Source organism: Candidatus Kuenenia stuttgartiensis (assembly GCF_900232105.1).
Taxonomy (GTDB): Bacteria; Planctomycetota; Brocadiia; order Brocadiales; family Brocadiaceae; genus Kuenenia; species Kuenenia stuttgartiensis_A.
Genome location: NZ_LT934425.1, coordinates 1,441,484 through 1,672,169 on the forward strand (window position 1 = coordinate 1,441,484; position 230,686 = coordinate 1,672,169).

A 230,686-nucleotide genomic window follows, 5' to 3' on the forward strand; every position below is an offset into this window, starting at 1 on the left:
GATGATTATAACTCATAGGGTATCCCATTGCCGTGGCGATTGAACAAATAATATCCCAGTCCGATTTCGTTCCCTCCGGCAACGGTATAGCCTTATGTAGCCTCCGTACTCTTCTCTCCGCATTGGTAAACGTACCATCCTTCTCAAAGTAACAACTCGTTGGCAATACCACATGCGCAAGTTTCGCCGTCTCTGTCATGAATAGCTCCTGCACTACCAGAAATTCAAGCTTGCTTATTGATGCCCTTACCTTGTTTATATCCGCCTGTGATATCGCCGGGTCATAGCCTATTATATACATCGCCTTCAAATCCCCGGATTCTATCGCACGGTACATCTGCGGCTCTTTCAAACCGGGCTTCTCCGGAAGCTTCTTTACCTTCCATGCTTCAGCATGCTTACGGTTGGCTTCCGGATCGTCCACCCTCTGGTAACATGCATATACGTCCGGCAATGCACCCATATCACACGACCCCTGTACGTTGTTCTGCCCACGCAGAGGGTTTATACCCGTATTCGGACGCCCAACATTCCCGGTTATTAGCGCCAGATTCGCCAAAGACATTACCCCGTGTGAACCCGCCTTGTGCTCCGTCATCCCTAACCCGTAAATGATCATACCCTTGTTCGTACCCGCATACATCCTTGCGGCTTTTATTATGTCTTCCTTCGGTACCCCGGTAATCGCCTCCGTCTCTTCAGGGGTATATTTGCTTACTACCTGCTTCAGCATTTCAAAGTTCTCGGTACGCCTTTCTATGAAGTCGTCATTCTGCAATCCCTCTTTTATGATTACGTGAAGGAGTCCGTTTATGAGCGCCACGTTTGTCCCTGCCCTTAACTGAAGGTGTATATCCGCATATTTGACCAGTTCTATTTTTCTGGGATCTATTACGATGAGTTTCGCTCCGTTCTGCCTCACCGCCTTTTTTATTTTTAACGCGGCTACCGGGTGGGCTTCCGTCGTGTTGGAACCGCTCACGATGAGCACTTCAGCGCCTTCAATATCGGCCAGTGAGTTTGTTGCCGCTCCGCTCCCAAGCGCAGCCCTCAGCCCCGTTACCGAAGGCGCATGACATACACGTGCACAATTGTCCATATTATTGGTGCCCATTACCACACGTGTAAATTTCTGGGCAAGAAAGTTTTCCTCGTTTGTACCCCTCGATGAACTCAGACACCCGAACGAATCCGGGCCGTACTTTTTCTTTATCTCCGAAAATCTCTTCGCCACAAGGCCGATTGCCTCTTCCCAGCTTGCTTCCCGAAACGGTTCGTTTATGTTATCACGCACAAGCGGCGTTTTTAAACGATCCTTGCTTGAATAAAATTCAAATCCATACCGCCCCTTAACACAGAGGCTCCCATAATTGGGCGCAGAGTTTATATCCGCCGTTACTTGTAATATTTCATTGTTTTTTATATGGAGCACCAGACTGCAACCCACCCCGCAATAAGAACATACCGTCCTCACTTTTCTGGTCTCCCATGAACGCGCCTTCTTCATTACCGGCTTGTCCATTAACGCCCCCACCGGACAGACGGATACACAATGACCGCAGAACACACAACCCCCGTCCTGCATCGATTTCTCAAAGGCGGTTGATACCCTTGTCTTTATCCCACGATCCGAAAACGTCCACACATGCTGCCCCTGCACTTCATCGCATATCCTGACACATTTGCCGCACATTATGCACTTGTTCATGTCACGGTAAATGGCAGGATTAGACTCGTCAGGCGCAGGCACGGGATTCTGCTTCACAAACCGCGATGTCTTTACGTCATACTCATACATCAGGTTCTGCAGGCTACACTCCCCCGCCTTGTCGCAGGTAAGGCAATCATTGGGATGATTCGACCAGAGCAATTCCAGATTCAGCCGCCGGGAACGCAGCACCGCTTCGCTCCGGGTTGACACCTTCATGCCCTCCGATACAGGCGTCGCACACGAAGCCGCCAAATTGTCCTTCCCTTCCACTTCCACCACACATATCCTGCACGCCCCCGATGGCTTCAACCGCGGATCATGGCATAGTGTCGGTATCCGTATCCCAACCCGACGTGCTGCTTCCAGTATCGTCTGCGAAGGGTCTGCCTCCACACGCTTCCCGTCTATTATTACTGTTGTCATGTCTCCTCCTGCATTTTATAACAAAATAATGATTCCTCTGTATTTTTCATTGTTCTGAAAAAACAAAAAATTAGGTCACAATTTAGCTTTCCGAAAGATATGCTCTATAGCCTTACAATTTGTGCTTTATAAACAATGTCGTATAAATTAGGCCTTCAGCAACTTTCTCGATGTAGCGCGAAGTGCCACTTCGCTCGCGACGAAGCAATCGCTTCGTCCTACAAGCTTGAAATTCCTATACGTTAAGTTCAGCACGGACAAACAGCGTTTGTCCGTGCCATCCTATTATCAATTTAAATTCCACATTTTAGGCAGACGCTTTTTTAGCGATATTTTCTTCATACTCATTTTTAAAGTACTGCAGCGTAGAAACAACGGGATTCGCAGATGTTTGTCCCAGTCCGCACAGCGAAGACGTCCTGGTTGCTTCCGCCAGTTCTTCCAGAAGGCCAATATCTTCTCTTTCCCCTTCCCCGTTTGCTATCCTCGTCAGTATCTCCAGCATCCGCTTAGTACCTACCCTGCACGGAGTACACTTCCCGCATGATTCATTCTGGCAGAATTCCATGAAATACCTCGCTATCTCTACCATAGAGGTGGTTTCATCCATGATAATAAGTCCCCCGGACCCCATTATCGCCCCAACCTCTTTTACCGATTCATAATCAATCGGCGTATCAAGGTATTGCTCAGGCACACATCCGCCCGAAGGACCTCCCATCTGCGCCGCCTTGAATTGCCGGCGACGGGGTATGCCTCCGCCTATTTCAAACACCAGCTCACGAAGCGTTGTTCCCATCGGCACTTCTACCAGTCCCGTATTGTTTACACTGCCCGCCAGTGCAAATATCTTCGTCCCCTTGCTCGACTCCGTTCCTATTGCGCTGAAATACTTCGCACCCTCAAGGATTATTACCGGAATATTTGCCAGTGTTTCCACGTTGTTTATATTCGTTGGCTTTCCCCACAATCCGCTTACCGCAGGAAAAGGAGGACGCGGACGCGGCATCCCGCGTTCACCTTCAATAGAAGCAATCAATGCCGTCTCCTCGCCGCATACAAATGCACCTGCACCCATTTTTACTTCTATATCGAAATGGAATCCGCTCCCTAATATATTCTCCCCCAACAATCCAAGTGACCGGGCATCGCCTATGGCTATCTTCACATGTTCCACGGCAATAGGATATTCTTCCCGCACATAGATTATCCCCTTCCCGGAACCTATAGCATAACCGCAAATCAACATCCCTTCAATTACAGAATGAGGGTCTCCCTCAAGCACCGCACGGTCCATAAATGCACCAGGATCCCCTTCGTCTCCGTTACAGATAACATATTTCTCGTCACCCACGGCATTTTTTGCAGACTCCCACTTCTTCCCCGTCGGAAATCCGGCCCCGCCACGTCCCCGCAGACCGGATGCCTTCACCTCTTCAATTACTTTGTCAGGGGACATGCCGGAAAGTACTTTCTCAAGGGCGACATACCCATTCCTCAAAATGTATTCACTTATCTTTTTCGGGTCGATTACCCCGCAGTTCCTTAATACAATCTTTTTCTGCTTTTTGTAAAAGGATATGTCTTTCCGGTAGGGTACCCGTTTTCCATCTTCCGTGCAGCAAAGCCTTTCAATGATTTCCTCCTTAAGGACTGTCCTGGAAACTATCTCATGCACGTCACTCTCCGTGACCCTGCCGTAAAATACCCCCATTGGCTCTACCGTTACTACAGGCGCCCTTGTACACAATCCCTGACAGCCGGTATCCACCACTTCCACCCTGTCTTTAAGGGACTGCATCTCAATTTCCGCCTGAAAGGTTTTGTACACTTCCCAGGCCCCCAACGCCCGGCAACCTGTCGTACAAATTAAAATACGTATTTTCTCCCCGCTGCTTTTTTCCGCTTCCAAAGATTTTCTATACCTTTTCAGGGCATCAATGCTATTCAATTTTTCCATTAACACTTCTCCTCCATTCCTAATAGAAATGTTGAATTTTAAATTCTGAATTCTGAATTAAAATTAATTTAATATTGTAACTGTTTAGTGTAATCTATTTAACTACCGAAGCACAACTCGCTTCCGAAAAGTTGAATTCTGAATTAATTTAAAATTTAACATTTAAAATCTAAAATTCCCTAATAACTCTTGAGAATTTCCTCGGTTTTTTCTTCAGTCAATTTCCCATAATAGCGGTCGTCTATCATCATTACAGGCGCCAAAAAACACGTGCCTAAACATGCTACCGTTTTATGGGTAAATTTATAGTCAGGTGTTGTTTCGCCTTCTTTTACCTGCAGGACGTCTGCTATTTTCTCCCCGATGTCCGGGGCGCCCTTTATGTGGCAGGCAGTGCCGGCGCACAGCCTGACGGTATGCTTTCCTCGGGGAACCAGCGAAAATTGCGAATAAAAAGTCACGACTCCGTATATCCTGCTCAACGGTATGTCCGTCCGCACCGACACTTCTTCCATTGCCGTCAGGGGCAAATATCCGTACTCCTCCTGCATCTCCTGTAATATCGGAATTAAATCGTTTGACGCGGCACGGGAAAGAATGGCATGACATTTGTCTAAATTAAATGATAATGAATTTGCTTCGTCCGACATAATTCCCTCTCCTTGCATTTATGTCAATGGTAATAAAGAAAAGTAAACGTCTGATGGTTTTATAAAACCCCGCAAATCACATACTATCACTTTGCGGGAGAATGGCCTTGTATCACAACAACATCAGAAACAATACAAATTCCGCTAAATATGTCTTTTGCAAAAGCGCTTAAAGAGTCCCACCCTTTTTCGCCAGAAATCAGGCCTATTAACAGGTTGCCTGTTATAAGCAGCACTGAACCGTCCGGATTCCGCCATGCAGGGTATTCAAGTTATACACCGGAACAAACGCCGCCATGAATATCGCAGTGCCAGGGACATGATAACCGCATGGTTGACGCCTGTCTTATTTAATTCTACTCCGCCGTGAAATCCTATGGCAAATAGCAGATAAAGCGAAAATAGTTTGGGTAAAGGCTCAGGAATTTTAATATCTGATTTGCAAAATGATGCAATCATCCCCAGGGAGAAAAACAAGGCCGGCGGATGCAACAAATTATCAATAATAATAGAAACATTCACTTGCGTTCTCCTTTACTTTTCCAGATACACGAAAAAGATATTTTCTTTCCCAACATTTACATTGTCCTGCCTGATCATCCACCACCCATACCATATTAATAGACAAATTGAAGAACGCCAGTTGGAGGGTATTTCCGGTTTTCAATTTTAGCGCTGCCTGTACACTATAGTCAAACAAATCTGGTTTTAGAAACTTAGCGGTAATTTGGCTTTTTGAAAAATGGAGGCGAAGCATTTGCCTGCGTACAGTATAACTCCTTCAACATAGCGGGGTTGGCGTATGTACAGCATTTTACGTCTCTCTCTTATATGCAGGCAAATGCTTCGCCCCTACCCAGAATGTTTTTCGAAAAACAGATTTATTAGACTATATTTGCCTGTCTTAATTTAAATATCGCAGGTAGAGAAACAAAAAAAGCCGCACAACGATATTGCTTTGTCATTGTGCGGCCTATCCATTGACAGACGATAAAAAAAATCGCCCCTCAAGTTTCTGCCCCGAAATCGGCTTAAAAGTATACTGATGCTATATGAAAATTCTATGAAGTCAAGAAAAAATAATAGCGCCAAAATGGAATATCCCTTTACGAATTTTATTATGGGCAGGCATGGTCACAAAGGCGTTTTGCGGCAGGTGGAAAAACCCGTTTTTCTCTTGAAATTATCGTGTTGCACTTCTTTTTACTCCAGCTTTGGCGGAGAATCGAGGGTAAATAAAACAACTTTTTCTCCTGTTCTGGTGCTGATATCGGTATGTAAGCTTATTGTTTTTTGATTTGTAATGGATTCCACAACAGCTTCCAAAAGCGGCCGCCCTTTTTCCAACAAGGCAATTCTCATCTGTTTTATCAATGTTCTTCCATTGGCAATATCTACGGGATTGGCAAGCTGGTACTCTGCTTTTGTAAGAACGCCTTTTAGCCTGACCAAAACCAAGTCATCAACAATATAGGTTTTTGCTTCCAATGGTCCCCTACCCATGTATTCTTTTTCGAATTTAATGATCGCTTCACTAATTTCAGCCTCTATTTGCCCTTTGGTTTTTTTCATAATACTTCTTTATTAAAAAGGTAAAAATATCAATACTCGTAAAATTATTTACGAAGTACGACTTACGGCTTACGATTTGGGATTTGGGATTTTAAATCGTACCTCGTAAATCGTACATCGTATCCTGTAATGTTTTCCCAAAACAGATTTATCTCTGGCGATATGCCTTATTTATTTGAACTGTCTGTTTCATTTTCACTTGTTGGTTCTTCGCCGGCAATAGGCAGCTCCTTTGAAATATAATCACAATCAGGGTATTTGCTGCATCCGAAGAATATGCCGCCTTTTTTTGAATAACGCTGTATTAAGTCTCCACCGCATTCATCTCTTGGGCATTTTATACCCGTAGGGAGGGATTTTATATTTCTGCATTTGGGATAGCCGGAGCATCCCATAAATCTACCTTTTTTGCTGAACCGGATGACCATCGGACTTCCACATTTTTCACATTTTTCGTTTGTTGGCTCAACCTTTGTGGTTTCTCCCGTCAGAGATTTTGTGTTTTTACAATTAGGATATGCCGAACAAGCCATGAATTTACCATGGCGACTGGTTTTAATAATCATAGGGCTACCACATTTTTCACAAGCCTGATCAGACGTCTCCGGAGGCGCTGCCTCCCCTTTTTCGTCTAATGGCATCGTATTTTTACATTCCGGAAATGCGGAACAACCAAAGAATTTCCCATGCCTTCCCCATCTGATTACCATGGGTTTACTGCATAGATTACAAATCCGGTCGCTTTCCTCCGGGGTTCCTTTTACGCTTTTCATTTCACCAATAGCTTTTTCCAAATCAATCTTAAAGGGTTCGTAAAACTCCTTCAGCACGGTCAGCCAATCAATTTTTTTTTCCTCAATCTTATCCAATTCATCTTCCATGTGTGACGTAAAATTTACATCCATTATTTTTTGAAAATGTTCTATCAGTTTTTCGGTAACCAATATCCCCAGTTCGGTTGCATAAAAAGCGCGTTTCTCCTGTTTCACATATCCGCGGTCCTGAATAGTTGAAATAATCGTGGCATAGGTACTTGGCCTTCCTATCCCCATTTTTTCGAGAGTCTTTACCAGAGACGCTTCTGAATAACGCGGCGGAGGCTGGGTAAAGTGTTGTGTTGGCAAAAGTTGTATTAATTCAAGAACATGGTCTTTCTCCAGTGGAGGCAGTATTTGCTCCTCCCGGTCAACTTCGTGCCCGGAAATAAGTGTATGCCCGTCAAATAAGAGTTCCCTGCCCCTTGTCTTAAAAATATACCGGTTGGAAGTGATTTCCACGTCAGTAATCGCATACAGCGCCGGTTTCATTTGGCTTGCAACGAATCTCTTCCATATAAGTTCATACAGTTTATGCTGGTCCTTTGTAAGAAACTGCTTTATGGATTCAGGGGTATATTCCAGATATGTCGGCCTTACTGCCTCATGTGCGCCCTGGGTGCCCTTTTTATTAGAGGCATATATATTGGGTTTTTCAGGGAGATAGTCTTTCCCGTAATTGCTTTCGATAAAATTTCTACATGACGTTAATGCATGGTCTGATACATGAAAAGAATCTGTCCTCATATAGGTGATTAATCCCGCAGGACCATCAGCGCCAACATCAATGCCCTCATAAAGTTGTTGCGCAATCAACATGGTCTTTTTTGCGCTGAATTGCAAACGAGTAGATGCCTGTTGTTGTAAAAGGCTTGTAGTAAATGGCGGGGGCGCATTATTGCGTTTTGTTTGTTTCTTTATGTTTGTGATAATAAATGATGCATTCTGCAGTTTTTCGGTAATTTCCTTTGCCTGCTGTTCATTTTTTATTTCTATATTTTTGTCTTCTAATTTTTGCAGAAGGGCTTTGAAGGGTTTTATGTCGTCAGATTTTTTATCCCCGGAGATGGTCTTTAACTCTGCGGTTATTTTCCAATATTCATGGGGTTTAAATTCGTTGATTTCTTTCTCACGTTCTACGATAAGTCTGACTGCAACGGATTGAACACGGCCTGCGCTTAATCTTTTAGCAATTTTTTTCCACAGGAGAGGGCTTATTTTATAGCCAACAATGCGGTCAAGTATTCTTCGGGCCTGTTGCGCATTTACCTTTTCCATATTGATAGGGCCATATTGTTTAAAGGCTTCCTGGATAGCGTCTTTTGTAATTTCGTTAAAGGTAACGCGGCGTATTTTTTCAGGGGGGATATCCAACACCTTGTACAAGTGCCACGCAATCGCTTCTCCCTCACGGTCAAGATCGGAGGCTAAATAAACCGTGCTGGCTTTTTTGGAATCGCTGATTAATTCCTTAATTAATTTTTCTCTACTGGGAATTACTTTATATTCCGGGGTAAAGTCGTTTTCAATATCTACGGAGAGTTTTTTCGCAGGAAGGTCCCGTACGTGACCCATGGAGGATTTCACGAAGAAAGAAGCATCGAGGAACTTACTTATGGTTTTAGCTTTCGCAGGCGATTCAACGATTACCAGGTTTGTTTTAGACTTGGCCATTAGGATACCTCTGAAAATAAGAAAAATTTAAACAGGATGGACAATTTGTGTCAAGATATTTTTACATCGTTATACATTATCGTTCTTTTTGCAGGTTTTTTCGGAAATTTAACGGTAAAATGCATGCTTAACAGAGATCAGAGATCAGAGATCAGAGGTCGGCGGTCTGAAGCCTGGTGTCTGACTTCTGACTTCTGATCTCCGGCTTTTGCAATCCTATTTGTTTGACTATACATTTTCCAGTGTTTTACTATTGACATTATGTTATGAGTTAAATAAAGTATATTCCTGTGGAAATCAAAATAATTTATTTTTCTTTCGTATTTAAGTTAAGAATAGGGAGGGTGTAATGCCAACAACAAGCTCTGCGAAAAAAAGACTGCGACAGGATGAGACTCGCAATTTAATTAACAAGTCAAGGAAAACCGCGTTAAAGACCCAGGTAAAAAAGTTTTTAACGGCATTACAAAGCAAGGATATTCAGGCCGCCGAAGCTGAATATAGCCTGACCGTAAAGAAAATGGACAAAGGCGCTGCAAAAGGCATTTTGCATAAAAACAATGCAAGCAGAAAAAAGTCTCGTTTTGCAAAAAAACTAAACGATTTAAAAGCATCTGCAAAACAAGATGGTTAACCGGGGTAATAAACAACGAAAGTTGCAGGCCAGAAACAAACAAGGATGAAGGCTGTGGGATAAATTTGAGAATTGCCCTACTCTTTCCAAATTCATCCTTCATTCTTTTCTTCCATAAGATGCATTCGTTTAGAATTTCAAATCATTTTGTCATTAGCATTTGTTTCGGATTTCACTATTAAATACCTTGCCAAAAATGCAAAGAAATTTTTGCGAAGGATTAATGCTTGCCCTATCATTGGCTGGCTGGTGCGGTTATTGTTACCCATCATTTTCTGGAAACAAATGATTCCGCCACAAGAATGCCGAGCGCGAGCAACAAGAGAACGCCCCAGAGGGTCGTTTTCGCTTCACCCCGAACCACTTCACGCCGCTCGCCTGAACTGGAAGACCTTACCATCACATTCGTTTCTCCCATAAGCGCGGTAATCTCTTTTTCACTGATCTTTTCAAGATTGGATTCTGATGCGTCAACATTTACCGGGAAGTAAAAAAGGTTCTGCTGTTGCGATGTATCATTGATAAGAAACGAATACACGCCCGGCAAATGGGTTTCATGATAAACAAAATATTTTTCATTATTAATCACTTGTGGCGGTAAAAGGGTTTTTACCCCCCCGGGATTGGTTGTTTCCAAATTGCCGACATCGTATGGGGCTGGAAATTGCCAGTTTTGCTCCACAAGAATTTCTTGTTTGGTTTCACCTGTAGTACTGCCTGATATATACCGGCAAAGCTGCTGAATAAGAGGGACAAAAAGAGGTTTTACCGGTAGGTCTGTCCAATCTCTGTCGATAGAGGAGGCAATGAGCGCCACTCTTCCCTTGCCAACCTGCCTTTCAACAATGGCAGGAGTATTGTCGGAAAAGGAAAGCACCGTTTTCGCTCCTTCTAATGGGGCGGGCTCTACATAAAAAACCTGATGAAAGCTGACCGATGTCAACATATTAATATTCGTTTCGGATAGAAAACGCATTGCCGGATGCATTACCCCGGATATCTTTAGACTAAGCGGCTGTTCCTCGGTAATCAGTACATTCCCGGTAAAGATTTTTTTTGTGTAAAGCCGGTGCGGAAGCAGCGCCTCAAATGAATTGTTGTAATAACTACCTTCTACCTTATCGCCGAGTGAAAAAACGACCGCCCCGCCGTCTTTTACAAATCTTTCCAACTCCTCGATCTTTTCATAGGGCAGCATTTCAACATTACACAAAAAGACGATGTCAAAATCTTCAAATACCATACCCTCCACTTCGTGTATTGAACAAATGACCGGCTTGAGCGAGGAAACGTGTCCACGCGCCGGGTTTAAGGCTTTTTCCAGATAAAATGTTTCGCTTTCATAGATATTTGTTTTGGGGTCTCCGTCAATTAACAACACATCAAGTTTTTGTTCCTCATTAATGGCAAAATATCGTTTATTATCAGCGATTAAATTATCTTCGGGTATTTCAATCCAGCCAAAGTGGTTGCCCTTCTCCACCTTGAAGCTAAATTCTTTTACTTCCTGAGAATACGCCTCAATATTGAAAAATCCCTGTACCACTTTTTTTTGGTCTACATATACCTGCGCTAACAGGTTTTTTATTTTTACCGGCGAATAATTAGAAACTGTTGCCTTAAAAGACACGTCTCCGCTCTTATTGAACACATTGTTTTGGAATTCCAGTCCCGTAACAGCAATATTCCCGTAGTCCTTTCCTTCCGACACATTTATTATGTGAACGCCGGTGATATTATTTTGCAATTTTTGCTGCCCGTCATGAAACCATTTAAGGTCCCAACCATTTCGTGTTAAATCGGTAATAATAAATATCTGTTTAATGGGCGTTTCATCGGACATTAATATTTCAATTGCCCTGTCCAGGGCGGACGTAATATGTGTGGTTGAATACCCGGGGCGTAAATTTTCGATGACAGTAAGGAGGTTTTCTTTATCATATTCAAGTTCAGGCACAATCATTGAATTTGCCAGCGAACAGCCAATGACGGCCGCCTTATCATCCTTCGTTAATTGCCCGATAATATTCCTTGCCGTATTTTTGGCAGCATGGAAAAGGGGCTTGCCTTTTTCCGCATATTGCATACTGTAAGAATCATCAACAATGATAACATTACTGGTGGGGTTTTTTCCGTCGTTACCGCCGCCAATATTTTTGACAAAGGGTCTGGCAAGTGCCATGGCAAGAAAGGCAAACAAACATGCCCGTAGAATAAGGAGTATCAACTGCCGGAGTTTGAACTTTACATAGATACGTTTATTGGATTGGAGTAAGAAATCTATCGCCGCGAATCTGTGGGATATCGCCTTCTTTTTATTGAAGAGGTGGATGATAACAGGTATACAAGCGCCCAGGACGCCAAATAATAAAAGCGGATTGAGAAAGGAAATCATTCAAAAATTCTACCATATGCTCCGGAGAAAATGAAGGAGAAAAGCATTGAATGCTTTTTATCGGAAGGGTTTAAGGTTAATATTATTCATCATTTCATTCTTAAACAGCCAAATATCTGAAATCCAATACTTCATTTATCAGCTTAAAATCCTTTTCATTCTTTGTCACCAGAATAGCTCCAATGTCTCTTACTGATACAGCAATAAGGATATCGGCAAGAAGATTGCGAATTCTTAAGGAATCAATCTTTTTGTCTCTTCTTAATTTCAGCATTACATCTCCTGTGGCATACCATTGTTTTTCACTTACGCTTATTACTGTGAAATTTTTTTTTATCTGTTCGATGAGCTTTTGTTCCTTTTTGTCAAAAGACCCCGAAAGCAATTCCATCAAAACTATAGCGCTGAATGTGATGTGATAATACTTATTCAGATTTATAAATATATCCTGAACAGTACCTTTCCTGAAATGCTCAATGAGAAAAGATGTATCAAGAACTGCTTTTTGCCTCATTTAGTCCCTCGAAATAAAACTTACCGCCTGTTCGTTCAATAAACTTTCTCATCTTTTCCTGGTAGATAACCTCGGAGAGCGCTGTTTCTATAGCCTCCGTTTCTGTCTTCGTTTTCAGTATCTTTTGTGCGTCCTTAATCAGATTTTCATCCAGCCTGAAATGTTTTGCAACTTTTTTTATTACATTCTGCATAATGTACCCCCTGCTATAATAGCGGAAAAATCGCAGCATTAAAAGACATGTATACAATTTATAATAATGTGGCTACAATGTCAAATACAATGTGAGAGCATGGGGGGTGCGGATTAAGGCAACATCCAGGCCCGTGCTAAACAATATTCACATATTCAGTTGTCCAAAAAACTTTTCGACATGCAACTTCTATACAATATATAATGTAGGGGGCGAAGCATTTGCTATAAATTGACATAAATGCGTTCATACCCAAACGGACAAATGCTTCGCCCCCTACTTTTTAAAAAAACTAAATTGTTACGGTTCCATTGGTATAAAGTACAACCTTAAGAAAGAAGCTTCGCTACCTTTTCAAGATTTTGTCGTGCCTCTTTATAGCCGGCATCTATCGCTAATGCCTTTTCAAAACAGCGCCTTGCTTCGCCGTGCATCTTTTTCTTGTAATAGAGTACGCCTAAATTATTGAACACAGAGGCTTCTTTGCCGTTTAATTCAATAGCCTTTTTAAGAATTGAAATCGCCTCATCCGGTTTATCAATGCTCGCATAAACAAGACCAAGATTATTATATGCATCGAAAAAAACGGGATGGTATTCTATGGCTCTTTTATAGGCGTCAATGGACTCCTGATATGCACCTTTCTGAAATAACCCATCTGCCTTGTTCAATAATTCCATCTCTCCAGAAATACTGGATGTTTGGCGACAGAGGTTGTCTTTGGTATAACGAAGTACAGGTACTTTTCTCAAATATTCGATACGTTCTTTGATTTTATTTGCCGACATTTCCCATGTCCAATTGTTACGGATATCAGGGCTAATTTCTTTCCCCAGTGTTCGTATTTCCCCGGGATGTTCATAGGCGTAACGCATCTTTGCCTTCAGGTCATTAATATCGACCTCGTAAAACCACAGATTGTCAACCGTTGGCCTGTTTCCCACCCTCTTCTCTTTTGATATCTTTTTGTTTGCCTGTACCAACAGACTGTTGTTTTCATTGCAGAAGTCGAGGCAGGCGCCGCCATTCGTAACAATTGCCGGTATGCCGCACGCCATTGCCTCTAAAATCGGCAAACCGAACCCCTCCCCGCGGTATGGATGGACGAAGGCATTGCAGGCGGTATATAGCCCGACGATTTCATCTTCGGACAGTATTTTCTCAATGTATTCAACCTCAGGGACCCCTTTCGCCTGTCGTATCCTTTCGATTTCTTCCCGGAAGGTTTGGCCTGCGTAAAACGAGTTTCCCCCCATATCCTTTATGATAAGGCAGACGTCATCCGAATCCTTAAATGTTTCGAGATATGCCTGCAGGAGTAGGTCGATGCCTTTTCGATAGATCGTGCCGCCTACAAATAAGAATCTGAATTTCTTCTTTGTTGTCAATTGATACGGTTTCGCATCCGGATGAAACCTTTCAGGATTAATGCCGTTTGGTATAACAACAACCCTTTCGGCAGGAACGCCGCTTTCAATATAGACCTGTCGAACATACTTGCTGGGTACCCACATCTCATCTACTTGTGCTGAAAATACCCGTACCCATTCTTCAGGCAGGCTGCCAAATTCCCACGGTTGAATAATTACCCAGTGTCCTTCCTGTGGAGGGGTAAGGTTTGGCGGCCAATGGTGTCGGACGTGAATATCGATCTTGCCGGTAAGCGGTTTGTTAATACACTCAGCAAGCGCTTTAAAACGAGGGTCAGCCTCAGTACCGAACTGATCGGGTTCGTAAGGGAGCAAAGAAACTTCGTAGCCGTCCCTGATAAGTTGTAAACAGAGTTCCCTGTTAATAAGCGCCAGGGAGTGAGTGACAAACTGCGAGCCTTCCCAGACAATGCCAGGTTTGCCCGCAGCCGCTTTACCGGAATCACGTTTTATTACAACCCCATTCCATTCCTCAACATACTCTGGCAAGACACGATGGGGGTCATCCAATACGAGCCTTATTGGTTTTTTCTTACTCACTAGATTGCGGATAATCGTTTGTTCATAATCTTCATTTGGTGAAATCCCGGCCTCAACAGTTTCCAATGATGGCTGCCATTTTAATTTTTTAGGTGAATCATTCATCATTTTTTTAAATGCATCAACGATCACTTCCGGCAGTAAGTTGTTCATACATTCTATATTACATTTGGTTCTCCAGTAACATGAGAGACACGGGAGTGCTTCATTTCGTATTGGAGTAAAACATTCAGTTGCAGGATTACCTAACAGTTCAGGGCTTGTAAGGCCGCATATTAAAAGTGTTGGTTTGCAGCAAAAATTGTGTCCGATGTGGAAAAATGCGCTATCGATGGTTATGAATGCATTACAATGTGAAGAAATGGCGATCTGATTTCTTAAAGAAATCTGGCGGGACGTACAGTCATAAACGAGAGGATTTTCCTTAGCAAGAGGATCCTTCCCGAACAGGATAAACCGTGCCCCGTCAAATTGCCTGCTCAACAGCGAGATTACCTTTTCCCCGTGGGGATAACTTCTCTTGATATCCTTATCAGTGGTAAAATGAAGGCCAATGAGCATGCCGCCTGACGGTGAAAATGTCCTTACCTCCTTTTGCGCCCATTCTCGTTCTTCCGGTGTGATGGTATATATGATTCCCCTTTGTCCAAGCCTGACGCCTGCAATGTTTGCCATGATGTCCATTAGGCCTATGCCGTTGTAATATTCAGGCAGGTTGGCAATAACGTTATTGTAATCGATTATAATGTCGGTTTTTGGGACGGAAATTTTATTGACAATATCCGGCACAAAGGCGGAGACGGCCTGATGTCCACGAAATACGGCTTCTACAACATGATTTCCTGACAAATAAATCCGGATATGGGGATATCTTTTCTTTATCTCCATGACGATAGCAGTCAGATACAGGGCGTCCCCTATAGCGGGAGCACACCGGATTAGAAGTGTGGATGCGCGTTCGTAGTTCCGATTCCAGAACTGCTCATTGAAAGAGGATTTAAATTGGTTCAACCTTTTCATACACTTTTCGGCCTTCAGGTAAGTAATTATATTTTGGATTGTACCGGTCAGCATTGTTTTGGAAAAGGCAGCCTCTATTTTTTTGCGGGCTGCCTCGCCCATCCTCCGGCAGAGATCCCGGTCTCTGAAAAGCATCATTACATAGTTCTCGAATTCATCCTCGTTTGCCGCTATGAAACCGTTGACGCCATGTTCTATCGGCGAGCTTGCCGCTATATTTGCAAGAGCTATCGCAGGCACCCCGTATGCCATAGACTCCACAATCTTTATCTGCTGTCCGGTACCCCCGATAAGCGGGCAGATGGTAAATGGCGTATGCAGATACAATGATGAGACGTCATCAACAAACCCTCTCGAACGGATGCCAGTGGTTGATGGTATCTGTTTTGAGCCGTCGCCTGTTATTTGCAATTCAAATTGCGGTTCATTCTTCAACAACCGGGGCAGTATTTTCATCGCGAAAAAGGCATACCCCTGCATATTAAAGAGATTGTCACCGATAGCAAAAAGGGGTGAGCCGGAATACGTATTATTCAGGCGCTGCGGCTCATAAGCCATAGGTATATAAAACGGCTTTGTTTGTCCCGTATTGGCCTTTATGCAATTGCGCTCAAATACAGAAAGTGCAATTGTGCCGTCAAACAGGTCATAATATTTGTATTCAGATTCATCCGCTGATAACTGCCGTTTGCTAAAGTAGTCTATATTGGCAATTTGTTCATAATTCTGGTTTTTGAAATCCACCAAAAGGGCATCGGCCATTTTCCTGTTGAGAGTCACAAGGTCATGAACCTCTATCAGTTTTATACGTGACGAAAAGGCGGTATTCCTTACAAGACCGGCATAATATGAATAGTTGACCCAGACAACATCAGGATCGAATGAACGGCATACCTCGCTCAATGCATGGCATAAACCCGGTGGTATAAATATGCCCGATTCGACAAAATTCTTTTTCAGCGCCTTCTTTTCTTCGATGTATTTCTTATCACTGGCTGTACCGTCATACAGAAACAGTTGTATACGCCGTTTCCTCATTTCGGAAACAAGTTGTTCTGGCCATTCATTGTCAGGATAGATCCTTGTAGCAAACAGGGTAATATCGTAGTTCATACTGTAGAACGCCTCGACAATGGAAAGCGTACGACGATGCGCTCCGGTTCTGGGCGGAAACGGATTATGAGGCAAAAAGATCAACACCTTCCCGTTCCGTTTTTCATGACTCTTGAACGGCCATATCCGCAGGTGTCTTCTTCCAAGCCATTTTCTGTCAGCGGTAACAGGACGCATCCCCGTTTCCCGCAGGGGAGGGTCCTGAAGTGTAAGGGCGTCTTTCCACTTTTCAACAAACTTAATCCTGTTGATTTCAAGATATTTTTTGAAACCGGAAGAAGTATCGTCTCCTGCGGTTATTGATTCATGATGTATAACAACCGAATTGGGTGCATACATAACGGTATATCCTTTTTCCCTTGCCGCAAAGCACAAATCGGTTTCTTCATAATAGGCAGGACTATACCGATGGTCCATCCCCCCGATATTTTCAAATAGCTCCTTTCGTACAAGCAGGCATGCCCCGGAACAATAGTCAACCTCACAGGCATCATTGAAACCCTCTTCGTACGGATTGCCTCCGCGCCCGAAGTTTGAGCCGCTGCCGTCACAGAATATAATGCCCCCGGCTTCCTGCAAACGTCCATCAGGGTATACAAGTTTTGATCCCACAATCCCGATTTTGCTGTCGGATTCTGCAAGTTTTACCATCGATTCCAGCCAGCCTGGTTGTGGTTCAGTATCGTTGTTAAGAAACACCAGATAATTGCCTTTGGCAATCTTTGCACCCTGATTGCAGGCACTAGTGAAGCCCATGTTTTCCTGATTAGTAATGACCTCCAGCTTATTTATCATGCGCTTTAAAAACTCCGGAGTTTCATCAGAGGATGCATTATCTACTACAATAATCTCATAGATATCTCCAGGAGTATTTTTGAATAACGCTTCAAGACATTTCTTTGTATATTCGACTTTATTGAAAACCGGGATGATAATGGAGGAGATAACGCCGGATTTATTGCCTTGCGGGGAATGACACCTTATTGACTTTTTATCATTCTGATGGAGTGAAACGGATGAAGAATTCATGAGAACCTTTTTGTTTTCATTGTTATTTGTCATTAAATTTGCTGTAACACTTTAGTTTTTTGAAAAATTCCAGGGAAAAATGATAACCCCAAAGGGGTAATATGATTATAGAAAACACAGTAAAACCACGCCTAATCCCGAAGGGATGACATAATCGCCACGGTTAGGTGTTTTATGAAAGGTAACACAGATAAAATTATATCACCCCTTCGGGGTTAATTACGGGTTTTTCGCATAATTTCTATAATCATTTCATCCCTTCGGGATTATTGGGATTTTTCAAAGAACTAAAATGTTACCTTTTTCTTGTTAGAGCAGTTTTTCAATTTCTTCCAAATTCTTCGATATTTTCACCGCTTCCTTTATTGACTCCAGCTTCTCTATCGCTGCTATTTTCCCGATACGCTTCAGAAGCCTTAGACCTTCAACTCCGTACTTTAGTTCCAAACCTATCTCTATCGCCTCTATCAGACCCTCCATCCTCCCCTTCCTCTCACCTTCCGCTCTGCCTTCCATCCTACCGGCTATTTTGCCCTTTTCTATTAATCTGGCTGCTATTGTCATGCTTAATCTACCTCCTTCTTCCGATATCTCTTTTAGGGTATCTATTACCCTTTCTTCCTCTATATCCGACGCATAGTACAAATACCTGATCACACTTTCCAGAAACTTTAATCCTTCACCCTCTTCAAAATACTGCTTCCCTATTTCAAAGAATGCCTTTAGCTTGTCTCCCAGAATTTTGTCATTATATATGTTCCTCATTAATAACATGGTTATTTGAAGGGATACCCTTCTAAATACCTTGTCCTTTATTTCCTCGTTACTGTAGAAACTCAGATCAGTCAGCAGATATTCAAATTCCGGTATAAATCTAAAAAATACCTCGTCTATCCCTTCAAAATAGTCTCTGAATCGCCTGACTTTCCACGTCTCTTTGCCATGATACAATATTACCGGAATTACCGGTATGAGCCTTTGCATCTGCTTGCTGTTTGCTGCCCATATCTTTAAAAGGTATTTCATCAACTGAAGATATGGACATACTGCGGCATAACTCTTATGCTCAAATAAAAGGGTTATCCGGAGTTCTTTGTCTTTACAGAAACAGGTGTATACAATGTCTGAAAAATGTTCTTTGAGTTCCTCGTCGATATATGAGTTATTATCCTGTGTTAAAGTGGCTAAATCCAGCTTTTTTAAAATTTCCGGAGGAAACGTCCCGCTAAGAAAATCGATTGCATTCTCCCGTATGGAAAATGTCTCTTTGAAGAATTTGTCGTGTGGGTTGAAAACCTACATAAAAGTAACCCCCCTTAGTTTTTTCTGTAAAAGCCATTTTGCCACATGGATATCATCTCCTTTTCTATGCTTGCCTGTCTTGCCATTGTTTCACATTACACATATCATGTAAATATTGTCAATAGTCCAGATGTGACCCCATTCTACCATGAGAGTAAAATACCACAAGCAGGATGCTTGTGGTACAATGTACAATTAGTTAACAAAAAATCGGGAATGCCCCTCCCCATTCTTAAGAAATGTTGCGTACCCAATAGGGAAAGGAAAAGCCTGATGTACCGACTTTGATCATGTGGAAAACTTTTATTTATTTCAAAGTAACTGATGCTACCGTAATGCGATTCTTCCCATGTTCATCCTGAATGTGTACGTTTATTATTTGTTTTTTGATATCCGGGTATAATTCAAGTTTTCTTTTTATCAATAAACGAAGGTCTTCTTCCACTGCTTTCAACATATCTTTTCCATTGGCAGGATTGAGCCTTTTCCATTCCTTCAGATATTTCTCTATTGCCTCTTCTCGTTTCTGTTCATTTAAGCAGGCTATGTTCCATGCGGTAGCAGCGCTATTTAAGAGTTGTTGCTTATGCTCAATATCTTCACCCAGCGAGAGGTATTCCCTTGCAAAATGCTCTACCATTTCAGAAATCTTTTCTTTTTTTCCTTCCTTCAATTTTTCCCCCTCTGTTTATGACGAACTGTTATCTGTTCCCCTTGTTTTTCCCTTGTTCTCTATAAGCCTTCAAAAATTGTAACAATTTAGCTTTTTGAAAATATGTTGCAGTTTAGTTTTGGGTGGCACGGACAAACGGAGTTTGTCCGTGCCACCCATATTGAGCTAAAATATGTGTATCAATTTTCAAAAAACTAAAGTGTTACCAAAAATTCATCCTGTCAGCATACTCATTTACCATCCCTGCATTAAATACTTCTTCTTTTCATAGGTATCAAGCACTAAAGCACAATCTTCCCAATGAATGGGCTTAATGGTTGTTCTTAGCCATTCAGCGCTTGCAACATTCAAAAAATGGTTTTACAGATTTGACGCTGAAGAATGTGGCAGACAAATTGAGGAAGACATCCTTGCCTGGAAACTGGACAAATTAGCCGAAAAATCTATTGGAGATCAACATGGGGCAGGAGTAAAGAAACAAAATGTTTTTAATTGTATATATGGAAATAATAAATACTATTATCTTGCCGTAAACAAAATGAATTGCTGATTATTATTCTTTTGGATTCAAATAGTTACGAATATTGTGGCTGTTATCAAACGTCTCTTATTTAGTGTCTGAACGAAAACTATCTTTTTTATGCAAGATTCTTTCTCTGAGCAAATTTAAATTTTTTTAAATTGCCCCTTTTTCAACTTTTTCTTCTACGCTTTAATCTATGATACGGTTGTTTTATTCATTTCCCTCGTTTTTACCATCTTTTCATGTTCTCCGGACATACTATCCCTCATGGATTTTTATTCGAGAGTGTTTTTACGCTGCCTTACGTACTGTTTCTTTTTCTTCCCGGACTTTCTTCTGCAATATACTCCCCATCGTGTGCAAATTTGCCGCCAGCACTCCTAATGCGCAGTATCTTTTAAATCCTTCTATCCCTTTGTCTAAGCATCTGTCCAGCCCATGATGTTCTAACCGGTTAATATCTGACTCCACCGCTGAGTGCTTGTGCCTGAGTTTTTTAAATGTACTCTCCGATTCTTCTTCTGTCTCCGCCTTATTCCTTTTTCCTTTCTTCGGTATGATCACTTTCGGTATATAAAGACTTATCAGTTCCTTGTATTCCTTCTTGTAAAAACCCTTGTCTGCACTTATACTTTCTATCTCTTCTTCACCAAACAAATTTAATAGCTTGTCTGCTAACGGCAGAATTAACGCCACATCTGCTTCTTTTTCCACTACTTGGTGATATCCGATAAACCCCCATTGGTCACTTGCTATCACCAGATTGTGGCCTAATTCCACCCTCTTATTCGCCTTCCCTTTACTCAACCATTCTGTGTGTGGTTCAAACAGTGAATATACCTTTTCCCCTACCGGTATTTGCTCTTCCTTGATAATTCTCCTCTCTACCAAATCTCTGTGCTTCTCCAGCATCTGATAAAAATATTCCATCGACTCCAATGCCTCTTTCTGCATTTCTTCCGCACCCGTTGTTAATATTTTTTCGTACACCGCTATTATGCTCGCACCTATCTTCTCACTTAATCTCTTTGCTAATCCAAGATACTCTTTTACTTGCTTCTTAACCGCCTCCTCTTTCTTGTTTCCACCACCACTTGCCGCTTTCGAACTACTCCTCATCAGACTCTTTAGCTCTTTCCTCCAATTCTTTACCTTTCTCCATCCTTTCCCGTTCAATACCCCTCCCTCTATAAATGCCTCTATCCCATCAAGGCACTTCCTACCCGCATCCCACAGCAAATTCATGTCCGTAGGAAAATGTACGTTTGTCTCCACCACATACGTATCCGTCTTTATGCGGAGCTTCTCCTCCCGTCCGTTCTTTGCCAGCCTCTGGCCTGCCTTTACCACCACATCATTAATCTTCCCCAACGTCTCCTCATCGAGCAATCTTACGTTATCCTTGATGCTTTGCAGCGAATACTTCTTACCCCTCCCAAATACGGTATCTACTCCCATTATCTGACGAATCAGACTATGGTGATTCACCATATCTTCCAACCTGTCATAATCCGCATCTAATCCCAATCTCACCACTCCTATTACCATTATCTGCCATAACTCCATACCATTACGCCCTGTCTCTTTCTTCCCACCCTTTACCTTTGCTTCCAATACCCTGAATACTTCCTCTCGTAATTCCTCTGTAACAAATATGTATTGTAATGCCCTCAAAATCGGCGCTAACTCATCCCTGCTCTTTTCGGGAATTTCTACCTCTGATATTGGTGTGCTTCCAAGTCTCCTTTGCGGCTCGAATCTTTTTCTCATGGCGTGGCAGTTCTCCTTTTGATGACTCTGTTTTTCTGATGTTTTGGGCGAATGTTTGTCTCTTTTCACCCCTTGGTACCCTCGCTTCCCTTATTCTACGCCCTAAGTTTAACATCTACTCACTATACTTTCAACCCTTCATGCAGATACTTTCAACCTCCTTTACCACGTATTTCAAGGCTTACAGCGTTTTCGTTCAGACACTATTTAGTATTTTTTAATATCCGTGATAATCCCTGTTTAATGGTCGGGGCGACTGGATTTGAACCAGCGACCTCGACGTCCCGAACGTCGCGCTCTAGCCAAGCTGAGCCACGCCCCGCACCATTTATATATAACCTAAATCCTGCAAACGATTTTCGCAATGCGAAAATCAGTATTTTCCACTACCAAGATTGGCAAAAAGCGATAACAGATATCCGTTTTTTAGCAATTGTGGTAGCGCTATTGTACTACTTTAAACAAAAAGACATGGGAAATTGTCGGAAACGTGCTCTCTGATGCAATGAAAATCAAGATAGGGATGTACTGTCTCCATCTGCGGTATACTTACCACTCTCAAAAGACTAAAAAAACGAAATACAACGTCGGTTTTCTACTGAAAAACTACATCCAGTGACATGCGTTCCCACTTTTCCCATTCCTCCTGATGGAGAAATTTCTCCGGCAATTTTAATGTCATCTGCCGGCTTCTCTCCACCAGTTTCCCTGCCACACGGATTAACCACAGTCTCATCGTCTTTACTTCCCACTGTTGTATCACTCCACCACTGAGCAATCCCATCCACTTCAAAAGATTATACGCTAACACCGCACACTGAAATAGCGCAGCATTGGCCAAAAATTCACCCGTACGTATGTGCCCCGCATTCATCTGTCCTTTACTCTCTTCTATCAAAGTCTCGCAGGTAGCCCTCTTTCCATAACAACGATGCGCTTCCATCGGACTTAACCGCTCCGTTGTAACGTAACAAAAATACTCATACACGGACACTTCTACTAATTTCTTTTCTCTTTTGACCAATTGCCGCACTGCCACAAAACGTCTCGCACGATCCCACCCTGCACATCGATACCAAAATTCAGCCTGTTCCCATCCTGGCTCCCCTTTCACCTCATTCCATTTCTGCCCTTCAAGCAATCCTTCCAGATTCTTCAGCTTTACCTTAATCAGATATCCCGCCAATATTGACTCAAGGTATTCAAGTAATTCTCCGGTAAAAAAACCGCTGTCTCCCCGAAATACCACCCTTACCCCCTTATTCATGTACGCCATACATTCCTTCATGAACTCTACTACTCCGTTACTCGTGTAGGCGCTTCCACAGCGGAACCAACTATGTAATACCTCCTTTGTTTCTGCAATAAATGCCATTAAGGGATGATACGCCTTCTGCCCCTTCTTGTGCGGATTATATCCTACCTCTGCACCCTCCTGTTTCCCATATACACCATCTACGGTAGAATCAACATCTATCCATACTTCGCAAAGAGCACTCCTGAGTTTATGGCCTGATCTCACCGCACGCTTCCATATCTTTCCCCTAAACCGGTGGATCACCCCCGTCAGTTCCACTATATCTCCCTGACTCGCCAGCTTCATAATACGTCCTATCGTAGTATCTACAGGTACCTCTTTCCACCCGGACATCTTCTTCAATACCTCATCTGTACACACCTTCATCACCTCTACCATCGATGTCGCCCCTGCTATCAACCCTATCACTACCATTTGTACCGCATCGATAAACTGATACCGGGCATTTGCTCCACGATCCTTATGGACCGCTTCATGGACTCTCTCCCGGAACATCAGCTTACCCATAAAATTCAATACCGGTAAAAGCCCTGCATGTACCGTTAAGCCTTTCCCGCTCATCTCTGCCTTGATTTTCGGTTGTCTTTTGCTGTATTTTTTTGCTATATTCTTCATCGAAATGGTGAATCTCCTTTCAGGTGTTTTTTGTTATCAATATACCGCCGAATACCTTGGAAATCCTACCATTTCAATCCTATTCCTGCAACAAGGCTTTGCCTTGTTTGCAGGATTTAGGTATAACATTGCGATTATTGGAATTTTTTCAAAAAACTACTCCAGACATGAGTTTGTAAGAAGTTTTATTTTACCTCAAGCACTATTTTTTTTACAGCAATATTTCCTGCAAGATCGAAGACATTGATGACAACGGTATAGTTGCCCCGAAGTAGAGGTTCTGTTGTAATTCGAAAGGATTCCCGCAGGGAATCAAAAATCCCGTCAACGGGATTGGCGGGCAGCCATTCCTGCCCATCGACAGCATATTGAACCTTTACTATCTCACTGTATTCGTCCTGCGCAGAGCCGGTGATAATACCCCTTCCCTCCGGGGTAACATCAACCGTTATTGGCCCGGCGATTATAGGTTTTGAATTATCAATTATCAAGGGCTGCTGCAATGTTGCTTCAGAACTAAGTGCTGTTTCCGGCGGATTATCCGGATAATCGCCGGCTTCTAATTTGATTTGATACCTTCCGTCCGGCAGGCGCAGGGTATCCCATGTATACGAACCCTTGTTTTGATTACTTTTAGTAAGTATTTTCCATGTATACTCGTCCATGCCTTTGTAGGAAACCGTAATCTGCAATGTGTCGTTATTTGGATCCTCTATTTCCCAAAGAATCTTTTTCTGTGCAATTTCATGGTGTGGTTTTTGGGAGGATGGCAATTGAGACGTTGCTTCTGCTAAAGAACCATTTTTTGCTTGTGAAGGTTTTTGCGGCGAAGGAATATCCTTTTCTATCTCAAACATAATAATATTTGGCGGCTGGTTTTTCGGCAGATAGGACAAAGAGACCCTCTTTAAAGAAGGGGAGATTGCTGCATTTTCCGTTTGCAATGTTGCCCTGTACTGAATAAAACGGGCAGGGGAATTTGTAATTTTTGCCCAAGGCGAGGTTCCGGACAATGACCAGTCACTCCAGGTTGCATCAGGTTTTTCAGAATTTCCCGTTCTGGTGGCCATGGTAATTTTAGTCGATGGCGGTTCTGCGCATGACCATGAAATATTTCCCCATGACGACAGGGATGATGTATCCAATACATTCGAGAGGAATGTGCCGGATTTCTCATATGCCGGCAATATCTTATACACCCTTCCCTCATTTCCAGAACCGACGTATAATTCGTTACGGTCAGTAATCCGGCAACAAAGCAACTGTCCAACTTCTGCTGCCGCAATACGGATAAACGAGGCATCACTAAAAATTTTATATATAGCGGATTCATTTCCAGTAACTACAAAAAGATTTCCTTCTGCATCAAACACCATATCGAAAATGAATGCCTGTTCTATCTCGAAAATTTTTTCCGCAAACCCTTCTTCAGTGATCTTGTAAATATAATTTGGTTTAAACGGGCTTCCTATCGTTTTGTGTTGCAGTCCAGATCTCTGCGAAGGATGTGTTTTCTGTTGAATATATGCCGTTTTAGTAACAGTTAGTTCATCCGGAATATTAAGGTCCCAGGCTTTTCCCTCTTTGAATGGAGATGCAATTACCGTTGTTTCTCCGACGGTTTTTGCCATGGGTGATTTAGGCATTGCCATCTGTGTGCCCGACGCAGTACCCGCATATATATTGCCGGAATAATCAATGGCAAGACAATGTATTTCCTCCTCTTCCGCATCGTAAAGTACATGAGCGTTCCCGTTGTTGTCTATTTTATATATAAGGCCATTTGGTTCTGTCGCTACATATATGTTATTGTTTTTATCAAGTACGACGTCTAAAAGATTTGTTTCCGGAGAATCGAAAAGAATATCCGGGCATCCTTCTGGTGAGATTTTAAACAACAGGCCTTCATCTCCTGTTGCCACAATGAGATTGAAATTGCTGTCTATTTCCATATCCCATATATAGGAAACGGGCAGGCTGCAAAATACCGAACATTCCCCTTCTTTGCTGATTTTATAGATTATGCCCCTTGGCGCAGTACCGGCGTATATATTACCGTCTTTGCCGGCAATAATACTTTGCACATATAATTCCGGCGACCTGAAGATCTCTGCCGCTCCGGCATTGTCTTTTATGGAGTAAACCGTTGCCGGGTCTCCGGCGCCAATGAATATGCGGCTTTGTTCATCCTGGGCGATTGACCATACGTAGGTATTATCAATGCCCTGAATGGTTTCTGTTTGAGGGGAAAGAGATAGCTCCCCTTTGCTGTGGATAGAAATGTTCTGATAGTCGCCTTTTTTAAAATCATACTCAGTGGATTGTGACCATGTATGGGTGGTCGTAGCGTTTGCAAAGGGGATCGATAGAGAGGAAAAAAGGAATATGGCTATGACTTGATTGCACGATGATAGAATCGTATTCATAATGTTATTTAACCAATACGTGTATGCTTTGTTTACCGTTAAGAACATATTTAGTCGGAACCTTAGTAATTATTTCCCCCATAAGAGGTCCGATGCCGCTTTGACCTACATTATTCATAATAGAAAAAATGGATTGAGGAAGCGAAGGAAGACCTTCTCCTTTATAGGTTAACCCATTTTTAGAGAGAAGGACGCGTACAATGAGATTGTTGTTTCTTTCCATATCGCAGACGTCGTCCAAAAGCTGTTCAAAATTAACAGGCAAATGCCTACCTGCAGCCCTTCCCATATCCAATGATTTGCTGAATTTCGCATCGCATGCCGTAATCTCAAGAAGGTCACCGGGGAGGACGTCTTCCGGGATTTTGATCTGAATTGTCTTGTAAATATCGTTTCCGGTGTAAGGCTTTAGCAATACGTCCAAAGATAATTCATCTCCCGGTCGTACATAGTTATTTCTTGCCTGAATTGCTTCGATAGACGCAGTTTGCCGCAAATTCAGGATGTTAATCTTCAGATCAATCTCCTGAACGGTAATTTCCTGAAACTGATTGTTGATAACCATTGCAAAGCATTGTGCAATTTCGTCGATAGAGAACCATGTCTGGTTAAATTCATAATAGCTGTTTTTTAATATCAGTGGTTTCTCATATCCGTCAATCTTTGCGAAAAGCTGTATGTCAACGCACCGTTCACCCAATTTTTTTTCGGTGGCGGCAACAGCGCCCTGAGCCGCCATTAAAACAAGCACCGGTGTGAGCAGTTTGTTGTCCACAATTTCGAAGCTATATTCAATGTTTTGCGTGCCGTCAACTGCTATGCGACAGGGAATCATGCGGGAAAATGTGCCAATAGTACCGGCAACTCCCGATCTCCTGTCCTGATTAATCTGTCCGATTATTTCAACCGGCGACGCCATTTTTACTGAATTGGAGTGACTGCTGAGGATTGCAAATACATGCGCCGTTGCCATCGGAATGTTCGTGGTTCCCGCATGCAAAAAGGGGTGTCCGAAGGCAAGTACCTGATCGCCATCAACATACGTAACCGTACCCACTACAGCGGCATTCAGGTCTCCTTTGATCAGCACTGCGGCTACCGATGCGCCTGGAACCAGCCTGGTTGGGTATGTCGCCGATGTTGCTGCATAGCTTCCGCCTTGCAGGGGGTACAAATTGTACGCGCTAAAAAAAGGGTTCATTTCTTCCAATGCCCTGCCTGAAAACCCTGATACTATTAAAGGAGAAATTATTGGCGCAATTTTTATCCCATGTCCCGGATGGTTTATCGCTTCATCCTGAATTTTTGGCAATGATGTTTGCGGTATTATTTCACCGGTATTTGCGGGCGGTAATGGAAGCTCCCATTCGGGCGAGGGGAATAATTTACTGCCATTTTCTTCAGGGAGATCGAACAATGTACTTTTCATCTCATTTATTGGCGACACACCGGCAATCGCTTCTTTTGAAAAACTCCACCCATAGGCGACGGCGCCAATCAAACGATTATCTATGTAAACAGGGCTTCCGCTCATACCTGCAATGATGCCGGTTTCTTCAAGAGGACCACCTGTCATTTTGATCAGAATAAGATCTGCCTTTGTTTCCCAATTTTTTAAGACGCCTAAAACCTCGACGCTGAAATTTTCAATACTATCACCGGAAAATACCGTCTTACCAAACCCTTTCATCCCGGGCTTGATCTCGTCGATACCCATGAAACTTTCCTGTGCAAGGAGGGATTGAGGATTGGATAACGAAGCAAAAAAGGCAGATGCCGCAAAAAAAACGAATAAAAAATACCTGTTCAACGATAGAGATTTCATGCGGAAACTCTACCAAATTTAACAATTTATTGTCAAGCTATAAAAGAAGTTGAAATACCCCGATTAAGCATTTAAACTATACTCTCACATTATAATCTATTCAAAGCACAGCAAAACCGCAATCATAAGTTAGGTTGGATTTTAAAAGATATAAACCCAACGGCATTCATTTTTACCCGCCCCTCTAACCCCTCCCAGGAGGAGAATAGACAAGTCCCCTCTTAGGAGGGGTTAGGGGTGGGTTTGTTTATTGCTTGATTAAAAATATTGTAACACTTTAGTTTTTTGAAAAATGTATTACCTATAAGCTCCGTAGGAGCAGCCTGTTTGTAGCAAAATAGAATATTATAACAGATCGTAGAGACAGGTTTGAAACCTGTCTCTGCAATTAGGAGCGACCTGTCTCTTGTAAATCCATATTAAACAGGTCTGCCTGAATACGGACAGGTCGCTCCTACGGAGCTATTTACCTTATTGAATTTTATTGCGCTACAAACAGACTGCCCCTGACGGGGCTACATGGTATTTTTTCTATAACGGGAATTTTTCAAAAAACTAAAGTGTTACAAAATATTGAAATTTATGAACGTAGATTTATATTATGCCTTGTAACACCTCCAAAATAACACAGATACTTGACGTCCGAAATCAAGACCTTTACTGGACATCTATTGAAATAGCTGCTAAAGCTTTGAGGAACGGCGGGATAGTGGCTTTCCCAACGGAGACCGTATATGGCCTGGGCGTTCATAAGGATAATCCAGAAGCTATCGAACGGCTTTATGAGGCAAAGAAGAGGCCTGCAGAAAAGAGGCTGACCCTGATGATTGCCGATATCGGGGAAGTGGAACTATACGCGGGCGCTGTTTCTGATGTGGCAAAAAGGTTGATGGAGTCTTTTTGGCCGGGTCCCTTAGCGATTATTTTTCCGCTGAAGGATGGCTCAGACATTTGCGTAAGATTGCCCGATAATGCCATCGCAAGAGACTTAATCCGCACCGCAAATATTCCGGTAGCAACTACCAGCGCAAACACTTCAGGGCATCCGCCGTCAACGGATGCATCACAAGTAACGGCATATTTTAAGGATGAAATCGACTTCATACTGGATGGCGGACCAACACCATCACACGAGCCTTCAACGGTTGTCAAAATAAAAGATGGAGTATGTGAGGTCGTTCGGCATGGCATTATTCCCGAAACAACTATTCGAAATTGTCTTAAAAAATATTGAGAATCGGGATAATTTTTTTGTACATTTTTTTATGGAAGATTGTGAAACGACAATGAAGATTGCAATAGCATCAGATCACAGAGGGTATGATTTTAAAGAACGTATTAAGGTAACATTGAAGGAATTAGGCCATTCCGTAACGGATTTTGGCACTTCATCAAAATCGGAGTCCGTGGATTACCCCGATTTTGGAATGAAGGCGGCGCTTTCGGTGGGACACGGGGAATGCGACAGGGGTATTTTAATCTGCGGCACCGGAATAGGTATGTCGCTTGTAGCAAACAAGGTAAGGGGCGTCAGGGCGACTTTATGCCACAATCTTTATACGGTAGAAATGAGCAGACGGCATAATGATGCCAATGTACTGTGCATCGGTGCGGATATTATCGACGAAGAACTTTTGGAACAAAAAGTAAAACTATGGTTAGAAACGCCTTTTGAAGGGGGAAGACACGCCCGCCGTTTGGAGAAAATAGTGGAACTGGAAAATGGAGGCGGAATTTAATTCCCCATATGGACTACCTCCACGCCATTTGGGATTGTAAAGGTGAATATTTTTGAGTCAAGCTGGCTGTTTACAATGATATCAGAAAGCGTGATGCCCATTGCGGTATTGTATGTGGGCCAACGGACGTCAATTCTTTGCGGCAGCCGGCAACTATCGAAATCAGAATAATCGGTAAATACTGCCTGCAGCCGGACAGAACCGTCCGGATTAAATGTTTCACATCGAAATGTATCCGTGTTACTCCTGTTAATCAACAATTTCCCTTTAAGATTTATTTTGCCTTCATTCGTATCTATCGCGTAAATGATCCAATAATAAGGCCAGATTTCCAATACCGTACTCTCGCCGCCCAGAATATTTTTAAGATTAAATAACCCTGCCATATCATTCGGTGAAATGCCCATTCCTGATGAATTCACTTTATGCAAGGCGTTGCTGGAACCTGTGTAAACCTTTTTTTCCGAGGGGACATAAATCCAAAAGGTATTGCCGTCGGTAGACATATCAAATAGGGTAGTCGCCAGTTTTGAGCCAATGACACGCAGATGATTTGGCGTTTCATACACTATCAGGCCGGTGCATGTAACAGGCCCTTTTGATTCAGGCGCGGTTAAGGTTATTTTTGCCTTTGCCCGAAGCGTAGTAAGTTTAGAGTTGTTGTCAATTAACACCTCTTTTATTTGTTGTACCGAAAGGTTTTGCGCTTCCCCCCCCGTGCTATTCAGTATGGCAGAAGTATCTTCCCAAATCGATCTTTGCATAATCGCTGATTTGCTGCCTGCGCAACCGGACAGTAGGATGACAAAAAGAAATACACTTTTAATTATAGATAACTTCATTGCAGATTTTAGTACCTTATCAGTAATTTCTTTGCACACTTCCATTCGTCAGTGCGTGCTTATTGGTAAAATATTTACTTGTTCCTTCTGCAGCCGACAGTCTGCAAATTGCCGATTGAGGACTGAGGACTGCAGACTGTTTTCCTGCTGCTATAAAAGCCATTCTCCCGTAAAAACTTCAGCAGCAGCGCCTGTCATATAAACATTTTCATCTTCCACCCATTCCAGTTCCAGATCCCCGCCTGGCAAGTGTGCCAAAAGTTTACGTTCTGTCAGGTTGTTAAGAACGCCGGCAACGCAAACAGCAGAAGCGCCTGTTCCGCACGCCAGGGTTATGCCCGATCCACGCTCCCAGGTGACCATTGTAACCTCTCCCGGATGGTGAACCTTTACAAAATGGACATTTGTCCTTTCGGGAAAGACGCGATGGTGTTCAATTGCCTTTCCATCTTTTTCTATATGGAGTTGCTTTAAATCATCAACGAAGATTACGCAATGAGGATTTCCCATGGAAACGCAGGTAACCCGAAATGAAGTATTTTCATTAAGCACGAGCATTTCGTCTACTACTTGCGTTTCAGCGCCAACCATTGGTATTTCCGGTCTCATCAGCTTCGGCCTTCCCATATTTACCCTTGCGCTACAGACCCTTTCATTTTTCGTATACAGCTCAATGGTTTTAATGCCTGCCAACGTTTCTACTGTAAGCGGGTTCTTTCTGACCAGTGCATGATCGTAAACGTACTTTGCAACACAACGGATTCCATTTCCGCACATTTGCGCTTCACTGCCATCCGCATTAAAGATACGCATTTTACAATCTGCTATCTCTGACGGCAATATAAGTATTAACCCATCGGACCCCACTCCAAAGTGCCGGTCGCTTATTTTTTTTGACAGCCCGACGGGGTCCTCAACTACTTCATGAAAACAATTAACATAAACATAATCGTTGCCTATTCCATGCATTTTTGTGAATTTCATGATAACCCTTAAACAATTTTATTTTAAAGAGAATAAACGTTCGTACAATACAAACATTTTTTGTAATAGTTCCGTCCCCTTTCCATAAGGGACTTGAAGGGGATTGGGATTTTCTATTATACCGTGGCAGTCGGCAGTCGGCAGTCGGCAAATTGCAGATTGAGAACTGAGGACTGAGTATGGTATTCATATTATATAGTATTACCATGTAAAAACTTCTTTTTTTGTAACATTTTAGTCTTTTGAAAAACGTATTACCTATAAGCTCCGTAGAAACAGCCTGTTTGTAGCAAAATAGGATATTATAACAGACCGTAGAGACAGGTTTGAAACCTGTCTCTACAATTAGTAGCGACCTGTCTCTTGTAAATCCATATTAAACAGGTCTGCCTGAATACGGACAGGCCGCTACTACGAAGCTATTTACACTATTGAATTCTATTGCGCTACAAACAGACCGCCCCTAACGGGGCTACATGGTATTTTTTCCATCCCATAAATTTTTCAAAAAACTAAAATGTTACCTTTTTTTGTAAGTTTTCCTTCGTACTACTATCCCCCAATCTTTTGTTTTTTATGCTCGTTTTTCAAAATGCATAACCGTAAGGCATTGATTAGATGAGGCTTACGTAAAGTTTAGGAGTTCAGGAGTTAACTCTTTAACTCTACGACTCTCTTTGTGGTTAAAGGACAGACGTACGGCCGTGCGTCTATACATCAATATATTTATATTGACATCTCCTGCTTACCTGCTTACGATTCACCCAATTACCCAACTATGGATTTTTAAAATGTCTTTATCTAACAATGCAAGCAAAATAATTCATTTCAGAAGCCCAATAGATCATGGTGAGAAAAAAAACTGAAGCTGAAAAAAAGAAGCCAGCGCAGACTGGGAAAAAAGAGGCACTCGCCAAGGAATCAAAAGTCCAAGCCAAAAAAGCTGTTACACCTACCGTAGCAAAAACGGCTATGCCAAAAACAAAAACGATAGCACCGGCAAGGGATGAAAAGGTTATAAAAGAACAAACTATGACATTCCCCATTGTCGGAATCGGCGCTTCTGCCGGCGGGCTTGAGGCGCTCGAAGGTTTCTTTTCCAACATGCCTGACAATAGCAACCTTGCCGTAGTGGTTATCCAGCATCTGGCGCCTAAATACAAGAGCATTATGGCAACACTGCTAAATAAATATACCACAATGAAGATACTGGAAATCAACGATGGAATGCGGGCGTTACCAAACTGCGTTTATCTTAATACTCCGGGGATGGACGTTGCTATTATGAACCGGACCTTTCAATTGATACAACCTCTTGAACCACATGCCTACAGACTGCCTATTGATTTCTTTTTTCGTTCCCTTGCAGATGATCTGGGAGAAAAGGCCATCTGCATCGTGCTTTCAGGAACGGGCACCGACGGCACCCTGGGGCTTAAAGCAATCAAGGGCGCAGGGGGAATGACCATGGCGCAGGACGAAACCGAGGCAAAATATGACAGCATGCCCAGAAGCGCGATAAACACCGGTGCGGTTGATCTTGTCCTGCCAGTGGAAAGAATGCCGGGAGAACTGCTAAAATATATTAAACACCCCTATATTGATAGCGTCAGGTCAACGGGCGCCACGGAAGAAAAATATCAAAACAATGTAACAAAAATACTCCTGCAGATTCGCAACCATACAGGACAGGATTTCTCCCAGTATAAACAAAATACGATTCGGAGAAGGATTGAAAGACGCATGGCCGTTCATCAGATAGATAAAATTGCAGATTATCTCAGTTATATCCGGGAAAATACGGCTGAAATAGGAATTCTTTACAAAGACCTGCTCATAGGGGTTACCAATTTCTTCAGAGACAAGGACGCCTTTGATCTCCTGAAAAATACGGTAATCTCCGAGATCATACAGAGAAAACAGACAAACAGTGCTTTACGCGTCTGGGTGGCTGGCTGCGCCACAGGCGAAGAGGCATATTCCATTGCCATACTCATCGCGGAAATTATGGAAAAGAAACAGCGGCAGTGTAACGTACAGATATTTGCAACCGATATAGACTCGACGGCCATCGAATTCGCGCGCGCGGGTATCTACCCTGACAGTATTGCCGCGGACGTCTCCAAAGAACGGCTGAAACAGTTCTTTATAAAAGAAGACAACTCCTACAAGCTAAAAAAACGGATACGCGAAATGCTGGTTTTTGCCGCTCAAAGTCTGATAAAGGATCCTCCTTTTTCCAGGCTAGACCTTGTATCATGCAGAAACGTGCTGATTTATATGGACGCCTCGCTGCAAAAAAAGATACTGTCGGTTTTTCACTATACCCTGAATAAGGATGGGTACCTTTTCCTCGGGTCATCTGAAACCATTGGTAATTTTACCGATCTTTTTTCAACTGAAAATGCGAAATGGAAAATCTATAAACGTAAAAGCGGCGTTATCGAAAAGGGCGTGGATCTTCCTGCCTTGCCAACGAAGGGAGTCTTTCAATCAGACCGGAAAGAAGAAAAAAAGGATTACGGAGAAATCAATATTATTCAACTTGCGGAAAGAGAGATTCTTAACAAATATGCCCCGTCGTTTGCACTGATCAATGAAAAACATGAGATTCTTTATGTTAACGGCAATATACACAAATACTTGCTAACGCCACCCGGTGTCCCCACCTTCAATATATTAAAAATGGCGCACGAAGACCTGCGTTATAAACTGAGCGCCATTCTCCATAAAATTTCCAGAAGGAAAGAAACTATCATAGAAAAAGAGGTGAAGATACGAGACAATGAACATTTCCTGACGATTGACCTGACCGTCAAGCCACTTAAAACCGGAATAGCAACTGAAGGGCTGACGATGATCATCTTTGATGAAAAATTACCGGCTGAAAAAGCGCGGAAAAAAGGAAAGGCCTCCTTAAAAATCAGCAAAGAAGACCCACAGATTACAAAACTCGAATTAGAATTGAAATCGACAAAGGAATATTTACAGGCAACCATCGAGGAACTGGAAACTTCGAATGAGGAGATGAAATCTACCAATGAAGAATTGCAGTCCACAAACGAGGAACTGCAGAATAAGTTAAATGAATTATCACGTTCCAATAACGACCTCAACAACCTCCTTGCAAGCACTGAGATAGCAACCATATTTCTTGACACGAAACTGAATATTGTCCGTTTTACCCCGATGCTGACAAAACTCTTTAATATGCTGCTGTCGGATATTGGCCGTTCGATAGGCGACATCACCGCAAAATTCAATACGGACACCCTCAGGGATGACTCGGCAGAAGTGCTTAGAACGCTGGTCAAAAAAGAATGCCAGATACAGACAAAGGAGCAGGCGTTTTATAACATGCGTATCTTGCCCTATCGCACAGTAGATAATGTAATAGATGGCGTAGTTATCACATTTATTGACGTTACAAAAATTAAAAATACAGAAGATGCTTTACGCCTGATAGAGAGTAGGTTCGACATGTTGAATCAGTCTTCGCTATTCGGCATTGTGCTCTTTAATCCGGAAAGCGGCGTTATCGTGGATTATAATAAAAAATTTGAGGAACAAACCGGCAGAAGCCTTAAGGAGCAGCATACGTACAAAATATGGGATTGTTTTTCACCGGAAAAGACAAAGAACCCGGCAGAATTCTTTCAAGGGTTGTCAAAGAAAAATGAAACGGTTTCTATGGAAATGAATATTCGAAGACCTGATGGAGTTATTGTTCCCGTGTGCTTAATGAGTACTGTTATAAAAACCTCGAAAAATATATATGTTCAATGCGTTGTAAAAGACCTGACTGACCCGTTGCGAACGTAGCACATATAGCCAAACAAATAGTAAGTAACACTTTAGTTTTTTGAAAAATGTACTACCTATAAGCTCCGTAGGAGCAGCCTGTTTGTAGCAAAATAGGATATTATAACAGATCGTAGAGACAGGTTTGAAACCTGTCTCTGCAATTAGGAGCGACCTGTCTCTTGTAAATCCATATAAACAGGTCTACCTGAATACGAACAGGTCGCTCCTACGGAGCTATTTACCTTATTGAATTTTATTGCGCTACAAACAGACCGCCCCTAACAGGGCTACATGGTATTTTTTCTATCCCGGGAATTTTTCAAAAGACTAAAGTGTTACTATAGTAACACTTTAGTCTTTTGATACTGTAAATTATCATTTGTAGTGCGACGAACCTCGTCGCACTACATGAATTTAGTTGGCTTAGATATTCAAATGAGGAACGAACAGCAACGGGAGCATTCCCGCTTTATTGCAAAAAGCAATTATTAGGGGGGGTAATAGTAACATAGAGACAGGATTTCAAACTTGTCTCTACCGTTGAAAATGAAGGTATTAACCCTGTCAGGGTTAATACTCTGCCGGTTTATAACCATTTTATTTTTTGTCGTACCAACATTTCATAAAGGATGGCAAAAATGGGAAAAAAGCCTCCCGAAAATAAAACAGACGCCGAACTCCGCAGAAAAGCATTAGAAAAGCTCAACCCCTATACAATACCAGTCGAGAACCTTTCGGAAGCGGAAGTCCGTAAACTTGCCCATGAATTACAGATTCATCAGATCGAGCTTGAAATGCAGGCGGAAGAACTTCGCAAATCCCAAACCCTGCTTGAAGAATCCAGGCAAAAGTATTTAAACCTTTACGACCTTGCCCCTGTAGGATATTTTACCCTTGATGAAAAAGGCTTCATCCATGAGGTAAACTTTGCAGGTGCTTTTATGTTGGGGGCGGAGCGGCATTCGCTGATAAACAAACCCCTGTCTAAATACATCGTAAGAGAGGATGCCGATCTCTTTTACCTGCATCGTAAAAGGGTGTCTGAAACGGGAAACAAAGAAACCTGTGAACTGAGGATGCTTAAAGGAGATCAACCGTTTCATGCGCAGCTTGAAAGCCGTGCTATTCCGGATTCCAAAAATAACATTAACCAGTATCTTATCATCATAACCGACATTTCAGCACGTATAGAGGCACAGATAAAACTGAAGGAAATAAATGAGACGCTTGAGTATCAAATAAAAGTACGTACAAAAGAACTCCTGCAGTCAAAGAAATTAGAATCAATGGGCATTATGACAACAGGCGTCGCGCACGGGTTTAACAATATCCTTGCAATCATAGACGGAAAGATACAGATGTTGATGCGGGAAAATAAAGGCAGAGAGAAGTTACTGGAAGAGTTGCGTTTGATACGCAGCTCTGTCAAGGATGGCGCTGAAATTGTTCGCCGTATGAATAAATTTACCAAAGTAAAGGAAGATCGTGACTGGTTTGTAGCAATTGACTTATGTGAAGAGATAAAAAGCACGATTGATTCTACACATCCGGGATGGAAGGAGTGTGCAGAGAGAGAAGGAATCGCCTATACCATAAATTTGGATGGTGTTAAACACGTTTCATGCATAATGGGCAATCCTTTGGAATTGCGGGAAGTATTGATTAATATCATCAAGAATGCCTTTGACGCCATGCCGGGGGGAGGAACGCTTTCATTTTCTACAAGGGAAGAAAACGGAAGCGTTGTTTTGGAGATTTCAGATACAGGCATTGGCATGGACGAAGAAACGCAGACAAAAATCTTTGACCCCTTTTTTACCACCAAGGAACGTGGCACTGGATTGGGAATGAGTATTGTTTATGGGACTGTCAAACGGCATGGTGGCAAAATAGCGGCGCAAAGTCAAAAGGAAAGAGGCAGTACCCTTATCCTAAGCTTTCCCGCAGCGAAGGAGTCGCCGGGTATTACAAAGAGTGATCATGAACCTGGCAAAGTGACGCCAGAGAAAAGGGGACTGAGAAACGGCATCCTTATCGTAGATGATGAAGCAACTATTGGAAAAGTATTGAGCAGCTTCCTTACGGGAGAAGGCTATAACGTTGTTTTTATCGATAATGGCGCCGGGGCGTTGGATCTTCTAAAAAAGGATGAATTTGATCTCGTGCTGTGCGACCTGGGCATGCCTGATATATCAGGGTGGGATATTATGAATGTAATAGCTGATATGGCTAAGAAACCAAAGATCGGCATAATAACAGGATTCCTGAACGCTTCGGATGACTTTCCGGGCAATAAGATAAAAGCGGATTTTGTTATCAACAAGCCATTCGAATTAGATAATCTGCTACACTCAATTAATGATTCATTAAGAGATTGATATTGCAATCCCTGCATAAATGATATCGTCGGGTAAGAAACGCGCCCTGAATATACGTTTAGAAATTTCAAGGTTTGTATCATAACATGCCAGACAATGCCCGAAAGCCCACTTTCCTCTCGTTCACAAGTGCCGGCTTCGAATCAAACCCTGACAGGGTTTTGAACCCTGTCAGGGTTGTGCTTGCTCGAATAGGAAAAAAGAATGGATGCGCCAATGCTATGGATTTTGGTTTGACAACGAATATGGCAAACCATAAAATGCCGACATTAATAGAGCAAAGAGAAAAATAAATTTTAGACCAAAAAATAAATGATAAAATAGCACATGGAATTCGATTGGGACCCCGGCAAATCAGATGCTAACTTCAAAAAGCATGGCATAACTTTTCATGTGGCAGCAACAGTATTTGGTGATCCATTGGCAATTACTTTTAGCGATCCCGACAATTCAATATGAGAGCACAGATTCTTAACTTTTGGCTATTCCAGAGAGAGTCAATTGCTGGTTGTCGTTCATACGGAACGGCATGGAAAAATAAGAATAATAAGCGTAAGGAGTGCAACAAGACACGAAAGGAAAATATATGAAGAGGGTTAAACCTGAAGAAATGCGTAAGGAGTACAAACGGAAAGATTTGGGCAAGGGAATAAGGGGCAAATATTTCGATGAATACAAAAAAGGGACCAATCTTATTCTTCTAAGCCCTGATGTGGCAGAAGTATTTCCCGATGACGCTTCGGTCAATGAATCCCTGCGTAGTTTGATGAAAATAGCACGTCAATCGACAGGTCTTACAAAGCGCTCCACCTGACCGCTATTCCGCTGCGTTCCTACACTGCGATTATTGGAATTTTTCAAAAAACTAAAGTGTTACTATGTTTTGGATTTGTTTTGAATTTTATGCTTTGTTAATTCGGATTTGTTTCGTATTTCGTATTTCGTATTTCGTATTTTTTATTTCTTGATCTCAGACGTTTGTACAACGGAAAATCCACAATGGGGGGAAATACCAGTGCGAGTTTTTTTAACAGGCGTGGGTTGTGTAGGCAAGACGACGACCGGCAGGGCGTTGGCAGATCTTCTGTGTGTAAAGTTTTTTGATGTAGATGATGAAATCGAGACCTTCTTTGAGATAAGTATCGAGCGACTACAGGCAAGATTCCTTACTGTCCACTCCTTTCGAAATGAGGCTGCAAAGGCACTGATTCATCTGCTGAATCGTCCGGACAGCCGCAACAGCGTAATCGCCCTGCCACCGAGTGGACTGATGGGAGGGTATCTGCGGGCTGTTAAGAAGTCCGATGGCTTATCATTGTACTACACGACACGCCGGAGAATATCCTGGAGAGAATCAGGTTCTACGACATAGACTCGAAACCGATGGAGAAACACGTAACCACTGAAGAGAAACGCCTGTACCAGAAAGAGATCAAAAAGTACATCACATTTTTCCGCAAGAGTTACGAACGTGCTCATTTGCAGATTGATATATCGGGTCTTAGTGTTAAGCAAGCAGCCGCCAGGATAAAAGAGGCCTTGGAAATGTTCGACAATAAGGTACGGTGAAAAGCCATTGTTGGATTTCGCTGACCAATCCAACGTAACTGCCCCTACTGGATGAAAGGCGTTAGTACCTTATCGGTAATTTTTTCGCATTTTTTGGCAAAATATTTAACAGTCCCTTCTGCCGTCGGCAATCGGCAAATTGCAGATTGAGGACTGAGGACTGTTTTCGCGCTTGTTTGGTTCTGGCTATACCAACTTAGGCGTTAAGAAACATTGGATAATAATTATGATTAATCTTCTACAACTAAAACCTAAAATTGAAAGCATTTGTCGGGTATTGCCCATAAAACGACTGGATCTTTTCGGCTCTGTTTTGACTCAAAACTTTGCACCAGGCAGCGACGTAGACGTTTTGGTGCTTTTTGATTCGGATGAAAACATTGATCTTTTTGATAAATACTTTGAATTAAAAGAACAACTGGAAAAAATATTTAAACGGAAAGTAGATCTTGTTGTAGACAAACCATTTAGAAATCCTATTTTCAGGAAATCAGTTGACAAGACAAGGATTGCCATATATGAACGATGAAATACTTAAAAATCTCATCGACGTCCTCCATGCAGCAGAAGAGATACAGAGATTTACCCATGAAATGGATTTCAAGGCATATAAAAACAGTCCCGTTACACAAAGAGCGGTTGAGAGAGATTTTGAGATTATTGGGGAAGCCCTTAATAGAATCCGGAAAATTGATGCGGAGTTTATCGAAAGAATTTCTGAACATTACCGTATTATTGGTTTCAAAAACATATTAATACATGGTTATGACATAGTAGATGAAATGATTGTTTGGAAGGCTGTTAAGAACCATTTACCAATTTTGATCAAAGAAGTACGTGAAATAGTAAATGCCTAAGCTGACAACGCCAGAACCAAACAAGCACGAAAACAGTCCTCAGTCCTCAGTCCTCAATCGGCAATTTGCAATTTGCCGACAGTAGACTGTCGACGGGAGCATTCCCGATTTTTTGTAAAAATGTCATTAGCAGGGGGGGGAAGAATAGTAACTCAAGCTTCCAGCTTGAGGGTAAAATACCACAAGCAGGATGCTTGTGTTACAATGTACAATTAGTTAACCAAAAATCGGGAATGCTCCTGTTCAAACTATATCCCCCGGCGGGGGTGCAGGGGGTGGACCGGATTTCTCCCTCGATTCAACTACCCCTTTATTATGAAAACAAATTTAAACCTCTTTCCCACGCTCCGCAGACAATTCCACCCCCTTAATCCCCCGCCAGCGGGGGACAGGCTTGCCACATCCCTTGCAGCTTTCATGCACTTGTGGTGTTGATCCGGGTGCATTCCCGGTTTTTTGTGACTTCTGCCATGTTTTTAATGAAACGTACAGTAGTATTAACCCCTGGCAGCGTTGTTTTGCCCCAATCACACAAACGGTTACAAAAAATCGGGAATGCTCCTCTGCCGACTGCAGAAGAGAGCATTAAATATTTTGCCAAAAAATGCGAAAAAATTACTGATAAGGCACTAACATTCCCCTCCGCCCGACCCGTGCCAACAATGTCACCTGGCTTTTCAGCATCCCTCTTATCATGTTTCTTATGAAAAAAGACCTCTTGAAGTATAATTTAATATTTGACAAAATCGGCATATACCTACTATAATTTCTTCTTTGTTTTATATTAAGTCACGTATTTACTGAAACTTACAAAATTGACACGTACCTTCATTGTCCCCGGTTTTTCAAATATCCTGCATTCCTAAAAATTTCGTGAACTTTTTCTGTAACGTTGAGACCATATCATTGTTCATTTTTATTTTCTTAGATTCACTATATTTATGATTAAAAGACGCAATACGCGAACGGTCAATGTTGGCGGAGTATTGATGGGGGGGAACAGCCCGATTTCCGTGCAAACAATGACGAAGACCCACACGGAGGATATTGACGCGACAGTTAAACAGATTAAAGCGCTGGAAGCTGCCGGTTGCAATATCGTACGTGTTGCCGTTCCCACAATTGTTACCGCAAAATGTCTTGGCGCTATTAAACGGCAGATAAACATACCCCTTGTTGCAGATATACACTTTGGACATCATCTTGCCCTTGAAGCCATTTCACAGGGAGTTGACAAGATACGGATCAACCCCGGCAATATGAAAGACCGGAAAAAACTGGAAGAAATAATAAAAGCCGCAAAGGGGAAGGGTATCCCTATCCGTATAGGCGTTAATTCCGGTTCAATACGGGACGTAGGGATACATGAGGAGCTGACGGCTTTAATGGTCAAAACCGTTTTGCAGTATTGCGAGCATTTTGAATCGATTGGTTTCAGGGATATTGTATTGTCATTAAAGGCGTCTGACGTGCCTTCAACCCTGGAAGCATACCGTTCAATTGCAACACAATGCGATTATCCATTACATCTGGGCGTTACCGCGGCAGGCCCTCCAAGTCTGGCAACCATTAAATCCGCAATCGGTATCGGCGGATTACTTTCAGAAGGCATTGGCGATACGTTACGGGTTTCCTATACCGGCGCATCGGAACTTGAAGTAGAGGCAGGCTTTGACATCCTCGAAGCGCTCGGGCTTTACAAGCGGCGGCGTGCGGATCTTATTTCCTGTCCAACGTGCGGCAGGTGCGAAATCGACCTTGTTAAAATTGTTGAACAGGTAAGACACCGTCTGCCAAACGACAAAAAACATCTTCAGATAGCCATTATGGGGTGTATAGTAAATGGGCCTGGAGAGGCAAGGGAGGTCGATATCGGTATTGCCGGAGGCAAGGGATTTGGGTTTCTTTTCAAAAAGGGAGAAAAGGTAAGGAAAATACCGGAAGATCGGATGGTGGATGAGCTTTTGGAAGAAATTTCCCTTATGAAATAATAATGAAAAACGTTGCTATCCTTGGCTCTACAGGTTCTATCGGAAAAAATGCATTACACGTTGTGCGTAACTTAAAAGACTCCTTCAGGGTAACCGGGCTTTCCAGTCATTCGCAGTGGGAATTCCTTGCCCGGCAGGCGGAAGAATTTAATCCATCGCACATAGCGCTGAGCGACCTCCAATTAGCCGGAAAACTGAAACAACACCTTTCGGGCAAGCAGATAGAAGTAATCAGCGGAAATAATTGCCTCAAAGAGATTGTTTTAAAGAGCGAGGCGGATATTGTGGTTTCAGCGGTAGTTGGCGCAATCGGATTATCCGCCGCTATAGCAACTGTACAAGCGGGGAAAATCCTTGCCCTTGCCAACAAAGAAGCCCTTGTTATGGCAGGGAATATTGTCATTCCGTTGGCAAAAAAGAATCAGATACTGCCGGTGGATAGTGAACACAGCGCAATATTTCAAGCCCTCCAGTCCGGCAGGCAGAACGAAATCAGGCGTATTATCATTACCGCTTCGGGAGGCCCTTTTTATGATTTTCCCGCCGATACACTTGCAGATGTAACACCTGCTCAGGCGCTTAAACATCCGACATGGCGCATGGGGCAGAAAATCACCATCGATTCTGCGACGTTAATGAACAAGGCCCTTGAAATTATTGAGGCAAAGTGGCTGTTTAATCTGGAGGCTGACCAAATTGATGTGGTAGTACATCCGCAATCGATCATTCATTCTATGGTGGAATTTTGTGATGGCTCAGTCATTGCCCAAATGGGCATGCCGGATATGAAGGTCCCGATTCAATACGCCTTAACGTTCCCTGAAAGGGCGTGTCTTAATGCTGAACCGCTGGACTTGCCGCGCATAGAAAATCTTACCTTTAAAAAGCCGGATAGGGAAAAATTTCCCGCTTTAAAGCTCGGCTATCTTGCGGTCAGAGAGGGCGGCACTATTGGCGCTACGCTAAACGCCGCAAACGAAGTCGCCGTGCAGGCCTTTCTTGAAAAGAAAATTCGTTTCACCGAAATAGCCTCCTTTGTGGAAAAGGTTATAAATCATCACCATTTTATTAAAGACCCTTGCCTGGAAGAGATTCTGGCGGCAGATGCATGGGCAAGACAGGAGATTAAAAAATGCCTTACTTAAATGTTTCAACAAACGTAATTCTCGTTATTGCAGGCATCGGACTGCTTATTTTTATCCATGAGCTGGGCCATTTTCTCATGGCAAAAAAAATTGGCGCCCGTGTCCTGGCCTTTTCACTGGGATTTGGCCCTGCCATATTGAAAAAACAATGGGGTGAAACCGAGTATCGGTTGTCCCTTTTTCCGCTTGGCGGATACGTAAAACTGGCAGGAGAAAACCCTGACGAGGAGAAAACCGGCGCTTCCTATGAATTTTCCTCCAAAAGTATAGGGCAACGTGCATCGGTATTGGTCGCCGGCGTTGCGTTAAACGCTCTTTTGGCATTCGTTGCCTTTATTGTCGCATTTCAGATAGGGGTGCCTTTTATTACTTCCGAAGTAGGAGATGTTATCCCAGGCCAGCCCGCCTGGCAGGCAGGGATACAGAAAGGCGATAAAATTACAGAAATCGGGGGCATTGATGACCCTGATTTTGAAGACATTTTTACTGTCGTCGCGTTGAGCAACACCACTACCGGCATACCCATCAAGGTGAAGAGAGGCAACGATATTTTCCGTACAGAGGTAATACCGATGTATGACCAGGAGCATGGCCTTCAACGCATCGGAATAATGCCCGCGACCAGCCTGGAGATTGATAAAATATTTGCCTTTGAAAATAATGAGTCGCCTGCAAGGGACGCCGGAATACAGGTAAAAGACCTTGTCGTGGCAGTAAACGGCAAAAGGATAACCTCTGAATCGGAATTTCGTGAAGTAGAATCACAGAGCGCAGGCAAAGAAATAACCCTTACTCTGTTGCGAAACGGCGAAGAAATAAAGGTAAAAGTAACTCCATCTAAAATATCACGGTGGATGCTTGGTTTGTCCGGCGCTTCTTCCATTATAGACGGCGTGAAATATAAAAGTATTGCCAGTAAAGCAGGATTGATGAAGGGTGATGAAATAATTGAGGTTAATTCCAATCCCATTATTGGCTTTACCGGTTTTAAGAACACATTCATGGCGTACGAAGATAAAACATGCATCCTGACCGTAAAGAGAAACAACAAGATTATATTAGTTTCTGTGCCGTTAGAAGATGCTGGCGCAAAAGAAGAATTTTTAAAAAGTATTACTCCCTTTTACGGACTGACAATCGATTCCGTTGTCCCGGGATTTCCTGCGGAAAAGATAGGATTGCAACCCGGCGATAAAATTATTTCCCTGAATGAAAAAGAACTGCATCACTGGAACGAACTCCTTCTGGCGGTAGTATCGGGACAGGGAAAACCCATCACCCTTGGGTGGATGCGGGGGACTGAAAAATTAACCTCTGCCATAGCACCGCAAAAAAATGGTGAAACAGCGGCAGGAAGCATTGGCGTGAAATTCAGAGAAAAAACAGAATTTAAAAAATATGGGCTTATTGGGTCATGCGTAGTAGGCTTTAAAAAGGCTGTTATCAATGTACAAAGACTGTATCTTACGTTAAGAGGGTTCTTTTCCCAAAGACTTTCAACCAAAAACGTCGGTGGATTCATCCTTATTGCCCAGGCATCATACGAATCCGCAAAAGTAGGCATGGGGAAATTGGTATATTTTTTAGGGATTTTAAGCCTTCAGCTTGCGCTTTTAAATATCTTACCGGTGCCAGTGCTGGATGGCGGACATTTATTATTCTTGTTAATTGAAAAAATCAAGGGTTCTCCGGTCAGCCAGAAAACGCTATCAATTGCCCAGTATATTGGTTTCGCCATGATTATTTCACTGGTTATTTACGCCACACGCAATGATATTATGCGGCTGTTTACGTTGTAGGAAATACGTACGAAGTACGGTTTACGATTGTAACGGGAGCATTCCTGATTTTTTGTAACAGTTTAGATTTTTGGAAAAACAAAAATGCTCGTTCCCAAGCTCCGGCTTGGGAACGTAATTGCGTTGGAAGCTCTAGCTTCCATTTAGCCGGCAAGCGAAGCTTCGTGTATTATTCGATTCAAAAGAGGTTTCCAAATATCTTGGGTAACATACTGAAAAGCCTCCAAACTGACAACATGGGTTCATTCCCTTTTCCATTCGAAGCTGGAGCTTCTCAAACAAATCCGTTCCCAAGCCGGAGCTTGGGAACGAGCGGTTTTTTTCAATATATTACGCTGAATAGTTACTTACGATTTTAGCTTTGGGATTTGGGGTTTTAAATCGTAAATCGTACTTCGTACCACCAACTAAAGAATACTACAACTTTTTATCATTTCAATAAATGCCTCAATACGGGTTTTCATTGACCCATCCAATGGGCCTGGACGATCGCAATCGAGGGTAAGGATCGGCAGTCGTATATTTTTCCTAATAATCTTGTCCTGAATATGCCTATGGCAAAAACTTTGCACATAATGAATGATGCCATGGATTCTTCTTTGCCTTACCGCATCTTGAATATCCTCTAAACGCGAAAAAATATCGTATGGATAGGTATAGCGGCTGTACTGTTCCACAAGGGTATCTGACTGGTATGGCATACTGAACTGACGCTGAATTTCGTTAAATACTACCTGTACGCCAAGGGAGGAAAGAAAGTGGTACAAATCTTCACAAATGGGGGGTATTCCGACAACTCCGAGCCTTATTGCATGTTTGATTGGCTCCCGTCCGGATACCGATTTAAGAAATTTCCCTGCAAGTTCCCCAAATGTCTCAAAATCTCCCATGAAGTCGCTCGTCGATACTGTCCACAGGTGGTTTTCATCGCCTGTGACAACATTCTCCACCCATGTAAGCCGGTCAATTTCGTGTACTATGCTTCTCACCGAATCCAGACGCTTCTTTGTTTCTTCCGCTCTCCAGTAAGAAACTCCCAGGTTTGCGGCAAGCGACTCCATTTGATCACGCAGAAAGGATGTATCCGCTTTACTATGGGGATAAGCGAAAGGAATGGTTTTTATGCCCTCCGACAAAAAAACCTCCATAAGCGCCTGATTATTACTGCAATCACCCTGAATCACGCTGATAATCTTTCGGATTGAGTATTTTTTCACAGCGGAATACATGCCCTTGATCCATGCGCATGTGTTTCTGGGCAAACCAGCCAGCTCCGCATCCTCTATCATTTTATTTGGCGCAATATCGCAAATGAATATATTGTTAAGATCGATAGGCACATATCCTGCGGCAAAGACGATCTCTATGGGGATGGTGGACGTAATCCCTATGATTTTGTCCGCTGGAAATTTCCCGGGATCGGGAAGATAAGGAAGTAAATTGTCGTTAGACATAAGATGCATGTTTTATAAAATGCTGCCGTTTTAGATTTACGATGTACGAGGCACGATTTTTAAATCGTACTTCGCACATCGTAAATCGTACATCATACTGGCGCATGCCTCTAAAGCGGGCAGCAGGGATGTATCATTATTCTTTTTCCGTTGGAGTCTTTTCTCCGGTAGGTTTATTGAGTTCTTCTAAGAATTTTTTCAGGTCATCACCTTCTATTACCTCTTCTTCGATGAGTTTTTTTGCCATTCTCTGCAAAATCATCTTTTTTTCAAGCAGTATTGTTTCGACCCGCTGGGACGATTCGTCCATTATTCTTTTGATTTCTAAATCTATTTCCCGCGCCGTTTCTTCGCTGTATTCTTTTTCAAAGGAGAGTCCGTAAAGCGATTGCCTGTCGCCTTGATCAAAAGCAACCTGTCCCATTTTTTCGCTCATGCCGTATTCCTTAATCATCATTCGGGCGATTTCTGTCGCTTTTTTCAGGTCGTTCTGGGCGCCGGTTGATATTTCATTAAAAATAATCTTTTCCGCAGATCTGCCTCCCAGCAATATTGCTATTCTGTCGAGAAGTTCTGACCTTGTCATCAAATAGCGGTCTTCCGTAGGTTTCTGCAAGGTATAACCAAGGGCGCCGATACCCCTTGGGATCATCGATATTTTCCGGACAGGGTCAGCATTTGGAATCATGCACGCTACAAGGGCATGGCCGGATTCATGGTAAGCGACGATTTCCTTCTCTTTCAGGTTCATAAGACGCTTCTTCTTTTCTAACCCTGCCATAAGCCTATCAATTGCCTCTTCAAATTCAGGCATGCCTGCGGCTTTCTTGTTTCTTCTTGCGGCAAGCAATGCGGCTTCATTGATAAGGTTTGCAAGGTCTGCGCCGACAAATCCCGGCGTCATTGCGGCAACAGCATGTAAGTCCACTTCTTTTTCCATCTTTACGTCTGCGGAATGTACCTTGAGTATTGCTTCGCGTCCGTGCAAATCCGGCCTGTCAACTACCACTTGCCGGTCGAATCTGCCTGGCCTTAAAAGGGCTGAATCCAATATTTCAGGACGATTTGTAGCCCCCATGATAATTACGCCTTTATTGGAATCAAAACCATCCATTTCCACCAGCAACTGATTTAATGTTTGCTCACGTTCGTCATGCCCCCCCATGGGGTTTTGCCCCCTGGCCTTGCCAAGGGCGTCAAGTTCGTCAATAAAAATAATGCATGGCGCTTTTTGGTCTGCCTGATTAAACAAATCTCTCACCCTTGCGGCGCCCACGCCAACAAACATTTCTACGAATTCAGAGCCGCTCATGTTGAAAAAAGGGACACCAGCTTCCCCTGCCACGGCTTTTGCCAACAGGGTCTTTCCTGTTCCCGGAGCACCGACAAGCAGTACTCCTTTTGGTATCTTGCCGCCTATGGCACGAAATTTTTCAGGGGTTTTCAGGAATTCTATAATTTCCTGCAATTCCTCTTTTGCCTCATCTATGCCTGCTACATCGTCAAATGTAACATTTAAGTCTTCCTGGACGTAAAGGCGTCCCCTGCTCTTGCCGAAAGTCATGATGCTGCTGGCAGGCCCGAATCTTTTAAATACAAAGCGCCAGATCAAAAACAGTATTAATAAGGGGACTATCCATGAAAAGAAAAATGTTTTCAACCAGGGGCTTTCGTACTGTCCTTCGTATTTCACCCCCATTTTTTCTAATTCGCTTACCAGTTCAGGGTCATCTATCCGCGCCGTAATAAAGATTGCGTATTTGTTAGTGCCGCGTTCATATTCCTTTAATTTGCCTTGAATAGCCGCATGGGATATATGACATTCCAGTATCATATCTTCGCGCAATAATTTCTTAAATTCGCTGTACGAGATATTCCTTACCCCGGGGTTCATTAAATACATTTGGATAAGTATGAGAAACCCAAAAGCCATAATAATGTGCCAAATAGAAAACTTTTTCGGCCTTTTAAACTTCATTTTTTTTAAGTCTTTGAACATTTACACTCCTATGGTTGATTATTCAAAAGAACATGCTATAAACAGATAAAGAATTTATGGTCAGACGACATCTTTGTTACGTCTCTCCGTTCAGCCGGTTTGAAATGTATGCGGAATACAACTTGGTAGAGACGCACGGCCGTGTGTCTAATTCTACCAGAAAGCGCTGTATCACTCAAAAAAACTTTATGATATTTGTAAAATGGTAATTGTCTGTCACTGTGAGTGCAGAAGGAATCCGCATTGAAGAACGGACATAATCGGAGCATTTGCAAGAGAGGAGCAGCAATTAGTACTTTATCAGTAATTTCTTTGCATTTTTTGGCAAAATATTTAATGGTGAAAACGAAATGCTATATTTCAATCCTCCCACCTCCAAAGGGTGACAACCATTCCCTGCACCCCCAGCGGGGAGACATTCTCCCCCTTTGGAGGGGATAAGGGGGGGGAGAGTTTTGAAATTTGTTTCGTATTTCGTATCATATTTTCGTAAGGTGCATTCCCGATTTTTTGTAAAAAAGCTTATTATTTATGCAGGATGGACTACTCGGCGCTGACCTATCAATAAACTACACCGGAAAAAATGAATATCGAAGGATAAGAAAACTTCGTAATTCGAAATTCCTTGTTCTGCGGTTCGATATTCTCTTTTCATCCTACTAAAATGACTGGTTACAAAAAATCTGGAATACACCCTTTGCTATAAACGGTTGCTGGTCTTTCCTCACTTGAAATATCTAAGCCCACTAAATTCATGTAGTGTGACGAGATTCGTCGCACCAAAAAAAGTTGTGAGATCAAGGAATAGGGTCTACCCAAAACAATGCGACGAATCTCGTCGCACTACAAATGATTATTTCCGGTTTCAAAATACTAAAGTGTTACAATTTTTATGTATTATAAGGGCTTATACACCATACTCAAACCCTTAGTTACATAGAGGTCATGGACGAAACGGACAAGACAGGGTGCGTCTCTGAATCTCTCAATACCTTGCCGTCTTTCAGCATTATCATTCTGCGTGTGTATCCTGCGATATCTTCTTCATGTGTTACGAGTACAATGGTAAGATTCATTTCACTGTTCAGTTTGCAAAGGACGTTCATTACCTCTTTGCTGGTAGCGCTATCAAGATTGCCGGTAGGCTCATCCGCGAGAAGCAGGGAAGGGCTGTTGATAATTGCCCTTGCAATCGCGACACGTTGCTGCTGGCCGCCGGAAAGCTGGCTGGGATAATTTTTATGGAGTCCTTCAAGGCCCAGTATCCGGATTGTTTCGTAGATTTTATGTTCGGAGCTTTTCGTTAGTTTTTTCGCGTAAATAAGCGGGAGTTCTATATTTTCCAAGACAGTTGTTCTTCCAAGAAGGTTGAAACTCTGAAATACAAAACCGAGTTTTTTGTTCCGGATCTCCGCCAGTTCATTCTTTGAAAAACGTGAAACATCTACCCCTTCAAAAAAGTATCTCCCTTTCGTAGGGAGGTCCAGACATCCGAGTATATTCATTAATGTGGATTTTCCAGAACCAGAAGCCCCCATAATGGAAACAAACTCTCCCTTTTTAATGGAGAGAGAAACATTGTTTAAAGCCGTAAAGGCAATCTCCCCCATTTCGTATATTTTATAAATGGAATCTAATTGTATTATATCCTGCATATATCATAAGCTGGCATAGCCAGCGCCAAACAATAATGAAATAAAAAATACGAAACAAATTTCGGGTTTCACCATTAAATATTTTGCCAAAAAATGTAAAAAAATTACCGATAAGGCACTAGCGCCGGCCTCCCCCCATTCTGGTCCAGGGAATCTGTTGGGAACTTTTCGCGGCGGATTTATCGGTTATCTCCGCAACGACAACTTCATCCCCTTCTTTTACTTCTCCCCCAACAATCTCCGTAAAATCGTAATCGCTTATTCCGGTTTTTATCATCACCATTACCGGTTTTCCGTGTTTCAGTATCCAGAGAGGGGAATATTTCTCTCCATCATATTCGCCTCCTTCCGGTTTACCGGTTTTATCTCTTATGGTTTTTGATGGAGTGAAACGTAACGCGGTATTTGGGATGCTTAATACGTTTTTTGCTTCTGCCACTAAAATGGAAGTATTTGCAGTCATTCCCGGCTTGAGTTTTAGGGAAGAGTTGTCTATGCTGACAATGGTATCGTAGGTTACGACGTTTTGAAAAATAACCGGCGACATACGAATTTCTGTTACCTTGCCATCAAAAACGTCTTCAGGGAAGGCGTCAACATTAAATCTTGCACTTTGCCCCACTTCAACCATGCCGATATCCGCCTCATCAACGTTTGTATTCACCTGCATACTGACAAGGTCTTTGGCTATTGTAAATAATGTGGGCGTCTGAAAACTGGAGGCCACCGTCTGGCCAACGTCCACTTCCCTTGAAATCACTATGCCGTCAAGAGGAGAAACAATTACCGTGTACCCCAGATCGGTTTTTGCTATTGCAAGGGACGCCTCTGCCTGCATTATTTCAGCTTTCGCAAGTTCAGCGTCTGCAAGGCTTGTCTCGTAAACGGTTCGGGACTCATCAAATTCATCAATGGAAATGACCTGTGTTGAGAATAATTTTTTCGCGCGATGATATTTCCTCTTGCTGTTTCTTAAGACAGCATTCGATCTTTTTAGTTTTGCAAGCGCTGTTGCAAGGGCTGCTTCCGCCTTCCGTACCTGATGCTCGAAGGGCGTTGGGTCTATCTGCGCCACGATCTGACCCGTTTTCACCTCGGAATTAAAATCTGCGTACAGCTTTGAAATAAGGCCTGAGACCTGACTGCCGATGATCACTGTTCTTACAGGATTTATTGTGCCTGTGGCAACCACATATTTCTGAATATCGCCCTTAACAATTTTAGCCGTCTCAAACCTGACGGTTTCTTCTTTTTTAAGCAGGTAAATTACGGTTACTATGATTACCAATACGCATGGTATGCCAATATAAATGTACTTTTTCATATCTGCTAGAAGATAATAAATATTGATACGTATGGCAATTATAATTTTACCCTGCGTTCCCGAAGGGAATGGATTTGACAGTCTGAGGCCGGAGGTCGGAAGTCAGAGGTCAGAGGTCAGAGGTCAGCGAGAACAGTCCTCAGTCCTCAGTCCTCAGTCCTCAATCTGCCGACTGACAACTGTAGACTGTAGACAAGGTACTAAGGCACTGTAAATAAATAAAGGTATCAAGTAGATCAATTTCATGCTCTGGAAACATGCAATCAAGGCTTCAAAGTGAGACGTTAATTTATTTACAGCGCCTAAAGTAAATAATCTAACCGGTCTTTAAACATTTCCACGACCTTCGTCTTTATTTTTTGATGTTCTTCCGCAGAAAGAGAAGGGTCACGGCAAACAATTTCAAACGCATCTTTCCGGGCTTTTTGTAGTAGGGAGAAATCATGAAAGATATTGCTTATCTTTAATTCCGGCAAACCATGCTGCCGCGTGCCAAAAAACTCTCCGGGGCCTCTCAGCCTGAAATCCATTTCCGCTATTTTAAACCCGTCAGACGTATTTACCATTGTTCTAAGCCGGTCACGCGACAGGGCTGTTTTTGGCGTACCAAAAAGCAGGCAATATGATTGTTTACCGCCTCTTCCTATTCTTCCGCGCAATTGATGCAATTGCGCCAGGCCGAACCGTTCCGCATGTTCAATAACCATTATAGTGGCATTAGGGACGTCAATGCCCACCTCAATAATTATCGTGGAAACTAAAATATCATACCGCCTTTCTTTGAAATCGGCCATTGCCTGCTCTTTTTCCGCAGATTTCATCTTGCCGTGAAGTAGTCCTACTTTGCATTCGGGAAATATTTCGTTCCGCAGCCTCTCTGCTTCAGTGATGGCTGATTTTAAATCCAGTTTTTCCGAGTGTTCCACAAGTGGATAGACGACAAATACCTGCTTTCCTTTTGATATTTCACCCCGGATGAAATCGTAAGCGGCTTTTTCTTTATTTTTTGAAACCCAAAATGTCTTTACCGGAATACGGCCCGGAGGCATTTCGTCCAGCATTGAAATATCCATATCGCCAAACAGCGTAAGCGACAACGTACGGGGGATTGGCGTCGCCGTCATAATAAGCACATCAGGGCTTGCTCCCTTTTTCCGCAGTTTAAGGCGCTGCAAAACGCCAAATTTGTGCTGCTCGTCGATCACCACCAGTCCCAGTTTTTTAAACGAGACGGATTCTTCTATGATTGCATGCGTCCCGACAATTAAATCTATCCCGCCATCGCTCACCTGGGCAATGACATTTTTTTTATGTGTTGCATTGCCGCTGCCGGTTAATAAACAGACCCTGACCTGCGATCCTGATAAGAATTTTTGCAGCGTGCGAAAATGCTGTTGTGCCAGTAGTTCCGTGGGTGCCATAAAGGTCGCCTGATATCCGTTTGCTACCGCAATTAAGGCTGCATATAAAGCAACCACCGTTTTACCGGAACCAACATCCCCCTGAAGCAATCTGTTCATGGGCTTGTCACTTTTCATATCTTCCCTGATTTCATAAATTACCCTTTCCTGCGCTTTCGTGAGGGTAAAGGGGATAATATTCCGAATGTGGGCGTCCACATTCGCCCCTGCTTTAAAGGGGATTCTAGTCTCTCCTTTAATACGGTAACGCCTGAGTGCCATTGCCATCTCAAGGCAAAACAGTTCCTCATAAACCAGCCGGTTTTTGGCGCGGTTTAAAAGCTCCATTGAAGGAGGGGAATGAATATGTCTTATAGCGTCCGCTACGGGAAGAAAATTGTATTTTTTTATGAGGGGCAGAGGCAAGGCGTCCTCAAGCAAATCCACATATTCCTGTATTGCAGCGTGGATAATTTTTCGTAATTGGGACTGGCTTATGTGTTCGGTAAGAGGGTAAACGGGAATAATACCCCATCCACTCCCGCCTGCCTGCCTATCGCTAATAATCTCATATTCCGGACTGAGCAATTGGAGATATTTATACGAATTGACCTTTCCGTGCAAAAACAGGCGATCTCCGATGCGAAATTTATTTACCAGAAACGGTTGATTAAACCATGTGGCGGCTATTACGCCTGTTTCATCGCTCACGAAAACTTCCAGAATGGTCTTCCCCATTCGGGCAACCCTGTTTTGTATGCCGTTAATAGTGCCTTGAATGGTAATGCTGTCGCCTGTCTTCGCTTCAGCAATCTTCTGTATTTTAGAAAAATCATTGTAGTCGCGGGGGAAGTAATAGAGTAAATCATGGACCGTTTGTATGCCTAATCGTCCGATAATTTTGCTTCGTTTAGGCCCTATGCCGTTAAGATATTGGACTGGTTGGAGTAATGAGTGACTCAAGGTTATCCTATGGCATCTATCTTTGCGGCAAGGATAAAATCGCTTTCAGTAAGTCCCTGTATCTTATGTGTATAAACCTTGATTTCCACCTTCCCCCACGTCAGGCATATTTGGGGATGATGCCCCTGTTCTTCAGCAATTTCCCCCACTTTGTTTGTAAAGGTAAGCGCAGTTTTGAAATCAGGAAATTTAAACGTCTTGTATAAATGATGCTCTTCAATAACGTCCCACCCACGCAGGTGTTTCTGCAATTCCTTAAGTGCGCTGCCCTTTAAAGGCAGCACCCCTACCTGACAGGGTACACACTTTTTTGATGCGAGTTCTGACATTTTAATATCCTCCTAAAAAAAGTAAAAAAAACGTAACTTCTCAGTAAGTTGAGGTTTTTATAATAATTTCTACCTTGAAAAGTCCCGGATCGTCAAATCCTTGTGCTCGTAGTGTAGCAACAACATATCCTGCTGGCCTGCGGCCTTCCTGTAAGACAAGTTCCCGTGTATCACGTATGTATTCACAATACTGAAGCAGTTCTTCGTACGGAGAATTGATGATGAGTTTATTAATATTTTTCATGGATTGTTTTTAAGGAAAGGTATTTCTTCAAGTTTGATTATGAGAGACGGAAGGTCTTTAGTAACCGTCTGCCAGACAATATCCAGATTTATATCAAAATAGGCGTGAATCAGCCGGTTTCTCATGTTAATTATGCTTTTCCATGGGATATGAGAAAACCTCTCACGACAATCCTTTGAAACATTAGCGGCAGCCTCTCCTATAATCTCAACATCCTTAACCAGGGAAAGCACCAGCATACGGTTTTTGTCGAGTGACTTTCTGGCCTGCCCTTGAGCAAAAGAAACGGCCTCTTTCGCGGCATCGAGTATATGATGCATCCGTACAATATCTTCTTTACTGCACATATTGCACCTCTGCCGACTCGACTACCTCCTTGCGGAAATAGCGGCTTAAATCTTCCGGTGTCCGCAAGTCCACGTTGCGCCCGATGATTTCGCTTAATTCGATCTCCATGCCAGATAAGGTTATGAGACCCGGAATATGCTCCGGCTCAAACTCAACGAGAAGGTCTATATCGCTTTCTGGTCCAAAATCGCCATGCAGGCAGGAACCGAACAAAGACAGCTTGCGTATATGATGCCGCTTACAGAATTCGGCGATCTTGTCTTTTGGCAGTACTATATGGTTTTTTCTTTCCATCAGCTATTTCTCCCTTCCCATGCGATTATTGTGACCTGATATCTATAGTAAACGTCATAAACAAGTTTACATAAAAACGTGTCATTGCGAGCGGAGCGAAGCAATCTTTCCCAGAGATTGCTTCGGGCTATCGCCCGCGCAATGACAACTTACTTTTAGCATCCACTATATGTTTATTCTTGCGGTAGAAATTCAGAGTATTTGGTTCTAAACTCATTCTACCTGATAATCTTCAAACTCTCTATCCATAGGATTTAGCGCTCTACCTCCAAATCCCTCCCTGTGCAAACGGATATCCTTAATTATCTCTGCCGCCGAGCGCTCATCATTCCAAATGCCGTAGAGACCGCTCCCTTTGGTTTCGCGCTTCTTGTGACGCACTTTCACAGAAAGCACACCTTCCTTTAACGAGTGAATGATCTTCACAACCTTTGGAAGCACCTCGCCAGGCATTTCCCGAACTTCCCTAAGAATAATCTTTTCATATTCAGCCCTTGTCCCCATAATTTCCTCCATAATCCTCTTTTTGAAAAACTCATAGCGCCAAGTTTTTTGTTGAAACTCATCTTACCTGATAATCTTCAGACTCTCAATGCCTTGTATGTACTACAAAGGCGTCATAGGTATTTCCTAACTGGGTGCTGCCTCTCATTGCTATTTTCTGAAATTAGATATGGTGTCACTAGAATTCCAATTCTTTCTCACTCCAAGCGGGATAAAACGAACTCAACTGTTCTTAAAAAAAGTGAATATCGTGTCTTGTCGCTGTTATGTGCAGTTGGATGCTCCGTTGATTTTATTCTTCTGCGTCCTTTAAAAGGAGATTCAATTCTTTGAACAGTTTGTCAAATCGATCTAGAGCTTCCTCAAGATGCGGAAGGTTCTTTTTTATCATGCCCGAGTTTTCTACTAAGAATGATGCTGGTCCAAAGTGGTCGAATTCAGAAATATCTATTGAAAGCGTTCTGAAATGTTCCTCAACCTCTGCAACAACCCGCTTTGGTGCTTTTGAGGGCTTCTTGTCAGACAGCTGTTGAGATCCTTTCAGGCTGTAACATTCATTCACTAAAGTTATATACGTTGAACGACCAAACATATCTTCAATATCAGCTTCATCTTGGTTAGCAAACATCTCGGCACTGAAGACGTGCCCTTTCTTAAGTATCTCGGAATCTCGGAGAGTGCGGATTTTCTTCTTGTCACCATCGTGAAAATCTGTAAAAACGGCAATGTGAAGTTTGTTGCAGCCGAAAAGAGTAATAAAGCTGCCTATCTTGTCTATTCCTCCGGCCGGAGCAATGACCCATTTTGAATCCAAGCCTTCTTTGCATTGTGATTTGAGTTCCTGAGAGAACCACTTGAGGTATAGCAGGTCGGACGGTCCCTCGACAAGCAACGTGTGCTTCCCGATGAATAGAGTCTGAGTGATCTCATAACCAAGGGCTGCTTGTAATGGGAACAGAGTGTCGGAATCCGTGCTTAGAACTTTGTCGCCTATCTTAGTTCCTAATGGTTGCTTATTCTTTACGACATCTTCAACCGTCCTGACACCCATGATGTTGTCGGGATCCACCATAAAAGGGGAATGGGTACTGTAGATAACTTGAAAGTGCGGTTTTAGCTTTTCGTTTATGTATCTGAGCAAATCTCCCTGTGCTTTGGCGTGCAAGCTGAGACCGGGTTCGTCCAGAAGTAGAAAGAGATTCGTACCATAGGTCTTCCGTACTTGTGAGAACCACGCCAAGAAAGAAAAGAACCAAACGAAGCCTGTGCTGCGGTCTTCGAAGCTTACAGATACTTGATGTCGGGTGTTCTCTATACGAGTCATAAAGACATATCCACTATTGAACGGCGGCGGATCCTCTGCCAGTGCATTTTCGAAGCGGAAGTTGACCCTTAAGTATTCATTCTGACTCCAATATTCAAATATCTCTCGGGTCAGCTTATTGGAAACACCCTCAAGCTTTGCTATTAAATGTTCAAGTTTACCTAACTCTTGAATTTCTTTTGGTGTAGTGCCGGCTAAATCAAGCAAGGCAAGGAAAATCTTCTCTGAGAATAAAAGTTTCTTAGAACTTATGTTCTGGCTTAGCGCATTGAAGGAAACTCGCCCAGCCATTTTCTGGTAGTCAGCGAAATAGAGAAAAGTTGGAAGCCGTGTAGCCAATGCATTATTGACCACTTGGCTTAGTTCCCCATTTGGGATATTCTTCTTAATCTTAGCAAGAACCTCTGCCTGTTCTGCTGAGGGTGTCTTGATGTTCTCAAGTTGTGTGATTATATCTGCAACAGAGAGAACCTTGGTCCCTTCTGTAATCTCTCCCTTCTCGGAACGAAGTTGCTTGAGATAATGCTTTACAACTTTCGCTTCGTCAACCTCAGTATTCCAACAGAGTTTGTTTCCATAGCCTTTGGTTACTGTGACCAGCTTACTCCTGATCGGGTTCACCCCGAATGTATCCTGCAAGACCTTTTCGTCTCTTTGGTCGAGTTCCCATACAGTCGTGAGTACATTAGCTGGTTTCTCATCCTTGATTACCTCGTAATCTGTTAAACCCTTCCTTGGATACTCCTCAAGGTCATCGAAGTCAGCTTGATCGCGTTCCACTGGCTTAAGTTTGTAGAGAGCCTGCAAGACTGCACTCTTTCCAGACTCATTTTTCCCGACTAGACAAGTAATAGGCGCTAGTGAAAATTCTTCTGAATCGTCAATGCACTTGTAATTATGAATTCTTACGGTTTTGAGTCTCATCTACACCTCCTATTTGTTCTAATTACTCAGAGAAACTGGACTTTATTTCCTTCATCTCTTGCAATTCCAGCCCTTCTATCTTCCTTTTGTACTCTTCCATCACAATTAAAAGATATGTGTTGTGTCCGTTGCGCTTGACCCAGCCGCACTTTTATCAAAGAAACGCCACACCCGCTTCTTTAAAATGTTTGTTGATCTTTACACTGGCCTTGGGGGCTTCTTTATTAAGACATATTCTATAGTGCCATTACCGTAAATCTTCTATCATCCTTTTAATAGTAATGGATAATGGTGACACTTCATGTGCACATATCCAAAATACCTCTTCCGCATCAATATCAAAATAGTGATGTGCGATAATATCCCGGAAACCCATGGCGCCTTTCCAGTCGGTTTCAGAGTATTTCGAAAGAAGGCTGCCGCCTGTTATTTTGTCTATATTTTTCAAGGCTTCTCCGATGGAGATGAACAGCATGCAGATACCATCCAGCTTTTCCATACCGGCCGGCGAATCGGTAAAATCGTCTGCGCTATGAATTTGTTCCGAACGACTTTTGATTTTTCCAAGGGCTTCATCAATCTGATGGAGTATTGACAGAACAAGGTCATTATCAAACATAGACGCCCTCTTTCTCTATGCGTTCTTTAAGAAAAGGGTTCATCTTTTCCCGCATCCTGACAATATCAACCTGTTTCCGCACCCGGCTTTCAATCTCTTCCTTTATGTGCACCATTGCAAACGGGTTGGGAGTCTTTGTTTTTATACAGACGTCAACATCACTGTCCTCCCTCGCTTCATCCCGAGCAATCGAACCGAAGATTCCGATTTCAAGTATGCCGTATTTATCCGCAAAGTTCTGTTTGAAGTCGCGCAAAATGGCTAGTATATCATCTCTTCCCATTATCTGCCTCCTACTGCATTTATTGCCAATATCTTCTTTCCATAACTACACCTCAATGACCTTGAGACCTTCAAACCGCAAAGGGAATAAAGGCTAGGATCATTACCGTTTCATCAACTTTCCCTGGCTTTGAGCAGTTTTGATGACAGGATGATTAGCCGTAAAGATTTGTATCCCCGGCACTGTGACAAAGTCGCCATCATCGGTAATGACCTTTAGCACACCTGCCTTTGAAATAGCTTCAAGGATAAACAGATCGTAGCCGTCGAGAGGCTGACTCGAAAGCCTTGAGAGAGCAGCATTAGTAACCTGTTCATCTATTTGAAGGTCAAGCGTTTGAGCCATTGTGTTAACCTGGCTCCAGGCGGTTTGAACTTCTGCTACGACATTGGCCCGTTCTGTTGAATGGTTATGGCGGTATTCTTTACTACCCAAGGCCCCATTAGAGCGGCTGTAAATCTCCCGCTCCGTCCTTTCGATCAGGTGTGCTAATTCTGCCAGAGAAAGTCCGCATCTGTGGAGTTGGCTTTTCGCTGAAATGGTCTTGCTGATGTATGATGGATAGTCGTTTGTTTGATAAGGTTTGGGACGCGTATCCGCCAGATCTGCCCTGGAATAAGTAACCCAGTACCATACATTGGTATCCACAAGAAAGATATCGTCTTGCCCCGGTGTGTCATTGCGAATATCGATTACTTCGGCATGGACTGTATAATTGATTGCCATTATAAAGCCTCGGACTGTTCAAGCAGGACTTCGTCAACGGCCTTACGAACGTTAGGGTTGGAATAATACTCTTTAGAGTTCTCAATAACTCTTTTGAGAACCGCTAAACCTGTAGGGACAATGTTTGTAATTTTGAGGAGGCGGTTAAGGTCGTCAGGTTTAATATCTTTGAGTAGCCGACCAATGGCGGCATTAAAGAACGGTGATGCAAATATTTTCACATCCTTAAAATCAAGGGCAACGATATTGCCGCCTGATAATTCAGGGTGTATCAAGTTGAAAATTTTCTGACCGTCCTCCAGTGTAATGCAGTTTTCACCAACCAGATCAAATACGTTTATCTTCATTTTAAAACCTCCATTGATTAAAAAAGCGGCTCTTCAACAACTTCTGACGCCAAGTGGTAATATGATTCATCACAAATAAAAGTTATATTTATAAGAGTTCCTTCAAAAAATGTAGACCTGTTCAAGAACTCTTCCCGCTTGCTATCTATGTATAGCATAACCCTCATGGCTAAATACCTCAAGTTTTCCCTTATTGATTTTTACGAACTCTTTAAGCAGATCAAGCCCCAGACCTCTATTATTTGGCTTCGTGGTTGTCCCGCGCTGAAATGCCCATTTCAGGCAGCTTGCGGCGTTCAAGGAGTGCGCCCGCGGATCATGTTTGAAAAACATTCTTACATTTGACGGTATCCCAACGCCAAAATCCACAACTGAAAGTTTAAGTTCATGTTTATTCGGGTAATGTTGACCGCAGCTAAAGATACCAATGGGCGACTGGCCATGCTCAAAGGCATTGGCGTAAATCTCCCAGACCCTGCCAACAATGGCATCCTTCAGCATTTCACTCACAGGAACCCATCCTCGCCCCAGCCAATTCGTTTTCAAGTAGTCAACCAGAACAACTTTATCTTGGCAAAAATCCTCACGATACGGGATTGAATTACCAGACCATGGAGCGCCGCCAAATCCTAATGTTGAAAAAAACCCATTCTGTTCCAAGTTTACTTTTATTTTTGGGTGAATCGTATCCAAATCAAATCGAACAATCCCGCCTCTGGCTTGAATTAACCGAGTAAGCCCACCCAGAAAGGCAACGGCATTATGGCGTAAAAACCTACAACGGTTAAATTCAAATGTCACATCCAGATTGTCGTTATTTACCTGATTCCAGAGGTTAAACAAGACATCAAAATCTGCGGTAGTGTAGTCATTGATTGTAGGTATAGAGAGCGTTATCTTCACAACTCCCCTCTAAAGGCCTTTGCCAGTAAGGCTGGAGTAAAGACTGCCAGTTCTGCCTCTGTCTCGGATTGCAATTGTTTAAGTTCTTCCGATTTCCTTTGAAGACCGTTGAGATATTCAACAATACTGCGCTGTTCTGCTTTATCATTAGGGAATCTCATAGAAAGCGGACCAACTCCGTTTTGGTTTTTGTATAGCCCTGTTTCCTGGAAAAACATGATTAATGTAACACTTTAGTTTTTTGGAAAAACAGGGACGAAGCATTTGCCCGTTTGGGCAAGAATGCATTTATGGCAATTTACAGCAAATGCTTCGCCCCTACACTGATTAATAGATACATGCATCCATCGCTTTTCAGACGCAGTGTTTTCACAAATTCTGGTTTTGAGTGTCCAGACACATAGACTTTGAAAAAATAGCCACCCCCTGTAAACGCAATGGTATGGTGCTCCTCTTGTATCCCCTTATTTCCAGCAAGTCAATATTATTTTCCAGTCTCTACAGGTATCATCACACTTATTTCTTTCAGTGTTACAAGCCTGGAAGTATCGGGTATTTCAATTTCAAGAGTGGTAAGCCCTGCTTGTCAAGATGAAGAATTACACCCTCCTTCAAATCTATTGAGTCACCAAGCGTACCATCTCTAAGCTCTATCAGAACAATATCAGCTTCCTTTGAATATTTTATCTTCAGATGTACCACCTCCTTTATAATAACGTTCTCTATAAGGGAAATCCACTGTGAGCAATATTGGTATAGATGATAGGAAATTGCTTTTCCCCATTAGGCGGTCAGATTAGCAAAAACATGGAAATTTGCAAAATTTTTTATTTTATCGGCTTTATTGAATATTTATCTTTCACTTTTTCCCACATCGTCTCGGCAGCCTGCACCGAAGGTTTGCCCGCTTCTAAATGAACGAGTTTGCCGTCACGATCGTAGACCAGGACAACCGTCTTTTTCTTAGGCACTTTCAGGGCCCGGCGGATCTCTCCGCCGTTGTCGATCAGGAGAAGCGGCTCCTTGCCGAACTGGTAATCCTTCTTCATTCCCTTGATGGCCGCGCCCTTAAATAAGCTCGGTTGCATGTCTTCCAGGAAAGCCAATTTGGCTTTGGAACCCGCTTTGGCTTTTAAGAGATACTTATTCCACTTTTCCTGGGCGGATTTATTCTTCAAAATAGGCGCCGTCACCACCAGCACTATGCCATCTTTGGAAATACTCTCGTTCGTAAACGTATTTCCATTCGGGTCATTCAGAGAAAAGGCGGGAAGTGTTTGAGCGAAGAGCGACGCATCTGGGACTCCGAGGGTGTGTATTTTCTCTGTACAGGACACACTCGTCAACACAATGATTAAAGCAATAAATAGAAGCCAGTTTTTCATGAGTTCATCTTTTTCAAAGCACCTGGTGACCCTGTATGATCCGAACGAGGACCACAACCACGGCGATTACCCACAACATACGCTCATCCTTTCCCCCCCTCTTATCTGATCCCGCTTACACTTCGCTTGATCATGATTCAGGTTAATAGATATGTGAATGTGCGCCACAGAGATTTCGCTATTACGCAGCTTATAATGTTGTTGTGTTGGCGTAGGTTACAAAGATTGAACAGCAACGCCGCCATTCAGATAGTACGATACATCCTGCCTTCTGATTGCTGACTTCTGTTTTTCTACCTTCGTTGCAGCTCCGTATTTCAAAATAGATGCTTTGTAGACAATGGAGTGCGAGTTTAACACGGACAAACGGGGTTTGTCCGTGCCACCCTTATAAAAAAACTAACATTTTGCGGGCATTTTGAGTATAGCAAAAGAAACTACTCCGGTATTTTTACGCCCTTTTCCTTTGCAACAATAATTGCATCTTCGTATCCGGCGTCGACATGGCGTGCGATTCCTATGCCTGGGTCTGCGGTTAAAACCCTTTCAAGTCTCTTGTCTTTCTCTGCGGTTCCGTCAGCAACGATTACCATTCCCGCATGGAGAGAGTTTCCTATCCCCACGCCGCCGCCATGGTGAAAACTTACCCAGCTTGCGCCATTCACTGCGTTCAGGGCAAAATTCAATAACGGCCAATCGGCAATTGCATCGCTGCCGTCTTTCATGTTTTCCGTTTCCCTGTAAGGAGAAGCAACAGAACCGCAGTCAAGATGGTCTCTTCCGATAACCACAGGCGCTTTCACCACACCCCTTCTTACCATATCATTAATAATGAGTCCCATCTTTGCGCGTTCGCCATATCCCATCCAGCAAATCCTTGCGGGAAGCCCTGCTTGTGGTACCTTTTGCCTTGCAAGGTTTATCCATCGAACGAGAGCCGTATCATCAGGAAAATTTTCAATAATCGCCTGGTCTATCTTATCGATGTCCGCCGTATCCCCCGATAACGCAGCCCAGCGAAACGGGCCTTTCCCCTGGCAAAACAACGGCCTGATAAATGCGGAGACAAAGCCGGGATACCAGTAGTTCCCGTGTGAATCACGCATGGAAACACCGGCAAACTCCGCCTGTGAACGCAGATTGTTGCCGTAGTCAAAGCATATTGCCCCGTTTCTCTGCATCTGTAAAATCGCCTTTACGTGTTCGATAATGGCGTCAAAGACCTTTTCCTTATAGACCCGTTTATTTTTCTCCCGCACGTTATCCAATTCTTTTAAATCGCCCACCGGCACGTAGGACATTAAATCATGCGCCGGGGTTTGATCCGTTACGATATCCGGGGTTATTCCGCGTTTTACCAGTTCCGGATGAATAACAGCGGCATTCCCAACCAGTCCCACTGAAAGGGGTATTTGCCGGGATTTTGCATCAGATATCCACGACAATGCCTCATCAAGGCTCTCTGTGATTTTGTCACAATATCCCTCTCTTACCCTTTTTTCTATACGGTCCTTTCGCACTTCCACACAAAGGACTACCCCGTCATTCATTGTTACCGCAAGGGGCTGTGCGCCGCTCATGCCACCCATACCCGCGGTAAGCACGAATTTCCCCTTTAAAGAATCGGTATTCAGTACTTTTTTCGCCAATGCCGCGAAGGTTTCGTAGGTACCCTGCAAAATTCCCTGAGCGCCAATATAAATCCAGCTTCCTGCCGTCATCTGTCCATACATAGTAAGGCCGAGGGCGTCGTAATTATCAAATATATCCTGGTTTGCCCATCCGGGGACAAGGTTGGCGTTTGCGAGGATGACCCTTGGCGCCCATTCATGCGTTTTTGCCACGTACACCGGCTTCCCCGACTGTACACAGAGCGTTTCGTCTTTTTTTAATGTTTTTAATGCGGCAACAATCCTTTGATATTCCTTCCAGTTCCTTACGGCGCGTCCATTCCCGCCATATACAATAAGTTCTTCCGGCTGAACGGCGATATCAGGGTCAAGATTATTCATCAACATGCGCAACGCCGCCTCGCTATCCCAGTTGTCGCAGTTGAGGGTAGTTCCTGTGGGCGCCTTAATCGGGCCTTCCGGTCTGAATTCATAAAACATCGGTCGGGTCATAAGTATCAATTCCTTAAAAATCTTTAGAGGTAATTTATTTTCACAAATGTGTCCTGTTTTAGGGGATATTACCTAAAAAAGGGGACAAGGGGGTTGTAATTTTGCATGTATTTCGAGTAAGCTGAACTGTTGGAAAAAGAGTTTATATTTATTTGAAGAAAAAAGCAATTTTAAAAATGATGCACACAACTCCTAAACTGGCATGGTTATAATCAAACAAACACGAAACGTGAAATACGAAAGGGGAACCTCGGATTAAAAGAAATCTCCAGTCTCCAATTACTAATGACTAATGACCAAATAAGGTACTGATTGCGTTCTTAAGCCGGAGCTTTTGAACGAGTTTTTTCAATTTTTCAAAAAACTAAATTGTTACAATGAATTTGTAATGTGGGATTCATAATACCTTGCCAAAACTAGCGGTAAAAGATTTTAATCTCAGCCACACACTCTTATGCGGCCAATTGTTCCGGGTGAAAAAAATAGACGATTGGTTCTACGTTGCAGCAAAAAACCGAATATTCAAAATCCGGCAGTTATCAGAGCATGTGGAATATTATGGCGTCGGCAAAAAATTCTTAACGAATTTTTTTGCGCTTGATGAACCGTATGGCGATATACTATCGCAAATAAATAAGGATTCACACATGAACAGTGCGATAGGGAAGTTTTACGGATTGCGTATCGTGCGGCAGGATCCCTGGGAGTGTTTGATATCGTTTATGTGTTCTTCCGCCGCAAACATTCCAAAGATACAGTTAAACCTTGAAAATCTCTCAGAGTATTTTGGCGAGAAAGTGCGGCTGCATGATTTCGAATGGCACACCTTTCCCCGTCCGGGTAAACTGGACGATTACCAGCAGATTTTAATGGCAAAGACAGGATTCCGTGCAGTACATATTAAAAAGGCAAACGATACCATCAACGATGCTTTTTTAACTGCATTAAACAAACTCCCCTATCCGGAGGCTAAAAAAGCCCTGCTGCAGATTCCAGGCGTCGGAAACAAGATTGCAGACTGCGTTCTCTTGTTTTCCCTTGGGTTTTCAGAGGCGTTTCCTATTGATACATGGATAAAAAAAATCCTCCAGCGGCTTTATTTTAAAGATGAAACCGTATCAAATAATGAATTGCACACGTTTGGGGTGCATTATTTTGGGAAATACGCAGGATACGCCCAGCAATTCCTCTATATGCTTGCAAGAGAAAATAAATAACCCGCGTTTTTGTTAACAAACGATGGATGAAGTGCTGCCAAAAATGCGTGGATTTTAAAAAATATTTGCGTTAAGATGAGAGTTTAATTGTTTATTTGATTATTTAAATAAGAGGGAGAATATGTAAAATGGGTGAAAATAAAGTAATTACCAAGGATATGATTATTAATGATGTGATACAAAAATATTCTAAGACAATTGGTATTTTTAAGGATTTTGGCGTAGATTCCTGCTGCGGCGGTGGGTTCAGCATCGAAAAAACAGCGGCAATGAGCGGGGGAGATATGGAAAAACTGCTTGAGAAACTGAATAAGGCGATCGACGAATAACAACGGCAGACAGGTGGCGAGGCTGCATAAGCACTAAGTTAAAATGACTGATTAATTTAAACGAGCAAGGCAAGATGTCCGTGTTTTTCGAGGGCATCCCCGACCTCCGAATGAATAACGAAAGTCGAACAAGGAATTCCGAATCATGAAGTAGGAGTGTATGCAATACGCCACCACACCATGCTGCAAAACATCGCTATTATTGGAGTTTTTCAAAAGACTAAAGTGTTACAAAGTGACATTATCAATGGCTTTAGCCCTCAGGTAAAGTTAACCCAATACGTTCCACTGCCCAGGAAATAAAGGTTAATCAACATGGTCATATGTTAATTTAAATCTCGGGTTTAATAGTGTAATTTAAACCTGACTTTATCCCGCTGCGACCCGATTATATGCTGGCAAATGTAAAAAGCGTTTCTGTTTATGGTATTGAAGGATATCTGGTGGAAGTAGAGATATGTATCGTAAAGGGAGAGATGCCTTCTACGATTATTGTGGGGCTGCCGGATACTGCGGTAAAGGAGAGCCGGGACAGAGTAAAGGCTGCGCTGAATAACAGCGGTTACCGGTTCCCCAGTAATGTCATAATAAACCTTGCGCCTGCGGACAGAAAAAAGGAAGGGCCTGTTTTTGAACTGCCGATTGCGGTAGGGATCCTTGCCGCTACAGGCCAGTTAGAAATATCTGATCTGCACGAATATGCCATTGTGGGTGAATTATCATTAGATGGAAAGGTGCGCCCGGTAAAAGGCTGCCTGCCGATGGCATTGAAATGTCGTGAACTGGGAATAAGGAAGCTAATCCTCCCTTCCGTGAATGCGCCTGAGGCAGCGGTAGTGGAAGGGATCGACATTCTGCCGGTTGAAACGTTTGAGCAAACGGCAGGAATCCTTTCAAAGGCAATCGTCCCTGAAAAATTCCGGATCGATCCCGACAAGATGTTCGGGAATCATACGGGATATGATGTTGATTTTGCAGAGATAAAGGGCCAGGAGCATGCAAAGCGGGCGTTAACCGTCGCGGTGGCGGGCAATCATAATGTACTGCTGGTTGGGCCGCCGGGGGCGGGGAAAACAATGCTTGTGCAGCGTATCCCTACGATCATGCCGCAGCTTACCCTTGAAGAGGCTCTCGAAACCACAAAAATATACAGCGTGCTGGGGCTTCTGGATGCAAAGAAATATTTAATTGCAACAAGGCCGTTCAGGGCGCCCCACCATACCATCAGCACTGCAGGATTGATTGGCGGCGGGTCTGCCCCAAGGGCGGGAGAAATCAGCCTTTCACATAACGGGGTATTATTCATGGACGAACTTCCCGAGTTCGACAGAAAAACGCTGGAAGTGCTTCGCCAGCCGCTGGAGACGGGCGATGTTACAATATCGCGGGCTATGAATTCGGTGACGTACCCTGCCAGTTTTATGCTGGTGTGCGCAATGAACCCTTGCCCGTGCGGATACTATACCGACAGGAAAAAGGAATGCCGCTGCACTTCATATCAGATACAAAAATACTCTTCCAAGGTATCAGGGCCTCTGATGGACAGGATTGATATCCATCTGGAGATACCGGCGGTAAGTTACAGGGAGCTTTTATCGGACGCAGAAGGACATTCCTCTGAATCGTTAAGAGAAAAGACAGTTCGTGCGAGAGAGATACAGAGAGAACGCTTTCATGGACAAAAAATAAAGGTAAATGCACATATGACTTCAAAACAGCTAAAAAAATATTGCGTGCTGGACAAGCAGGCAGAATCGTTGCTGCATCAGGCAATGGTAGCGCTGGGCATCTCCGCCCGCGGACACAGCAAAATACTAAAGGTTGCCCGCACCATTGCTGATCTGGACGGGAGCGATGCAATAAAAGAGGAACATATTTCTGAAGCGACACAGTACAGAAGCCTGGACAGAGGGCTGCAGAAATGAATATCCTTTTGATAGATCCACCGTTTTACCGGTTCTTCCAATATTACAACCGGTATTTCCCCCTGGGTTTGAGCTATCTGGCGTCCATACTGAAAAAAGCAGGGCACAATGTGACGATTTATGACGCTGACTGCAATAAAGACTCCAAAGGAATGGACTATACCAGATTGCCGGAGATGTATGCCGCTTATTTAAAAGAGCTGAGAAATCCGGAAAATCACATCATAAAAGAACTATCGGAAACACTGAAAACCTGCCGGCCGGACATTGTAGGAATTACCGTAATGACCCCAAAAGCGGCATCTGCTTTTACCGTAGCGTCATTGGTGAAAAAATACGATAAAAAATGCCACGTGGTTTTTGGGGGCCCTCACGCAACATTAAAACCTGAGGAAGTATTAACGATCTCCGGAGATGTTGACTTTGTTATCAGCGGGGAAGGCGAAGGCGCTTTTCCGGAACTGGTACACTTGCTGGAGAAAAAAGAAGGGGGATTTGAGAAAATAGCAGGCCTCTCCTATTACAGGGACGGCAGGAAAGCAAGCAGCGGTTCGGGAAAATTTATTGATAATCTGGACACGCTGCCCTTCCCCGACAGGGAATCTTTGTTGGGGGCAGATACCTACACATCTGAGGACATGGGGCTGATAATGGGGAGCAGGGGCTGTCCGTTTAACTGCTCTTATTGCGCCACACAAATCTGGACAAGGAAAGTAAGGTATCGTTCAATACCAAATATCATTGAAGAAATAAAATACGTTAACGAAAGATATGGCACACACCAGTTTACCTTCAAAGACGACTCTTTTACCGTTAGCAAAAAAAGGGTTGCGGAGTTTTGTGATGCATTGTTAAAAGTAGGGCTGAAGGTAAAATGGGACTGCAACACAAGGGCTGACCTGGTAGACCTTCCCCTACTTAAAACGATGAAAAAAGCAGGCTGCAACAGTATTAAGGTAGGCGTTGAGTCCGGCAGTGAAAGAATCCTGAAGATTATGGACAAAGGAGTGTCATTGGAGCAGGTAAAGGAATCCGCAAAACTTTTCCGGAAGGCGGGGATACACTGGACGGCATATTTCATGATGGGTGTGCCTACGGAGACAAAGGAAGATGTAAAAGAGACCGTAAAGCTGCTGTATGAAATCAAACCAAGCTTTGCATCGGTGGGGGTGTATGAACCGTTTCCCGGCACAAAATTGTTCGATATCGGCGTTGAAAGGGGGCTGGTGAAAAGGGATATGGCGTATGAAGAATATTTTCTGCGGATACCCAGCGACTATTATCTAAAGGATGTGAAAAAAAGAAGCGATACGATGGATGAGGAAGAATTCACTGCCCTTGAAAGGGAAGTAAAAGAAACGTTTCATGATTATAACAAAAATATCACCCGCATATATGAAAGGGCAAAGGCAAGAAGCTCGGTCTATGTGCGCAATCCTAAGATTTTTTTGAGCGATATTGAAAAATTTCTCGGGTGGATGAGATAAAGAGATAGAACAATGAAAATTCATTATCCGGTTTCCCGAAGAAAAATAGTACTGGTGTTGGGAGATATCTGCATCGTAAACCTTGCAATATTGTTATCTGCAATCGTTCGTCTGGGCGTTGAGGGCGGGCTAAGTTACGTAAGAGGAAATCCCTTGTCGTTTGCGGTTTACGGCATTGTTCTTATAACAATATTCTCCTTTGCGGATCTATACGATACCCGTAAGGACTATAAATCTATCGGCACTGCCCTCTCTATCATTTTCGCAACTGCAGTAGCCTTTGTTATAACGACGTTTATATTTTACATAAATGGATCATTGAAGATAGGAAGGGGCGTTTTCTTCATCAATGGAGCGCTCATTATTGTCTTTATTACGGGCTGGAGAATGCTCTACAGTTATATAATAGAGCAGCCGCTTTTTAACAGGAGGGCGCTTATTATAGGCGCCGGTTGGGCAGGAAGAACCATTTTAGGGGAGATTCGCAAGGCAAAAAAAGCGGGAATAAAAGTGACGGGGTTTATTGACGATGATCCGGAAAAGTTAAACACGCAAATATGCGGAGCGCCCGTCCTGGGAGACCGGTCTGTTATAAACAAGGCCATCCGGCAGCAGAATATCGACACTGTTATCTCTGCCATAACTCATGAAAAACATGCAGATCTGATTAAAACGTTGATCCATTGCTCATGGAACGGCGTGGACGTAATCGATATGCCTACAATATACGAACAACTAACCGGCAAGATACCGTTTAAACATATTAATGACATGTGGATGCTGCATGTAGTTATAAGCAAGCCAAAATTATACGGCAAATTTATTAAACCTGTTTTAGAGACCATTATTTCCCTACTATTATTCATCATATTAATGCCTGTAATGGCGATAACTGCCGTTTTGATTAAAATTACGTCGAGGGGAGGTATTTTTTATACGCAGGAACGGATGGGAAAAGACGCCGGGAGGTTTACCATTATTAAATTCCGGACGATGGTAGCCGATGCAGAATCACAGACAGGGGCTGTTTATGCAGCGGACAATGATCACAGGATTACGAAGGTGGGAAGGCTTCTGAGAAAATGGAGGCTGGACGAGGTTCCGCAATTATTGAATGTGATTAAGGGCGATATGAGTCTGGTTGGCCCGCGTCCGGAGAGGGAAATATTCATAAAAGAATTTGAAAAGAATATACCGTTTTATTCCCAGCGGCTTGCCGTGAAACCAGGATTAAGCGGATGGGCACAGGTGAAATATCCCTATGCATCTACCATTGAACAAACAGAAGAAAAACTACAATACGATTTGTACTACATAAAAAATATGTCCTTCCTGCTGGACACTGTCGTATTATTAAAAACGGTGAGGGTGATGCTGTTTGGGAAGGGTAAATAAAAAAAACAGGAAATACTAAAGGGGAACCACAGATTTCACATATTGCACAGATTAAGAAAAACCAGAATATTGTAACACTTTAGTTTTTAATGGTAACCTTACCTTACGAAAGGATGTTTTTCATCAAAGAGCGCCTTTCGTTATAGGAAACCCTTTCCCGGGTAATAAGTTCCCGTATTTGGTGGGGGTTTTTAATGCCTTTAAGCGTATACGTAATGGTATTTGTGAAAATTTTGAGAGTGCCGACCCGGAGGCGTTTTTGAATAGCACCCTGGTGTATGAGTATTTTGTTAATGTCGTTATAGTCTATTTTCTTAAGACGGGTCGAAAAAGGCCCTTCTATAAGGAATAACCCGTTTTGGGCAATATAATATTTTGAAATGCAAATGGTGAGCACTCCATAACAAAAAAGAATACTGCCAAATGATAACAGACAAAGTCCAAAGGGAGAGTGGATTCCGTGCCACCGGAGGCTTAAAAAAAAAGAAAGCACGGAGATAAAAAACAGCAGCCAATACTGTTCTATACGTGGTTTTAGTATTGTTTGCGGCGTATTTTTTGCAAAAACAGGCAGTGAATTCGGAGCGTTTAGTTCATCCATTTTTTTTAAATGAGAGTATCTGTTCCGGAATTAACGGCAAAAAACAGCATGTCATTAAAAATATTTATACGGGTTCTCTTTACCAATGAGTCACATTTTATGTATAGGAATTTCAATATTTTTAGTTAAGCAATGAATAAAAATAAATGTCGTTGGATTTTTTTCTTTTAAAAACCCAACCTGATTTAATAGTACGTAGCTAATTCATTGCGGTCGCATAAGAGGAGTAAATTATAAGTAAGGGCTTCTTGCAAGTCAAGGCAATACAAATGGCATTATCTCAACCTTAACCGTAATCTTAAATTTTTACTATTTAAAATATCTGAGAATATTATGAAAAAAGCTTTAATAACCGGAATTACCGGACAAGACGGCTCCTATCTTGCAGAATTTCTCCTTTCCATGGGCTATGAAACTCACGGCCTTATTCGCAGATCCAGTACCTTTAACACCGGCAGGATTGATCACCTCTACCGGGACCCCCATGACCCCGATGCACGGCTTTTTTTGCATTACGGAGACCTTTCCGATTCGGGACAAATAACAAACCTCATCTATAATATTCAGCCTGATGAAGTATATCACCTGGCAGCGCAAAGCCATGTACGCGTTAGCTTTGATATGCCTGAATCCACTGGGGATATTAGTGGCCTGGGCACAACAAGGTTGTTAGAGGCAGTAAGGAGAAGCGGCATTAAAACCAAAGTGTATCAGGCAAGTAGTAGCGAGATGTTCGGAGATGCCCTTCCTCCTCAAAATGAGGAAACACATTTCAGGCCAAGAAGCCCCTATGCTGCAGCCAAAGTCTATGCCTACTGGATGACAGTTAACTATCGGGAGGGGTACAATATGTTTGCCTGTAATGGAATCCTCTTTAATCACGAATCACCCAGAAGAGGCGAGACTTTTGTAACAAGAAAGATAACGAGGGCGGTGGCAAACATCGTTGCCGGAAAGCAAAAGAAATTGTATTTGGGTAATTTGGCGGCCAGAAGGGACTGGGGTTTTGCCCCGGAATATGTAGTGTGCCAATGGTTAATACTTCAACAGGAAAGACCGGATGATTATGCGATAGGAACCGGCGAAAGCCATTCGGTAAGAGAATTTGTCGAAATTGCCTTCAAACTTGTTGGGGTTGATTTGGAATGGAAGGGAAAAGGCGCCGAAGAAAAAGGCGTCGTTCGCTCCTTAACCTCCGCCTTATCCTCAACCTCCGCACTTAAAACCGGCGACGTCCTTGTTGAAATCGATCCCAGATACTTCAGGCCTACAGAAGTAGACTTTTTATGTGCCGACATAACGAAGGCACAAAAAAAATTAAACTGGGCGCCGAGGGTTACATTTCACGAGCTTGTCCAAATTATGGTTGACTCTGATATGGAATTGGCCGGTTTAAAATCATCGGGCGACGGCGTCAGGATTCTGAGACAGAAGGGGATTGGCTGGATAGGGGAAATACCATAGGACTGAAGGGCAGAAAGCATATAGCCATGGGTGAAACCCAATAAGCGCTATAGAAATTCCTAAGCTGGTATAGCCAGAACCAAACAAGCGAGAAATTAAAAATACGAAACCCGAAGTACGAAACAAATTTGAAGAACAATGCATAAAATTCAAAACAAATCCAAAACATACAACAAGTATGAAGCACGAAACGCGAGATACAAAAGAAGCGCTTGTTTAGAATTTCAAATCATTTTGTCATTAGAATTTGTTTCGGATTTCGTGTTTCTTATTTCGTATTTCACCTTTAAATATTTTGCCAAGAAGTCTGGGGCCGGCCTGGCAACCTGAACTCTACAGTAGCCCCCTTTCAAAATTCCCCATCACGGAATTATTGACCTTACTCATGGTTTGAATTTTTGAAAATATATCCTGCACCATTTCAGGTGTATAATCCTTATAACATAAGTCAACCCTGAAGTCCCTTTGACCGCCATCAATCAGTTTCGGAATGTACTGAATAAGGGAAAATGGCTTTTGTCCAATCACTACTGTCCTGCAATCCTCATTTATGGCTGTAAAGCGGTCGCCATATTCATTTTCCAGTGTCATTTGACTGAAACCGCACCAATTCTTTCCAGGACACTCCCTTTTCATGTTTGCCCAAATGCAGGTCTCTGAGGTAAAGAGCGGGGTATCCTGATAAATAATCAACTCAGCATGGGGAGAAAACAGCTTTTCCAGATTCTCTTTGTCATCTTCCGGAGAGAGCGTATATCTGCAGAATCCCAACTCGCGCAGTTTAATCGCAGAAAGCGGATTCAGACAATAGAAAGGGTAATCGGCATACAATTGTACCTCTGCGTCTTCAAATAACTCAATTGCACCGGGGTTGGAGATATGGAATTGCCGAAACCCCTGTGAGAGCAACTCCTGTACGGCCTTCTTACAATACCCGTAGGTCATGCATCCTATCCCTGTATCCCTCATGATGGCGGGTAATGAGAAAACGATCTTGTCTCTTCCATTTGATGGAGAGATATTTTCATTATTTTCTCCGCAAGTGTATAACAACGCACTTAATCCCCTTTTGTTAAAGGATGTTTGATTATGGCTTTGCAGTGCCAGGAGATCCCCAATCGTTTCCTCGGTAAGGACTATATATATCTTGTGAACCGTTTCCAGTGGGATGTGGTTTAAATAGTCCGGTTTATCTACCTTCAGAGATAGCCTTATTCCTCCGGCAGAAACATCCCTATGTACTGGATGAGTAAATTCAATCCACTCCCCCTTAACCCACTTCTTTATGCTTTCACACCTGCGATCCCTGTCCTTGTGCCATTCTTCATAAAATATCCGGAAATACTCCCTTCGGATTTCATTTAACACGCTGAGCGGAACAAATAATTCATCGGAAATTTCTGTATGAATATCTTTCAGCTCAAAGGACGTCTCGCCCAGGCGGGAAAAGCACTCTTTTACCTGTTCTCTTTCTGTTGTCCTGTGAATGCTCTTTTCCAGTTTCACCGAAAAATTCATGGGAAACGAGAAATACCTTGCCGTGCCCTTTATGTCTATGCCGTCAGGCATTATTTTGATTTCCAAATCCACGGGCATCCTGGAAGCCTCTGATTTTTTCGGTACTTTTGGCGCAAAATATTCTTTGATCTTTTGCGAAGAGAGCAAGTACAACCTTGCCCCTACCCCAGGTTGATATTGCCGTTCTGTGTCGATCATGGCAATATCACCTGCCTTTATACCAAACACCCTCTTCCCATTGACCCTGATATTCCTTACGGGTAACAAGGCGGGTTCCTTTGCGCCATTCTCAAAAAACTGTAATAAATCCCTTACACCGATTTCAGCATCTGCCCGAACGGTAATGCAGCCCTTTCCCTGTTTTGTTACCTCACCCGCATAAGCGCCTATATTTGCAGGATAGAATGGATTGATCGCGTCTGAGGCCTTGACTTGTTTATTATTGGAGAATCGTTCTATATCCTGTACGAATTTTGGGGATTTTACAACTGCCCCGCCTTGCGAAGGATGAGACAAGAAAGGGGCATTTTCCGGGCGTGGCGCATATTTGTTATTGCTGTTTTTTTTACCTTGTTGATACGTTTCTTCAAACAGGTATGAGTAAGTTGTTTCCCGGCTAAATACGGTATTCATGAGATGAATGGCGTTGTCCATATCTTCAAGCGTGCCATCAATTGCCTGGCGATAGACATGTGTCGCTGCGGCAACGTATTCAGCCGATTTCATACGGCCTTCAATCTTAAAGGAGTGAATCCCTGCCGCCATTAACCTGTTTACATGGGTTAAAGTACGGAGGTCTTTCATAGAAAACAGATATCCGCCTTCACCCTGCGGTGATTTATAATACATCCTGCATGGCTGTGCGCAGCGGCCCCGGTTCCCGCTACGTCCGCCCATTACACTGCTAAAGAAACATAACCCTGAATAGGAATAACACAATGCCCCGTGGACAAATACCTCAATCTCCATGTTGGAATTTAGTGCAATATTTTTAATCTCATCCACCGACAACTCTCTGGACAAGACGACTCGTTTAAACCCCATCCTTTCCATCTGTTTTACCCCGGCAAGATTATGAATAGTCATTTGCGTACTGGCGTGAAGGGTAAATTGAGGGAATTGAGATTGTATCAGGAAAAGAAGCCCCAAATCCTGAATAATCAAAGCATCTGGCCGTAATTCATCAAGTGCGATGAGATATTCCACGACCTTTTCCAATTCGTCGGTTTTAATCAGGGTATTAATGGCGACGTAGACCCTGACGGACATTTTGCGGGCATAGGCAATGGCCTTGCGGACGTCGTCGATGGAAAAATTACACGCACTTGCACGTGCGCTGAAATCTTTTAAGCCAACATAAATAGCGTCAGCGCCATTTTCAACGGCGACAAAAAAACATTCCATATCGCCGGCGGGAGAGAGCAATTCCGGTTTTTTTTTGTTGGGAGTAAACGTTTGGCATCTCCATACGACAATATACGTAATAAAGTAGGTTTTCGAAAATTCTCAATAAACAGAAAGCCTTGCAACGTTGTAAAGTTCAGGCATGAAGGTACATTGGAGACTCTGTATCAGTCGACAAATTTCAAATTGCAGATTGAGGACTCAGGATTGCAGACTGTCTTCTTGTTTGTTTTCTGGCTGTACCATATCCCCTTGCGGTGAGGCATTCTGTTGTTTCAATTTATTCAATACAATTTCAGCCGGTGTTAAGTACTTTTTCTTATTGTTACATTCCTTACAACACGGGACGATATTCCCCTTTGTGCTTCTACCACCCCTTGAAAGCGGTACTACATGGTCCATAGTAAGCTTATCGGGGGAGAATGTTTTCTGGCAATAATGACATATTCCCCGCGATATTTTGTTTAACCACCATTGCGTTTTTCGCATCTCCTGCGCCTTCAATTTTTCCCTGGCTATATGTTTTGGATCTTTCTCGATATGAATCCAGTCAGACATGTTCAATCTCTTTTTTTAAAGGTATTATGTTCATGCGATAATAAATTATTGTTCTTATTATTATAGGTTTTTTTGGCTTACAAGGAAAGAGGGAACAAAAAACACATTGATCATCAAATTAAATGACCTGCCCGCAGATAAAAATGCTTGAAGAATCATTGAATCCCCTGTTACAATTCGGACACCACATTTGCCTGAAGGGCGACATCCTTCTTTTCGCTTTTTGAAAAATCTCAATAAAATAAACATATAGCGTAACCATGCGCCCATTAGATTCATTATTTACCAAAGATTAAAATACCATGAAAGGCATAATCCTCGCCGGAGGCTCCGGCACACGGCTTTATCCCATTACAAGGGTGGTAAGCAAACAGCTTTTACCCGTTTTCGATAAACCGTTGATTTATTATCCCTTGTCGGCATTATTGCTGGCGGGAATAAGGGAAATACTCATCATCTCTACCCCAAGAGATCTGCCGCAATTTAAAGAATTGCTCGGCGACGGTTCATCATTAAACATTTCGATTTGTTATGCAGAGCAACCCGCCCCGGAAGGTTTGGCGCAAGCCTTCATTATCGGGAAACCCTTTATCGGCAAGGACTCTGTCGCCCTTATCCTGGGGGACAACATTTTCTATGGTCACGGGCTTCGTGAAATATTTAAAAACGCCACCCAAATCAAAAAAGGGGGATTAATCTTCGGGTATCACGTTCATGACCCTGAACGATACGGCGTTGTAGAATTCGACCAGAACGGAAAAGTCATCAGTATCGAAGAAAAACCCAAAAAACCTAAATCAAAATACGCTATCCCCGGCATATACTTCTACGACAACGATGTAATCAAGATTGCTGAAAATCTTAAACCTTCCGCCAGGGGAGAACTGGAGATCACGGATGTGAATGTAACCTATTTAAAAAGAGGCGATCTTTGTGTAGAACTTTTAGGGAGGGGGTTCGCATGGCTTGACACCGGAACGCATGAATCACTCCAGCAGGCGTCCAGCTATGTCCAGGCAATACAGGAACGACAGGGAATAAAAATCGCCTGTATCGAAGAACTCGCATACCGGTTGGGATACATTGACCGGGCGCAATTAAAAGCGCTTGCCCTTGATATGTTAAAAAATGATTATGGACGTTATATCATGGCAGTCATTGAAGAAGAGGAGATAAAAGAATATGCCCTGTGAATTTGCAAAGACCGCCTTGCCGGAGGTTGTGCTCATCAAGCCGCAGGTTTTCAGAGACGATAGAGGGTTTTTCCTGGAAACCTTTCACAAAAATAAATACGCGGAAGTGGGAATTTCTGGCAATTTTGTACAGGATAATCACTCTTACTCTAAAAAAAATACGCTAAGAGGCCTGCACTACCAACTCTTGCATCCGCAGGGAAAACTTGTCTATGTTATCTCCGGAGAAATTTTTGACGTCGCGGTGGACATCCGGAGGGGATCTCCCTCTTTTGGAAAATGGACAGGCGTCCATTTATCCGCTGAAAACAAATACCAATTGTATATCCCCGAAGGATTCGCACATGGTTTTCTGGTCCTGAGCGAAACGGCAGACGTATTATACAAGTGTACGGAAATTTACACGCCCGACGATGATTATGGTATCCTCTGGTCGGACCCAGCGATAAACATAACGTGGCAATCCTCTTCGCCAATCCTCTCAAAAAAAGACCAGGAATACCAAACATTAAAGAACATACCGGAAACGCTTTTGCCGTTATACAAAAAATAAGATGCCATCGGAGGCTTCAGCTTTCTCGATAAAAAAAGATTGAAACCACAGATTGCATAAATTTCACAGAGTATTTTTATGGTACACGGCAATAGGAGGAATTTAACGGTGAAATGTTTCCATGATGATACAACAACCATATTTTAATGCTATTAACCCTATAAAACTTACGCTCTCGTTCATAAGTAGCGTTTTTTAAAGAGGTGGATTAACCTATGATTCTCTTACAATCTCTCTTATTTTGTGCCGGCATTGCCGCTCTTTATTTTGGCGCCGAATGGCTTGTCAAAGGGGCGTCGCGATTCGCGTATTTTCTTAATATTAAACCTATTATCATCGGTCTTACCATTATTGCCTTTGGCACATCTGCTCCTGAACTCGTTACAGGAATTATTTCCGGGATAAGAAATTTAAATGACATCGCAATAGGGAACGTCATTGGAAGCAATATCGCCAACGTTGGACTGGTACTTGGGGTAACCGCAATAATCCTTCCACTGAAAGTGGAAATGAACCTCCTCCGCAGGGAAATCCCAATTATTATAGGCATTTCAGGCCTTTTGTATCTGATGTGCAGAAACGGCATTCTTAGCCGTTGGGAAGGCGGCCTGCTGGTGGTGGGGATTGTAGTCTATACCTGCTATATTTCCCGGAGTGCCAAAAAAGAATCAAAGGTAATCGAGGAGGAATTTGCAGATTTTATTAGCAAAAAAAACACACTTTCTCTCGATATTTTGTTCATGTTTATCGGCCTTACAACGCTTATCGGGGGCGCACACCTGCTGGTGAATTCTGCAATTTATCTGGCGCGCAACTTTGGCATAAGCGAACTCGTTGTTGGTCTTTCCGTTGTTGCGGTAGGTACTTCTCTTCCGGAATTGGCAATATCAACCGTTGCTGCTTTTCGGAAAGAATCGGATATCTGCGTAGGCAACGTGCTGGGAAGCAATATTTATAATATTCTCGCGGTGCTTGGAATCACCGCTATTATACACCCGCTGCAGATTAATACCTCTTCTTTGCAATTTGATATGCCGGTTATGATCGTCTTCAGCCTTCTGCTTATTCCCATGATTATGAGAAAGTTTATACTTACCAGGTGGGAAGGTGTTTTTTTACTGGTTGGATATATTTTTTATATGATAGCTATTTACAAAAAATGTATCTTTTAAATCCCTAAGCTGGCAAACATTCGGGAGTACTCAATCTGCCATTTGCCGATTGCCGACTACCGACAGAAGAAAGGTACTACTGTTCACCTGTAATTGTCATTTCTTCTAAAGGTAGTGGCGAAGCACTTCCAGGCTTACCCCTGCAACCCTTTCCGGTTTTATTTGGGTCATGCATCTGTGGTCTTTCGGACAAACCTTTAATTGACATGCAAGGCAATCCACCTCCGCACGTATCACCTCTCCTGTTTCTTCAGGAGAACATGTGTATCGCGGGTCATTTGGCCCCATTAGCGTAATAACGGGTTTTTTAAAAGCCACTGCTATGTGCCTTGGCCCGGAATCAACGGAAATCAACAAATCACATCGTTGAATAATTGATTTTAAAATTTCCAGGTCAAGCGCTCTGTCTGCTAAATTTATTATCTTTGATTTTGCTTTCTCTTTGATATCTTCGCCTAATTTCACCTCATGAGGGGCGCACACAACAGCAATATTGCTTCTAATTTTTGACTGGATAATATCAGCCGTTCTGGCAAATCCTTCTGCCGTCCAGCATTTTGAAGACCCATAGGCCGCACCTGGATTTAAGAGAATAAGTGGTCTTCCATTGTTAAAGCCATATTCCTCAAACATTTCCGCAGTACATTTCTGCCCCCGTTCGGTTACAAACAACTCCAGCTTCTTTGAGCGTACAGCGCATCCGATTTCAGAACATAACCGTAAGTAATACTCTGTCATATATGTCGGCAAAAACCTTCCATTTTCCATTAACCGGTTGACCCCATCGGTTAACAGAAAACCGCGGGCATCTCTTTTATAACCAATACGGCGCTTTACACCCGCCAGCCGGAATAGTAACGCAGAACTGAATGAATTGGGGAATAAAAACCCCAGGTCATACCGATTCCTTCGTATTTGCATAACGAGAGAAACATATCCCATGTATTTTACCTGTGAGTTATGCGAATCAGTCTCCACTATTTCATCGAACCACGGAGTGTTATCGATTAATCTCCTGACGTATGGTTTTAAGAGAATGGTTATTTTTGCGCGGGGAAAGTTTTCACGAATACACCTAAACGCGGGAGTGGCCATAACCACGTCGCCAACCCAGTTTGGAGATCTGATAATTATTTTGTTTACCGCATCGGCGATAGTTTCATTTCTCTTTCGTATCATAATTTCTGCTCACTGCCCAAAAAGTATTGAAAAGCACGCGTTCTTTTTTCTGTTGACATGTCCCTTTAATGCGATATTAATATGTGCAGGGTATTTCCTGCCAATTTACCAATAACAAATATGTTTAAACAAAAAACCAGCCACCCGGTGGGGGGATGTCCGATTCTTAAATTAGGTTGGGTTTTTAAAAGACAAAGATCCAATGACATTAATTTTTACCCACCACTTAATACCCTCCCAAGAAGGGAATTTAATGCAGAGACGCACGGCCGTGCGTCTCTGCTAATCAATGCCTTACGGTTATGCATCTTGAAAAACGAGCATAAAAAACAAGAAGTTGATGGATAGTAGTACGAAGAAAGATTTGCAAAAAGAAGTTTTTACAGGGCAATATATATGACATGCACAATCCGTAGTTGCCCTTTTTTAAAGAATTATACATTTTTTGTCACACTTTTATAGGGATAAAATCTCCAAACACGCCTATGCCTCTTTATGAAATTATTTCCATTATTGGTTTCATCGTGGGAACGATTCTTCACATCGTTTTATCCGTACTCATTGGGCAGCGAAGACACAAGAAGAGAAGTGAATTTATTTTTCAGTTTCTTGTTATTAGTGTCGCAATGTGGCATTTAGGGAATACCGTTTATCTCTTTAGTTCTATTTTGTTCGACAAAAATCTCTTCCCGGTAAATTTCATTGCTGACGCAATTTCGTATGCCGGCATTGGGCTTATGCCCAGCTTATTGCTTCATACCGCCATTTCATTTTTATATGAAAACGGTTTTACGATAAGAAGGTCCTTGCAGAAGCTTATTTTAATTGCAATATATTTTCCCGTTCTCCCCTTTTCATTCGTTATAAAAAAATTCATCCGCCTGGAAGAATCTTATTTGGTCGCCCATAGCCAGCTTGTAAAGCCGTTTATCGTCTGGCTGATAGTAGCATTGCTTATTTCTGCGTACATCTCCAAATGGCTGGCAAAAAATGCAGAAGAAAAAGAGGAACAAAAATTCCTTATGGCTATTTTCTGGGTATTGATAACCATAGCGGTTTTCATTGGATTTACCGTAATCCTCGAAGGCAGGAAAATAGCTTATATCGGCGACTATCTGGTGCTTGTCTCCATGTTATCTTCCATTTTTCCCAGCATCGTCTTTTCCTATTACGTTTATCGCTATAATTATATGGAATTTGTTTTAAGAAGGAGTATTTTTTACTCTTTCCTCACCTTTGTCATCATCTGTCTCTACTATTTCGGAATAAAGCAATTTAGCAAGTTTATGGAAATAAAGTATGCAATACATTCCAAAACACTGGAGGCGGTCTTTGTAATAAACCTTGTTTTCTGGTTTCCAACAATTAAAGAAAAGTCTCAAAAACTTTTCAGGAAGATACTCTTTTTTCGAAGCTCGGATACGGAGTATCTTTTAAACGAATTAAATCATGTCATAAGCACAGACCCTCTTGTCAACATCACGGCACTCCTTGAAAATGTTGTCTTTTCTATTAAAAAAGCGACCTCGATTAAAACAATAAACCTCGTTCTCATTAAAAAGAACAGGATTCAAATCATCGGAGACAAAAAAAATGACGTTATTGCACTTGCAAATTTGCATAATATTATACAATTTTATTCATCGGGAGAGCTTGTGGAATTAAACCGATATGAAGTAAAGGACGCTGCCGTCATTAGTGAAATGCGGTTATTGGAGGCTATTTTTATCTTTCCTGTCTTTGTAAAAAGAAGGCTGAAAGGGATATTGTGTATGGGCAGGGCAAAACGCGGTATGCCGATCGCCTCTGATAATTTAGATCAATTAATGATTATTGCAAACGAGATTGGTTCCGCGCTTGAAAAATCAAAGATCATCGAAGAAAAACTTTTTCTTGAGAGAAAAATGCTAGAAAACGAAAAATTATCCAGTCTCGGACGCCTCTCTACAAGCGTTGCCCATGAAGTAAAAAATCCCCTTAGTTCCATAAAGGCTATCGTCCAGGCAATGTGCGAAGATTTAGAAAAGGAGCATCCTTTACAAAAAGACCTTGATATCATTGTCGGTGAAATCGACCGGCTGAACAAAGTGGTAAACCAATTGCTTCTCTATGCAAAGCCCAGTGGGAACATGCAGGAACATGTGAAAATAAAAGAGGTTATTGATTCAACACTGGTAGTGCTAAACCATGAGGCGAGGCAAAACAATATTGCGATATTATGTAATATTTCTGAAGCACTTCCACTTATATATGCTGATAAAGCCGCATTAAAGGAGGTATTTTTCAATCTTATCCATAATGCCATTCAGGCAACCCCTCCCAATGGAAAAATCTCCATCGATGCAGACCTCATTCCAACAAAGCATTTTATTCAGATAAAAGTCACGGATACCGGGCACGGCATACCGCAGGATTCTCTGCAAAAGATATTTGATCCATTTTTTACTACGAAACAGACGGGAACCGGCTTAGGGCTTTCCGTTGTTAAAAAGAAATTAGAGGACATGCACGCCACCATTCATGTTGAAAGCAATGGGGACGGAACAACCTTTGTTATAGACGTCCCATTCGAGCAAATGCAACCCCAAGCTGGCATAGGCGAAGACAAATAAACAAGAAAGGCGAAATACGAAACAAGAACCACAGATTACACAGCACTTCGTCATAAGCTCAGTCGAACGATTGCATAGATTTAAAAAAAATCGTCACAAGCCTGCAATTAACCGATTTCACTATTAAATATTTTGAGAAAAAGTGCCGGGAAATTACTGATAAGGTACTACTATTATTATGACAACAAAGGAAACCATGCACACAAATTCTATCTTAATCGTCGATGATGAAAAAGCTGCACGCTACGGCATGAAAAAGATTTTACAAAGGGACCACGGTTCCATCTTTGAAGCAACAAACGGCATAGATGTTTTACAAAAAATACATACGTTGCAGCCAGCCCTTATATTTTTAGATATAAATATGCCTCAGCTCGACGGACTAAAAACGCTTGAAAAGATACGTGAAATGAAACATCCCCCGCTTGTGGTTATCGTTACGGCGCACGGTTCGGAAAAGATTGCCGTGGAGGCCATGAAAAAGGGCGCATACGATTACATAGCAAAGCCTTACGAAATGGAAGAACTACGCATTATCACCAGGAACGCGCTGGAGAAAATAGCTCTTCAGGAAGAAAATACCCGCTTGCGCATGGAGATTGGAATGCTTGAGGGATATGGAGAGCTTCTCGGCCAAAGCAAGATCATGCAGGAGGTTTTTGACCGGATAGAAAAAGTAGTTACCGCTGATGTTACGGTACTGCTTCAGGGAGAGAGCGGCAGTGGTAAAGAACTTGCGGCGCATGAGATTCACCGGAGGAGCAAAAGGAAAAACGGTCCGTTTATTGTGATGAATTGCGCTGCCGTGCCGGAAACGCTTATTGAAAGCGAGCTTTTCGGGCATGAAAGGGGATCCTTTACCGGCGCAACAGAAAGGCGCATGGGTAAATTTGAGATGGCAAATAATGGCACTATTCTGCTGGATGAAATAGGGGATATGAGCCTCAGCACACAATCAAAACTCCTGCGGGTACTGCAGGAACAAAAATTTGAACGTCTGGGCGGCACGGAAACACTGGCGGTTGATGTAAGAATCATCAGCGCCACCCACCGCGACCTGGAAGAGGAAATAGAAGAAGGCCGGTTCAGAGAAGATTTATACTATAGAATAAATGTCGTAAATATAAAAATTCCGCCGTTAAGAAAGAGAAAAGAAGACATACCATTGCTGGTAAACCGGTTCATACAACATTTCAGTAAAAAACATTATAAAAATGTTGTTTCTATTTCAAATGACGCCATGAAAAAACTTAGTGCATACAATTGGCCGGGAAACATTCGTCAGTTAAAGAACACCATAGAAAGCGCCATAGTTCTTACAAACAACGATGTTCTTGATATTTCAGACCTCTCTGAAGACATAATACGGGAGGAAAAAACCCCGGATTCAACAAAAAATGTACATTACCATCTCTCATTTCGTGAAGCGAAAAAGATCCTTATTGAAAATTTCGAGAAGGATTTTATCAGTAAGAAACTTGAGGAATGCGGTGGCAATATCAGCCATACGGCAGAGGCATTAGACATGCACCGTCAAAATCTGCAGCAAAAAATAAAAGATTTACAGCTAAATAAAGATATCAAAGAATGAAATGAGTGTATGGGTCGAAAGACAAACAGTAATATCATCATGATGAATCGGCCGGACAAAATCATTTCCGGTTTTTGTCAAAGTAGGGAAATGCCGTTAAAAGCAACGATTCTATTTCATCGGACATTGTATTAAACTCGTACAAATTTGGTTCTTTGGCGCCGGCGCCGAGGAATCCGGCACTGCCAATAGTGTCTCGTAAACCTGAAAATCTTTCTATAATCTCCTTGTGCAGTGAAGTAGCATGCCTTTCGTCATAAGCCAGGACATTTCCTGCCAGCAAGGCAGTATAATACTCTTCTGCTAATCGAAGCCGTACTTTTGCACGAACAAAAATTTTCAGTAGTTCTTTTTTGTTGTAATAAAACTTTTCCTTTATTGCAAAAAAAACGAGCGTTGCCATTTGATTGCACAAATTGCGGAAATCCTGCTCTCGTAATGTAACAGCAAACAGGGGTTTAAAGTCTATATTAAACAGAGTATTAATGTCATTTATACGATCAGTAATATTTTCAATCTCGTTTTGAACCATTAGCCAATTATCTTGTTTCCCGTGAAAAATGATCGCCTTAAAAGTCGTAATCAAAGGGTCTTCTTCCCTTTTGTAACCATAACTATAAGCCGTTTTCCCGGTTGATAAAACAATACCGGCAAAAAAACACAAATAAATAATAACTATTTTTATCATACATTCCCCTATCTTCATAAAGCTGCAAAAGTATCCTGCCTGGTAATTGTGGATGCCTATTTACCACTACAGCGACATTTTATCCTTGCCCTACCTGTTAATTTTGTCAGGGTTGTTTCATTCATAAATTCAGGAAAAAACTATTAGCATGAATATAACATGATTACGCGACAATAATAAAACAAGAACTGTTTGCATTCTGCAACAAACGTATGTTATATTCCGTGAATTATCAGGATGTATACGACCGTACCGCAGCAGTGATTTATTTATATTTTTTAACAAAATATCTAATGGTGAACTCCGAAATGCTAAATACTAAACAAATTCCAAAATACAAAATCCCTATGAAAAAAACCGGGTTTTGAACATTTGAAAATTAAAAATTAGAATTTGTTTCGTATTTCGTGCTTCGGATTTTTTATCTCGTGCTTGTTTGGCACTGGCTATGCCAGCTTAAGAGGGAGAAATAAAGGTGGATATTTTAAAACAAGTCGCTGAATTAAAAGAATTTTTAGGAAAGGTCTATTGCTTTATCGAAGAAAATGAAGATTCATTCAAAGATGGCGTAGAGGCGGAAGAAATGAAAAATGGGCTTTGGAACTGGATGCAGGCATTGGCACAATTCTTACCCGAACATTAATTTTTTGCCAGTACCGCATTTTAAGACTATTCGGTAAGTAAAAGCAGCCCATGGTTTTTAAATACTTGACAAAACATATTTACCTGCTTAGAATACCGTGTCTTTTCCTGTGGGAAAAGTGCCCCCCTTTTTATAAACTATAAATGGTAAGTGAAATACGTATTTTTAATATTTTAGGACAAAAAATAAGGACAATACATGTCAGTTAGAATAGGAATAAATGGTTTTGGAAGGATAGGAAGGAATGTATTTCGTGTAATATCCAAACGGAATAATATCGATGTAGTTGCCATAAATGATCTTGCCGATTCAAAATCGCTGGCAATGTTGCTGAAATATGATTCTATACACGGCAGATTTGACGGAAGCATACAAATAAAAGAAAATGCCCTCATGGTAAATGACAAAGAGGTCAGATTGCTTATGGAGAAAGACCCTGCCAAACTGCCATGGAAATCGATTGGCGTAGACATTGTCATTGAATCTACGGGCATATTTACCTCAAGGTCGGACTGCTCAAAACACCTGGATGCGGGTGCAAAAAAGGTGCTTCTTTCAGCCCCGGCAAAGGATAAAATAGACGCAACAATCGTTGTCGGGGTAAATAATAAAGATCTCCGGCCGGAACACAAAATAGTGTCCAATGCTTCATGCACAACGAATTGTTTAGCGCCGCTCGCAAAAGTATTGCATGACAACTTTGGAATAGAAAAAGGGCTTATGACGACAATACATGCATATACGAATGATCAGCGAATACTGGATTTCATGCATAAGGATATCAGAAGGGCAAGGGCAGCGGCAATAAATATTATTCCGACAACGACTGGAGCGGCAAAGGCAATCGGCGAGGTGATTCCATCACTGAAAGGGAAGTTGGATGGCCTGGCCATGCGGGTTCCCGTGCCCGATGGTTCTGTTACCGATTTGGTGGTTATGCTTGCAAAAGAGGTCGATAGGGATGCAATCAATGCTGCCATGAAAACAGCCGCAGAAGGCGATTTAAAAGGTATCCTTGAATATTGCGGAGACCCCATTGTATCTTCAGATATCATCGGGAATCCACATTCCAGCATATTCGATTCCGCGTTAACGTATGTAATTGATAAACGCATGGCAAAAGTAATATCCTGGTACGATAATGAATGGGGGTTTTCAAACCGCATGGTTGACCTGATCGAATTAATGAGTCGTCTTTAAAAAAAACATCCGTTTTCTTGTGTAATGAAAAATGCCCATTCCCTGCAAAGTAACGAATATTTATTTAAACGAGTAATATTTAGCGCTTTCTCCAATAAGTTTCCTGCAAGCCAAAACGGTTTTTCTCCTGCGTTATTTCTAATAAACCTCATTTTAAAGCATAATAATATTTAAATGAAAAAACTATTTATAAAAGACCTGGCGGTTAGAAAAAAGAAGGTTATGGTACGTACGGATTACAATGTACCATTAGACGAAGATGGGAATATAACCGATGATACCAGGATTCGCGCAACATTGCCAACCATCAACTATTTGCTGGATGAGGAAGCAAAGGTAATTATTGCGTCTCATCTGGGAAGGCCCGTCGGCGCAAATCCGAAATACAGTTTAAAACCTGTAGCAAGGCGTCTGCAACGTTTTCTGACGGAAAAAGTCAAGATCACGCTTGCGGAGGACTGTATTGGCGAAGAGGTAAAAAAACAGGTAGAGGCAATGAATTACGGAGACGTGCTACTGTTGGAAAACTTAAGGTTTCATCCCGGCGAGCAAAAAAACGATGCCGGGTTTGCGAAAGAGCTTGCGGGTTTATGTGATTTATTCGTACAGGATGCATTCGGAAACTGCCACAGAAATCATGCTTCGATGGTCGGGATAGTCCGGTATGTGCCTGCGGCAGCCGGGTTTTTGATCAAGAAAGAGTTGGACTATTTTGAAAAATCCGTCAACGATCCTATACGTCCTGTTATTGCCATTTTGGGAGGCTCTAAGGTCTCTGACAAAATAAAGATCCTTGAAAATCTTGCCAAAAAGATGGATAAAATCATCATCGGCGGGGCAATGGCATTTACCTTTCTTAAAGCACAGGGAATACCGGTTGGGAAATCGCTGGTTGAAGACAGTATGATTGAGACGGCAAATAATCTAATGGATTATACAAAGAAAAATGGCACAAAATTATATTTACCGGTGGATTTCGTTGTGGCGGAAAAATTTGACAAAACGGCGGAAACAAAGGTAGTGCCATTTCAGGAAATACCAGAAAGATGGATTGCCCTTGACATAGGCCCTGCAACGATAAAACTTTTTTCCGCGGTATTGCAGGACGCAAAAACAATTTTATGGAACGGCCCTATGGGGGCGTTTGAAATTGATGCATTCAGCAGAGGAACATACGCCATGGTAGATATCGTAACAAGTTCTCACGCATCCACCGTAGTGGGCGGCGGTGATACCGACATGGCGTTTCACAAAGCAGGGAAAGCGCACGAGGTATCATTTATTTCAACCGGCGGAGGGGCTTTTTTGAAATTATTGGAAGGCGGAGATCTCCCCGGGATAGCATCGCTTACGGACAAAAAAATATAATATACGGACATCTTCCGTAACTTCTCTATTGATCTATGCTAAAACAAAGGAAATACGAAGAATGAGAAATAAGATTAAAATATCCGCTTCAATACTGGCGGCAAATCCCATGCGCTTTGAAGAAGAAATCAAACGCATTGAAGCGGCGGGAATCGATCTCATTCATATTGATGTTATGGACGGCCATTTTGTCCCCAATATTACCATAGGGCCTTTTATTGTTGCGGGGATAAGGCGGATAACAAATATACCATTAGATATACATTTAATGATCGAACATCCGGAACGTTATGTGGAAGCATTTGCCGGGGCGGCGGAAGGCAATGGAATAATTACATTTCATATTGAGACGGTAAAAAACCCCAAAGAGATTATTTCTCTGATCAAAAGTACGGGGATGAAAGTTGGTATATCGTTAAATCCGGGTACGCCCGTAGAAATGATAGAAAATTTTCTGGATCAGGTAGATATGGCGCTCGTCATGTCGGTAAATCCAGGTTTTGCTGGCCAGAAATTTATTCCAATTGCCTTGCCTAAGATTGCAAGGCTCCGCGATAAAGCGCCGGATAAAATGGATATTCAGGTAGATGGAGGAATTACACCAGACAATATTTCCCAGGTAGTAAAACAAGGGGCAAATGTAATCGTAGCCGCTTCTGCTATTTTTAAAACGAGTGACCCTGGCAATGCGATTAAATCCCTGAAACAAATTGCCGAACAAACCATGGAAAAAGATGCTGTTAATCTTGTTAACAGATAAATTCCTTTTTATTGTCCAAAGAAGTTGTTTCCTGGAAATATATAAAAATAGCTTGTTTTTTGGTTAAAAAGTTTTAAACTATCTCTTGTTTTGTTGACGGTTTTTGTAACTATTCAGCGTAAACGATACACGGCTCATTCCCAAACCTTGTACTGAACATAGTGAAGTATCTGTTTGGAAACGAGTTGCGCTCTGATCTCCGGTAGTTTAATAAATTACGCTGAATAGTTATTAGTTTTTCTGTATTTCACAATAGTATATATGGGATATTTTGCACGGGAAAACGTTGCATAAGTGGTCAAAAACAATGTTTGCCAATGATGGAGCGAATATCCCTTTTGTTAATTTAATGGGGGCATGGCAATTCAATGGTGTTCTTTAGAAAAAAGAAAGATATGCCAAACGGCTTATGGATAAGCTGCGACTGGTGCAAAAATTTGGTATATAGGAAAACCGTTGAAGAAAGCTTCCAGGTTTGTCCCGAGTGTGATTACCATTTTCGCATTTTTAGCAGGGACAGATTAAAATTGCTGCTTGATGAAGACAGTTTCGAAGAGTATTGGACTGATATGAAGCCCACCAATCCTTTGAATTTTTTTGACCGCATGTCATACCCAGAAAGGGTTACTGCCGACCAGCTTAAATCCGGACTGAAAGAGGCCGCTATAGTTGGAAAAGGAAAGGTGAATGGCGCTGACATCATGATAGGGATTACCGATCCCAGCTTCATAATGGGAAGTATGGGTTCTGTGGTTGGGGAGAAGATTGTCCGCATAACAGAAAAGGCTATGGATCAAAAATTCCCTTTGGTGATTATTTCTGGTTCAGGCGGAGGAGCTCGCATGCAGGAGGGTATTTTTTCTCTTATGCAAATGGCAAAAACGAGCGCCGCCATAGCAAGGTTTCAACGGGCGGGCGGGCTATACATATCGGTATTAACCGATCCTTCACTGGGTGGAGTAATGGCAAGTTTTGCTTCATTGGCAGATATTACTATTGCCGAACCAAAGGCGCTGATTGGTTTTGCAGGTCCCAGAGTAATTCAGGAAACAATAAAACGAACACTTCCTGGTAATTTTCAGCGGGCGGAATTTTTGCTTGAGCATGGTTTTCTTGATATGATTGTACATCGTAAAAACATGAAGCATGAAATTTCAAGGTTGATTCAATATTTGCATGTTAATTAATAAAAATCTTCCTCGGTAGCTCAATGGTAGAGTGGGTGGCTGTTAACCACTAGGTTGTAGGTTCGAATCCTACCCGAGGAGCCAATCTTAATTATAGGCAGAACTCCAATTACTGAGGTTCTGCCTTTTTCATTAGATACGTTGCAAAGCTACGGCGAAACGTATGAGTTGCAACACGTTTACAAATTTTTGCATCCTGTACCGCCCTTTTTATCGCAACCTGCACACGCATTTCATGAAAATGATACCGCCGTATCTCCTTTGTATCCGGAACGGTGGTGGATTTTTCGCCAGGAAAAACCACCGCCAGACCAATTCTTTCGCGCAGTTTTTATATTTTTTTTCAATGGAATCAAACATAAAAGCGCCACCACAGCCTGAATCCAGTTTTTTTGATGAAGATTTTTTACCCGTTCAGATATAATATCGTGACACTTCCCCTATTAATACGGCCGAGGCATAATCCAAAATTCAGGAAGTGTCCCTCATATCATACGATTTTTTGTTGCTTTTATTAAAATTAGGAATTCTTTTTCTATACTTTTACCATGAAATTTTGAGAGGATACGAAGAGAGGATAATGATTATTTCAAGACATCATAACAATAGTGATGAGAAAAATCACATTTCTCCGAGTCACTTTTTTTTAAACGACAAGGAGAAAACAAAAATTAACTGGTTTCTGTTTGAGTTCGCGCAGGGATTTGGTCATTTCCTTGCGAAAGAGAAACGATTAACGGAGAAGTTATATCAAAAGGGAATAGATAATCTCCGGTTAAAAAATTTCTGCATTTATTACGCAAAACACCTTAAGAAGGTTATTCTTGATAAACTGGAAGGGCGGATCGCCAATGTCAGATTGGGACACGAGGCAATTGAGGAATTTTTTCCTGCTATCGGAGATAGACTTGTAGATAAGTTATTGACGATTGCTGCCAAAGCATGGGATTCGCTAACAGAAGCATGTGTGGTATGTCCGATGCGGTGCATATCAGAAAGGAATGAACGGGCATCAATGTTTGATGATCCATATTATTACAGAGAATAGCTTTGGCTAGAACGGCAAAAAGCGCCGCCGTTGATTTTGGTAGTTAGGCTTAGAAATAGTCGTATTCATTTATAATTTGTAGTCACAGCCAAGGAGGTTCAATGTTTAACAAGAAAATGTTCGGCGAAATGAGAAGAGCAGGTATGGGTACTGGACTATCTAAAGCCAAACTGTCCGAAGCTATGTTGGAAATTCTCTTACAACTTCCTGCGGGAACTAAGAACTTCAAAGAGACCATAGTCTACAATATGGGATTGTTGGGCCAAATGTCTGCTACACGCGATATCAATGAAGCATGGAATCAAGTGAAAAAGAGGGCGGCAAAACTCTACCCGGAAAAATTCATTCTAGCTGACCGAAATAAACTTCACTGGAATGATGGTTCTGTAAAGGTATTGGACAAAGAAATCTCTACAGGAAATTTCAAAAAGCTTAATAAATTGGCTGACATCGAGAATTGCAGCGTCGATAAACTTATATCTAAACTTATAAAATACTATGAAAAAGGAAATCTAAAATAATCTTTAATGCCTGACGACTATTCATTGGAATAATAAAGCGACATTCCCCCCTATTGATGCAGCCGAGGCATAATCTAAAATCAGGGAAGTATCCCTCAATTTCCTTAAAAACCCAACCCAATTTATTTTACCTGCCATCAATACCCTTTACTCCCAAAAACAAACCCTGCCGAAAATCCTCCAATATCCGCGTCTCCTCTCCGGAATAATCTTGAACCATTTCCTTATATTCCCTGTTTTTTGTTTTCCGGGAATTTAATAAAAAACACCTATATCCTCAACCGGCCAGGAGATAGTTTCCCATAAACATATACTGTGTGGCTACTCCATTGGTAATCTATCAATCGTCTTGAAATACCTCTGAGCGTATAATTTTCTAAAAATTGAATTTGAACAAGGTGCTACAATCCCTTGTTCAATGCACATGCGATTTTTTTATGTTTCGAAAATCTAATTGTGTTTTGCTTCAGACGGAAATGGAATTTCTCTTATTGAAATAAGCTATACATAAACTATTTCAAAGGAGGGAAAAATGAAAGAAGTAAGTATGAGAAAAAGGTATCTACCGGAGAAACGAGTGGAGATAATGAAGCAACATTTACTTGAAAAGAAAACACTCTCGGATGTGTGTGACGCTAATGGTATTCATCCAACCATGTACTATCGTTGGCTGAAGGAATTGCTGTCAAATGCCGTATACGCCTTTGGAAAAGGGAAGGACGGGGAGTGCCAGGAATGGAAGAAAAAGGCATTGGAACTGGAGAAGAAGCTTGCCCGCAAAAACGAGGTATTGTCAGAACTGATGGAGGAACACGTTGCGCTAAAAAAAAGTCTTGGGGCAAACTAAAAGGCATTTGGGTAGCCCATGATACAAGGGATATCGTAGTTGATTTTGTCAATAGGTGGTCTGGAAAGGCGGAAATACCGGTGTGCCAATTGATCAGATGGATTGGTATCTCCCAATCTAAGTTTAATGAATGGAGAACTCGTTACGGCAAAGTAAATGAGCACAATGCGTGGATACCGCGTGATACGTGGCTTGAAGAGTGGGAAAAGGAGGCGATCCTTGCCTATTATGAAGAGTATCCTCTTGAAGGTTATCGTAGACTGACCTTTATGATGCTGGATGCTAACATTGTGGCAGTAAGCCCGTCAAGCGTGTACCGGGTGTTGGTGAATGCCGGTGTAATGCGGGAATGGAACAGGAAGCCATCCAAAAAAGGAACTGGGTTTGTGCAGCCTTTAATACCGTATGAACACTGGCATATAGACGTGTCGTACCTGAATATTGGCGGCACATTTTATTATCTCTGCGCAGTTTTAGACGGCTATAGCAGGCAAATAGTCCATTGGGAAATTCGGGAAACAATGAAGGAAACGGAGGTGGAAATCATCAAAGCAGGAAAGTATTCGTCCCTATTGCCCAGTAAACCTGCAAGACGCCCGACGAATTGTGGAGGAATTTGTCGCGCATTACAACACGAAACGATTACATAGCGCAATAGGTTATATCGCTCCGCAGGACAAATTGCTTGGACGTGAAAAAGAAATCTTTTCCGAACGAGACTGTAAATTAAGTGAAGCAAGGGAACGACGGTCGGCTAAACGGAAAATCGCTTGACAGAAAGGAGGCGAAGAAATAGTATCTTGCCGTTCGGTAAAACAGAGGTAGGCTCTGCTGGGGAGCAACCTGCCAAGGGATAGCCGAACGGGGGACGACGGATCGTCTTTTCCGAGAGAGGAGGCAAATCGCTCCTCTCTCACTCACAATCAAAGAATGACGAACCAGAGTTCCTCTTATGCCTAAAATAAACCCTGGGATCTGAGGCAAAGCTCCAGCTTTAGTAGCTTATTTTAAATTTGAAAATTCCAATTCACGGTGAACCAACACAAAAATGTCACGAATTTGTTTATACCGTTACTTTGAATGAGCGCCAAAAAATCCTTGAAGAATTTGCAATTGGGAATATACAAGTTATTGTTGCCGTAAAATGTTTGGACGAAGGCGTAGATGTGCCCGCAACAAAAATTGCATTCTTTTTAGCAAGTACAAGTAATCCGAAGGAGTTTATACAAAGACGTGGACGCATCCTTCGTTTGTCAACTGGCAAAAGCAAATCAATAATATATGATTTTATTGTAGTCCCAAGACTTGAATATATTTCGTTGAAAAGAGATGTTGATGCAAGTCTATTACGACGGGAAATGCCTCGTTTTGCTGAAAATTAGAAATTACATCATTTATGAATTTTAAACATTTGGTAGGAAAATCAACTCTCAAAGAGGGGATAACAATACATAAAAACTATGAATCTTTCTTTGAAAGCCCTAAAGTTGGCGACAAAAAGGAGATTACTCTCATATTTGGGGATAGTCAGAATACCAGAGTTGCTTTAAGGAAGCTAAATAACATTCGACAACACGTCCAGATAAAATATACAACAAAATCTCATGTTCAATTTATAAATTGGTTAAATGATATTTTTAAAGCTACGAAATTCGGTAGAGTTGGAGAGTTTTTGGAATTTAAGAAAATATCTTCCGATGTTTATAAATTAATTCCAATTACAATACAAGATTCGCACAACACAAGATTATATATAGCAGATTCAATGCATTACAAATCATTGGATATTGTTGATAAAGATTTATATTTAGGTGAGATTGAATCAATAGTAAATAGTATTAAATTTCAAATAGATGAAGGGCAGTCTTATTACAACAAAAAGTTAGAACAGGCATTTATTGAGTATAGCTGGCAAAAAGAAGGTAGAGCCATACCTGAATTAGATTTAAAATATGACTTTAGAAAAAATGGTATTCAGATCGAAGTTGAGTTTGGGAATGCAAGGTCATATTATCAGGATTACATCAAATTCATGCTTTCTTATTGTTCAAGGCAGATACATTTGGGAATGTTAATAACACCAACATTTGATTTTGCAAACATCCTTTGTGAAATAGGAAAGCAAAAAGCATTACTTCGGGGAAGGAAATCTTATTCAGGTATGATGCATTACGAAAAAGCTTATAAAGAGTTTACTTATCTTAAAAATATTTTTGATATGCCCATTGTTATTCTTGGGATAGATATAAATTATCTTTAAAAAGTATAGAATATAAAATTACTATAAGAATTATTCAATTTTATATTAGTAGAGTTGAATCCACAGAAAATGTTGTGTTGATGGTTTGGCGTAATGGCAACACTTCTTTGGAATGATATATAGTCAAACAAATCAGATTTTCGAAATTTGCTCGCCAATAATTTGAAAATTTTCAGTTAAAAGAGTAGACAATTCATCTGTATACTCGTTAATATTTTTGAAAAAACTTAAACATTTGTTTTTAAACTTCTCATAAGTATCATAATACTTGTTATACAATATTTTTTTGCGAAAGAATTTCCATAATCTTTCAATGAGATTTAAATTGGGCGAATAGGAAGGGAGAAATTTGATCTTTATTCTCGAATTTGCAAGGTATTCTTTGACCAACTTAGACCTGTAATATTTAGCATTATCAGAGATTATGTAAATAGTACCGGCTTGAGCATACCTTGACTCTATTTCATGGAAAAGCTTTATTGTTGATTGAGCATTGATGCTTTCATCTTCCCGGATTGTTACTTCAAAGGTTTCTATGTCAATAGCACCGTTTAAATTTATTCTTTTCCTGCCGGTATTAGAGGGTATTTCCTTCTTTTTGCCTTTCTCTATCCAGCAATATGCAGACGTAGAATTGTGCTGTGGATGAACTCCATCCATAAAAAGTATCTTATCTCCAGGGGCTTTCTCTTCTTTGAGTTGTTTGTAGTTTTCGATAAATTCTTTTTGTTTTTCAGGGTTTGCTTTGCCTGGAACTATTGTAGTTTTCTTGTAAGTAAAGCCTAATCTATCGAGGGTATGTACCATTCCTTCGGGTGTATAGATTTTATTGAATGTCTGTTTTACATATTCAACAATTTCTTTTGCCGCACTATAGTTGTTTTTCCTGATATGATCTTTTAATTGTTCTTCTTGTTCGCAGGTGAGTTTTGGCACACAGCCAATATAATTGTCAGATAAAAGCCCGTCAAAACCTTTATCTTTGTATAGTTTTTCGTAATTCCTGATTGTTTGATCGTCTAACAAGAGCGCCTCTGCTACTTTTTCATAACTCCATCCTGAATCAAGAAGAAGTATAGCTTTGATTCGGTCGGCATGACGTCTATGAGGCTCTTTCTTATGTGCTTTTTTAAATTCTATTCGGGTTTTTTCACTGAGAAATGGATTCATGCAGAATTTAATACTCTAGAAACAATTCAAATGCAAGAAAAAAACAGGTTCTTCTAAAAATAAATGCTTTTTACTATAGAAAAGGAAACAGGCGTTCGCGTTATTCGCGGGCTTCTTGATAAGCCTGGAATGTTAGATAAAGGAGATAAACGCATAATTGATAATGTTATTCCCGATTATCAAATATTAAACGAAATCGAATATGACTATGACTATGGTTTAAAAGATGCCTATATAGGTTACGCAACAAGGGGTTGTCCCAAAAAATGCCCTTTTTGTGCAGTCAATAAAATAGAACCGAATTATGTTCACTACTTACCTTTAAAAAAGCAAGTTTTAGGTATAGAGGAAATATATGGACAAAAACGTAATTTAGTCTTAATGGATAACAATATTCTTGCATCAACTAACTTTGAAAAAATAATTGATGAGATCATAGATTTAGGGTTTTATAAAGGGGCAAAATTTAATGGTAAGCTAAGGAAAGTTGATTTCAATCAAGGGACAGATGCTCATTATCTCACTTCTGGGAAAATGGACTTATTAGCAAAAACTGCTATACGGCCATTAAGAATCGCATTTGATTACATCTCTATGAAAGACCTTTATATATCCAAGATTAAGCTGGCAAGAGATTGTGGTATTTCAAACCTTTCAAATTATGTTCTTTACAATTATGTAGATGCTCCTGAAGATTTTTATCAGAGACTAAAGATAAATGTGCAACTTAACGAAGAGTTGGGCACAAAAATATATTCTTTTCCAATGAAATATATTCCTTTAACGGATGTTCACCCCTGCCAAAACGCATAAGTGCTTAATAAATAGTTGGTTAAGGCTGTATTTTTAATAAATATGTAGTCACTAATATATTGTTATTATACGACAATATACTTGACGGATAATGGTTGTTATCTGTACAATGGTGGACATGCATATTGTAGAGAACAAGTCAAAATCCGGTAAAAAAATCTATCGATCTACCCTTCTGCGGGAATCGTACCGTGAGGATGGGAAGGTCAAGAAACGCACCATTGCGAATCTGTCGAATTGCACTCCCCTGGAGATTGAAGCGATAAGACTTGCACTCGCACATAAAGACGATCTCTGTGCATTGGGCGCATTGTCAGAATCGGTGAAACTCCATGAGGGTTTGTCTGTGGGAGCAGCGTGGAGCGTGTACCAAGTGGCAAAGGAATTAGGGATAGAAGAGGCATTGGGAAAGGACTTTGAAGGAAAGCTGGCGCTTTGGCAAGTAATGGCAAGGGTAATAGGCCAGGGGTCAAGACTGTCTGCAGTAAGGCTGGCGCAGATACATGCTGCGGGTGACGTCCTGGATATGAAGCGTGGGTTTGACGAGAACAATCTGTACGATAATTTGTCATGGTTGTCAGAGAATCAGGCAAAGATAGAGCGAAAGCTGTTTGAGTTAAGACGAGGAGGCAATAAGCCGAAGTTGTTTTTGTATGACGTGACGAGCAGTTATTTAGAGGGGAAGTCGAATCATTTTGGTGAGTACGGGTATAATCGTGACGGCAAAAAGAGGAAAAAACAGATAGTGATCGGTATGCTTTGTGATGAATCCGGGGAGCCGGTATCAACAGAAGTATTTAGGGGCAACACCCAGGATCCGAAGACCTTTGAATCTCAGGTAAAGAAGGTATTAGAGCGGTTTGGATGCAAAGATGTAACGATTGTAGGAGATCGTGGGATGATCAAGACGGTGCAAATCGAAAGTTTACCGGAAGGGTTTCATTACATAACGGCGATAACCAAGCCGCAGATAGAGTCGTTGATAAATAAAGGGATACTGCAATTAGGATTGTTCGAAGAAAAGCTCTGCGAGATAAAGGATGATGAGGTTCGATATATTCTGAGGCGCAATCCGGTAAGGGCGGAAGAGATGTCAAAGACCCGTGTATCAAAATTACAGAGTATAGAGAAATACATCGCGAAGAAGAACAGTTATCTGAAGGAACATCCTAAGTCGTCAGTATCGAAGGCACTGGAAACAACAAGGGAAAGGCTAACGAGATTGAAACTTGATGGGTGGGTGCAGATAAAAGAAGAGGATAGGACGCTAAAGATAGAGAGAGATGAGGAAGCATTAAAGGAGGCATCATACCTTGATGGTTGTTACGCAATCAAGACTGATCTTGAGGAGAACGAGGCGGATACCAATCTGGTACATGAACGATACAAGGATTTAACGGAAGTGGAGAAGGCGTTTCGGGACTGTAAGACGGTGAATTTGGAGGTTCGTCCGGTGTATGTAAGAAAGGAGGATAGTACACGGGGACATGTGTTTGTGGTAATGCTTGCGTACATGATAATTCGAAGGCTGCGCAGAGCGTGGAAGAATTTTGACTTGACGGTAGAGGAAGGTCTCGCACAATTGACGACCATTTGTTCGATGGAAGTAACAATCAAAGGCCAAAAAGCTAGTTGCCAGAAGATCCCGCGTCCGCGGCAACAATCACATGAATTATTAGAGGCATTACAGATAAAGTTGCCAGAAGTATTGCCAAGCCGGAACATACGGGTAGTCACTAGAAAAAAGCTTGCTGTTCGGCGTAAAAGTCAATAAATATAAGGCTTTTACGGCACTTTTGTTTTTTGACTTGGGGTGAACATCCGCTTTAACAGCAAAGGATACGTCTTTCATTGGTAAAAATTGGAATAAGAAGATCTTACGTGGTTTACAATGTGTACTTTTAGTAACCAGAGGACTCATAAGTCCTCGTAAGGAATTTTTTGAAGCGGCATTTGGTTCTACATTCGAAGAATTCCTTCAAATATTGCTAATGCCCGAGGATTATATTATTAATAGAAGAAGGCATGAATTGAATGGGGCACTTGATTGGAAAAATACTTATAAAAAATTAACGAGAAGTGAAAAAAATACATTTATAAACCTAATATCAAATAATAAAGTTGTGAAAGAAGATATAAAAAAGGTTTCGTCAAATAAAATGAAAAGGCTACTATCTCACTATATTGAATTTAATAAAAGTATAATTTACTGACCCATTATTGTTACCCTCCCGACCAGGTTCACATAGGCATCACTATCATTGCGCTGACGGCACTTTATATAGAAGAAAATCAACTTGATAAGGCGGAAGAATTTATCAAACGAGAGGAAGATTCTAAACGAAAGACACCTGCGCATACGGCAAATACCCTATTACCTCATTATGAAACATCGCTGCACATTTCACGATCAAAAATAAACTTTGCAAGAAACAATTTCGATGATGGAATAAAAGAATTAAACAATTGCCCTGAAAATCCAGCCGGAATTACTGTTAATTTGGGATGAATTGGAAAAGGCGTATCTATCAGTCTTCTTCAAAAGAATTCAGGGACAATTCATGGCTCATTTTTACCCACACACTTGACTGAAGAGCCTTTAATTATTTACGGTACTACGGTGATGACCTGTTTCACGACTTATACTTCTTTCACTCTTACCCTGCTCTTTTAGCCTCTTCATAATTTGCACTGCTTGCATATGTACCATCCTTTTACTACTTATAAGGAATTATTCTTACTCAATTCCTTATAAGATAGCTTTTCTCTACGAGTGGTACTATTTTACCTTGCCATCTGGTACAATTTTACTCTACCATAATCAACCATCGTGGATTGTTAAAATACCTGCGTCAAAATTAAAATTATTAACTCTTAAGTTTAAGCATTCGAACATCCGAAGCCCGCATCCATACAGAAGCTTAACAATCAGGTTGTTAGGATAGGTAAGACGCTCAAGAATCGAGTGAACCTCTTCCCGCGATAAAACAACGGGTATATAAGGCCTACTTTTGGCCCTGAGAGTATTACTGTTATCTCCGAAATCCTTCTTGATAATATGCTTATAAAAAAACAACTGCGCGTTAAATGCCTGATTTTGTGTTGATACCGCCACCTTACGTTTGACCGCTAAATATTACATAAATCCTTCACCTCCACAGACGACAGGGACTGAATATCCTTATTATGGGCAAATCCCTGAAATTTCTTAGTCCAATGTGTATAAGCCCATAAGGTTTTCGGAGAATAATGTTTAATCTTTATTAAGGCACTTAACCCATGTATTGCATCCATACATCCTTTGGTATTTTCAAAAACAATCGCCTTTTTTGAATCAACAGAAACAGGCGGCACAATAAAATGATTGTTGGGGACGGATTGAGTGCTTTGTTTTTGCAGGCTTACCGGTTGGTCTTCCTCCCTGCAATTCTTTATGAAAATCTGGATAGCTTTTCTTACCATCATTAATGGAATCATGAGTTTCGGGCTGCCTTATGGAATCGTGGCGAGAAAAAGTTTGGGGAGGTTTGTTTTTGCCGATACGAAGGCTGCGACTTTTCCTGCGCATTTTCACTTTCTAAAAGATTGTCTTCAGGATAAGACCGGACTATGGAGTAGTAAAGAGATATGGCAAGGGCTGCCTGTTTCAGTTGTTGAGAAGACTGATGTTTTTCTTGTAATTTTTTTATAAACTGCGAAAGACTCTCCTTTTTCGATTCGAAAAAATCATATTTTTTACAGAAGTCAATGTAATAACGAAGCCTTTCTCTAAAGTTATGCTGTTCACTCCTTGGAATTCGCTTATGAATGAGAATAGGATCAAACTTAATCGTAATGTTTTGTGGAATATGCATTAGAATCCTCTTGCGTAATATCGACAAAAATGTTATTTTTTCAACTTGTTACAGATAATACACAAAAATAATGCATTATCTATAAAAAATTATCTGTTTTTCGAAGAAAAATCACTAGTAAAAATGCAATAAGTAAATGTATACATTGTTATCTATAAACTTATCAATTACTGGTTAGACGGCTAAGCTCCCCATCTGCCGGCATCAAGGAGGCTTCCTGAAAATACAAGACTACCTCTCCGAAATAGAGCCCGCCGCCACCGCAGTAATTGCGGAGATCCACCGAGAAGAACGACACGTTGAGGACCTTTCCCGCACCTTAGCTCAAATCACGAAAGCTACGGAGGAAGGTTACACAAAGGTAGAACAAATCAATAAGATGGATGAGTACCTCTCCAGTATTCCTGGGTACCAGGACGACGATCCACTACTGAGCACTGCGATTTACTGGGATACTTACTTTGGCATGGATAAAGAACGCCACCTGACAGACAAGAACCTCCGTGAAGCTATGCTTCGACTTGCTGCTCACGAGTTTGCCAGGCATGCGATGTCTGGAGCTCTTCTGCAGTTCGCCAAGCAAGGATTGTCAATTAGATATGGCAAGAGCTTATCAGCTTGCCCTAAAGGACGACTTATCGGATCCCAATCGATTACCGATGTAATCTGGCAAGGCCGCAATCAAGCTATTCACTGGGAGGAGGGTCAATTTCACTCTGCAACCGAGGCTGCCCTCAAGCAGCTCGCCAAAGATTTCAGATCCCCATACGACCAGTACGCTTCACGCAGCCTTGCATACGAGATCATCTCCATCTTAGGCTGGCAGAGCTTTGCCGATTTCTCAAAAGATCTCTTGGCACTCGATTCTTGACTATTGGGATGAACGATGCCCTTGTACCGTGAGTTGGAAGTGCTCACCGAGCGTTTGAGCCCCGTAACACCGGAGGCCAGTGGCTAGACGTGGGCCGTCTAACATCGCACTGGAGCCGACGCCCAATAGCGGGAACGACGGAGGAGCGGAAGCAATTGCTACTGGACGTGGAATTGAAAATTTAAACAGATTAAATAAGGTATATGGAAAAAAATACTGGCGAAAGTTGAAAGGTATTTGCCAGGTGGAACTGGAAGATGGTACAATTTTAGACGTCGAAGTACGCTGGTACGAGAAGAGCATGGCATCGGGAAAAAAGAACTTAAAATCAAAAAATATTTATGAAGAAAAGGCGATTTAAAAACATTTTATGATATGCGTAGATAATCGCGGCGATGAATCATCATTGGAAAAAAGAAAACTATACGAAGTGCTGACTGACAGGATAGCTGAAACACATTGCCATATAAGAGTTGTTGATGAATTGGGCGAAGATTATTTATATCCTGAAAAGTTTTTTGCACCTGTACGATTGCCCCCATATCATAAAAGAAAAATTAGCATCAGAGACAGCATAACATTTCACCTGACCCCTTCCCTTTGCATAAAAAGTTTGCTTCATCTTCATCTGGCAACTTTTCCCCTTTTCCGATTGATATATTTTTTCTTGTGGGTATAGTACTGTTGCAAAATTATACAGCAACATTTTTATATGTACCGTACTATTATTTATTTTCCCTGATAATAGTGTTTTCCACGAATTATCAGGATAATTTATTTTGACAATCAATGGTTGGTATTCATAACGGAGGAGATCATGACAACAACACGAAAGCTGCACATTACCGAGTTTGACAAATCGCGACTCGAAGAACTCATCGCTGTGGCCGAGGAATTCGGTGGTCAAGACAGAAAGGATTTAGCGTCTTTGGCAGAAGAATTGGAGAGGGCGGAAGTCGTGTCGTCCAAAGACGTGCCTGCAGATGTGGTGACCATGAACTCAAAGGTTGTCCTGCGTGATCTGAGTACGTCAGAAAAAATGACCTATGTTTTAGTCTTTCCAAAAGATGCGAACATTGCTGCGGGGGCTATCTCGGTTCTCGCCCCTGTGGGCACGGCGATCCTGGGATACGCCAAAGGAGATGTTGTGGAATGGTCTGTCCCGTCTGGGGTGCGCCGTATCCGCATCGATGACGTTCTTTACCAGCCGGAAGCGGCCAGAGATTATCACTTATAGGTGCCAACAAGGCACTGCACTGGGCGAGGATTCCGATGCGCACCATCCCCGCCAGTGCGCTTTGACATTAATGCGGCTGATGTATACCTTCAAAAAACTAGATACCTACATGGTTATCAAGGCTGACGGCCTAAAAACGAAGATAGATAAAGACATCGATAAGATAAACCCCTTATCCAATCTTACTCCCATTTGGAAAAATCTCATCTTCTTCAACAAATAGATGATATGGCCAACAGACTGGTATCATTTAACAAACCCATCAAGCTTGACTTTAGAGCAAAGTTCGGTCTGCCGGTTGAGAAAAACACAGAGCAACATAAAAGCCAAGGATATACAAAGGAAAATCAAAAGGGCTTTAATTCTTCTAAGTTGTACTGTTCAAAAGAGATGGATTTGTTCATTGCTTAACTAAAAATATTGAATTTCCCACATACAATGTACATAATCGGTCATTACATTACTGTCAAAGAACTCGCCTGCGGGCCTTTTTCGCCTAATTCTTCAGAAAATCGTACCTCCATTCCCTTTTCCAAACGGGCAAAATCATGGTTTAAGACGCTATTTTTGTGAAAATAAATCTCCCGCCCATCGGCAGAAGTAATAAAACCATATCCCTCTTCAGGGAATAAATTGCTGATATGGGCAATGGGTATTTCTTCGTGGTGTTTTACCTTTCCACTCCGCTGAACAACAAAATCTTCCAGCTTCCGGCGCATTGCGTTAAAGGAATCTTTTACCGCCAGGTGAAAGTCTTCGTTTGGCTTGCGTTTTATCACAAGTTCCGTACCGGGAATGGTCACAACAACCTTCACATTATAAAAAAGCCCTTTGTGTTCACGGTGACGAAGGGCTTCCACCACTACCCGACAGCGGATAATCCGGTCATAAGCGGCATCTAACTTTTCCGCATACTTGTGAATATCCGCCTTGTTTGCTTCGGTTAAGTCAAAATCACGTGCAACAATTTCAAGTAAAAAATTCATGACGTCCCTCCCTAAAAATTCCTTGCCATTCTAACGGATAAAAAGCATATCACTATCGTAAAAACGTTCAAGATACTTCCTGTATATGAGGTAAACAACCCCCTTGCTCCCTTAATAAAGGGGAATACGGTACAGTCAGCAAATTGCAGATTGTGGACTGTGGAACGTAGAAATTATTATAAAAACCTCCACTTATTGAGAAGTTCCCTGTCAATAACGTACCGCTTGCTACTCTCAACTCAAAATGAACCGGAAAAAAATGCGGGGAGGCACTCTTGTCTTGCAGGAGCGGTATTTTCAACCACTCAGGTTCTCCTTATGGGAAAGAGTTTATGGTGATATTTTACTGTTCGGATTCATTGGCAGTCCGGTATTGAACCGGACTTAAAAGATCTGCAAGTTCGTTCGGATTGGATATTTCAATATGTAAAAACCATCCCTTACCGTAAGGGTCTTCATTTATTAATTGTGGACTTTCCCTGAGTTCCTGATTAATTTTTGTCACCTTGCCGGAAAGGGGTGCATAAATGTCATATGCAGCTTTTACTGACTCAACTACTGCACAGGGAGCGCCCATCTTCAGTTCTCTTCCTATTAACGGCAATTCGACGTACACTATGTCCTGCAATTGATGCTGGGCATGGTCAGTAATGCCAATGGATACTTCATTCCCGTGTATTTTTTTTACCCATTCGTGCGTTTTTGTATACTGAAGTTCTTCTGGTATATTCATTTTTTTGACTCCCTCTTATAAAACGGGGTTTTTACAATTCGTGCTTCGTGATAATTATCCCGGATTTGTATTTGTATCTCTTCCCCGGCTATTGCATGCTGAATGGTAATTCTGGCAAGGCCAATACCCTTTTTCGTCGTTGGGTTAAATGTTCCGCTGGTAACTTTTCCTATCTTCTCTCCCTTTTTCAGAACAGGATAATCGTGACGCGGAATACCCTGATCCAACATTTCGAATCCAATTATTTTATGTTTGACGCCCCCAGCCTTCTGTTCCTGCAGTGACTCTTTTCCTATAAAAGAATCTTTGCCAAACTTCACCGTCCAGTCGATAAGGGTCTCCAGGGGAGTTACCGTTTCGTCCATATCGTTTCCGTAAAGCATAAAACATGCCTCAAGGCGTAGCGTATCCCTCGCTCCAAGCCCAACAGGCCTCAGTCCCTTCGCCTCGTTTTTTTTCAAAAAAATATCCCAGAGTCTGAGGGCGTAAGTTGCATCAACCAATATTTCCACACCATCCTCACCGGTATATCCCGTTCTTGAAATAATCATGGGTAAATCATCCAGAAAAAATTCATCAAAACAAAACCTTTTGAGGTACTTAAAATCAGTCTCCAGGGTATTTTTGAGCATTTGCAGGGCAGACGGACCTTGTAATGCGATAATTGACATTTCATCAGTGACATTTTTTAATTTCAGAGACCAGTAGGGTTTTGCCTGTTCCGTTAACCACGCCAGGTCCTTTTCAGTATTTGCACAGTTTACGATAAAGAGAAATGCATTTCGGTTCATTTTATAAACCATAATATCGTCAACAATGCCTCCTTTTTCATTGCACAGAGGTGAATAGAGAGCCTGTTTTTCCGACAATGGCGCTGCGTCATTCGTAATCACCTGCTGCACAAAGGAAAAGGCGTCATCTCCGGAAATCTCAAATTTTCCCATATGGGATATATCGAAGATACCGGCATTTTTTCGAACAAGGAGGTGTTCATTGATGATGCTGTCATATTGGATGGGCATCAGGTAGTTATGAAAAGATACCATCTTTGCATGGTATTTAAGGTGTGATTCATACAGCGGCGTTTTTTTCATCACAAAATACCCCTTAAGTGCGCAAATATCGCCACAATTCAGGCAAATACCTGTGCGTTAATTCCATCGTAAGACAGGAAAAAATCTTACGGAATTATGATGAAGAGTTTTTACACTTCAGTTATCGTAATGGTAACCGCACGTTTCCCTGATGTGGAAAAAGAAATCGTTTTTATTGTACGGATACAGGGAACATAACTGCGGTCTTTGATCATATACCTTACACAGTGAAAGCCCTTTTTCATCGTAGCATAGATTTTTGCACCGGATCGACGCCTGGCAGCAACGACCGCACCGCAAGCAATTGCCTGCCCGCTCTTTAATTGACACACGAACTTCCTGTTTATTGAATATATAATAAATGCGTCTCCATGCCTGAAGCAAAAGCGCGGAACAAAAGATATCAACTCTTTGAATAATTTGATGAACTTTTTTTATTTCAAGCCTGCTAATAAGCTCTGTCACTAATTTCTACCCTCTTCTTAAATTTTCTATCAAATAATTTCCCGCAAAGAATAATTGGTTCATTTTGTTTAAAAAAGGCAGATCCCATTCCTCTACTAAAACCACTTACCGAAAATAAAACATCCGGGCCTTAGACCACAAGAAAGAAGGAAGAGGCATTCTCCGCCAAAATCCTTTGACCTAAAATGATTACAAAGTTGTATGGCAATCTGTTTTTGTACTAAATTTTTAAAACGATATACGTTTGCAATTCATAGCAAAATTATTTATTTCAGTCAAGACAAATGCTCGTAAATTACTGACTTGTTTTTTGTAAAGAACATACTTTTTCAAAAATCTAAACTCTTACTACAATTATTCACCATCGAACTTGATATCTTTCACTTCAAGTTCTATACTGCTGTTATTCATCCAGTTATTTTCCTTTAAAACGACCGCCAGTGAACATGTGCTGCCATTCTTTAGCAGCCGGTCAATTTCATCGCCCATGCCAAATCCGATAGCCTTCATAGACACATTGCCTTGTTTTACATAGAAGCTGAGGTGTTGTCCATTCGATCCTATACGGCGCGGTTTACCGGCAATCTGCAGGTCTTTTATGGCAAACACGGGGATATGGTTTCCTTCGCCATGGGGAGATAAAAGTTGCAATTCCATTAATAATCCCCTGTTTAACGTGGAGAGATCAACCGCTACGTCAATATTCAGAAAAGGAACAAGGTCTTCTTTCTGGAGTTTTTGCGCCATCATCCGATTCAGCAATGTGCGAAAATCTCCTATATTGTCAGGATGAATCTTTAATCCCGCCGCCTGGGCATGCCCCCCTACGGAAATTAACATATTTTTGCAACATTCTAACGCATCCAGCATATGAAATGATGGTATGGAACGGGCAGAACCATGCCCAATCTCATCGGCAACGGCAATCATTACCGCGGGACGGTTAAACTCCTCTGCAATTTTTGAAGCGATAATTCCGACTATTCCCGGGTGCCATTCCTGGTCTGCCAATACAATCGCCAGCGTTTCATCGAGGTTTATTTCATCTACGATTTTCTGCCTGGCAGCGGAGAGTATGTCAAGCTGCATCGCCCTTCTCCGGTTATTTTCCTCTTCCAGAAAAAGTGCAATTTCTTTTGCCTTTTCATTGCAGGCCGTTGTTAGCATCTCAACAACGACTCCTGCATCGCTGACACGGCCGGGTGCGTTTATACGGGGACCTAAACGGTATCCTACATGGGAAGTGTCAAGGTTTATATTGGTGAGTGAAGATACCTCCAGTAGCGCCTGCAGTCCAGGTATTTTTGTTTGCTGCAATGCCCCAAGCCCATATTTTGTCAGGATACGGTTTTCGCCCACAAGCGGAACCACGTCGGCAATAGTCCCCAGCGCAACCAAACCCATAGCACTTATAAGAAAATCCTTAAACTCATTCGATACCTTTTTTTGCGGAAAATAATGCTGCCCAACCGACCATGCCAGCATGAAAGCAATGCCAACCCCGGAAAAATCCCGGAAGGTCTTTTCCGTTGCCTTTAATTTTGGGTTAATTATTGCAAATGCATCCGGGATTTCCTGTGAAGGCTGATGATGGTCGGTAATAATAAGCTCAATGCCATATGATCGTGCAATCTCCGCCTCCCTGCATGCGCTAATGCCGCAATCAACCGTTAAAATAAGATCCGTACCCCCTGCTTTTAACTTAGCAATGGCCTCCGCATTTAAACCATACCCTTCTTCCAGCCTTTCAGGAATATAGTAATTTACCCTTGCATCAAACATTTTTAAACAACGGTACATGAGGGCGGTGGCGGTTAAGCCGTCAACATCATAATCGCCATAGATGACTATTTTCTCTCCGTTGCGTATGGCTTCATTAATTCTGACTGAGGCTTTTTCAATATCGGGAAGGTTGGAAGGGTCTGATAATGTTGATATTTGAGGCTGAAGAAAACCTTTCGCTGCACCTACATCTGTAATGCCGCGGTTAATGAGTATCTGTGCAAGTAAGTTTGAAATTCTAAGATTACCTGCAATCTCCGTTTGAAGTTCGATATTATTCGGGGCAATGAACCACCTTTTACTCATAATCCTGTCGCACCAGCAGCGTTAAACCGTCATAAAGAATTCAGATAACCGTCTTCAAAATCTCTCTAAAATTACAAAAATATAACACGATCAGAGGCATTCCGCAATTGAATAATATCTATTTGCTGCTTTTATTCCGCCAGCAGGCATTTATCTTCTTTGCTTTCGGTGTATAATCTTTTTATTGAAAAGCATCTTGTGATGTGATAACATTTTTTCTCTATGCGCTCTTCATATCACATTAGTACAGAAACAAATTGTAATTATCAACCTCGCCACTAGAATCTTTTATTAACGTTTTACCCGTAGCGCGTAAGTTTTAAAATGAAAAATACTTCATTCCTTTCCGAGTGCGGAAAACTACTCTCCTTTGCGAAACCCTATTGGAGACAGATGGCGATTGCCATTGGCTGCATGGTGCTTTATACTGCGGCGAATGGTATTCAAATCTCGCTGATTAAGCCGGTTATAGACAAGCTGGTATCGGGAGAATTAACGACCGCGACAACTACAGCATTGCCGGCCATCGATATAGACCCCCAAACCGACCTTAAAAAAAACACAAGGTCTCCACTGAGTGAATTTAAAAAAAACACCTTAAACAAATTTTCTTTTATCGGAAAATTGCGGGAACGAATGACGCGTTCCTTCACCAGTATTGGCATAGTAATAGCCATTCTCGCTCCGGTTATCTTTTTTACCAGTTATTTTCAGCAATATTACAGAAATTTCGTCAGATGGGCTGTTGTTGTGAATATCCGGAACAAGGTCTGTGACCACTTGTTGCCTCAGCCGTTAAGCTTTTTCGAGAACAGAAAAAGCGGCGATCTTCTTTCGAGATTGACAAACGACGTTGCTGTTACACAGGCAGGTCTCAAGGTGCTCTTTGATGAGGTGTTATTTCTGCCCATGCAATTGATTTGCGGGCTAGTCCTTGCATTCTATTTCAGTTGGAAATTATCTTTGTTTTCTTTAATTATTTTTCCGGTAGTTTTCATCCCTGCTGTTTTAATCGGAAAAAAGATAAAGAGGCACGGTAAAGGAAGCTTACGGCATCTCTCCGAACTCACAGATGCGTTTCGCGAGATATTTGCAGGGATACGGATTGTTAAATCATTCAGGATGGAAGATGAAGAACGTCGCGAAATTCATTTCATCGGAGAACGCTTCCTTCGCAGAACGCTAAAAATGGTAAAGGCAAAATCATTGAACAGCAGTACCAATGAGTTTATTTATGCGGTAGGGCTTGCCGCAATGGTTATATTGGGCGGCTATGTAGTTATGTCCCATCAAATTACTCCGGGGGAACTTGGCGGATTTATTACCGCAATTGGTTTTATGGTAATCACCTCTGTTAAGAAGATCGCAAAGAGCTACACGGGCTTGCAGGAATCTCTCGCCGGTGCAAACAGGGTATTTGAATTATTTAACATAGAGTCAAATATAAAGGACTCCCCTGATGCCGTAACGCTTGAAAAAATAGAGGAAGGCATATTCTTCAACAATGTGAGTTTTTCCTATGAAGGGAAAAAAGAACATGTGTTGAAGAATATATGTCTGAACATACAAAAGGGCGAGGTAATCGCAATCGTAGGAGAAAGCGGCGCAGGGAAATCCACCCTCGTAAACCTGATCTCCCGTTTTTACGACCCGACAGAGGGTTCTATTGCGATTGACGGTATAGACCTCCGCCGGATAAAGCGGGAATCGCTTCTTTCGCATATGGCATTGGTTACGCAACAGACATTTTTATTTAACCGGAGCCTGTATGAAAATATTCTTTATGGCAGACGGGATGCGACAATGGAAGAAATCCAGCATGCGGCAAAAGCGGCCAATATTCATGAATTTATCCTGTCCCTCCCGGAAACATACGATACTATCGTGGGAGAAATGGGAGTGAAATTATCCGGAGGACAGCGCCAGCGAATTGCAATTGCGCGTGCTATTCTGAAAAATGCCTCCATACTGTTGCTGGACGAAGCAACATCCTCCCTCGACTACGAATCGGAAAAATTGGTGCAAGACGCATTGAATAATCTTATTGCCGGGAAAACCACCATCATTGTCGCCCACCGGCTTTCCACTATCCAGCATTGTGACAGAATCATTGTGATGAAACAAGGCCAAATCGTTGAAACAGGCAGCCACGCATCCCTCATACATGATGACGGGGAATACAAGCGTGTTTACCAGTTACACTCAAATGCACTCCATACATGAAGATACTCATTATCGGCTCGAATGGTGCGCTGGGGTGGGAACTAAGGAATGGGTTGCCGCATCTTTCTGAAACAGAAAAACAACCCCTCTCCGTCATTTGCGCCAGTCATTCACAAATAGAAATCACCAATGCCTCAAATACTTTTGAGGCGATTGCCAGAACCATGCCAGACGTAATCATTAATTGTGCCGCATTTACCGATGTTGATGCCTGCGAAACAAACATCGGCAAGGCATATGCCGTGAATGCAGATGGAGCGAAAAACGTCGCACTGGCGGGAAAAAATCTGCATGCCCGGGTCATCCATATCAGCACTGATTATGTTTTCGATGGCGCTAAGAATACACCGTATAACGAAACAGACCTGCCTCGCCCACTTTCGGTGTATGGCAGATCGAAACGTGCAGGAGAGGAGGCAGTGCAGGAAATAAACGGCAACTATACCATTATTCGAATTTCACGGCTTTATGGACAGCATAAAAGCAATTTTGTAACAAAAATACTGCATCTCGGATTAGAAAAACATGTCGTGTCTGTAGTAACAGACCAATTTGGAAGCCCTACCTATGCCGCAGATCTTGTCCATGCTCTCTGGTATGTTCTTTCGCTTGATCTTCATGGCATTTATCACATTGCGAATGATGGCATTTGTTCTTGGTATGAGTGGGCAAGGGAAATCTTTAGATTGTCAAATATACAGGTATCTCTCCAATCCATTAAGGCAGAAGACTTTAAACGCGCAGCCACGGTACCTCAAAACTCCTCATTGAATTGTACAAAGTTTGTACAGGCAACCGGACACAAAATGAGACCATGGCAGGAAGCATTGGAAGATTATCTGAAAAAATATGTACTCCGCTAAGGGTGGCACGGATAAACTGGTTTGCCCGTGAAATTGCTTAGGCTCATTTTAATCAGAGGCGTGATGTCCTACTTCCGTTCCATTTTTACCCTAAGCCCATAGAAATTTATGAGGATTCGCAGAGCAGAATTTGTGTTTTAAATTCGTATCCAGAGAGAGATGAAAGAAATTCTCTACATAATCCTTATACGAATCCACACCAAACAGGTTAACCGGAAAATCACTGCCAAAGAGTATGCGATCCCCAAACCCTTTATCAACGATTCGTTCCTTTAAAAAAGTATAAGAATCTCTACTATTCCCGATATAGGAAAAATCCGCATAGACGCCTTTATACCCGCCCATAAGCTCCATGATGGTATTCAACCACGATTTATGGGGTTTATTGTTATCAAACCCACAATGAGCAAAATTGATTTTCAGATTCTCATATGCGGAAAGTACGTTTTTCCACTTTTCAGGATTGGTATATTCCATGCCGTGATGAGCAGTTTTAAAACCGCCGGGCGAACAATGTACCGTTATCGGAATGCCCCTTTCACTGCAAAATTGATAGAGATAATTTACCTTGTCAAATTCCGTGGCGGTATCGATGGGTTTATCCTCGTGGTAGGGCCAGGGATCAAACCCCAGGGGTGGATATAATTTAACTCCCGCAAAGAAATAACTGCGCAGGTCGTCAATCCCTTTCACAGGAATCGTCTTTTCTTTCTTTTTTGTATCTTTCTCATCAAAAAAGTACTGCTCCCTGTTTTTTTTAGCAAAGGTTTCATATTTTGTATTCGTATATTCCCCAAAATACTTTTCAAGCATTTTGGGAATATTATTTTTTTCGTTTAAGCGGGTACGAACCGATTCCTCTGACATGCCATCTATTTTATCAATCAAACCTTCATCAATTTGGACATGGGAAGAGATTGTGCGCAAATCATTTCCCAGGGTTTCGATTTCTTTATAAAATACCAGCTTGCCCGTCTTTTCAATATAAGTAACGTTATTTTCCAAAGTATCTCTTACATGCTCTTTTATCCCTTGAGGGATTTTTCTGCTCTTCAGAAAATGGTAAAATGCGTCTCTTTCCTCTTTTGGAACCACTTTCACAATTCCCAGGTCGTAATTCCTCGTATTAATTCCCAGAAAGGGATAAATATCGAGTAATTTAACAGGACTCATTTCCCTATACTCCCTTATCCCGTTGAAAACATCGACAACCTGCTCCACAACTGGTTTCCTGGGCGGTTTATTATAATAAATTCCTTGCATGTCAAAACACTTGTAACCAAAATCTATTACCAGAGGGGTAATAACCATTTTATTGTACTTTAGTGTTTTCCCCTCTTTTGTTTTGATATGTATTTCATTCCCGGTTTCTTTCCATTTCTCTTCGATATTTTTTATAAATGACGCATATTTGTACGTTGATGAGGTACGATATTCATTTATTAATTCCCTGAACCTTTCATCCGCAGACAGGATATCCATCTCCATAGAAAAAAATAAACTCCCCGTATTATTCTCAATAATGGAAAGAAGATTGACATTTTTTTTAAGCGTGTTTGTTATGAGGTCGCTTTCCCCTGAAGCTATCTTTCGTAAAGCCCACAGAGCAAAAACCAGGGCAGTTAAAACGACCGAAAATGCACCAACCAAAACGATATCGCTTACCTTACCTGAAAGGAAATATTCATATTTGCTTATCGCAAGTAATACGATTCCGGAGAGAACGCCACTTAAGACAATCAATAGTGTTTTCAGTAGTTTCACACTGAAATGTATCCCCAATAAACGGCAGATAACCTGGAGAAATTTTCCTTTCCCCAACAGATCGGAAAAGGACACCGCCCTGTCTTTTAAAAAGCGATTCAAAAAGGCAAGAAGCCCTGCATGGCTCAAATTCAGCGCATGACAATGGACATCGTAAAATATCTTTTTCCCCTTTTCTTCCATATAATTTCTCCTTACTATGGTTAAGGTTTCCGCTTTAATACATTTCTACGAATTACACATGGCTTCTTATCCACCTGCATAATCGACAGGGATGGGCAGTCTGCAGAATTGCATTTGCCCGACTATATAAAGCGGGAAAATATGTTTGGGATGAGACATGGAGCACCTTATCAATAATTTCTTTGCTTTTTTGGCAAAATATTTAATGGTAAAATGTTAACGTTTCCCGGTATGTGATACCACGAGCAAACGTTCCTTTGACGAAAAACCTACCGTGATTAGTCTATGTTCGCCAATTGAATGGTCAGGGTCATCAAAAGTAGCTGACAAAGGGTCATAAAATACGGTTGATGCTTCTTCAAAATGGACGCTATATTTTTTATGGTTCTTCTTTGTTTTTTCGGGGTCACATTCAAATTCCATTACTACCACCTTTAAATTATCTGGGGATATTATATCGGGAAACGGCTGACTGAGGTATCCTAACTTCGATACTTTTAAGCATTAGTACGGTGTCCCCTCAATTCCGGCGTACATTGATTTGTTAGAAGATTTTTTATAAATTTTATAGCCTGTTATAAATAGTTTCCGGAACGATTTTCATTACCAATCCAATAAGCCTCCATCGTTTAGTTATATAAGCATGTTTCTTCTTCCTTTTGATAGCGTTATATATTTGTTGTGCTGCTTTTTGGGGAGATGCAACCCAAAAAAGTCCGTCACCTTTTGCCATTGCTGTATCTACAAACCCTGGCTGAATATCTGTAACTGTAATGGATGACCCTGATTTTGCCACCTTTTTCCGTAAGCCTTCCATATAGTTTGAAACAAAGGCTTTTGATGCATTGTATGCAGGAGCGTCGCCGTCCCCTCTAAGTGCTGCTATAGACGATAGGCCTACCAGATGACCGGAACCCTTCGATAAAAATTGATGTATAGCAACATTTGCTATTGCAGCAAAACCAGAGACATTAACATCAATGGTTTCTTTTTCCGGGGACCATTGTAAATCCTTGTTAATAAATCCTACACCAGCGTTAATAATGATAATGTCCACCCCTTCCATTTCTGCAATTAGCTCTTTGAGTTGGTTTATTGCTTTATCTGTTTGAGAAACATCAATATGTTTTGCGAAAGAATTATTGGGAAGTTCGTTCTTGAGATCATCAAGCAGGTGAGTCCTTCTGCCTGCAAGTCCAACTATATAGCCATTTTTAGAGAAAATCTTTGCTAATTCCCTCCCGATTCCTGATGTCGCACCAACAACAATTGCTTTCTTTGTCATATCATCTCTGTCTCATTTATTGCCACTAACGATTGAGATCATCTGCCGCTATGGAGCGGAGCGGAATAGCGGTCAGGTGCAGCGCCTTGTTAGGTTCTGATTCTATTAATCCAATATATTGGTTCACGGTGTAAGTGTGCAATAGCGATAACATAAATATGGTCTTTTTCAATGGAGTATAATACTTTGTAAGGAAACTTATGAAGAATATACCTTCTAATGTTTTCACTTTCTTGAGAACCAATTTCAGGCATTTTTTTGATTATATTAATAGCTCTTTTAACTTCTTGTTTAAATCTTTTCCCTAAACCTATCACTTCCATTTCATAATATTCTTTTCCATCATCCAATTCTAATTTGGCAAAGTCGTCGAATATTACTCTCATAAAGCTTATCTAAACACCTCTTCTGCGGGTATCCCTTTTGTTTTGCCGGCTCTGTAAGCCTTAAGTCTGGCCTCAGCTTCCTGTATCCATTTTTTTGATATCTCCGGATCTGGTTTATCTAAGCTGGTTATCAAAGCCTCAATTAATATAATTTTGTCCTGCGGTTTTAATTCTAAGGCTTTTGCGATTAATGCATTATTAACTGACATAATTGTATTCCTTTCTATTTATTTTTACCCTAACTACGAAATACGAAACAAATCCTAAATTCACGCCGTTTGATACATAATTATCTAACAATAATAGATGTACCATTGAATGTTATCTAACTGGGTAAAATTTTCAAATGTTCAAAACCCGGTTTTTTTCATTGGGATTTTGTATTTTGGGATTTGTTTCGTACTTCGAATTTTGTATTTTTTATTTCTTGCTTGCTTGTTCGGTTCTGGCTATGCCAGCTTAGGTAAAAGTCCATTAAAAAGGTTCTCTAATGGTCAGCGGATCGCACCTTATTTTTCCCTTCCCTTTTTGCCGTGTAAAGGGCGTCATCCGCCTTTTTGAAGAACATATCGGTATTCGTAATATTTTTGTCCAACGCAGCAACTCCTAAACTAATAGTTATTTTTCTTGAATGTCCATGGAACCTGTATTCTTCTGAGGCGATGCTTTCCCTGAATCGTTCCGCCACTTCAATGGCTGACTTCAAACTGGTTTCCGGGAGAATGCCGCAAAATTCTTCCCCACCATAGCGTGCCAGGATATCGGTAGTTCTTAATCCGGACGCAACTCTCGCAACCACCTCGCGGAGGACAAAATCACCATACAAATGACCACAGGAGTCGTTTACATTCTTAAAATTATCGATATCAAAAATAATTAGGCAAAGAGGTGCGCCGTATCTCCTATGCCGTTCAAACTCCTCCCTCAGTTTATCCTCTAAATATTTGCGGTTAAACGACCCGGTCAGATAGTCCCTCCTTGTGGCGTCCAGCAGTTTATGCTCGTATACAACTATTTCAGTGACGTCCCGCACTGTAATGCATATGTATTCTATCTTTTCATTTCCGTTGCGAATGGGAAATATTGAGCAGCTCTGCTGCATATAGTCAAACTGTAAGCCAAAGGAGCTTACAGGCCTGAACGGGAAAATATAATGATGCAGTTTTTGTGAAAGAAAGCAGAAATTTTCCGAAGGCGAATATCGATTTACAATTTCGCAAAAATTTCCGGTTGTTTAAATTTGGAAAATAGTCAAACAGCACCGAGCCGGTAATATCCCCGGCAGGTATTCCGCTATTCATCTCCATCCATTGGTTCCAGTAATGGACTTTAAATTCAGCATCCAGTATAACCAGTCCTAAATTTATCGAATTGCAGATTTGCTCTGGAATTTTATTCATAGTTCTTCATAAATTTATCAACCGCTTCTCTTATCTTATCGATAGAATCCATATTAATAAGAAGAAACAAAAAGCCATCAACATCCGCTTTCTCAAATTGAAATATGGTTTTAAGGATAACCGCATATCCTTCTCCATCGAAGAAATTCCCCGGCATGTCTTCATAAAAATACTTTCCATCGATATATCTTGGCGGAAGATAAGAAACGACATCTGACAACAATTCCGCTATTTTGCTGAGACAAGCACCGATTATAATATTTCCCACCTCCGTTAACGTTTCCTTTTCCAGCAAATTAATGGACATGTTTGCAGGCATTTCATTATATTCTTCCAGCAATGAAATAAATGATTTACCGCTATCCATGGAAAAGACAAGATACGCAATACCTTTGAATTCAGAGGTATAATGTTGTTCAACGATATGCAAATCTTCGCCGCCATCAAAAGTGCTGCCAATAAAGTCCCGCAGTTCTTTTGAATGCACTATTTTTATCTCAGGAACGTTTAATGTAGCATGCAATTCAATAACCTCGGAAAGTGACGCCGCCGCATTTCCAAATGCAATATTAATGATCTCTTTGAGCGCATCTATTTGTAATTCGCTCAGAAAATTCCCTGAAGTATCTTTCATTTTTTCTCTTTACTTACCTGTATATCTTTTGCCTTAGCTATAGCATTAATTATATCTTCTTTTTTAGGCGGCTTTCTCAACAATGTTAATGCCCCCAATTCTTTCACTTTTTCAATAGTCTTTGGCTGAGTATCCGCGGTTATCACAATGACTATAGCGTTTTCATCGATTTTTTTTATTTCTTCAAGCGCCTGAATGCCTGACATTACAGGCATTGTCATATCCAGAAAAGTTATATCAGGGGAAACCCTTTTAAATTCTTCAACACCCATAAAACCATCAGACGCTTCATATATCTCATATGAGGCATCTTTTAAAATACAATTTTTTACCCCCAATCTGGCAACAACAGAATCATCTACAATCAAAATTTTTTTTATCATAATTCACCCTTTCAATAAATATCATTACTGAGGTATTTAATATCAGGGCTATTGAATGATACAAAAACCCATTCATTCTTCTGATATTGTAAAAATGACTCTTTATCGGAACCAGGATGTGGATGTTTCTTTTGGATTGAACTTGGCGTGGCATTCGTCACACCCATTCACTACTTTAAAAAATGCTGCCATTGCTTTATCCTTGTTCTTTTCCTGACATGCATTCACCAATTCAAGCGTATCTAAGTGGAATTGGACGTCCAGCTTTACAAATTCTGTCGGTAAATCATTCTTATTTGCCCCTGTATATACGACAGGACTTGAATTTTTCAATTTTTTTGTATCTTGTTGAATAGCTTTCCAGTCTTCTTTGTTAATAGAGGCCTGCAAATGTTTCAACAACACCTTAATGTCTTTCATGTGAACGATAAAGCCTTTTTCATTTTTAATAAAATCATGTTCCCTTTTGGAAGAAACCTCTGATTGATTCATAGCGGTTGCAGATATTTCTTCTTCATGCCTTTCCTTTTCACTTTTTCCGCAACCCGCAATACATAAAATGAGTATCGCAAAACTAATATATTTTTTCATATTCGGCTCCAATTTACCTTTTTAAAAAAGTTAACATAATACGGATATATTAAATTTTTTACTTTAAAAATTCAATCGCATTAATAGTGTAAAGGTTTTTTAATTCAATATCCCCAATGTTTTCCCTATTTTTTCAAAACATCCTACAGCCCACAAAAGGTCGTTTTCGCTATGAACAGCAGAAAGCATTGCACGCAGACGAGACTTCCCAACAGGAACGGTCGGATACCCGATTGCTTGTATAAAAATCCCCTCTTCATACAATTTCCGGCTAAACTCTTTTGCCAATTTGGCGTCTCCAACCATTATTGGAGTTATTGGCGTTTGCGTTCTCCCTATGTCAAAACCTGTATTTTCCATTTGTTTCTGGAACAATGCGGTGTTTGACCATAGTTTTTCAACCCGAACCTTTGATTCCATAAGGATATCCACTGCTGCAATACATGCCGCCACATCAGGGGAGGTTGCAGCGCTTGAAAAAAGAAAAGGGCGCCCTTTTTGGGACAGATAGTCCGTCAATTTTTTACTCCCCGCTACATAACCACCTACTACTCCAAATGCCTTTGACAGCGTGCCAACCTCGATATCTACTTTCCCCTGCAGTTTAAAATAATCAACAATGCCTCTCCCGCCTTCCCCTAAAACACCCTCGCCATGTGCATCATCAACAATCGTAATGGCATTGAATTCATCCGCAATGTTAACAATTTCCGGCAAGGGAGCGATATCTCCTTCCATGCTGAACACGCCGTCCGTGATTATCAACCGTTTTCCGGCATTACTTTCCTGCGAAATTTTTCCTCTCAGATCATCAGGGTTACAATGTCCATACCTGATAATTTTTGCCCCGGAAAGGCGGCATCCATCAATAATGCTCGCATGATTCAGTTCATCAGAAAAAATGACGTCATTTTTGCCAGCAATAGCGGGAATGACTGCCAGGTTTGCGCAAAATCCTGATTGAAAGGAAATGGTGCTCTCCACGTCCTTAAAAAGAGCAAGTTTCCTCTCCAGCTCACAATGCAACACAGTGGTTCCTGAAATTGTCCTTACCGCAGAAGGCCCTACGCCATATGCATCTATCGCCCCCTTCGCAGCAGATTTCAACCGGGGGCTATTCGCAAACCCGAGATAATTATTTGAGCAGAGATTTAACACCTTCTTTCCATCTGCGGTGATCCATGCATCCTGAGGGCCTTCAATGGTTCTTATGTTGACGAAAAGCCCCTCTTCTTCAAGTTTTTCCAGTTCGTCATGAATAAAATTAAGGCGGCTCATTACTCCAGAATCCTTTCTTTAACAGTTGCAGGGGTCTTTCAAATCCATGCAAACGGAATGAAATTACGGCATGACCTGCAAAACAACCTTTCCACACATGCCATCTCTCATTAGCTGCATGCCCTTTTCGTAATCTTCCAGTAAAAACGTGTGTGTAATAACCGGTCCAGGATCCACCAGCCCGGAAGACAGAAACCTGGACGTCTTATACCACGTAGAAAATATCTTTCTGCCGGTAATCCCATATATGCGTATTTTTTTAAAAATAACCTCTCTATTCAGATCAATATCAACAGGGGTTTCATATATCCCCAAAATCGATATTCTTCCACCGGGAGTAAGAGACTTAAGTCCCTGATCAAGCGCCAGTTTATTGCCGGAAAACTCCAGAACCACATCTACGCCATTTCCCTCCGTCGCTTCCAGCACACAATTCAGGATATCTGTGTTTTTCGGATTCGCCACAATATCCGCACCCATCTTTTTACCGATATCCAGCCGATAATCATTTGGGTCAGAAACAATAATGAGAGACGCCCCGCATGCCCTTGCTATACCTACGGCAAAGAGACCAATGGGACCTGCCCCCAAAATAAGCACCGTTTTTGAAGATATATCCTCAGACATTACCGTGTCAACAGCATTTCCAAACGGCTCCTGAATTGTCGCCCATTCATCAGGAATACGAGGATCATCTTTCCACAATACATGCTCAGGCAGGCTAAGGTATTCGGCGAACGTTCCATCGTAATCAATCCCTAACAATTTACTTTTTCTGCATACTTCTCTGTATCCATTCTTGCATTGGTAGCAGTAGCCGCATGAAATGTGAGTTTCCGCAGAAACCCTCTCCCCAGCTTTAACAAACGTAACCTCCTTCCCAACCTCCTGCACATAACCGGCAAACTCATGGCCTATAATACGGGGCGGCGTAAAGCGCTGCTGCGCCCAATATGTCCAGTCATCTATATGAACATCCGTTCCGCATATAGAGGCAACCTGAACCTTAATTAAAACATCTTTTGGGCCAAGCTTTGGTTCCGGCATCTTTACCAATTCCAGCCCACTGGCACGATTTGCTTTCACTACCGCCTTCACACAAAAATCCTTTCACAAGAACCGTATATTTATAACGCAACTACAAGCGGTATTAAGGAAACCTGTCTGCCGCATAATCAGACGTCGGAAGTCAGAATCCGGAGATCAGTCCTCAGACTTCTGATTAAATCGATTTGCATTCATAGTCATAGACAATATTCATACAACAGCATGGAGGAAACGGCTATTGCGGCAGTCTCAATTCTTAGAGTCGAACTTCCCAGAGTTACCGGAATGCAGCCTTTTTCAACGGCACGTTCAATTTCATTATCAGTAAAACCACCCTCAGGGCCTATAAGGCAAACAATCTTTTTTGCAGAAGGCCTTTCGCGTAATACAGCTTTCAGGGACATTGCATGACGCCTTAAGCATGGCATGAGTGAAAGGTCGTAATCGCATAAAGTTTTCAAAAAATCTTCTATCGCCACACCAGTCGTAATTTCAGTAAGAATATTCCGTTTGCATTGTTTGGAGGATTCAATGACTATCTTATTCCATCTCTCCCGCTTTTCCGCTGACGTTTCTTTTATCGCCACAACGCTCCTTTCACAATGAAGCGGGGTCAAAGTGTGTATCCCCAATTCAGAACATTTTTGGATTAAGATGTCGGAAAATTTTCCTTTAGGAATAGAAACGGCTATTGTAATTGAGACGTTCGGCTCCCTGTCAACGACCAGGGAACTCTCAATAAATACTTTTAACCTGGCACGTTGCGTTTCAACAACAACCGCCTTGTATTCAATGCCTTTTCCATCAAAAAGGGTAATTTTGTTTCCCTGTTTTGCTCTTTTGACGTGTAAGATGTGGTGTGCTTCTTTTCCTTCAATCCAAATCTCTGAATCTATGGAAACATTGGGTATGAAAAACCGATCCTGGTGCATTTATTGAGATGAGACCGTTGAGGCGGAACTTAACGCTCTTGCATAATTTATTATCGTATGGTTGGGGCAGACATCAACACATTTGCCGCATGATGTACACTTTTGATAATCAATTACTGCAAGATTGTTTTGCACATGAATTGCGTCATATGGACATTCCTTTTCGCAGCGTTTACAAGCAATGCAGGAATCCTGGCATATTTTCTTTGCAACAGCGCCTTTATCTAAGGATTTACATCTCACATGCACCATTTTTGATTCAGGCAATATACTGATGATCTCCCTTGGGCAAACTTCCGCACATTTTCCACAACCTGTGCAGCGTTCCCTTATTACTTTTGGCAAACCGTCCTTCCCCATGTACATAGCTTCAAATTTACATGCTTCAACACAAGTACCTAAGCCCAAACATCCATAATCACAGCCAAAAAAACCGCCGCTAATAATGTTTGCCGCACGGCAATCCTTTACTCCGTTATAGATAAATTTGTTAGTAACACCTTTTGCATGACACATTACAACGGAAAAAACCCGTTCCTTATTTTCAAATTCGACCCCCATAATATTGGCAACACGTTCCGCCACGGAAGATTGTCCAACAGTACAGCCTGTAACAGGCGATTTCCCTTCCACTATCGCCTGGGCAAAGCCGCCACAACCGGGCTGACCACATGCCCCGCAATTTGCGCCGGGAAGCACCTCGTTAATTCTTTCGATACGGGGATCCACTTTCACGGCAAAGGTATCCGAGGCAATGGCCAAACCTATGCCAAAGATCATTCCTAATATGCCGAGTGTAATTGTTGCGCTTAAAATTAATTCCATTTTTGTATCCTGTACGTGCTTCGTATTTAATATATTTCTGACTAAAGACAAGTTATGTCTTATAATTATAACAATGTACTGTTATGCCATTGTTCCAATCATTTGATGGATTGGTTTGCCTGAGGGGACCATCGGAAAAACATTTTCATTAGGGTCGACCCTGAAATCCATGACTACGGGTTGTTTTGTGAAAAATGCTTTTTCCAACGTGGGACGCACATCCTCTTTCTTTTCTATCAAAAATCCTTTCGCTCCATACGATTCCGCCAACTTTACGAAATCCGGATTCCCGTTTAAACTTACACTGGAGTAACGTTTATCGTAAAATAACTCCTGCCATTGCCGTACCATACCAAGGTACCCGTTATTAAGGATAACAATCTTTACCGGAATATTCAACCGAACCACGGTGCTCAGTTCCTGAATATTCATCTGGATACTGCCATCCCCTGCAATATCCACCACAATTTTATCCGGGCATCCCAATTGCGCTCCAATTGCCGCAGGAAATCCGTATCCCATTGTACCCAATCCCCCGGATGAAAGGAATGTTCGCGGCTTAGTATATGTATAATACTGTGCCGCCCACATCTGATTCTGTCCAACTTCCGTGGTTATAATTGCCTCACCATTCGTTGCTTCATATATTTGTTCTATCACATACTGAGGCTTTATAAGATCTCCACTATTATTATATGTTAATGGATTTTGTTCTTTCCATTGCTTGATTTTATCGAACCATTCTCTTCTCTCGACAAAACTGATATGTTTATTAAGTTCTCTCAAGGTATTTTGGGCGTACCCCACAACCGGTATATCTACCTTGATATTTTTACTTATGGAAGAAGGGTCTATGTCAATGTGGATAATTTTTGCGTTTGGTGCAAATTCATCAATTTTACCCGTGATACGGTCGTCAAACCGCGCACCAATTGCAATCAATATATCACATGTCGTAACTGCAAAATTCGCATACGCAGTCCCGTGCATTCCCAGCATACCCAAAGATAAATTATGATTTTCCGGAAAGCCCCCAAGACCCATAAGGGTTGTGGTGACGGGGATATTCCCTTTTTCCGCAAGTTCCAATAATTCCTTTGCGCTATCTGAAGCAATAATGCCGCCACCTGTATACAATACAGGGCGCCTTGCATTATTAATTACCTCTGCGGCAATTTTTATCTGACGGATATTACCTTCATACGTGGGTTTGTATCCTGGCAAATCTATTTCCGGAGGTATTATTTCTTCACATTCAGCCATAGTAACATCTACGGGCAAATCTATTAATACGGGACCTTGTCTGCCGGAATTTGCCAAATAAAATGCTTCTTTTACTACTCTTGCTAAATCTTTAACATCCTTAACTAAATAGCTGTGTTTTGTTATGGGGCGGGTTATTCCAATAATATCAACTTCCTGGAAGGCGTCATTACCGATAAGAAATGTTTTTACCTGTCCCGTCAAAGCAACCATCGGAACGGAATCCATGTATGCCGTTGCTATAGCAGTTGTTAAGTTTGTAGCGCCAGGGCCTGAGGTCGCCAAACATACACCTACTTTGCCTGTTGCCCTCGCAAATCCATCCGCCGCATGGCCTGCGCCCTGCTCATGTCTCGTTAAAATAAATTTAATCTGCGATTCATATAATGCGTCAAACAAAGGAAGAACAGCGCCGCCTGGAATGCCAAACACGTATTCTACCCCTTCCCGTATCAATGCATTTATTAGAATGTGAGAACCTGTTTTAATCATTGGTTTTTGTAAAAGATAACACAAAAGTTTAAAGCAAACATAAGAACACCTTCAGAAAACACACTTTCGCGTTCTATTTCTTTACGGTATGTTCAAAGAGGTATGTTTAAATTGAACAGCAAGAAGTCAATTGATGTGAAAATATTGAGTTGTGAACTCTTATATTTCTATCCGTAAGGTTTTACTACTTTGCAGACCTCATACATCTTCGCTATCAAAATCGCTGGAATCCAAATCATCCATATCTTCATATTTTGGAGGCTTGTAACCTGGCAGTTTAGACCTTTCCACTTCTTCTTTATAGGCGGCAAGAACTTTTTCCTGTATTTCTTCTCTGCATTTTGAATTTATCGGATGTGCGGTATCTGCATGTAATTTTAACCTTCCCGCACCCTTTGATGCCCGCTTTTCATCTAGTCTTGTACCACAATCGTTACAGTATTGAGACATAAGGTGGTTTTTCCCGCCACAACCCGGGCATCGGTCTGTAAGCTTTCTGCTTGGCATTGCCACAAAAGCCCCTTTATGCCCCTCGATAACCTTCAGATCTCTAACAACAAAATCGTTATCAATTGTAATGCTGCAAAACGCTTGTAATCTGTTTTTTTTCGCTTCGGTCAGCTTCACCCTAACTTCAGTTATATTCACGGCCATCCCCTTTCCTGTTCACTTAGTTATGCCTTCGAAATCACTGGCTACCACAAAAACATCACCAATACCAAACGTTTTTAATTTTTGTCCTATATTATTTGCATCACTTCCACTTCTGCATAATCCATACACTGCAGAACCACTTCCAGATAAAAGCACTCCACAAAAATCAAATTTTCTAAATTTCTGTCTAATTTCTTCAAGTTGAGGATAGAGCTTAAAAACGACGTCTTCTAATCGATTGTGCAAATACTTCCCCAGCAGAGTAGCATCGTCTGCCTCTAAGAAACGCAAGGTGAAACTAACATCTTTCAAATTTTTTGTCAAGCCAATTTTGAAATTTTTATATATGGTAGCAGTACTTACCTCAAAGCCCGGATACACTATTACATAATGATATATTACACGGGATGGGAATGGCTGAATAATTTCCCCCCTTCCTCTGCAAACAGCAGTATTCTCGCCTATAAAAAAAGGGACATCGGAACCAAGCCTGCTTGCAAACAACATTAATTTTTCACTATCATACCCAAGCCGCCACATCTTATTTATGCCGATTAAAGTGGCTGCAGCGTCACTACTCCCGCCGCCAAGACCTGCCCCCACCGGTATATTTTTTTCTAAAAATATCTTTACCCCTCTGGAAATACCCGATTCTTTTTGCAACAATCGCACCGCTTTAATAATCAGGTTATTTTCACCCGTTTCAAGTCCTGGATTTGAACAACTGAATTCCAAACCTTCATTATCTTCCAAATAAAGGTAATCGTATAAACACACCTTTTGCATAACGGTTTCGATTTCATGATATCCATCTGGACGTTTCCCTAAAATCTCAAGGAACAAATTGATTTTTGCTGGTGCTGCAATTTTTAATTTCCCCCGATCTTCCCAAAACTTCATGACATGTTTCCCACTGTGATTTTTTTTTCGAAAAAAGATATTTGTGTTTCTCTATAACTTCTAGTATCGTACAACTTTAAAAACGAAGCACCTGGAGGTATCTCCAGCGTTATCTTTCTATGTTGAAACACAACAATTCCTCCCGGACACACAATGTCTTTTTCGAATAATATTGACAAGAGCATCAGCAATTTTTCTCTATAAGAACTGTTGTCGGCGAGGGGGTATGGCGGACAGGCAAAAACAATATCAATCCCGTCGGTATTCTGCTCCAGAAAGGGGATGGTTTTAAGCACATCACATCTTACGGTTACCGACTTGTTAAGCAGTTTTGTTGCGCTGATGTTTTTTTTTATCGACTGGATTGCAAACGTGCCATTCTCCACAAACAAACATGATTTAGCACCCCTGCTTAATGCCTCTATTCCAACAGCCCCCGTACCGGCATATAAATCCAGCACACGACTGTCCGGGATGATCTCCGCCAATATGTTAAACAGTGATTCTTTCACATTATCCGGTATTGGCCTTGTTTTGTTCCCCTTAGGAGAACAAAGCAAAATACCCTTTGCACTTCCCGCAATTACACGCACAATTTTGTATCAGACTCTCTCTTATTATTAATACATTGATAAAAAACAAACGACGACACAAAAACCTTCTGTTTATTCACAACATTGCCCACTTTTAGAAAACCTTTATATGAAATAACTAATGCTTTCAAACCTCAGCCATCCCCGGGCTAACACCATACAACCCCTGATAAATTTACCCCCATAATCACAAACTGATTTTAGAAATTTAAGCATTCAACTATGGCTTAAAATTGTAATATTCTTTAAATACTTTCCGGAAAATATTTATTTTGTTATATCTCCTTCCAAATACGAACAAGCAACCCATGTTGTTTTATAAAAATCTCTAGCGCACAAATGGTACGTATATATTAGTCCCAAGTCAAATACAAATTCCGTATTGACACATTTAATAGTTTTTTGTAATATTCATGCTTATATATCGGATATTTATCAGACATTACCGATACTATTTCACGATAAAAATATCTTCATAAAACTCACAAATAAAACAAATTCTATTTCCGTCCGGAATTTTTAAATAATGGTTTTTATATTCAAGATTACCTCTTAAAATTATTAATTCTCTCTTTTGTTGATTTCACACCAAAAATGCCCTTTTTGGAATCTTATAACTTTTTAAACAAAGAAACAGGAAAAAAATGACCGAAAATATCAGAAAAGATCTCCCTAACCTTCGTGAACGTCTCATTAACATAAAGGACTCTCTTTGATGTAGTAAGCAAAGAAAAGGAGCTAATCGAACTTGAAAACAAACTATCTTTTCCGGGATTTTGGGAAAACAAAGATAAGGCGCAGCAGATTATTAATAAATTAAAAACTCTCAAAGGAATTGTTTTGCCTCTGCAGGAATTACAAAAAACTTACGAAGAGATAGAATTTCTGGTTGACCTTATGGACGAAGAAAGCGATGAAAGAACAACAGCGGAGATAGTTGGGGATATTGCATTATTTACACAAAAACTTGAAAAACTCGAGCTACATACAATGCTTGGCGAAGCCCATGACCATTGCAATGCTTACCTGAGTATTTACGCCGGGGCCGGAGGAACAGAATCATGTGATTGGGTTTCAATGCTTTTTCGTATGTATTCACGCTGGGCAGAAAAAAATGGTCACACACTCTCTCTCATTGATTCACTCGCGGGGGAAGAAGCCGGATTAAAAAGAATTACCGTTCTCATCGAAGGCGAATATGTTTATGGGCATTTAAAATCTGAAATTGGTGTACACCGTTTAGTAAGAATTTCTCCATTTGATTCCAATGCCAGAAGACATACTTCGTTTGCTGCTGTTGATGTACTGCCGGAAATAGAAGAGGAAGAGGAAATAGAAATAAACGACAATGAATTACAGGTAGATACATACCGTTCATCAGGGGCGGGTGGGCAGCATGTAAATAAAACATCTTCTGCGGTTCGTATTACTCATTTGCCTACCGGAATTGTAATAGCATGCCAAAGTGAACGCTCACAGCATCAAAACCGAAGACGAGCAATCAACATGTTAAAAGCAAAGATATATCAAATAAAGGAGAAAGAAAAGGAAAGGGAATTATCTGCAGCCTATGACGAAAAAGGTGAAATCGCCTGGGGAAACCAGATACGATCATATGTATTACAACCGTACTCGCTCGTTAAAGATTTAAGAACTGGCAAGGAAAGTGGTAATACACAGGCAATGTTAGATGGTGAAATAGAGGGGTTTATTGAAGCTTATTTAAAATGGAAAATGGCAAAATCAAATTTATTAACAAAAACGAGGAATTATGACAACGTTAAAACATGACGACCCGGAAGTCTGGAATGCCATACAGGAAGAAGCAAAAAGGCAACAGGAAACAATTGATTTAATCGCATCAGAAAATATATGCAGCCTTGCCGTACAAGAAGCACAAGGCTCTCTCATGACCAACAAATATGCTGAGGGATATGTTAACAAACGATGGTATGCAGGATGTGCGAATGTAGATACCGTAGAGCATTTGGCCGTGCAAAGGGCAAAGCAGATATTTGGCGCTGAACATGCTAATGTACAGCCAAATGCAGGTTCGCAGGCAAATATGGCGGTATGTTTTGCCGTACTAAAGCCGGGAGACCGGGTACTGGGCATGGATCTCTCACATGGCGGACACTTAACTCACGGCTTTAAAAAGAATTTTTCCGGGATGATGTACGAAATATCCCACTATGGTGTAAAAAGAGAAACCGGCTGCATAGATTATGATGAGTTGCGCAACATCGCTCTTGCATTTAAGCCAAAACTCATTATTGCCGGGGCAAGCGCTTATCCGCGAATTATTGACTTTAAAAAATTCAGGGCTGTTGCAGATGAAGTCGGCGCTTATTTTATGGCAGATATCGCGCATATCGCAGGCCTGATTGCGGCAGGCGTTCATCCTTCTCCGGTTCCTTTTGCCGATTTTGTTACCACAACAACCCACAAAACATTACGCGGGCCTAGAGGAGGTCTTATTTTGTGCAAATCCAAATATGCAAAACAGATTGACGCAATGGTGTTTCCCGGAATCCAGGGAGGCCCTTTTATGCATAGTATCGCTGCAAAGGCAGTAGCCTTTAAGGAAGCGATGTCTGAAGAATTTAAAAAATGCCAGCAACAAACAGTTAAAAATGCACAAGCCATGGCCAATGAATTTGTTAAAAAGGGATACGACATAGTTTCCGGCGGTACGGATAATCACTTATTTCTCGTTGATTTACGCAACAAGAATATCACCGGCAAAGAAGCGCAAATACTGCTTGAAACTGTTAATATAGTACTGAACAGAAACACTGTTCCTTATGATGAAAGAGGCGCAAATGAACCGAGCGGTATTCGTATCGGAACGCCGACAATTGCTTCCAGAGGAATGGATGAAAAGGATTCGGTAAAGATTGCGGAATGCATTGACAAAATTTTATCCCGTCCACACAATGACCAGGCAAAAAGGGATGTTAAAAACATAGTAAAAGATTTATGCGCTGCTTATCCATTGCACGAATCAGGTGCTTGCCCGTCTACAAAATAAAGATTAATGTACACATTAGTTTTTATTTACAAACTATCTTATGCAACAGGCTGGATTTAATCCAGCCTGTTTTTATATGCAAATAAAAATGACTCAAAACTTTAGTGCAAAAAATATTACTGTCATTGGAAATGGTGGCTGGGGAACTGCTCTCGCCATTTTATTATACAATAAAGGCAATAAAATCGGTCTTTGGGGACATGACAAGTCTTACACTGATTATTTAAACGAAAAAAGGGAAAACACAAAATATTTAAAAGGCATTATCATCCCACCGGATATTGCTATTACTTCTGAAATTACCGCCACATTAATGGATACGCAATTTATTCTATCCGCGACTCCCACTCCTTATTTGCGTTCAGTGCTGCTTAAATTTAAGGAGGTATTTGTCAATAAAACTCCCATCATTAGTATCACAAAAGGGATCGAAAACGAAACACTCATGCGGCCAAGCGAAATTATCCGCGATGTACTAGGAGACCCGCCGGTATCTTTGCTTTTGGGACCTAGTCATGCAGAAGAGGTTGCCCATGGCTTGCCAACTACTATTGTTGCATCTTCAAATGATTTATCTTTAGCACAAACCGTACAGGAACTTTTTACAACTGATCGGTTTAGGGTTTATACGAATACGGATATAATTGGTGTAGAAATAGGAGCTGCCCTGAAAAATGTGATTGCAATTGCCGCCGGCATATGCGACGGATTAAGTCTGGGAGACACTACAAAAGCGGCGCTAATCACCCGCGGTTTAGCGGAAATAAGCCGTCTTGGCACTGCTATGGGTGCAAAAAAAATAACCTTTTCAGGGCTTTCCGGACTGGGCGATTTAATAACTACCTGTATCAGCCCTTATGGAAGAAACAGATGGGTGGGAGAACAAATCGGCAAAGGAAAGATGTTGGAGGAAATATTACGTGATATGAAGCAAATTGCGGAAGGGGTGTGGACAACTAAATCGGTTATCGAACTTTCAAAGAAATACCGTATTGAAATGCCGATTACCCATGAAATTTATTCCGTGTTGTTCTCTGGGAAAAAACCATTGGAGGCGCTCAACAACCTAATGCTGCGCACCCCAAAATCAGAGATAGAAGAAATTTATTAAAATAAGGCATTAAAATATTTGTAAAAACCCTCCTAACATTTTTAAGACGTTCCATTAACAAAAAAATCCTGGCGATACGCACAGTCCGCCAGGATTTTTTTGATGTATAAAGTTGCTTATCTTCTTCTGGCTAATTGGAAATCTATCGTAGCAGTTTTTCCTGTCTCTACCGTGACCTCTTGTGATAATTCTTTGAGTTTTTCATGCCAGGTCTTCACCGTATATTTTCCGGGAGGAATATTATTGATGGTATAATTCCCTTCCTTGTCAGTCATAGCGAAATAAGGATTTGCCAGTGAAAGAACATAACCCGCCATTTCCGCGTGCACATTGCAAAGAAGTGGTGTTTCTCCCAAAACATCAAATTTCACTTCTTTTATAACGCCCGTTGGGTATGTACCCAGATTAAACTGTAACGCCGCGGTCGGTGGAGAAAAGACATTGTGGCGAACCGCATCACTATTGGGGAAATCCACTACTGTACCCTTTTGCAAAGCCACAACCCTTGGCACATACGTTAGGTTAAGCTGATCAACAACCGCATGTTCAGTCGGTGGTGGGAAATCATTATTGTCGACTTTTTCAAGGAAAACGACGACATTCTCATTTGTCCTTTCCCTTTTACATGTTACTTTCCCTGTAATAGAACCACCGTTCTCAATCTTTGGGATATTTTGAACCACCCTCTTCAATTTTTGTTGCGCTTCTTCCAATTTCTTCAGGGCATCTGCTGCCTCCTCGGCACTTAAAGCTGCTTTTTCTTCTGCATAGAGAGTTTTCAATACATTTGGCATTGATACTGCAAACATCATCGCAAGAATACCAGAAATTAAAATTCTTTTCATAAGCCTTCGCCTTCCTCCATTTGAAAATTTACATAAAATTACACGAGCTAACAAATGTATCAACTTAAGTCAACATTTGTTAGCTCGTTATCACTATCGCTTTATATCTAAAAAATTATGCATCAACCTTTATTAATTCACCATTCAAAAACTTCTTCATGAAATCATTCTCATTGCCGGCAGTGTATCCGGTTTTAACAGGATCCCAAACACCTTTTCCTCCCATGCCACCATTCTCAGCCTTTGTGATCTTTACCAATGTTTCCTTTGGCACGGTATTAATACAATGATTATCCGCTTCGAAACCAAAAATAAACTTCATCCCGATTTTAGCCTTATGGAAAAGGCTATCCAACTGGTGCATTGGCATCGACCAATCTCTTGTAATACTCTGCTGTGAACCGTAGCGGAAGCTGGACTGATAACCGCTCGGAGACAACGCCCTACCATCCGGTCTTGTCTCATGCGCTTGTACCGTTTTGTCGGAAGAAATCCAGGCAGAATGTTTCATCATCGTACAATTATACGGGTATGCAGGGTTGTACTTCGCCCTCAACATAAGCCTAGATACCTTATAAAAAGAATCGTTTGGCTTCCATCCTTCATATGGTCTGTCGGCAGGGTTTGCATCAACATAAACATAGTCTCCGTCCTCAATCCCTAAATCTCTTGCGGCCTGAGGATGAATATGTATTTGATGTTCACCGACACCAGGCATTCTCTTATCCATCCTGTACGGATCTCCGAAGTTATTGTTCCAGATAAAGTTCCAATCCGTAACTGCCCACTGCGAATGCACGGTATGCCTTGATTTTGGAGTCACGCAGTAGAAGTGATACCCTTTTTCCCACAGGAAATTCTTAGTCTTCTTTGTCTCTTCCCATGATTTCTTGATATTCCTGACAGTCCTATCCTCCCAGTATTCAGCATTTTCCGGGATGCCATAGTCATCCGGCCGAATATAAGGATTCGTACTCACAATCGCATTTGGTAAATATGGCGTAGCTTCAGGTCCTTCGCGATGGACAATAAAGTTTTCTCCATATTCAATAATTTCAGGCTCATCATTATAAGCCTGTAGCCTTCCAGTTGGGGTATAAAATGGCAAGCTCTCGTGTACCTGTTCCCAGAATGGATGTCTCGGATATGTCCGGAATAACAGCATCGCCACACCCGGTTCTCCATACTTTCCGTTCAATATATCCTCGCATGTGTATCCCTTCATGGTCGTGCTACCATCGAGCAATCTGTTGATATACACACTCGCTCTTCCTTCAATGGCAAATTTCCAATTGTCTTCAAATCTCTTATCTCTTAGCAATTCACCCAATTTCGACGCCATACCCGCAAGTATTTTCACATCATCTTTTGATTCATACACAGGAGTGATACCCGTTTTCCCCCATATTTGAATAAAAGGATTTGAACAGGAATTGGTGATTTCAAATTCCTGGAATTCAACCCATGAATTTGCCGGAAACGCAAAGTCCGCGTATTCTATCGAACCTGTTATCTCAATATCGGTTGACATAATCTGTTCAATGTTTGGATTAACATTCTTCAACATTTGATAGACATGCTTCGCATTATTGATAAGATTTACGTTGGTAAACCAGAGAACCTTAGTTGGCGAAGGCATGTGCGTTTTTCCGGTAAACACCTTACGCCCATATTTTGGAGTATTCACAATCAAAGGCCTTTCACTGTGATTCCAATAGGCAACTTCTTCATCCAGGGCACGCCCTTTAATATTTAAATCTTTCGCAGATGCATATGGGTCTAAATTTGGTTTAAACACATCTTCCGCTACCCACCCATAAAACCCTGGGCCACTCCATTTAGAAGCCTGAAAGTTGCCAGCTTTATAATTTCCTGCCCACGTATGTGAACCAGACCCAAAGTATCCAACATTGCCCGTTAACATTACCGGTAAATAGTAAGACCTGTTCATCAACGTTGCATGGAAATAGTGATTTACACCTTCCCCGTAATGGATTGCAACAGGTTTTATCGTGGCAATGTCTTTCGCCAGCCTTTCGATCAGATCTTTAGGAGAATTGGTCATGCTAACCACAGAATCAATATCATAATCCCGAAGATGTATCTTATACATTTCGAGCAGCGTCATTACCTCGATTTCTTTTCCATCGATGGTTTTCAACTTAAACGAACCTTCCAAAACAGGATCTATACCTTTTTTAACCAACGTCTCACCAACATCGTCCCGTGTTATAGCTTTTGGACCTTTTGATTTTGCATCCCAGACAACAAAATCTCCGATTATCTCCCTTTGTTCATCCTTCAGACCTTGAATATGATAACTCGGTCCATCGGAAATATCCTGTAATTTGTAATTCGGAATAATATCTTTTGGAGAAACCCTCTTTAAAGTATCAGTCCTTATCAGCAACGGGAAGTCGGTAAACTTCTTTACATAATCGGCATCATACCATTTGTTGTCAATAAGTATTTTTGTAATACCGAGGAACAGCGCAGTATCGGTGTTGTTCCGAATAGGAATCCAGTAATCCGCCTTTTGAGCTGAAGGACTATACTCAGGGGTAATAACAACAATCTTTCCACCCCTCTCCATTACCTCTGTGACCCAATGTGCTTCCGGCATCTTGTTTTCTATTAAGTTCTTTCCTGTTTGGATCAACAACTTTGAAAAGCGGACGTCGTTCATATCAACATCCGAAGTCTGCAGGCCGTGAGAAAAAGGATGTCCTGGAGCCTGGTCACCATGCCATGTATAGTTCGACCAGTTTCTGCCGCCTAATGCCTGGTCAGGACCAACGCCCCGGTTATGTGCATCTACAATGGCAAGGCAATTATTAAACCGATACATTCCATATTTTCCAATTACCCCAAGAAGACCCATGCCACCACGTCCTTTGAATGTACGTGTGCCGGCGCCCTGCATCCTGTCAACCATCTCCTTTGGATACCCCTGGTCAATAAGTTTTTGCGCGCCTTCCGGGCCGCTGTATTTTTTCGTAATATGGATTATGCCCTTTGACGCATAGGTAAAGGCTTCATCCCAAGATGCCCTTAATAATTCATCATTGCCCCTGTTGTCAAACATATACTTCGTCTTGTTCTCCGGCGTCAGTTCCGGAAAACCGTCATCCGCCCATCGCTTCCACCCTTTTCGAATCAAAGGGTATCTAAGCCGGTATGGACCGTAAACTCGCCTATGAAACGTGTACCCCTTTAAACACATCCTCGGATTCCAGTTCCTTGTCGCCTTGTTTCCATACAAATCGCTATAATTCTGGTGGTCATAGTTTTGTTCAACCCTCATCATTACATTGTTTCTAACAAATGCTCGTATTCTGCATGCATGTGTGTCATTCGGAGAACAACAATAAGTAAATGTACGGTCATACTGATACTGATCTCTGTATACACTTTCCCATCTTCGGTCGGGATAGGTATCTAAAGGATTATCTACCACGACTGCAGGCTTTAGCAACCTGAACGCCATTGCATTCTTAGCAAGCGTCAGGGTCGCTCCGGTTGCACCGGCTACCTGTAGGAAAGCCCTCCTAGTTAGCTTCATAATTTCCTACTCCTTTCTAAAAAACATTTAATAGTAATACAAAAGTTATATAATGTGATGAGAAATCGCTTTTCTCGATTTATACATTTCAACACATCGGTCACAAGCTCCATCTTCCGCTGACCAGTTGGGAAAGTCCTGCCTTATATCTTGAACCGTTTCTATGTCTTCTTCAAGATTTTCGACCCATTTGTATGTCCTAAACTGGCACAAGGGGCAAAGAGCGCCTGGCAAAAGAATTTTTTTCTTCTGTCTTAGATTTTCAGGAATTTTGTCATCAGATAATCTCAGAACTTTATTAACATCATCTGCCAATTCCAATATCTTTCCGTGTGTGAGGTTTTCATCATTCCAGAGTACATCAAAAATCGCCTTTTTTTCCTCTTCAGAGAACCCCATATAGAGGGCAGAAAATTCTTCAAATCTGCTTTCCCTACTACCAATAGTCTCTTTGCCATCCTTCAATATGCGGCTATCTACATAAATATCCCAAAAAGTGCTGTATCGCTCCGTTACAATGCACTGTTCCATAGGATTTCCCCCCAGAAACTCACTTCTATAACCAAACGCATCGCTTAACATATCAAGTATGTGCATTATTTCGTGCCGCAAAAATTTCTCCAGAAAAATATGATCACGAAAACGCTCCGCCAAAAGCTTTACTTTCATCCTTTTTTTTGCATTTTTCCGATTCAAATCACTTACAAGGTCAGACCCTTCATCATGCTTGCTTTTTGCTTTCACTATTACTGCACCAGCCATTAAGTCCTCTAACTCTTTAAATTCATCAAGCGCCTTTTCCACCAGCGCAACAAATCCTAGCTTGTGAAAGAAATCCCACTCCACTTTTCTGAACTGTATTGGTCGTTCTTCAAGAGAAAAATCCTCGTATATAGGATCAACCCGAAGATGATATTCCTCTGAAAGCTTTGTATCCCCTTGTTCTTCCTTCGCCCTAATCGCAGTGAATACAACCTCTTCAATCAAACCGGGGTCAAACTCAAGCTTCATCATCAATTATCTCCCATCTCGTCAACAGAAGAAGCGCACGATAAACATTCATCAGGAGCCCCTGCTACAACATCCTGATTTAGATCTGACTCTGTGAATGTTTCGGTCTGAACGCCCAACAAGTCCATTTCTAACTTTATAAACTCCTTCATTACTTCAGAAATGGCAAAATAAAAACCGTCTATAGATTTTCTCCCGAAAAGAAGGGCAAAAAGAGGTATCCATTTACCTGCATGTTCTTTTAAAAATTTTTTCTGAGCATCCAGGCAAATTTCAGCCTCTTCATTTCCATGATTTTCTATTGCATACGCTTGTTTATAAAGAAGAAATTGCAGAAACTCTAATTCCACGCTGATATGATCACAGCGTTCTTTTTCTTCTTCAGAAATATCCAGACCAAACGCACGGTAAAACCCTTGTATGTCCGCTAAATCCTGCACCTGCTGAAACACATGAGCAGCACCATATTGACCCTCATACAGAGGACAATCCTTCGATATGGTATGCCCAACTATGCGATTATATATCCGTTGTAATTTTTCTATGTCCGCTGTACTATAGAACTCCTGTACATTTTTTAAAGATTCCAACATCGCCGTCAAACTATCACCTTCCGTGTAACATCCTTTGATCTTATCCACAAGTTCATTAAAATCCTCGCCCTCTAAAACGGAAAGTTTTTTTTCTTCAGGAAATAGATAGCATGTTGACAATACCTGATACAAAGCACTTCTCGCCAGCAAATTCCCGACTTCTGCAACTTGGTCAGTTTCCTGTAGATCACTATTATTCACAACCATAAAATACCTCAAAATTAAATCGAGTTATAATGCTTATCGGGTCTAATGTGTATCGGTTCTTCCACCGTAGTTCGTACCACTTCCTTGCCATCTTCGCCAAATCCAATTACCGTGTCATTATACATCGTAAATTTTTTACCGTGGATCTCCGTCTCAAACACCTTCGGGCCTTCTTCGATCTTATATTCATACACAATTGTCTGAGTCATCCTGAACAATGACATTACCGCTAGCAATTCCCTTGAAGGCACCATAAACTTTTCAATTGCCTCATCCACACCTGGCCCAAACATCTGTCTTAAATATGCCCTTGGAGCCCATCTTGGAGGAATATAATAAATGTTAGGTTCCGTGCCAAACTGTGGATACAGTGGCAGTGCTATCTTTTGATGTCTTATTAACCATGTAATCGGATTTTTCGGGTTGTCGTCAAGGAATCCCTGTAAACGTATTTGCCCAACACAAGCAGACATACATCTCGTTTCCATCGGACGTCCGTCCGTCAGTGAATCACGACCCTCAATTCTCGGATAACAGGCAATACACTTTTCACTAACCCTGGTCAAACCCCTATACATCGGCTTCTTATAAGGACACTGCTCCACACACTTCCTGTAGCCACGGCACCGTTTTTGGTCTATCAGCACAATCCCATCTTCTTTTCTTTTGTAAATAGCCTTTCTGGGACAGGCCGCCAAACATCCGGGATAAGTACAATGATTACATATCCTCTGAAGGTAAAAAAACCAGCGGCTATGCTCCGGCAACGTTGAATATTCTCCCGGCTGATTGCTGCTCTTCGCTGTATCTTCTCCAAAATTCGGCGACCGCCACTCCTTGTCTTCCGGAATATACCCCACTGCCCACTGGTTAATATTCTTCTTTTTTGCCACCTCGAAAATGGTATCCCCCTCATAGGTGCCATAAGGCGCTCCTGTACCATATTGCGAGGTCTCTTTGTCTTTATCATCTGTGTACCAAATGTTATCAGGACTATCAATCAACTTGAGCGTCTTAACATCCCATGATTGCGGAAATCCACCGTAAGGTTTTGTCTCGACGTTATTCCACCACATGAACTCCTGCCCTTTATTAAAAGTCCAGGTACTTTTACATGCCATGGTGCATGTTTGACATGCAATACACCTGTTAATATTAAACACGGCAGCAAATTGATGTTTCGGCCTGGATTCAAAATAGGGATACTCCATACGTCTCCCTAAATGCCAGTTATGTACAAGTGTCATCTTCTAACTCTCCTTTCGATCAACAACACAAATCTAACATTTTTAAAATTTATTTATTGCCATGCAATTCTTTCCAACGACAGCGGGTGCCATTGTATAGAAATGTTTTTTTGCCCGTTTCTATCTTCTCTATCACCATTCCACACTGCCATATTGAAGTAAGTGCTTTCCCCCGGCACAAACTGAACATCCAGAGGATCTCCCGTATTTAACGACCGGCAAAACACCACAGTCCATTTCTTGTTTTCAAATTTACTGCACCCATCCACGTCCTGATGATCCTGTGACGTTAATGTACCAAAACCTTCAGCATTTAAATCTTCAACGGCTCTACCCCGAGGCAAAGAAAGCAAATTATGAGCAGCATACCCACCTGACAATTCAGCAGCACTCTGTATCACTCCTTTATGATAATTTACACTGTGCGGGTTAGTACTGAAATCATCGTGCATGTTAGGATATCTCGCCGGACATTCCTCTATGCCACCAGTAGCTAGCAAATCTGCTTCCCAGTCAGCCTTCCAATGCCACAAATTTACAGGCTTTTGCCTATCGCCCATTCTAGGGCTGAATGGCTCTTCCGGACTTATCGTAATCTTCCCCAAGGGAAACATTAGTGCAGCCCCATCTCTAAACTCTTGAGTTGCGATAGCCTGTTTATTATCGGTGGCATCGTCCCATATCACCTGGAAATAAATCGTAATTCCATCGTGAATAGCCTTTATCTCTGCAGAATTCACCGAGCCCCCTCCGTTGGGAAACGCCTTATCTTGCTTTTGTAATTTAACCTGTACCCCTTCGGCATTTTTAAACGCACCTTCCAAAGCACCAACGGTGATATGCGCGGGGACATCAATTTGCATATATTTCACGTTCAAAACTTCTTTTGCCGGCGTAAGCTCTTCTTCCGCCACGCCTTTTACCCCTTCCGCTTCCTCCGCGATACATAGCGCAACGCTCAAAAACAAACATCCCAGGAGGGCTACACTACTACTCCCCAATAAGCGATAAAATTTTTTCATCCCTCTCCTCCCTTAAATTTTTACAGACAATTAGAATTTGTCACAAAATGAATGCCATAATTTAAAATTGACTTCCTTAAAATTATGAATACTTACTTTCCTTCTTACCAACCTCCTTCCCGAAACACTACCCAAAAAAATACTCAGACAGTGCAAAATTTGTAAGTTTTATTCCATTATATTTCTAATTTTTTGGTTTTTAGAGAAAAATCGACGAATTCTTTACTCACAAGAAGACAAACTTGTCTGAAATATTTAATGCAACACTTAACAACAATGCAACTAATTTGAGAGCGCTATTGTAATAGGTATATACCTGTTTTTGTTAGCATAATACATTCTTACAACTCAAATCAAGGAAATGTTTTATTACAGACGCATCCCAACTACCGACCAGGACCATGGCTGCCTGGCTGATCAAATAGCCAATCCCTGTTTTTTTTATGACAAGCAAAACATGTTTTTTCTATAAGGTCAGCAAAAGCCTTTAACGTTTCCTCCTGACTCCCCTCCATTGCCATCTTTCTCACATTCAATGCTTTATAGACTATTCCACTTTGGAACAAAGCAAATTCCTCTCTAAGTTTTGTTATTTTTCCGGCGTCTTTAGGGTCAATACCCGCGCGTTCAAACCATTCGTTCTTTTTAGGATCAAACGGAAAGAAGAACTCACTTATTTTGTAACTTTGATCTACTACAGCGCCAGCCTCATTTGCCACATATTTCAAATTATTTTCCAGAATACCCGATAACATATTAGTCAGACGTTTTTCAATATCCTTCATCAACTCCTGCGTTGGCTCAATAACCCCTTCATGTTCAGCAGCTTTTCCGCTTGAACCCATAGCCTTGTGAGTAAACATGCTATTCCCAATACCTAACATAATTAATGCCAACACGCCAAAAACAACATATTTCATTTTTATCATACCCATAAAATCCCACACCTTTCTTCGTAATTTTCACTAACAGAGAACTTTGCGCAAAAAAACCTTTCCTTAAACCAAAGCTAGAACTGCGCAAACTTCATTCCCTTTAAAAGATGTTCGCTTGACAACAAATAAAAACAAATTGTTACTCATTTAATTACGCCATTATACAACATTACAAAACTACCCTTTTTTATACTGTCAATAAATGGACACCGTATCATAGTATTTCTATTTTGAAATCTATAATTCAAAAATGCAAACGAATGTCGCTTTCATATTTTGTATTTAGCATTTCGGATTTCGCAATTAAATATTAGGGCGTATTTTAGCCTATCGGCATCTGTATCAAAAAACGCTAGTAACGCATTGCCTGAACAGAACTAAAAGGAGCAACATGTGAAATGTTTTGTCTATTGTTATGGAAGGAAATCAACTGCGGCTGTACGAGGCTATGCCAGAAAAATTAGTGCGAATGGGATAAATCTTTTCCCATATATTGAGATTTTACCTCATTCACTATTTCTTCCGTAATTTCCTTATAGCCTTTCTCATTGGCATATTTCTCTATTCTTTTCCTCACTATACCCCTGATAAAAGAAGGAATACGTTCGGTTTGTTCACGCGCCACATTCGTCCAAATTAAAGGCAGGCATTCCGTGGAAGAATCTTTTTCCTCATCCTCCCCCAAACCGGCTAAAACAGTTTTCAGTGTACGATCCTTTGCATCGCCAACAGTTTTTTCCGATACCTCAACAGAACGTACTGTGGGATCTGCAACTGATGCTATGTTGCCTCCGGTTAACATAATATTGCACGGTGCAAGTCTTAGCAAGTTTTCGGCTGTACTACCGATGTCTAAGCCATTTGTATTATGAATCCCTGTTTTTCCTACAACCAGCAGCGAAGGCTGTCCTTTTTTCAAGTACCGCAACACCTGGTCAAATGGTTTTCCGTCCAATAAGATGGAAGATATTGCTACGCCCTCTTTTTTTGCGATACAACATGCGTTATCAAGATGGCTTTGATAAATCTTAGCAAGTCCTTTATCTATTATTTCCTCATGAAGAGTTTCTTGTTCCTTAAATCTGAAAATTTTTCCGGCTTCTTCAGAAAGTACTTTTGCTATACTTTCAAATGCCACGCGGTGATAATGAGGATCGTATATCGATATCGCATCGATCTTTAAATGAAATGACCTTGAAAAAGAAACTGCCGACTTAATCCCTTCTAACGATTGCATACTACCATCGACCGCAACAACAAGACGCTCCCCCAACTCTCTTTTCTTTACCACGAGAACATCTGTTTTTAAGCGCCTTACAACACGTTCGCAAACACTTCCAATAAGATTTTCATTGACAGAAGCAAGCCCTAGTGCCCCTATGATTACCAAATCATAACCACCGCGTCTTGCTTCCTTGATTATTTCACAATAATTTTTACCTTCCAGCAAAATGTCTTCATGTTCAACATTTGCGCTTCTGCATTTCTTCTTGAAGACATCAAGGTACGACTCTGAAATCATCTTCAAACCCTGGTTAATTAGTGACGTATGTAATTCGCGCTGTCTTTGCAACTCTTTTTCATCCTGGTACTTTTCCGGCAATCCTTCCTCCATGTCACGAAAGCGCCTCTGGTGCAATGACGCGTCATAAACATGGCAACCTACCAGAAGTGAGCCGTATTTTAACGAGATCGCAATGCCTATATCGATACAATAATCAGAGTATATTGAATTATCTATCGGTATTAATATCTTTTTATACATAACTCTATTTCTTTAAATACAAATTAAAAAAAATTCTCTGCGATTTAAACAGATTCGCTTTTCAACTTCTTCCACTCACTGATTGCGCCGCCAGCCAAAGCCACAGTGATTACCGCAATAAATAACCATCGAAATGCAGTTTTCAAATCAGCGGTCTTTCCTCCCTCAACAACAGATTCTTTCTCGGCTGCAGCAATTTTTATTGTTTTTTCAACAGAAAGCCCCTTAATAAAACCTGCCAGTTCTTTAATTCTGTTCTCGGTAAAGACATTTCCCCACGGCGGACAAAGATTGGATTTTCCAATGGAAGCCGTTCCACTGGTAATTGATTTGATTAAATCCGATTCCGGCCTCGTCGCCATGTACGCCGCATCCGTAAAATTTCTTGGCTTAGGGTTCAAGTCTATCGTGTAAAAGGTACCCCGACCATCGCCGTTTTTTCCGTGACACGGCGAACAATAATACTCAAATGAAGCTTTTGCCGAAATCAAAAACTCTGTTTCCCTTGCAGAGGTTATCAATTCCTTCGCAAAACAGACACCGCCCGTCAAAAATAAAACAAACACCGGAATGATAAAAACTCTCCCTTTTAAAAACAAAAAATGATTCATTGTTAATTTCCCTCTTTTCCCTTGACGTGATCAATCAAGAATCCAACCAACGACTTGATTTCCTGATCAGATAAAGCATAATTAGGTTCTATTGCCCTCGGATTCACCAATATCGGATTTTTCAAGTGATGAAACATATATGCAGGCTGCAACCGATCGCCAACGGTGCCCAGATTTGGCCCTACAACACCGCCACCCTTAGTTCCTTCTGCGTGACAGGCATTGCACCCTTTATCGTAAAACAAGTTCTTCCCTGCCTCAACTACCTCCTGAGATGGCTTTTCATTGTCAAAAATTCCCGAAGGAAGCTTCTTGTTTGTAAGATATTTTTCCATAAATTCAGTAGCAAAAGTGGCATCTTCTCCCGTCAAGTTAAATTTTGGCATCTGCTGGCTCAGAGGCCGTATAATATCAGGTGCCTTTAAAAATTCATTTTCCCAATCCATTTTCATCTTTGTTCCAGCTTCTGTAAGATTGGGAGCATAAGTACCCCCTTTTTTCTGAATGGTGTGGCAGGTTAAACATCTAATTTCATACAAAACCTTCTCAAATCCTTCAAGTTTTTCCCTATTTCTCTCAACAACCGGCATTAACTCACTCAAGCCTTTTATATCGTGACAAACGAAACAACGCGATCTTTCAACAACCTCTTTTCCTTTTGATATAAGGGCGCTGTCACCTTTAATTGTACTGTATTCAGCATTAGTCAAAAACTTTGTTTCTTCGATAGTTTTCGGAGTGCCACCATCCTGTCCGTCTTCACCTTCGTCTTCGTATTCCTCTTCAGGCATAAACTGAGTGTCACGCATAACATACTCAACCAGTCCTCGTATTTCTTCATCTGAAAATCTGAACTGCGCCATCAGTGTATCAGGAAAATGCATCTTTGTATTTGCAAGCCAGTCATACAACCAATCCCTGTTAACCTTTGTAACAATACTTCCTAAATCAGGCCCGACGCCAACGTTTCCACCAAGACCTTTAACCGGATGACAAATGGTACAACGCGCACGACCCCAAACCCCTTTTCCCATCTGAAATATTTGGTCCATTTTATCATATTCTTCGTCTGTCATATCGTCTTCGCGTTTTAACAAATATTCATCCCATTTAACCTTTGAAAGCCCATCATCTGCAATGCTCCCCAAATAAACAATCACCGCTTTAATCTCGTCAAACTCAAGACCCAGGTCAGGCATCTTTGCATTTGATATGACCTCCTTTGGGTTGGCGATCCATCTAGATATCCATTCAATGTTTGCCTTATGCGTAACATTAGCAAGTATAGGCCCGTTTTTTACTCTTTTATATGGATCCTCAAGTTCAAACGGAAGAATAGACCATCCTTCAGGTATTTGGTATTTTTTATCTATTTCCAAAAACATTGGTTCAATACTTCTTTCTTGCGCCAAAGCTATACCAATACCAACAAACAATGCAAAGCACAACAGTATCGCCGACACAATTAATCTGTCACAAAATCCTGATATTAATTTTAACTGCATAAAAGCTCCTTGATATTATTGATCCTCTTCTTCTGACTTAGGCGGAAACCTTCTTAATCGAGCAAGGAACCAAAGCTCTACACTCGCTCCCATAACAACAGCAACTAATACATAGACAAATACCGTTTTAGGCATTGGTTTTTCAAGTAAGATATAATACCATGATGATACCGATTTTTGACTGCCCGCATCACCATTAGAACCATCCCACACTGCAAAGGCAATTGGTATCAGCTTACCTATCTCAAATTGTATATCCTTCTTCCCGTCCTCTGTCTTTAAAGGCCGTTTAAATACTACCTTCCACCGACCATTATCATGCAATCCTTCCCCCATGACATCCTGATTTTCCGGCGACTGTATAGAAATTTTCTTAAATCCCTTAGCATTTAGCTCTACGATCTCGCCTGGTTCATTTGCAGGCATTTCTGCTATTGAACCAAAACCTTCTTTCCAACAGGCCTTCCATTGCCACAGGTTGACCACCCCGCCGGAATCACCCATTCCAAAATAAGGTTTTTTTAGCGATTCGGGTATTTTTACGGGAAATTGCAACGAAACGGCATCCCTGAAAATATCCTCCTGCAGGTTTGTACGATCATCCCATTCTACGAGAAAAGCAATCTCTCTATCATTGTATAGCCCCCGAATCATCATAGAATCGATCGCAGGCTCCCACAACCGTGGATGTGCAACGATCTGCCCTGCTAATGGAATCTCCAGAGGCGCTGCTAATCCCCAAACTTCATCTGCAGGATGGTCAGGCAATTCACCTTCTTCCAAAAGCTTTACCTTTACAACAACATCAGAAGCCATTTTCTTTGACAGACTTTCCACATAGTGGGCCAAACTCCACCGTTCCTCATCACTAAGCGTTTCTTTATAAGAACCCATCGGAGTCTCGTTAAATCCGGTAGAAATCGTCCGATAAATATCACCAGCCGTGCTCCCCCCTTTATAGTTCCACGATTGCGTCAAATCCCTCGCACGATAAGGCATGCCCCACTGCGTTTGCAAAGCAACCGTGAGCGGCCCATTACCCCGCCCTTCTTCCCCGTGACAATTAAAACATTTCACTTGTTTAAATAGTTCTCGGCCTTTATCAATACTCTCCTGGGTAGCAACTGCGCTTTCGACACTCAACACTGCAGGAGCTGTTTCTTTCTTAAATTGTTCATTAAACGTCTTTATATAATAAATTACCTGCCATCTTTCCGCTTCGCTGATAGTACTCCAGAACGGCATCGCCGTTCCCTCTATACCGCTCGTTATGATACGAAAAAGATCTTCATCCGTCGGCACAGAACCAAATGGCGTGGACCTTACCTTAAACTCATTACGGGTAAAGTTCCGCGGTCTGGGAAACATAGTTCTGGAAGATGGTCCATCACCGGTACCGGTTATACCGTGACAATACCAGCATCTTTTTTCGTAAACCTTTTTTCCTTCTGCTACCGCATTCTGGTCTTCCGGTAATTTTTGAGGCGTCTCACGTTTGTACGTTCTGAAAAAGTGAGAGGCTTGCGCCTCAACCATATCCGCTTTGCAAAAAGCCACAATACCAAAAGCAATCAAGCTAAAATTAATTACTTTACTTTTAAACAGTTTTATCATTGTAGTCATTAGCTCTTCATTAAAATTAACATTAATTTCAAATTTTTAAATACCGACAAAGCTGGACGCCGCCAGACAAGGTTCTCTTATTCTGCTTTTTCTCTTTGCCGCGGCATCACACCTGCCGTATCGTATTCTCCCATGATAATCTTCCACATTTGCTCATCTTCCAAATCACCTTCCCATGCAGGCATTGCAGAGTCCCACGGTGTGGATTCTGAGGGGAGACCAGGACCTCCCTCCTTAATTCTCCAGAAAAGATAGTTGTCAACCACCGTTGCAATTGTACCAGGGTCCTGGAAATTAATTGGCCTCAGGCGAAAAGAATTCGCAAACGGCCCGTTGCCGTCGGCCTTTGAGCCATGGCATGGGCGGCAATACGCCTGAAAAAGCACCTTCCCTTCCTCAACACATCGCCTTTGAGTATCCGCATCTTTTCCTCTAAATGGATTTTCAAGCTTCTCATATTTTTGCGGCAGGGTAGGGTGCTGAATTCTTAATTCAACGGGTGAAGCTGCTCCAGGCAGAGAATAAGAATAAACAAACCAACCTACAACAAGCGGAAAGGCCATAAGAAATATTTTCTGCAAAAACATCTTAAGGAAGGCCCCTTTACCCGGCAATAAAAACCCTAAAAAATCGGCAAATTTCTGATTACTTGTCGTAGCGTAAACCAAACCTGCCAAAATCCCCATAATCAAGTACCATGTCATCAGCGTACTTGGAGTCGGCATAGGATGCCCTTTATCCATTAATACCTGAAAAACCCACGGAGATACATATTTCAAGAATAAAAATAAAAATACGACTGCCGCAACAACCCAAAACATTAAATACGGACTTCGCTTATTCCCCATTAATAAACACTCCTAACGTTAACCATCGCCCTAACCATCTCAACCAAGACCTACTTTAAACTTCTCAAATATTCGATTACTGCATAAAACTGGCGCACACTTAACAACTCACCTATATTTCCAGGCATAATAGAGACTTCCTGCTTCTTCATATCTTCAATCTCATCTTTCGGAATAACCACCTCTTCCACAGAACCGCTTTCTTCCAGTATCAACGTAAGTTCTTCTTCAGTATCGCTTTTTATTAGTCCGTTGTAAGGGATACCATCTGCTGTTATTACAAAGACCGTCTCATAGCCCTTTACGATAACAGCGCTTGGCTCCAAGATAGACTCAACAAAATACTGTGGAGTCTGAATTGCGCCAATGCCTGTGAGTTCTGGCCCTACTTTTTGACCCTTGCCGTTTACCATATGACATTTGCCACAAGTAACATCAAGCGATTCATCAAAAAATACCTGTTCCCCCTCTTCCGCGGTAACTGCCAAAGGTGGAACCCAAGGCTTCACCTTTGTCTTAGAAGCTTCCGGTATTTTATCCTTAAACTTCATAATGGCATCTAAATCCGGCTCCCCCCCCAGGGATTGCAAATAGGCCAGAACAGCAAGTATTTTCTCACGCGACAACATGATCGGGGGATCATACACCCTCGGCATAATCTTATCGAACCCCTCCACCACGTATTTTTCCGGGTCAATTATCGATTCTACTAAATACTCTAAACCACTGGACAAACCAAGCTCTTTCGCCCTTTCCTCCGCCCTCTCTGCCAATCCTTCCTGATCAGGCCCTCTTGTAGCACTGCCGCTGGAACCTATTTTGTGGCATGTACTACACTGCCCGTCGCCCCAGAAAATTTGCTCTCCGGCTTCAGCAGAAACACCGGTTGCTGTCCCCCCCCCGCCCGTACCAGACAAACCAGTAACATAGACGGTGATATACATGTAAAACCCTATGACAGCAACTCCAAATGCAACAATTTTTAACATCGTCTTATTCATAAGCCTTCTTTTGCCTTCTTCTTACCACCATGATCTTAAAAATTTATCAACACAATCATTATTCATCATAATGAGTCAATCACTAAGGCTGTCAAATGATAAATCAATAAACAGTCTATACAACACTATACTTCGGCCTCAGTTTTCACTTTTTTATCTCCCAGGTTTGCCAGCCAAAACACAAATGCCACCAAGCCAAGGAATAACGCCACAATCAAGCCAACAATCCTTCCCATATAAGCAAGCGTCGGAGTATACGCCCCTTGAGATGTATCCTGCATAAGCCCGTATACATGCCAATCCATACGCAAGCCAGAGCGAATAAACCCCATAAGCCCCATCAAAATGACAATTACTATACATAGCATTAGCAATGCATATTGAGACCTTACTGGCATTTTACCCCAAACTATGTCACCCACGACTTTTGCTTTACGGAATACCAAAATATCAATAACCGTATTCATAATCAAACAGCTCATCACAATCGAAACCTGGGTCACAGATAAATAGCGTAGCACAATATTAGCCTTCTGCATAACCTGAAAACCATAATACCAAAAATAGAGCACGGCAATGCCTGCCGTCACCAGAAACAACATGGATTGCGCAAGCTTGCCTTTATTCCTGAATGTTAAAAAGGCAGCAAGACAAACAGCAAACGACTGTATATAAAGTGCTGTGACCAATGGTTTCACATAAATCTTCGTTTGTGCTTCCAGATCGACAAAACTTAACGAAACCGCATAAGAAAGCAGCATCAGCAAACAAAAGCCCAGCGCAGAGAAAATACCTATCATGCCCACCTTGCCTTGCTCAGAAAAGCGTACTGTCTCGCCCTTATTACTTCTGCGATATATGAGAAAAGAAAAAAATGTCGACAAAATAATAAGATTTACCACTGCATTCTTGGCAGCCATGACCCCAAAATATTTTGAGAAAGGATGATACTGCTCGCCAATCATCGCCCTTTCTTCTCCGCTGAGAGGTAGATTATGGGGGGTAAGCCATACTGCAAAACACATAAAAATAACAACATTAAGGTATTTAATATACCCCGTGTACCTCTCTGACCCCTTTATCCTTCCCATCCCAAGCCATAAATAATAGTTAGCGCCTATAAACAACATGCCGATAAGTATCGCCTGGATAATAAATGTCCATGAAAAAGCCCCACCCATCATAATATTGCCCATCACAGGACTAGCACTATAAACCTCACGTCCCAGCCAATATCCCGCAAAAGGCAATGGAATTAATGCTCCAATACCTATAAAATTCCCAACATAGCCCATCCAGTCATAATGCGCCCTTTCTTCTTTGGTCTTCGAATTTAAGAATTTAACCGCGGCATAAGCACCGACCACAAAACCGCCAAAACATACATTCGCAATCAAACGATGAAGATTGACGGGCATCCACAGCTCATTATAAAATGCTTCGTACAAACTCAGCAGCCTGCCAGTTTTCATACTAACACCTGAAGGACTCATCATATATGTCGCCCATGAATTAGTTATAAACATAAGCCCTGTGCCAAAGAGATTAAGCATGATGCCAAGCGCAATGTGGCACCACTTCTTCGTCGAAGTCCCTTTTAGGACATCCCACGAATAATAGTAACCATACAATGTGAACGCCTCGCCAAAAAACATTAGCGAATAGACATACATTGTTGGAGCAAACACACTGGTCAAATGGCTCATAAATTCAGGGTATAAACCGAACAAACAAAAGGCCAGCAGCCCCCCTAGCGAGGCTGTTGTTGCAAATGCAGCAGACAACAACTTGGTAAACTCCTTCGCCATCTTATCATATTTTATATCGCCGCTTTTAAATCCAACGATCTCGACAATAACCGCAAATATTGGCACACCAAGTACAAATGCTGCGAACATCAGATGCAGCTCAGACACGATCCATACAACCACACGCGAATCCAGTCCAAAGAATGACCGGTATTGAACCGGCTCCAACTCACCCTCTTCTTCGGCTGGCGCCGCGCCTTCTACCACACCTTCAGCAGTACCCTCCGCAGATTGCGGCGCTCCGGAATCCGTCTCGCCCTCAAACGCAGGCAATTCAACACCGATGTCTTCAGCATGCGCAACAGAGAGCAGCGAGATATCCTGCCGGAAAAAAGAAAGAGCCGCACCGAATGCAATAACCAACAAAAGTACAAAAATGCTTTTTTGCTTTATCGACAATAACTTATAATTATTCATTAATGGTACGCCTTTTCACAAGTAAGTTACACAAACCATAAAAACCCATCATCACACTTATTTTTTCTGATACACAAAATCTACGACCACTTCCCCACCGGCCGTTACGACAGCCTCACTCTTTCTCTTACCCAGCTTCTCTTGCCATACTGATATCTCATACGTACCGGCAGGAACATTGTCTATCCTGAATTTACCATCAGCATCCGTAACCGCAAAGTAAGGATTCCCCTTCACCAAAAGGTACGAACTCATCCACTTATGAACATCACACGTTATTTTCACTATTTCAGGAACATCAAACTTCTTTACCATTTTGCCATTACCGGAAACACCTTCATTAAAAGCAGGGTTTCTAATCGACCATGAGTGCAGATTATGCATAATGGGGTCACTGTTCAGCAAATTCACTTCGGTACCCGCACACACCGCAACAACGTGTGGTTCAAATACGCAGCCTTTCTGGTCCAAGGAAACAGGAGTCGTATCCAATGCCTTTCCAACCTCAATACTGTCCAAAGACACAACCGCATTCTTGATGCCCATATTGCCCGAATTAATCACCAGATCTTCTGACGCCTTCAACCCATGACCACATGTCTGCTCATCTTTATCAATCTTCAACATCTTTGCGGCAGGCACACCACCCTCAAGCTTTACCGTACCTGCAATTGTCCCGCCGTTTTTCACTTCAATCACATTATAAACAGGCGCTTTCCCCTTTGCCATTACCGTTTGATTAACGCTCACCAAACTTAGCACAATACCACTTACCAAGATAACAATGTTTAAGCTTTTCATCACTCCACCCTCCATACTTCCAAATATCCAAAATTAACAACAGAAACCATCTGTTAAATGCACAACAAAATACGAATCATATCAAAACGGTCGGATATGATACTTTTGCAAAATTAAATTGTCAACCAGAAACTTACAGACAAACCGGTAAAAATTCTCCGACACGTGAAATTTCAGCAATAGCCAAAACACACGTACAATATGCGTGCCTTTTTCAAAAAAAATATAAAAAAATAAAATAAATTGTGTAACTAATGAATCTTCAATTTCTTAGTTTCTCGAAAGGGGAAGGGTAGTCTATCACGACTCAAAAAAATGAGTTTCACAAATGAAATGACCGTTTCGCTTTTACAATGCAAGCCTTTCAGCGTAACGATGAAAAAATTTTTGTACTTTTTATTATTAGTTTAACGTTCTTTTCAAAATTTCAATGTCTCTCGGTTTTATTGTTTTCCCGGACTCCACAATAATATCAGGCTCCATTTTGAAACGCCTTACCCACGTAGTTTCCAATGGAGGCTTCCAATATAATTTATATTCGCCAGGCATAACATTCATAAAATGATAATAACCCTCATCATTCGTTACCATTTCAAGTTCCAAGGCACCATCTACCAGACGATAATCCCTCGACAACAGACCACCTTTCTCAAGTCTGCGCAGTTGCACCTGGCAATCTTTTATGGGTTTTCCGCTTTTTAATATCCTTCCTTCTACGCTGCCAAGACTAGCGTCTTGCAAGACCGTTGCCTCTTCTGCTACTTCCCCATCAGTATCAACCGCCTCCTCAGGCAACAATTTATCTGCTTCAACTCCGCTTGCGCCAGATGTTTTTTCCTCCCATATCCGGGTTGCCCCGTCGTCCGCGTTCGTTCCGAAATCAACAAATTCATTTTTATCGAAGGCATCTTCTTCCTCAAAAACTTTTTTTGTTTTGAAACGATAATATTTCTTTGCATTTGATTTACCAACGATGCCTGTCCTTAATTCATCTGTCAATTCTTCTTCTCTATTATCTGTCAAGTTTTGTATTTGAGATTCAAGAGATTCGCTCTGCCGCTCTTTTTTGCTATCCATGCGTTTCCCCGTTTCCGCCACATGCGATTTGTACATTTTTTTAGCCGGAAACGTTTCCTCAACTCCATTCTCCTGAAATGACATCTGCAGAGAAGATACCGCAAGCGTAGGAATCATTACGATTATTTCGTCTTTTTTTATTTCTTTCACCTTACATTTTAAAGATATTTCCTCTGTATTCAGATGAATCACGTCCGGGAAAGTATCCCTTTGTAAAAACAACATATCTAAAGACTTCATGTCTTTTTTTGGTATTTCTATACTCACATACTCATCCGTGACCCCCAGTATCCTGAAATCAATCTTTTTATCGATATCTTTCAACACGATTATATCTCCACGGACAACGGTAAAAAATTGCATGCCCAAAAACAAAACTGTTACGTATAATTTAACCATTTAATTCATTTTCTCGCTGCAATGCATTCCTTATAAATCAGTTTCACTTTTCTCAAATTCGCATCCTTCCCGTAATCACTCTATTGTCAATTGCCAAAAAGATTTATTTAATCATTCGCATTAGTTTATCATTCATTAATTGCATATCAAATAAAAAAGAGGGATATATACATTTCGCAAACTGCCGCAAGGGCAATGCATGTAGGGGCATAAAAAGGCAGAAATCCAAATACTTGCATCGCTAACGGCCTTCCGGCCTGCGAAAAAATCCCGAAATACTTCCCTCCTTCGGATAGATGAAAGTACTGTACCAAATTTCACACACACCATGAACCTTTATACATGCACAGTTTATTCAACAAAAAAGGGACATCACACCTTCATCGTGATGTCCCTTTTCCAAACATTTCTAAAAAATTAAGCATCTTTTTATTTTTTTCTTACCTTCACTACCAGTTTTGCCTTGCCTTTTTTGCCTTTTATTCCATCGGCCTTAAATGTTACTTTTGCGTTGCCATTCTTCTCCTTGGCAGTAATGGTGAACCTCGCCTCCCCATTTTCATTCGTTTCCACACTTTCAGGAGATATTTCTACGCGTTTCTTACCCGCCTTACTTAATGATGCAGTAACTTTCACACCTTCTGCCACACAATCACTATCCCCCGTTACCCTGACTGCCACTTCATCATTTTCCCCAAACAACAGCTTTATTTTTGAATTAGGGACATCTATACTTTTTGCCGCACACGAACCTGGCACTGCATCTTCAGCAACCATTGAGGCCGTTGTCGTATAAATATAATCACCCTTATTGGTTCCGTTGCCATTTGCCTCATTCCCTGCACCGTAAATTGTAACAGGGTCATCGGCAGGACTAGAAGGCGCCATCCACACTACCGTCCAGCTTGAACCATCAGTTCCTCTTTCTGTGTGTGAAATATAATCACCTTCTCCGGTTTGCGTCTTATTATCAACATTGTTAAAAAGCCCGACGTGCTCATTTTTTGCATCCAAAGCAGAAAGCTGAAAACCATGTTTTGCACTGCTGGAATCACTAAATAATACGGTAATACTTACTTCTTCTCCAGGTGTATATGTGTCTGGCGCAGAAATGGAAAACACCGCACTGCCGGAATTTAATACAAAAGAATCATGACACCCTGCTGTCGCACAGGTAGCAAAATTATCTGCAGGAGATCCTGTGCGTCCATCTTCAGGCCCCTTAAGAAATGCATGCGCGACATTCATGCCGACGCTCATCATCGATAAAGAAAAAATGACACTTGCTGCAAACGTAAAAAGGCCTTTCATAAAAAGCCCCCTTTCTTTAAAAAAGTTTCGCTATAATCGTCCTGCATATTTGCCACGCCTGTAATCAAATCGCGCATATTATATTACGCACAACATTTCATGTCAATATAGGTGCTGGAGGGGTTATGCAAGGCGATTACTAAATCTTAAACATGTCTTGCAAACTGGGGGTTACGCGACAAAGTCAATGCTATGTTTTAAATTATGGATTGCGTCACCATCTTTAAATTTGAATTTAACCATATGCGGCAAATCCTTTTCCTCTTTGTCGCTAATATTAGATTTGTCAGACTGGCTTGATGACTGTACTTGCGCCATCTTCCGGGCGGCTTCTTTTTTGGGATTATAGTGTGGTACAAGAGCCGCTGCATTCGCAACAACGTTTGTATTATCCCCTATCCTCGCCAATGCGTTTAACATAACTTGCCCTTTATGTTAAAATGTTAATGATTATAAACTGTAATCAGATGAATAAAATTCTCCGCTACACATCGAATCCTATCATTTTCCATATAAAGCGCAAGTTTTTTTTGAATTTTATTTCTTTGTTTAGCCCGAAATTCTCACATTTACTTATAAACCTTCCATGAAAATAAGATATCGTTCCCCTTCTTTCTTTTTAAAACCCACCGGATTATTTATCCATTTCCCCTTGCGTGCAAACGTGCGGGGAATATCTTCTGTTTAAACAATAGATATGCACTTTCATAAATCCAGCGTCCGAAGGGCTTTCATGTACTGCCGCCTGTTGCCTTGCCTATTCTATGGTCTAAATCAATAAGCCTTACGTTGCAATTGCCGCAAGAATGATATTTTGCGTCTTTTGCCATGAAACAAAGTTCTTTGACGATTTTAGGATTGCCGCCTGAAAACTTATAGATGTCTTTTCTGAAATCGTCCGTGTGGTTCACCTTAATATTGAATTCTTTAACAAAATAATCTACCAGTTTATCCGTGGCGGGTTTTTCAAGATTCGTTATTTCCACCTTTATAAAATCAAATAAAATCATGCGTAAATGGTCGATATCTTTTTTCCTTATTCCACGGCTTATCATTATGAGAGGAATTTTTTTATCCATTAAATACAGGAAGAAATAATAGAGTCTCGGCGTAACTAATTCTACATGGTCAAAAATGATATATGCGGGTTTTTCCCTGTCAAGCATGCTAAAGAATGCTTTTCTCAACATTGCAATATTCTTGTTCTGAACATCTTTAGTCTCTTTACCATGAAAGAGAATAGGATTTATTAATGATTCCCTTAATGTCTTGCTGCTGTGAGAATAAAGTAACTTTTCTGCCTTCCTCCGGCTTACTGTTTCATGAATAATGGCGCTTTTACCCGTTCCTTCCTCACCGTAAATAATGATATTCTTCCTGCCGTTCATTAAGCCGGTTATAAATTGGCACTCTTTTTCTCTTCCAAACAACACATCTTTTTCCACTTATGCACCGTTTCTGCTCACTATTTTTTCCAACTCATCGCATAAAGGACAGTACTTCATATTTTCTGCCAGCAAAGCATTAATATCATATCCTTACTTCTTAAATATATTAACCAGAAGAAGGACGCCGATAATTCGCGAATATACCTCGTTTGCTCTATCCATTTATTTTGACTCTTAATTATTCAACTCGCTTTTTCACTGTGATTTAGTAATGTACCTGTATGTCAAGTCCCTTGCCGTTCTCCCAACAATTCCCACTTCCAAATCAGATCGATTTACAATAAACTCTACAGACGTGGGAATTCCTATTTCCCAGAGAGTATTGAGTATTGCAATCTTTAAAAAGGTACTGTCCGTTTTTTTAAAGAGTGTAATAAGAGGTTTCACCGCTTTTTCACTTTTCAGCCTGCCTACGATATATACTGCCCGCAGAACTGTTTCCGGTTCTGTATGCCTTAGCGCATTTATCAATTTTTTCTCATAATCCATGCCTTCATATTTCAATATATCCGCATTACAGAAAGGACATGTTTCCTCAACCGCATTTATTTCCTTCCAACATTCCGGACAATAAAATGTCATGATACATCCATCCTTTGAATTAAATGAGAATCCAGAGAAATGAAACAGAAAACCGGATTGCTGCTTTCGCAGGAATAACAACTTACTTTTATCGCTTACTATAGCAGTTGTGAGGCCGCAGGTAAATAAACCAGAATACCACGCCCACCAAAACAACGCCGCCCACAAAGTTTCCAATGGTGACCGGAAAGAGGTTATTTATAAAAAATCCCTTCCATGTAAGTTGTGAAATATCTAATGTTTTACCTGCCATCTCTTCTGCAGCAGCAACGACAGCCTGGTTTTTCCGCAATACCAAACCCATCGGGATAAAATACATGTTCGCAACACAATGTTCAAACCCGCTGGCAACAAAACCGCCGATAGGAAACAGAACCGAAAGCACCTTATCTGCCATGCTTCTACCACTATAACATAACCAAACATTAAGGCATACCAAGGCATTGCAAAGCACACCTCTTGCCAGGGCTGCCTCAAAAGAGAGGGTAGTCTTTTTGTGGGCAATAAGCAACGCCTTTGCGCCCGTCATAAAATGAAAAAATTCCCATTGATGAGCCAGATACATCCAGAAGACCATCAGGATCCCGCCTATAAAGTTACCCACATACACAATAATCCATATCCTGAGCAAGTCCCGGGTTGTAATACGTTTGCTAAGATAGCCCATAACGTTGAGATTGTTACCGGTAAAGAGTTCGGCCCCGGCGGTTTCAACCAGTATGAGTCCGAGTGAAAACACTATACCCATAATAAGAGAGGTAATGCCTAAATGGAGAGCAGAATCACTCGTTACAAAAGTAGCAAACTGTGCGCCCATGGCAACAAATATCCCGGCCATGATACTCAATATAAAGGTCTGCATAACACGCAATCCTGCCCTTGCGACAGCCTTGTTTTCAACAATGGCAGCGGTTTGCACAGGCGAATGCGCGGCACCGGCATGTGCTGCCCGGCGGAATTCTGACATATCGTTTCCCATTAACCCTAAACCTCCTTTCCCTTCTCAGGAAAGCGTAAATATACAAACCAGTACGCACCTGCAACTAACACAACACCACCGATTACATTTCCGAGAACGACAGGACACAAATTATCGAATAAAAATCCTTTAAAAAAGGTGAGATTGGAAAGGTCTAGTCTCCCACCATGTACCTTTTCTGCAACGGTCAGCACCATTCGGTTGTCTTTCAGAATAATCCCCATGGGGATAAGCCACATATTGACAGCACCGTGCTCAAACCCACATGCCATGATACAGGAAACAGGCCACAGCAATGACAGTATTTTATCAATATTGCTTTTACTGCAGTAACACAGCCAAACACCCAGACATATCAGTGCATTGCCCATCATTCCGCGCGCCAGGAGTACACCAAACGAGGTGTTTACTTTCTCGTTAGCCATGAGAATAATTTTTGCGCCCAGCAGGTAATTGCTCATCATCCACTGCTCAGATTTGTATATCCATACCACCAAGGTTAACGCTCCAATAAGATTACCAATAAACGCTATGATTACATTCCTCGTAAATGCCCTGCCGGTAATTTTCCCGGATAGAAAAGACATTGCGACAAGAGGGTTTCCCATAAAAAGTTCTGCGCCGGTGATTACTATTAAAACCATCGACAGAGTAAAAGCCACACCCCCGACAAGTTGGTTTAAACCATAGCTAGAGGTTGCGGTATGGGTTACTAACACGGATAGTTGCATACCAAGCGCAATAAAGACCCCCGCAAGTATACCGAGACCAAGCAGGGTTAAAGCGTCAAGATTCGTCCTTGCACGACCTACCAGCCCAGCTTTCTTAGCCGTTTCAAACGGCTCACAGGCATCGGCCCCAGTAACCAGTTTGTTACACTTCTGATTGCTTATATCAGTACCTTTTGTTTCTGACATAAAATCGACTCCTTATATAATGTCTTGTTGGACTTTTCTAGTAAAAGACGTCCAATATGAAAGCCAGTATACCGAGAACGAGTAGGATAAAAGCGAGGGTTGCCCTGGCGGTACCTACCGGTGCCGCTTCCTCAGCCGTTTCTGAAGGCACACAGGCATCGACCTCAATAACTGGCGTGCCATACCCCCGATTGTTTATATCGCCATCTTTTATGTTTATCATAAAATCGACTCCTTTTCTGATTTTCCGCCTGGCTTTTCTAATAAAAGACGTTCCATATCAAAAATCAAATCAATAATTCCATTAAGGTGTGGGTCGAGAACGTCTTCAAGCTCATTTGCAACGACTCCATACCTTTTCAACTTCCTTGCTTTGGCATCTTCAAGGATACACCAGCATGAAGACATTTTCCGTAACACTTTAGCTTTTTGAAAAATTCCGAGAAAAAAGGAGAACCCCGAAGGGGTAATATGATTATAGAAAAACACGGTAAAACCACGCCTAATCCCGAAGGGATGACATAATCGCCATTGTCCGGTGTTTCATGAAAGATAAAATTATATCACCCCTTCGGGGTTAATTATGGGTTTTTCGTATAATTTCTATAATCATTTCATCCCTTCGGGATTATTGGAATTTTTCAAAGAACTAAAGTGTTACCATTTTCCCAAAAATCTCCTTTATCGGATCTCTCAGTTCCTTTTCAAGATCAAATCTTTCTGAAAGCGCCTTTATTCTGTTTTTTATAAGCAATGTCCTTTTAAAAATTTCTCTTTTGACTCCTTCGTCCATGTTGCACTTCGTATCGTAAAGGATGCCATTATAGTCGTCGTTATTGAATACTTGTTCAATATACCGGATATTTTCCTCCATAATACGAAGGGCTATCGTAAGTCCTCTTTTTTGATCTTTATTCAGCATGATGCATCCTCTTTATCACTTTCCTTGCCATCCTTCTCATTACACCAGCATGGGAATCCATCAAATTAGGTATGCACGGTAACAATTCACGTGAGTGGCAAGACACGCGTTGCCATTACGCGGTTAAAAGTTTCCGATGGACTAATTTACTAATTCCATTTTCTGCGCTTCGTTGTGTTATCCCCTCTTGCATAGCTTGTTCTATTCGCGCAATAGGGTCGTTCCCAAGGCCTTTCAGTTGCCGGGTATAATATTCAATCGTTGCGCAAATCCCTGTTGTGGCGTCACAGAGTATCCTGTCGCAATTACTGCTGACGTTGGATGCTATTTCTGATATCATCTCATGTAAAACCAGTTTTCGGCGGGCCGGTTGTGAAAGAAAGGAGTGCAGAATGGAATGAAACTTATTACCAGAAGTTGTCGTATGCTCCTGGACTATGCAATAAAAATTACCATCCTTGTATATATCCATAGAATATTCAAATTGGCCCATAGGTATCTCAAAGAGGATTTCTAAGGCTGTTTCAAACTCACGGATCATGTCTCTGGTATGCCGCAGAAGATGGTCGACAGTCTCTTGCATATTCTTTAAGATTGCCCTCTCAAAGTCATTTTGAAACACATCAAACCCCTTACCAATTTCCTGCTTGATAATTTTCTGCATTTCATTTCTCAAAACGGTGGAATTGGTATCCGGACTTTTTCCAAAAAAATCATGGAGACATTGCTTTGTCCTCAGTATTTCCTTTTCCTCAAAATCCTTTACCATTTCCTTTGCCTTTAAGCACAACATACCCAATTTGTCCTCGATCAAATACAAAATATTTTCCTTATCCTGTTTTAGGGTTGCGGCAAGGTGGCGGAAGGTGTCAAACACATTTTTCACGTCTTCCCAAGATGCATCTCGTATTTTTTTCTCAATAATGCCAATTGCTTTTTCCATATCTCCCTCCTATAAAAATTCGACAAGGGCATTATTTCTTTTGCTTATATTTCAATTTGGAAATATAACGGCATAACAAAAAACCCCTTGTCAAGACTAATGCTCCGACAAGAGATTTTCCCCAATAAAAACACCTGTCGAAGCAAGACTTCAATAGGAGTTATCAGCTATCACATAGCAATCAGGCGAACTCCATCGCCTCTTTATTCAGAACCACACCTTATACCATTACCATGTTTATTTGCTCCTGCTTTACGTCAACCAAATTAATGGCATCCCAAATATTTGTCAGTTTTCCTTTGTGTTCTTCCAGCTTCTTAGCCTTGCTTGCCAATAACTCTAACTCAATCCGTACAAACTCATCGCCCGCCTTTCGTCTCTCCTGACCCTTTTGAATAGCTTGTTCAATTTGCTCTATAAGGTCGCTTCCAAGGTCTTTCAATTGTTTTGCATAGTAGTTAATGGTCTTGTGAATCCTTGTTGTAAGGTCTGAGCGTGTTCTGCCGCAATTCCGGCTTACATCAGAAGACACCCTTTCCATCATCTCATGAAAAACCATCTTCCTGCTCATAGATTTAGGCAGAAAAGTACGCAGAATAGACTTAACTTCTTCTTCGGTAGGCGCCGTATATTCCTGCACCATATAATAAAAGTTATTGTCTTTCGTCAGTTCCACTGCAAATTCCGTCGTGTCCATAGCTACCTCAAAGAGTAGCTCGGCAGCCGTTTTAAACTCACGTATAATATCGTTGGAACGTTTCGTAAAACGGTTAAAGGCCTCCTGCATATTATTAGAAATCACCTGCTCGGAATCCTTTCTAAACACATCGAATCCCCTGACAATCTCTTCTTTGATAACCTTTTGCATCTCATCCCGAAAAACTGTTGGACTAAACTCAGGATTTTTTTCATAGAAATCCACAAGACATTGTTTTATTCTCGCTGTCTCTTTTTCTTCTAAAGACTTTAGCATATCCTCCACCTTCAAACACAACTTGTCGGATTCGCCCTTGAGCAGATAAGCAATATCCTCTCTATCCTGTTTCAGGTTTGTAACCAGTTTATAAAAGGTGTTTAGCTTATCCTCTAATTCTTCACCGGAAGCCTCCAATGTTCTCTTCTCAATAGCTATCTGAGATAATTTCCGGGAGATAAACCGCTGTGTCTTGGATATTGTTGTATTCAGGACAATCTTCCCTTTTTCTGAAGAAAGAAAACTCCCCAACGCGTCTGCAAGTTCCAAAAGACCACTCTGTAAAAGCTGAACGTCATTGTTGATTATTTTTGCCTTCAGTGCTTCTCTGGCAGAAATAGGCCAGATTTTATGCACGGCAAACCCCATCTCCTCTAACACCTGTTTATTAAAGGCGACTATTTCCTCCATCTCGTTCGAAGTCAGATTATCAATCTTGTTTAACACGAAGAATATCTTCTGTGTGGAATCTTTGATGGTATCAAGGAGTTCCTTTTCCACCTGTGAGATGGGAACATCAGCGCTCATAAGGAACAATGCGGCATCAAGGTGGTCTAAAAATCCATACGTCGTTTCCGTGTTATGCAGAAAGGTTGATCCCACTCCCGGGGTATCGACCAGCATCATCCCCGCTTCAAGAAAAGGTGACGGATATTCAATGATAGCGCATCGCACTCTGCGTACATTTCCTGGATTTTCCTTTTCAGTAACATACCGAGGTAATTCCTCCACACTAATTTCCCTTTCACTACCATCTTCCATGAAAATTATACATCTGATTTCATGGCTAAATCTCAGGATCGTCACAATAGAAGTTAATGGGACTACCGATGATGGGAGGACTTCTTTGCCAATTAAACTGTTGATAAGAGTCGTTTTGCCTCTTTTAAACTGTCCTAAAACCACCAGATTAAAGCTGTTTGTTACCAACCGTTTCCTGACCATAGCAAGCAGGCCGTCTCCAATCCCAGCATCATTTTTTGACAAGTCCTCTATATTTTCAATTACACTCAATATTTCTTTCTTATGTTCTACAAATTCATCTAACATGAAACTTCAAATCCTCCGGAAAAACAAACGTAGCTGTTCATCTACTTAATTGAATTAATTAGGTCTTAGGCGACTTTTAACTGAATAAACAAAACGGGGAAACACATGCAATGCGTCTCTACAAAAACTTTGAAATTCCTATACGTAAATTTAACAGAAAAACCCCTGCCAAAACCATTCGTTTGACAGGGGTTTTTCAAAATAAAAAAACTCCTGCCAGAGGAAATCTTTGACAGGAGTTATTAGCTACAATAGCAGCGATTAAGCGAACTCCATCGCATATATATTTGTTCTTATTTCAACAACTGCGGGTAATGATACTCACTCCTTCATCTGTTGTCAAACACATTTTGCCATTCTGCGTATTAAGCAACCTTTTTCTCAATCTCATCAAACTTCACGGCAATCTTTTTTGATACCCCTGGTTCCTGCATCGTGATGCCATAAAGCACATCCGCAATGCTCATAGTAACTTTATTATGCGTAATCATGAGAAACTGCGTGTCTCTGGTAAACTCTTTAATAATAAGACTGAACCTGTTGATGTTGCTTTCATCCAGGGCGGCGTCCACCTCGTCGAGGATGCAAAAGGGGCTTGGTTTTGTCTGAAATACCGAAAACAGCAACGCCACGGTGATCATCACTTTCTCTCCCCCGGAAAGGAGCGTGATTGAACGAAGTTCTTTGTTGGGTGGCTGCGCAACTATTTCAATTCCCGCTTCGAGGATATCAACGTTCTCCTCCAAAATTATATCTGCTTTTCCTCCGCCAAACAGCTTCCGGAACATCATTTGAAAATTTTCACGGATTTCATGGAAGGTTTTTTCAAAAGATTCACGGCTCGTATGATTAATTTTTTTTATCAGATTCAGCAGACTCGTATGCGACTTTTCAAGATCCTCCTTTTGGGTGAGGAGAAAACCCTCCCGGCTTTCAAGGTCTTCCTGTTCCGCAATGGCTTCCAGATTCACATTGCCCAAACGCTCCACTTTTCCTTGTAATTCTTCTATTTCAACAGAAACCGCTTCCCAAAATTCCTCCGGTGAAACGTCGGACTGAGCTTGCTTCTCCTTCAAACTGCTGAGTTCCTGCTCAATTTCTTCACGGTTACTGTGTAGTTCGGAAATTTCAAGTTTATATTCTTCTCTTATCCGTTCCTCAAGATTGGTTATACGGATATTATATTCATTTTCTTTAAATCGCAATTCCTGAAGATGCTGTTCTACACTCCCATATTCTGCCTGGTTTCCTTCCAGGGATGTACGTAATTCCGCGGCATGATAATCATTTCTTTCTATTTCTGCACTCAGATTTTCCGTCCTTTCATCAATAACAATTTTTTCTGATTGAAGCGCCTCAATGTGTTGTTCCGTATTTTTGATTTCTATTTCCGCATCAAATATTTTCTGCTGACAATTTTTATGCTCATCTGCTATATCCCGAACCTGTTCTTCCATTTCCTGCAGGTCTGCGGAAAGTTTGTTTAACGTCTCTGCCAGACTGTCTTTTTTCTCTTCTTTCTGTGCAAGCATCACCTTTAAAGACATAATTTCTTCCTGCATTTCCTTCCTTATAACTTCCTTTTCTTTAACAAGCATCGATGTCTCTTCGATTTGTTCTTTTAATGCTTCATGGCGTTGATTGAGGACTTCCAATCTTTCCCTCAATAAAATTTCGCGTTCATGGGTGTTTTCTATTTCGCCGTTTATTTCGTCTGATTCCTCTTCGTTCATCTTTTCTTCTGCCAGAAGTTCTTCCTGTTTTTGTCTGTTTTGCGAAAGTTCATTTTCCTTTGACATTTTCAGTAAATTCAACTGTTCTATCTTTACCGCCAATTGGGCAGTTTTCTCTTCAAGCCCGGTCAGTTCGCCCACATACGTATACTTTTCCCCCTCAAGCCTCTCCAGTTCCTCCTGTATACGGAGCAATTCATCTTCAATTTTCTCCAATTCACTTCTTCGGGAAATAATGCCTACCTGCCCCTGCTTTCTGCCGCCGCTGATTGTCCCGTCCAATTCAAACAACTCTCCATTCAGTGTTACACAGCGAACATTGATGCCTTGGCTATTCAGCCACATTGCAGCTTCAAGATTTTCAACAACAAGGACATTGCCCAAAAATCCCTCTATTACCTCCCGAATATCTTCCCTGCAATTAACAAGACGGCTTGCAACGCTAATGACATTTGGTTTTTGTAAAATTTCCTCATTGCGAGAAGATTGCCCATGCATACGGTCTAATGGGAAAAAAATGGCATTTCCTTTTTGATGTTCCAGTAGAAAGGCAAGCGCCTCTATTGCATTTTGCGTGGTGCTCACAACAATGCCTTGCACCTTATCTCCCAATGCAGCTTCAATGGCAAGAGCATACTGCAAATCCACCTTCAGCATATCCACAATCATGCCTTGTATACCTTTCAAAACAGAATCTGTTTTCTGCGATTCTCCAACGATACATTTTGCCCCTGAATCAATACCCTCTGCGCGAACCTCATAGTCCATCAGTACTTCATGTCGCGATTTTTTACTGCTTTGCAATTGTTTTTTTAGGTTAATTTGGTCTTCTAAGGAACGGATTGTGTTAATAATTTCTTGTATACGGCCTTTTGAAGCGAATAAATTGCTTTCTAAAATATCATACTCTATCGTAATAGTATTTTTTTCATCTGCAACGGTCTCATATCTCGATTTCAACATATTCAGAGATGAAGCAATTTCGTCCTGCCTTTTTTGAAGCCTCATCACTCTCCCCATCAATGTTTCTTTTTCCATAGTCAAACTGCCGATTTCATTCTGTACGCCAGATTCTTTTTGCAGTGTAGCAATAACCTCCGCCTTTTTTTCTTCCATGCCCTGATACAAAATATCGCATTCAAGGTTTATTTGTTTACTTGAAATTTCTTTATTCTGATGGTCGTTTTGTACCGTTCCTATATCCCGCGTCAATACGTGTAGCATTTCCTCAGATTTTAAAATAGTGTTTTTTGTTTCGCCTATCTTATTTTCCAATGTCTTTTGCTGTTCCAAGAGTCTTTCGCGCCGGGTTTTTAATTCTTTAATACGTTCGGTATTATATTTTATTTTATCCTCGTCTTTTGATATTTGCGACTCAAGGCTCATTTTTTCCGTCTGTAATGCCGCTGATTGCAGTTCCAATTGTTCCAAGGCCTCTTCAACTTCATCTATTTGTAATTTAAGAGTATCTATAATAGTGGTTACTTTTTGTCTTTGTTCTTCTATTTGTTTTATTTGTTCAGAAACAGACGCCTTATTGTCACCAAGCTCTCTGTAATTTTTAAGCGAAAGTCCTACCTTTAGTTTTTTTAATTGTTCTCTGTACTCCTGATATCTTCTAGCCTTCGATGCCTGAACTTTTATGGAACGAAGCTGCTTTTGTAGCTCCTCAACAATGTCGCCTATTCGTAACAAATTTTGTTCCACATGTTCTAATTTAGACAAAGCAGCTTTTTTCTGTAATTTGAATCTGCTGATACCTGCGGCCTCTTCAAACAATGCACGCCTTTCGTGAGCATTCGCTCTGAGTAACGCATCGACATTCCCTTGTTCAATCACAGAATACGCATTTGAACCAAAGCCTGTATCTACAAAAAGTTCGCGTATGTCTTTTAATCTGCTGGTTTGCTTATTAATAAGATATTCAGATTCTCCGGAAGCATACAGCCTGCGCGTAATACACACTTCAGTATATTCCAGAGGCAATAGTCCCTTATTGTTCAAAATAGTCAACGATACTTCCGCATAACCAAGAGAGGGCCTTTTTTCGGTGCCATTAAAAATAACATCCGACATTTCATTGCCTCTCAACGATTTAACGCTTTGTTCGCCAAGCACCCATTTAACAGCATCCACTATATTACTCTTGCCGCATCCATTGGGACCGACAATTACATTTATGCCGTCCTCAAAAACAACTTCGGTTTTTTCGGCAAACGATTTAAATCCGAACAATTCCAGCTTCTTTAATTTCATAACTCTGCGCTACTTTTTTTAATTAGGTTGGGTTTTAAAAAACAAAACCCCGACGGTTTTTATTTTACCTACCCCTCGATCCTCTCCCGGGAGGTGACATCCAAAGTTCTCCTCATTGACAGGACAAGCGTATTGCATTTCATGTCATAAAACCATGCAAGGATACATGGCCTACCATAGGGGCCGCATTGGGTTTGTTAATTGCTTAACTAAAAAGATTGAAATTCCTTAACATCAAATTCTGCCATCTTTGGCAACGACTTTTTAAGGTTCCGCTCCAAAAAAAGAGGACAGGTTGTATGTAAAGACTTTTCTACCTGCCCTAAACCCCCTTCCATGAGGGGACAGCTAAAATTCCCCTCTCGAGAGGGATAGGAATATGTTTATTAATTGATTTGTTAAAAAGATTAAAACTTCTTGTGCTAAATTAATCTTTTGGCTAACAGAGACGCGAGGCATTTACATCTCTACAGACTCGATGCTATTCTGGAATTTTGAAAACCTTCATTCCGTAGCCCACGATTTACTGTTAAAAACGGGCGGGGAGAGGCGGAACACATGATCCTTTAGTTGGCTAATTAATGACAAAGAAGGACGTTCCGATAGAATCGAAACGCCCTTCCCCCATTACACATAGATTGGTCCCATACCAATAAAAATACGTATGCAAAACTGTCTCGTTCCTAATAACCTGTATACATAAATACTTTTGAATACATGTGTCTGCTAAAATATAAATAACATTAAACTGGCTATTACTTTTTCGCCTTCTTTGCAGCAGGCTTGGCTTTTGCTTTTGTCGTCGTCTTCGCTTTTTCTGTTGTTGTCTTTGCTTTTGTTGCGGTTTTTGCTTTTGTCGTTTTGGTGCCAACACTCTTTGTAGCTGTTTTTTTTGCTCCTGTTTTTGCGGAAGTACCACACTTCTTTACCGGCATTAAATATCACCCCCTCTCATAGATTATTGGGACCAACGGTATAATGAACCTACCAATTTCTCGATAAAACTTTTCCTTCATCTCCCCGGACACAGCAATAATTAACATATTTGCCTGCCACCATTGCAAATTCCCTGAGCATTTCAAAAGAATAGGGCTTTTCATTTAACATATCCGTATTCAAACAATGATTCGGTTTAAAGGACTGTATGATATATCGTTCTGCACCCCTTATGGACATTGAGATATCCTCGATATCATATTGATCCAATTGTGAAGGACAGACCGTAGTACGGAATTCATACTCAATGCCACTCTCCATAATAATATGAATACTATTTACAATATCCTCTACATTACAGGGAGTTCCAGCTATTTCTTCATACTTATTTTTACGAAGAGGCGCTTTTACATCCATTGCAATACAATCCAAAAGGTCTTTTTCGATTAAATCTTTCAATGCATAAGGATTCGTTCCGTTTGTATCTAAGCGCACCAGAACACCAATATCCTTGAATATTTTCAGCAATTCGCCTAATTCCTTATACATGGTGGGTTCTCCGCCCGAAACAACAACGCCATCTATCCACCCAAAACTTTGCTGTAGTTTTTTCGTTACTGACTCCAAAGGTATTGATTCTAATTTATTCGGGGTTTGCACCAAATGCGGGGCATGACAATAATGGCAGAGAAAATTGCACGTTGGCAGAAAAATGATGGAGGCAATCTTTCCTTCCCACTCTAAGAGACTATTTTCAATAAAACCTTTAATTGGTATATTCATTCAAAAAATCTAAATAAAAATTTGAAAAACATCACCACTACCGCTGCCATGTTAAATAAAGCTCGTATTCTAACTTTTTGCCGCACAAGATTCTACAGAAGCACTCTTGCCCGTAAAAATATCCTCTACACGATAATTGCCCTTATGCCTGTCCGCCAATTCACTTATTTTAGATTTGTTCCAATTATTTATACGGCTGAAATAGCCTACGATTCTTGTTATACCATAAACATTTCTCGACCCGCAATAGCCGCAAATATCCGTAAGTTTTTTTGTGACTTTTTTACAATCGTTGCAAATGGTGAACTCGGGAGATATGGTAACCTGAGCAGCCTGTGTATTCTTAAATGTTTTTTTCACGAGATTCAAAATGCTGGAGGCCGGCGGCCTTTCTTCTCCTACAAATGCATGTATTATTGCACCAGATTCAATCATCGTGTGAAATTTACTCTGAAGGTATATTCTGGTAATCATATCTACCGGGGCATCCGGGCGAAGATGTATGCTATTGGTATAATACAAGCCGTCCCTTTCGTCATTTCCTTTTACAACGTCCGCCGCTTCAGGGAAATTTCGCATATCCACCTTTGCCAATCTTCTACTTGCACTTTCGGCGGGAGATTCTTCCAAAGAAAACTTCAACTTATGCTTTTTCCCTGCTTCCTTCACACGCGTATACATGTGGGAAACCACGCGCAAACCCTGGCGGATCATATCATCGCCTTCATGTAATTCTTTTCCCGTCATAAACTGCAAACATTCATTTAACCCAATAATGCCTACAATATATGTTGACGCCTCAAGATCTACGTATGGACGACCATCTTTTGCTTTCTTTCCAATTTCCCAAAGAGGCATTTCCGGTCCCGACATTAGTTTGCTGATAAATTTCTTTTTTTGAAGATGCGCCTTTACCGCAATTTCAATTGCTTTATCAATCTCTTTGTAAAGCGCATCCCAATTACCTTTTCCCGCCTTATAGGAGGCCTGGGGCAGGTTAATCGTTATATTTTGAAAGCCGCAAAAACGCATGCTTTCAGGATGTTTGATCATATAATTATCATCAATTGTAGTACGTAAACGGCAGCATGCAGAGAGGGTTATCTCATCCCTGTCAAATACAAAGTATGGTACGCCATTCTCACTGGCAATCTGACAGGCATATTCCAAAAGCTCATATTGTTTCGGATCTTTAAACGATTCTTCATTTATGTGAAAATCACATTTAGGAAACGCAAAGACATGGCCATAGCAATCCCCTTCCCTCCAAACATCCAACATCGCCAGAGTAAACCTCCTCGCCGTTTCCGCATACTCTCCATAAGTTTTTCCCGTCGGTTTCCCACCAGGACCTATAGCGGGTATATCTTTTAAATAACCGGGAATGCCTGTGTGTATATTAAAGTCAAGAAATAACGTCTGCCCCCCCCTGGAAAAAGCGCTCTGCGAACAGCTAAATATGAGGTGTTGTGCCTCCTGCTTCATTTCCTGATGGCTCATCCCTTCAAGGTAAGGAGCATACATAATATTAATATACCCCACACCTAACGCCCCGGCATAATATGCCTGCATGGAAGCCAGGAATGTATTTAAATGGCCTGTCAATGTACGCGCGTGCTTCGCTGGCGCTGAATCGGTATCTAAATTCTCAAGCGACAATCCATATTTTTTTAAATACTCTAAAGAATGAGAAGAGCAATATACTCTGGTCGGATATCCAAGGTCATGAAGATGTACCATCCCACTTAGATGTGCCTCAGAGACCTCTTTGGAAAAAACCTCCTGAAGCGCGTATTGTTTTAAAGTGTTTTCTGCAATTGCAAGATTTATTGCTTCCGGATTATTAGTGGCAATGTTGCTGTTTTCCTTATTTTTTGACAGTATTAACTCATCGAGATCATATTTGGGCATACCAAGCACGGCCTGTTTTTCCAGTTTTTTACTGTATCCACGCTCAAACAATTCATTATCCACCAGCTCCCGGATTAAAGACGTTGAAATACGGTTCAACCCTGAAGAAAACACCCTTTGCTCCACTACGCTTGCAATTTCTTCAGCAACCTCTCCGGAGATATCCGCCTCCTTTTCCAGCGCTACGGCGACTTTTCTTTTATCCCAGGGAAAAGTTTCGTCCTTTGTCTCCGTATCGACCATGAGAGAAACATCTGTAGTATCCACTCTTTTCTGGGATTGCTTTCTTACCCTCAGCGAATCACGAATTCTTGCCCTTTTGTCTCTATATATAATGTAAGCCTTCGCTGTTTTCGCATGCCCCGTCTCAATAAGTACCTTTTCCACCACGTCCTGGATATTTTCTATGCCCGGGGGATTTCCATTGTATTTCTTCGCCAAAAACATAGAAACCACTACAGCCAGTTCTTCTGCCAAAGCACGATCATTACCCCCAACAGCCTGCGCCGCCTTAAAAATCGCATCAGCAATCTTTTTTTCAACAAAAGGAGCTGTCCTTCCGTCTCGTTTTACGACATACTCTATCATATTACCCATATCTTTCCGTACCTCCTAACAGGTTTAATACTATAACTTGTAGTTGTTCTTTCATCGCATCTTCTTCTTGGTTCCCTGCATAAACGGTTTTAGCTCATCTATAAATTCCGAAATATCTTTAAATTCCCTGTATACAGAAGCAAAACGAACATAAGCAACCATATCAAGAATCCTTAATTTCTGCATTACCAGAGAACCAATAAAGTTTGCATTTACTTCACGGTCGAATTTGCTATATATTTCGCGCTCTATTTCATCAACGATATTTTCTATTATATCGGTAGAGACAGGCCGCTTCTCACACGCTTTCAGCAAACCATTAAATACTTTTTTCCGATCATACATCTCGCGCCGTCCATCTTTCTTAACGACACGCAATGGATTTTCTTCAACTCGCTCGTATGTAGTATATCGACGACCGCAGTCCAAACACTCCCGCCTGCGCTTAATACTTAGACCATCCGCTGTTGTACGAGAATTAATCACTTTGTCATTATCCGCTTTACAAAACAAGCATTGCATGCGCCCTTAACCTAACATGGAGAAGCCAGAACCAAACAAGCACGAAACACGAAAGACGCGCTCGTTTGGAATATAAAATCATTTTATCATTAGAATTCGTTTCGTATCCAGTATTTCGGGTTTCACTATTAAATATTTTAACAAAAACCGTTAAAGAAATTACTGATAAGGTACCAAAAACACATTTATAGCTATATATGTTAGTCTGAAGTATATATCATACAAGATATATGATGTCAAGAAGATTTACCAAAAAACCTGCTTTATTGATTTTCAAGCAAAAATAATTCAACGTTTTTACTGTATTATTGAGTTTAACACGTATACTATCGAGGACAAAAACTTTTTATTTTTGAAAGGCGTTTTGTTACTATTTTTCATCGCCCACAACAGGTTCTTCAAGCCCTGCAAAGTCAACCGGGACATTTGCCATATGAAGTATTTCTTTTGCAAGGGCATCGGGGTAATCGGAAATGGCAACAATACGCTTTATTCCGGCATTCACCAGCATTTTAGCGCACAAAGAACATGGACAGGTTGTGCTATACAAGGTTGCTCCCGAAATTTTTATTCCGTAGCGCGCTGCTTGTATAAGAGCATTCATTTCAGCATGAAGCCCCCGGCATAATTCGTGGCGTTCGCCAGGCGGCACTCTTAATTGTTCCCGCAAACAGCCAATTTCCAGACAGTGCTGAAGCCCGCTTGGCGCTCCATTGTAACCTGTGGCTAGAATATGTTTTTCCAAAACAAGAACAGCACCTACCTGTCTGCGCAGGCATGTTGACCGCCGCGCAACTTCTTTTGTAATCCTCAAAAAATATTCGTCCCATGAAGGCCTCTCGCGCATTTCACTTCCCAATACAAAATTCCTGAAATATTTTATCTAAAATATCCTCTGTCGTAATTTCACCTACTACTTCACCAAGAATGTCCACTGCCATTCTCAGGTCCATGGCAATAAATTCATCGCTCATAGTATCTCTGAAAGACGCTATCGCCTGTTCTATTCGTTCGTACGACCGTTGCATGGCGTCTTTTTGATAAACATTGAAAAAATGAAGTGTGTTTGATCGTTCTATCTGCCCGGCCAAAACTTTATCAAACATAAGTGTCTTTAATCTCTCCAATCCCTCGCCGGTTAATGCAGAAACATACACAACAGTATATTTTTTTACTTCTTCCGGCAGTTCAAAGGAAGAACTCTCCGGCATTAAATCGCATTTGTTGACCACCACAATTACATTATTGGCAACCTCACTATGATTTATTTCCAATGATTGGATATCCATTTTTTCATTACCGGCAAAAACAAGCAATAACAGATGTGCACTTTTCAAGGCACCTTGAGCCTTTTCTCTTGCTTGTAAAAAAACAGGTTCTCTTGCTTCATCGAAACCCGCTATATCTGTTAATTTAAAACACACGCTTCCTATTTCCAAAACTCCGGTAACCATATCCCGCGTAGTCCCTGGTCTGTCACTTACAATAGCTCTTTTCTCCCCCAGCAGCGCGTTAATCAAACTCGATTTTCCCACATTCGGTTTGCCATATAGTACCGTACGAATTTCTTCAGAAGATATTTTATCCGTCAACGGCTTATTCATTAGATTAACAATATCATTTCTAATATCTTCCATTTTGTTTATCATTTCCATCCGGGATATTAATTCAATGTCCTGGTCTGAAAAGTCAATGGACATTTCAATATATGTACAAAGGGAGGTTATTTTGTTTTGAATATCTTTAATTCGCAGAGAAGCATTTCCTGACAATTGCAAAATTGCCAAATCGAGTTCTGAATCTGATTGCGAACGAATGAGGTTTTTTATCGCTTCCGCCTGCGCAAGATCTATTCGTCCGTGCAAAAATGCTCGTTTTGTAAATTCTCCCGGCCGCGAAAGCCGCAAACCGTCTTTTAATCCTTCTTTTTTTTGTAAAATATATTGCAGAATCATTTCTCCGATTGGCCTGCCTCCCAAAGTGTGAATCTCCACGATATCTTCTTTTGTATAGGAATGTGGCTGCCTCATCACATATAAAACAGCAGGAATTTTTAATGACTCCGCAGGCAAACAAATACATCCTTTTATAGAAACAAATGTTTGTAAGTTTTCTAGTTTTATATTAGCAGAAGGAACAAATATTTCATGGATCGAGGGAATTGCTTCTGATCCGCTTACCCTGATCACTGCGTGAAAGGATCTGCCTGCTGGCGTTGCTACGGTAAGAATGGTATCCTGTACTTCAGGAAGCATATGATGTCACGGTTATATTAGGGATATTTTTTGCCTGTTGAATATTTAGCTATGGGAGCGCAAAAAAAGGGGGGATCACACTAAACTATTTTTATTTTTTTAATAGATTTTCTAATGAATAGGCTTTCAACGATGCTGAATATAGTGCTTGTTGTCCAATAAAGGGTAAGTCCTGAAGGCATTTTATATAAAATGAACGCAAACATAATTGGCATAAATGACATCATTTTTTGCTGCGCCTGAGCCTGTGGGTCAGTGGCTGGAGATTTCGGCGTTAATTTCATCTGAACAAAGGAAGCGCCTGTCATTATTATCGGCAGGATATTCAGGGTATTACCGAGAAAAGGGATGGTAAACGGCAAATACATCAGTGTGTCAGGCATGGAAAGATCATTTATCCAAAAAACAAAAGGTGCCTGCCTCATTTCAAAAGAGAGCTGCAGTGTTCTGAACAGTGCAAAAAAAACAGGCAATTGCAATATCATTGGCAAGCAGCCGCTCATTGGATTTACACCATATTTTTTAAACAACAACACCTGTTCCTGGCCTATTTTTTGCTTATTGTTTTTATATTTTTCCTTAAGCTGGTTAATCAGCGGTTGCAACTGTTGCATCCTAAACATGGAAACCTGGCTTTTTCTCGTTAACGGAAACAAAAGAGCCTTGATAATTATCGTTAATACTATGATGGAAATGCCATAATTGGGAATTACGTTATGAACAGCATTTAAAAAACCAAGGAGCAGTTTGCTTATGACATTTAACCACCCATAACTTATGATAGCATCCATGGTGCCATACTGACCCAAAACCTCTTCTTTCTTCGGGCCTACAAAATAGAGATATCCATGTCTGACGGACGTATGCGGAGCTATGTGTATTCTCCCCGTCTGCAAGCTGACCATAAAATCACCCTGTTCCGCCTTTTCCTCTGAAGGCATACCTTGCATATCAAATGCCTGAAGATGAACAGATGCTACCCATTCACTGGAAGCAGGCTTCAACACTGTGGCAAAATACTTATTCGTTGAACCCGCCCAAACAATGCCACGAGACTCATTTTTGGCAGGAAACCCTTTCGGTGCGGTGGATACTAATTTAATTTTATGGTTCCCCATATCGATGCCGACAAGCCCTGCAATATCTGTCGAAATTACGCCTTCGTGCGTAATCATGGAGGAGGCAATGATATCGTATGCTAAAGAAATTTCAGCGTCTGTATTGTTTTCCAATACAATTTCCATATCCACTTGGTATTTACCATCCGGTATGGAAACGGTCTTGATAAGATTAAGTCCGCTTTCCAGGCTTGTGCTAAACGAAATCCTTCCCTTGCTTCTATCCGTTATCCTGTATCTCTGTCTTTGGAAATCTGCCTTTTGATATATATAGCTTATGGCGAGGGGGCGATATTCCGTATCAGCATCTTTTATTAATTCTAAAGTATCTTTCGAATCCTGACTTTTAAAATCCTTTAGTTTAACCGATTTGAGCGCCGCACCGTCATTTATCCACACTGTTCTAATACATTCATTTTCAATCACCACTTCTTCTTCATGTATGTCCATCTCACGCAAAGTTTCCTGAGAAGGCAGCAACGCAGGAATGACCGTCCTTATTTCATTTTTTGTTTCGAGGCGTCGTTTTTCGGCAGAGAGTTCCTCTTGTGTTACCTTCTCTGTTTTTGGAGATAGCAAAGGCAGTATAATGGGGTAGTATAATAACATTATTACCCCGCAAATGATTAATGCAATCAGCGATTTTCTATCCATTAAGATTCCTTCTCTTTCGTTTCTGGCAACGCTGCTTCATCTATAAGCATAACCGGTATATCATCTTTTACAGGATACCTTCGCCCGCATTGCACACAAATAATCCTGTCGCCCTCCAGTCGAACATCTGTTTTGCACAGCGGGCATGCGAGTATTTCCAACAATTCCTTAGAAACCATAACCTATTATCTCCAAATGACATTTCAATGCCAAAAACATTTTTTTAAATACTTTTTAAGCAGCCGCAGCCAAAAATAAAACTCACATTTATGTCCGCGTGTTTATTTTTAGGCGGTAATACCTGCCTTACGAGACAAACAAAGAAGCAAAGATACTAACAAACTAACGAATTAAATTCAAATTAAAACTATGTATGCCAATGTTATAGGATACGATTGCACAAAAAAGAGGTGAAAAAGTGGCGAGTTAAAGTATTTGTAATTAATTGTATAAAGATATTTGTACGTCGGAGTAATTTAGTGGCTGTTCTATTCTTACCTTATTCTGCCTTACCAGTTCTAATAGCGCCAAAAAAAAAACCAATGATGCGACGTCTTTCTCTTATCCCTTCAAAAAGCGCAAAAAAAGAAACAGGGGCGCTCTGTTGAACACGCAATAGAACGGCCTCCATATAATCCTTTACCGGGGTATCGTCGTAAACAATTGTTCTGCCCTGAACATCAAACAATGTTTGACTCATCAGGTCTGAAAATTTTTGCAACAAATCCCAAAGGCTCACCCCTTCTAGAGGAATTTTCTCTTCGTTTTCTGTCGCTGTTTCTAAGGGATTTTCATAATATAACCGTTTCCATTTTCTGCCCCAATGATCCGCTTTATGAGACAAGACGATAGAAGTTTCCTTGTATTTTTTATATTCTAACAATTGTTTTACCAAAGAAGTCCTTGGATCTTCAATTTCATCTTCATCTTTCATTTCGGTCTTTGGAAGGAGCATATACGATTTTATATACATTAACGTTGCGGCCATTATCAAAAAATCGCCGATATTGTTCATGTCAAGCGTCTGCAATGCATCTACATAGTGCAAATAGTGCTCTGTAATCCTGGAAATAGGAATGTCATAAATATTTACCTCATCCTTTTTAATCAAATAAAGGAGCAGATCTACAGGTCCGTTATAAATGTCTAAATCTACTTTATAATTATCCGCTATTTCCATAAAGCTTATCCTGCTAAAAGTCCTGCATTTTTCTCTGGCGCTTCAAAAAAAAGGCTATCATCCCTTTTAAGATAACCCTGAGAAAAGCTTCAGGAAGTATTTTATCGGCGGGCCAAGCACCAGGCTAAGAATAGACACCCCAGTAAAATTTCCCATTACAATAAGCCCTAACAGGATAAAGGGTCCGTAACGTTCTATTTCTTTGTATCGGACGGATAGACGATACGGCAATAAACCTTCCAGGATATGTGAACCGTCAAGAGGAAAAATTGGGATCATATTAAAAAATGCCAATGACAGGTTTACGACAATCATCGTGATTAATAAGTTAAATATCATCGTGGAGAGATTTGACGGCAGGGGAATATTGCGCAACAGTTGAAATACCATGCCAAATAAAAATGCCGAAATGAAATTAGATGCAGGGCCTGCAAATGAAACAATCATGTTATCCCTGCGTGGAGTTCTAAAATTATTGGGATTTATGGGAACGGGTTTGCCCCATCCAAAACCTGCAAAAACAAAACATAACGCACCCATAATATCAATATGGGCAAGCGGGTTTAACGTTAATCTGCCTTGTAGTCTTGCTGTTGGGTCACCACACCTGTTTGCCGTCCAACCATGAAAAAATTCATGTATTGTCAACGCATAAAGGATTGCTGGTATTGTTATGATTAAATTGTTTATATTAAAAATCGCTCTGTCCCTATTATTAAAATTTTAAAAAATATAAAAAATATTAACACAATAAAAATATGTTGTCAAGCTAGCAGAACAATTTGATTTATGCAAATTTTCTTTTCTTTTAGCACAAATAGGCGTATAAATTTTAATTGCATTGCATATGTGTAGTGAAAGCCGAATATAAAGAAACATATGCGAAATTATACCAAAAGCACCCGAAGGCGTACAAACATAACCCGGTCTCTCATCAAATGTGTTGTATGTGGCCAACGGTTATACCACAAGACATCATTGAAGATACCAAACAGATACTTGATAGAGAAAATGGCCGGATTTTATTAGGGAACCGAAAGGAAAAACGAAGCGAAACAATTAACAGAAAGGGTAAAAAAGTGAGGGGAAACAGGGGATTGTGTTTTTCTAAAACAATTTTTTAGAAACCTGTTAAATAATATTTGCTGAATGCTTCTTGTCTTCGTAAACTGTTAAAGAAATCGCGGCACAAGGATTATTGAAAACCTGAGAGGAAAAACGGTTGTTCATTAAGAGATTTTTCGGTTCAGCCCTGGCGAAAGCGGCAATCTTACGGCCACTTCATTGCTACCTGTTATACAGCGTGCATTATAACCTGAGAGGGCGTTAAATGCAGATACTCGTCGATGCTGATGCGTTTCCAGGTGTGATAGCGGATATCCTATTCCGGGCAGTTGAGCGCGTTCGCATTCCGTTGCTTCTGGTCTCAAATAAGCATCTGAAGGTTCCTCAATCTATGTACATTTCAAGTATTACGGTATCTGCAGGTTTTGATGTGGCAGATAATCGTATCGTTGCGATGGCTCAACAGGGCGATCTGGTTATCACTGCTGATATACCACTTGCATACCGTGTTGTTGAGAAGGGAGCATATGCGATTGACCCGAGAGGCGATCTCTACACGGAAGCAAACATAAAACTGCGGCTGGCCATGCGCAATCTCCTGGATGAACTCCGGGCCGGCGGTATGATTACCGGAGGCCCATCTTCGTTTGGACGGAAAGACATTCAGTCGTTTGCCTGCCAACTGGACCGTTTTCTGACAAAACATTGTAAGAGTTGAAGGTGCATAACAATGGCATGCATGCGGTCGCTTCATGCTTCGCGCCGATTATGCTTACGTGAGAAATTTAAAAATGAATAATTGGTTTTTGTATTTGATACGATGTAAACATGGAAGATTATATACAGGCATTACCACCGATGTGGAAAGAAGATTTGCAGAACACTCAAGTGATGATAAAAAAGGATCAAAATACTTAAGAGGGAAGGCACCTTTAACGCTGGTTTTGAAAAAGAAGATTGGAAGCAGGAGTATTGCATTAAAGATGGAAGCAAGGGTAAAAAAATTACCAAAAATAAAAAAGGAAATGTTCGTGGAGGGTAAAATCCAAATAAATATATGAACAAAAATAAAACACGGAATCAAATAGAAGACAAATACAAATGGGATTTGTCTGTTTTGTATGCATCGGATGATTGTTGGGAGAAAGACTACCGGAAGGTGGAAAAAGGACTTCCTCAACTCATGGCGTTTAAAGGTGCTCTTGCCGATTCCGGCAAACTCGGGCAGTTCATGCAGTTATACATTGATCATTCTGTCGTAAGAGAAAATTTACATGTGTATGCGCATGTACGCTTTTTTGAAGATACCCGGAATGCCGTGTATGAAGAGATGAAGGGCCGTATTGAACTGCTTGTTTCAAAGATTTCTGCAGAAACTGTTTTTATAAAAAAAGAGCTGTCGTCTTTATCGCTTGATGATATCGATACGATGATTCACGAAAATTCTCAGCTTGCAGGGTATCGCTTCTTTTTGAAAAGCTATGCCCGATACAAAACCGCACATCCTTTCGGAGGAAACGGAAATTGCTTTAGCAGAACTGAAAATTGCCTTAAAAAGCCTGATGATGCTTTTTTGGCCTTTCATGATAACAATATTTTATTCGGGGAATTTGAACACAAGGGAGAAAAAATCCACCTCTCTCATGCAAAATATGCCCAACTATTAGAATCTCCTGACCGGGATCTCCGGCAAAAGGTGTTTGATTATTATTACCGGCCTTTCCGTCAGAATATTGATGTACTGGCAAATATCTATGCTGCAAACGTACTTGCAAACATTAAGCTGGCGAAGGTACGCAACTATGCGTCAATGCTGGAAATGTCCCTGTTTCCCGATTATGTGCCACTGCCCAAACAAGGTATTCAGCAATCTCGTTGAAGTTGCAAAAGAAAATATTGATGTGATTAGCGAGTTCAATGCACTGAAACAGGAAGAACTCGGCATAGAAGCATTACACTTCTATGATAATTATGTGCCCTGGTTGGTGAAACTGCTAAAAATATTCTTATGAAGAGGCGCGTACTCTGGTTCGTACTGCACTTGAACCGCTTGGGGCTGAATATCTCAGGAAGTACGACGCTACCGTTAGTGCACGGGTAATTGATGTTTTTGAATCTCCCGGCAAAAGATCAGGGGCATTCTCATGGGGGAGTTATGCGAGCCGGGGATTAATTTTCTTAAATTACACGGAAAAGTTTTCGGATGTTTCAACATTTGCACATGATTCGGCCACTGCCTGCATCGGGATTATTCCATTGAAAATCAACCATACATTTATTATCAGAATCCCATCTTTCTGGCAGAGATAGCCTCTACATTCAATGAAGCGCTGTTATTTGATCATATGTCAAAGATTGCCGAAACCCGCGCGAGGAGAAGAAATTTTATCTGTATCATAATATGAAACGTATAGAGGCAACCTTCTATAGACAGACCATGTTCGCAAATTTTGAAAAAGATATTCACGAGATGGCAGAATCCGGCAAGGTGCTGACCTCGAAAAGCATAACCGGCATTTACCTGAAAAATCTTGAAACCTATCTGGGTAAGGGAATGGTTATTGATGTGCAATTAAACTACGAGTGGGCTAGAATTCCTCATTTTTACAATGCCTTTTATGTCTACAAATATGCTACCAGTTTGTCCGCGGCAATAGCTTTGTCTGAACGCGTAACCTCCGGTGAAAAAGGCGCCGTCGAAGACTATCTGACATTTCTGGGAGCAGGATCACACAAAGAACCGCTTGAAATCCTGAAAGACGCCGGGGTTGACCTTACCGGAAAAGAAGCATATGAAGTGACGGTTTACAAATTCAGGAAATTACTGAAAGAATACAAGTCATTATAAGGGGTGTGATTTGTAGTGGCAAGGCGTACCTCATACGCATCAACCTAACTTTTACTGAAAAGCCAGCAGTTGAAGCAAAGCAGAAGTAAAGAGATTAATTTTTCAGAATGGGGATTCACCTCCCTCATATACTAAGAACTTATTGGGATTGTTGTAACACGGAACGGAATTCTCTGCACAGTGGATACACCATTATTAATTTTACATTTTCGTAAAGTTTGGAATAATCTCCCAATTTCCCCCTCCCCTTCGTTTCTCCTAAATAAATCCAATTTGCTGCCTTATAGCATGTACCCCTGAAACGTTTTTTTTCTACAAACGTCTCTAACATTACAGGCCGGTATTTGTAACGATCTTCCCAATCATTCGGCAGTTTTTTGGCGACTAAGCCCAATACCCTTGATGCAAGATTCCTTGACTTTATCCAGGGCAAAATCAAAAACCGGCAATTATTTACTATCAGATTGAGATTTTGTTCCCGAATCTGCCTACTCCATCCGATAAAGTCTTCTCTTGCCTGCACATTCCACGCTGATGCACCAAAACCTAATGCCCCAAGTACGCCGTAACGACTGTTTATCTGATAGCGAAGTTGGGCGCCTACCAATCTTTTATATCCTAAATAATGCCAACGATGAATCATTTCGTTCCATATACGGGATTCTACAGGGGTTTTTACTATATCCAGACTTATATCTCCAATCTCTCCGGCTGATAGGTTGAGCAATGGCTGGTTATCATTTAACATATTACTATGCTTGTACGGCTTGCCATCGCCATTCCCATTTCGATTCAAAGATGGCGGCAAGGAGAACCACCCATCTCTTTCCATCCGCAGCAGCGCTACACGGCAACTCATATCCTTTAGCTTGCCGTCTGCCTTTCTCCACTCAAAGCGCTCACATATCTTCACCGAAATAGCCGTCCGGCACAAACCCTTTGTCCTGACTATTTCACTAATAATTTTCATTTCTTCCATCGTAAAGTCGCGCCCACAATAACGAACCGGCGCGGCAGACTGATGCAACGCAACGGCAGATTTGATTCGTTCAGGCTCTTTGAGAATATGATTCCTGTTGTCCCCTGTCATAGTGAAAAACCCTCTAAAAATCCAACCTGTCCACTTATTAATTCAAGGGTTGTTTTGCGCCGCCTCTTTTGTTTTAACAGTCCTTTGGGGAAACTCTTTAACAATTCTTCCATAAGCGCCGGAAGCATATTATCTGCAATCGCACGGCTCAGACGCCCTTTTCTTTGTAACCATTGAATTAGCTTTACCCCACTCACCTCCCGGCACATAGTACTATGACAATACCATGCGCTTAGCGCATATATCCGCGTTACGATACATATCATTATCAACCGGCCATATAACAAACAACGAATCCTTTCTTCACGGGTACCCCTCATTACATCCATCCGGAATAATTGTTTCCATTGCTTAAATACCAACTCTATCTGCCACCTTATCCGGTATATTGTGCCTACTACTTCCGGCGACCAGATTTCCGCCCCTACATTGGTGATATAGAAGCTATAGTCTAACCACTCTAAATATTCACGGGACAAGGTCTTTCCACTCTTTTGTACCGCTCTTTTGGCTTTGCGTCTGCGCTCATTTATTACATGCCCGGGCGCACGGTACGCTATCAGACGGCTGCATATCCTCTCTTCTCCAAGATAAACCTCCATGTCTGCGAGACCTTTATTGCCTATGTGTTTCTTTACATATGACACAAGGTCTATGGCTTCTGCACCGGGATCTGCGCTTAAATAGACTTTGGTACTCTTGAAGAAGCGGCTTAAATAATATGCCCCTTTTCCTTCAATATCCCCTAATACCGAAAGATCAAAATATCCCAAATCCCTCAACAGCAAATCCCTTTCCCCTATATGTTTCAATACCTTTGCTCCGTTTTTCTGATCAGGATAGGTGCCTTTCGTAATAGAAACTTCTTTCAATATATGATGTACCGCCTCATATAATAAATCTATCTTTACGGATGATTTGCTCGCACTGCCTCCCGTACCTTTGAATTCTTCCGCCAAATGCTCATTGAGCGCTATTTGGGTACTATCCTGGAGATACACATTCGAAAATTGCTCTAATGCTACAAAAGGTATTTTCTCTAATTTAGGACATACCTGTTCTTTGTATATTGCTTCAAACGTACGTTCTAAAAACGATACTGCTTTATCGCTATTTATCTTTTTACTCAATGCCTGTGGGGTTATATCTGACTCGGGAGACTTCTCGCGAAGAACATCACTTAATCCTTCCAAAGAAATTATTCCGCTATCAAAATGCCCGGCAGACAACAGTTCTACAAAATCTCTGCCGGATACCTTGTTGGTGGAACGTTGTACAAAGCATGTCTCACGGGCAATTCTGTCCAAATTGTCCTCATCCAAACTCTTTACATGTTCTTGTGTGATTTCTTTTAGTCTTTTATGGTGAGACACGGTTTAATTTGTATTTTTGATTTTGTAAGAAATTATGTAAGTTATATTTTCCTTATATCAAAAAAATTTAGGTGTGTCCCGAAAAAAATGTGTTTATTTAAAAAAAAATTTTGCCCTCTCTTTGAAAGATTGTTGTTTTTAACCTCTCCCTTGCTTTAAATGCCGGTTTTTTATATCCTCTCAGCGTACAACGCACAAATAAACAAGCACGATAACGCTTCGCCTACCCACACTTAATATCACATGTTCTTGCAATGCTAACCTTTACAACTACTGCCAAGTTAGGTTGATGCGTATGAGGCGTACCTTGCTACTACAAGGAAAATGTTTTATTCCTGTTATATAATTGGCACACGTGAATATCTTTTTCAAAAAACCAAATTGTTACGAAGCCTCTAAAATCAAGCATGGTGTCCCCGGAATTCTCTAAACATTTTGGAAAGAAGAACAATATGTTTCCCGATAAAGAGTACCTTTTAAAGGTAGTGAAGGCACGCATGCCTTTTGGCAAATACAAAGGACGATTGTTGATAGATTTGCCTGAAGCTTATATTGTATGGTTTGCCCAACAGGGATTTCCGAAAGGTGAATTGGGCAATATGCTTGAATGCGTTTACGAAATCAAGCTTAACGGACTGGAATATTTATTGAATCCACTGCGATAATGTAATATGTGCAAATTGGGTGGGGTGAGATTCTCTCTTCTTCATGGATTAAGCGACAGAGAATCCACCGTTTCATTATTATTTGGTGGATTCGGTGGGAAAAAGCCGCACCTTAATCCACCCGACACGTTTTAAACACCAAATGAAACAACACTGCCTTAGCAAGCATGTATATTAACCCTGACAGGGTTTGGAACCCTGTCAGGGTTGTTTCTTTCATTTTCAACGGTAGAAACAGATTTAAAAAGTTGTTTCTTTTCCAATCAATCAGAAACTATGCAGATATCCCGTGCTTTTACATATATGGCAGACAGTGTTTTTCTTGTTTTTACTGCCCAGAATTTCTTTTCTGGCAGAAACGTACATTTCGTTATTCCATATTTGCGCAAAAGATTCCCTGTGAATATTGCCAAACGCAAATGTCTCGCTATAGACGGCGCAACAGGGCAGTACTGAGCCGTCCCAATTAATAACGGTTTCCGTCCAGGGAAGTGTGCAGGAGATTCGTTTTTTCTTTTTCTCAGGACAAACTAAAAATTTCCGGTTCCCGGGTATCCAGTCGGCATCTCTTTCCAGCGCATCTTGTATTGTTTCAAAGATTTCCTTTCCCATATCAGGCCTCATCTTGTTTATTTTAATCTGGATGCCGATCCCTTTTGCCATTTTCTGCGCCTGCTCTCTCTCGTGTTCGTTCTGTTTAAAAACATGAAATAACCATACCAGTTTCGTCCTGCAGCCGTGCATTTCCTTTTTCTTTTGAACAAGGCGTTTCATATTTTCTGTTACCAAACCAAAATCTCCGCCAACATGATATTTGAGGTACGTTTCCTTACTTGCGCCATTACAGGAAATATACAACACCTTTAGTCCCGCGCGTAACAGTTCCTCAACATCTTTGTCCTCCAGTTTCAGCGAAAGGTTTGTGCTTATTTTCACATCAATCCCATACTTTCGGGCATAGTGGATCATTGGCAGCAGATCTTTATTTAAAAGAGGTTCTCCCCAGTTATATAACCGGATCAGCCTGAGGTATCTGCCGATTTCATCGAGGATTTTTTTGTACAATTCAAGAGGAATAAATCCCTTTTTGGCGCTGCTGTCATGCTGTCCCGTAGGGCACAGGGGACAACGCAAATTGCACACATTGCCGGATTCAATGGTAATTTTTGATGGGAAATACGGCAGGTTTGTCCTGCCAAGGAAAGTATAGATGCGGGATAAAATGGAATTAGACAGTTTTTTCATTTTGTTTTTTTTCTCTGCCATTCCCGTGCGTACGTTCCCAAAGTTTTACGTATTTGACAAATATGTAAAAAGCGTTTGTAATTGCAAGAATAAAGCCGGGCAGTCCGTCCAAAAACCCCCTCTTTAATATGTATACTTTAATAAACTTGTACAGCGGCCGGAAGATGAGCTGAAACAAACTAAAGCTTTTGTTTCGTTCTATCATAATACCGGAAAAAATATCCGAGTAATTATCTATCGTCTTTAATTGGTGGGAAAGATTCCGGTAGTTAAAATGATATAAGTCGTGTTTCATATACTGTGTTTTTCCTTCGACACTTACCCTTCCATGCGGATTTGTACCCTGCCACCTTCCACGTCCCCTTTTGAAGAGACGTAATTGATAATCAGGATACCAGTCGCCATGAAATATCCAGCGTCCCAGGTAACTGCTTCGTCTGGGGAAAAAAAACCCGTCTGCCGTTTCACGGCTCTTGAGAACATTTTGTATTTCCTTTGTAAGTTCTGGTGACAATCTCTCATCGGCGTCAAGGCAAAGCAGCCAGTCTTTCGTTGCCAGCCCTATCGTATGGTTCTTCTGGTCGATATTCCCGCCCCATGCACGCCGATAAACATGTTCCGTATATTCTTTGCATATATCTACCGTTTTATCCGTGCTGAAAGAATCCACAACGATGATTTCGTCTGCCCATTTGACGCTTTCAAGGCAATCACGAATTCTTGATTCTTCATTAAAAGTAATGATACAGACAGAGACAGGATACGTTCGGGTCATTTTTCTTTATGCTAGATAGAGAGGGTTATGAACGACATGAAGCTGCGCTACTATTTTGTTGCGACTGCGCTCGTTCCTAAAGATCAAGCTTGGGAACGTAATGGCACTGGAAACTACATTAGCGGGTTCAAGCCTTTGGCGGTTTTTTTAAGAGAATACCGAACCGCAGAACAAGGAATATCAAATATTAAAGCAAAATACTTCATCATTCTATATTCCTTGTTCTATATTCAATATTCGGTATTCCCGCCCGGGTATTTCTGCAAAATTCCCAAACAGGAATTTGGGAATACTCAGGGTAAATACTTAAAGGCAATCTTCAAACAACTAAAATGTTACGTATTATTTATTTCTCTTTCTCTTCCTGTTCCTGTTCCTGTTCCTGTTCCTGTTCCTGTTCCGGGATATCATTTTCAGTTTCTAAATCATCAGTGGCTGGATTTTCTTCGGGAATTACGCGGGCAACCGAGATTAATTTGTCTGTTTACCAATATCAAAAAGTTTGACGCCCTGGGTATTTCTTCCGATGATTCGAATCGTATTTACCGGAGTCCTTATGATCTTCCCCCCTTTGTTATCATGATCAATTCATCGGTTTCTCTGACGTCAAGCAGCCCAACCACTTTCCGTTTCTTTCAGTAGTTTTAATATTGATAACTCCCTGGCCTCCTCTGTTTTTCGCCGAATACTCTTCAAAATTCGTTCGCTTGCCAAAGCCATTTCACAGATGGTCATAAGTGATGACTCATCATCGACAACAACCATGCGCATACTTTATCACCATTTTTAAGCTTTATACCCTTTACTCCGCGCGAACACGTCCAACCGATCTTACGTCTTCCTCCGAAAAACGCACCGCTCCCCTGTTAGTTCCGAGTATGAGGTCTTGTTTTCCGTTGGTTAATTTTACCCCGATTAATGTGTCGCCCTCATCGAGGTTAATTGCTATAATACCGCCCTTTTTCGGATTGCCATACGCCTTGAGCACGGTCTTTTTGATAATGCCGTGGCTGGTTGCCATGACCAATTGCCTATCGTCAAAATTGCGGACAGGAATGAAGGAGGTTACGTTTTCTCCTTCTTTTAATTCCAGCAGGTTAATGAGCGCCCTTCCTTTTGTAATTTTACCCATTTGAGGAACATCATAAACCTTCAGCCAGTACACCTTGCCCTGATCCGTAAAAAAGAGGATATAGTCATGGGTTGATGCTACAAACAGGTGTTCGGCAAAATCCCCTTCCTTCATTTCCGCCCCGATAACTCCCTTCCCGCCACGCTGTTGTTTACGATAGGCGCTTAATGGCAGCCGCTTTATATAGCCTTCATGGCTGATAATGACCGTTACATTTTCTTCCGTAATAAGGTCTTCTCTCTCTAAATCGCCCACGGCGCCTACAATTTCCGTCCGGCGTTTGTCGCCAAATTGTTCTTTTATTTCCGCAACGTCTTTTTTTATAATATCCAACACTAACTTTTCATTTGCCAATATCGACTGGTATTCTTTTATATCCGCACACAGTTTTTCATATTCGGCGTCAATTTTTCCCTGCTCAAGACCTGTAAGCCTTTGCAGTCTCATATCCAGGATAGCGTTCGCCTGTATTTCCGAGAGAGAAAACGTAGAGATAAGCCCTCTTCGCGCCGCATCTACGGTATCCGAGGTTTTAATCAGTTCAATTACCCGGTCTATATTATTTAAGGCTATTTTTAAGCCTTCAAGCACATGCGCCCTGTTCTGTGCTTTTTCCAGTAAAAACCTTGTTCTTTTAACAATAACAACTTTTCTATGTTCAATGTAACATATCAGCATTTGTTTCAGATTAAGTGTTTCCGGACGATTGTCCACCAGCGCAATCATAATAATGCTGAAAGTGTCCTGCAGTTTTGTGTGTTTATACAATTGGTTTAAAACTACCTCTTCATCTTCTCCCTTTTTCAGGTCGATTACCAGGCGGCTTCCGTGTCTGTCGCTTTCGTTTCGGACATCAGAAATCCCCTTGAGCAGTTCTTCTCGAACAAGGAGGGCGATACGTTCCAAAATATTATCTCTGTTGAGTTGGTAGGGGATTTCCGTTACGACAATGCTCTTTCTTCCGGTTTTTGACGTTTCAACATGTGCCTTCGCCCGTACGATTATCGTTCCCCTGCCGGTTTTGTACCCTTCCTTAATCCCGCTTGTTCCGCAAATTTGCGCTCCTGTAGGAAAATCGGGGCCTGTGATCACCGTCATCAATTCTTCTATGGTGACTTCGGGGTTGTCAATAACCATGGCAATGCCGTCACATATTTCATTTGTATTATGCGGCGGGATGCTTGTTGCCATGCCAACGGCAATACCGGAACAGCCATTGCAAAGCAGGTTGGGAAATTTTGACGGCAGCACAACCGGTTCTGTGCGGGTATCATCGTAGTTGGGGGTATAATCCACCGTTCTCTTTTCAAGGTCCTCCATGATCGTGATTGTCACGTCCGTCATGCGTGCTTCTGTGTATCGCATTGCGGCAGGTGGGTCCCCGTCAATTGAGCCAAAATTCCCCTGTCCCTGAATTAGGGGGTAGCGGTAATTAAAATCCTGCGCCATACGGACGAGGGTGGGGTACACTACCTGTTCGCCATGGGGATGGTAGTTTCCTGTAGTATCTCCGGCAATTTTGGCGCATTTTCTGAATTTTGCACGCGGGCTGAGGTTAAGATCGTTCATGGCAACGAGAATGCGCCTCTGGGAAGGCTTTAATCCGTCTCTGGCGTCCGGAAGGGCCCGGCTCATGATAACGCTCATGGCATAGCTGAGATACGAATCCTTCATTTCTTCTTCAATGAACAAATCTTTTATATTTTCTTTTCTTTCGGTCATCTGCTACTTTCTTACTGGAGAAAAGGATTATGTTGTTTCTCTTCTGCCAATGTGGTAGAGGGTCCATGTCCAGGATAGATGATTGTTTTTTCATCAAGGACAAGTAATTTATTTTTAATCGATTGTATAAGCGTTTCCTGGCTGCAACCCGGAAAATCCGTGCGGCCTATTCCGTTTTTAAAAAGACTGTCTCCGGAAAACAATACGGGAGGTTGCCCCTTTTCCGGATCTTTACGATAAAGGCATATTCCACCTGGTGTGTGGCCCGGGGTGTGAATTACTTCAAAAATGCATTTACCGGCAGAGATGGTATCACCCTCTTTCAGTGTACGGTCTGCATATGGAGACCGCACGGTTGCACCGCCATAAAAAGCGGCAAGGATCGAGAGGTTTTTCGCAGGGTAAGGCAGCATGTCATGGTCTTTTTCATGAACGCAAATCTGCAATTCAGGAAAGGCCTCTTTCAATGAGGCGTTTGCCCCAATATGATCTCCATGTCCATGGGTAATTACGACATGTTTCGGGAGCAGTTTCAATGCATTAATAAATGCAATAATTTTTTCCGGGTCGGCGCCAGGGTCAACAATCAACGCTTCAGCAGAAACATCATACACAATATAAGTACATACCTGCAATGGACCTACCGTTATCTTTCTGATAATCATTTTTGATTATTTATTGCTTAAATAATCTTCTATCAGCGTCTTTAGTTCCTTCACGCTTTCGCTTTTCCACAACCCGATAATCTTTCTTTCCCGTTCCGCATTCTCCACAGAATCCGAGGCATGGGCGGCATTTTTCATGATATCCTCCCCATAGATTCTGCGCACCTTGCCCGGCTCGCCTTTTTTCGAGTCGGTAGGCCCCAAAATATTTCTTATTTCATTGATTGCATTCGGCCCGCGATACAAAAGGGCAAGGCAGCGGGCGGTACCGGGATTTTTTTTCTCCGCTTCTGTTGCCTTTGCCACGTCCAGTCCCGTCATGTAATGCACAATTTTATTGAATTCGTGTTTTGCATTTATCCCTTTTAACTGCTCTGTTAATTGCGTTGCATGTTCATTAATCGTCACATCCGGGATTTCAAAAGAGAAAATGGACTTGAGACCTTCTCTAAGCTGCGCCGCAATTTTCTCGGGTTTGGGCTTTAGCTTTTCTTCAAATATGCCCACCAGCGGACCGTAAAACTCTTCCGCCTGGGCGATGCTCATCGACAACAATTTTATGCCCACGATAAACAAACCCGTTCTCGAAAACATATCAATGATATTGCCAGGTAACGGGCTTTGCTTCTCAAAAGGTTTTAATATTACCAATGTTGTTTCCGGCTTTGCCCCTTCGGAAAATGAAACAATATTTTCCAGAATTCCGCCGTCGTTTGTTAAATAATCCGTAAATAATTTCAATTGTTTTTTGTTAGAGTTATGGTCGGCGGCAGTCAAAACCGCAGGTTCAAAATACTCAACCGTACCGTCAGAACGTTCTATGTAATCGCCAAAACTGCCGCGGATAGTATGCCCCTGAAAACTTGAAATAGGGCCAATTACATCGTCTTTTAATTTTTTAATGGCATTATGTCCTTTAAAGAACAGCAGCACCGCCCTGTTGGTAATGCCAAACTTGTTTCCCTTTCTCAGGCTGCTGTTAATATAATTAATCATAACCTCTTTCCACGAGGACTTTCCTTCCTGTTCACCGATGGTTTCGCAATATTTCTCAACAAACTCATCGCCAGGAGCAAACATTGTCGCCCCGATAACTTCAAGATTTGATAATGAGAGCAACCGGCCCAAAATACCACCCGTGCGACTCTTTAAAAGACTGTAAGGCGTTATTAACGCATAGGTTAATTCTTCTTCCATAGTGGCGTATATTCTCCGACAACAAGTAATGAATCAAAGTATTATAAAAGGCTAAATGATAACACAATAAGGATATTTGGTCAAATACTTTCAATCGTACGGATAGAGACACAAAATAAGGGGTTTTGTGTCGTTGACTCACAGTATATGAGGTGATACACTTTTATGACTGCAACTTTTTTACAAAACTACGTAGGGGCGAAGCATTTGCCTGCATAGGGAAGGGAAGGAAGGGTTAAATGCTGCACATGCATCAACCTTGTTATGGGGAACGTGTTATACACTGTACGCAGGCAAATGCTTCGCCCCCGGTCTGTAATGTTTTCGAAAATAGATTTGTTTACCTATACGATATTTCCTGAATGTCGGTTAATATGATTGCCCGAAATACCCTATGCTTACGATCATACGAAGAGGCGTGTGCTTTTCTCAATACGTCTCTCGACTATGAAAAGTTAATCAGTTACCAATATAATACTTCGACCTTCAATCTGGACAGGATGGTTCGCCTGCTTGAACAAGTTGGTAATCCGCACAGGGAATTTTCCTCCCTCCATATAACAGGCACAAAAGGAAAAGGGTCTACGGCAATTATGTTGTCAACCGTCCTTCAGCGTGCCGGTTATAAAACCGGACTTTTCACTTCCCCCCATTTAACAAACCTTAAAGAACGAATTCAGTTAAATCATACGAAGATACCCGAAGAGGATTTTACCGCAGCATTAAATGTCCTCGTGCCAGATATTCAGCGATTGAGAAATACTACTCCTGCAGAATCGCCTACGTTTTTTGAAACGCTTACGGCGATATGCTTCCTTTATTTTAAAGAAAAACAGGCGGAGATGGCCGTTCTGGAGGTGGGAATGGGGGGGCGCTTAGATGCTACCAATGTAGTACTACCGCTCGTATCGGTTATTACCAACATCGGTCTCGACCATGTCAATATTCTGGGAAACACTATCCCCCGCATAGCCTACGAAAAAGCTGGAATTATTAAAAAAGGCATACCGGTAATCTCTGCTGCAGAAAAACCGGAAGCCCTTTCTGTGATAAAAGAGGTCTGTATGGAAAAAGGAGCACCACTCTATCTACTGGGCAAAGATATCAGGATAGACGACGCACAGCCCTATACAAATAAGAACTCAAGGGGTTTGCTGTGTAATATAAAAACATGGCAAGGCGTATACGGGAATCTGTTTATTCCACTCATGGGAATACATCAGGCAAAAAACTGCGCGATGGCATTGGGGGCATTGGATGTCCTGCGTGAGCATGGCAAAATCTCAATCGACAACGAAACCATACGTGAGGCGTTTACCCACGTACGTTGTCCCGGGAGAATAGAGGTTCTTGGGGAAACACCATTGATCGTACTGGATTTTGCCCATACCGTGGAATCAATGGCGGCATTGCGGGAGACCCTATTTGAACATTTCACGTTCAATAAACTGGTTGTCATATTAGGATTTTCACAGGATAAGGACATAGACAACATTCTCCGAGAGATTGTGCCTTGCGCAAATGATATTTTCGTTACAAAGAGCACGAACTCCCGCGCCGTGCCGCCCGAAGAATTAGCCAAAAAGATAAAGGCCGTCTATGGAAAAAGGGCGGAGATATGCAATAGCGCCAGAGATGCGGTAATTGCAGCGCAACATGCCGCCTCCCCTGACGATTTACTCTGTATTACCGGATCGGCATACATCGCAGGCGAAGTGAGGCAGGAATTGGCCCATCAAAATATTGCCAGAGCATAACAATAAAAATATAGTCAGCAAATAATGAATATCCAGTTATCTCATGAAACAATTGCCGCAATTGTGACTCCCATTGGCGAAGGGGGCATTGGCAAGATAGTTGTTTCCGGGCCTAAGGCTTTAAATATGGCGAATGACATCTTTGAAGGGAAACACATAAAAGACCTTTGCAATGCGGAAAACGGCAAACTTTACTACGGCCATATCGTCAGTGGCAATCAAAGGATCGACGAGGTTATTTTAAATGTAGAAAAACAAGGGAACAGTTTCACCGGCGAAGACGTGGTTGAAATAAATTGCCACGGCGGCATTCGGATTCTCATGCGGGTATATGAGCTGATTGTTTCACATGGGGCAAAAAAAGAAACATGGGAAGGGCTGGCAGCACAGGCGCTCGAAAACGACCAAATAGATGCTATTCAAAAGGAGGCGTTGCCGGAACTTGTTGCGGCACGCACAAAACTATGCGCAAAAGTGCTTTTAGACCAATACAACGGCGCATTGTCAAAAACGCTTCACAAATGCATGGACATTACAAAACAAATGGAATGCGCCTCCGCAGAAGGGCACAATACAGAGGAAGAAGTCATTTTCCCTTTAAAAGAACTGACGCACAGCATTGACGCCCTGCTCAATACCGCCCCGTTCGGCATGGCATTAATATCCCCGCAGGCTATTGTAATCCTTGGCAAGCCCAATGTCGGAAAATCAACACTGATGAACGCTGTACTCGGCGAAGAACAAATGATTGTGCACCATGAACCCGGAACAACGCGTGATTACGCAAGCGAATATATCTCTATCGAAGATATCCCCTTTGAAATTGTAGATACCGCAGGCATAAGAAAGACAGAAGATACCGTGGAATCCATGAGTATTGAAATGACGCGGGAACAGCTTGGACGCGCGGACAAGGTGCTTGCTATATTTGATAATTCAAAGCCCCTCGATCATGAGGATAGGGAGATATTAGATGCATTGAAATCGTGGAAAATGGCAAAAGCATACGAAAGGCAGCGTGCGTACACCATCATTCCATTGATAAATAAAACCGACCTTCCCGCTCAATTAGACACAAAGATCATTGAATCGGAAATCGCATCTCCGGTATATTACATTTCCGCCCAAAAAAAGGAAGGCCTGGACGTTGTCTATGAAAAACTTGTGGAGGAGTTTAACACCTGCTATCATCCCGGAACGCCCGTCGTGTTTAACAAAAGACAGTTTCATTTACTCTCGGGAGCACGCCGGATGCTGGAAACAGCCGCATTCAGCGCTGCAACAATACAGGAATTAAGGAATATTTTTAACGAATGTTTGCGGGGAGCCATTTATTGAATTTTCTGGTAAATTTTGTGCCTGCTACCGTAGAAAGCAGTATAACGAGAGAACTTACAGGCATAAGTATTGCCGCAACAAGGGGCGAGATAACGCCGAAAAGAGCGGCTATTCCACCGGCAAAGTTATAAAGAAAGGAAATGACAAGGTTTCTCTTGATAATAGAGATAGTGTTTTTGCTTAATAAAATCAGGTCTAAAACAGGAGAAACCCCCTCCTTCGCTGAATAGATGTCCGCAGCGACCAAACTCGCCGCTACGCTGCCCTGAACGGCAATGCCAATGGAGCAGGATGACATGGCAAGGGCGTCGTTTACTCCATCACCTACCATAAGAGCATTTGAAACTTTATTGACGATCGTGCTTTTCTCTTCCGGTGAAACCCCTGCATAGAGAGAGTCATCTGCCAGCCCTAGTTTTTTTGCAACATTCCGCACCGTGGAGTCGTTGTCCCCTGAAACTATATGTGGTTTTATGCCTGATTTTTTTAATGCAGTTATTGTTTCTTTTGCATCTTTGCGAAGTTTGTCCCCTAAACAGGCATAGGCAACAAGCAATTCATTCCGGTATATAGCAACGGTACTGGCTATAATGCCGGAATCGTCATTGCCGTCATCAGGTAATGCGGAAATTAATTTATAATGATTATCTTCAACTGTTCCTGAAATACCCTTCCCTGGAATTTCCTTTAAAGAACAAACAGGCAATTTCACATCACAGACTTTTTCAAGTTGCTTTACCAACGCCCTTGCAATGGGATGCGGAGAATGTGTTTCGATTGAATATATAGCATTAAGGGTTATGGTATCGGGCATAAAATTAACAAACTCGCCAGACTGAGGAGATTTCCATTTTAAGAACTCAAATTGCCCTTGTGTAATGGTTCCTGTTTTGTCAAAAAAAACGTTTTTGACCCTGCTTAGTTTTTCAAGTGATTCGGCATTTTTTATCAGATACCCCTTTTTTGAGGCTTTTTTTAAGGATAGGCTTTGCGTCAGCGGCGTTGCAAATGCTAAGGCGCAGGGACATGCAAGTATGATGAGGGCAAGCGTTCGTCTTACCGCTTCGGCAATGTCAATAACGCTGTAAAATAAGAAGAACAGCATTCCCAACGAGAGGATGAAGATCGTAAAATAGTGGGCAGCCTTGTCCGTCAGTGAAATTAAGGGTGTTTTGTTGTAGATTTGCTCCTCAACCTTTTTTAATATCCTTCCGATGCGGCTGCCACCGGTTGTATGTTCTATAAGAATTTCTGCGTATCCGGAAACCACCTGTGTTCCGGCATAGATTTTTGCCCCTTTGAAAAGTTTTTGCGGAAGGCTTTCGCCTGTCAAAACAGAGGGATTTATATTAACCCAATCATTTATCATTTCCCCATCTGCCGGGATACGTTCTCCTTCGTTAACAAGGATTTTATCGCCGGCATTTAAATGGCTGGCAGACACCTTTTCATAGGCATGGCGGCCCTCGTTCCATCTCCGGCATATTTGTGCTTCAAAAAATGATAATAAACAGGAACTATTTAAAAATTTCTGTTGTGTCCTGTTCAGAAGATATCTGCTTGCCAATAACAGAAAAATTAATACGGAAAGCGAATCGAAATAAAGATCCTGACGCCCCTGAATCAGATGAAGCAGGCTTAAAACAAAACCTATGACCACCGCAAGCACAATGGGCAAATCGATGCTTGGCCGCCACGCCCGGAAAGACCTCCATAAATTTACGTAAAACGGCCTGGCGCAGTAAAAGAGCACAGGAAGAAAAAATGCCAGGTTTATATACTGAAACACCTGAGCCATAGGGCCCGTCAGCCCGGAATAAATGGCGAACGAGTAGAGCATAATACTGCCCGCGCAGGCGCCTGCAACGCCTAGCCTCATTAACTGCCTGTGGTTTTCCTTTTTCTGGAAATGCCTTGCTTCGCCGGTATTCCTGATCGGATATGTTTTATAGCCTAACGCCGCAAGGGTGGATACCACTTTTCCGAAAAACCCCGGGCTCTTTAGCGACACAAATAAGGTATTTTGGCTCATGTTCAAATGAACAGTTTCAACCTCTGGAATCCAATAGGGAATCTGATCGATGATCCATAGGCAGGAGGTGCATTGCACCCCTTCGACAAAAAATCTCATGCCTTGCCTGCCATCCTGCAACACTGAATAGTCTCTTAAAAAAGATTCATTATCCAGAATATCATATTCGGAACTGCCAGCGTGAGGTTTGTTTATGAGTGAGAAATGTTCTTTTTTAAGAATTGAATAAACGGTTTCGCATCCCCAGCAGCAAAAAATAACGCCGTTGGCATTTATAATGGCGTCTTCTTTTTTTGCAATGGTCTTGCCGCAATGTACGCAGTCAGAATAGGAATATGGAGGCACATCTACACCTTGGGGCAGGGATTGTTAGAATTTTATCCGTTAGGTAATATCGTGAACCATATTCAACAGATTTGCAAACAGTATCTGAATCACAGGTAATAGTTCCGCCACTTCCATTAAACTATCTAAGCTGGTACAGCCAGCTTAGGGTTTAGATGAACACATAATATCTGACTACAACATAAATAGTCGCCAATACCAATGTTTCTAAAGTAATTGGTATTGAATAGATGAGAAATTTTCTGAAGGTTATCGGGTACCCTGCTTTTTCAGAAAGACCTATGGTAATAACATTTGCGGAGGCGCCAATGGGGGTACCGTTCCCACCAAGGCAAGCGCCCAACGCTAACGACCACCATACGGGCATAAGGGTTGGATGCTGAAGCACCGGCGTAATATCCCATCCTTGCGGCAATACCACCTCTGCCGTGTCCTTTACAAGTGGAATCATACTTGCAACAAAAGGAATATTATCAACAATCGCCGAACCTATCGCGGAAAACCACAACAGGACAATCGATAACGTGAACATGCTTTCCACACCTGGCTGCGTCAGTGCAATCAATCCTTCAGAAAGCTTTGAAATAAGACCTACCTTTACAACGCCCCCCACAATAATAAAAAGTCCCATAAAAAAGAAAAGCGTAGACCACTCTAAATCCCGAAACACATGGTGCACATCTTCCTTAGAAATGATCAGCAGCACAGCAGCGCCGACCAGTGCTATTGTCGCCGGCTCGTAATGAAATACCCCATGAAAAATAAATCCAAGGATAACCATGCCCAGCACGCCAAGTGATTTTTTTAATAAACCAACATCTTTAATTAAGGCATATTCGTCCATTGCAAGTATCTTCTGTCTTACGTCTTCCCTTACATGCATCTTTTTCGCAAAAAGAAACCGGACAGTCAGGAGAAATCCCCCGAATATGAAGAATACAGCAGGTGTTAAATGATAAATAAAATCCATAAAAGTCAGATGTACCTTACTGGCAATCATAATGTTGGGGGGGTCGCCAATAAGCGTTGCAGTACCGCCAATATTGCATGCCATAACCTCGGTAATCAAAAAAGGAAAGGGATCCAATTCCAACTCCTCCGCAATGAACAACGTTACGGGAATAAGAAGCAAAACACTGGTAACATTATCAAGAAACGCGGAAGCAACTGCCGTTATACAAGCAAAGAAAATGAGGATCAGAAACGGTTTCCCGCGCGCAAGTTTTGCTGATTTAATAGCAACAAATTGAAATATCCCTGTTTTCTTAAGGATATTGACAATAATCATCATGCTTATTAGCAAAAATATTACATTATAATCTATAGCATAATGTTCCTCATAAAAGGCTTCATGTTGGCTGACAATCTTAAGGAGGATCATCAAACCTGCGCCAATGAGCGCCACTTTAGTTTTGTCGATCTTTTCAGAGACAATTAACCCGAAAGATACAAGGAATATGAGCGTCGCAATCCAAAATACCATATTTTATTTCTCCATTATTTATCAAAGTAATTGATTATTAAACTCAAAAACGTAAAATAGGATATCATAAAAATCCTGATTTAAAAACAGTAAAACCTGACAAAAATTCAGTTTTTAAACAGTACGTTAGTTTTTTGGAAAAAAGCTTCAACTTTTATGGTTATAACACATATCCCCGACAGGCGTTGGGGGGGGCATACTTCCAACATAAAAAAACATAGCAGATCCCGCATGTGCACGCTGTTACCCATCAATCATGACAATCCGTGCCTGCGAAGCCTTTTGGCAACACCTTTTTTTAAAAACGGCATTGATACATACTTTGTGATTTCGTATTCTTGTAATACCGGTAAATTTCCGGCAGCGCAATGAAGTCCGTCTTCTGACCGTCTGTTTAGGTTTGCCCTGTGCGGCAAAGGTAAAAATGTATCTTTTAATAACTATGGTGATAAAAAATGATTCGTTTTCATAACGTTTGTCTGAATTTTGGCTCTACCGTCATTTTTGACGAGCTTTCTCTGCAAATTCGATTGAACGACCGCATTGGATTAATCGGACCCAATGGCGCGGGCAAATCCACATTTTTCAAGCTCATCTGCAAATATATTGAACCCTCTTCCGGGAGTATTATTTATGCGAAAGGCGTGAAAACAGGATACCTGCCTCAGGAATGTTTTGCGTTCAGCAAAAAAACTGTTTTTGAGGAGGCGGGTTCCGTCTTTGAAGACATTCACCATTTGAACCGGCAAATAGATGCGGTACATAAAGACCTTGACAGCCCTTCCCTTACCGATGAAGACCGCCAGCTACTCCTTGACCGGCACACACACCTGCTACATCAGTTATCGGTGGTGAACGCAAACAAAATGAATGCTGAAATTGAAAAGGTATTAAAAGGCATCGGTTTTAAGGACGCCGATTTCAGGAAAGATATTGACGCCCTGAGCGGTGGGTGGCGGATGCGTGTTGCCTTAGCCAGGCTGTTGCTGCAAGAACCGGATATCCTGCTTCTGGACGAACCCACAAACCATCTTGACGTTGATTCTATTCTCTGGCTTGAGCAGTACCTTAAGGAATTAAACGGGGGGTTGATTATTATTTCCCATGACAGGGCTTTTTTAGACCGGAATGTTTCTGGTATCTGGGAGCTTGAGAAGGGGAATATCACTGAATATCACGGCAATTATTCTTTTTATGAAACCGAAAAAGAAAAAAGGAGTGGGCTGCAAACTTCACGCTATGTCAATCAACAGAAGAAAATTAAAGAAGTAGAAAGATTTATCGAGCGATTTCGGTCAAAAAATACAAAGGCGTCACAGGTACAGAGCCGAATCAAAATGCTTGGAAAAATGGAAAAAGAGACCTTGCCTGAAAACACGGTTCACAGGGTTACCTTCAGGTTCCCTCCTGCAAAACAAAGCGGTGCAAGCGTCCTTGAAGTGAAAGACGTTTCCTGCAAATATGCAGATCAATGGGTATTTCAGGGAGTTTGCCTTTCCATAGAACGGGGAGAAAAGGTTGCGCTCGTAGGGCAAAACGGCTCTGGAAAATCCTCATTATTACGCATTATAAACCGTTTGCATACGCCCCAAAGCGGTACTGCCACTTTCGGACACAATGTGCTCGCTGACTATTTTGCACAGGAAACCGCGGAAAGCCTCCAGGGTGACAATACGGTATTGGAGGAAGTCGAATCCATTGCTCCGTTTTCTATGATGCCGCACGTAAGACACCTTCTGGGGGCATTTCTCTTCTCCGGAGATGACGTGTTTAAAACGGTAAACGTTTTAAGCGGCGGAGAAAAATCGCGTCTGTGCCTTGCAAAAACTCTTTTAAAACCAACGAATTTCCTCGTGCTGGATGAACCCACAAATCATATTGATATCACTACCAAAAAAGTACTCAAAGAGGCGTTACTGAATTACCCGGGAAGTCTTTTAATTGTTTCCCACGACAGAGACTTTCTGGACGGACTCGTTTCAAAGGTTTATGAACTGAAAGAGGGAAATCTTTTCATTCATCTGGGCAGTTTTAAGGATTTCTTAGAAAAAAGAGAGGCGGAATTACGGTCAGGAACACATAAAACGGCGGGACAGGAAGCGCCAGAATTAAAATCTTCAGGGATAACCACTCAAAAGCAGATATTTTTACAAAAAAAGGAACAAAACGCTAAAAGAAGAAAGTTCACAAAAGAACTTCAAAAAATCGAGGAAAGAATCTCCTACCTTGAAACGCAAAAAAAAGAACTTGACCAAACCCTTTTAGATACCGAATTATATAATGACAAGGAAAGGCATATTATCATCAATAAACAACATAAATCAGTTTCCGCAGAGTTAAACGACCTTTATAAGAAATGGGAGGTCTTACACACCGAATTGGGAGCTGTAGATGCAGGGATAGCCGTGTAATAATGGTTTGGCCGCAAGCTGCCCATGTTACCTTTCCGCTTTCAAACTTCCCTCGCCGGTAGAGGGAACTCTGTAGTAATGCCTCTCCGGGCGTTATGCTGCCTTGCCCGTAAAGATTCTCTGGTTCTTTTTCAGATTACACAATACCTATGCCTAAATTTTTTATGAAAAGGAAGAAGATGAGTTCAAGACCACAGAGGGTTGCTGTCAAGGCAGTACACAGTATTGCATATCCAAGGAATCTTTCTTCCCTTCTAAGAAGAAAGGCATATATCAGGGTTATAATTACAAGAATTGCAGTAAATGTTTCAAGAGTGGCCACTTCGATGGTGAGCTTCTTTTTATAAAATAAGGATATTTCTTCCAGAAGGTCAAAACCAAGGCATACGACCAGTGATACAATAGCAGGCGTAACCGTCTTGCCATGCCTTGCCTTTGCAAGTAATATAAGGGCAACAATAGCTGCTGTAAACGTGATTAATTTAAAAATGAATTCCATTTACATCTCCTTTCTACTGCGGTTCACTTTTTTAAAATTTGGGAATTATTATTAGCGATGCTGTTATTATGGAAGGGGTTTTTGAATCTTTGACGCTCCTTGTTCAGCGGAAGTCCGTCAGAACATCAGCGCACCTACCACAGAGGGTTTGAAACTCTTTGACCGTTCCAACGCTTTCCCTGTAATTCCAGCATCGTTCACATTTTTTATGTTGTGATACGTCACATTCAATCCAAATATCTTGTGTTAACTCCCCTTTTACCGCATTTTTGCCAATGCCATTGCGGCGTACCTTTACTTCCGATACGATAAATAATGCCGGCAGGTCGTTTTCATATTTTATGAGAAATTTGTAACGGTCTTCATTTTCGGTAAAAAGGGACACCGATGCCTCTAATGAATTACCAATGGCTTTTGCCGCACGCATTTTTTCCAGTTCTTTCGCCACATCGGTACGGATATTTATCAGATTTTCCCAATTTTGATTTAACGAAGCATCAGTCCATGCAGGATTACATTTTGGAAATGTTGTTAAATGAATACTCCAAAGGTCTTCATCCTTAAATTCAATATTTGACCAGACTTCTTCAGCCGTGTGAACGATGATGGGAGCGGAGAGTTTTACCAGGGTAAGTAAAATGGTGTGGAGGGCAGTTTGTGCCGCACGTCGTTCCCTCGAGTCTTTCGCAAAGGTATAGAGACGATCTTTTAAAATATCGAGATAAAACGAACTCATTTCTACCGCGCAAAAGTTGTGGATGCTATGAAATACCTTGTGAAACTGTAAGGTTTCGTAATTAACAGTAATCTGTTTTATCAATTCCTGTGTTTTATGTATTGCCCAGCGGTCAATCTCCAGCAAAGCATCGTGAGGTATGGCGTTTTCGTGTGGATTAAAATCGTAAAGATTACTGAGTAAATATCTGAAGGTATTGCGAATGCGTCGGTACGCATCTGAACATCTGTTGATTAAATTGCGGGATACCCCCATGTCGTGCTGATAATCCATGGAAGATGTCCATAATCTCAGTATATCCGCTCCAAATTCCTTTAAAATATCCTCTACGGAAATAAAATTCCCGATAGATTTTGACATCTTTTCGCCCATTTCATCAACGACAAATCCATGTGTCAAAACGGATTTAAAGGGCGCCTTTCCCCATGCACCGACTGAAGGAATAAGTGAAAGCTGAAACCATCCGCGATGCTGATCGGTTCCCTCCAGGTAAAGGTCGGCAGGATATTCTAATTCTGATCGTTTTCTTAATACGGAATTGTGGCTTGAGCCGGATTCAAACCATACGTCAAAGATATCCATTTCTTTTTCAAAATGAACGCTTCCGCATTTTTTACATTGAGCATCCTGGGACAGGAAATGAGATGCATCCTTAAAAAACCATGCATCCGCTCCTTCCGCTTCAAATTTGTCCCGCACAAAGAAAATAGTCTTTGCGTCAATGTGTTCTTGTCCGCAATTTTTACAAAAAAAGGCCGGTATCGGCACACCCCACGAACGCTGCCGCGAAATGCACCAATCGGGTCGGTCGGATACCATTTTTTCCATTCTGTTTTCACCCCACGAAGGTATCCATTTTACGTTTTTAATTTCCTTTAAAACAGTGCTGCGTAAATTATTGTGGTCGAGATTAACAAACCACTGCTCCGTGGCCCTGAATATTACGGGGTTTTTGCAACGCCAGCAATGGGGGTATGAGTGGGTTATATTTGTTTTCTGAAGAAGCGCTCCGACTGCATCAAGTTTATTAATTATAGAGGTATTGCCTTCTATAATGTTTTGACCGGCAAATTCACCTGCTTCACCCGTGAAGACGCCTTCAGCATTAACGGGACTCAGAACAGGCAAATGGTATTTAATGCCCGTAATAAAATCTTCCTGACCGTGCCCCGGCGCTATATGAACACAACCCGTGCCGTCAGATAAAGTAACATAATCTGCCATGACGACAAAACCCGTTCTATCCATGAAAGCATGTTGATATTTTACCCCCTCCAGCTCGATCCCCTTTACTGTACCAAGTTTTTTAAAGTCTTTTATGCCCAATGATTGCAGTACTTCATCGATACGGCCATCAGCCAGTAAGGAAACCTCTTTTTTATTTGTTTTGGGGTGAAAATAACGGATTGCCGTGTAATCGTAACCAGGGTGTAGTGCTATTGCCAGATTTGCCGGTAGTGTCCACGGTGTAGTTGTCCAGATCATTAAAGAAACACCTTCGTTCCCGTCATCAGGGAAAAAGTTTTTAAGCGTGTCCTTTATCTTAAAATGTACGTAGACGGAAGGGCTTGTTTTGTCATGGTATTCAAGTTCCGCCTCTGCGAGGGCAGTAGCGCAACGTGTACACCAATGGATAGGTTTTCTGCTCCTGTATACGTAACCGTTTTCAACGAGTTTTGCAAATACCTCAATAACGCCCGCTTCGTACGCGGGGGTGAAGGTAAGATATGGATGTTCCCAGTCTCCGAGTACACCTAGCGCCTTGAATTGTTTTTTTTGAATAGTGACGAATTTCTCCGCATATTTTTTACATTTTTTGCGTATTTCCGTCTTTGTGAGATGTTTAACTTCACTTCCAACCTCTTGCATAACTCGATGTTCAATAGGAAGCCCATGGCAATCCCACCCTGGAACGTAAGGGGCATCGTATCCCTCCATCGTGAAAAAACGCACAATAAAGTCTTTTAATATTTTATTCAACCCCGTTCCAATGTGTAATTCACCCGTAGGATAGGGAGGGCCGTCGTGCAGTATATATTTTTTCTTATTTGTTCGTGCTGCGCGAATTTGTTCATAGAGCACGTCCTTTTCCCATTTTTTCTGAATAAGAGGCTCTTTTTCGAGTAAATTTGCTTTCATTGAAAACTTGGTAGCAGGCAGGTTAAGTGTTTTTTTATAATCCATGATGGTTGGCGGGGTTTTCTATAAATTAAAATTCAATAAAGTATTTATGCTTTCAGGAGTCACGCCCTCTATCATTATTTTTTTGTCCCGGGAAGTCTTTCCAGAAATGATGTGTATAGAAGACGAATTAATATGAAATGTTTCTGCCAGCAATTCAACTACTGCCTTGTTGGCCTTGCCCTTTTCAGGTGCTGCAGAGACCGCTAACTTCAGACGTCCTCCCAGATTCCCCACGATACGATCCTTGCCTGAACCGGCTTGCACTTTGACGAAAACAATGATACCCGTATTTGTTGCTATGATATCAAGCACGCTAAAATATTATAGAAAATCCGTCAAATGCGTCGGAATGTTCTTCCTTATGAACTTGCATTTCTTCAACAAAAGCGCCCGCGGGGCCTTTCCAGCACCAATCGATTATTTTATCAACCGCCTCTTTTTTACCTTCAAAGACCGCCTCTACCCGGCCATCGGTACAATTCTTCACCCAACCATGTATTCCATACTCTGAGGCCTTCTCTTTTGTGGTGGCACGGAAAAACACTCCCAGAACATGGCCCCGGATATATACGTGCGCTCTAACATTTGACATAGGTGAAAAAATCAAACAGTTAAAGAATCACTTTGCACCGTAAACATGTGCGCTATCTTCCGCCGAAGGTAAATAATTTAAACCAACGAAGGTGAAGTTTACAATACCAAAACAAACCAACAACCAGAACGATAAGATAACGGCCATCTTTGATTTGCTTACTTTCATTTTGGGCAAAACAAGGGGGGTATGCAGATAGGCCAAATACGCAAGCCATGTAATCAAAGACCATGTCTCCTTTGGATCCCACGACCAGTAGTCTCCCCAAGCCTTTTTCGCCCATACTGCGCCGGTAACCATTCCCAAGGTAAGAAAGGGAAATCCGAAAGCAACGATTTTGTAACTCAGCTTATCAAAATTCCTAACCGACATTTCCTTGCCGGATCCGCCGGACTTAATATCGACTTGTTTCTTAGAAAAGGGTTTTACAACCAGATATATTATGCTGGTAACAAACGCAATGCCAAAAGCGGCATATCCGAGCATATAGGTTATAACGTGTACTAACATCCAATTGCTTTTTAATGCGGGCATGATTGGTCTTATTGTGTCGTCCTGAAGGGTCGCATAAAGCAAAATAAGCATTGCAAGAACAGAGGATAATGCGCCTACCACCCTGAAATCATAAATAAATTCAAAGATTATATACACAAAGGCGGTGCAACACGCATAAAATATAAGAGATTCGTATAGATTGGAAAACGGCGGATGCCCCGCTTCTATGGAACGTTTTAATACGAGCGTTAAGTTAAAACAAAATGCCAGGATAAGAAGCCCTAGTGATGTCCATTTAGCAGGAACAGACATCCATATTTCTCTTACAATATAAGCGATTGCCGCTAATACATATACAATTAAAGTAAGATTAACTATACTCATTTTCCGCCACCTCATTTTCTTTTTTTAGTTTTTTACGCAAAAAAGGTTTTACGTAAAATATAAATACAACGCCAACACATAATGCTGCAAAACCGGCATAAGCCACAGGAATACCGGGGTCTTTTACTATTTGCAAACCAGAATAACTCAACTTTTCAGGATCATAACTGGATTGATAAATTGCGTAACCATCGTATTTTAAAGGGTCGTTTACCTTGATTGATTTTTCTATTATAGTCTGGTTGTTTTTTACTATCCTCAAATCACTAACGTAATGTTTAATAGATTCCCCGGTAGATTCGTAAAGAACTGCAAAGTTATTATCTTTATACCATGTAGCGTATTTACTGTTTGCAAACAACCACTCTTCTTTTTTCCCGCGTGGTCCATTGATTCTCACGTGTATGGCTGGAGTACCCACCTGGTCAGATTTTTTGACTACATCTTGTTTTATGTTGAAAGAAGGGAAATATCTGGTAATTATTAGCTGAAGATCATTATTCGCAAACGAATACTGTTTGTTCAATTCCCACGGCATGGTTTCTAATATCTGTTTATCCTTTATGTAAACGAGTTTTTGGTTTCCGTCGGGAGCCTGACAGACCCTGATTACGTTTCTTGTCATATGCGCTTTTGCAATACCGCTACAGGAAATCTTTATGTTCTCATATTTTAAGGGATGCATCTTATCCCAATCAGGAAAACTTTCAAATATCCAGCGTTTTTCTAAGCCGTCAGGCCCTTCTATTTCAACGTGTACGGCAGGATTGTTTGCCGGCTGTTCGCTAACAGGCCTTTTGTCTCCGTAATTAAGCACATATTCCAATATTCGCAGTGAGTACTCCGATGCACCTAGTTTAAATGTCTTATTCAATTCCAGCGAATAATCCTGAAGAATTCCGAGATCAGGAACAGAAGCCGTTATTTTTGCATCAACATTTTGTACCGTAGTTACTGCGTTATCAAATTCCTGCTTAGAAGGCAACCAGATATATTCCAGCCGCAAGTCTTGCTTCTTTTCATCATGATAATTATTTGCGTGCGCCAGTAGCCAACCTTCCGCAAGGGCTCTTTCCGACCCGAGGAGTTTAATAAAGACAGCCGGGTTATCCGGCCTGTCTGATTCATTAACAGGTTCCTGTCGTAACTCTGCGTCCGGAACATAGTCATTAATGACCACATTATACTCTGAGCCGGGTATCCGCTGTCTTTTACCAACCTTTACCTCTAATATCTTCTGTTTATCTTTATCTTTAACATACGTTGTAAGTTGAAATTTTGGTTCATTTTTTTCGAGGATGAAGTTGTCGAGCGCAATTGTAAAGGGCAGAGGTTTTTTAATATAATCCGTCCGGCCCATACTGTCTATTTTTTGCGTTAAAAAGTAATCAACCGATTTCCCGATATAAACATTTACACCTCCCTTAACCCCCATCTGAAACTTAATCACCCCACCCAACAATATCAAGATCAAACTGAGATGCGTAAGCACAAAACCAGTTTGCAGAAAGGTGTTCCGCCATCTCCTTATAGTACAACATATGAGATTTGCGCACAGCATTACCAAAAGTAACGAAAACCAATGTGAATAAAAAACATTATTTAATTGTGTTATTCGAACAACCGTAGCAAGTCCATATCCATACCGTGCCGTATATTCTTCAAATGACCTTCCCTGAACAATGAATGTTCCCAGCACACATGCAACGGCCATTAACAGGATAATTATTACGGCTAGTTTGACCGAGCAGAAAAAATCCCAGACCTTGTTTGTATCTTTTCTTTTCTTTTCTTCAGACTTGTTTACGCCTATTTTCTTTTCATCAACTATGGTTCCGTTTTTAACACGCGTCGATTTCCCTTTACTACTTTCCATTATTATAAGAACCTATAAATAAATTTTTTTAACAAATTAAACCAAACAACAAAACAGTATGATGCATTAACGAATGTTATCCTTGATATTACGAATGCAATTTTGGCTGTTTCTTAAAAAAATACGTGATCAGCAGTTTTTTTTACCCTCAAACTCAATACGTAAAAACTTACTGCCCTTTATGTAAATAATTTACATAAAAACAACAAACCAAAATCCAGCACTCAGAGTTCCAAAAAAATCAAAGAAATGGAAAATTCTTTAGGGCCAGAACCATGTGTTCGATACTTTGCATTGCGGATTGGAGATAATGCAGCCAAATGTTTTAATGAAAAGCGGAAAGGTTTCGACGATAGCGATGGTGGAAAAAATAATCCCGCAAAAACAGCTTTTCCTTTAAAAATATCCGCAAAATATTCTCAGCATAGTTAAAAATACCCGGTTTCTGCGAATACGCATTATAGGTTCTTTCGTTCTCAATTATTGCCGGCTAGTTACTCACGAAACAAGGCTTCTTTTGGCGGTAAGGATGCCACTGTAGGCAAGATTAAAAATTCAACTCTCCTGTTTTCCTTTTTTCCAGCCGGAGTAGTGTTTGGTGCTATAGGACGGTTAGGTCCGAAACCAGCAATATGTATCCTTTGCTCCGGAATGTTTCCTTTTTTTGTTAAAAAATGAAAGACACTTAACGCGCGAGCAGCGGATAAATGATGGTTAGAATCCCACAAGTGTTTTGTTTTTATAATGGGGTCGCTGTCGGTGTGCCCGTCTATTCGCAGGGAACTGGCAGGATTTTCCTCTAAAAACCTTGCCATTTTTCTTAAGGCATCCTCTCCATGCGCCTTAATGGTTGCCATTCCGGAATCAAACAGAATCATTTCCGGGAAAAGGATTACAGGCCCTTCAAAGGTATCCCGAACAGAAACACCACCGCCAATTGATTCTGCCAGTTTTCGGAGCTTTTCCATTTCTTCTTCGCTGGCTTTGATTTTCTCTGACATTGATGTAAGCTGATTCCTGTATCTGGCGATTTCATCTGACTGATCCCTTATTGTAATTGCTTGCCGCCTGTTCAAAACCCTCAGTTCGTCCAATTCGGCACAACCCGTCATTCCAACAAATACCGCTAAAAGGAAAAACTTTACAAACTTCCTGTATTTAGACATATTTTTTCTCCCCCGGGTTTAGTTTGAGCAAAATTAAGGATAGCAAGTACGTAACTGCCAAAAACAATAAAGGTAGACTATAACATCAGATATTATTGTTTTCAAGGGTTTTTTCCGCGAGTCATGGCAACGCCAAAGCATCTACAAGCCTTATAAACACGCTGTGAAAACAGGATACGTTGCGGCAGGTTCGTTTTTTTACGAATACGCGCAGAGTGCATTCACAGGCTATTTATAAACATTTTCAGGATCAAATACCTTTTCTTCCACAACCTGAATACTATTTGTCTGTGGAATATATTCCCTGTAATAACAACTCTTATAGCCTGCATGGCATGCCGCTACATGTTGCTCCACCATAAAAACCAGAGAGTTGCCTTCGCAGTCGAAGTATATTCTTTTAACGGACTGAATATGCCCGGATGTTTCTCCTTTCAGCATTAACCGATTTTGAGAACGGCGAAACACGTGGATCTTCCCAGTTTCAATGGTTTTTACCACGGCGTCTTTATTCATATAACATAGCGTAAGCGCTTTTCCGTCAGTAGCATCTGCTATGACTGCGGGGATAAGCCCCTTTTCATTAAAGTGTAATTTTTCCAGCAATTGCATAATGTTTTTAACACCTCCTTCTTTTTGGAATATAATACCTTATCAGTAATTTCTTTGCACACTTCCATTCGTCAGTGCGTGCTTTTTGGCAAAATATTTAATGGTAAAATACGAAATACGAAACAAATCCTAATGATAAAGCATAAAATTCAAAACACACCTAACAACACGACGCACGAAATACGAAAGAGGTTGTAATAATTTAGTATTTTGAAAATTTCCAACAATGTAGTGCGACTAACCTCGTCGCGCTACAAATGGCAATTTCCAGTTGTCATTAGAATTTGTTTCGTATTTCGTGTTTCGTGCCTTTTGCTTGTTTGATTATGGCTATGCCAGCTTGGGTTATTTTTTAATTTCAGCCCGACATTTTACTATGATGCTGTATTATGGAGTACAGTCTCAGTGCGGTATTTTCCGGATTATCCGATTTCAGTATGCTTGATACAACGGCAATGCCGTTTGCCCCGCTTTCCATAACACTTTCTGCATTATCTACAGTAATGCCGCCCAGCGCAATTACGGGGATTCTGATTTTTTCTTTTAATTTCCTGAGCGATTCTGTGCCTGTTGGTTCTACTACCCCTTCTTTAGAAGGCGTCTTGAATATAGGGCCGTAGGTTATATAATCCGCACCGGAATCCCGCGCCTGCAGGGCCTCCTGCATATTATGTGCGGATATGCCAATTATTCTTTCAAAACCAATGAGATTTCTTACTCTGCTAACCGGCATGGACTGCCATCCCAAATGAACACCATCCGCATTTGCCGCAAGAACAATATCAACCCTGTCATTAATAATCAAACTTGCATTAAGACCATGCGTTATCGTTCTTAGTTCGCATGCCAGGGAATAAATATCTTTGGTTGGCAAGTCTTTTTCTCTCAGTTGTATTGTGTTAACGCCACCTTTTAGCGCTAGTTTTACAGCGTTGATTAATGGCAGCCGGCTCTGCTTTCTGTCCGTGATCAACACGAAAGCGGGCGAGTATGCCGATTGTTTTCTCTGAAGAGGCATGTTTTGTAATAGCGGTATTGTTTTATACGTGCAGCGTTGGTATCAATTTTTTATCAATACGCTGGCTATTTTGTTTTAAAATGGGTGAAACTACCTGTGTTATAAACTCTTCCACTTGCTGTACGGATCTTCCGGTAAGCCTGTGAGGGTCAGAAATCTCCCCCATCTTTGCCCGTATTCTGAAAAAGGCAGGGTCTTCTGCGATTCTTTCCAGCAGGTCGTTTTCGACGCCCTCTTTTTTCATCCTCTCTGCGGATGCTATTGCGTGTTTTCGAATCCTTTCGTGATACTCCTGTCGGTCACCTCCGGCGTTTACTATTTCCATAAGTATATTTTCCGTGACCATAAAAGGCAATTCATTTTGAAGATTGCCGGCAATAACCTGTGGATAGATGTTCAATCCTGCAGCAACGTTTAGCACAATATTTAAGATGCCGTCAACTGCAAGAAATGCCTCCGGGATTGAAATTCGCTTATTGGCAGAATCGTCCAATGTCCTTTCAAACCATTGTGAAGCCGCGGTAAATGCCGGGTTTAAGCAGTTACAAAGAACATAACGAGCAAGAGCCGCTATTCGTTCACAGCGCATGGGATTTCTTTTGTACGCCATTGCGGAAGACCCAACCTGGTCTTTCTCAAACGGTTCTTCCGCTTCCTTCATATGCTGCAACAACCGGATATCATTGGAAAATTTGTATGATGATTGTGCAATGCCTGCCAGGCAAAACATTATCTGACTATCAATTTTGCGCGGGTAAGTTTGCCCCGTCACCGGGTAAAAGCGGTCGAATCCCATTTTTTTTGTTACAAGTTCGTCTAGTTTCCTGACCTTTTCGGTATCATTATTAAAAAGCAACATAAAACTTGCTTGCGTACCGGTCGTTCCCTTTGCGCCAAGAAAACGCAGTTTCTCAACCCTGGTTTCAATCTCTTCGATATCGAAAAGGTAATCCTGCAGCCACAGGCAAAAACGTTTTCCCAGAGTTGTTGGCTGTGCAGATTGGAAATGGGTAAAACTTAAAGCCGCAACTTCTTTATAGGCTATTGCCTGGTCAGAGAGGATTTTTATTATATTAATTAGTTTTGCAAGGAGAAGGTTTAGTGCGTCCCTCATTTGGATCAGGTCTGTGTTGTCCTGTACATAAGCACTCGTCGCACCAAGGTGGATAATGGGCTTTGCCGCAGGACACTGTTCTCCGTATGCGTGAATGTGAGACATTACGTCGTGTCGCAGGGTCTTTTCGTATTCTCTTGCCATCTCAAAATTAATGGTATCCTGAAAACGTTTCATTTCACTGATTTGCGCTTCTGTAACAGTCTGCAATCCTAGTTCATGCTGTGCTTCGGCGAGCGCTATCCAGAGTTTTCTCCACGTGCTGAACTTGTAATGGTCTGAGAAGATATAGCACATCTCTTTACTTGCATACCTTTCAGAAAGAGGAGATTGATATTGCTTATAGCGGCTATCTGTTGTCATAAAAATGTCACGCAAATTAGTTATTTGAGAAGTGTGAGTATTTTTTCTTCATTGATATCATTTCCCGAAAGTTACCCGGCAGGCAGTTGCTCCGAAGTTTAGTAGCTATCGTATTACCTGGTAAAAACGTATTTTCCTGCAAGTATTTGCCACCTCTTTATCCCTCTTCCTTGTCAGGGAGAAAAAAGGAGAGGTTATCTTTGGTTGTGGGCTTACGTGGATTACATGCGCTATCAATAGGACGTTATTTTAGCGTCCATGATAATGAATGATTATGAAAATGCAATTTATTAAAATAAAAAAAGGCGTTGCATGTTTGCACGCAACGCCTTTTCCTTCATGTTAACTATGTCAATTAATGCTTATGAGTTGATGCTCCGGCACCTTCTTTCTCTTCCGGTACTTCTCCAATTATCGCATTTGTAGTAAGCAGTAAGGCGGCGATACTTGCTCCATTTTTTAGGGCAACTTTTATAACCTTTGTTGCATCAACAACGCCTATTTTGACCATGTCTGCAAATTTACCCTGAAAGGCATCGTATCCAAAGTTCCCCGTACCTTCCTTTACCTTTTGCAGTATAACCTCTCCTTCCAGTCCGGCATTTTTTGCAATTTGTTTGATAGGCGCTTCAATAGCAGCGCGAACGATGTTTACTCCAATCTGCTCGTCACCTTTCACAGAGAGCCCATCTAAAACGCTGGACGCCCTTATTAACCCTACGCCACCCCCGGGCAAAATACCTTCTTCCGCTGCGGCTCTGGTGGCATGCATTGCATCTTCTACCCTCGATTTTTTCTCCTTCATTTCTGCTTCCGTTGCGGCGCCTACATTGATTTGTGCGATACCGCCGGAGAGTTTTGCCAGTCTTTCCTGCAGTTTTTCCTTGTCGTAATCGGAGGTTGTTGTTTCTATTTCTGCCTTTATCTGAGAAATTCTGCTCTGTATCTCTTTTGTATCTCCCCCGCCCTCTGTGATGGTGGTATTTTCCTTGTCAATAACCACTTTTTTTGCAGTGCCTAGATCGGCAAGTTCTATGCTGGAAAGCGGTATTCCCAAATCTTCAAAAATTGCCCTTGCGCCGACAAGTGCCGCAATGTCTCCCATCATCGCCTTTCTTCTATCGCCAAAGCCGGGCGCTTTCACTGCAGCAGAATGAAAGGTTCCGCGGAGCTTGTTTACTACGAGCGTACTAAGCGCTTCTCCTTCAACGTCTTCTGCTATTACTAATAACGGCTTACCGGACTTGGCAATCTTTTCTAATAATGGCACCAGTTCTTTTATATTCGATATCTTCTTTTCGTGTATTAAGATATAAGGGTTTTCAAATACTACCTCCATTGTGTCGGGCGATGTGACAAAATAGGGGGAGAGATATCCCCTGTCGAATTGCATGCCCTCGACAAGCTTTACCGTTGTTTCCAGGCTTTTACCTTCCTCGACGGTTATAACGCCATCTTTCCCCACCTTTTCCATGGCATCGGCTATTTGATTGCCAATTTCGCTGTCATTATTTGCGGCAATTGTCGCTATTTGAGATATCTCTTTCCTTCCTGAAATCTTGATACTCATCCGGGAAAGTTCATTACACAGGGCGTCAACAGATTTTTCAATGCCATGTTTAACGTCAACAGGATTTGCGCCCGCAGTGATATTTTTTAAACCTTCTTCAAAAATAGCTTCCGCCAGAATAGTGGCGGTAGAAGTGCCATCTCCTACCATGTCATTTGTTTTTGAAGCAGCTTCTCTTACCAGTTTTGCACCCATGTCTTCGTATGGGTCTTCCAGCTCTACTTCTTTTGCAACGGTAACGCCATCGTTGATTACCACTGGCGACCCGAAACTTTTTTCAATAATAACATTCCTGCCTTTAGGACCCAACGTAACCTTGACGGCATGCGCCAGTTTTCTGACTCCTTGTCTCACCGATTCCATGGCTTCATGCCCGTAAATAATCTTTTTTGCTGCCATTTCTTCCTCCCTAAAATTAATCAATCACTGCAAGGATATCATCCTCTGACATTAATAAATATTCATCGCCATCAATCTTTACTTCCGTGCTGCCATATGAATTAAACAACACCTTATCGCCATTTTTCACCTGGAAGCGTGCCCGTTCACCATTTTCTAGCAGTTTACCGTCTCCCAAAGCGATTACTGTTCCCTGCTTCGGTTTTTCTTTTGCCGTTTCCGGCAGTAAGATTCCTCCGGCGGTCTTTCCTTCCGCTTCAAGGCGTTTTAATAAGATTTTTTCTCCCAAAGGTTTTACATTCATAACTTAGATCTCCTCTCGCTTAAAATTATCCCTAAAAAAATAGAATAGTGCTTTTTGTCTGTTTTAATGCGTGAAATGGTGCTACTAAAAAATTATTTCCAGTAGTATTTCTCTATAACCTGTTCTACGGAGTCCCTGAAGATATTAACATTGATGGGCTTCGGTATCAGTGTATAAGCGTTAGCGTTAATAAGATTTATCTGCAGTTCTTTTGATATATCTCCCGAGATAAATATACAGGGAATGGAAATGCTTATTTCCTTCTTAATGATATTAAATGTCTCCAGGCCGCTATAGTCGGGAAGATGTGCGTCTAAAATCAACACGTGCAATTCTTCAGACCGGGCTATTTTTATCGCTTCTCTGCCACAACTTGCAAGGTAAGTGGTGTAGCCTTTTAGTTCCAGTATTTCCCGCAAACTATCGCGGCACGATTTATCATCGTCCGTAATAAGAAGCGAAAAACTATCTGCATCAGGATGATATAATGCCACCATGACCCTATTATCCTCTTAAAATATTTTTTAAAGAATAGATAGCAAGACGGTTACGCAAATATTATGCCTCAATCTCGGAATAAGGTTGTTCGCTGTTTTCACAGGCTGAAATGTTGCGTGTTTTGGGTTTATTTGTTTGATTAACTATGGTGCAGCATAATCATATCGTTTATTAGATAGGGCACTTATACGTATGTTGTTATTTTAGAGTTGGTAATATTTTATAAAAAAATGATTAAACTCGTCAATAATTTTCATTATTGTCATTTTGACATTTTTACTGATGAGAAATTATTATTGCTGTCACTATGGCAGTGGTATTTTCCGGACTCTCGGTAAAGATCTTTTTTGTTTAGGCGTAAAGAGAAATGTTCTGGAAAATAATTGGCCTCAACGCATTGACAAATCACAAATTGTATCATTGTGAATTTACAACTTAAAAGTATTTTTGTGTAGATTTTTAAACAAACGAATGTTATTGATGTATTTTGTAAAGCAAAAGCATGGTAGAAAGTCAATTTTTCACTGTGCGAAAATTATTTTTGTAGAATTTTAGGTTGTAATTTTACTATTACTCATATGATTCACGCTGCATTTAATGCATTTTTAGATGCAGATACAATAAACCATGGCTGAGCATTTATTTGTAATATCGATAATCTTGTATGCGATAGGCGCCCTGTTTGCCTTATGTTTTTTCAAGTGGCAAGCGGTGGGGAATTATATTTCGCTTATTTGTGCAGCTATTGCTTCCTGCTTTAGCATTGTCCTGTCTATCTCTGTGTTGACTAACGGCCTAATAATACATTTTGATTTCTTAATATACCATGCCATTATAAGATACAATTTTTTATTAGACCCTCTATCCTCATTTTTTATGCTTGTCATATCTGTCATTGGTTTTGTAGCCTCGATCTATTCGATGGGATATACCAAATTATACGTAAATAAACGCGATACCCGGTTTCTGGGATTTGCCTATAATCTCCTTCTTGTATCTATGCTTCTGGTGGTAACTGCCAATAACGCATTAGTATTTATGATAGTGTGGGAGCTTATGACATTGGTCTCCTTTTTCCTCGTCATCTTTGAACATGAGAATCCTACCAACAGAAAAGCAGGTTATGTCTATCTCGTGATGTCTCACATTGGCGCAGGGCTTATAGCTGTAGCCTTTTTTATCATGTTTGCCTATGCAGGTGAGGCATTTACATTCAGCTTTGACGATTTCAGGCATATTGGTGCGCATATGCCCCCTATATACAAAAATATTGTATTCTTTTTAATAATTATTGGTTTTGGAATAAAGGCAGGCATCTTCCCCCTCCATCTTTGGCTTCCTATGGCACATCCTGCAGCGCCGAGTAACGTCTCGATGGTCATGTCGGGCGTGATGATCAAAACGGCTATCTATGGCTTTATACGATTTTATTTCGAATTTCTAACGCCTTGTCCGCCCTGGTGGGGGTTTATCGTTCTTGTCGCGGGCGCTTCTTCTGCTATTTTGGGAATACTCTACGCCCTTATGGAAAGGGACATCAAAACGTTGCTTGCTTACAGCAGTGTGGAAAATATCGGCATCATCCTTATAGGGATCGGATTGTCGATGATTTTTAAGTCCTACAATCTCATGACATTGTCTTCCCTTGCTATGATGGCAGGACTTTATCACCTGATTAATCATGCAGTATTTAAGTGTCTGCTCTTTGGTTGTGCGGGAAATATCTATTATTCAACCCACACAAAAAACATTGAAGAATTAGGCGGCCTGATTAAACGGCTGCGGGTTACTGCCCCATTATTTCTTGTGGGCGCCTTGTCCATTTCTGCTATCCCGCCGCTGAATGGATTTATGAGTGAGTGGCTTATATTCCAATCCCTACTGAATGGCTTTTACATCCCATCGGTGTTTTTCAAAGTAATGACGGTTATTTGTGGGGCAATTGTTGCCTTGACCGGGGCACTAGTGGCTATGTGTTTTGTCAAGGCCTTTGGGGTTTCATTTCTTGCCCTGCCACGTTCTGAGCATACGCGAAAGGCAAAGGAGGTTCCCCTGGTTATGCTTGTAAGTATGGGCATTTTGGCCTCGATGTGTGTGTTTATGGGTCTTTTCCCGGCAACGATTATGGCAACCATTAATCAGGTAAATACACATCTGCTGGGCACAAATATTATAAATATTATTACTTCATATGATTGGTTGCAAACAAAGTCAATCCATACTAATTTTACAGATTTATCTCCAAAAAGCGCGCCGATATTTGGCTTAATCCTTTTAGTGATCACCTTCGGGTTTTTGACCATGTTAAGGCCGGGCTTCACAAAGAGGATCTATGAGACATGGACTTGTGGCATAACACCGGAGCCCAGGTTTGGTTATACGGCAACGGCCTTCACAAAACCGTTCAAGGTCATCTTTGGTAATCTGTACAGACCCCGGTTTGAGATTAGCACAACATATTCAGTCCCTAAATATTTCGCTAAATCTATAACCTATCTTGGCGAGATAACGCCTATATTCGAAAAATATTTTTATAATCCTGTTTCCAGCTATGTTTTAAATATATCAAATAAGATACGGTGGGTGCATACCGGGAGTATTCATGTGTACCTTGCCTATATATTTGTAACATTGTTGATTGCCATATTGTCTGTTATATACTGATATAAAAGCAATAGAACAGATAATAGATAATTGTCGCCATGATTACAAGCAATCTGTCCAAAGAAGGACATCCAAGCCGTATTCGGATAAACAAGGATTCAGAAGATGGTAAAACAGCATGTATCCTTACAGATTCCATAATAATGACTGATAATCTTGCAACTGTGAGATTCATAGATATTGAAAAAGCTATCGGGGAGATTGCCCGGTTGGATACCGCGGATAGGGCATTAAATGTGACATTCGGTCTTAACAAAGATATATAGCAACAATGATTACAAACATTATACTTACCACCCTGCAAATTCTCGTTATTGCAGGACTAGCGCCACTCGTTAAAGGGTTTATCAATAAGATGGAGGCATATTGGCAGTGCAGGAGGGGTCCCAGCATGTTTCAGCCTTATTATAACCTCATCAAACTGCTCCAAAAGGATGTCGTGGTTTCAGAAACGGCCTCGTGGATTTTCAGCGCGACTCCTTATGTAGTGTTTGTTTCGATCCTGGTAATAGCATTGTTAATACCTGTTTTGTCCGCACAGGTTCCGCTGGATTTCACTGGCGACATTATCCTGATTGTATACCTGTTTGCCCTGGGGAGATTTTTCCTGGCATTATCTTCCCTTGATACCGGGAGCGCCTTTGGGGGAATGGGCGGGAGCAGGGAGATGACAATATCTTCCATGGCAGAACCGGCCATGATGCTTTCTATATTTACGGTTTCCTTAACGGCTGGCTCCACGAATCTCAGCAGTATCACCGGTACGTTGCTTAATTACAAATCATTGAATCCGTCTCTCCTTTTGGCATTTGCAGCACTTGCCATCGTTATTGTTGCAGAAACAGGAAGGATTCCGGTCGATAATCCGTTTACCCATCTGGAATTGACAATGATTCATGAGGGCATGATACTTGAATTCTCAGGGCGTTATCTGGCCCTGATAGAATGGGCGTCTTCTATGAAACTACTGTTGTTACTGACTATCTTAGTGAATACCTTCTTACCCTGGGGGATTGCTACTGACCTTACCTTCCCGGGAATGATTATTTCTTTTGCATGGTATCTTGTTAAGATCGGATTTTTTGCCTTTGCAATCGTTATCCTGGAATTGTCATTTTCGAAGCTCCGATTATTCCGCATACCGAACCTGTTGGGAACATCATTTGTTTTGTCTGTCTTGGCGATTATTTCATTTTATGTGGTGAGTTAATTATCATGAAACAACACATCATCGTAAATTCCCAGATTATTGATGTACTGGCAGTTTTAATGCTCATGACAACAATTATACTCATCGGCACGAGTCGTTTAAAGACCTGTATATGGGCAAGTGCCATTCGGTCTTTTCTCCTGACATTGACCAGCGGTCTTATAGCCTATTTGTCCGGTATCCATCACATTTATATTACTACGGGTATCTCACTGGTACTTAAGGTTTTTGTCATCCCTGGATTTCTTTTTTACATCGTTGACAAGGTCAGGATTAAAAAAGAAGTAGAGTCTTATATTAGTTATACGCTATCGCTGCTGATCTCTTGCGGTATCATTCTTATTGCATACTATGCAACCTTACCTATCATCCAATTTGAAAATGTCTTTATGCGGCATTGCCTGCCCGTTTCACTCGCTATTACCCTTTTGGGATTCTTTGCAATGATAACGAGGAAGAAGGCCATTACCCAGATACTTGGACTTATTACCATGGAAGATGGTCTTTTTTTTGCTGCCTTATCTACCTCTTACGGCATGCCACTCATCGTAGAATTGGGGGTGTTTTTCGATATCCTCGTGAGTGTTATCATTATGGGAGTTTATGTTTACAGAATCAAAGAATCCTTCGATTCCATTGATGTAGGCTTCTTCAGGGAACTCCGGGAATAATATGATAATACTCTTACTTTTAATCATCCCCGTAATAACCGCCATTGCGTGCGTTTTTATAAAGACACACAGCATATCAAAATATGTCAGCATTGCAGGCAGTTTTCTCGTTTTACTCTATAGCATATTTCTTAACTACAATATTTATCTGCATCAGTCGCTCTATGGGCTAAATGAATTCTTTTATATGGATGCCCTGAGTATCCTTACCACCCAGATTATTACCATTGTTGGTTTTGCAGCGGCATTATACTCGGTTGGCTATATGGAAGAAGAAGTTCGCGAAGGTGTGGTTACGGAAAAGAAGCTACGCTTGTATTACTTCCTTTTTCATATGTTTATCTTCTCCATGTTATTGGTATGCGTAACAAATAACCTGGGGATCATGTGGGTAGCAATTGAAGCGACTACGTTGTCTACTACATTTTTGGTAGGCTTTTATAATAAAAAACAGCATCAGGAAGCGGCATGGAAGTATATCGTCATTTGTACTGTGGGAATTACGTTGGCATTGTTTGGCGTTATACTCACCTATTATTCATCAAAAAGCGTATTTGGAGAAATTGGGCATATGCTGAACTGGACGAGCCTGCTTACCGTAGCGGACAGGTTTGATCCTCATCTCATAAAACTGGCATTCATTTTTATCCTAATCGGATATGGTACAAAGGCTGGTCTTGCCCCAATGCACACATGGCTGCCTGATGCACATAGCCAGGCGCCTTCGCCTATTAGCGCCCTGTTTTCCGGTGTACTGCTAAATTGTTCCCTGTATGGCATCATCCGATACCACATCATTACCTCTAAATGTGTAGGCCCGCATTATTCATGTACACTCCTCATGGTGTTTGGCCTTATTTCCGTCATTGCTTCAATACCTTTTATCCTGGTGCAAAGGGATTATAAACGTCTGTTCGCCTATAGCAGTATAGAGCATATTGGTTTTATTACGCTTGGAATAGGTTTTGGTGGAATGTATAGTGTTTACGGCGCAGAGCTGCATACCTTCAACCACGCCGTAGCAAAATCCCTATTGTTTTTTTGTGCTGGCAATCTGTTTTTGAAATACAAGACAAGGGATATGGACAGTATTAAAGGGGTTATTAAGACTACGCCGGTTACCGGTGTCTTTTTGATAATTGCTGTCTTTGCCATTACAGGCACACCGCCGTTTGGTATATTTGTTAGCGAGTTCCTGGTGCTTGCAGACGGCTTTTCAAGTGGAAATGTATTTATCATTATATTCAGTTCATTGCTTGTTGTATGCATTACCCTCATTTTTATTGGATTCATAAACAATATATTCAAGATGGTTTTGGGTGAACCCACAACATCTGTTCCTAAGGGTGAGGTGAGTAAGCTTACCATTGCGTCCATGGGCTTTCTTTTGATTTTCGTACTGGTTGTCAGCTTCTATGTACCGCCATTCCTGCGCGAAATACTGACTAATATTTATAATATTGTAAGGAATGTATGATGAGTACCAACAGGCAACTTCATATTGATAAACTGTCCGGTCAATTTAAAGGGAATATTACTATTAGCAGAAGTTTCCTTGAAAACGAGATATATGTCTCAACGAAAAAGGAAAATCTTTTAAATGTATGTCTGTATATTAAAGATATTTTCAATGCCGTGCTTTCTTCCATGATTTGTAACGATGAGAGAACTCTGGATAAGCACTTTAAAATTTACTACGTCTTTTCTCTTCAGAGAGAAGACACATTCTTAATTGTCACTATACCGGTCAGTGAACAGCAGCCGGAATTTCCGTCGATTACACCCCAAATACCTGCCGCTCATTGGTATGAACGGGAGATTAAGGACATGTTTGGTCTTATCCCCGTAGGACACCCAAGACCCGAGACACTGGTATTACACGGCAATTTCCCTGAAAATACTTATCCATTGCGGAAGGACTTTGATATTCAAACCCGAATACCTCACCTCGAATCAAAGCTGCCGTTTTTCAGGGTAGAAGGAGAAGGTGTTTTTGAAATACCCGTAGGACCCATTCACGCGGGTGTCATTGAACCTGGGCATTTCAGGTTTAGCGCTGTAGGTGATAGTATATTTTATCTTGATGCAAAATTATTTTTCACACACAAGGGCACAGAGAAAATTTTCGAAACAATGCCATATACGAAGGCATTATTTCTTGCGGAGAGGATTTGCGGCGTTTGTGCCGCTTCGCACGCAACAGGCTATTGCCAGGCAATAGAGAAGGTGGCAGAGATCGAAATACCGCCACGCGCAAGATTTATTCGAACCATTGTCATGGAATTGGAAAGGATCTATAATCATATCGGCGATGTGGGAAATATATGCGCAGGCACTGCCTTTCTTCTGGGGATTGCGCATGGATTCAGGATACGCGAGTATTTACAGCAACTCAATGAAACCATTACGGGGAATCGATATTTAAGAGGTATGCTCGCCATCGGCGGAGTACGGTTTGATATCAACGACGATCTGGAAAAACATATTTTATCATTACTCAATCATGTTAAAAAGGACTTCAAAGATCTTACCAAAATGATGTTTAAATCCTCCTCTTTATTAGACAGGCTTGAAACTACAGGAAGACTTTCCGAGGAGATTGCACGGGGGTTGGGGGTCGTTGGCGTTGCGGCAAGGGCATCCGGCATTGTTCAGGACACCAGGGTTAATCACCCTTACGCTGCTTACGAAGAGGTGGATTTTGATATCCCTGTTTTCCATTACGAAGGCGATGTACTTGCAAGGATACGCGTCAGGGTCGATGAGGTGTATCAGTCGATCTATATTATCGAGCAATGTTTTGAAAAGATGAGGCCAGGCCCTCTGAAAACCCCGATTAAGGAACTACCGCCTTACAAACAAGCCTTGAGTTATGTGGAATCACCTCGGGGTGAGAATATTTACTGGATCATGACGGCTCCTGGCAATAAATTGTTCAGGTATAAAGTAAGGTCGCCTTCTTTCTGTAACTGGCCGGCAATTCCTTTTGCAGTCCCTGGCAACATTGTGCCTGATTTTCCATTGATTAACAAGAGTTTCGAGTTATGTTATTCCTGTACTGATTTGTAAAGAATTATTTGTTACAAAGACTCAAATCCATTTTCTCACTTTTTTGTACTACTATCCATCAACTTCTTGTTTTTTATGCTAGTTTTTCAAACTACACAACCGTAAGACATTGATTAGATGAGGCTTACGTAAAGTTTGGAGTATTGGGTTTTTTGTCATTTGAACTTGTTTCATATTTCGACATTCGTATTTCGAATTTGGTTGCGGCCAAAGGCCGCGCCAAGCATTTCGTGGGCGAACATAAAATGTTTACAAAATTTCAGAAAAGTTTTCAAACTGGTATAGCAACCTCGGGATATCCATGGAAAAAAGAACCTGCTCCTTTGCATTTCCGGGGCAGGATTGAGATAGATAGCGAAAAATGTAAGGCATGTAACGTCTGCGTGGAGACATGTCCAACAAATGCTTATACATGGATAGAAGAACAGGGAAAACGATATCTGCAACTCTCTCACGCAAAATGCGTATTTTGCGGCATGTGCGAGGAAGTATGCCCTTACAAAGCTATCAGGATTACGAATGATTTTGAGCTTGCGGCAACAAATAAGGAAGACCTTTTAGTTAAGGCAGGGTTTAATACTGAAGAATCCGTTGAAACATTAGGTAATAAACTCAAAAAAAACATATTTAAAATGTTCAGACGCTCATTGCATGTACGGGAGATTGATGCCGGTTCTTGCAACGGATGCGAATGGGAGGTCGTTGCTTTATTAAATCCTGTGCATGACCTCCAAAGGTTCGGAATTGACATTGTTGCCTCTCCGCGCCACGCAGACTGCCTGCTTGTGACGGGACCTCCGACAAGGAATCTGGAAACCGCCCTCATCAAGGGGTATCATGCCACCCCGGAACCAAAGATGGTCATAGCCTTGGGTACGTGTGCGTGTAGCGGCGGTATTTTCAGTAATTCCTACGCCACTAAAAACGGGATCGACAAAGTCGTTCCCGTAGATGTTTATATTCCTGGCTGTCCTCCAAGACCACAGGCTATTATATACGGATTTCTGTTGGCGTTAGAGAGGGTACAAAAGTGAGTATCTCAGGCTAACGGCTTTTTTTGTCAATCATGGGACTACGTCAAAGATATAGCCAAACAAATTACTGATAAGGTGCTAAATCTTGCAATGCAACGCAAAAGCCTATGAACAAACGGCCAGACAGACAGATTTGCTCCGATAAATATGGACAAGGCCAGGCATTATTTCCCCGCTCCCTTAATGATACTGTGTACCCGTTTTCTTCCGGGTTCGATGGCACTTTTTAAATAACAACAAAAGATACAGGAAATATTAAACACTATGAATTTTTCTCTTCCCTACAAAAAAATTTCTTCTCTACTGGAGTTAATTAAATTTTCACACACTATTTTTTCCTTCCCTTTTGCCATAATGAGTGCATTTATTGCTGCCGGCGGGATGCCTACTTTGAGGCAATTACTTCTGATTGCCGGGGCGTTGGCGATGGCGCGCAGCGCCGCAATGTCTTTTAACCGCATTGTTGATGTTGATTACGATATCAAAAATCCCCGAACGGCATATCGTGTTGAATTGCAGAAGAAAATTGGCAAAAAAAACGTATGGATATTTACGCTGGTATGTACGGGCCTTTTTATTCTATTTGCGGGGCTGCTTAGTCGTCTTGCCCTTTACATGTCTCCACTGGCAATACTTATTATTTTTGGTTATTCTTTTACCAAACGGTTTACCAATCTATCGCATTTTGTGCTTGGTCTGGCATTAGCTCTTTCCCCTGTAGGGGCATGGATAGGAATTCAGGGGAGATTCGGCATTACACCTTTCCTGCTGGCATTTGCCGTGGTTTTATGGACGGCAGGTTTCGACATTATTTACGCGTGCCAGGATATTGAGCATGATAAAAAATTGGACTTGTATTCACTGCCAAAAAAAATCGGGCTTCGATGGGCACTGGTACTCTCCGGTATTTTACATTTTTTTATGGTCTTACTGTTGTTTATCGTTCCCAGATACTCAGACCTGGGGATTATTTATTTGATAGGCGTATGCCTCGCCGCTGTTTTGCTTTTTTATGAACATTTACTGGTAAAACCAAAAGACCTTTCAAAAATCAACACGGCCTTTTTTACCGTAAATGGCATTATAAGCCTGGGGCTTATGGGGGTAACGCTCATTGATATTTTTGCTTAAGAGGGTTTCGGGGTATCGCGGGCAAAAAATAATGTTTGTCCATGCTTAATGAGATATCCGGCACGCTTGCAACTTCAGGCTTTCAATTTTAAGCCCATAATTAATATCGTGACCACGATAGGAAACGGCTAATTTTTTATATTCCGTTGCTGCAGGAGTTTTCCCCTGCCGCCCCATTGGTACCAAGTGGATTATTGAGCAAAGCGCACAACAAAACAATGGCAAAATAGTTTTTGCCTATGCAAAAATCGGGAATAAATCCGATATAGGTCGTTAAGCGACAAGGAGTGGTTATGTCTGAACTCAAAGATCCACGGGTTTTTTTTGCGGCAGAAAGGACATTGTTAGCATGGAGTAGAACCAGTATTGTCATGATCGCATCTGGTTTTGGGATAGAGCGAGCCAGTGTCCTTATACAGGCGGTTACCCATGGAAGAACGACTGCCGATAAAACCGGGGTGGTATTCTGGGTGGGGCTTGCCTTTATTGCATTGGGTACGTTTGCCGCTTTTTGCTCTTCCCGTCAGTACATCGTTGTTCTTAAAACGCTCACACCCGAAGAGTACCCAATGGGCTATGGGACAAAATGCGGGCTTGCGATAAACACTATCGTAGCAGTTCTGGGTATATGTCTGGGCATCGCCGTTTATGTGGGACATGTTTCGTAAAATTCCTGAACGCCAAATAATTCTTTCAAGTTAAATCTTTCAGTTTGTGGAATTTAAAATGCTTGGTGTAAATACAAAACTGTTGATTTTATTTATTGTTCTTGTGGCAATGCTGGTTTTGTTCGTATGGAACCGATGGCGCTATGATATAGTTGCGCTGGTTGCCCTGCTGGTTGTTGCGGTTGCAGGACTCGTACCGCCTAGCCAGGTGTTTGCTGGTTTTGGGCACCCTGCAGTCATTACTGTGGCAGCAGTCCTGGTGCTCAGTCGCGGCTTGCTCAATGCCGGCGTGGTGGATTCACTTGCACGCCAATTGACGCGTGTGGGTAACCAGCCCATGATCCAGGTGGCAACCCTTACAGGGATTGTAGCCCTGAGTTCCGGATTTATGAACAACGTAGGTGCTTTGGCGCTACTCATGCCGGTTGCCATATGGATGTCGCGCCGGGGCGGTCGTTCACCTTCATTCCTGCTTATGCCACTTGCCTTCGGGTCATTGTTTGGAGGTACGCTCACATTGATCGGTACTCCTCCAAATATTATCATTGCCGCGTATCGCGAACAATCTGGCGCATTACCATTCTGCATGTTTGACTTTATTCCGGTAGGTGCAGCCATAACGATGTGCGGTATCATCTTTATTTCAATCATCGGCTGGCGACTGACGCCGCAGCGCAAGGAACAGGATTCTGCCGAGGATCTGTTCGAGATCAGCAGTTACCTGACCGAGCTTCTTGTTCCGGAAGGCTGCAAATTTGCAGGCCGGACGCTATACGATCTGATTGCGGCTGTCAGGAATGACGCCGATGTTGTGGTAATAGGCCTGGTTCGCACAGGACGAAGACAGCAGATGCCATCAACGTATGAAGTCATAAAGGAAAATGACATACTGCTGGTCGAAGCCGATTCAGACAGCCTCAAGACGTTGATTGATGTTACCGGACTTAAGCTCGCTGAAGCCAGCGGTAATGAGGATAAAGAAAAGGCCCGCGAGGGTGGGCCTAATCTGGTTGAGGCTACGGTTGCCCCCGGATCAATGCTCGCCGGAAAAACGGCGAGGAGTCTCGATTTGCGAGAGCGTTATGGCATCAATGTACTTGCAGTTGCACGTCAGGGGCGCCGCCTGAGGGAGCGGCTAGGCAAGATTCGTTTTGTCACCGGAGATATCCTGTTGATACAGGGACGCGAAGAATCTCTTCCGTCCACGCTGAACGACCTGGGATGCCTGCCACTTGCATCGCGTGGATTGCGTATCGGCAAACCGCGTAACGTTCTCCTGGCAATCTGCATCTTTGCCGTCTCGCTGGCATTGATCGCCTGTAAACTCCTTCCTGCGGCTACCGCACTGGCTGGAGGCGCAGCCGCCATGGTGCTTGCCGGACTCATTTCTCCTGGAGAAATCTACAAAAGCATTGATATGTCAATCATCCTGTTGCTGGCGGCAATGCTGCCCATAGGCCATGCATTGGAAAGTACAGGCGGTTCCCAGTTAATTGCTTACAAATTACTGGCAGTAGGCCGTTCCGCATCGCCGGCAATGACGCTCGTTATCCTGATGACGGCTACGATGCTTCTGTCTAATTTGGTCAACAATGCTGCTGCCGCAATTCTGGCAGCACCGATAGCGATTAATCTTGCGAAGGGTATGGAGTTATCTGTCGACCCTTTCCTGATGGCAGTAGCCATAGGGTCTTCCTGTGCATTTCTTACCCCGATTGGACACCAATCTAACACTCTTGTGATGGCGCCTGGAGGATACAAGTTTGGCGACTACTGGCGGATGGGGCTGCCCCTGTCTGTACTGGTCGTGGCAACCGCTGTCCCTGTGATCCTTTGGATATGGCCACTGTAGTTGTCATTTGTCCGAGAAATCGCCAGCTTGGGTATGAATACATTTATAACAATTTATGGCAAATGCTTCGCCCCGACATCAACCTTACCCTCAGATGAATCACCCGAAGGGTTTTCATGATTTCAATTCAACATGCAATGGGGATTCGATAAAGATATTTATGAATCTGTTCCGGGTAAAAAACCTTATGGTCTGGACGGTCATAATGCCAGTCATGTTTGTCCGGAACATGATTTTCATGATATGGCCATTTGCGAAAGGGATCAAAGCCTAACGCAGCAAGAAGTTTTTTATTACTCATGGCGACATTCCCTGCCCGGGGAGGCATAGGTCCCGCTTCTATGCGCATACACCCTTTCAGCAAGCGGGGAGAATAGCCTCCCACCTTATTGACTATCTGTCCAATTTGATAGAGGCTGAGGTAACGATGAGAGCCAAGGTGGTATATTCCGCATATTTTGTTCTCTAAAGCAATTTCTGCAATGCTATTAAAATCTTCGCAATAAAAAGGAGACCGGATTTCATCGTAATATAACGTTGCCGGATTATTTTTTTTAAAACGTGACAATATCCAGTCTATTGCTCCAGCATGCCCATTAACACTAATTCCCATGGGGAGCGATATCCTGAAAATCACCGCAGAAGGGTATTCGTGCGCTATAATTTCTTCTGCCATAACCATGGTTTTCCCATATACCGTGACAGGAGAAACGGCGTCACTTTCCGTGTAACAGCCCGATGATTTCCCAGGAAATACTAAATCGGTGGAAAGAAATAGAAGACGAATGGTACGGTCTCCGATTATCTTTAGTATGTTCTTCGCCGATTGAACATTCACCCGGTACGCCATTTCAGGATTCAACTCGCAGGATTTCAATGCACATGACCCAGCCGCATGCAGTATAGAATTAAACTTCCACGTCTTCATTAAGGCAGCAAGTCCTTGTACATCTTCTATGTCAAGCGGAATTATTCCCTCCCCGCGCAATGGCCAATATCGGGTGGGACGAATTGCAACTACATGCTCAGGATATTGAGAATGAAAATGCCGAAATGCATTGTAACCTGGAACGCCATTTACCCCGGTAATTAAAATAGGAAGATACGCTGGTAATGTCATAACCTGAATTATCTTTAAGAAAGAGTGTTGTTTTTTCAGTAAGTCTAAATAAAAAAGGGAAACAGATAATCAATTATCCATTTCCCTTTTAATGTAGATCATATTTTGTCTCTAAACACACATTAAAGCGTTACTTCAGCCTTTTTAAGGTGTGTTCCGCTCTGGAAATCAATGTGCTGACTTCGGAGAGCGACATGGTCGGAGAAGATATCCTTTCGCGGAGTAATGTAAACGTCTTGTCAAGTTCTCCCGTTAGATTCAGATCCCACTGTGTTTGGCTTGCCGTGCGTGTTTCTACCGGCGCTGAAGATGTTTCTTCACCGCTTTTCAACCTTGCCAACTCCGCTTCCAACTCCTGAATAATTTTCTTCTTTTCCTCAACTTCTATATCAGAAATCTTCTTTGCTTCAGTATAGTAAATAAGCTGGTTTTTTACCTCTTCCTGTCCGCGCTTTATATCGTCTATCTGCAACTTAAATTTCTCTTCGGTGGCACTGTGCATTTCCTGAAGGGCGGCAATCTGTCCCGCAAGATCCTCGCTGTTCTTTTCCGCCTCAGATACCTTTTGTTGCTGCTCCTTTATTACGGTTTCTAGTCCTGCAATCTGAATTCCAACCGCGGCCTTCACTGCACCAAAAGACCCCACCTCAACCTCTAGTTCGCTAAGCTTTTCGGACAACTCTTCTTTTTCTTCTGAACATTCCGCAAAAGTACCCTCTATTTCCTTCTTAGATGCCTCAACCTTATCTAATTTTTGCATCAAATCGGGAACTTTTAATACCTCCGTACGCCCTGCCCGAAGCTGTCTCTCAAGACCGTGTACTCTTTCCTTCTGCAGCCGGTACTTTTCAGTGACAGAAACCGCAAAGCCAACGCACAATAAACCGAAAAGCCCTACAAGCACAACCATTATCGCCTTAGATTTACTACAACTAGCCATAGAAAACCCCCTTATTCTGCATTTATTCTAAAACCCATTTGATGTTATATAAATATAAAATGATACATCTACCAGAGAAATATAGAGAAATATTAATGAATATCGCCCAATTACCCTTCTCCACGAAACGAAAAATGCGGCGAGGGTTATGCTAGCAAAATATAAAACAAGTTTCAAGTAAATTTGTCATTAAAATTTGGATGTCTGTTTTCATAATGATGTTGCTAACTAATCGAATTTCATATTGACTTTTCAGTTGTATGGCTATAAATTGAATTCTTATATCGGTTAGGGTACAACATCTTGCGTTTACAATGAAATATTCATGCTCGAATTATAAGGCTTTTCCAACGTTCCACATCAAATTCAATCGGGTGTAATTTATGGACACAAACAACTTCGTTCATCTCCATGTCCACAGTGAATACAGCCTTCTTGATGGCGCCTGCAAAATAAAAGACCTCGTTAGCAAGGCATTGCATTTTAAAATGCCTGCCCTTGCTCTTACAGACCATGGTAATATGTACGGCGCAATCGAATTTTACGAAGCCGCGCAATCCGCTGGAATAAAACCTATTATAGGTTACGAAGCATACGTTGCGCAAGGCGGTCGCCTTGACAAGGAATCAAAAAACGGGAAGGAAACACTTAGCCATATAACACTCCTGGCGGAAAACTATGAAGGATACCGAAATTTACTAAAACTTTCCACCTCTGCATATCTGGAAGGCTTTTACTACAAACCGAGAATCGATAAAGAACTATTGAAATCCCATTCAGCCGGGATTATCTGCCTTAGCGGATGCATGGCTTCTGAAATCAATCGCCACTTGTCCTTTGACCGCCATGACGATGCCATGAATCTTGCCATAGAATACCTAGAACTCTTTGGCGAAAACCATTTTTACCTTGAAATACAAAACAACAAAATCCCACTACAGGAAAAATTGGTGTCCGCGGCGTTCAAAATAGGGAAAACACTAAACATTCCCCTCGTCGCAACCAACGACGTGCATTATATGAATATCGACGACGCAGTTGCCCATGACGCATTGTTATGCATAAATACCGGCAAGCGCGTATCTGACAGACAAAGGCTTCGTTTCGATACGAACGAATTCTACTTTAAAAATTACCAGGAAATGCACGCCTTGTTTAAGGAAATACCTCACGCTCTTGAAAACACCTTGCACATTGCAGAACGCTGCGATGTAAAAATGGATTTCGGGAAGCTGCATCTCCCAAAATTTACGCCTCCCGAAGGAATAAGCAACAAGGCATATCTGAGAAAACTCTGCGAAGAAGGGGTGATAAGAAAATACGGCGCCATACTCCCCCATATCAGCGAACGACTGGACCATGAACTTAAAGTTATAGAAAAAACGGGTTTTGTCGAATATTTTTTAATTGTATGGGATTTTATTCATTATGCAAATACCCTCAACATCCCCGCAACGGGAAGAGGATCAGGGGCGGGCAGTATTGTCGCCTATGTATTGAACATCACCAACATAGACCCTATAGAAAACGATTTATTGTTTGAACGATTTTTGAATGCTGAAAGAATATCAATGCCTGATCTGGATATTGACTTCTGCGCAGAAGGCCGTGAAGAAATTATCCGGTACGTAAGGGAAAAATATGGCGGCGATAGCAACGTTGCACAGATCATTACATTCGGTACGATGAAAGCAAAGGCTGTCATCCGGGATGTTGGGCGGGTGCTTGACATTCCTCTTTCTGAAGTCGACAAGATAGCAAAACTGATTCCCAATACCCTCAATATCACCTTAGAAGAAGCCCTGGAACAGGAACCGGCTTTAAAAGCGATCTGTCAGGCCGAAAAACAGTTTAAGGAATTATTCGACATTTCAAAGAAACTGGAAGGATTATGCCGTCATGCCTCAGTACATGCGGCAGGCATCGTTATTTCCGATGAACCATTAACAGAATATGTTCCACTTGCTAAAAAAGGGGATGCCGTCACCACTCAATATTACGATGAAATACTGGTAGATAAAATAGGGTTGCTAAAGGCCGACTTCCTGGGTGTCCGGAAATTAACGGTAATAAAAAGGCTCTTCAATTGATTCACGAAACAACAAGAGAGATTATTGATCTCGCAAAAATACCCGTAGACGACAAAGCAACCTATCAGATGCTTTCCAGCGGCAACGTAAAAGGGGTCTTTCAGGTAGAAACCAGCAAAGGGTTTAAGGAGTTACTTAAAAAACTGAAACCGGACACATTCGCTGACATCCTGCCTTTAGTGGCACTCTACCGCCCCGGACCATTACAAAGCGGCATGGTTGATTCATTCATCAACAGAAAACACGGGAAAGAGGCTGTTGAATATATCCACCCAACCCTCGAATTGATACTGAAAGAAACATACGGCGTCATTTTAACCAGGAACAGTAATGAGGATCGCCAATCGCCTGGCAGGATTCACACTGAACGAAGCCGATAATTTGCGCAAGCGTGGGGAAAAAAAAGCTGAAATTATGGCAAAATTCAAGGACAGTTTGTAAACGGAGCAATTTCAAACGACATCCCGAAAAAAACAGCGATAAAAATATTTGAACTCATGGAATTTTTCGCCGGATATGGCTTCAACAAATCCCATTCAGCGGCATATGCCGTAATTACTTACCAAACCGCTTATTTAAAAACCAATTATCCCCTACAGTATATGACTGCCCAATTGAGCTGTGAAAAACAAAATACAGAAAAAATCATTGATTATATTGAAGACTGCCGCCGATGAATATCGAAATACTCAAACCGGATGTCAATGAGAGCCTCAGCGATTTCATCATCTCTGAAGGAAATAAAATACGTTTCGGTCTTGGCTCTGTCAAGAATGCCGCGATAAGGCAATTGAATCTATTGTTTCTGCAAGGGAAAAAGGCGGTAAATTTTCTTCAATACTGGATTTCTGCAAGAGAGTTGACCTGCGCACCGTAAACAAACAAGTCATCGAGAGCCTTGTTAAATCAGGAAGCTTCGACTCTCTGTCTGACGACAGGGCAAGACGCCGCCTCTCTTGACTCGGCAATGGAACTGGGAAGCGCAGTAAACAAGGGGAAGCGTAAGGGACAAAGCATTATTCGATATCGGAAGCGCTATGGATGTTATTTGAAACAGGAAACACCGCAATAAGCAACACTACGCCTGGAACGAAAATGAAATTCGCCAGGCGGAAAAGGAAAGCCTCGGATTTTTACTTCAGCTCAAGCCCGCTGAGCGAGTATGAAGAAAAAATCAAGCTATTGGCCACCAATTCTTCCTCGGAAATATCTGAACTGCCGGAGGGGACTGATGTGATTATTGGCGGTATTATCACCGATATCAAAAAAAGCACCACCAAAAAAGGTGACCCGATGATGTACATTACACTTGATGATATGGAAGGCGCGATCAAATGTATCGCCTTTAGCAAAGAACTGAAGGAATATGAGCATTGGCAAAAATAGACGCCGTCGTTTTTATCTGCGGTAATGTGGGGTATAAAGGCTCAACGCCGAGTGTAAAAATAAATGAACTAATCGCGGGGAAAAACGCTTTCCAGCGCCTGGTAAATCTTTTGGATTGCGCCTTGAAGCTGCTCATTTTGACGAAACCAAACTGATACAGTTAAAAGACCTTATTAAAAAACACAGGGGCGCTGTCCGTTTTTCATTGAAATTGCCACTCCAAACAACGGAAGCGTCCAAATCAAAACCTCCAGCCAATATTCTGCAGCAATCACAGATGATTTCCTTTCCCGCACCAGGGAGCTTTTCGATTCACAAAATCTGTTGATTAACCAAACGACAAGGCAGTACTCAATTGAATACCTAAAAGGGGCCATGCCGATTTTTTGTAACGTGTCATTTTTGAGCAGGATGACCGAAACGTTAGCGCACCCATCAGAAAAATATATGAATGGTCGCACTTCGCTTGACCCATCCTACAAATTAATACGCTTTATTACAAAAAATCGGGGAATGCTCACATGGTATGCCAGAACCAAACAAGCATGAGATAAAAAATACTAAGCACTAAGCACGAAATGCGAAAGATGCACTTTTAGAATTCAAATCATTTTGTCATTAGAATTTGTTTCGGATTTCACAATTACCGGATCGGCAGAGGTATGCTTCAAAAGAGGCCACTGCAATGATTCGCGCAGCCGGATGTACCCTTCCGCGCAGCCTCTTGCCAGATTTCTTACCCTTTTAAATAACCCGTTCTTTGCGTAACGCCAATTGCCCCCGCCGCGTCCAGCAAATTGAAAGTGTGAGAACACTTCATACATAGTCATACGCAGGCAACGGAAGGTCCTCTTTTAATAACCTCTGGATTCAATTCGTAGAATTCAAAGAGTTTAAAAAGCATTGACGTGTCCGCAACTTTGAAGTTGTAAGTGGAGAATTGCTCTTCATCCTGCTTATGGATATCGCCATAGGTATATCCTTCCACCCATTCCAGGTCAAACACAGATTCCTTTTCCTGAATAAACATTGCAATACGTTCGAGTCCGTAGGTAAGTTCAAGGGTAATCGGTTCAAGTTCAAATCCGCCTACCTGTTGAAAATAGGTAAATTGTGTAATTTCCATGCCGTCCAGCCATATCTCCCATCCGAGACCTGTCGCACCCAGGGAAGGAGACTCCCAATCGTCCTCAACAAATCGCACTCATGTTTTACGAGGTCTATCCCCAGTGCCCGCAAACTGTTTAAATATATCCCCTGGCAATCGTCGGGGGCGGGTTTTACAATTACCTGAAATTGGT

At 41.6% G+C, this 230,686-nt stretch carries 202 protein-coding genes, 2 tRNA genes, 8 pseudogenes and 2 riboswitches (2 of these 214 cut by a window edge); of the genes and pseudogenes, 75 read left to right on the top strand and 137 right to left on the bottom strand.

From position 1 onward, the window contains the following. From fdhF to topA, 7 genes and pseudogenes are all read right to left on the bottom strand, one after another. Positions 1-2,134, bottom strand: the 5' portion of a protein-coding gene (gene fdhF / locus KSMBR1_RS06565) for a formate dehydrogenase subunit alpha (RefSeq protein WP_099324595.1). Its footprint begins 557 nt before the window's first position; only the first 2,134 of its 2,691 coding nucleotides appear in the window; it begins with the start codon at positions 2,132-2,134; the stop codon falls past the left edge of the window. A 307-nt stretch (positions 2,135-2,441) separates the two neighbouring features. Further along, positions 2,442-4,094, bottom strand: a complete 1,653-nt coding sequence (locus KSMBR1_RS06570) for a NuoF family protein (protein WP_099324596.1) — start codon at positions 4,092-4,094, stop codon at positions 2,442-2,444. Between the two features lie 179 nt (positions 4,095-4,273). Continuing rightward, entirely contained in the window at positions 4,274-4,744 is a 471-nt protein-coding gene (locus KSMBR1_RS06575) for an NADH-quinone oxidoreductase subunit NuoE family protein (RefSeq protein ID WP_230405677.1), read from the bottom strand. Positions 4,745-4,830: 86 nt separating this feature from the next. Continuing rightward, positions 4,831-4,980, bottom strand: coding sequence for a hypothetical protein (locus KSMBR1_RS20845; RefSeq protein ID WP_157820423.1), 150 nt, complete (start codon positions 4,978-4,980; stop codon positions 4,831-4,833). Positions 4,981-5,018: 38 nt separating this feature from the next. Continuing rightward, positions 5,019-5,266, bottom strand: a pseudogene (locus tag KSMBR1_RS06580) (sodium-dependent bicarbonate transport family permease); the annotation flags it as partial. Positions 5,267-5,947: 681 nt separating this feature from the next. Beyond that, complete coding sequence (locus tag KSMBR1_RS06590) at positions 5,948-6,316, bottom strand: Na-translocating system protein MpsC family protein (protein ID WP_099324599.1); 369 nt, start codon at positions 6,314-6,316, stop codon at positions 5,948-5,950. Between the two features lie 167 nt (positions 6,317-6,483). Then, the gene (gene topA / locus KSMBR1_RS06595; protein WP_099324600.1) at positions 6,484-8,805 is read right to left on the bottom strand and encodes a type I DNA topoisomerase; all 2,322 of its coding nucleotides are present in this window, start codon (positions 8,803-8,805) and stop codon (positions 6,484-6,486) included. A 349-nt stretch (positions 8,806-9,154) separates the two neighbouring features. Between topA and rpsT the strand changes: the two genes are divergently transcribed. Further along, positions 9,155-9,439 (top strand): 30S ribosomal protein S20, encoded by a 285-nt coding sequence (gene rpsT / locus KSMBR1_RS06600; RefSeq protein ID WP_099324601.1) that lies wholly within the window; start codon positions 9,155-9,157, stop codon positions 9,437-9,439. A 268-nt stretch (positions 9,440-9,707) separates the two neighbouring features. Here the strand turns inward: rpsT and KSMBR1_RS06605 are convergent, their stop codons facing one another. From KSMBR1_RS06605 to KSMBR1_RS06630, 6 genes and pseudogenes are all read right to left on the bottom strand, one after another. Next, on the bottom strand, positions 9,708-11,834 hold the full coding sequence (locus tag KSMBR1_RS06605; protein ID WP_099324602.1) for a BatA domain-containing protein: 2,127 nt from the start codon (positions 11,832-11,834) through the stop codon (positions 9,708-9,710). Positions 11,835-11,934: 100 nt separating this feature from the next. Then, positions 11,935-12,348 carry a PIN domain-containing protein gene (locus KSMBR1_RS06610; protein WP_099324603.1) on the bottom strand — a complete coding sequence of 138 codons (414 nt, stop codon included), beginning with the start codon at positions 12,346-12,348 and terminating at the stop codon, positions 11,935-11,937. After that, complete coding sequence (locus tag KSMBR1_RS06615; protein WP_157820424.1) at positions 12,326-12,541, bottom strand: type II toxin-antitoxin system VapB family antitoxin; 216 nt, start codon at positions 12,539-12,541, stop codon at positions 12,326-12,328. The genes KSMBR1_RS06610 and KSMBR1_RS06615 overlap by 23 nt, the downstream gene beginning before the upstream one ends. 329 nt (positions 12,542-12,870) lie before the next feature. Then, positions 12,871-17,706 (bottom strand): glycosyltransferase, encoded by a 4,836-nt coding sequence (locus tag KSMBR1_RS06620; RefSeq protein ID WP_099324605.1) that lies wholly within the window; start codon positions 17,704-17,706, stop codon positions 12,871-12,873. Between the two features lie 276 nt (positions 17,707-17,982). Then, positions 17,983-18,951 (bottom strand): annotated as a pseudogene (locus KSMBR1_RS06625) (Rpn family recombination-promoting nuclease/putative transposase); the annotation flags it as partial. Between the two features lie 331 nt (positions 18,952-19,282). After that, positions 19,283-19,648: a hypothetical protein gene (locus tag KSMBR1_RS06630; RefSeq protein ID WP_099324607.1), complete on the bottom strand. Its 366-nt coding sequence runs from the start codon at positions 19,646-19,648 to the stop codon at positions 19,283-19,285. Positions 19,649-19,961: 313 nt separating this feature from the next. Between KSMBR1_RS06630 and KSMBR1_RS06635 the strand changes: the two genes are divergently transcribed. After that, entirely contained in the window at positions 19,962-20,198 is a 237-nt protein-coding gene (locus KSMBR1_RS06635) for a hypothetical protein (protein WP_164994257.1), read from the top strand. Between the two features lie 264 nt (positions 20,199-20,462). Here KSMBR1_RS06635 and KSMBR1_RS06640 read toward each other — a convergent pair whose 3' ends face one another. The 5 genes from KSMBR1_RS06640 to KSMBR1_RS06660 all read right to left on the bottom strand — a co-directional run bounded on the left by KSMBR1_RS06640 (position 20,463) and on the right by KSMBR1_RS06660 (position 28,017). After that, on the bottom strand, positions 20,463-21,941 hold the full coding sequence (locus tag KSMBR1_RS06640; RefSeq protein ID WP_070065843.1) for an ISNCY-like element ISCku10 family transposase: 1,479 nt from the start codon (positions 21,939-21,941) through the stop codon (positions 20,463-20,465). A 244-nt stretch (positions 21,942-22,185) separates the two neighbouring features. Next, positions 22,186-22,263, bottom strand: a tRNA-Pro gene (locus KSMBR1_RS06645). A gap of 273 nt (positions 22,264-22,536) precedes the next feature. Beyond that, positions 22,537-23,874: an IS1380-like element ISCku8 family transposase gene (locus KSMBR1_RS06650; protein WP_099324609.1), complete on the bottom strand. Its 1,338-nt coding sequence runs from the start codon at positions 23,872-23,874 to the stop codon at positions 22,537-22,539. Between the two features lie 185 nt (positions 23,875-24,059). Beyond that, positions 24,060-26,300 (bottom strand): ligand-binding sensor domain-containing protein, encoded by a 2,241-nt coding sequence (locus KSMBR1_RS06655; protein ID WP_157820425.1) that lies wholly within the window; start codon positions 26,298-26,300, stop codon positions 24,060-24,062. Between the two features lie 4 nt (positions 26,301-26,304). Then, positions 26,305-28,017, bottom strand: coding sequence for a SpoIVB peptidase S55 domain-containing protein (locus KSMBR1_RS06660; RefSeq protein WP_157820426.1), 1,713 nt, complete (start codon positions 28,015-28,017; stop codon positions 26,305-26,307). Between the two features lie 709 nt (positions 28,018-28,726). On the opposite strand from KSMBR1_RS06660, the gene KSMBR1_RS06665 reads away from it, so the two are divergent. Further along, positions 28,727-29,359, top strand: a complete 633-nt coding sequence (locus KSMBR1_RS06665; protein WP_099324612.1) for an L-threonylcarbamoyladenylate synthase — start codon at positions 28,727-28,729, stop codon at positions 29,357-29,359. Between the two features lie 52 nt (positions 29,360-29,411). Continuing rightward, positions 29,412-29,864 (top strand): ribose 5-phosphate isomerase B, encoded by a 453-nt coding sequence (rpiB, locus tag KSMBR1_RS06670; RefSeq protein WP_099326998.1) that lies wholly within the window; start codon positions 29,412-29,414, stop codon positions 29,862-29,864. On the opposite strand, the gene KSMBR1_RS06675 is transcribed toward rpiB, so the two are convergent. Both KSMBR1_RS06675 and dapF read right to left on the bottom strand, forming a co-directional pair. Then, a complete protein-coding gene (locus tag KSMBR1_RS06675) occupies positions 29,861-30,628 on the bottom strand; it encodes a LolA family protein (protein ID WP_157820427.1) in 768 nt (255 codons plus the stop codon). The genes rpiB and KSMBR1_RS06675 overlap by 4 nt on opposite strands. Before the next feature lie 228 nt (positions 30,629-30,856). Beyond that, positions 30,857-31,690 carry a diaminopimelate epimerase gene (gene dapF / locus KSMBR1_RS06680; RefSeq protein WP_099324614.1) on the bottom strand — a complete coding sequence of 278 codons (834 nt, stop codon included), beginning with the start codon at positions 31,688-31,690 and terminating at the stop codon, positions 30,857-30,859. Between the two features lie 846 nt (positions 31,691-32,536). Between dapF and KSMBR1_RS06685 the strand changes: the two genes are divergently transcribed. The 11 genes and pseudogenes from KSMBR1_RS06685 to rseP all read left to right on the top strand — a co-directional run bounded on the left by KSMBR1_RS06685 (position 32,537) and on the right by rseP (position 45,233). Continuing rightward, the gene (locus KSMBR1_RS06685; RefSeq protein WP_099324615.1) at positions 32,537-35,512 is read left to right on the top strand and encodes a CheR family methyltransferase; all 2,976 of its coding nucleotides are present in this window, start codon (positions 32,537-32,539) and stop codon (positions 35,510-35,512) included. Positions 35,513-36,132: 620 nt separating this feature from the next. After that, entirely contained in the window at positions 36,133-37,872 is a 1,740-nt protein-coding gene (locus KSMBR1_RS06690; protein WP_169703894.1) for a hybrid sensor histidine kinase/response regulator, read from the top strand. A 327-nt stretch (positions 37,873-38,199) separates the two neighbouring features. Beyond that, positions 38,200-38,472 (top strand): annotated as a pseudogene (locus KSMBR1_RS23250) (BrnT family toxin). Continuing rightward, a complete protein-coding gene (locus KSMBR1_RS06705; RefSeq protein WP_099324618.1) occupies positions 38,459-38,686 on the top strand; it encodes a hypothetical protein in 228 nt (75 codons plus the stop codon). The pseudogene KSMBR1_RS23250 and the gene KSMBR1_RS06705 overlap by 14 nt, the downstream one beginning before the upstream one ends. 201 nt (positions 38,687-38,887) lie before the next feature. After that, complete coding sequence (locus KSMBR1_RS06710; RefSeq protein ID WP_157820428.1) at positions 38,888-39,244, top strand: shikimate kinase; 357 nt, start codon at positions 38,888-38,890, stop codon at positions 39,242-39,244. A gap of 11 nt (positions 39,245-39,255) precedes the next feature. Continuing rightward, positions 39,256-39,441 (top strand): hypothetical protein, encoded by a 186-nt coding sequence (locus KSMBR1_RS06715; RefSeq protein ID WP_099324620.1) that lies wholly within the window; start codon positions 39,256-39,258, stop codon positions 39,439-39,441. A 226-nt stretch (positions 39,442-39,667) separates the two neighbouring features. Next, positions 39,668-39,970: a nucleotidyltransferase family protein gene (locus KSMBR1_RS06720; RefSeq protein ID WP_099326999.1), complete on the top strand. Its 303-nt coding sequence runs from the start codon at positions 39,668-39,670 to the stop codon at positions 39,968-39,970. After that, the gene (locus tag KSMBR1_RS06725; RefSeq protein ID WP_099324621.1) at positions 39,960-40,298 is read left to right on the top strand and encodes a HepT-like ribonuclease domain-containing protein; all 339 of its coding nucleotides are present in this window, start codon (positions 39,960-39,962) and stop codon (positions 40,296-40,298) included. The genes KSMBR1_RS06720 and KSMBR1_RS06725 overlap by 11 nt, the downstream gene beginning before the upstream one ends. A 941-nt stretch (positions 40,299-41,239) precedes the next feature. Continuing rightward, on the top strand, positions 41,240-42,289 hold the full coding sequence (gene ispG / locus KSMBR1_RS06730) for a flavodoxin-dependent (E)-4-hydroxy-3-methylbut-2-enyl-diphosphate synthase (protein ID WP_099324622.1): 1,050 nt from the start codon (positions 41,240-41,242) through the stop codon (positions 42,287-42,289). Between the two features lie 2 nt (positions 42,290-42,291). Further along, complete coding sequence (locus KSMBR1_RS06735; protein ID WP_099324623.1) at positions 42,292-43,434, top strand: 1-deoxy-D-xylulose-5-phosphate reductoisomerase; 1,143 nt, start codon at positions 42,292-42,294, stop codon at positions 43,432-43,434. Continuing rightward, positions 43,422-45,233, top strand: a complete 1,812-nt coding sequence (gene rseP, locus KSMBR1_RS06740) for an RIP metalloprotease RseP (protein ID WP_099324624.1) — start codon at positions 43,422-43,424, stop codon at positions 45,231-45,233. The genes KSMBR1_RS06735 and rseP overlap by 13 nt, the downstream gene beginning before the upstream one ends. Positions 45,234-45,640: 407 nt before the next feature. On the opposite strand, the gene KSMBR1_RS06745 is transcribed toward rseP, so the two are convergent. From KSMBR1_RS06745 to hutU, 20 genes and pseudogenes are all read right to left on the bottom strand, one after another. Further along, the gene (locus KSMBR1_RS06745; RefSeq protein WP_099327000.1) at positions 45,641-46,687 is read right to left on the bottom strand and encodes a 2-hydroxyacyl-CoA dehydratase family protein; all 1,047 of its coding nucleotides are present in this window, start codon (positions 46,685-46,687) and stop codon (positions 45,641-45,643) included. Positions 46,688-46,823: 136 nt separating this feature from the next. Next, entirely contained in the window at positions 46,824-48,686 is a 1,863-nt protein-coding gene (gene ftsH, locus KSMBR1_RS06750; RefSeq protein ID WP_099324625.1) for an ATP-dependent zinc metalloprotease FtsH, read from the bottom strand. 932 nt (positions 48,687-49,618) lie between these two features. Then, positions 49,619-50,341, bottom strand: coding sequence for an ABC transporter ATP-binding protein (locus KSMBR1_RS06755; protein ID WP_099324626.1), 723 nt, complete (start codon positions 50,339-50,341; stop codon positions 49,619-49,621). A gap of 118 nt (positions 50,342-50,459) precedes the next feature. After that, positions 50,460-51,665, bottom strand: coding sequence for an efflux RND transporter periplasmic adaptor subunit (locus KSMBR1_RS06760; protein WP_099324627.1), 1,206 nt, complete (start codon positions 51,663-51,665; stop codon positions 50,460-50,462). A 302-nt stretch (positions 51,666-51,967) separates the two neighbouring features. Beyond that, the gene (gene recG / locus KSMBR1_RS06765) at positions 51,968-54,028 is read right to left on the bottom strand and encodes an ATP-dependent DNA helicase RecG (protein ID WP_157820429.1); all 2,061 of its coding nucleotides are present in this window, start codon (positions 54,026-54,028) and stop codon (positions 51,968-51,970) included. Between the two features lie 2 nt (positions 54,029-54,030). Continuing rightward, entirely contained in the window at positions 54,031-54,357 is a 327-nt protein-coding gene (locus KSMBR1_RS06770) for a 4a-hydroxytetrahydrobiopterin dehydratase (RefSeq protein WP_099324629.1), read from the bottom strand. 64 nt (positions 54,358-54,421) lie between these two features. Continuing rightward, a pseudogene (locus tag KSMBR1_RS06775) lies at positions 54,422-54,601 on the bottom strand (hypothetical protein); the annotation flags it as partial. Beyond that, positions 54,598-54,948: a HepT-like ribonuclease domain-containing protein gene (locus tag KSMBR1_RS06780; RefSeq protein ID WP_099324631.1), complete on the bottom strand. Its 351-nt coding sequence runs from the start codon at positions 54,946-54,948 to the stop codon at positions 54,598-54,600. The pseudogene KSMBR1_RS06775 and the gene KSMBR1_RS06780, both read right to left, overlap by 4 nt. After that, positions 54,938-55,243: a nucleotidyltransferase family protein gene (locus tag KSMBR1_RS06785; protein ID WP_099324632.1), complete on the bottom strand. Its 306-nt coding sequence runs from the start codon at positions 55,241-55,243 to the stop codon at positions 54,938-54,940. The genes KSMBR1_RS06780 and KSMBR1_RS06785 overlap by 11 nt, the downstream gene beginning before the upstream one ends. Before the next feature lie 213 nt (positions 55,244-55,456). After that, on the bottom strand, positions 55,457-55,759 hold the full coding sequence (locus KSMBR1_RS06790; RefSeq protein ID WP_099324633.1) for a hypothetical protein: 303 nt from the start codon (positions 55,757-55,759) through the stop codon (positions 55,457-55,459). 280 nt (positions 55,760-56,039) lie between these two features. After that, positions 56,040-57,995 (bottom strand): AAA family ATPase, encoded by a 1,956-nt coding sequence (locus KSMBR1_RS06795; RefSeq protein WP_099324634.1) that lies wholly within the window; start codon positions 57,993-57,995, stop codon positions 56,040-56,042. Between the two features lie 247 nt (positions 57,996-58,242). Further along, positions 58,243-58,614, bottom strand: a complete 372-nt coding sequence (locus KSMBR1_RS06800; protein WP_099324635.1) for a HepT-like ribonuclease domain-containing protein — start codon at positions 58,612-58,614, stop codon at positions 58,243-58,245. Continuing rightward, positions 58,607-58,897: a nucleotidyltransferase family protein gene (locus tag KSMBR1_RS06805; protein ID WP_099324636.1), complete on the bottom strand. Its 291-nt coding sequence runs from the start codon at positions 58,895-58,897 to the stop codon at positions 58,607-58,609. Before KSMBR1_RS06805 ends, KSMBR1_RS06800 begins: the two co-directional genes overlap by 8 nt. A gap of 102 nt (positions 58,898-58,999) precedes the next feature. Beyond that, positions 59,000-59,623 carry a hypothetical protein gene (locus tag KSMBR1_RS06810; protein ID WP_099324637.1) on the bottom strand — a complete coding sequence of 208 codons (624 nt, stop codon included), beginning with the start codon at positions 59,621-59,623 and terminating at the stop codon, positions 59,000-59,002. After that, positions 59,623-59,970 carry an STAS-like domain-containing protein gene (locus KSMBR1_RS06815; protein ID WP_099324638.1) on the bottom strand — a complete coding sequence of 116 codons (348 nt, stop codon included), beginning with the start codon at positions 59,968-59,970 and terminating at the stop codon, positions 59,623-59,625. Before KSMBR1_RS06815 ends, KSMBR1_RS06810 begins: the two co-directional genes overlap by 1 nt. A 141-nt stretch (positions 59,971-60,111) precedes the next feature. Next, positions 60,112-60,873, bottom strand: coding sequence for an ATP-binding protein (locus KSMBR1_RS06820; RefSeq protein WP_197705369.1), 762 nt, complete (start codon positions 60,871-60,873; stop codon positions 60,112-60,114). Then, a complete protein-coding gene (locus KSMBR1_RS06825; protein ID WP_157820430.1) occupies positions 60,870-61,034 on the bottom strand; it encodes a restriction endonuclease subunit S domain-containing protein in 165 nt (54 codons plus the stop codon). Before KSMBR1_RS06825 ends, KSMBR1_RS06820 begins: the two co-directional genes overlap by 4 nt. Positions 61,035-61,404: 370 nt before the next feature. Next, positions 61,405-61,575 (bottom strand): DUF2283 domain-containing protein, encoded by a 171-nt coding sequence (locus KSMBR1_RS23255; protein ID WP_197705370.1) that lies wholly within the window; start codon positions 61,573-61,575, stop codon positions 61,405-61,407. A 125-nt stretch (positions 61,576-61,700) separates the two neighbouring features. Beyond that, a complete protein-coding gene (locus KSMBR1_RS06835; protein ID WP_099324640.1) occupies positions 61,701-62,258 on the bottom strand; it encodes a hypothetical protein in 558 nt (185 codons plus the stop codon). Positions 62,259-62,695: 437 nt separating this feature from the next. Beyond that, the gene (hutU, locus tag KSMBR1_RS06840; protein ID WP_230408050.1) at positions 62,696-64,381 is read right to left on the bottom strand and encodes a urocanate hydratase; all 1,686 of its coding nucleotides are present in this window, start codon (positions 64,379-64,381) and stop codon (positions 62,696-62,698) included. 407 nt (positions 64,382-64,788) lie between these two features. Here hutU and KSMBR1_RS06845 point away from each other — a divergent pair, with 407 nt between their 5' ends. The 5 genes from KSMBR1_RS06845 (at position 64,789) to KSMBR1_RS06865 (ending at position 70,734) form a co-directional block, all read left to right on the top strand. Then, positions 64,789-65,598, top strand: coding sequence for a DNA-3-methyladenine glycosylase family protein (locus KSMBR1_RS06845; RefSeq protein WP_157820431.1), 810 nt, complete (start codon positions 64,789-64,791; stop codon positions 65,596-65,598). A gap of 128 nt (positions 65,599-65,726) precedes the next feature. Next, a complete protein-coding gene (locus KSMBR1_RS06850) occupies positions 65,727-65,927 on the top strand; it encodes a DUF542 domain-containing protein (RefSeq protein ID WP_099324643.1) in 201 nt (66 codons plus the stop codon). Between the two features lie 392 nt (positions 65,928-66,319). Further along, complete coding sequence (locus KSMBR1_RS06855; protein WP_099324644.1) at positions 66,320-67,852, top strand: YifB family Mg chelatase-like AAA ATPase; 1,533 nt, start codon at positions 66,320-66,322, stop codon at positions 67,850-67,852. After that, on the top strand, positions 67,849-69,339 hold the full coding sequence (locus KSMBR1_RS06860) for a B12-binding domain-containing radical SAM protein (RefSeq protein WP_099324645.1): 1,491 nt from the start codon (positions 67,849-67,851) through the stop codon (positions 69,337-69,339). The genes KSMBR1_RS06855 and KSMBR1_RS06860 overlap by 4 nt, the downstream gene beginning before the upstream one ends. A gap of 12 nt (positions 69,340-69,351) precedes the next feature. Beyond that, positions 69,352-70,734, top strand: coding sequence for a sugar transferase (locus tag KSMBR1_RS06865; RefSeq protein WP_099324646.1), 1,383 nt, complete (start codon positions 69,352-69,354; stop codon positions 70,732-70,734). A 103-nt stretch (positions 70,735-70,837) separates the two neighbouring features. Here the strand turns inward: KSMBR1_RS06865 and KSMBR1_RS06870 are convergent, their stop codons facing one another. Then, complete coding sequence (locus KSMBR1_RS06870; RefSeq protein ID WP_099324647.1) at positions 70,838-71,335, bottom strand: PH domain-containing protein; 498 nt, start codon at positions 71,333-71,335, stop codon at positions 70,838-70,840. A gap of 333 nt (positions 71,336-71,668) precedes the next feature. Between KSMBR1_RS06870 and gmd the strand changes: the two genes are divergently transcribed. Further along, positions 71,669-72,799, top strand: a complete 1,131-nt coding sequence (gene gmd, locus KSMBR1_RS06875; RefSeq protein ID WP_099324648.1) for a GDP-mannose 4,6-dehydratase — start codon at positions 71,669-71,671, stop codon at positions 72,797-72,799. Between the two features lie 333 nt (positions 72,800-73,132). Here the strand turns inward: gmd and KSMBR1_RS06885 are convergent, their stop codons facing one another. Together KSMBR1_RS06885 and KSMBR1_RS06890 are read right to left on the bottom strand one after the other, a co-directional pair. Next, positions 73,133-75,721, bottom strand: coding sequence for a peptidase U32 family protein (locus KSMBR1_RS06885; RefSeq protein WP_157820432.1), 2,589 nt, complete (start codon positions 75,719-75,721; stop codon positions 73,133-73,135). Positions 75,722-75,922: 201 nt separating this feature from the next. Then, positions 75,923-76,279, bottom strand: a complete 357-nt coding sequence (locus tag KSMBR1_RS06890; RefSeq protein WP_099324651.1) for an HNH endonuclease — start codon at positions 76,277-76,279, stop codon at positions 75,923-75,925. A 302-nt stretch (positions 76,280-76,581) separates the two neighbouring features. Between KSMBR1_RS06890 and rfbA the strand changes: the two genes are divergently transcribed. The 3 genes from rfbA to KSMBR1_RS06910 all read left to right on the top strand — a co-directional run bounded on the left by rfbA (position 76,582) and on the right by KSMBR1_RS06910 (position 79,197). Further along, complete coding sequence (gene rfbA, locus KSMBR1_RS06900) at positions 76,582-77,472, top strand: glucose-1-phosphate thymidylyltransferase RfbA (RefSeq protein ID WP_099324653.1); 891 nt, start codon at positions 76,582-76,584, stop codon at positions 77,470-77,472. Then, positions 77,462-78,025 carry a dTDP-4-dehydrorhamnose 3,5-epimerase gene (gene rfbC, locus KSMBR1_RS06905; RefSeq protein ID WP_099324654.1) on the top strand — a complete coding sequence of 188 codons (564 nt, stop codon included), beginning with the start codon at positions 77,462-77,464 and terminating at the stop codon, positions 78,023-78,025. Before rfbA ends, rfbC begins: the two co-directional genes overlap by 11 nt. A 215-nt stretch (positions 78,026-78,240) precedes the next feature. Next, on the top strand, positions 78,241-79,197 hold the full coding sequence (locus KSMBR1_RS06910; RefSeq protein WP_099324655.1) for a calcium/sodium antiporter: 957 nt from the start codon (positions 78,241-78,243) through the stop codon (positions 79,195-79,197). Between the two features lie 105 nt (positions 79,198-79,302). Here the strand turns inward: KSMBR1_RS06910 and waaF are convergent, their stop codons facing one another. After that, a complete protein-coding gene (waaF, locus tag KSMBR1_RS06915) occupies positions 79,303-80,376 on the bottom strand; it encodes a lipopolysaccharide heptosyltransferase II (RefSeq protein ID WP_099324656.1) in 1,074 nt (357 codons plus the stop codon). 485 nt (positions 80,377-80,861) lie between these two features. Between waaF and KSMBR1_RS06925 the strand changes: the two genes are divergently transcribed. Together KSMBR1_RS06925 and KSMBR1_RS06930 are read left to right on the top strand one after the other, a co-directional pair. Continuing rightward, positions 80,862-82,988 carry a two-component system sensor histidine kinase NtrB gene (locus tag KSMBR1_RS06925; protein ID WP_157820433.1) on the top strand — a complete coding sequence of 709 codons (2,127 nt, stop codon included), beginning with the start codon at positions 80,862-80,864 and terminating at the stop codon, positions 82,986-82,988. 178 nt (positions 82,989-83,166) lie between these two features. Beyond that, complete coding sequence (locus KSMBR1_RS06930; protein WP_099324659.1) at positions 83,167-84,579, top strand: sigma-54-dependent transcriptional regulator; 1,413 nt, start codon at positions 83,167-83,169, stop codon at positions 84,577-84,579. A 61-nt stretch (positions 84,580-84,640) separates the two neighbouring features. On the opposite strand, the gene KSMBR1_RS06935 is transcribed toward KSMBR1_RS06930, so the two are convergent. After that, positions 84,641-85,267: a hypothetical protein gene (locus tag KSMBR1_RS06935; protein ID WP_157820434.1), complete on the bottom strand. Its 627-nt coding sequence runs from the start codon at positions 85,265-85,267 to the stop codon at positions 84,641-84,643. 475 nt (positions 85,268-85,742) lie between these two features. Between KSMBR1_RS06935 and KSMBR1_RS20850 the strand changes: the two genes are divergently transcribed. The 13 genes from KSMBR1_RS20850 to KSMBR1_RS06995 all read left to right on the top strand — a co-directional run bounded on the left by KSMBR1_RS20850 (position 85,743) and on the right by KSMBR1_RS06995 (position 95,101). Next, a complete protein-coding gene (locus KSMBR1_RS20850) occupies positions 85,743-85,910 on the top strand; it encodes a hypothetical protein (RefSeq protein WP_157820435.1) in 168 nt (55 codons plus the stop codon). 198 nt (positions 85,911-86,108) lie between these two features. Next, positions 86,109-87,110, top strand: coding sequence for a type I glyceraldehyde-3-phosphate dehydrogenase (gene gap, locus KSMBR1_RS06940; RefSeq protein WP_099324661.1), 1,002 nt, complete (start codon positions 86,109-86,111; stop codon positions 87,108-87,110). A 174-nt stretch (positions 87,111-87,284) separates the two neighbouring features. Beyond that, positions 87,285-88,478, top strand: a complete 1,194-nt coding sequence (locus KSMBR1_RS06945; RefSeq protein WP_099324662.1) for a phosphoglycerate kinase — start codon at positions 87,285-87,287, stop codon at positions 88,476-88,478. Positions 88,479-88,539: 61 nt separating this feature from the next. Then, positions 88,540-89,238: a ribulose-phosphate 3-epimerase gene (gene rpe / locus KSMBR1_RS06950; protein WP_099324663.1), complete on the top strand. Its 699-nt coding sequence runs from the start codon at positions 88,540-88,542 to the stop codon at positions 89,236-89,238. Between the two features lie 395 nt (positions 89,239-89,633). After that, positions 89,634-90,425, top strand: a complete 792-nt coding sequence (gene accD / locus KSMBR1_RS06955) for an acetyl-CoA carboxylase, carboxyltransferase subunit beta (RefSeq protein ID WP_230408051.1) — start codon at positions 89,634-89,636, stop codon at positions 90,423-90,425. Between the two features lie 9 nt (positions 90,426-90,434). Then, a tRNA-Asn gene (locus KSMBR1_RS06960) sits at positions 90,435-90,509 on the top strand. A 496-nt stretch (positions 90,510-91,005) separates the two neighbouring features. Next, the gene (locus KSMBR1_RS06970; RefSeq protein ID WP_099324666.1) at positions 91,006-91,473 is read left to right on the top strand and encodes a hypothetical protein; all 468 of its coding nucleotides are present in this window, start codon (positions 91,006-91,008) and stop codon (positions 91,471-91,473) included. 101 nt (positions 91,474-91,574) lie between these two features. Beyond that, entirely contained in the window at positions 91,575-91,994 is a 420-nt protein-coding gene (locus tag KSMBR1_RS06975; protein WP_099324667.1) for a hypothetical protein, read from the top strand. Positions 91,995-92,526: 532 nt separating this feature from the next. Further along, complete coding sequence (locus KSMBR1_RS06980; RefSeq protein ID WP_099324668.1) at positions 92,527-92,841, top strand: transposase; 315 nt, start codon at positions 92,527-92,529, stop codon at positions 92,839-92,841. A gap of 80 nt (positions 92,842-92,921) precedes the next feature. Then, positions 92,922-93,491 carry a hypothetical protein gene (locus KSMBR1_RS06985; RefSeq protein WP_197705371.1) on the top strand — a complete coding sequence of 190 codons (570 nt, stop codon included), beginning with the start codon at positions 92,922-92,924 and terminating at the stop codon, positions 93,489-93,491. Beyond that, positions 93,427-93,615 carry an integrase core domain-containing protein gene (locus KSMBR1_RS23260; RefSeq protein WP_419469885.1) on the top strand — a complete coding sequence of 63 codons (189 nt, stop codon included), beginning with the start codon at positions 93,427-93,429 and terminating at the stop codon, positions 93,613-93,615. The genes KSMBR1_RS06985 and KSMBR1_RS23260 overlap by 65 nt, the downstream gene beginning before the upstream one ends. Before the next feature lie 239 nt (positions 93,616-93,854). Then, positions 93,855-94,223: a helicase-related protein gene (locus tag KSMBR1_RS06990; protein WP_197705372.1), complete on the top strand. Its 369-nt coding sequence runs from the start codon at positions 93,855-93,857 to the stop codon at positions 94,221-94,223. Positions 94,224-94,237: 14 nt separating this feature from the next. Next, on the top strand, positions 94,238-95,101 hold the full coding sequence (locus tag KSMBR1_RS06995; RefSeq protein WP_099324670.1) for a BglII/BstYI family type II restriction endonuclease: 864 nt from the start codon (positions 94,238-94,240) through the stop codon (positions 95,099-95,101). Positions 95,102-95,233: 132 nt separating this feature from the next. On the opposite strand, the gene KSMBR1_RS07000 is transcribed toward KSMBR1_RS06995, so the two are convergent. Beyond that, positions 95,234-96,271: an IS630 family transposase gene (locus tag KSMBR1_RS07000; protein ID WP_099324671.1), complete on the bottom strand. Its 1,038-nt coding sequence runs from the start codon at positions 96,269-96,271 to the stop codon at positions 95,234-95,236. Between the two features lie 63 nt (positions 96,272-96,334). On the opposite strand from KSMBR1_RS07000, the gene KSMBR1_RS07005 reads away from it, so the two are divergent. Both KSMBR1_RS07005 and KSMBR1_RS07010 read left to right on the top strand, forming a co-directional pair. After that, positions 96,335-97,084, top strand: coding sequence for a radical SAM protein (locus KSMBR1_RS07005; RefSeq protein ID WP_099324672.1), 750 nt, complete (start codon positions 96,335-96,337; stop codon positions 97,082-97,084). Between the two features lie 118 nt (positions 97,085-97,202). After that, on the top strand, positions 97,203-98,858 hold the full coding sequence (locus KSMBR1_RS07010; RefSeq protein WP_099326979.1) for an IS1634 family transposase: 1,656 nt from the start codon (positions 97,203-97,205) through the stop codon (positions 98,856-98,858). A 1,047-nt stretch (positions 98,859-99,905) separates the two neighbouring features. Here the strand turns inward: KSMBR1_RS07010 and KSMBR1_RS07020 are convergent. Genes KSMBR1_RS07020 through KSMBR1_RS07030 form a run of 3 tightly spaced genes read right to left on the bottom strand, consistent with a single transcriptional unit; the run spans position 99,906 to position 100,938 of the window. Next, positions 99,906-100,199 carry a tyrosine-type recombinase/integrase gene (locus KSMBR1_RS07020; RefSeq protein WP_099324674.1) on the bottom strand — a complete coding sequence of 98 codons (294 nt, stop codon included), beginning with the start codon at positions 100,197-100,199 and terminating at the stop codon, positions 99,906-99,908. A gap of 14 nt (positions 100,200-100,213) precedes the next feature. Next, entirely contained in the window at positions 100,214-100,561 is a 348-nt protein-coding gene (locus KSMBR1_RS07025) for a hypothetical protein (RefSeq protein ID WP_099324675.1), read from the bottom strand. Continuing rightward, positions 100,558-100,938, bottom strand: coding sequence for a hypothetical protein (locus tag KSMBR1_RS07030; protein WP_099324676.1), 381 nt, complete (start codon positions 100,936-100,938; stop codon positions 100,558-100,560). The genes KSMBR1_RS07025 and KSMBR1_RS07030 overlap by 4 nt, the downstream gene beginning before the upstream one ends. Before the next feature lie 379 nt (positions 100,939-101,317). Here KSMBR1_RS07030 and KSMBR1_RS07035 point away from each other — a divergent pair, with 379 nt between their 5' ends. From KSMBR1_RS07035 to rnk, 4 genes and pseudogenes are all read left to right on the top strand, one after another. Further along, positions 101,318-101,809, top strand: a complete 492-nt coding sequence (locus KSMBR1_RS07035) for a hypothetical protein (RefSeq protein WP_099324677.1) — start codon at positions 101,318-101,320, stop codon at positions 101,807-101,809. 109 nt (positions 101,810-101,918) lie between these two features. Further along, positions 101,919-102,154 (top strand): annotated as a pseudogene (locus KSMBR1_RS07040) (hypothetical protein). A 25-nt stretch (positions 102,155-102,179) separates the two neighbouring features. Further along, complete coding sequence (locus tag KSMBR1_RS21535; RefSeq protein ID WP_164994256.1) at positions 102,180-102,488, top strand: hypothetical protein; 309 nt, start codon at positions 102,180-102,182, stop codon at positions 102,486-102,488. Positions 102,489-102,626: 138 nt separating this feature from the next. Further along, the gene (gene rnk, locus KSMBR1_RS07050; protein WP_099324678.1) at positions 102,627-103,046 is read left to right on the top strand and encodes a nucleoside diphosphate kinase regulator; all 420 of its coding nucleotides are present in this window, start codon (positions 102,627-102,629) and stop codon (positions 103,044-103,046) included. Positions 103,047-103,501: 455 nt separating this feature from the next. On the opposite strand, the gene KSMBR1_RS07060 is transcribed toward rnk, so the two are convergent. The 5 genes from KSMBR1_RS07060 to recJ all read right to left on the bottom strand — a co-directional run bounded on the left by KSMBR1_RS07060 (position 103,502) and on the right by recJ (position 108,412). After that, positions 103,502-104,032, bottom strand: coding sequence for an HPF/RaiA family ribosome-associated protein (locus tag KSMBR1_RS07060; RefSeq protein ID WP_099324680.1), 531 nt, complete (start codon positions 104,030-104,032; stop codon positions 103,502-103,504). Between the two features lie 343 nt (positions 104,033-104,375). Next, positions 104,376-104,765 (bottom strand): glycine cleavage system protein GcvH, encoded by a 390-nt coding sequence (gcvH, locus tag KSMBR1_RS07065; protein ID WP_099324681.1) that lies wholly within the window; start codon positions 104,763-104,765, stop codon positions 104,376-104,378. Continuing rightward, on the bottom strand, positions 104,762-105,859 hold the full coding sequence (gene gcvT, locus KSMBR1_RS07070) for a glycine cleavage system aminomethyltransferase GcvT (RefSeq protein ID WP_099324682.1): 1,098 nt from the start codon (positions 105,857-105,859) through the stop codon (positions 104,762-104,764). Before gcvT ends, gcvH begins: the two co-directional genes overlap by 4 nt. 110 nt (positions 105,860-105,969) lie before the next feature. After that, a complete protein-coding gene (locus KSMBR1_RS07075; protein WP_099324683.1) occupies positions 105,970-106,191 on the bottom strand; it encodes a hypothetical protein in 222 nt (73 codons plus the stop codon). Between the two features lie 487 nt (positions 106,192-106,678). Next, a complete protein-coding gene (recJ, locus tag KSMBR1_RS07080; RefSeq protein WP_099324684.1) occupies positions 106,679-108,412 on the bottom strand; it encodes a single-stranded-DNA-specific exonuclease RecJ in 1,734 nt (577 codons plus the stop codon). A 324-nt stretch (positions 108,413-108,736) separates the two neighbouring features. On the opposite strand from recJ, the gene KSMBR1_RS07085 reads away from it, so the two are divergent. Together KSMBR1_RS07085 and rfbD are read left to right on the top strand one after the other, a co-directional pair. Then, on the top strand, positions 108,737-110,635 hold the full coding sequence (locus KSMBR1_RS07085; protein WP_099324685.1) for an ABC transporter ATP-binding protein: 1,899 nt from the start codon (positions 108,737-108,739) through the stop codon (positions 110,633-110,635). Then, positions 110,632-111,498, top strand: coding sequence for a dTDP-4-dehydrorhamnose reductase (gene rfbD / locus KSMBR1_RS07090; RefSeq protein WP_099324686.1), 867 nt, complete (start codon positions 110,632-110,634; stop codon positions 111,496-111,498). The genes KSMBR1_RS07085 and rfbD overlap by 4 nt, the downstream gene beginning before the upstream one ends. Positions 111,499-111,588: 90 nt before the next feature. Here the strand turns inward: rfbD and KSMBR1_RS07095 are convergent, their stop codons facing one another. From KSMBR1_RS07095 to rsmD, 18 genes are all read right to left on the bottom strand, one after another. Next, complete coding sequence (locus tag KSMBR1_RS07095) at positions 111,589-113,445, bottom strand: amidohydrolase family protein (RefSeq protein ID WP_099324687.1); 1,857 nt, start codon at positions 113,443-113,445, stop codon at positions 111,589-111,591. 216 nt (positions 113,446-113,661) lie between these two features. Continuing rightward, positions 113,662-113,868: a BrnT family toxin gene (locus KSMBR1_RS07100; protein ID WP_099324688.1), complete on the bottom strand. Its 207-nt coding sequence runs from the start codon at positions 113,866-113,868 to the stop codon at positions 113,662-113,664. Between the two features lie 142 nt (positions 113,869-114,010). Further along, on the bottom strand, positions 114,011-114,730 hold the full coding sequence (locus tag KSMBR1_RS07105) for an SDR family NAD(P)-dependent oxidoreductase (RefSeq protein WP_099324689.1): 720 nt from the start codon (positions 114,728-114,730) through the stop codon (positions 114,011-114,013). Between the two features lie 89 nt (positions 114,731-114,819). Beyond that, on the bottom strand, positions 114,820-115,116 hold the full coding sequence (locus KSMBR1_RS07110) for a type II toxin-antitoxin system RelE/ParE family toxin (RefSeq protein ID WP_099324690.1): 297 nt from the start codon (positions 115,114-115,116) through the stop codon (positions 114,820-114,822). A 5-nt stretch (positions 115,117-115,121) separates the two neighbouring features. Beyond that, positions 115,122-115,325: an addiction module protein gene (locus KSMBR1_RS07115; RefSeq protein WP_099324691.1), complete on the bottom strand. Its 204-nt coding sequence runs from the start codon at positions 115,323-115,325 to the stop codon at positions 115,122-115,124. Positions 115,326-115,603: 278 nt separating this feature from the next. Further along, entirely contained in the window at positions 115,604-116,218 is a 615-nt protein-coding gene (locus tag KSMBR1_RS07120) for a GGDEF domain-containing protein (protein WP_099324692.1), read from the bottom strand. Between the two features lie 4 nt (positions 116,219-116,222). Then, positions 116,223-116,516: a PAS domain-containing protein gene (locus KSMBR1_RS07125; RefSeq protein ID WP_099324693.1), complete on the bottom strand. Its 294-nt coding sequence runs from the start codon at positions 116,514-116,516 to the stop codon at positions 116,223-116,225. Next, positions 116,509-117,150 carry a chemotaxis protein CheC gene (locus KSMBR1_RS07130; protein WP_099324694.1) on the bottom strand — a complete coding sequence of 214 codons (642 nt, stop codon included), beginning with the start codon at positions 117,148-117,150 and terminating at the stop codon, positions 116,509-116,511. Before KSMBR1_RS07130 ends, KSMBR1_RS07125 begins: the two co-directional genes overlap by 8 nt. Then, entirely contained in the window at positions 117,147-117,533 is a 387-nt protein-coding gene (locus KSMBR1_RS07135) for a response regulator (protein WP_099324695.1), read from the bottom strand. The genes KSMBR1_RS07130 and KSMBR1_RS07135 overlap by 4 nt, the downstream gene beginning before the upstream one ends. 102 nt (positions 117,534-117,635) lie before the next feature. After that, a complete protein-coding gene (locus KSMBR1_RS07140) occupies positions 117,636-118,124 on the bottom strand; it encodes a hypothetical protein (protein ID WP_099324696.1) in 489 nt (162 codons plus the stop codon). A 99-nt stretch (positions 118,125-118,223) separates the two neighbouring features. After that, entirely contained in the window at positions 118,224-119,402 is a 1,179-nt protein-coding gene (locus KSMBR1_RS07145; RefSeq protein WP_099324697.1) for a glycine C-acetyltransferase, read from the bottom strand. 63 nt (positions 119,403-119,465) lie between these two features. Further along, positions 119,466-120,488, bottom strand: a complete 1,023-nt coding sequence (tdh, locus tag KSMBR1_RS07150) for an L-threonine 3-dehydrogenase (protein ID WP_230408052.1) — start codon at positions 120,486-120,488, stop codon at positions 119,466-119,468. A 158-nt stretch (positions 120,489-120,646) separates the two neighbouring features. Next, entirely contained in the window at positions 120,647-121,381 is a 735-nt protein-coding gene (locus tag KSMBR1_RS07155; RefSeq protein ID WP_099324699.1) for an RsmE family RNA methyltransferase, read from the bottom strand. Further along, the gene (locus KSMBR1_RS07160) at positions 121,382-122,206 is read right to left on the bottom strand and encodes an RnfABCDGE type electron transport complex subunit B (protein WP_099324700.1); all 825 of its coding nucleotides are present in this window, start codon (positions 122,204-122,206) and stop codon (positions 121,382-121,384) included. Positions 122,207-122,287: 81 nt separating this feature from the next. After that, positions 122,288-123,961: a biosynthetic-type acetolactate synthase large subunit gene (ilvB, locus tag KSMBR1_RS07165; RefSeq protein ID WP_099324701.1), complete on the bottom strand. Its 1,674-nt coding sequence runs from the start codon at positions 123,959-123,961 to the stop codon at positions 122,288-122,290. 198 nt (positions 123,962-124,159) lie between these two features. Further along, positions 124,160-124,609: a SpoVG family protein gene (locus KSMBR1_RS07170; RefSeq protein WP_099327001.1), complete on the bottom strand. Its 450-nt coding sequence runs from the start codon at positions 124,607-124,609 to the stop codon at positions 124,160-124,162. 18 nt (positions 124,610-124,627) lie between these two features. After that, the gene (gene ispE, locus KSMBR1_RS07175; protein WP_099324702.1) at positions 124,628-125,515 is read right to left on the bottom strand and encodes a 4-(cytidine 5'-diphospho)-2-C-methyl-D-erythritol kinase; all 888 of its coding nucleotides are present in this window, start codon (positions 125,513-125,515) and stop codon (positions 124,628-124,630) included. Then, positions 125,512-126,108, bottom strand: a complete 597-nt coding sequence (gene rsmD, locus KSMBR1_RS07180; RefSeq protein ID WP_157820437.1) for a 16S rRNA (guanine(966)-N(2))-methyltransferase RsmD — start codon at positions 126,106-126,108, stop codon at positions 125,512-125,514. Before rsmD ends, ispE begins: the two co-directional genes overlap by 4 nt. A gap of 644 nt (positions 126,109-126,752) precedes the next feature. Here rsmD and prfB point away from each other — a divergent pair. The 3 genes from prfB to KSMBR1_RS07195 all read left to right on the top strand — a co-directional run bounded on the left by prfB (position 126,753) and on the right by KSMBR1_RS07195 (position 130,250). Beyond that, positions 126,753-127,899 (top strand): peptide chain release factor 2 gene (gene prfB, locus KSMBR1_RS07185; protein WP_099324704.1). Its coding sequence is split into 2 segments (ribosomal slippage): positions 126,753-126,821 and positions 126,823-127,899, totalling 1,146 coding nucleotides; the frame shifts between segments, so codons are not numbered across the junction. After that, on the top strand, positions 127,880-129,139 hold the full coding sequence (locus KSMBR1_RS07190) for a serine hydroxymethyltransferase (protein ID WP_099324705.1): 1,260 nt from the start codon (positions 127,880-127,882) through the stop codon (positions 129,137-129,139). Before prfB ends, KSMBR1_RS07190 begins: the two co-directional genes overlap by 20 nt. Positions 129,140-129,227: 88 nt before the next feature. Further along, positions 129,228-130,250 carry an NAD(P)H-dependent glycerol-3-phosphate dehydrogenase gene (locus KSMBR1_RS07195; RefSeq protein WP_099327002.1) on the top strand — a complete coding sequence of 341 codons (1,023 nt, stop codon included), beginning with the start codon at positions 129,228-129,230 and terminating at the stop codon, positions 130,248-130,250. A 116-nt stretch (positions 130,251-130,366) separates the two neighbouring features. On the opposite strand, the gene KSMBR1_RS07200 is transcribed toward KSMBR1_RS07195, so the two are convergent. The 39 genes from KSMBR1_RS07200 to KSMBR1_RS07385 form a co-directional block, all read right to left on the bottom strand. Next, positions 130,367-131,095 (bottom strand): carboxypeptidase regulatory-like domain-containing protein, encoded by a 729-nt coding sequence (locus KSMBR1_RS07200; protein WP_099324706.1) that lies wholly within the window; start codon positions 131,093-131,095, stop codon positions 130,367-130,369. Between the two features lie 115 nt (positions 131,096-131,210). Then, positions 131,211-134,657, bottom strand: coding sequence for a molybdopterin-dependent oxidoreductase (locus tag KSMBR1_RS07205; protein WP_099324707.1), 3,447 nt, complete (start codon positions 134,655-134,657; stop codon positions 131,211-131,213). Between the two features lie 45 nt (positions 134,658-134,702). Next, a complete protein-coding gene (locus KSMBR1_RS07210; RefSeq protein WP_099324708.1) occupies positions 134,703-135,671 on the bottom strand; it encodes a hypothetical protein in 969 nt (322 codons plus the stop codon). Beyond that, positions 135,671-136,462: a TorD/DmsD family molecular chaperone gene (locus tag KSMBR1_RS07215; RefSeq protein ID WP_157820438.1), complete on the bottom strand. Its 792-nt coding sequence runs from the start codon at positions 136,460-136,462 to the stop codon at positions 135,671-135,673. The genes KSMBR1_RS07210 and KSMBR1_RS07215 overlap by 1 nt, the downstream gene beginning before the upstream one ends. A 20-nt stretch (positions 136,463-136,482) precedes the next feature. Next, positions 136,483-137,715 carry a 4Fe-4S dicluster domain-containing protein gene (locus KSMBR1_RS07220; RefSeq protein WP_099324710.1) on the bottom strand — a complete coding sequence of 411 codons (1,233 nt, stop codon included), beginning with the start codon at positions 137,713-137,715 and terminating at the stop codon, positions 136,483-136,485. Between the two features lie 53 nt (positions 137,716-137,768). Next, the gene (locus KSMBR1_RS07225; protein ID WP_099324711.1) at positions 137,769-138,737 is read right to left on the bottom strand and encodes an ethylbenzene dehydrogenase-related protein; all 969 of its coding nucleotides are present in this window, start codon (positions 138,735-138,737) and stop codon (positions 137,769-137,771) included. Between the two features lie 386 nt (positions 138,738-139,123). After that, positions 139,124-139,672 carry a cytochrome c gene (locus KSMBR1_RS07230; RefSeq protein WP_099324712.1) on the bottom strand — a complete coding sequence of 183 codons (549 nt, stop codon included), beginning with the start codon at positions 139,670-139,672 and terminating at the stop codon, positions 139,124-139,126. Between the two features lie 460 nt (positions 139,673-140,132). Beyond that, a complete protein-coding gene (locus KSMBR1_RS07235) occupies positions 140,133-141,437 on the bottom strand; it encodes a universal stress protein (RefSeq protein ID WP_099324713.1) in 1,305 nt (434 codons plus the stop codon). A 44-nt stretch (positions 141,438-141,481) separates the two neighbouring features. After that, on the bottom strand, positions 141,482-142,048 hold the full coding sequence (locus KSMBR1_RS07240; RefSeq protein ID WP_099324714.1) for a c-type cytochrome: 567 nt from the start codon (positions 142,046-142,048) through the stop codon (positions 141,482-141,484). Positions 142,049-142,050: 2 nt separating this feature from the next. Beyond that, positions 142,051-143,553: a c-type cytochrome gene (locus KSMBR1_RS07245; protein ID WP_099324715.1), complete on the bottom strand. Its 1,503-nt coding sequence runs from the start codon at positions 143,551-143,553 to the stop codon at positions 142,051-142,053. A 15-nt stretch (positions 143,554-143,568) separates the two neighbouring features. Continuing rightward, positions 143,569-145,176 (bottom strand): ethylbenzene dehydrogenase-related protein, encoded by a 1,608-nt coding sequence (locus tag KSMBR1_RS07250; protein ID WP_099324716.1) that lies wholly within the window; start codon positions 145,174-145,176, stop codon positions 143,569-143,571. A 77-nt stretch (positions 145,177-145,253) separates the two neighbouring features. Continuing rightward, a complete protein-coding gene (locus KSMBR1_RS07255) occupies positions 145,254-145,901 on the bottom strand; it encodes a c-type cytochrome (protein WP_157820439.1) in 648 nt (215 codons plus the stop codon). Between the two features lie 173 nt (positions 145,902-146,074). After that, the gene (locus tag KSMBR1_RS07260; protein WP_099324718.1) at positions 146,075-147,025 is read right to left on the bottom strand and encodes a c-type cytochrome; all 951 of its coding nucleotides are present in this window, start codon (positions 147,023-147,025) and stop codon (positions 146,075-146,077) included. A gap of 125 nt (positions 147,026-147,150) precedes the next feature. After that, the gene (locus tag KSMBR1_RS07265; protein WP_099324719.1) at positions 147,151-149,250 is read right to left on the bottom strand and encodes a cytochrome ubiquinol oxidase subunit I; all 2,100 of its coding nucleotides are present in this window, start codon (positions 149,248-149,250) and stop codon (positions 147,151-147,153) included. Positions 149,251-149,307: 57 nt separating this feature from the next. Further along, positions 149,308-150,051 carry a carboxypeptidase regulatory-like domain-containing protein gene (locus KSMBR1_RS07270; protein ID WP_164994500.1) on the bottom strand — a complete coding sequence of 248 codons (744 nt, stop codon included), beginning with the start codon at positions 150,049-150,051 and terminating at the stop codon, positions 149,308-149,310. Between the two features lie 402 nt (positions 150,052-150,453). After that, positions 150,454-151,527 carry a carboxypeptidase-like regulatory domain-containing protein gene (locus KSMBR1_RS07275; RefSeq protein WP_099324721.1) on the bottom strand — a complete coding sequence of 358 codons (1,074 nt, stop codon included), beginning with the start codon at positions 151,525-151,527 and terminating at the stop codon, positions 150,454-150,456. 429 nt (positions 151,528-151,956) lie between these two features. Then, a complete protein-coding gene (locus KSMBR1_RS07280) occupies positions 151,957-152,838 on the bottom strand; it encodes a Reeler domain-containing protein (RefSeq protein WP_099324722.1) in 882 nt (293 codons plus the stop codon). Between the two features lie 171 nt (positions 152,839-153,009). Beyond that, positions 153,010-153,258, bottom strand: coding sequence for a hypothetical protein (locus KSMBR1_RS07285; protein WP_099324723.1), 249 nt, complete (start codon positions 153,256-153,258; stop codon positions 153,010-153,012). Positions 153,259-153,569: 311 nt separating this feature from the next. Next, positions 153,570-154,283, bottom strand: a complete 714-nt coding sequence (locus KSMBR1_RS07290; RefSeq protein WP_099324724.1) for a P-loop NTPase family protein — start codon at positions 154,281-154,283, stop codon at positions 153,570-153,572. A gap of 198 nt (positions 154,284-154,481) precedes the next feature. Then, a complete protein-coding gene (locus KSMBR1_RS07295) occupies positions 154,482-154,868 on the bottom strand; it encodes a HEAT repeat domain-containing protein (protein ID WP_099324725.1) in 387 nt (128 codons plus the stop codon). 88 nt (positions 154,869-154,956) lie between these two features. After that, positions 154,957-155,847 (bottom strand): formate/nitrite transporter family protein, encoded by an 891-nt coding sequence (locus tag KSMBR1_RS07300; protein WP_099324726.1) that lies wholly within the window; start codon positions 155,845-155,847, stop codon positions 154,957-154,959. Positions 155,848-155,852: 5 nt separating this feature from the next. After that, positions 155,853-156,764 carry a formate/nitrite transporter family protein gene (locus KSMBR1_RS07305; protein ID WP_099324727.1) on the bottom strand — a complete coding sequence of 304 codons (912 nt, stop codon included), beginning with the start codon at positions 156,762-156,764 and terminating at the stop codon, positions 155,853-155,855. Positions 156,765-156,801: 37 nt separating this feature from the next. Beyond that, positions 156,802-156,987, bottom strand: a complete 186-nt coding sequence (locus tag KSMBR1_RS07310) for a hypothetical protein (protein ID WP_099324728.1) — start codon at positions 156,985-156,987, stop codon at positions 156,802-156,804. Beyond that, positions 156,984-157,172, bottom strand: coding sequence for a hypothetical protein (locus KSMBR1_RS07315; protein WP_157820441.1), 189 nt, complete (start codon positions 157,170-157,172; stop codon positions 156,984-156,986). The genes KSMBR1_RS07310 and KSMBR1_RS07315 overlap by 4 nt, the downstream gene beginning before the upstream one ends. Positions 157,173-157,413: 241 nt before the next feature. Continuing rightward, on the bottom strand, positions 157,414-157,686 hold the full coding sequence (locus tag KSMBR1_RS07320) for a hypothetical protein (protein WP_099324730.1): 273 nt from the start codon (positions 157,684-157,686) through the stop codon (positions 157,414-157,416). Between the two features lie 115 nt (positions 157,687-157,801). Further along, positions 157,802-158,629 carry a hypothetical protein gene (locus tag KSMBR1_RS07325; RefSeq protein ID WP_099324731.1) on the bottom strand — a complete coding sequence of 276 codons (828 nt, stop codon included), beginning with the start codon at positions 158,627-158,629 and terminating at the stop codon, positions 157,802-157,804. Positions 158,630-158,776: 147 nt separating this feature from the next. Next, positions 158,777-158,838, bottom strand: a riboswitch (Fluoride riboswitch). Between the two features lie 11 nt (positions 158,839-158,849). Further along, positions 158,850-160,652, bottom strand: coding sequence for a dynamin family protein (locus tag KSMBR1_RS07330; protein WP_099324732.1), 1,803 nt, complete (start codon positions 160,650-160,652; stop codon positions 158,850-158,852). 226 nt (positions 160,653-160,878) lie between these two features. Then, positions 160,879-160,941: riboswitch (Fluoride riboswitch) on the bottom strand. Between the two features lie 76 nt (positions 160,942-161,017). After that, positions 161,018-164,641 carry a chromosome segregation protein SMC gene (gene smc, locus KSMBR1_RS07335; protein ID WP_099324733.1) on the bottom strand — a complete coding sequence of 1,208 codons (3,624 nt, stop codon included), beginning with the start codon at positions 164,639-164,641 and terminating at the stop codon, positions 161,018-161,020. Positions 164,642-165,396: 755 nt separating this feature from the next. Next, entirely contained in the window at positions 165,397-165,576 is a 180-nt protein-coding gene (locus KSMBR1_RS20855; RefSeq protein ID WP_157820442.1) for a hypothetical protein, read from the bottom strand. Positions 165,577-165,625: 49 nt separating this feature from the next. Continuing rightward, positions 165,626-166,360, bottom strand: coding sequence for an anaerobic ribonucleoside-triphosphate reductase activating protein (locus KSMBR1_RS07345; RefSeq protein WP_099324735.1), 735 nt, complete (start codon positions 166,358-166,360; stop codon positions 165,626-165,628). Between the two features lie 69 nt (positions 166,361-166,429). Next, positions 166,430-168,868, bottom strand: coding sequence for an anaerobic ribonucleoside-triphosphate reductase (nrdD, locus tag KSMBR1_RS07350; protein WP_099324736.1), 2,439 nt, complete (start codon positions 168,866-168,868; stop codon positions 166,430-166,432). 51 nt (positions 168,869-168,919) lie between these two features. After that, the gene (nrdR, locus tag KSMBR1_RS07355) at positions 168,920-169,390 is read right to left on the bottom strand and encodes a transcriptional regulator NrdR (protein ID WP_099324737.1); all 471 of its coding nucleotides are present in this window, start codon (positions 169,388-169,390) and stop codon (positions 168,920-168,922) included. A 370-nt stretch (positions 169,391-169,760) separates the two neighbouring features. Then, positions 169,761-170,237 carry a deoxycytidylate deaminase gene (locus KSMBR1_RS07360; RefSeq protein ID WP_099324738.1) on the bottom strand — a complete coding sequence of 159 codons (477 nt, stop codon included), beginning with the start codon at positions 170,235-170,237 and terminating at the stop codon, positions 169,761-169,763. A 1-nt stretch (position 170,238) separates the two neighbouring features. Next, positions 170,239-171,645 carry a tRNA uridine-5-carboxymethylaminomethyl(34) synthesis GTPase MnmE gene (gene mnmE, locus KSMBR1_RS07365; protein WP_099324739.1) on the bottom strand — a complete coding sequence of 469 codons (1,407 nt, stop codon included), beginning with the start codon at positions 171,643-171,645 and terminating at the stop codon, positions 170,239-170,241. An 80-nt stretch (positions 171,646-171,725) separates the two neighbouring features. Continuing rightward, positions 171,726-173,417, bottom strand: a complete 1,692-nt coding sequence (gene yidC, locus KSMBR1_RS07370) for a membrane protein insertase YidC (protein ID WP_099324740.1) — start codon at positions 173,415-173,417, stop codon at positions 171,726-171,728. After that, complete coding sequence (locus KSMBR1_RS07375) at positions 173,417-173,596, bottom strand: Trm112 family protein (protein ID WP_099324741.1); 180 nt, start codon at positions 173,594-173,596, stop codon at positions 173,417-173,419. The genes yidC and KSMBR1_RS07375 overlap by 1 nt, the downstream gene beginning before the upstream one ends. Before the next feature lie 262 nt (positions 173,597-173,858). Beyond that, positions 173,859-173,960, bottom strand: coding sequence for a segregation/condensation protein A (locus tag KSMBR1_RS23265; RefSeq protein WP_420886549.1), 102 nt, complete (start codon positions 173,958-173,960; stop codon positions 173,859-173,861). Then, positions 173,917-174,597, bottom strand: coding sequence for a segregation and condensation protein A (locus KSMBR1_RS07380; protein WP_099324742.1), 681 nt, complete (start codon positions 174,595-174,597; stop codon positions 173,917-173,919). Before KSMBR1_RS07380 ends, KSMBR1_RS23265 begins: the two co-directional genes overlap by 44 nt. Before the next feature lie 66 nt (positions 174,598-174,663). Next, positions 174,664-175,245 carry a site-2 protease family protein gene (locus KSMBR1_RS07385; protein WP_157820444.1) on the bottom strand — a complete coding sequence of 194 codons (582 nt, stop codon included), beginning with the start codon at positions 175,243-175,245 and terminating at the stop codon, positions 174,664-174,666. A gap of 682 nt (positions 175,246-175,927) precedes the next feature. On the opposite strand from KSMBR1_RS07385, the gene KSMBR1_RS07395 reads away from it, so the two are divergent. From KSMBR1_RS07395 to KSMBR1_RS07410, 5 genes are all read left to right on the top strand, one after another. After that, on the top strand, positions 175,928-176,380 hold the full coding sequence (locus KSMBR1_RS07395) for a YaiI/YqxD family protein (protein ID WP_099324745.1): 453 nt from the start codon (positions 175,928-175,930) through the stop codon (positions 176,378-176,380). Between the two features lie 73 nt (positions 176,381-176,453). Beyond that, positions 176,454-176,723: a GIY-YIG nuclease family protein gene (locus tag KSMBR1_RS07400; RefSeq protein ID WP_099327003.1), complete on the top strand. Its 270-nt coding sequence runs from the start codon at positions 176,454-176,456 to the stop codon at positions 176,721-176,723. Beyond that, positions 176,720-177,541 (top strand): gluzincin family metallopeptidase, encoded by an 822-nt coding sequence (locus tag KSMBR1_RS07405; protein WP_099324746.1) that lies wholly within the window; start codon positions 176,720-176,722, stop codon positions 177,539-177,541. The genes KSMBR1_RS07400 and KSMBR1_RS07405 overlap by 4 nt, the downstream gene beginning before the upstream one ends. Before the next feature lie 358 nt (positions 177,542-177,899). Continuing rightward, positions 177,900-178,067 carry a M3 family metallopeptidase gene (locus KSMBR1_RS23270; RefSeq protein WP_157820822.1) on the top strand — a complete coding sequence of 56 codons (168 nt, stop codon included), beginning with the start codon at positions 177,900-177,902 and terminating at the stop codon, positions 178,065-178,067. Next, complete coding sequence (locus tag KSMBR1_RS07410; RefSeq protein WP_099324747.1) at positions 178,064-178,510, top strand: M3 family metallopeptidase; 447 nt, start codon at positions 178,064-178,066, stop codon at positions 178,508-178,510. The genes KSMBR1_RS23270 and KSMBR1_RS07410 overlap by 4 nt, the downstream gene beginning before the upstream one ends. A gap of 139 nt (positions 178,511-178,649) precedes the next feature. Here KSMBR1_RS07410 and KSMBR1_RS07415 read toward each other — a convergent pair whose 3' ends face one another. Both KSMBR1_RS07415 and KSMBR1_RS07420 read right to left on the bottom strand, forming a co-directional pair. Beyond that, entirely contained in the window at positions 178,650-179,600 is a 951-nt protein-coding gene (locus tag KSMBR1_RS07415; RefSeq protein ID WP_099324748.1) for a Druantia anti-phage system protein DruA, read from the bottom strand. Beyond that, positions 179,597-180,973: an IS4-like element ISCku2 family transposase gene (locus KSMBR1_RS07420; RefSeq protein WP_099324749.1), complete on the bottom strand. Its 1,377-nt coding sequence runs from the start codon at positions 180,971-180,973 to the stop codon at positions 179,597-179,599. The genes KSMBR1_RS07415 and KSMBR1_RS07420 overlap by 4 nt, the downstream gene beginning before the upstream one ends. Positions 180,974-181,425: 452 nt before the next feature. Here KSMBR1_RS07420 and KSMBR1_RS07425 point away from each other — a divergent pair, with 452 nt between their 5' ends. Further along, positions 181,426-181,638, top strand: coding sequence for a DUF3820 family protein (locus KSMBR1_RS07425; RefSeq protein WP_099324750.1), 213 nt, complete (start codon positions 181,426-181,428; stop codon positions 181,636-181,638). Between the two features lie 267 nt (positions 181,639-181,905). Here KSMBR1_RS07425 and KSMBR1_RS07430 read toward each other — a convergent pair whose 3' ends face one another. The 5 genes and pseudogenes from KSMBR1_RS07430 to KSMBR1_RS07450 form a co-directional block, all read right to left on the bottom strand. Beyond that, a complete protein-coding gene (locus tag KSMBR1_RS07430) occupies positions 181,906-182,883 on the bottom strand; it encodes a radical SAM/SPASM domain-containing protein (RefSeq protein WP_169703396.1) in 978 nt (325 codons plus the stop codon). After that, entirely contained in the window at positions 182,867-183,658 is a 792-nt protein-coding gene (locus tag KSMBR1_RS07435) for a glycosyltransferase family 2 protein (RefSeq protein WP_099324752.1), read from the bottom strand. Before KSMBR1_RS07435 ends, KSMBR1_RS07430 begins: the two co-directional genes overlap by 17 nt. Before the next feature lie 346 nt (positions 183,659-184,004). Beyond that, positions 184,005-186,512: pseudogene (gene gyrA, locus KSMBR1_RS07440) on the bottom strand (DNA gyrase subunit A). A gap of 11 nt (positions 186,513-186,523) precedes the next feature. After that, on the bottom strand, positions 186,524-187,177 hold the full coding sequence (locus tag KSMBR1_RS07445; RefSeq protein WP_099324753.1) for an MBL fold metallo-hydrolase: 654 nt from the start codon (positions 187,175-187,177) through the stop codon (positions 186,524-186,526). Positions 187,178-187,183: 6 nt separating this feature from the next. Next, on the bottom strand, positions 187,184-188,374 hold the full coding sequence (locus KSMBR1_RS07450) for a nucleoside-diphosphate kinase (RefSeq protein ID WP_099324754.1): 1,191 nt from the start codon (positions 188,372-188,374) through the stop codon (positions 187,184-187,186). 362 nt (positions 188,375-188,736) lie between these two features. On the opposite strand from KSMBR1_RS07450, the gene KSMBR1_RS07455 reads away from it, so the two are divergent. Continuing rightward, positions 188,737-190,131 carry a bifunctional folylpolyglutamate synthase/dihydrofolate synthase gene (locus KSMBR1_RS07455; protein WP_099324755.1) on the top strand — a complete coding sequence of 465 codons (1,395 nt, stop codon included), beginning with the start codon at positions 188,737-188,739 and terminating at the stop codon, positions 190,129-190,131. 24 nt (positions 190,132-190,155) lie between these two features. Next, positions 190,156-191,469 carry a tRNA modification GTPase gene (locus KSMBR1_RS07460; RefSeq protein ID WP_099324756.1) on the top strand — a complete coding sequence of 438 codons (1,314 nt, stop codon included), beginning with the start codon at positions 190,156-190,158 and terminating at the stop codon, positions 191,467-191,469. Here KSMBR1_RS07460 and KSMBR1_RS07465 read toward each other — a convergent pair. Both KSMBR1_RS07465 and KSMBR1_RS07470 read right to left on the bottom strand, forming a co-directional pair. Further along, entirely contained in the window at positions 191,438-193,846 is a 2,409-nt protein-coding gene (locus KSMBR1_RS07465; RefSeq protein ID WP_099324757.1) for a heavy metal translocating P-type ATPase, read from the bottom strand. The genes KSMBR1_RS07460 and KSMBR1_RS07465 overlap by 32 nt on opposite strands. Before the next feature lie 151 nt (positions 193,847-193,997). Continuing rightward, a complete protein-coding gene (locus tag KSMBR1_RS07470; protein WP_099324758.1) occupies positions 193,998-195,329 on the bottom strand; it encodes an ArsB/NhaD family transporter in 1,332 nt (443 codons plus the stop codon). 455 nt (positions 195,330-195,784) lie between these two features. On the opposite strand from KSMBR1_RS07470, the gene KSMBR1_RS07480 reads away from it, so the two are divergent. Next, complete coding sequence (locus KSMBR1_RS07480) at positions 195,785-197,740, top strand: ABC-F family ATP-binding cassette domain-containing protein (protein ID WP_099324760.1); 1,956 nt, start codon at positions 195,785-195,787, stop codon at positions 197,738-197,740. Between the two features lie 136 nt (positions 197,741-197,876). On the opposite strand, the gene KSMBR1_RS07485 is transcribed toward KSMBR1_RS07480, so the two are convergent. The 13 genes from KSMBR1_RS07485 to KSMBR1_RS07550 all read right to left on the bottom strand — a co-directional run bounded on the left by KSMBR1_RS07485 (position 197,877) and on the right by KSMBR1_RS07550 (position 211,549). Continuing rightward, positions 197,877-198,239 carry a hypothetical protein gene (locus KSMBR1_RS07485; protein ID WP_099324761.1) on the bottom strand — a complete coding sequence of 121 codons (363 nt, stop codon included), beginning with the start codon at positions 198,237-198,239 and terminating at the stop codon, positions 197,877-197,879. A 103-nt stretch (positions 198,240-198,342) separates the two neighbouring features. Further along, positions 198,343-201,114: an isoleucine--tRNA ligase gene (ileS, locus tag KSMBR1_RS07490; protein WP_230408053.1), complete on the bottom strand. Its 2,772-nt coding sequence runs from the start codon at positions 201,112-201,114 to the stop codon at positions 198,343-198,345. Between the two features lie 63 nt (positions 201,115-201,177). After that, positions 201,178-201,471, bottom strand: coding sequence for a DUF167 domain-containing protein (locus KSMBR1_RS07495; protein ID WP_099324763.1), 294 nt, complete (start codon positions 201,469-201,471; stop codon positions 201,178-201,180). Between the two features lies 1 nt (position 201,472). Next, positions 201,473-201,751 (bottom strand): acylphosphatase, encoded by a 279-nt coding sequence (locus tag KSMBR1_RS07500; protein WP_099324764.1) that lies wholly within the window; start codon positions 201,749-201,751, stop codon positions 201,473-201,475. A 27-nt stretch (positions 201,752-201,778) separates the two neighbouring features. Next, positions 201,779-202,630, bottom strand: coding sequence for a c-type cytochrome biogenesis protein CcsB (ccsB, locus tag KSMBR1_RS07505; protein ID WP_157820446.1), 852 nt, complete (start codon positions 202,628-202,630; stop codon positions 201,779-201,781). Beyond that, positions 202,617-204,506 carry a cytochrome c biogenesis ResB family protein gene (locus KSMBR1_RS07510; protein WP_099324766.1) on the bottom strand — a complete coding sequence of 630 codons (1,890 nt, stop codon included), beginning with the start codon at positions 204,504-204,506 and terminating at the stop codon, positions 202,617-202,619. Before KSMBR1_RS07510 ends, ccsB begins: the two co-directional genes overlap by 14 nt. Before the next feature lie 494 nt (positions 204,507-205,000). Further along, the gene (locus tag KSMBR1_RS07520; RefSeq protein WP_099324768.1) at positions 205,001-205,672 is read right to left on the bottom strand and encodes an OmpA/MotB family protein; all 672 of its coding nucleotides are present in this window, start codon (positions 205,670-205,672) and stop codon (positions 205,001-205,003) included. 228 nt (positions 205,673-205,900) lie between these two features. After that, on the bottom strand, positions 205,901-206,284 hold the full coding sequence (gene hisI, locus KSMBR1_RS07525) for a phosphoribosyl-AMP cyclohydrolase (protein ID WP_099324769.1): 384 nt from the start codon (positions 206,282-206,284) through the stop codon (positions 205,901-205,903). A gap of 358 nt (positions 206,285-206,642) precedes the next feature. Beyond that, positions 206,643-207,260: a thiamine phosphate synthase gene (gene thiE / locus KSMBR1_RS07530; protein WP_197705375.1), complete on the bottom strand. Its 618-nt coding sequence runs from the start codon at positions 207,258-207,260 to the stop codon at positions 206,643-206,645. Positions 207,261-207,324: 64 nt separating this feature from the next. Further along, complete coding sequence (purB, locus tag KSMBR1_RS07535; RefSeq protein WP_099324771.1) at positions 207,325-208,779, bottom strand: adenylosuccinate lyase; 1,455 nt, start codon at positions 208,777-208,779, stop codon at positions 207,325-207,327. A gap of 355 nt (positions 208,780-209,134) precedes the next feature. Continuing rightward, the gene (gene groL, locus KSMBR1_RS07540) at positions 209,135-210,748 is read right to left on the bottom strand and encodes a chaperonin GroEL (RefSeq protein WP_099327004.1); all 1,614 of its coding nucleotides are present in this window, start codon (positions 210,746-210,748) and stop codon (positions 209,135-209,137) included. Positions 210,749-210,764: 16 nt separating this feature from the next. Then, complete coding sequence (groES, locus tag KSMBR1_RS07545) at positions 210,765-211,052, bottom strand: co-chaperone GroES (protein ID WP_099324772.1); 288 nt, start codon at positions 211,050-211,052, stop codon at positions 210,765-210,767. Positions 211,053-211,144: 92 nt separating this feature from the next. Then, complete coding sequence (locus KSMBR1_RS07550; RefSeq protein ID WP_099324773.1) at positions 211,145-211,549, bottom strand: response regulator; 405 nt, start codon at positions 211,547-211,549, stop codon at positions 211,145-211,147. Positions 211,550-212,177: 628 nt separating this feature from the next. On the opposite strand from KSMBR1_RS07550, the gene hyfB reads away from it, so the two are divergent. The 10 genes from hyfB to KSMBR1_RS07600 all read left to right on the top strand — a co-directional run bounded on the left by hyfB (position 212,178) and on the right by KSMBR1_RS07600 (position 223,849). Next, positions 212,178-214,214 (top strand): hydrogenase 4 subunit B, encoded by a 2,037-nt coding sequence (gene hyfB, locus KSMBR1_RS07555; RefSeq protein WP_099324774.1) that lies wholly within the window; start codon positions 212,178-212,180, stop codon positions 214,212-214,214. Positions 214,215-214,252: 38 nt separating this feature from the next. Beyond that, entirely contained in the window at positions 214,253-214,480 is a 228-nt protein-coding gene (locus KSMBR1_RS07560; RefSeq protein WP_099324775.1) for a hypothetical protein, read from the top strand. Between the two features lie 5 nt (positions 214,481-214,485). Further along, on the top strand, positions 214,486-215,424 hold the full coding sequence (locus tag KSMBR1_RS07565; RefSeq protein WP_099324776.1) for a respiratory chain complex I subunit 1 family protein: 939 nt from the start codon (positions 214,486-214,488) through the stop codon (positions 215,422-215,424). 5 nt (positions 215,425-215,429) lie between these two features. Beyond that, the gene (locus KSMBR1_RS07570) at positions 215,430-216,095 is read left to right on the top strand and encodes a hydrogenase (protein WP_099324777.1); all 666 of its coding nucleotides are present in this window, start codon (positions 215,430-215,432) and stop codon (positions 216,093-216,095) included. A 1-nt stretch (position 216,096) separates the two neighbouring features. Beyond that, the gene (locus KSMBR1_RS07575) at positions 216,097-217,572 is read left to right on the top strand and encodes a hydrogenase 4 subunit F (RefSeq protein WP_099324778.1); all 1,476 of its coding nucleotides are present in this window, start codon (positions 216,097-216,099) and stop codon (positions 217,570-217,572) included. Beyond that, on the top strand, positions 217,569-219,164 hold the full coding sequence (locus KSMBR1_RS07580; protein WP_230405733.1) for a hydrogenase large subunit: 1,596 nt from the start codon (positions 217,569-217,571) through the stop codon (positions 219,162-219,164). Before KSMBR1_RS07575 ends, KSMBR1_RS07580 begins: the two co-directional genes overlap by 4 nt. Positions 219,165-219,409: 245 nt before the next feature. Continuing rightward, positions 219,410-220,198, top strand: a complete 789-nt coding sequence (locus tag KSMBR1_RS07585; RefSeq protein ID WP_099327005.1) for an NADH-quinone oxidoreductase subunit B family protein — start codon at positions 219,410-219,412, stop codon at positions 220,196-220,198. A 264-nt stretch (positions 220,199-220,462) separates the two neighbouring features. Beyond that, positions 220,463-221,329 (top strand): UbiA-like polyprenyltransferase, encoded by an 867-nt coding sequence (locus KSMBR1_RS07590; protein WP_099324780.1) that lies wholly within the window; start codon positions 220,463-220,465, stop codon positions 221,327-221,329. A 293-nt stretch (positions 221,330-221,622) separates the two neighbouring features. Further along, complete coding sequence (locus tag KSMBR1_RS07595) at positions 221,623-221,997, top strand: YidH family protein (protein ID WP_099324781.1); 375 nt, start codon at positions 221,623-221,625, stop codon at positions 221,995-221,997. A gap of 58 nt (positions 221,998-222,055) precedes the next feature. Continuing rightward, on the top strand, positions 222,056-223,849 hold the full coding sequence (locus KSMBR1_RS07600) for an SLC13 family permease (RefSeq protein ID WP_099327006.1): 1,794 nt from the start codon (positions 222,056-222,058) through the stop codon (positions 223,847-223,849). A gap of 127 nt (positions 223,850-223,976) precedes the next feature. Here the strand turns inward: KSMBR1_RS07600 and KSMBR1_RS07605 are convergent, their stop codons facing one another. Both KSMBR1_RS07605 and KSMBR1_RS07610 read right to left on the bottom strand, forming a co-directional pair. Next, positions 223,977-224,969 carry an SDR family oxidoreductase gene (locus KSMBR1_RS07605; RefSeq protein WP_099324782.1) on the bottom strand — a complete coding sequence of 331 codons (993 nt, stop codon included), beginning with the start codon at positions 224,967-224,969 and terminating at the stop codon, positions 223,977-223,979. Positions 224,970-225,099: 130 nt separating this feature from the next. Beyond that, positions 225,100-225,909, bottom strand: a complete 810-nt coding sequence (locus KSMBR1_RS07610; RefSeq protein ID WP_157820447.1) for a hypothetical protein — start codon at positions 225,907-225,909, stop codon at positions 225,100-225,102. 383 nt (positions 225,910-226,292) lie between these two features. Between KSMBR1_RS07610 and dnaE the strand changes: the two genes are divergently transcribed. From dnaE to KSMBR1_RS20875, 6 genes and pseudogenes are all read left to right on the top strand, one after another. Continuing rightward, positions 226,293-227,999, top strand: coding sequence for a DNA polymerase III subunit alpha (gene dnaE / locus KSMBR1_RS07615; protein WP_099324784.1), 1,707 nt, complete (start codon positions 226,293-226,295; stop codon positions 227,997-227,999). Beyond that, positions 227,996-228,379, top strand: a complete 384-nt coding sequence (locus KSMBR1_RS07620; RefSeq protein WP_157820448.1) for a hypothetical protein — start codon at positions 227,996-227,998, stop codon at positions 228,377-228,379. The genes dnaE and KSMBR1_RS07620 overlap by 4 nt, the downstream gene beginning before the upstream one ends. Then, on the top strand, positions 228,330-228,440 hold the full coding sequence (locus tag KSMBR1_RS22680; RefSeq protein WP_157820449.1) for a hypothetical protein: 111 nt from the start codon (positions 228,330-228,332) through the stop codon (positions 228,438-228,440). The genes KSMBR1_RS07620 and KSMBR1_RS22680 overlap by 50 nt, the downstream gene beginning before the upstream one ends. A gap of 232 nt (positions 228,441-228,672) precedes the next feature. After that, positions 228,673-228,959: pseudogene (locus KSMBR1_RS07630) on the top strand (helix-hairpin-helix domain-containing protein). A gap of 81 nt (positions 228,960-229,040) precedes the next feature. Next, entirely contained in the window at positions 229,041-229,385 is a 345-nt protein-coding gene (locus KSMBR1_RS07640; protein WP_099324788.1) for a hypothetical protein, read from the top strand. Next, complete coding sequence (locus KSMBR1_RS20875; RefSeq protein ID WP_157820450.1) at positions 229,373-229,540, top strand: hypothetical protein; 168 nt, start codon at positions 229,373-229,375, stop codon at positions 229,538-229,540. The genes KSMBR1_RS07640 and KSMBR1_RS20875 overlap by 13 nt, the downstream gene beginning before the upstream one ends. Positions 229,541-229,987: 447 nt before the next feature. Here the strand turns inward: KSMBR1_RS20875 and KSMBR1_RS22845 are convergent, their stop codons facing one another. Both KSMBR1_RS22845 and KSMBR1_RS23275 read right to left on the bottom strand, forming a co-directional pair. Further along, a complete protein-coding gene (locus KSMBR1_RS22845) occupies positions 229,988-230,215 on the bottom strand; it encodes a hypothetical protein (protein WP_230408054.1) in 228 nt (75 codons plus the stop codon). After that, positions 230,212-230,686: pseudogene (locus tag KSMBR1_RS23275) on the bottom strand (glycine--tRNA ligase subunit alpha) (it continues 220 nt past the right edge of the window). Before KSMBR1_RS23275 ends, KSMBR1_RS22845 begins: the two are co-directional and overlap by 4 nt.

Coding starts and splice junctions, on each gene's coding strand:
- KSMBR1_RS06610 (WP_099324603.1), bottom strand. CDS start 12,348: ATGAGGCAAAAAGCAGTTCTTGATACATCTTTTCTCATTGAGCATTTC.
- topA (WP_099324600.1), bottom strand. CDS start 8,805: ATGGCCAAGTCTAAAACAAACCTGGTAATCGTTGAATCGCCTGCGAAA.
- KSMBR1_RS20855 (WP_157820442.1), bottom strand. CDS start 165,576: ATGCCGGTAAAGAAGTGTGGTACTTCCGCAAAAACAGGAGCAAAAAAA.
- KSMBR1_RS07590 (WP_099324780.1), top strand. CDS start 220,463: ATGAATTTTTCTCTTCCCTACAAAAAAATTTCTTCTCTACTGGAGTTA.
- KSMBR1_RS06835 (WP_099324640.1), bottom strand. CDS start 62,258: ATGAAAAACTGGCTTCTATTTATTGCTTTAATCATTGTGTTGACGAGT.
- KSMBR1_RS06930 (WP_099324659.1), top strand. CDS start 83,167: ATGACAACAAAGGAAACCATGCACACAAATTCTATCTTAATCGTCGAT.
- KSMBR1_RS07405 (WP_099324746.1), top strand. CDS start 176,720: ATGAACAAAAATAAAACACGGAATCAAATAGAAGACAAATACAAATGG.
- yidC (WP_099324740.1), bottom strand. CDS start 173,417: ATGGATAGAAAATCGCTGATTGCATTAATCATTTGCGGGGTAATAATG.
- KSMBR1_RS06575 (WP_230405677.1), bottom strand. CDS start 4,744: ATGTCGGACGAAGCAAATTCATTATCATTTAATTTAGACAAATGTCAT.
- KSMBR1_RS07610 (WP_157820447.1), bottom strand. CDS start 225,909: ATGGCTAGTTGTAGTAAATCTAAGGCGATAATGGTTGTGCTTGTAGGG.
- KSMBR1_RS06860 (WP_099324645.1), top strand. CDS start 67,849: ATGAATATCCTTTTGATAGATCCACCGTTTTACCGGTTCTTCCAATAT.
- rfbA (WP_099324653.1), top strand. CDS start 76,582: ATGAAAGGCATAATCCTCGCCGGAGGCTCCGGCACACGGCTTTATCCC.
- KSMBR1_RS06805 (WP_099324636.1), bottom strand. CDS start 58,897: ATGGGAAGAGATGATATACTAGCCATTTTGCGCGACTTCAAACAGAAC.
- KSMBR1_RS06855 (WP_099324644.1), top strand. CDS start 66,320: ATGCTGGCAAATGTAAAAAGCGTTTCTGTTTATGGTATTGAAGGATAT.
- KSMBR1_RS07450 (WP_099324754.1), bottom strand. CDS start 188,374: ATGGAAGAAGAATTAACCTATGCGTTAATAACGCCTTACAGTCTTTTA.
- KSMBR1_RS07430 (WP_169703396.1), bottom strand. CDS start 182,883: ATGAAAAAACTGTCTAATTCCATTTTATCCCGCATCTATACTTTCCTT.
- KSMBR1_RS07225 (WP_099324711.1), bottom strand. CDS start 138,737: ATGAAAAAATTTTATCGCTTATTGGGGAGTAGTAGTGTAGCCCTCCTG.
- KSMBR1_RS07160 (WP_099324700.1), bottom strand. CDS start 122,206: ATGGAATTAATTTTAAGCGCAACAATTACACTCGGCATATTAGGAATG.
- KSMBR1_RS07000 (WP_099324671.1), bottom strand. CDS start 96,271: ATGAATCCATTTCTCAGTGAAAAAACCCGAATAGAATTTAAAAAAGCA.
- KSMBR1_RS07145 (WP_099324697.1), bottom strand. CDS start 119,402: ATGAGCCGCCTTAATTTTATTCATGACGAACTGGAAAAACTTGAAGAA.
- KSMBR1_RS06640 (WP_070065843.1), bottom strand. CDS start 21,941: ATGAGAAAAAGATTCGAGCCGCAAAGGAGACTTGGAAGCACACCAATA.
- KSMBR1_RS07570 (WP_099324777.1), top strand. CDS start 215,430: ATGAAACAACACATCATCGTAAATTCCCAGATTATTGATGTACTGGCA.
- KSMBR1_RS07295 (WP_099324725.1), bottom strand. CDS start 154,868: ATGACATTTTATTGTCCGGAATGTTGGAAGGAAATAAATGCGGTTGAG.
- KSMBR1_RS06620 (WP_099324605.1), bottom strand. CDS start 17,706: ATGACAAATAACAATGAAAACAAAAAGGTTCTCATGAATTCTTCATCC.
- ispE (WP_099324702.1), bottom strand. CDS start 125,515: ATGAAGTTTTGGGAAGATCGGGGGAAATTAAAAATTGCAGCACCAGCA.
- KSMBR1_RS07130 (WP_099324694.1), bottom strand. CDS start 117,150: ATGAAAGATACTTCAGGGAATTTTCTGAGCGAATTACAAATAGATGCG.
- KSMBR1_RS07395 (WP_099324745.1), top strand. CDS start 175,928: ATGCAGATACTCGTCGATGCTGATGCGTTTCCAGGTGTGATAGCGGAT.
- KSMBR1_RS06755 (WP_099324626.1), bottom strand. CDS start 50,341: ATGCAGGATATAATACAATTAGATTCCATTTATAAAATATACGAAATG.
- KSMBR1_RS06685 (WP_099324615.1), top strand. CDS start 32,537: ATGGTGAGAAAAAAAACTGAAGCTGAAAAAAAGAAGCCAGCGCAGACT.
- KSMBR1_RS07095 (WP_099324687.1), bottom strand. CDS start 113,445: ATGGAAGAAAAGGGGAAAAAGATATTTTACGATGTCCATTGTCATGCG.
- KSMBR1_RS06720 (WP_099326999.1), top strand. CDS start 39,668: ATGATTAATCTTCTACAACTAAAACCTAAAATTGAAAGCATTTGTCGG.
- KSMBR1_RS06790 (WP_099324633.1), bottom strand. CDS start 55,759: ATGGAGGAAATTATGGGGACAAGGGCTGAATATGAAAAGATTATTCTT.
- hisI (WP_099324769.1), bottom strand. CDS start 206,284: ATGCAATTGCTGGAAAAATTACACTTTAATGAAAAGGGGCTTATCCCC.
- KSMBR1_RS07550 (WP_099324773.1), bottom strand. CDS start 211,549: ATGGTGGCATTATATCATCCTGATGCAGATAGTTTTTCGCTTCTTATT.
- KSMBR1_RS07085 (WP_099324685.1), top strand. CDS start 108,737: ATGAAAAATACTTCATTCCTTTCCGAGTGCGGAAAACTACTCTCCTTT.
- KSMBR1_RS07210 (WP_099324708.1), bottom strand. CDS start 135,671: ATGATGAAGCTTGAGTTTGACCCCGGTTTGATTGAAGAGGTTGTATTC.
- hyfB (WP_099324774.1), top strand. CDS start 212,178: ATGGCTGAGCATTTATTTGTAATATCGATAATCTTGTATGCGATAGGC.
- rfbD (WP_099324686.1), top strand. CDS start 110,632: ATGAAGATACTCATTATCGGCTCGAATGGTGCGCTGGGGTGGGAACTA.
- KSMBR1_RS07255 (WP_157820439.1), bottom strand. CDS start 145,901: ATGCCGACTCCAAGTACGCTGATGACATGGTACTTGATTATGGGGATT.
- KSMBR1_RS06705 (WP_099324618.1), top strand. CDS start 38,459: ATGAAGAGGGTTAAACCTGAAGAAATGCGTAAGGAGTACAAACGGAAA.
- KSMBR1_RS06605 (WP_099324602.1), bottom strand. CDS start 11,834: ATGATTTCCTTTCTCAATCCGCTTTTATTATTTGGCGTCCTGGGCGCT.
- KSMBR1_RS07445 (WP_099324753.1), bottom strand. CDS start 187,177: ATGATTATCAGAAAGATAACGGTAGGTCCATTGCAGGTATGTACTTAT.
- KSMBR1_RS07330 (WP_099324732.1), bottom strand. CDS start 160,652: ATGTTAGATGAATTTGTAGAACATAAGAAAGAAATATTGAGTGTAATT.
- KSMBR1_RS06850 (WP_099324643.1), top strand. CDS start 65,727: ATGGGTGAAAATAAAGTAATTACCAAGGATATGATTATTAATGATGTG.
- KSMBR1_RS06870 (WP_099324647.1), bottom strand. CDS start 71,335: ATGGATGAACTAAACGCTCCGAATTCACTGCCTGTTTTTGCAAAAAAT.
- KSMBR1_RS07485 (WP_099324761.1), bottom strand. CDS start 198,239: ATGGAATTCATTTTTAAATTAATCACGTTTACAGCAGCTATTGTTGCC.
- rpe (WP_099324663.1), top strand. CDS start 88,540: ATGAGAAATAAGATTAAAATATCCGCTTCAATACTGGCGGCAAATCCC.
- KSMBR1_RS07245 (WP_099324715.1), bottom strand. CDS start 143,553: ATGCAGTTAAAATTAATATCAGGATTTTGTGACAGATTAATTGTGTCG.
- KSMBR1_RS06665 (WP_099324612.1), top strand. CDS start 28,727: ATGCCTTGTAACACCTCCAAAATAACACAGATACTTGACGTCCGAAAT.
- gmd (WP_099324648.1), top strand. CDS start 71,669: ATGAAAAAAGCTTTAATAACCGGAATTACCGGACAAGACGGCTCCTAT.
- KSMBR1_RS07105 (WP_099324689.1), bottom strand. CDS start 114,730: ATGACAAAGAAAGCAATTGTTGTTGGTGCGACATCAGGAATCGGGAGG.
- KSMBR1_RS06980 (WP_099324668.1), top strand. CDS start 92,527: ATGAAAGAAGTAAGTATGAGAAAAAGGTATCTACCGGAGAAACGAGTG.
- KSMBR1_RS07275 (WP_099324721.1), bottom strand. CDS start 151,527: ATGGTTAAATTATACGTAACAGTTTTGTTTTTGGGCATGCAATTTTTT.
- KSMBR1_RS07320 (WP_099324730.1), bottom strand. CDS start 157,686: ATGCTGAATAAAGATCAAAAAAGAGGACTTACGATAGCCCTTCGTATT.
- KSMBR1_RS21535 (WP_164994256.1), top strand. CDS start 102,180: ATGATATGCGTAGATAATCGCGGCGATGAATCATCATTGGAAAAAAGA.
- KSMBR1_RS06770 (WP_099324629.1), bottom strand. CDS start 54,357: ATGTCAGAACTCGCATCAAAAAAGTGTGTACCCTGTCAGGTAGGGGTG.
- KSMBR1_RS07400 (WP_099327003.1), top strand. CDS start 176,454: ATGAATAATTGGTTTTTGTATTTGATACGATGTAAACATGGAAGATTA.
- KSMBR1_RS06690 (WP_169703894.1), top strand. CDS start 36,133: ATGGGAAAAAAGCCTCCCGAAAATAAAACAGACGCCGAACTCCGCAGA.
- smc (WP_099324733.1), bottom strand. CDS start 164,641: ATGAAATTAAAGAAGCTGGAATTGTTCGGATTTAAATCGTTTGCCGAA.
- KSMBR1_RS07380 (WP_099324742.1), bottom strand. CDS start 174,597: ATGGAAATAGCGGATAATTATAAAGTAGATTTAGACATTTATAACGGA.
- KSMBR1_RS07260 (WP_099324718.1), bottom strand. CDS start 147,025: ATGAATAAGACGATGTTAAAAATTGTTGCATTTGGAGTTGCTGTCATA.
- KSMBR1_RS06590 (WP_099324599.1), bottom strand. CDS start 6,316: ATGAAAAAAACCAAAGGGCAAATAGAGGCTGAAATTAGTGAAGCGATC.
- KSMBR1_RS06760 (WP_099324627.1), bottom strand. CDS start 51,665: ATGAAAAAGTACATTTATATTGGCATACCATGCGTATTGGTAATCATA.
- KSMBR1_RS07315 (WP_157820441.1), bottom strand. CDS start 157,172: ATGTCTTCATGCTGGTGTATCCTTGAAGATGCCAAAGCAAGGAAGTTG.
- KSMBR1_RS06735 (WP_099324623.1), top strand. CDS start 42,292: ATGAAAAACGTTGCTATCCTTGGCTCTACAGGTTCTATCGGAAAAAAT.
- KSMBR1_RS07110 (WP_099324690.1), bottom strand. CDS start 115,116: ATGAGAGTAATATTCGACGACTTTGCCAAATTAGAATTGGATGATGGA.
- ccsB (WP_157820446.1), bottom strand. CDS start 202,630: ATGAGTATAGTTAATCTTACTTTAATTGTATATGTATTAGCGGCAATC.
- KSMBR1_RS07155 (WP_099324699.1), bottom strand. CDS start 121,381: ATGCACCAGGATCGGTTTTTCATACCCAATGTTTCCATAGATTCAGAG.
- rpsT (WP_099324601.1), top strand. CDS start 9,155: ATGCCAACAACAAGCTCTGCGAAAAAAAGACTGCGACAGGATGAGACT.
- KSMBR1_RS06995 (WP_099324670.1), top strand. CDS start 94,238: ATGAATTTTAAACATTTGGTAGGAAAATCAACTCTCAAAGAGGGGATA.
- accD (WP_230408051.1), top strand. CDS start 89,634: ATGCCAAACGGCTTATGGATAAGCTGCGACTGGTGCAAAAATTTGGTA.
- hutU (WP_230408050.1), bottom strand. CDS start 64,381: ATGACCCGACCGATGTTTTATGAATTCAGACCGGAAGGCCCGATTAAG.
- KSMBR1_RS07140 (WP_099324696.1), bottom strand. CDS start 118,124: ATGAAAAAATATATTAGTTTTGCGATACTCATTTTATGTATTGCGGGT.
- KSMBR1_RS07575 (WP_099324778.1), top strand. CDS start 216,097: ATGATAATACTCTTACTTTTAATCATCCCCGTAATAACCGCCATTGCG.
- KSMBR1_RS07010 (WP_099326979.1), top strand. CDS start 97,203: ATGCATATTGTAGAGAACAAGTCAAAATCCGGTAAAAAAATCTATCGA.
- KSMBR1_RS07560 (WP_099324775.1), top strand. CDS start 214,253: ATGATTACAAGCAATCTGTCCAAAGAAGGACATCCAAGCCGTATTCGG.
- KSMBR1_RS06655 (WP_157820425.1), bottom strand. CDS start 26,300: ATGAATACGATTCTATCATCGTGCAATCAAGTCATAGCCATATTCCTT.
- KSMBR1_RS07300 (WP_099324726.1), bottom strand. CDS start 155,847: ATGGGAAACGATATGTCAGAATTCCGCCGGGCAGCACATGCCGGTGCC.
- KSMBR1_RS07305 (WP_099324727.1), bottom strand. CDS start 156,764: ATGTCAGAAACAAAAGGTACTGATATAAGCAATCAGAAGTGTAACAAA.
- ilvB (WP_099324701.1), bottom strand. CDS start 123,961: ATGATTAAAACAGGTTCTCACATTCTAATAAATGCATTGATACGGGAA.
- KSMBR1_RS07510 (WP_099324766.1), bottom strand. CDS start 204,506: ATGGAAAGTAGTAAAGGGAAATCGACGCGTGTTAAAAACGGAACCATA.
- KSMBR1_RS07500 (WP_099324764.1), bottom strand. CDS start 201,751: ATGTCAAATGTTAGAGCGCACGTATATATCCGGGGCCATGTTCTGGGA.
- KSMBR1_RS06910 (WP_099324655.1), top strand. CDS start 78,241: ATGATTCTCTTACAATCTCTCTTATTTTGTGCCGGCATTGCCGCTCTT.
- KSMBR1_RS22680 (WP_157820449.1), top strand. CDS start 228,330: ATGAGGATCGCCAATCGCCTGGCAGGATTCACACTGAACGAAGCCGAT.
- waaF (WP_099324656.1), bottom strand. CDS start 80,376: ATGATACGAAAGAGAAATGAAACTATCGCCGATGCGGTAAACAAAATA.
- KSMBR1_RS06975 (WP_099324667.1), top strand. CDS start 91,575: ATGTTTAACAAGAAAATGTTCGGCGAAATGAGAAGAGCAGGTATGGGT.
- KSMBR1_RS06570 (WP_099324596.1), bottom strand. CDS start 4,094: ATGGAAAAATTGAATAGCATTGATGCCCTGAAAAGGTATAGAAAATCT.
- KSMBR1_RS07360 (WP_099324738.1), bottom strand. CDS start 170,237: ATGCGCGAGAGGCCTTCATGGGACGAATATTTTTTGAGGATTACAAAA.
- KSMBR1_RS07280 (WP_099324722.1), bottom strand. CDS start 152,838: ATGAAAGGCCTTTTTACGTTTGCAGCAAGTGTCATTTTTTCTTTATCG.
- KSMBR1_RS07310 (WP_099324728.1), bottom strand. CDS start 156,987: ATGATAAACATAAAAGATGGCGATATAAACAATCGGGGGTATGGCACG.
- KSMBR1_RS06825 (WP_157820430.1), bottom strand. CDS start 61,034: ATGAGATTCCCTAATGATAAAGCAGAACAGCGCAGTATTGTTGAATAT.
- KSMBR1_RS07285 (WP_099324723.1), bottom strand. CDS start 153,258: ATGTTAAACGCATTGGCGAGGATAGGGGATAATACAAACGTTGTTGCG.
- KSMBR1_RS06675 (WP_157820427.1), bottom strand. CDS start 30,628: ATGCAAAGATCGATTTGGGAAGATACTTCTGCCATACTGAATAGCACG.
- gap (WP_099324661.1), top strand. CDS start 86,109: ATGTCAGTTAGAATAGGAATAAATGGTTTTGGAAGGATAGGAAGGAAT.
- KSMBR1_RS07600 (WP_099327006.1), top strand. CDS start 222,056: ATGCTTGGTGTAAATACAAAACTGTTGATTTTATTTATTGTTCTTGTG.
- KSMBR1_RS07605 (WP_099324782.1), bottom strand. CDS start 224,969: ATGACATTACCAGCGTATCTTCCTATTTTAATTACCGGGGTAAATGGC.
- KSMBR1_RS07230 (WP_099324712.1), bottom strand. CDS start 139,672: ATGGGTATGATAAAAATGAAATATGTTGTTTTTGGCGTGTTGGCATTA.
- rnk (WP_099324678.1), top strand. CDS start 102,627: ATGACAACAACACGAAAGCTGCACATTACCGAGTTTGACAAATCGCGA.
- nrdR (WP_099324737.1), bottom strand. CDS start 169,390: ATGCAATGCTTGTTTTGTAAAGCGGATAATGACAAAGTGATTAATTCT.
- KSMBR1_RS07135 (WP_099324695.1), bottom strand. CDS start 117,533: ATGATAAAAAAAATTTTGATTGTAGATGATTCTGTTGTTGCCAGATTG.
- KSMBR1_RS07595 (WP_099324781.1), top strand. CDS start 221,623: ATGTCTGAACTCAAAGATCCACGGGTTTTTTTTGCGGCAGAAAGGACA.
- ftsH (WP_099324625.1), bottom strand. CDS start 48,686: ATGTTCAAAGACTTAAAAAAAATGAAGTTTAAAAGGCCGAAAAAGTTT.
- KSMBR1_RS06785 (WP_099324632.1), bottom strand. CDS start 55,243: ATGGAAAGAAAAAACCATATAGTACTGCCAAAAGACAAGATCGCCGAA.
- KSMBR1_RS06935 (WP_157820434.1), bottom strand. CDS start 85,267: ATGATAAAAATAGTTATTATTTATTTGTGTTTTTTTGCCGGTATTGTT.
- KSMBR1_RS06865 (WP_099324646.1), top strand. CDS start 69,352: ATGAAAATTCATTATCCGGTTTCCCGAAGAAAAATAGTACTGGTGTTG.
- rseP (WP_099324624.1), top strand. CDS start 43,422: ATGCCTTACTTAAATGTTTCAACAAACGTAATTCTCGTTATTGCAGGC.
- KSMBR1_RS07470 (WP_099324758.1), bottom strand. CDS start 195,329: ATGGTATTTTGGATTGCGACGCTCATATTCCTTGTATCTTTCGGGTTA.
- KSMBR1_RS06745 (WP_099327000.1), bottom strand. CDS start 46,687: ATGTCTAACGACAATTTACTTCCTTATCTTCCCGATCCCGGGAAATTT.
- gcvT (WP_099324682.1), bottom strand. CDS start 105,859: ATGAAAAAAACGCCGCTGTATGAATCACACCTTAAATACCATGCAAAG.
- KSMBR1_RS07425 (WP_099324750.1), top strand. CDS start 181,426: ATGTTTCCCGATAAAGAGTACCTTTTAAAGGTAGTGAAGGCACGCATG.
- KSMBR1_RS06810 (WP_099324637.1), bottom strand. CDS start 59,623: ATGGCAATCAATTATACAGTCCATGCCGAAGTAATCGATATTCGCAAT.
- KSMBR1_RS06635 (WP_164994257.1), top strand. CDS start 19,962: ATGGTTGTTCTTAGCCATTCAGCGCTTGCAACATTCAAAAAATGGTTT.
- KSMBR1_RS07565 (WP_099324776.1), top strand. CDS start 214,486: ATGATTACAAACATTATACTTACCACCCTGCAAATTCTCGTTATTGCA.
- ispG (WP_099324622.1), top strand. CDS start 41,240: ATGATTAAAAGACGCAATACGCGAACGGTCAATGTTGGCGGAGTATTG.
- KSMBR1_RS07120 (WP_099324692.1), bottom strand. CDS start 116,218: ATGCAGCAGAGCTGCTCAATATTTCCCATTCGCAACGGAAATGAAAAG.
- KSMBR1_RS06660 (WP_157820426.1), bottom strand. CDS start 28,017: ATGGGTATCGACGAGATCAAGCCCGGGATGAAAGGGTTTGGTAAGACG.
- KSMBR1_RS07125 (WP_099324693.1), bottom strand. CDS start 116,516: ATGAATAAAATTCCAGAGCAAATCTGCAATTCGATAAATTTAGGACTG.
- KSMBR1_RS06795 (WP_099324634.1), bottom strand. CDS start 57,995: ATGAGACTCAAAACCGTAAGAATTCATAATTACAAGTGCATTGACGAT.
- KSMBR1_RS07205 (WP_099324707.1), bottom strand. CDS start 134,657: ATGAAGCTAACTAGGAGGGCTTTCCTACAGGTAGCCGGTGCAACCGGA.
- KSMBR1_RS07415 (WP_099324748.1), bottom strand. CDS start 179,600: ATGACAGGGGACAACAGGAATCATATTCTCAAAGAGCCTGAACGAATC.
- KSMBR1_RS07060 (WP_099324680.1), bottom strand. CDS start 104,032: ATGAATTTTTTACTTGAAATTGTTGCACGTGATTTTGACTTAACCGAA.
- dapF (WP_099324614.1), bottom strand. CDS start 31,690: ATGAAATTCACAAAAATGCATGGAATAGGCAACGATTATGTTTATGTT.
- rpiB (WP_099326998.1), top strand. CDS start 29,412: ATGAAGATTGCAATAGCATCAGATCACAGAGGGTATGATTTTAAAGAA.
- KSMBR1_RS07270 (WP_164994500.1), bottom strand. CDS start 150,051: ATGAAAAGCTTAAACATTGTTATCTTGGTAAGTGGTATTGTGCTAAGT.
- KSMBR1_RS22845 (WP_230408054.1), bottom strand. CDS start 230,215: ATGACTATGTATGAAGTGTTCTCACACTTTCAATTTGCTGGACGCGGC.
- purB (WP_099324771.1), bottom strand. CDS start 208,779: ATGACAACAGATAGCCGCTATAAGCAATATCAATCTCCTCTTTCTGAA.
- KSMBR1_RS07585 (WP_099327005.1), top strand. CDS start 219,410: ATGTTTACAAAATTTCAGAAAAGTTTTCAAACTGGTATAGCAACCTCG.
- nrdD (WP_099324736.1), bottom strand. CDS start 168,868: ATGGGTAATATGATAGAGTATGTCGTAAAACGAGACGGAAGGACAGCT.
- KSMBR1_RS06815 (WP_099324638.1), bottom strand. CDS start 59,970: ATGAAGATAAACGTATTTGATCTGGTTGGTGAAAACTGCATTACACTG.
- KSMBR1_RS07025 (WP_099324675.1), bottom strand. CDS start 100,561: ATGATTCCATTAATGATGGTAAGAAAAGCTATCCAGATTTTCATAAAG.
- KSMBR1_RS07250 (WP_099324716.1), bottom strand. CDS start 145,176: ATGACTACAATGATAAAACTGTTTAAAAGTAAAGTAATTAATTTTAGC.
- KSMBR1_RS07100 (WP_099324688.1), bottom strand. CDS start 113,868: ATGGAATTTGAATGTGACCCCGAAAAAACAAAGAAGAACCATAAAAAA.
- recJ (WP_099324684.1), bottom strand. CDS start 108,412: ATGAGTAAAAGGTGGTTCATTGCCCCGAATAATATCGAACTTCAAACG.
- KSMBR1_RS07410 (WP_099324747.1), top strand. CDS start 178,064: ATGAAACGTATAGAGGCAACCTTCTATAGACAGACCATGTTCGCAAAT.
- KSMBR1_RS06650 (WP_099324609.1), bottom strand. CDS start 23,874: ATGAAGAATATAGCAAAAAAATACAGCAAAAGACAACCGAAAATCAAG.
- KSMBR1_RS06945 (WP_099324662.1), top strand. CDS start 87,285: ATGAAAAAACTATTTATAAAAGACCTGGCGGTTAGAAAAAAGAAGGTT.
- KSMBR1_RS07030 (WP_099324676.1), bottom strand. CDS start 100,938: ATGCATATTCCACAAAACATTACGATTAAGTTTGATCCTATTCTCATT.
- KSMBR1_RS06970 (WP_099324666.1), top strand. CDS start 91,006: ATGATTATTTCAAGACATCATAACAATAGTGATGAGAAAAATCACATT.
- KSMBR1_RS07375 (WP_099324741.1), bottom strand. CDS start 173,596: ATGGTTTCTAAGGAATTGTTGGAAATACTCGCATGCCCGCTGTGCAAA.
- KSMBR1_RS07220 (WP_099324710.1), bottom strand. CDS start 137,715: ATGACACTTGTACATAACTGGCATTTAGGGAGACGTATGGAGTATCCC.
- KSMBR1_RS07035 (WP_099324677.1), top strand. CDS start 101,318: ATGGATGAGTACCTCTCCAGTATTCCTGGGTACCAGGACGACGATCCA.
- KSMBR1_RS06800 (WP_099324635.1), bottom strand. CDS start 58,614: ATGTTTGATAATGACCTTGTTCTGTCAATACTCCATCAGATTGATGAA.
- KSMBR1_RS07455 (WP_099324755.1), top strand. CDS start 188,737: ATGTCGGTTAATATGATTGCCCGAAATACCCTATGCTTACGATCATAC.
- KSMBR1_RS07580 (WP_230405733.1), top strand. CDS start 217,569: ATGATGAGTACCAACAGGCAACTTCATATTGATAAACTGTCCGGTCAA.
- KSMBR1_RS07265 (WP_099324719.1), bottom strand. CDS start 149,250: ATGAATAATTATAAGTTATTGTCGATAAAGCAAAAAAGCATTTTTGTA.
- gcvH (WP_099324681.1), bottom strand. CDS start 104,765: ATGAATATACCAGAAGAACTTCAGTATACAAAAACGCACGAATGGGTA.
- KSMBR1_RS07640 (WP_099324788.1), top strand. CDS start 229,041: ATGTTATTTGAAACAGGAAACACCGCAATAAGCAACACTACGCCTGGA.
- KSMBR1_RS07435 (WP_099324752.1), bottom strand. CDS start 183,658: ATGACCCGAACGTATCCTGTCTCTGTCTGTATCATTACTTTTAATGAA.
- mnmE (WP_099324739.1), bottom strand. CDS start 171,645: ATGCTTCCTGAAGTACAGGATACCATTCTTACCGTAGCAACGCCAGCA.
- KSMBR1_RS06885 (WP_157820432.1), bottom strand. CDS start 75,721: ATGGAATGTTTTTTTGTCGCCGTTGAAAATGGCGCTGACGCTATTTAT.
- KSMBR1_RS07115 (WP_099324691.1), bottom strand. CDS start 115,325: ATGTCAGTTAATAATGCATTAATCGCAAAAGCCTTAGAATTAAAACCG.
- ileS (WP_230408053.1), bottom strand. CDS start 201,114: ATGAAAGCAAATTTACTCGAAAAAGAGCCTCTTATTCAGAAAAAATGG.
- KSMBR1_RS07190 (WP_099324705.1), top strand. CDS start 127,880: ATGACAACGTTAAAACATGACGACCCGGAAGTCTGGAATGCCATACAG.
- KSMBR1_RS07480 (WP_099324760.1), top strand. CDS start 195,785: ATGATTCGTTTTCATAACGTTTGTCTGAATTTTGGCTCTACCGTCATT.
- KSMBR1_RS07325 (WP_099324731.1), bottom strand. CDS start 158,629: ATGGAAAAAGCAATTGGCATTATTGAGAAAAAAATACGAGATGCATCT.
- KSMBR1_RS06890 (WP_099324651.1), bottom strand. CDS start 76,279: ATGTCTGACTGGATTCATATCGAGAAAGATCCAAAACATATAGCCAGG.
- groES (WP_099324772.1), bottom strand. CDS start 211,052: ATGAATGTAAAACCTTTGGGAGAAAAAATCTTATTAAAACGCCTTGAA.
- KSMBR1_RS07200 (WP_099324706.1), bottom strand. CDS start 131,095: ATGAAAAGAATTTTAATTTCTGGTATTCTTGCGATGATGTTTGCAGTA.
- dnaE (WP_099324784.1), top strand. CDS start 226,293: ATGGACACAAACAACTTCGTTCATCTCCATGTCCACAGTGAATACAGC.
- KSMBR1_RS07235 (WP_099324713.1), bottom strand. CDS start 141,437: ATGTATAAAAAGATATTAATACCGATAGATAATTCAATATACTCTGAT.
- rfbC (WP_099324654.1), top strand. CDS start 77,462: ATGCCCTGTGAATTTGCAAAGACCGCCTTGCCGGAGGTTGTGCTCATC.
- KSMBR1_RS06715 (WP_099324620.1), top strand. CDS start 39,256: ATGGAGAAACACGTAACCACTGAAGAGAAACGCCTGTACCAGAAAGAG.
- KSMBR1_RS07460 (WP_099324756.1), top strand. CDS start 190,156: ATGAATATCCAGTTATCTCATGAAACAATTGCCGCAATTGTGACTCCC.
- KSMBR1_RS07195 (WP_099327002.1), top strand. CDS start 129,228: ATGACTCAAAACTTTAGTGCAAAAAATATTACTGTCATTGGAAATGGT.
- KSMBR1_RS06780 (WP_099324631.1), bottom strand. CDS start 54,948: ATGTGCAGTAAAGAAGATATTGTACGGATGCATCATATACTCGATGCC.
- groL (WP_099327004.1), bottom strand. CDS start 210,748: ATGGCAGCAAAAAAGATTATTTACGGGCATGAAGCCATGGAATCGGTG.
- KSMBR1_RS07345 (WP_099324735.1), bottom strand. CDS start 166,360: ATGAATATACCAATTAAAGGTTTTATTGAAAATAGTCTCTTAGAGTGG.
- KSMBR1_RS07240 (WP_099324714.1), bottom strand. CDS start 142,048: ATGAATCATTTTTTGTTTTTAAAAGGGAGAGTTTTTATCATTCCGGTG.
- KSMBR1_RS06615 (WP_157820424.1), bottom strand. CDS start 12,541: ATGCAGAATGTAATAAAAAAAGTTGCAAAACATTTCAGGCTGGATGAA.
- KSMBR1_RS07005 (WP_099324672.1), top strand. CDS start 96,335: ATGCTTTTTACTATAGAAAAGGAAACAGGCGTTCGCGTTATTCGCGGG.
- KSMBR1_RS06725 (WP_099324621.1), top strand. CDS start 39,960: ATGAACGATGAAATACTTAAAAATCTCATCGACGTCCTCCATGCAGCA.
- KSMBR1_RS07520 (WP_099324768.1), bottom strand. CDS start 205,672: ATGTCTAAATACAGGAAGTTTGTAAAGTTTTTCCTTTTAGCGGTATTT.
- KSMBR1_RS06925 (WP_157820433.1), top strand. CDS start 80,862: ATGCCTCTTTATGAAATTATTTCCATTATTGGTTTCATCGTGGGAACG.